General features: G+C 57.4%; 168 protein-coding genes, 2 tRNA genes, 4 pseudogenes and 1 riboswitch. Of the genes and pseudogenes, 70 read left to right on the top strand and 104 right to left on the bottom strand.

What is annotated here, in order from left to right:
* Positions 1-144 precede the first annotated feature (144 nt).
* Positions 145-609, bottom strand: a complete 465-nt coding sequence (locus RRF55_RS02580) for an OB-fold putative lipoprotein (RefSeq protein ID WP_004150939.1) — start codon at positions 607-609, stop codon at positions 145-147.
* A 307-nt stretch (positions 610-916) separates the two neighbouring features.
* Here RRF55_RS02580 and RRF55_RS02575 point away from each other — a divergent pair, with 307 nt between their 5' ends.
* Positions 917-1,327 carry a Spy/CpxP family protein refolding chaperone gene (locus tag RRF55_RS02575; protein ID WP_004149907.1) on the top strand — a complete coding sequence of 137 codons (411 nt, stop codon included), beginning with the start codon at positions 917-919 and terminating at the stop codon, positions 1,325-1,327.
* Between the two features lie 73 nt (positions 1,328-1,400).
* Here the strand turns inward: RRF55_RS02575 and RRF55_RS02570 are convergent, their stop codons facing one another.
* Entirely contained in the window at positions 1,401-1,568 is a 168-nt protein-coding gene (locus RRF55_RS02570) for a hypothetical protein (RefSeq protein WP_002917926.1), read from the bottom strand.
* A 24-nt stretch (positions 1,569-1,592) separates the two neighbouring features.
* Positions 1,593-2,294, bottom strand: a complete 702-nt coding sequence (locus tag RRF55_RS02565) for a pirin family protein (protein WP_002917925.1) — start codon at positions 2,292-2,294, stop codon at positions 1,593-1,595.
* A gap of 104 nt (positions 2,295-2,398) precedes the next feature.
* Between RRF55_RS02565 and RRF55_RS02560 the strand changes: the two genes are divergently transcribed.
* Positions 2,399-3,295, top strand: a complete 897-nt coding sequence (locus RRF55_RS02560; protein ID WP_004144865.1) for a LysR family transcriptional regulator — start codon at positions 2,399-2,401, stop codon at positions 3,293-3,295.
* Between the two features lie 41 nt (positions 3,296-3,336).
* Here RRF55_RS02560 and RRF55_RS02555 read toward each other — a convergent pair whose 3' ends face one another.
* The 11 genes from RRF55_RS02555 to RRF55_RS02505 all read right to left on the bottom strand — a co-directional run bounded on the left by RRF55_RS02555 (position 3,337) and on the right by RRF55_RS02505 (position 10,794).
* Positions 3,337-3,705 (bottom strand): DUF805 domain-containing protein, encoded by a 369-nt coding sequence (locus RRF55_RS02555; protein ID WP_002917923.1) that lies wholly within the window; start codon positions 3,703-3,705, stop codon positions 3,337-3,339.
* Positions 3,706-3,831: 126 nt separating this feature from the next.
* Positions 3,832-4,818: a glutathione S-transferase family protein gene (locus RRF55_RS02550; RefSeq protein WP_002917922.1), complete on the bottom strand. Its 987-nt coding sequence runs from the start codon at positions 4,816-4,818 to the stop codon at positions 3,832-3,834.
* Positions 4,819-4,898: 80 nt separating this feature from the next.
* Positions 4,899-5,291: a DoxX family protein gene (locus tag RRF55_RS02545; RefSeq protein WP_002917920.1), complete on the bottom strand. Its 393-nt coding sequence runs from the start codon at positions 5,289-5,291 to the stop codon at positions 4,899-4,901.
* Between the two features lie 345 nt (positions 5,292-5,636).
* Complete coding sequence (locus RRF55_RS02540; protein ID WP_002917918.1) at positions 5,637-5,933, bottom strand: YqjK-like family protein; 297 nt, start codon at positions 5,931-5,933, stop codon at positions 5,637-5,639.
* Positions 5,930-6,328, bottom strand: coding sequence for a phage holin family protein (locus tag RRF55_RS02535; RefSeq protein ID WP_002917917.1), 399 nt, complete (start codon positions 6,326-6,328; stop codon positions 5,930-5,932). The genes RRF55_RS02540 and RRF55_RS02535 overlap by 4 nt, the downstream gene beginning before the upstream one ends.
* A gap of 2 nt (positions 6,329-6,330) precedes the next feature.
* Positions 6,331-6,636 (bottom strand): DUF883 family protein, encoded by a 306-nt coding sequence (locus RRF55_RS02530; protein WP_002917916.1) that lies wholly within the window; start codon positions 6,634-6,636, stop codon positions 6,331-6,333.
* 45 nt (positions 6,637-6,681) lie between these two features.
* Complete coding sequence (locus RRF55_RS02525) at positions 6,682-7,050, bottom strand: DUF1090 domain-containing protein (protein WP_004144860.1); 369 nt, start codon at positions 7,048-7,050, stop codon at positions 6,682-6,684.
* A gap of 149 nt (positions 7,051-7,199) precedes the next feature.
* The gene (mzrA, locus tag RRF55_RS02520) at positions 7,200-7,577 is read right to left on the bottom strand and encodes an EnvZ/OmpR regulon moderator MzrA (RefSeq protein WP_004218213.1); all 378 of its coding nucleotides are present in this window, start codon (positions 7,575-7,577) and stop codon (positions 7,200-7,202) included.
* Between the two features lie 8 nt (positions 7,578-7,585).
* Positions 7,586-8,248, bottom strand: coding sequence for a DedA family general envelope maintenance protein YqjA (yqjA, locus tag RRF55_RS02515; RefSeq protein WP_002917909.1), 663 nt, complete (start codon positions 8,246-8,248; stop codon positions 7,586-7,588).
* A 340-nt stretch (positions 8,249-8,588) separates the two neighbouring features.
* Entirely contained in the window at positions 8,589-9,365 is a 777-nt protein-coding gene (gene exuR / locus RRF55_RS02510) for a transcriptional regulator ExuR (protein ID WP_002917907.1), read from the bottom strand.
* Positions 9,366-9,492: 127 nt separating this feature from the next.
* The gene (locus RRF55_RS02505; RefSeq protein ID WP_002917905.1) at positions 9,493-10,794 is read right to left on the bottom strand and encodes an MFS transporter; all 1,302 of its coding nucleotides are present in this window, start codon (positions 10,792-10,794) and stop codon (positions 9,493-9,495) included.
* Positions 10,795-11,274: 480 nt separating this feature from the next.
* Here RRF55_RS02505 and uxaC point away from each other — a divergent pair, with 480 nt between their 5' ends.
* The 3 genes from uxaC to RRF55_RS02490 all read left to right on the top strand — a co-directional run bounded on the left by uxaC (position 11,275) and on the right by RRF55_RS02490 (position 14,877).
* The gene (uxaC, locus tag RRF55_RS02500; protein WP_002917899.1) at positions 11,275-12,687 is read left to right on the top strand and encodes a glucuronate isomerase; all 1,413 of its coding nucleotides are present in this window, start codon (positions 11,275-11,277) and stop codon (positions 12,685-12,687) included.
* 18 nt (positions 12,688-12,705) lie between these two features.
* Positions 12,706-14,193, top strand: coding sequence for a UxaA family hydrolase (locus RRF55_RS02495; RefSeq protein ID WP_002917898.1), 1,488 nt, complete (start codon positions 12,706-12,708; stop codon positions 14,191-14,193).
* A 129-nt stretch (positions 14,194-14,322) separates the two neighbouring features.
* Positions 14,323-14,877 (top strand): YgjV family protein, encoded by a 555-nt coding sequence (locus tag RRF55_RS02490; RefSeq protein ID WP_002917897.1) that lies wholly within the window; start codon positions 14,323-14,325, stop codon positions 14,875-14,877.
* 15 nt (positions 14,878-14,892) lie between these two features.
* On the opposite strand, the gene sstT is transcribed toward RRF55_RS02490, so the two are convergent.
* The 5 genes from sstT to RRF55_RS02465 form a co-directional block, all read right to left on the bottom strand.
* Entirely contained in the window at positions 14,893-16,140 is a 1,248-nt protein-coding gene (gene sstT, locus RRF55_RS02485; RefSeq protein WP_002917895.1) for a serine/threonine transporter SstT, read from the bottom strand.
* 266 nt (positions 16,141-16,406) lie between these two features.
* Entirely contained in the window at positions 16,407-17,378 is a 972-nt protein-coding gene (locus RRF55_RS02480; RefSeq protein WP_004144845.1) for a TerC family protein, read from the bottom strand.
* Between the two features lie 271 nt (positions 17,379-17,649).
* Entirely contained in the window at positions 17,650-18,639 is a 990-nt protein-coding gene (locus tag RRF55_RS02475) for a Gfo/Idh/MocA family protein (RefSeq protein ID WP_004181399.1), read from the bottom strand.
* 73 nt (positions 18,640-18,712) lie between these two features.
* Entirely contained in the window at positions 18,713-19,213 is a 501-nt protein-coding gene (locus RRF55_RS02470) for a M48 metallopeptidase family protein (RefSeq protein ID WP_002917891.1), read from the bottom strand.
* Between the two features lie 19 nt (positions 19,214-19,232).
* Positions 19,233-19,835 (bottom strand): helix-turn-helix domain-containing protein, encoded by a 603-nt coding sequence (locus RRF55_RS02465; RefSeq protein WP_004144842.1) that lies wholly within the window; start codon positions 19,833-19,835, stop codon positions 19,233-19,235.
* A gap of 43 nt (positions 19,836-19,878) precedes the next feature.
* Here RRF55_RS02465 and RRF55_RS02460 point away from each other — a divergent pair, with 43 nt between their 5' ends.
* Both RRF55_RS02460 and rlmG read left to right on the top strand, forming a co-directional pair.
* A complete protein-coding gene (locus RRF55_RS02460) occupies positions 19,879-20,586 on the top strand; it encodes a B3/B4 domain-containing protein (protein ID WP_064158981.1) in 708 nt (235 codons plus the stop codon).
* Positions 20,587-20,671: 85 nt separating this feature from the next.
* A complete protein-coding gene (rlmG, locus tag RRF55_RS02455) occupies positions 20,672-21,802 on the top strand; it encodes a 23S rRNA (guanine(1835)-N(2))-methyltransferase RlmG (protein WP_439419086.1) in 1,131 nt (376 codons plus the stop codon).
* 108 nt (positions 21,803-21,910) lie between these two features.
* Here rlmG and RRF55_RS02450 read toward each other — a convergent pair whose 3' ends face one another.
* The 3 genes from RRF55_RS02450 to lsrR form a co-directional block, all read right to left on the bottom strand.
* A complete protein-coding gene (locus RRF55_RS02450; RefSeq protein ID WP_087847756.1) occupies positions 21,911-23,932 on the bottom strand; it encodes an NADPH-dependent 2,4-dienoyl-CoA reductase in 2,022 nt (673 codons plus the stop codon).
* A 182-nt stretch (positions 23,933-24,114) separates the two neighbouring features.
* Entirely contained in the window at positions 24,115-25,713 is a 1,599-nt protein-coding gene (gene lsrK, locus RRF55_RS02445) for an autoinducer-2 kinase (protein ID WP_064153273.1), read from the bottom strand.
* A gap of 37 nt (positions 25,714-25,750) precedes the next feature.
* Positions 25,751-26,722, bottom strand: a complete 972-nt coding sequence (gene lsrR / locus RRF55_RS02440; protein ID WP_004144837.1) for a transcriptional regulator LsrR — start codon at positions 26,720-26,722, stop codon at positions 25,751-25,753.
* Between the two features lie 218 nt (positions 26,723-26,940).
* Here lsrR and lsrA point away from each other — a divergent pair, with 218 nt between their 5' ends.
* The 6 genes from lsrA to lsrG are packed head-to-tail and all read left to right on the top strand — an operon-like array spanning position 26,941 to position 32,653.
* Positions 26,941-28,428, top strand: coding sequence for an autoinducer 2 ABC transporter ATP-binding protein LsrA (gene lsrA, locus RRF55_RS02435; protein ID WP_064146124.1), 1,488 nt, complete (start codon positions 26,941-26,943; stop codon positions 28,426-28,428).
* On the top strand, positions 28,425-29,459 hold the full coding sequence (lsrC, locus tag RRF55_RS02430) for an autoinducer 2 ABC transporter permease LsrC (RefSeq protein WP_004174225.1): 1,035 nt from the start codon (positions 28,425-28,427) through the stop codon (positions 29,457-29,459). Before lsrA ends, lsrC begins: the two co-directional genes overlap by 4 nt.
* A complete protein-coding gene (gene lsrD, locus RRF55_RS02425) occupies positions 29,460-30,458 on the top strand; it encodes an autoinducer 2 ABC transporter permease LsrD (protein ID WP_002917727.1) in 999 nt (332 codons plus the stop codon). It abuts the gene before it with no gap.
* Between the two features lies 1 nt (position 30,459).
* On the top strand, positions 30,460-31,461 hold the full coding sequence (gene lsrB / locus RRF55_RS02420; protein ID WP_004185763.1) for an autoinducer 2 ABC transporter substrate-binding protein LsrB: 1,002 nt from the start codon (positions 30,460-30,462) through the stop codon (positions 31,459-31,461).
* Positions 31,462-31,472: 11 nt separating this feature from the next.
* The gene (gene lsrF / locus RRF55_RS02415; protein ID WP_002917724.1) at positions 31,473-32,360 is read left to right on the top strand and encodes a 3-hydroxy-5-phosphonooxypentane-2,4-dione thiolase; all 888 of its coding nucleotides are present in this window, start codon (positions 31,473-31,475) and stop codon (positions 32,358-32,360) included.
* Positions 32,357-32,653 carry a (4S)-4-hydroxy-5-phosphonooxypentane-2,3-dione isomerase gene (gene lsrG / locus RRF55_RS02410; protein WP_004181386.1) on the top strand — a complete coding sequence of 99 codons (297 nt, stop codon included), beginning with the start codon at positions 32,357-32,359 and terminating at the stop codon, positions 32,651-32,653. Before lsrF ends, lsrG begins: the two co-directional genes overlap by 4 nt.
* Before the next feature lie 46 nt (positions 32,654-32,699).
* Here lsrG and ygjG read toward each other — a convergent pair whose 3' ends face one another.
* The gene (gene ygjG, locus RRF55_RS02405) at positions 32,700-34,079 is read right to left on the bottom strand and encodes a putrescine aminotransferase (RefSeq protein WP_021465185.1); all 1,380 of its coding nucleotides are present in this window, start codon (positions 34,077-34,079) and stop codon (positions 32,700-32,702) included.
* A gap of 257 nt (positions 34,080-34,336) precedes the next feature.
* Complete coding sequence (locus RRF55_RS02400) at positions 34,337-34,891, bottom strand: PadR family transcriptional regulator (RefSeq protein WP_002917718.1); 555 nt, start codon at positions 34,889-34,891, stop codon at positions 34,337-34,339.
* Positions 34,892-35,128: 237 nt separating this feature from the next.
* On the opposite strand from RRF55_RS02400, the gene RRF55_RS02395 reads away from it, so the two are divergent.
* Positions 35,129-35,905: a siderophore-interacting protein gene (locus RRF55_RS02395; protein WP_165452882.1), complete on the top strand. Its 777-nt coding sequence runs from the start codon at positions 35,129-35,131 to the stop codon at positions 35,903-35,905.
* A 155-nt stretch (positions 35,906-36,060) separates the two neighbouring features.
* Here the strand turns inward: RRF55_RS02395 and RRF55_RS02390 are convergent, their stop codons facing one another.
* The 5 genes from RRF55_RS02390 to RRF55_RS02370 form a co-directional block, all read right to left on the bottom strand.
* A complete protein-coding gene (locus RRF55_RS02390) occupies positions 36,061-37,710 on the bottom strand; it encodes a glycerone kinase (protein WP_004150929.1) in 1,650 nt (549 codons plus the stop codon).
* Positions 37,711-37,785: 75 nt separating this feature from the next.
* Positions 37,786-39,207 carry a dihydroxyacetone kinase phosphoryl donor subunit DhaM gene (gene dhaM / locus RRF55_RS02385; RefSeq protein ID WP_004174229.1) on the bottom strand — a complete coding sequence of 474 codons (1,422 nt, stop codon included), beginning with the start codon at positions 39,205-39,207 and terminating at the stop codon, positions 37,786-37,788.
* A gap of 10 nt (positions 39,208-39,217) precedes the next feature.
* Positions 39,218-39,850: a dihydroxyacetone kinase subunit DhaL gene (gene dhaL / locus RRF55_RS02380; protein WP_004181378.1), complete on the bottom strand. Its 633-nt coding sequence runs from the start codon at positions 39,848-39,850 to the stop codon at positions 39,218-39,220.
* Positions 39,851-39,860: 10 nt separating this feature from the next.
* The gene (gene dhaK / locus RRF55_RS02375; RefSeq protein ID WP_040151427.1) at positions 39,861-40,931 is read right to left on the bottom strand and encodes a dihydroxyacetone kinase subunit DhaK; all 1,071 of its coding nucleotides are present in this window, start codon (positions 40,929-40,931) and stop codon (positions 39,861-39,863) included.
* Between the two features lie 155 nt (positions 40,932-41,086).
* Positions 41,087-41,272 (bottom strand): hypothetical protein, encoded by a 186-nt coding sequence (locus RRF55_RS02370; RefSeq protein WP_020324489.1) that lies wholly within the window; start codon positions 41,270-41,272, stop codon positions 41,087-41,089.
* A 269-nt stretch (positions 41,273-41,541) separates the two neighbouring features.
* On the opposite strand from RRF55_RS02370, the gene RRF55_RS02365 reads away from it, so the two are divergent.
* Together RRF55_RS02365 and dhaR are read left to right on the top strand one after the other, a co-directional pair.
* Positions 41,542-42,639 (top strand): glycerol dehydrogenase, encoded by a 1,098-nt coding sequence (locus tag RRF55_RS02365; RefSeq protein ID WP_002917681.1) that lies wholly within the window; start codon positions 41,542-41,544, stop codon positions 42,637-42,639.
* Positions 42,640-42,740: 101 nt separating this feature from the next.
* Complete coding sequence (gene dhaR / locus RRF55_RS02360) at positions 42,741-44,666, top strand: dihydroxyacetone kinase operon transcriptional regulator DhaR (RefSeq protein ID WP_002917680.1); 1,926 nt, start codon at positions 42,741-42,743, stop codon at positions 44,664-44,666.
* Here the strand turns inward: dhaR and RRF55_RS02355 are convergent.
* Genes RRF55_RS02355 through RRF55_RS02340 form a run of 4 tightly spaced genes read right to left on the bottom strand, consistent with a single transcriptional unit; the run spans position 44,644 to position 47,162 of the window.
* Complete coding sequence (locus RRF55_RS02355; RefSeq protein ID WP_002917679.1) at positions 44,644-45,174, bottom strand: cob(I)yrinic acid a,c-diamide adenosyltransferase; 531 nt, start codon at positions 45,172-45,174, stop codon at positions 44,644-44,646. The two genes, dhaR and RRF55_RS02355, sit on opposite strands and share 23 nt — an antisense overlap.
* Positions 45,175-45,528: a glycerol dehydratase reactivase beta/small subunit family protein gene (locus RRF55_RS02350; RefSeq protein WP_002917678.1), complete on the bottom strand. Its 354-nt coding sequence runs from the start codon at positions 45,526-45,528 to the stop codon at positions 45,175-45,177.
* A gap of 20 nt (positions 45,529-45,548) precedes the next feature.
* Positions 45,549-46,712, bottom strand: coding sequence for a 1,3-propanediol dehydrogenase (gene dhaT / locus RRF55_RS02345; RefSeq protein ID WP_004150927.1), 1,164 nt, complete (start codon positions 46,710-46,712; stop codon positions 45,549-45,551).
* Between the two features lie 21 nt (positions 46,713-46,733).
* A complete protein-coding gene (locus tag RRF55_RS02340) occupies positions 46,734-47,162 on the bottom strand; it encodes a GlcG/HbpS family heme-binding protein (protein ID WP_014599267.1) in 429 nt (142 codons plus the stop codon).
* A gap of 413 nt (positions 47,163-47,575) precedes the next feature.
* Between RRF55_RS02340 and RRF55_RS02335 the strand changes: the two genes are divergently transcribed.
* Genes RRF55_RS02335 through RRF55_RS02315 form a run of 5 tightly spaced genes read left to right on the top strand, consistent with a single transcriptional unit; the run spans position 47,576 to position 52,961 of the window.
* Entirely contained in the window at positions 47,576-49,243 is a 1,668-nt protein-coding gene (locus tag RRF55_RS02335) for a propanediol/glycerol family dehydratase large subunit (protein WP_087791888.1), read from the top strand.
* A gap of 12 nt (positions 49,244-49,255) precedes the next feature.
* Positions 49,256-49,840, top strand: a complete 585-nt coding sequence (locus RRF55_RS02330; protein ID WP_002917672.1) for a propanediol/glycerol family dehydratase medium subunit — start codon at positions 49,256-49,258, stop codon at positions 49,838-49,840.
* A 2-nt stretch (positions 49,841-49,842) separates the two neighbouring features.
* Positions 49,843-50,268 carry a glycerol dehydratase small subunit DhaB3 gene (locus tag RRF55_RS02325; protein WP_002917670.1) on the top strand — a complete coding sequence of 142 codons (426 nt, stop codon included), beginning with the start codon at positions 49,843-49,845 and terminating at the stop codon, positions 50,266-50,268.
* A gap of 12 nt (positions 50,269-50,280) precedes the next feature.
* Positions 50,281-52,104, top strand: a complete 1,824-nt coding sequence (locus RRF55_RS02320; protein ID WP_004174234.1) for a diol dehydratase reactivase subunit alpha — start codon at positions 50,281-50,283, stop codon at positions 52,102-52,104.
* 53 nt (positions 52,105-52,157) lie between these two features.
* Positions 52,158-52,961 carry an MIP/aquaporin family protein gene (locus tag RRF55_RS02315; RefSeq protein WP_002917658.1) on the top strand — a complete coding sequence of 268 codons (804 nt, stop codon included), beginning with the start codon at positions 52,158-52,160 and terminating at the stop codon, positions 52,959-52,961.
* 51 nt (positions 52,962-53,012) lie between these two features.
* Here the strand turns inward: RRF55_RS02315 and hdeB are convergent, their stop codons facing one another.
* The gene (gene hdeB, locus RRF55_RS02310) at positions 53,013-53,318 is read right to left on the bottom strand and encodes an acid-activated periplasmic chaperone HdeB (RefSeq protein ID WP_002917655.1); all 306 of its coding nucleotides are present in this window, start codon (positions 53,316-53,318) and stop codon (positions 53,013-53,015) included.
* 26 nt (positions 53,319-53,344) lie between these two features.
* Positions 53,345-53,920 carry an HdeD family acid-resistance protein gene (locus RRF55_RS02305; RefSeq protein WP_439419085.1) on the bottom strand — a complete coding sequence of 192 codons (576 nt, stop codon included), beginning with the start codon at positions 53,918-53,920 and terminating at the stop codon, positions 53,345-53,347.
* A 240-nt stretch (positions 53,921-54,160) separates the two neighbouring features.
* Here RRF55_RS02305 and RRF55_RS02300 point away from each other — a divergent pair, with 240 nt between their 5' ends.
* Complete coding sequence (locus RRF55_RS02300; RefSeq protein ID WP_004144810.1) at positions 54,161-54,823, top strand: YfdX family protein; 663 nt, start codon at positions 54,161-54,163, stop codon at positions 54,821-54,823.
* A 90-nt stretch (positions 54,824-54,913) separates the two neighbouring features.
* Here the strand turns inward: RRF55_RS02300 and RRF55_RS02295 are convergent, their stop codons facing one another.
* Both RRF55_RS02295 and evgA read right to left on the bottom strand, forming a co-directional pair.
* The gene (locus RRF55_RS02295; RefSeq protein WP_032415560.1) at positions 54,914-58,156 is read right to left on the bottom strand and encodes an ATP-binding protein; all 3,243 of its coding nucleotides are present in this window, start codon (positions 58,154-58,156) and stop codon (positions 54,914-54,916) included.
* 4 nt (positions 58,157-58,160) lie between these two features.
* The gene (gene evgA, locus RRF55_RS02290; RefSeq protein WP_032415558.1) at positions 58,161-58,775 is read right to left on the bottom strand and encodes an acid-sensing system DNA-binding response regulator EvgA; all 615 of its coding nucleotides are present in this window, start codon (positions 58,773-58,775) and stop codon (positions 58,161-58,163) included.
* A gap of 301 nt (positions 58,776-59,076) precedes the next feature.
* On the opposite strand from evgA, the gene RRF55_RS02285 reads away from it, so the two are divergent.
* The gene (locus RRF55_RS02285) at positions 59,077-59,442 is read left to right on the top strand and encodes an HdeA/HdeB family chaperone (protein WP_004900718.1); all 366 of its coding nucleotides are present in this window, start codon (positions 59,077-59,079) and stop codon (positions 59,440-59,442) included.
* 68 nt (positions 59,443-59,510) lie between these two features.
* Here the strand turns inward: RRF55_RS02285 and RRF55_RS02280 are convergent, their stop codons facing one another.
* Entirely contained in the window at positions 59,511-59,783 is a 273-nt protein-coding gene (locus RRF55_RS02280) for a hypothetical protein (RefSeq protein ID WP_004889691.1), read from the bottom strand.
* A 535-nt stretch (positions 59,784-60,318) separates the two neighbouring features.
* Positions 60,319-60,394, bottom strand: a tRNA-Ile gene (locus tag RRF55_RS02275).
* 124 nt (positions 60,395-60,518) lie between these two features.
* Between RRF55_RS02275 and mug the strand changes: the two genes are divergently transcribed.
* Positions 60,519-61,025 (top strand): G/U mismatch-specific DNA glycosylase, encoded by a 507-nt coding sequence (gene mug, locus RRF55_RS02270; protein ID WP_002917636.1) that lies wholly within the window; start codon positions 60,519-60,521, stop codon positions 61,023-61,025.
* Between the two features lie 99 nt (positions 61,026-61,124).
* On the opposite strand, the gene rpoD is transcribed toward mug, so the two are convergent.
* The 3 genes from rpoD to rpsU all read right to left on the bottom strand — a co-directional run bounded on the left by rpoD (position 61,125) and on the right by rpsU (position 65,257).
* On the bottom strand, positions 61,125-62,966 hold the full coding sequence (rpoD, locus tag RRF55_RS02265) for an RNA polymerase sigma factor RpoD (protein ID WP_004174339.1): 1,842 nt from the start codon (positions 62,964-62,966) through the stop codon (positions 61,125-61,127).
* Positions 62,967-63,184: 218 nt separating this feature from the next.
* Positions 63,185-64,930 (bottom strand): DNA primase, encoded by a 1,746-nt coding sequence (gene dnaG / locus RRF55_RS02260; protein WP_004149864.1) that lies wholly within the window; start codon positions 64,928-64,930, stop codon positions 63,185-63,187.
* Between the two features lie 111 nt (positions 64,931-65,041).
* On the bottom strand, positions 65,042-65,257 hold the full coding sequence (gene rpsU, locus RRF55_RS02255; RefSeq protein ID WP_001144069.1) for a 30S ribosomal protein S21: 216 nt from the start codon (positions 65,255-65,257) through the stop codon (positions 65,042-65,044).
* 237 nt (positions 65,258-65,494) lie between these two features.
* Here rpsU and tsaD point away from each other — a divergent pair, with 237 nt between their 5' ends.
* Positions 65,495-66,508 carry a tRNA (adenosine(37)-N6)-threonylcarbamoyltransferase complex transferase subunit TsaD gene (gene tsaD, locus RRF55_RS02250; RefSeq protein ID WP_002916879.1) on the top strand — a complete coding sequence of 338 codons (1,014 nt, stop codon included), beginning with the start codon at positions 65,495-65,497 and terminating at the stop codon, positions 66,506-66,508.
* Between the two features lie 44 nt (positions 66,509-66,552).
* On the opposite strand, the gene RRF55_RS02245 is transcribed toward tsaD, so the two are convergent.
* The 8 genes from RRF55_RS02245 to RRF55_RS02210 form a co-directional block, all read right to left on the bottom strand.
* A complete protein-coding gene (locus tag RRF55_RS02245) occupies positions 66,553-68,160 on the bottom strand; it encodes a purine-cytosine permease family protein (protein WP_040236147.1) in 1,608 nt (535 codons plus the stop codon).
* A gap of 153 nt (positions 68,161-68,313) precedes the next feature.
* Positions 68,314-68,931: an urease accessory protein UreG gene (ureG, locus tag RRF55_RS02240; RefSeq protein WP_002916877.1), complete on the bottom strand. Its 618-nt coding sequence runs from the start codon at positions 68,929-68,931 to the stop codon at positions 68,314-68,316.
* An 8-nt stretch (positions 68,932-68,939) separates the two neighbouring features.
* Positions 68,940-69,614, bottom strand: a complete 675-nt coding sequence (locus tag RRF55_RS02235; RefSeq protein WP_004150924.1) for an urease accessory protein UreF — start codon at positions 69,612-69,614, stop codon at positions 68,940-68,942.
* A gap of 1 nt (position 69,615) precedes the next feature.
* Positions 69,616-70,092 (bottom strand): urease accessory protein UreE, encoded by a 477-nt coding sequence (ureE, locus tag RRF55_RS02230; protein WP_002916875.1) that lies wholly within the window; start codon positions 70,090-70,092, stop codon positions 69,616-69,618.
* Positions 70,093-70,101: 9 nt separating this feature from the next.
* A complete protein-coding gene (gene ureC / locus RRF55_RS02225; RefSeq protein ID WP_021314161.1) occupies positions 70,102-71,805 on the bottom strand; it encodes an urease subunit alpha in 1,704 nt (567 codons plus the stop codon).
* Positions 71,798-72,118, bottom strand: a complete 321-nt coding sequence (locus tag RRF55_RS02220) for an urease subunit beta (RefSeq protein WP_002916872.1) — start codon at positions 72,116-72,118, stop codon at positions 71,798-71,800. The genes ureC and RRF55_RS02220 overlap by 8 nt, the downstream gene beginning before the upstream one ends.
* A 9-nt stretch (positions 72,119-72,127) precedes the next feature.
* The gene (locus tag RRF55_RS02215; protein WP_002916871.1) at positions 72,128-72,430 is read right to left on the bottom strand and encodes an urease subunit gamma; all 303 of its coding nucleotides are present in this window, start codon (positions 72,428-72,430) and stop codon (positions 72,128-72,130) included.
* 9 nt (positions 72,431-72,439) lie between these two features.
* A complete protein-coding gene (locus tag RRF55_RS02210; RefSeq protein WP_439419084.1) occupies positions 72,440-73,264 on the bottom strand; it encodes an urease accessory protein UreD in 825 nt (274 codons plus the stop codon).
* Here RRF55_RS02210 and RRF55_RS02205 point away from each other — a divergent pair.
* Positions 73,254-73,400, top strand: a complete 147-nt coding sequence (locus RRF55_RS02205; protein ID WP_004144529.1) for a short-chain dehydrogenase — start codon at positions 73,254-73,256, stop codon at positions 73,398-73,400. The genes RRF55_RS02210 and RRF55_RS02205 overlap by 11 nt on opposite strands.
* 10 nt (positions 73,401-73,410) lie before the next feature.
* On the opposite strand, the gene RRF55_RS02200 is transcribed toward RRF55_RS02205, so the two are convergent.
* Together RRF55_RS02200 and plsY are read right to left on the bottom strand one after the other, a co-directional pair.
* The gene (locus RRF55_RS02200) at positions 73,411-73,530 is read right to left on the bottom strand and encodes a hypothetical protein (protein WP_020324810.1); all 120 of its coding nucleotides are present in this window, start codon (positions 73,528-73,530) and stop codon (positions 73,411-73,413) included.
* Between the two features lie 131 nt (positions 73,531-73,661).
* A complete protein-coding gene (gene plsY / locus RRF55_RS02195; protein ID WP_004144530.1) occupies positions 73,662-74,279 on the bottom strand; it encodes a glycerol-3-phosphate 1-O-acyltransferase PlsY in 618 nt (205 codons plus the stop codon).
* A gap of 107 nt (positions 74,280-74,386) precedes the next feature.
* Here plsY and folB point away from each other — a divergent pair, with 107 nt between their 5' ends.
* Complete coding sequence (folB, locus tag RRF55_RS02190) at positions 74,387-74,770, top strand: bifunctional dihydroneopterin aldolase/7,8-dihydroneopterin epimerase (RefSeq protein WP_004150923.1); 384 nt, start codon at positions 74,387-74,389, stop codon at positions 74,768-74,770.
* 198 nt (positions 74,771-74,968) lie between these two features.
* Positions 74,969-75,790, top strand: a complete 822-nt coding sequence (gene bacA / locus RRF55_RS02185; RefSeq protein ID WP_004144532.1) for an undecaprenyl-diphosphate phosphatase — start codon at positions 74,969-74,971, stop codon at positions 75,788-75,790.
* Positions 75,791-75,801: 11 nt separating this feature from the next.
* On the opposite strand, the gene RRF55_RS02180 is transcribed toward bacA, so the two are convergent.
* Positions 75,802-77,043 (bottom strand): multifunctional CCA addition/repair protein, encoded by a 1,242-nt coding sequence (locus RRF55_RS02180; RefSeq protein WP_002916864.1) that lies wholly within the window; start codon positions 77,041-77,043, stop codon positions 75,802-75,804.
* A gap of 61 nt (positions 77,044-77,104) precedes the next feature.
* The gene (locus RRF55_RS02175) at positions 77,105-77,725 is read right to left on the bottom strand and encodes a TIGR04211 family SH3 domain-containing protein (RefSeq protein WP_002916862.1); all 621 of its coding nucleotides are present in this window, start codon (positions 77,723-77,725) and stop codon (positions 77,105-77,107) included.
* 214 nt (positions 77,726-77,939) lie between these two features.
* Here RRF55_RS02175 and RRF55_RS02170 point away from each other — a divergent pair, with 214 nt between their 5' ends.
* The 3 genes from RRF55_RS02170 to hldE are packed head-to-tail and all read left to right on the top strand — an operon-like array spanning position 77,940 to position 83,588.
* Positions 77,940-79,238 carry a CYTH domain-containing protein gene (locus RRF55_RS02170; RefSeq protein ID WP_087830713.1) on the top strand — a complete coding sequence of 433 codons (1,299 nt, stop codon included), beginning with the start codon at positions 77,940-77,942 and terminating at the stop codon, positions 79,236-79,238.
* A gap of 20 nt (positions 79,239-79,258) precedes the next feature.
* A complete protein-coding gene (gene glnE / locus RRF55_RS02165; RefSeq protein WP_165452881.1) occupies positions 79,259-82,096 on the top strand; it encodes a bifunctional [glutamate--ammonia ligase]-adenylyl-L-tyrosine phosphorylase/[glutamate--ammonia-ligase] adenylyltransferase in 2,838 nt (945 codons plus the stop codon).
* 58 nt (positions 82,097-82,154) lie between these two features.
* Positions 82,155-83,588: a bifunctional D-glycero-beta-D-manno-heptose-7-phosphate kinase/D-glycero-beta-D-manno-heptose 1-phosphate adenylyltransferase HldE gene (hldE, locus tag RRF55_RS02160; protein WP_004174353.1), complete on the top strand. Its 1,434-nt coding sequence runs from the start codon at positions 82,155-82,157 to the stop codon at positions 83,586-83,588.
* 77 nt (positions 83,589-83,665) lie between these two features.
* Here hldE and RRF55_RS02155 read toward each other — a convergent pair whose 3' ends face one another.
* A complete protein-coding gene (locus RRF55_RS02155) occupies positions 83,666-83,815 on the bottom strand; it encodes a hypothetical protein (RefSeq protein WP_004144536.1) in 150 nt (49 codons plus the stop codon).
* Here RRF55_RS02155 and glgS point away from each other — a divergent pair.
* Entirely contained in the window at positions 83,807-84,004 is a 198-nt protein-coding gene (glgS, locus tag RRF55_RS02150; RefSeq protein WP_002916857.1) for a cell surface composition regulator GlgS, read from the top strand. The two genes, RRF55_RS02155 and glgS, sit on opposite strands and share 9 nt — an antisense overlap.
* 35 nt (positions 84,005-84,039) lie before the next feature.
* Here glgS and ubiK read toward each other — a convergent pair whose 3' ends face one another.
* A complete protein-coding gene (gene ubiK, locus RRF55_RS02145; protein ID WP_004174355.1) occupies positions 84,040-84,312 on the bottom strand; it encodes a ubiquinone biosynthesis accessory factor UbiK in 273 nt (90 codons plus the stop codon).
* A 120-nt stretch (positions 84,313-84,432) separates the two neighbouring features.
* Positions 84,433-84,584, top strand: a riboswitch (FMN riboswitch).
* 105 nt (positions 84,585-84,689) lie between these two features.
* On the opposite strand from ubiK, the gene ribB reads away from it, so the two are divergent.
* Positions 84,690-85,343, top strand: coding sequence for a 3,4-dihydroxy-2-butanone-4-phosphate synthase (ribB, locus tag RRF55_RS02140; RefSeq protein ID WP_002916855.1), 654 nt, complete (start codon positions 84,690-84,692; stop codon positions 85,341-85,343).
* 61 nt (positions 85,344-85,404) lie between these two features.
* Here ribB and zupT read toward each other — a convergent pair whose 3' ends face one another.
* Entirely contained in the window at positions 85,405-86,175 is a 771-nt protein-coding gene (zupT, locus tag RRF55_RS02135; RefSeq protein WP_064153291.1) for a zinc transporter ZupT, read from the bottom strand.
* Positions 86,176-86,361: 186 nt separating this feature from the next.
* Between zupT and ygiD the strand changes: the two genes are divergently transcribed.
* A complete protein-coding gene (gene ygiD, locus RRF55_RS02130) occupies positions 86,362-87,153 on the top strand; it encodes a 4,5-DOPA dioxygenase extradiol (protein WP_004174357.1) in 792 nt (263 codons plus the stop codon).
* A 44-nt stretch (positions 87,154-87,197) separates the two neighbouring features.
* On the opposite strand, the gene RRF55_RS02125 is transcribed toward ygiD, so the two are convergent.
* The 3 genes from RRF55_RS02125 to tolC form a co-directional block, all read right to left on the bottom strand.
* Positions 87,198-88,358, bottom strand: a complete 1,161-nt coding sequence (locus tag RRF55_RS02125; RefSeq protein ID WP_004900674.1) for a glutathionylspermidine synthase family protein — start codon at positions 88,356-88,358, stop codon at positions 87,198-87,200.
* A gap of 5 nt (positions 88,359-88,363) precedes the next feature.
* Complete coding sequence (locus RRF55_RS02120; RefSeq protein WP_002916849.1) at positions 88,364-89,035, bottom strand: DUF1190 family protein; 672 nt, start codon at positions 89,033-89,035, stop codon at positions 88,364-88,366.
* A 167-nt stretch (positions 89,036-89,202) separates the two neighbouring features.
* Positions 89,203-90,672, bottom strand: coding sequence for an outer membrane channel protein TolC (tolC, locus tag RRF55_RS02115; protein WP_004150921.1), 1,470 nt, complete (start codon positions 90,670-90,672; stop codon positions 89,203-89,205).
* Between the two features lie 196 nt (positions 90,673-90,868).
* Between tolC and nudF the strand changes: the two genes are divergently transcribed.
* The 5 genes from nudF to parE are packed head-to-tail and all read left to right on the top strand — an operon-like array spanning position 90,869 to position 95,273.
* On the top strand, positions 90,869-91,501 hold the full coding sequence (nudF, locus tag RRF55_RS02110) for an ADP-ribose diphosphatase (RefSeq protein ID WP_016532683.1): 633 nt from the start codon (positions 90,869-90,871) through the stop codon (positions 91,499-91,501).
* Positions 91,498-91,920, top strand: a complete 423-nt coding sequence (locus RRF55_RS02105) for a DUF1249 family protein (RefSeq protein ID WP_002916847.1) — start codon at positions 91,498-91,500, stop codon at positions 91,918-91,920. Before nudF ends, RRF55_RS02105 begins: the two co-directional genes overlap by 4 nt.
* A 24-nt stretch (positions 91,921-91,944) precedes the next feature.
* Complete coding sequence (gene cpdA, locus RRF55_RS02100) at positions 91,945-92,772, top strand: 3',5'-cyclic-AMP phosphodiesterase (RefSeq protein ID WP_002916846.1); 828 nt, start codon at positions 91,945-91,947, stop codon at positions 92,770-92,772.
* Positions 92,772-93,347: an esterase YqiA gene (yqiA, locus tag RRF55_RS02095; RefSeq protein ID WP_002916845.1), complete on the top strand. Its 576-nt coding sequence runs from the start codon at positions 92,772-92,774 to the stop codon at positions 93,345-93,347. The genes cpdA and yqiA overlap by 1 nt, the downstream gene beginning before the upstream one ends.
* Positions 93,348-93,377: 30 nt before the next feature.
* Complete coding sequence (gene parE, locus RRF55_RS02090) at positions 93,378-95,273, top strand: DNA topoisomerase IV subunit B (protein ID WP_002916844.1); 1,896 nt, start codon at positions 93,378-93,380, stop codon at positions 95,271-95,273.
* A gap of 73 nt (positions 95,274-95,346) precedes the next feature.
* Here the strand turns inward: parE and RRF55_RS02085 are convergent, their stop codons facing one another.
* The 4 genes from RRF55_RS02085 to qseB all read right to left on the bottom strand — a co-directional run bounded on the left by RRF55_RS02085 (position 95,347) and on the right by qseB (position 98,436).
* Positions 95,347-95,661: a putative quinol monooxygenase gene (locus tag RRF55_RS02085; protein WP_029602349.1), complete on the bottom strand. Its 315-nt coding sequence runs from the start codon at positions 95,659-95,661 to the stop codon at positions 95,347-95,349.
* An 81-nt stretch (positions 95,662-95,742) separates the two neighbouring features.
* Positions 95,743-96,324, bottom strand: coding sequence for an NAD(P)H-dependent oxidoreductase (locus RRF55_RS02080; protein ID WP_002916840.1), 582 nt, complete (start codon positions 96,322-96,324; stop codon positions 95,743-95,745).
* A gap of 106 nt (positions 96,325-96,430) precedes the next feature.
* Positions 96,431-97,780: a quorum sensing histidine kinase QseC gene (gene qseC / locus RRF55_RS02075; RefSeq protein ID WP_048333140.1), complete on the bottom strand. Its 1,350-nt coding sequence runs from the start codon at positions 97,778-97,780 to the stop codon at positions 96,431-96,433.
* The gene (gene qseB, locus RRF55_RS02070) at positions 97,777-98,436 is read right to left on the bottom strand and encodes a quorum sensing response regulator transcription factor QseB (protein ID WP_015958989.1); all 660 of its coding nucleotides are present in this window, start codon (positions 98,434-98,436) and stop codon (positions 97,777-97,779) included. The genes qseC and qseB overlap by 4 nt, the downstream gene beginning before the upstream one ends.
* A 150-nt stretch (positions 98,437-98,586) precedes the next feature.
* Between qseB and RRF55_RS02065 the strand changes: the two genes are divergently transcribed.
* From RRF55_RS02065 to RRF55_RS02035, 7 genes and pseudogenes are all read left to right on the top strand, one after another.
* Positions 98,587-98,982 (top strand): YgiW/YdeI family stress tolerance OB fold protein, encoded by a 396-nt coding sequence (locus tag RRF55_RS02065; RefSeq protein ID WP_002916833.1) that lies wholly within the window; start codon positions 98,587-98,589, stop codon positions 98,980-98,982.
* A 77-nt stretch (positions 98,983-99,059) separates the two neighbouring features.
* Entirely contained in the window at positions 99,060-99,929 is an 870-nt protein-coding gene (locus RRF55_RS02060; protein ID WP_002916831.1) for an AraC family transcriptional regulator, read from the top strand.
* A gap of 121 nt (positions 99,930-100,050) precedes the next feature.
* The gene (parC, locus tag RRF55_RS02055; protein ID WP_004181324.1) at positions 100,051-102,309 is read left to right on the top strand and encodes a DNA topoisomerase IV subunit A; all 2,259 of its coding nucleotides are present in this window, start codon (positions 100,051-100,053) and stop codon (positions 102,307-102,309) included.
* Between the two features lie 191 nt (positions 102,310-102,500).
* Entirely contained in the window at positions 102,501-103,238 is a 738-nt protein-coding gene (gene plsC / locus RRF55_RS02050) for a 1-acylglycerol-3-phosphate O-acyltransferase (RefSeq protein ID WP_002916826.1), read from the top strand.
* Between the two features lie 83 nt (positions 103,239-103,321).
* A complete protein-coding gene (gene ftsP / locus RRF55_RS02045) occupies positions 103,322-104,734 on the top strand; it encodes a cell division protein FtsP (protein ID WP_004144547.1) in 1,413 nt (470 codons plus the stop codon).
* Positions 104,735-104,767: 33 nt separating this feature from the next.
* A pseudogene (locus RRF55_RS02040) lies at positions 104,768-107,099 on the top strand (YgiQ family radical SAM protein).
* Entirely contained in the window at positions 107,099-107,626 is a 528-nt protein-coding gene (locus RRF55_RS02035) for a GNAT family N-acetyltransferase (protein WP_032425253.1), read from the top strand. Before RRF55_RS02040 ends, RRF55_RS02035 begins: the two are co-directional and overlap by 1 nt.
* Before the next feature lie 35 nt (positions 107,627-107,661).
* Here the strand turns inward: RRF55_RS02035 and dkgA are convergent, their stop codons facing one another.
* A complete protein-coding gene (dkgA, locus tag RRF55_RS02030) occupies positions 107,662-108,489 on the bottom strand; it encodes a 2,5-didehydrogluconate reductase DkgA (protein ID WP_002916796.1) in 828 nt (275 codons plus the stop codon).
* Positions 108,490-108,634: 145 nt separating this feature from the next.
* Complete coding sequence (gene yqhD / locus RRF55_RS02025; protein ID WP_004144551.1) at positions 108,635-109,798, bottom strand: alcohol dehydrogenase; 1,164 nt, start codon at positions 109,796-109,798, stop codon at positions 108,635-108,637.
* Positions 109,799-109,994: 196 nt separating this feature from the next.
* Between yqhD and RRF55_RS02020 the strand changes: the two genes are divergently transcribed.
* Positions 109,995-110,894, top strand: a complete 900-nt coding sequence (locus RRF55_RS02020; protein WP_004144552.1) for an AraC family transcriptional regulator — start codon at positions 109,995-109,997, stop codon at positions 110,892-110,894.
* A gap of 50 nt (positions 110,895-110,944) precedes the next feature.
* Here the strand turns inward: RRF55_RS02020 and yghB are convergent, their stop codons facing one another.
* Positions 110,945-111,604: a DedA family general envelope maintenance protein YghB gene (gene yghB / locus RRF55_RS02015; protein ID WP_002916791.1), complete on the bottom strand. Its 660-nt coding sequence runs from the start codon at positions 111,602-111,604 to the stop codon at positions 110,945-110,947.
* Between the two features lie 131 nt (positions 111,605-111,735).
* Positions 111,736-112,923 (bottom strand): cystathionine beta-lyase, encoded by a 1,188-nt coding sequence (gene metC / locus RRF55_RS02010; protein ID WP_004149836.1) that lies wholly within the window; start codon positions 112,921-112,923, stop codon positions 111,736-111,738.
* 250 nt (positions 112,924-113,173) lie between these two features.
* Here metC and exbB point away from each other — a divergent pair, with 250 nt between their 5' ends.
* The 7 genes from exbB to RRF55_RS01975 all read left to right on the top strand — a co-directional run bounded on the left by exbB (position 113,174) and on the right by RRF55_RS01975 (position 119,473).
* The gene (exbB, locus tag RRF55_RS02005) at positions 113,174-113,905 is read left to right on the top strand and encodes a tol-pal system-associated acyl-CoA thioesterase (RefSeq protein WP_004174395.1); all 732 of its coding nucleotides are present in this window, start codon (positions 113,174-113,176) and stop codon (positions 113,903-113,905) included.
* Positions 113,906-113,911: 6 nt separating this feature from the next.
* Positions 113,912-114,337: a TonB system transport protein ExbD gene (gene exbD / locus RRF55_RS02000; protein ID WP_002916785.1), complete on the top strand. Its 426-nt coding sequence runs from the start codon at positions 113,912-113,914 to the stop codon at positions 114,335-114,337.
* Positions 114,338-114,541: 204 nt separating this feature from the next.
* Positions 114,542-115,960 carry a glycoside-pentoside-hexuronide (GPH):cation symporter gene (locus RRF55_RS01995; RefSeq protein WP_002916782.1) on the top strand — a complete coding sequence of 473 codons (1,419 nt, stop codon included), beginning with the start codon at positions 114,542-114,544 and terminating at the stop codon, positions 115,958-115,960.
* 13 nt (positions 115,961-115,973) lie between these two features.
* Complete coding sequence (locus tag RRF55_RS01990; RefSeq protein WP_002916780.1) at positions 115,974-117,497, top strand: glycoside hydrolase family 43 protein; 1,524 nt, start codon at positions 115,974-115,976, stop codon at positions 117,495-117,497.
* A gap of 106 nt (positions 117,498-117,603) precedes the next feature.
* Positions 117,604-118,098 (top strand): TIGR00645 family protein, encoded by a 495-nt coding sequence (locus RRF55_RS01985; RefSeq protein WP_004105804.1) that lies wholly within the window; start codon positions 117,604-117,606, stop codon positions 118,096-118,098.
* A gap of 121 nt (positions 118,099-118,219) precedes the next feature.
* The gene (yghX, locus tag RRF55_RS01980; RefSeq protein WP_004144560.1) at positions 118,220-119,107 is read left to right on the top strand and encodes a YghX family hydrolase; all 888 of its coding nucleotides are present in this window, start codon (positions 118,220-118,222) and stop codon (positions 119,105-119,107) included.
* A gap of 78 nt (positions 119,108-119,185) precedes the next feature.
* The gene (locus RRF55_RS01975; RefSeq protein ID WP_002916743.1) at positions 119,186-119,473 is read left to right on the top strand and encodes a DUF2623 domain-containing protein; all 288 of its coding nucleotides are present in this window, start codon (positions 119,186-119,188) and stop codon (positions 119,471-119,473) included.
* A gap of 72 nt (positions 119,474-119,545) precedes the next feature.
* Here the strand turns inward: RRF55_RS01975 and yghU are convergent, their stop codons facing one another.
* Together yghU and RRF55_RS01965 are read right to left on the bottom strand one after the other, a co-directional pair.
* A complete protein-coding gene (gene yghU / locus RRF55_RS01970) occupies positions 119,546-120,412 on the bottom strand; it encodes a glutathione-dependent disulfide-bond oxidoreductase (protein ID WP_002916742.1) in 867 nt (288 codons plus the stop codon).
* A gap of 47 nt (positions 120,413-120,459) precedes the next feature.
* Complete coding sequence (locus RRF55_RS01965; protein ID WP_004150918.1) at positions 120,460-121,020, bottom strand: DsbA family protein; 561 nt, start codon at positions 121,018-121,020, stop codon at positions 120,460-120,462.
* A gap of 20 nt (positions 121,021-121,040) precedes the next feature.
* On the opposite strand from RRF55_RS01965, the gene RRF55_RS01960 reads away from it, so the two are divergent.
* The 3 genes from RRF55_RS01960 (at position 121,041) to RRF55_RS01950 (ending at position 124,432) form a co-directional block, all read left to right on the top strand.
* Complete coding sequence (locus RRF55_RS01960; protein WP_004217169.1) at positions 121,041-121,163, top strand: hypothetical protein; 123 nt, start codon at positions 121,041-121,043, stop codon at positions 121,161-121,163.
* 76 nt (positions 121,164-121,239) lie between these two features.
* On the top strand, positions 121,240-123,105 hold the full coding sequence (gss, locus tag RRF55_RS01955; protein WP_064153296.1) for a bifunctional glutathionylspermidine amidase/synthase: 1,866 nt from the start codon (positions 121,240-121,242) through the stop codon (positions 123,103-123,105).
* Positions 123,106-123,250: 145 nt separating this feature from the next.
* Positions 123,251-124,432 carry a PLP-dependent aminotransferase family protein gene (locus RRF55_RS01950; protein WP_032432258.1) on the top strand — a complete coding sequence of 394 codons (1,182 nt, stop codon included), beginning with the start codon at positions 123,251-123,253 and terminating at the stop codon, positions 124,430-124,432.
* A 176-nt stretch (positions 124,433-124,608) separates the two neighbouring features.
* Here RRF55_RS01950 and RRF55_RS01945 read toward each other — a convergent pair whose 3' ends face one another.
* The 3 genes from RRF55_RS01945 to RRF55_RS01935 form a co-directional block, all read right to left on the bottom strand.
* Positions 124,609-124,797: a hypothetical protein gene (locus RRF55_RS01945; protein ID WP_002916738.1), complete on the bottom strand. Its 189-nt coding sequence runs from the start codon at positions 124,795-124,797 to the stop codon at positions 124,609-124,611.
* 199 nt (positions 124,798-124,996) lie between these two features.
* Positions 124,997-125,341: a hypothetical protein gene (locus RRF55_RS01940; protein ID WP_004185642.1), complete on the bottom strand. Its 345-nt coding sequence runs from the start codon at positions 125,339-125,341 to the stop codon at positions 124,997-124,999.
* Between the two features lie 86 nt (positions 125,342-125,427).
* On the bottom strand, positions 125,428-126,030 hold the full coding sequence (locus RRF55_RS01935) for a short chain dehydrogenase (protein WP_004174410.1): 603 nt from the start codon (positions 126,028-126,030) through the stop codon (positions 125,428-125,430).
* Positions 126,031-126,127: 97 nt separating this feature from the next.
* Between RRF55_RS01935 and RRF55_RS01930 the strand changes: the two genes are divergently transcribed.
* Positions 126,128-127,039: a LysR family transcriptional regulator gene (locus RRF55_RS01930; protein WP_004188550.1), complete on the top strand. Its 912-nt coding sequence runs from the start codon at positions 126,128-126,130 to the stop codon at positions 127,037-127,039.
* On the opposite strand, the gene RRF55_RS01925 is transcribed toward RRF55_RS01930, so the two are convergent.
* On the bottom strand, positions 127,040-128,188 hold the full coding sequence (locus tag RRF55_RS01925; RefSeq protein ID WP_020316731.1) for a trans-sulfuration enzyme family protein: 1,149 nt from the start codon (positions 128,186-128,188) through the stop codon (positions 127,040-127,042).
* Between the two features lie 10 nt (positions 128,189-128,198).
* The gene (locus RRF55_RS01920; protein ID WP_075211305.1) at positions 128,199-129,575 is read right to left on the bottom strand and encodes a pyridoxal-phosphate dependent enzyme; all 1,377 of its coding nucleotides are present in this window, start codon (positions 129,573-129,575) and stop codon (positions 128,199-128,201) included.
* Positions 129,576-130,327: 752 nt separating this feature from the next.
* Here RRF55_RS01920 and RRF55_RS01915 point away from each other — a divergent pair.
* On the top strand, positions 130,328-131,470 hold the full coding sequence (locus tag RRF55_RS01915; RefSeq protein ID WP_032415549.1) for a Fic family protein: 1,143 nt from the start codon (positions 130,328-130,330) through the stop codon (positions 131,468-131,470).
* Between the two features lie 35 nt (positions 131,471-131,505).
* On the opposite strand, the gene RRF55_RS01910 is transcribed toward RRF55_RS01915, so the two are convergent.
* The 6 genes and pseudogenes from RRF55_RS01910 to RRF55_RS01885 all read right to left on the bottom strand — a co-directional run bounded on the left by RRF55_RS01910 (position 131,506) and on the right by RRF55_RS01885 (position 136,685).
* Positions 131,506-132,888 carry a helicase-related protein gene (locus RRF55_RS01910; RefSeq protein ID WP_335852995.1) on the bottom strand — a complete coding sequence of 461 codons (1,383 nt, stop codon included), beginning with the start codon at positions 132,886-132,888 and terminating at the stop codon, positions 131,506-131,508.
* 384 nt (positions 132,889-133,272) lie between these two features.
* Entirely contained in the window at positions 133,273-134,094 is an 822-nt protein-coding gene (locus RRF55_RS01905; protein ID WP_225314222.1) for a DEAD/DEAH box helicase, read from the bottom strand.
* Positions 134,095-134,099: 5 nt separating this feature from the next.
* Positions 134,100-134,999: a HamA C-terminal domain-containing protein gene (locus RRF55_RS01900; RefSeq protein WP_223175346.1), complete on the bottom strand. Its 900-nt coding sequence runs from the start codon at positions 134,997-134,999 to the stop codon at positions 134,100-134,102.
* 233 nt (positions 135,000-135,232) lie between these two features.
* Positions 135,233-135,467: pseudogene (locus RRF55_RS01895) on the bottom strand (Arm DNA-binding domain-containing protein); the annotation flags it as partial.
* Positions 135,468-135,790: 323 nt separating this feature from the next.
* Positions 135,791-135,866: transfer RNA gene (locus RRF55_RS01890), tRNA-Phe, on the bottom strand.
* A gap of 105 nt (positions 135,867-135,971) precedes the next feature.
* Positions 135,972-136,685, bottom strand: a complete 714-nt coding sequence (locus tag RRF55_RS01885) for a DUF554 domain-containing protein (RefSeq protein WP_439419083.1) — start codon at positions 136,683-136,685, stop codon at positions 135,972-135,974.
* 419 nt (positions 136,686-137,104) lie between these two features.
* Between RRF55_RS01885 and RRF55_RS01880 the strand changes: the two genes are divergently transcribed.
* On the top strand, positions 137,105-139,243 hold the full coding sequence (locus tag RRF55_RS01880; RefSeq protein ID WP_009308638.1) for an ornithine decarboxylase: 2,139 nt from the start codon (positions 137,105-137,107) through the stop codon (positions 139,241-139,243).
* A gap of 43 nt (positions 139,244-139,286) precedes the next feature.
* Here RRF55_RS01880 and RRF55_RS01875 read toward each other — a convergent pair whose 3' ends face one another.
* From RRF55_RS01875 to mutY, 4 genes are all read right to left on the bottom strand, one after another.
* Positions 139,287-140,540 carry a nucleoside permease gene (locus tag RRF55_RS01875; RefSeq protein ID WP_004144787.1) on the bottom strand — a complete coding sequence of 418 codons (1,254 nt, stop codon included), beginning with the start codon at positions 140,538-140,540 and terminating at the stop codon, positions 139,287-139,289.
* Positions 140,541-140,731: 191 nt separating this feature from the next.
* A complete protein-coding gene (gene mltC, locus RRF55_RS01870) occupies positions 140,732-141,814 on the bottom strand; it encodes a membrane-bound lytic murein transglycosylase MltC (protein WP_002916629.1) in 1,083 nt (360 codons plus the stop codon).
* 49 nt (positions 141,815-141,863) lie between these two features.
* On the bottom strand, positions 141,864-142,139 hold the full coding sequence (locus RRF55_RS01865; protein ID WP_004105744.1) for an oxidative damage protection protein: 276 nt from the start codon (positions 142,137-142,139) through the stop codon (positions 141,864-141,866).
* A gap of 28 nt (positions 142,140-142,167) precedes the next feature.
* Positions 142,168-143,226 carry an A/G-specific adenine glycosylase gene (gene mutY, locus RRF55_RS01860; protein WP_002916628.1) on the bottom strand — a complete coding sequence of 353 codons (1,059 nt, stop codon included), beginning with the start codon at positions 143,224-143,226 and terminating at the stop codon, positions 142,168-142,170.
* A 136-nt stretch (positions 143,227-143,362) separates the two neighbouring features.
* Here mutY and trmB point away from each other — a divergent pair, with 136 nt between their 5' ends.
* The 3 genes from trmB to RRF55_RS01845 are packed head-to-tail and all read left to right on the top strand — an operon-like array spanning position 143,363 to position 145,178.
* Positions 143,363-144,082, top strand: coding sequence for a tRNA (guanosine(46)-N7)-methyltransferase TrmB (gene trmB / locus RRF55_RS01855; protein WP_002916627.1), 720 nt, complete (start codon positions 143,363-143,365; stop codon positions 144,080-144,082).
* Positions 144,082-144,408: a YggL family protein gene (locus RRF55_RS01850; protein ID WP_002916620.1), complete on the top strand. Its 327-nt coding sequence runs from the start codon at positions 144,082-144,084 to the stop codon at positions 144,406-144,408. Before trmB ends, RRF55_RS01850 begins: the two co-directional genes overlap by 1 nt.
* 50 nt (positions 144,409-144,458) lie before the next feature.
* Entirely contained in the window at positions 144,459-145,178 is a 720-nt protein-coding gene (locus RRF55_RS01845; RefSeq protein ID WP_019704316.1) for a DUF2884 domain-containing protein, read from the top strand.
* A 47-nt stretch (positions 145,179-145,225) separates the two neighbouring features.
* Here the strand turns inward: RRF55_RS01845 and RRF55_RS01840 are convergent, their stop codons facing one another.
* The 8 genes from RRF55_RS01840 to RRF55_RS01805 form a co-directional block, all read right to left on the bottom strand.
* Positions 145,226-146,527, bottom strand: a complete 1,302-nt coding sequence (locus tag RRF55_RS01840) for a TRAP transporter large permease (protein ID WP_004149816.1) — start codon at positions 146,525-146,527, stop codon at positions 145,226-145,228.
* Positions 146,527-147,030, bottom strand: coding sequence for a TRAP transporter small permease (locus RRF55_RS01835; protein WP_025861936.1), 504 nt, complete (start codon positions 147,028-147,030; stop codon positions 146,527-146,529). Before RRF55_RS01835 ends, RRF55_RS01840 begins: the two co-directional genes overlap by 1 nt.
* Positions 147,031-147,076: 46 nt before the next feature.
* Positions 147,077-148,063: a TRAP transporter substrate-binding protein gene (locus RRF55_RS01830; protein WP_023285550.1), complete on the bottom strand. Its 987-nt coding sequence runs from the start codon at positions 148,061-148,063 to the stop codon at positions 147,077-147,079.
* 305 nt (positions 148,064-148,368) lie between these two features.
* Positions 148,369-149,505 (bottom strand): radical SAM family heme chaperone HemW, encoded by a 1,137-nt coding sequence (gene hemW / locus RRF55_RS01825; RefSeq protein ID WP_002916617.1) that lies wholly within the window; start codon positions 149,503-149,505, stop codon positions 148,369-148,371.
* Positions 149,498-150,091: an XTP/dITP diphosphatase gene (locus RRF55_RS01820; protein WP_002916615.1), complete on the bottom strand. Its 594-nt coding sequence runs from the start codon at positions 150,089-150,091 to the stop codon at positions 149,498-149,500. Before RRF55_RS01820 ends, hemW begins: the two co-directional genes overlap by 8 nt.
* Before the next feature lie 12 nt (positions 150,092-150,103).
* Positions 150,104-150,394, bottom strand: a complete 291-nt coding sequence (gene yggU, locus RRF55_RS01815; protein ID WP_002916614.1) for a DUF167 family protein YggU — start codon at positions 150,392-150,394, stop codon at positions 150,104-150,106.
* Positions 150,391-150,957 carry a YggT family protein gene (locus tag RRF55_RS01810; RefSeq protein WP_002916613.1) on the bottom strand — a complete coding sequence of 189 codons (567 nt, stop codon included), beginning with the start codon at positions 150,955-150,957 and terminating at the stop codon, positions 150,391-150,393. Before RRF55_RS01810 ends, yggU begins: the two co-directional genes overlap by 4 nt.
* Positions 150,958-150,977: 20 nt before the next feature.
* Positions 150,978-151,679 carry a YggS family pyridoxal phosphate-dependent enzyme gene (locus RRF55_RS01805; RefSeq protein ID WP_023287989.1) on the bottom strand — a complete coding sequence of 234 codons (702 nt, stop codon included), beginning with the start codon at positions 151,677-151,679 and terminating at the stop codon, positions 150,978-150,980.
* A 16-nt stretch (positions 151,680-151,695) separates the two neighbouring features.
* Between RRF55_RS01805 and RRF55_RS01800 the strand changes: the two genes are divergently transcribed.
* Positions 151,696-152,676 carry a type IV pilus twitching motility protein PilT gene (locus RRF55_RS01800; protein ID WP_004149811.1) on the top strand — a complete coding sequence of 327 codons (981 nt, stop codon included), beginning with the start codon at positions 151,696-151,698 and terminating at the stop codon, positions 152,674-152,676.
* Positions 152,677-153,023: 347 nt separating this feature from the next.
* Positions 153,024-153,677, top strand: coding sequence for a LuxR C-terminal-related transcriptional regulator (locus RRF55_RS01795; protein WP_009308631.1), 654 nt, complete (start codon positions 153,024-153,026; stop codon positions 153,675-153,677).
* Positions 153,678-153,729: 52 nt separating this feature from the next.
* On the opposite strand, the gene ruvX is transcribed toward RRF55_RS01795, so the two are convergent.
* From ruvX to metK, 8 genes are all read right to left on the bottom strand, one after another.
* Positions 153,730-154,146 (bottom strand): Holliday junction resolvase RuvX, encoded by a 417-nt coding sequence (gene ruvX / locus RRF55_RS01790; protein WP_002916605.1) that lies wholly within the window; start codon positions 154,144-154,146, stop codon positions 153,730-153,732.
* Positions 154,146-154,709: a YqgE/AlgH family protein gene (locus RRF55_RS01785; protein ID WP_002916603.1), complete on the bottom strand. Its 564-nt coding sequence runs from the start codon at positions 154,707-154,709 to the stop codon at positions 154,146-154,148. Before RRF55_RS01785 ends, ruvX begins: the two co-directional genes overlap by 1 nt.
* A gap of 174 nt (positions 154,710-154,883) precedes the next feature.
* Positions 154,884-155,834, bottom strand: coding sequence for a glutathione synthase (gene gshB / locus RRF55_RS01780; protein WP_002916600.1), 951 nt, complete (start codon positions 155,832-155,834; stop codon positions 154,884-154,886).
* Between the two features lie 20 nt (positions 155,835-155,854).
* Positions 155,855-156,586 carry a 16S rRNA (uracil(1498)-N(3))-methyltransferase gene (gene rsmE / locus RRF55_RS01775; RefSeq protein WP_023287988.1) on the bottom strand — a complete coding sequence of 244 codons (732 nt, stop codon included), beginning with the start codon at positions 156,584-156,586 and terminating at the stop codon, positions 155,855-155,857.
* Positions 156,587-156,677: 91 nt separating this feature from the next.
* On the bottom strand, positions 156,678-157,385 hold the full coding sequence (gene endA, locus RRF55_RS01770; RefSeq protein ID WP_439419082.1) for a deoxyribonuclease I: 708 nt from the start codon (positions 157,383-157,385) through the stop codon (positions 156,678-156,680).
* Positions 157,386-157,479: 94 nt separating this feature from the next.
* Positions 157,480-157,980 carry a SprT family zinc-dependent metalloprotease gene (locus RRF55_RS01765; protein ID WP_002916588.1) on the bottom strand — a complete coding sequence of 167 codons (501 nt, stop codon included), beginning with the start codon at positions 157,978-157,980 and terminating at the stop codon, positions 157,480-157,482.
* Between the two features lie 77 nt (positions 157,981-158,057).
* Positions 158,058-159,452: a sugar porter family MFS transporter gene (locus RRF55_RS01760; RefSeq protein ID WP_002916587.1), complete on the bottom strand. Its 1,395-nt coding sequence runs from the start codon at positions 159,450-159,452 to the stop codon at positions 158,058-158,060.
* Between the two features lie 382 nt (positions 159,453-159,834).
* Positions 159,835-160,989 (bottom strand): methionine adenosyltransferase, encoded by a 1,155-nt coding sequence (metK, locus tag RRF55_RS01755; protein ID WP_004149807.1) that lies wholly within the window; start codon positions 160,987-160,989, stop codon positions 159,835-159,837.
* 467 nt (positions 160,990-161,456) lie between these two features.
* On the opposite strand from metK, the gene RRF55_RS01750 reads away from it, so the two are divergent.
* The 4 genes from RRF55_RS01750 to speB all read left to right on the top strand — a co-directional run bounded on the left by RRF55_RS01750 (position 161,457) and on the right by speB (position 164,961).
* Positions 161,457-161,606 carry a hypothetical protein gene (locus RRF55_RS01750; protein ID WP_418133705.1) on the top strand — a complete coding sequence of 50 codons (150 nt, stop codon included), beginning with the start codon at positions 161,457-161,459 and terminating at the stop codon, positions 161,604-161,606.
* An 84-nt stretch (positions 161,607-161,690) separates the two neighbouring features.
* Entirely contained in the window at positions 161,691-161,822 is a 132-nt protein-coding gene (yqgB, locus tag RRF55_RS01745; protein ID WP_002916578.1) for an acid stress response protein YqgB, read from the top strand.
* Between the two features lie 8 nt (positions 161,823-161,830).
* Positions 161,831-163,807 (top strand): biosynthetic arginine decarboxylase, encoded by a 1,977-nt coding sequence (gene speA, locus RRF55_RS01740; protein WP_032415538.1) that lies wholly within the window; start codon positions 161,831-161,833, stop codon positions 163,805-163,807.
* A 233-nt stretch (positions 163,808-164,040) separates the two neighbouring features.
* Complete coding sequence (gene speB, locus RRF55_RS01735; protein ID WP_002916572.1) at positions 164,041-164,961, top strand: agmatinase; 921 nt, start codon at positions 164,041-164,043, stop codon at positions 164,959-164,961.
* Between the two features lie 53 nt (positions 164,962-165,014).
* Here speB and RRF55_RS01730 read toward each other — a convergent pair.
* The 3 genes and pseudogenes from RRF55_RS01730 to RRF55_RS01720 form a co-directional block, all read right to left on the bottom strand.
* Positions 165,015-165,227 (bottom strand): annotated as a pseudogene (locus RRF55_RS01730) (OprD family outer membrane porin); the annotation flags it as partial.
* A gap of 86 nt (positions 165,228-165,313) precedes the next feature.
* Positions 165,314-165,388 (bottom strand): annotated as a pseudogene (locus tag RRF55_RS01725) (hypothetical protein); the annotation flags it as partial.
* Between the two features lie 33 nt (positions 165,389-165,421).
* Positions 165,422-166,180, bottom strand: coding sequence for a M48 family metallopeptidase (locus tag RRF55_RS01720; protein ID WP_004151780.1), 759 nt, complete (start codon positions 166,178-166,180; stop codon positions 165,422-165,424).
* A gap of 278 nt (positions 166,181-166,458) precedes the next feature.
* Here RRF55_RS01720 and RRF55_RS01715 point away from each other — a divergent pair.
* Positions 166,459-166,567, top strand: a 109-nt coding sequence (locus RRF55_RS01715; protein ID WP_168878993.1) for a hypothetical protein, incomplete at its 3' end; no start/stop codon positions are given.

Below are 166,567 nucleotides of genomic sequence, written 5' to 3'. Positions count from 1 at the left end.
AAGAACGCGGCTTATCGGTCAGTTTCACCTTTTTTATGTCAAAACCCCGCTCCGGCGGGGTTTTTGCTATCTGAACCCGTGACGCGGATGAATGGCTGTCCACGACGCTATACCAAAAGAAGGCGGCTTATCGGTCAGCTACCGTTATTTAACCACCTTAGGATTCTGTAGCGTCGGGATCGTGGAATCTTGCACCTGATGAACCTGGCCGACGATCGTAGCGACGCTGCCGTTGCTTAAAGCCTCTACGTCTGCGCTGTTATGCGAGCCAAAATTAAAGGTAAGACGTTTATCCGTTTTATTCTGTTCATCTCGCATGGTCACGATAAAATAGTAGCTGCCGGCGATACCGCTCTTCCGACGAATGTCGACAATCACCCCGCGTACCTTGACCCATTTACCCAGATAATCGCTGCTGGCCTTCGCCGGGTTGAGAGTAAACGGCTGCAGGAACTGAGCCACTGAATACGTCTGCATCGAAGCGACGGCGTCATCTCCGGGTTGAAATAATTTGTCTCCCGCGGAATAAAAGGCTTTAGAAGCCAGGCCGCAGCCGCTTAACAGCGAGATGACAAAAACCAGCGGTAATACGCGAAAACGTAATAACATCCCAATCTCCTTATCTATTTTTAAATGATATCCTTGATGCGCTGGATAACGTAATATGCGCTAATTAAATTAAAGGAAAAGTCACCACTGTCAAATATTTTGCTTGCTGTTGAAATTAAAATAAAACCTGGTGATGTTAGGGCGTCAACTATATAAGTTAACACGGTATTCATATTTTATATGTTTTAGTGAAGTATATTAGTGCTGTGGATATATATAATGTTTGGCTATCATTTTTTACATTTATTCACTGCGCCCTGTAAAATAATAATCCGCTATTTCTGCCACCTTTACTTCAGGAAAAAAAATGAAATTGATAACCCGTATTGCCTTTGCCACGCTGTTGACCACCGGTTTCTCTATCACGGCTCAGGCCGCAGACGTTAAGGCGGCGCCAGCACCGGCGCAGGATCCTATTGTTCAGCACTTAAAACTTACCAACGATCAGGTCGCGAAAATTAAAAGCCTGCATCAGCAGTTGGAGAGTAATGTCCAGCAGATTTCCCAACAGGAAATTAAAGACGGGGCTCTGATAAACGTAATTGATTCCGGTAAATGGGATGAAAAAGCGGTCAACGATCAGCTGGCGGCCTTCAGCAAGATTGATCAGCAGGTGCGTTATTACCGCGTGAAGTACTATTTTGAGGTGAATAAGGTACTGACGCCGGAGCAGCGCACGCAGGTGAAAAAAGATCTTGCCGACGCGCTGAGTGAATAATGCCATCGGCCCCTCGCGGGGCCGATATCTTCTTCAGGCCATTAATGAAAATCAACCCAGCCATTTTGCCGTTTCAGGCGAGACTTTCTTCATCCCGCAGGCGGATCTCCGCTTCGGCAACAATGGCTTCCAGTTCGCTAAGCATCTCATCATAACCAAAGCTGGCGGCCCCGGCGACTTGCGGTTGCACCGGGGCTAACGGCGTTGGTGACGCCTTTTTTCTGTTTTTCTTCTTACTCACTGACAGACTCCATCACTTCCGTTGTTACACCGGTAAATCTATCAGCAAAGCGCGCAGCGGCGTATCGGCGACGAGGGTAATGTTAGCTTCGTCACGAATAAATGCGCCGTCACCGCAGGTGAGAGCCTGCTTTTGCTGTTCCTGTGCGACGGCATGGACGGAGCCGTGAATCGACTGCAGGTAGGCGCGTGGACCATGTAATTGCACGTTGATCTGCTCACCTTTCTCCAGCGCGATATGGTAGACCCAGGCCTGTTGGCGAAGCTGGAGGCTGTTATCCCCGCCCTCCGGAGAGGCCAGCAGCTGCAGCGTCGCGTCTGCGACATTGATTTTCTGCTGCAGCGGGTTTTCCCGCTGCGGGCAGGCATCAAGCCAAAGTTGCATTCGCGTTAACGACTGCTCTTTACTCAGATTATGCTCGCTATAGCTCACGCCAGGCTGGGTGGCGATCAGCAGCGCTTCACCGGCTTTGGCCTGCACGTGGTTGCCGTCGCTGTCGCGATACTCCGCTTCGCCTTCCAGAATCAGGTTCAGGATATCGACTTTTGGGTACGTTCTGGCCTGGAAGGAAGCGCCGGGCGCCAGCACTTCCTGGTTGAGGACGCGCAAGGATGCGAAGCCCAGTAATTTCGGGTCGAAGTAGTGGCCAAAGGAGAAGGTGTAGCGGGCCTGCAGCCAGCCGAAGTCTGCTTGTCCGCATTGTTTGGCTGTTCGGGTAGTAATCATGTTCTTGACCTCTCTTTACACTAAATCAATGGTAAAGGTATGGACGCTGTATTGTTAGCCAGATATTCTGCCCGGTATGTTCAAATTTCCTGAATGAGAAAGCGATGGCCAAAGAGAGAGCATTAACGCTGGAAGCGTTACGCGTGATGGATGCGATCGACCGGCGCGGAAGCTTCGCTGCCGCAGCTGATGAGCTGGGACGCGTGCCTTCCGCCCTGAGCTACACCATGCAAAAACTGGAGGAGGAACTGGACGTGGTGCTGTTTGACCGCTCAGGTCATCGCACGAAGTTCACTAACGTTGGAAGAATGCTGCTGGAGCGCGGGCGCGTGCTGCTTGAAGCGGCGGATAAACTCACCACCGATGCTGAAGCCCTGTCGCGCGGTTGGGAAACCCACCTGACGATCGTTACCGAAGCGCTGGTGCCCACTCCGGATCTGTTTCCGCTGATTGAGAAACTGGCGACTAAATCAAACACCCAGCTGTCGATTATCACTGAGGTGCTGGCCGGCGCCTGGGAGCGGCTGGAGCAGGGGCGGGCGGATATCGTTGTCGCACCGGATATGCATTTTCGTTCCTCTTCGGAGATTAACTCGCGCAAACTCTATTCGGTGCTCAGTGTGTACGTCGCGGCGCCGGATCACCCGATCCATCAGGAGCCGGAGCCGCTCTCTGAGGTTACCCGCGTGAAATACCGCGGCGTCGCGGTGGCGGATACCGCGCGCGAGCGGCCCGTCCTCACCGTTCAACTGCTGGATAAACAGCCGCGTTTAACGGTGAGTACGATAGAAGATAAACGTCAGGCGCTACTGGCCGGACTGGGCGTGGCGACTATGCCCTATCCGCTGGTGGAGAAGGATATTGCCGAAGGTCGCCTGCGGGTCGTCAGCCCGGAATACACCAATGAAATTGACATTATCATGGCCTGGCGACGGGACAGTATGGGCGAAGCGAAGTCCTGGTGTCTGCGTGAGATCCCCAAGCTGTTTGCCGGCAGATAGTGATGAAGACGCTCCTCCCGCTAGCGGGAGGAGCAGGAAGATTAGTAGGAAAAGGGTTTCGGATCGGGCCCGAAGCGATTATTGCCTTCGGTGCCGCGCTGGCAGTTAAAGATCAGGATCACCAGCCAGCCGATGACCGGGATCAACAGCAGCAATAGCCACCAGGCCGAACGATCGGTGTCATGCAGACGGCGAAATTGCACCGCCCACCACGGTAAAAAGACCAGTACGCCATAGATAGTGGTCAGAATGCCTTCGCCGCCAGCCCGCTGCCAGCCCAGCATTTTATCGATGATGCTCAATACGCCGGTCAGGATGAGGTTGACCAGAATAAACATCCAGTACTCTTTGCGCCGCGCACGGCCGCCAAATCCTATATAGTTTTTTAATACCTTGAGATACCAGTCCATTTCTACGCCTCAATTAACCGTCAATCACTTGTTTTTTAAGCGATCGCAATAAGAATAGACGTGAATGAATGGTGGGTAAATATCTGTTTTCTGAATTATTGGGCGCCATCACTGGCGCCCGACAGATCAACGGAAGCGCTGATCGCGACCGTGCGGTTCGTTGAGATCCTGCTGCGGCCCAATGGAAATAATACCGGTAGGGTTAATGGTTTTATGGCTGCGGTAATAGTGGTGACGGATATGCGGAAAACTTACCGTCTCGGCGATACCCGGCATCTGGTAGATGTCGCGCAGGAAACCGTACAGATTGAGGTAATCACTGATGCGCCGTTTATCGCATTTAAAATGGGTCACATATACCGGGTCGAAGCGTACCAGCGTTGTCCACAGGCGAATGTCGGCTTCCGTTAGCTGATTGCCCGTCAGATAGCGATGCTGGCCGAGGATCTGCTCCAGCCGCTCCAGCGAGGTAAAGACCGCATCCACCGCTTCGTCGTAAGCTTGCTGGCTGGTGGCAAAGCCGGCTTTATACACGCCGTTGTTGACGTTGTCATAGATCCAGCCGTTCAGCTCATCGATTTGTTCCCGCAGCGCTGGCGGGTAGTAATCCCCGGCCCGGGCGCCAAGGCCATCGAAGGCGGTATTGAACATGCGGATGATTTCTGCCGACTCATTGCTGACGATGGTCTGCTGTTTTTTATCCCACAGCACCGGCACGGTCACGCGTCCGGTGTAGTGCGGGTCGGCGTGCAGATACAGCTGATAAAGAAAGTCATGCTGGTAGAGGGTATCGCCGGTGGCTTCCGGGAAGCTATCGTCAAAGGTCCAGCCGTTTTCCAGCATCAGCGGATTGACCACGGATACGGGGAGAAAAGGCTCCAGACCTTTTAATTTACGCATAATTAACGTGCGATGCGCCCACGGGCAGGCGAGAGAAACATACAAATGATAGCGATCCTTTTCCGCTGCAAAACCGCCTTCACCGCTGGGGCCAGCCGCGCCGTCGGCGGTCAGCCAGTTACGGAAGGCGGAAACGGAACGTTTAAAACGCCCACCGGTGGATTTTGTGTCATACCAGGTATCCTGCCAGACGCCGTCGACTAATTGTCCCATCTTTGCTCCTCCTTCAGACTACAGATAGCAAAAGCGAGGAGTGGTCTCCTCGCTTTTTTCATTCATTCAGTATAGTGCGCTTACCATTTCTTATTCAGTACACGGTCAATACTGAAGGCGCCCGGTCCGGTAATGGCCAGCAGCAGGTAACCGCCCGCAATGGTCAGGTTTTTCATGAACATCAGGGAGTTCACGCCTTCCGCAAAGTTGCTATGGAACAGGAACGCGGTCAGCAGCGTAAAGCCCGCAGTGAACAGCGCGGTGGTCCGGGTCAGGAAACCGAACAGAATCGCCAGACCGCCGCCGAACTCAAGGAGGATGGTCAGCGGCAGCAGCGCGCCCGGGACGCCCATGGCTTCCATATACTGCTGGGTTCCCGCATAACCGGTGATTTTGCCCCATCCTGCAGTGATAAACAGAATCGGCATCAGAATACGCGCTACCAATACACCAACATCTTCTAATTTTTTCATTTGTTACTCCAGAAAACCCAAAGGGCGGCGGTTTTGTTTTTTAGTGCAATCCCGCGTAGTTACGCGGTGTTGCTGTCGATGGAGAGGATAGTAGCGAGGCGGAGAGGGAATTGTTAGCAAGGAAAACTGTAGATCTATTTCAAAGTTTCTGAGCAATCAGTACGCGGAGGCGAAAGCGTACCGAACGCGATGGGCCACCACCGGACCTGGTATGGCGTGAGGTAAATGGCGTCGTAGAGAAGGGCGCGCTACGGAAAAGGCGCATGTTGCTGCGAACAGGGTGCGGTAACGGACAGGGAAATGGCAGAGCGTGGGCGCCAGGGAAAGCGCTCACGCTCAGGGCCGCTAGCGAACTGCCGACTGGCGCAGGATCCCGCGCACCAGGCGCCAGGTGCTCCACAGTCCGAGTCCGCGTTTGGTCCAGCGCATTAAAAAATGCGGATGTCGTACGGACCATACGGCCATCAGACCGCTGCCAACCATCAGCCACGAACGTAAACTCAGCAGCGTATGCCAGCCGCGGTCGAGGGGCGCAGTCGCCTCGTGCCAGTGACGGCGGCAGGCGCTGAGCTCCAGCCGTTGCTGCTGGATCTGGCGCAGCAGCTGCGTCTTTTGCCGTTCACGCTCCTGTCGGCCATTCACGATTTATCCTCCTCCAGAAGGGCACGGTCGTTCTCCAGCTCTTTACGCGTTAGACGCAGCAGCGTGGAGCGGCGCGCCTTACGTAGGGTTAGGATACCCACGATCGCGGCGGCAAGGAGCAGCACAACGGTGGTGGCGATCATCACGTGCAGGCGGTACTGAGCGTCAACGGCCCAGATAACCAGCACCAGCAGACTCATGAGGCCAAACGCGGCAAACAGCAGCGTCAGTCCGGTCATGATCAGCAGCTGGAAGAGGTTGGCTTTCTCCTCCTCCAGCTCCACGACGACCAGACGCAGCCGCGTTTCCACCATTTCGACCAGCAGCGTGACGATGCGCTGACCAATGGAGAAAACGCGCTGACCCGGTCCCTGCGTGTGTTGAGTATTCGCCATAATCAGCGACGCGACAGCAGGACGCCCAGCACCAGCCCGACGGCGGCGCCAATTCCTACCCCAGTCCACGGATTTTCGCGAACATAATCATCCGCTCGCGCGGCGGTCTCACGAGTTTGACGAAGAATCGCTTCGCTGGTTTCACCCAAACGAGCGCGGCTCTCTTTCAGCGCGCTCTCGGCTTTACTGCGCAGTTTACCCATCTCTTCTTTCGACTTGTCCGCCGAGGAATTTAGTACTTCCTCCAGGGTATCCGCCAGCGTTTTCAGTTCTGCACGAAGGTCGTCAGTCACATTCTCTTTAGCCATGTCGTTCTCCTGTAGCGTGGTCCGTGTTGCGAAAGTTAATGGTGATTAGTAATCCCGAGACTCCAGCGTTTTTAACTCCTGTTGCGCTTCATTGAGTTTATGCTGGCGTTTGTTAATTTTGTCCGCATCGCCTTTCTTCCGGGCTTCCTGCAGATCGCGCTGACGTTCAGCGATCTCTTCCCGCTGTTTGGCAATTTTTTGCTGATGATCGGCTTTGAGTTTACTGTCGCTACAGTTTTCCCGAACCTGACGTAGCGCGGTATTTAGCCCATCAATGCGACTTTGATTATGATGCTTTTCGGCGTAGCTGATCTCTCGTTGAATATCCTGCTCTTTTTCCTGGCAGGGAGAGGCGGCTAGGGCGCTGGCGCTAAGTGAAGTCAGGACCAGAAGCAGAGCGATGCGGTGTTTCATGGATAGTACCTTCCATTGTCTGAGGGGATACCCGGAGGATATACCCGTTCCCGTTGGTGAACGTGAATGCGTTGATTCCCGCAGGTTTAAGCATAGTAACAAATGCGGGAAACCACCAGACTGGGTTAAAAACGCAGTCTGGCGGCAGCTTACCCGAGGCGATGCGGCGCGTCGCGCAGGCGGGATAGCCAGGCGGTGGGCGAGTTATCGTCCTCCAGAAGGGCAATAATATAACCATGTGGCAGAGCGCGGCCGAGAACTTCTTTCGCCGCCGCGCCCTGGGCGGTGGAATCGAACTTAATCAGCAGACCATCCTTCTGTGGCGTGATGCTTTTAAAGCGGATGCCGTTGGCATCGAGATGATGCCAGACGGAGAAACCGTCCGGCATTCCGATACCCTGGCCAACCGGGCGTATCGCCAGCGTGGCCTCCTGCTGCTGCACCGCCAGCCAAAGCCAGAACAGGGCGCCGAGCAGAAGAGAACCACCCAGCAGCCAGCTGAACTGGCGCAGGGAAGGGCGTTTCATGACCATCATTAGCCCCGGCTTCTGTATTTTTTCTTCCACAGTACCACCAGCGAGCCGATCAGTCCGAAGACCAACAGGGCAACCGGCAGGAGCATCAGGCAGGACATCAGCTGATCTTCATACTTGAGGAATACAGGGGTTTTACCCAGCAGATAGCCAAGCGAGGTCAGGATGAGCACCCACAGCAGGCCGCTCATCCAGTTGAAAAACTGAAAACGGGCGTTATTAAGGCCGGAAAGCCCGGCGATGGTGGGCAGCAGCGTGCGTACGAAGGCGATAAAGCGGCCGATCAGCAGCGCGGAGAGCCCATGCTTATGAAACAAGTGATGCGCACGCTGGTGATAGTGCGAAGGCAGGTGTGACAGCCAGTTTTGCACGATCCGCGTATTACCCAGCCAACGCCCCTGAATATAGCTTAGCCAGCAGCCGAGGCTGGCGGCGGCGGTGAGCAGCAGCAAGGTTTCCGGAAAACCCATCGCCCCTTTGGCGATCAGCACGCCCACGAGCACGAGCAGACTATCCCCCGGTAAAAACGCGGCAGGCAATAACCCGTTCTCAAGGAACAAAATCATAAACAAGACAAAATACAGCATGCCTATCATGGAGGGATTCGCGAGCGTTTCGTAATCCTGAGCCCACAAGGCATTCAATAACTGGGTAAATAGTTCCATTCACGATTCCTGGTACATCGGTTAACGGCACGTCTGAGCGCGCGGCATATAGGGCGACAAGATTTTTATGAGATTATGGTCGCTGCTTAGGCGCTCTGAACGCTTCCCTGTATAAGACTGAAGTAAGTAAATACCTACCCCCAGAACGACAAAATGCATCTAATTGTAACAAATCACCTGACTTTCCGTCAGAGAAATTGCAACGTGTTGCTCGTTGATTTTGCTGATTGCGGAGATGGGAGGCGAGAGGATTTACACAGGCTGACACTATATATGACTTGCTTACTCCAGCCTCACTGTCAGACAGGCGCGCAGGGGGGCGCGCCGGAGGGATAAGGCCTTATTTCGCGCCGTTGACTGCGGTATCGAGATGAACGACTGGGTTTTCGGCAAATAAGTAGCGATCGGCATTAAATTCAAAGTCATCGCTGGTTTCGTTGAACAACATTTGCTTGGTATTTTCCAGATGCTGCCACATCGCCAGCTTGGCGGCGTTGGGATCTTTTCGCAGCAGAGCTTTCAGGATCTGATCGTGGTCGTCGCACCAGTTATCGACCGTACGCAGGTCGATATGCTCATGCAGCTTTTTCCAGTAGGGGTTATGAACGCGCTGGGTCCACATCTTTTCCACGATCGCCGCCAGCGCGCTGTTCTGCGTCGCCAGCGCCACCTGGACGTGAAACTGCAGGTCCCACTCGGAGTCGCGGAAACATTTCTCGTTACGCGCTTTCTCTTGAATCTCCATCAGCTTCATGATGTCCTGTTTGGTCACCTGAGTCGCCGCGAATTCAGCAATATTGCTTTCAATTAGCTGCCGCGCCTGCAGCAGTTCAAAGGGGCCATAGTTGGCGAACTCAAGGCTTTCATCGGCCACCTGCTGGTATTTCGGATGGTTGGAGATGACGTGGATACCCGACCCTTTGCGGACTTCGACATACCCTTCCACTTCCAGCATGATAATGGCTTCACGAACCACGGTGCGGCTGACGTTTTTTTCATCGGCGATGAAGCGCTCGGCGGGCAGCTTATCCCCTACAAGGTAGACACCTTGTTCGATGCGCGTCTTCAGCTCAGCGGCAAGCTGCTGATATAGACGGCGTGGTTCAATGATTTCCATATTCGCTCCCGGAAGATGGCGACAATATTCGATTTGTTATACCACTTTTACGCGCTTTCCACCACTGGCAGGCATGAAAAAGCCGCCTGAGAAGGCGGCTTGATCGGCGATAACCTTGCCATTCGATCTAACTCTGCGTGACCGGTTTGCGGCTGCTAAGCGGCGTCGAGTCATCGTCAGCCGGTTTGTTTTTCAGCACCGTCCAGATAACCAGCGCGCCCAGCAGGTCAAAGACGGCCAGTACCGCAAACAGCGGGCTAAAGCCGATGGTGTCTGCCAGCGCGCCGACAACCAGGGCGAACATGGTGCTCGCCAGCCAGGCGGCCATCCCGGTCAGACCGTTGGCGGTAGCGACTTCGTTACGGCCAAAGACGTCGGAAGAGAGGGTAATCAGCGCCCCGGACAGCGCCTGGTGAGCGAACCCGCCGATGCACAGCAGGGCAATCGCCACGTACGGGCTGGTGAACAGGCCGATCATCCCCGGGCCAATCATCAGCAGGGCGCCCATGGTGACCACCATTTTACGCGACACGATCAGGTTGACGCCAAACCAGCGCTGGAACAGCGGCGGCAGATATCCGCCGACGATGCAGCCGAGGTCGGCGAACAGCATCGGCATCCAGGCGAACATGGCGATCTCTTTCAGGTTAAAACCGTAAACTTTGAACATGAACAGCGGGATCCAGGCGTTAAAGGTCCCCCAGGCCGGCTCGGCGAGGAAGCGCGGCAGGGCGATACCCCAGAACTGACGGTTGCGCAGGATTTGCCACGGCGACATTTTCTTCGCGTTATTGGTCTGATGCTGAGACTCCTGACCGCCAATGATGTAGTCACGTTCTTCGTCAGATAATTTTTTCTGGTCGCGCGGGTGTTTGTAGAAGATAAGCCAGGCGATAGCCCAGGCGAAGCTCAATACCCCGGAGATGATGAACGCCATCTGCCAGCTGTGCATGACAATCGCCCACACCACCAACGGCGGCGCGATCATGGCGCCAATAGAGGAACCCACGTTGAAGTAGCCCACCGCGATAGAGCGCTCTTTTGCCGGGAACCACTCTGAGCTGGCCTTCAGGCCGGCGGGGATCATTGCGGCCTCCGCTGCGCCGACTGCGCCACGGGCCAGCGCCAGTCCACCCCAGCTGCCGGCCAGCGCCGTTGAGCCGCAGAATACCGCCCAGGCGATGGCGAAGAAGGCATAGCCAATTTTGGTCCCCAGAATATCAAGGACATACCCCGCGACGGGCTGCATAACGGTATAGGCAGCGGAATAGGCTGCAATGATATAGGAGTACTGTTGGGTCGAAATGTGTAACTCTTCCATCAGCGTCGGCGCGGCCGCCGCTACGGTGTTACGGGTCAGGTAGCCCAGCACGGTGCCCAGCGTCACCAGCGCGATCATGTACCAACGTAACCCTTTAATTTTACGCATGTAAACCTCATCGTCTGTTATCTTTCCGCATCAGGTGCGGCCTTTACCGAGCGCAATAAGCGGCCGGGAAAGCGAAACGGAGGATTCAGGAGGGTAGTCCCCTCTGGCCTGAACCTTACCATCAGTTGTTATGTTGAAAGTCGGTATCCATTCCGTATAAGCCGATGCCATAAGCACCGGTAATGCATTCCGTCGGTTTATATGTTGCGACGGCAGAAAGATAACTTGTCATACAACTTTAAAAGTTGAGAGCTGTCACAAAAGTGGGAAAGTTAGTGTGGTCTTTATCCCTTGCCTGGAAAGCCAGAGATGGCGCGCTCTGGCGAGGTGTTTTGCTCCAGGGCGGTCATTTTTTTATCGACGTTTATTGATCTAACTCACGAAAAACAGTTCGGTCTGTAGAAATTGGTGTGATAACTTTGTCAGCATTGTAGTCAATCATCTGAAAGGCTCCCGCACTGGAGCGAAGAGGACACGCGAATGACATCGTTTATGACTGAAGATTTTCTACTTGATACCGAGTTTGCCCGCCGTCTGTACCATGATTACGCCAAAGATCAGCCGATTTTCGACTACCACTGCCACCTTCCGCCGCAGCAGGTTGCCGAAAACTATCGCTTTAAAAACCTGTATGACATCTGGCTGAAAGGCGATCACTATAAATGGCGCGCAATGCGCACTAACGGCGTGCCGGAGCGTCTGTGTACCGGTGATGCGTCCGATCGCGAGAAATTTGACGCCTGGGCGGCCACGGTTCCGCACACTATTGGCAACCCGTTATACCACTGGACCCATTTAGAGCTGCGTCGACCTTTTGGTATTACAGGTAAGCTGTTGTCGCCATCCACCGCCGATGAGATCTGGGACCAGTGTAATGATTTGCTGGCTCAGGATGCCTTCTCCGCCCGCGGAATCATGAAGCAGATGAATGTGAAGATGGTCGGTACCACCGACGATCCGATTGATTCTCTTGAGCACCACGCGGCTGTCGCCAAAGACAACTCCTTTGACATCAAAGTGCTGCCGAGCTGGCGCCCGGATAAAGCGTTCAACATCGAGTTGGCGACCTTCAATGATTATATGGCTAAGCTGGGCGAGGTATCCGATACCGATATTCGCCGCTTCGCTGACCTGCAAAGCGCCCTGACCAAACGTCTGGATCATTTTGCCGCACACGGCTGCAAAGTCTCCGATCATGCGCTGGACGTGGTGCTGTTTGCCGAAGCGACCGACGCCGAGCTGGATGACATTCTGGCGCGCCGCCTGGCTGGCGAGACCCTTAGCGAACACGAAGTGGCGCAGTTCAAAACCGCGGTGCTGGTGTTCCTCGGCGCAGAGTATGCCCGTCGCGGCTGGGTCCAGCAGTACCACATTGGCGCGCTGCGTAACAACAACCTCCGTCAGTTCAAACTGTTAGGGCCAGACGTCGGCTTCGACTCGATCAACGATCGTCCGATGGCGGAAGAGCTGTCTAAGCTGCTGAGCAAGCAGAACGAAGAAAACCTGCTGCCGAAAACGATTCTCTACTGCCTGAACCCGCGTGATAACGAAGTGCTGGGCACCATGATCGGTAACTTCCAGGGTGAAGGCATGCCAGGCAAGATGCAGTTCGGCTCCGGCTGGTGGTTCAACGATCAGAAAGACGGTATGGAGCGGCAGATGACCCAGCTGGCGCAGCTCGGGCTGCTGAGCCGCTTCGTCGGGATGTTGACCGACAGTCGCAGCTTCCTCTCCTACACGCGCCACGAATACTTCCGCCGCATTCTGTGCCAGATGATCGGCCGTTGGGTGGCTGCCGGCGAAGCGCCTGCGGATATCGCGCTGCTGGGCGAGATGGTGAAAAACATTTGCTTTAACAATGCGCGTGACTATTTCGCCATTGAACTGAACTAAGGCCAGAGGTCGGTTGATATGCAATACATCAAAATCCATTCGCAGGATAACGTCGCGGTCGCGCTGACGGATATCGCTGCCGGTAGCGTGGTGACGATTGATAATGACTCGGTCACCCTCGGCCAGGATATCGTTCGCGGCCACAAGTTTGCACTGCGCGCTATCGCGAAAGGGGAAAACGTCGTTAAGTACGGGTTGCCGATTGGCCATGCGCTGGCGGATATCGCGCCGGGCGAGCATGTTCATGCGCACAATACGCGCACCAATCTCAGCGACCTTGACGCGTATCGCTATCAACCGGACCTGGTTGCCCAACCGCCACAGCCTGCGGATCGCGAAGTACAGATTTATCGTCGCGCCAACGGTGACGTCGGCGTGCGCAATGAGCTGTGGATCCTGCCGACCGTCGGCTGCGTCAACGCGATGGCCAGACAAATGCAGAACCGTTTCCTGAAAGAGACGTATGGCGCTGAGGATATCGATGGGGTACATCTCTTCAGCCACACCTATGGCTGCTCGCAGCTTGGGGACGATCACATCAACACTCGCACCATGCTGCAAAATATGGTTCGTCACCCGAACGCCGGGGCGGTGCTGGTGGTTGGCCTTGGCTGTGAAAACAACCAGGTGGAGGCCTTTCGCGAGACGCTGGGCGAGTTTGACCCGCAGCGCGTGCACTTTATGGTTTGCCAGCATCAGGACGATGAAGTGGAGGCGGGGGTTGAGCATCTGCATCAGCTGTATGAAGTGATGCGTCAGGATAAACGCCAGCCGGGCAAGCTCAGCGAGCTGAAGTTTGGCCTCGAGTGCGGGGGATCGGACGGCCTGTCGGGCATTACCGCTAATCCGATGCTGGGCCGCTTCTCAGACTATGTGATCGCCAACGGCGGCACTACCGTGCTGACCGAAGTGCCGGAGATGTTCGGCGCTGAACAGTTGCTGATGAGCCACTGCCGCGACGAAGCGACCTTCGACAAGCTGGTGACCATGGTCAATGACTTTAAGCAGTACTTTATTGCTCACGACCAGCCTATTTACGAAAACCCCTCGCCGGGTAATAAGGCCGGAGGGATCACTACTCTCGAAGATAAGTCGCTGGGCTGTACTCAGAAAGCGGGCTCCAGCCAGGTGGTGGATGTTCTGCGCTACGGCGAGCGCCTGAAGGTTCATGGTCTGAATTTACTGAGCGCGCCGGGCAACGACGCGGTCGCCACCAGCGCGCTGGCCGGCGCCGGCTGCCATATGGTGCTGTTCAGCACCGGTCGCGGCACGCCGTACGGCGGCTTTGTGCCAACGGTGAAGATCGCCACCAATAGCGAGCTGGCGGCGAAGAAAAAGCACTGGATCGACTTTGATGCCGGACAGCTGCTCCACGGCAAAACGATGCCGCAGCTGCTGGAAGAGTTTGTGGATGCCATTGTAGCCTTCGCCAACGGTAAACCGACCTGTAATGAGCAGAATGACTTCCGCGAGCTGGCCATCTTTAAAAGCGGTGTTACCCTGTAAAGGCGTATTTGCGTTGGCGCCCAGAGGCTTGGTTTGTGTATCGGCCTGATAGCGTACCGCCATCGGGCTCGTAACAGCGGCGTTTCAGCCAGTGAAGCGCCGTTTGTTTTTTTCAGTCAGGGAGCTTACATGACCGCGTATTGGCTGGCCCAGGGGGTCGGCGTCATCGCCTTTCTTATCGGCATTACCACCTTTATCAACCGCGATGAACGCCGTTTCAGGCTACAGCTGGCGGTCTATAGCGCTATTATCGGCGTTCATTTTTTCCTGATGGGCGCCGGGCCGGCTGGAATGAGCGCCGGGCTCAATGCGCTTCGCACGGTCATTTCCTTACGCACCCGTAGCCTGTGGGTGATGACAGTCTTTATCCTCCTGACGTTGATTCTCGGCCTGGGTAAACTGCAGCATGCCATGGAGCTGCTGCCGATCATTGGCACCGTCGCCAGCACCTGGGCGCTGTTTCGCTGCAAAGGGCTAACCGTCCGCTGCGTGATGTGGTGCTCCACCGCCTGCTGGGTCACGCATAATCTGTGGTTGGGTTCCATTGGCGGGACGCTGATAGAAGGCAGTTTCCTGATCGTCAACGGGCTGAACATCATTCGCTTCCGCCGGATGCAAAAGCGCGGTATCGATCCGTTTAAGGTTGAAAACGCAGTACAGGAAGAGAGTCCCTCCGCCCGATAGCGGAGGGGAAAGGCGTTATCCGCGCAGGGCGTTTTTCGCCAGCTGGTCGTCTTCCGCCATGCAGGCCGCGGCGGTAAACAGGGCGTCGGTGGAGGAGTTCAGCGCGGTTTCGCAGGAGTCCTGCAGCACGCCGATAATAAAGCCAACGGCAACCACTTGCATCGCCACATCGTTCGGGATCCCAAACATATTACAGGCCAGCGGGATCAGCAGCAGCGAGCCGCCCGCCACGCCGGAGGCGCCGCAGGCGCACAGCGAAGCGACCACGCTCAGCAGCAGCGCCGTCGGCAGATCCACCGGAATATTCAGCGTATGCACCGCCGCCAGCGTCAGCACGGTGATGGTGATTGCCGCGCCAGCCATATTGATGGTCGCCCCCAGTGGAATAGAGACCGAATAGGTATCACGATCCAGATTCAGCTTCTCGCACAGCGCCATATTCACTGGAATGTTGGCGGCGGAACTGCGGGTGAAGAACGCGTAAACGCCGCTTTCGCGCAGGCAGGTGAGCACCAGCGGATAGGGGTTGCGGCGGATCTTCCAGAACACCAGCAGCGGGTTAATCACCAGCGCTACCAGCAGCATACAGCCCACCAGCACCAGCAGCAGCTGGGCATAGCCCCACAGGGTCTCGAAACCGGTGGTCGCCAGGGTGGAAGATACCAGGCCGAAGATCCCCAGCGGCGCAAAGCGGATCACCACTTTAACGATAAAGGTCACCGCGTGGGAGACGTCGTTGATCAGGTTTTTGGTGGTGTCGTTACCATGACGCAGGGCGAAGCCAAGCCCCACCGCCCACACCAGAATGCCGATATAGTTGGCGTTCAGCAGAGCGTCGATCGGGTTGGACACCATGCTCATCAGCAGGCCGCGCAGCACCTCAACAATCCCCGACGGCGGCGTGATGCTGTCGGCGGCGGTGGTTAAGTGCAGGGTCGAGGGAAAGAGAAAACTGAACAACACCGCGGTCAGCGCCGCGCTAAAGGTGCCCAGCAGATAGAGAAACAGAATGGGGCGTATACTGGTTTTTTGTCCGTGCTGATGGTTGGCGATCGAGGCCATGACAAGCATCAATACCAGCACCGGCGCTACCGCTTTTAACGCGCCGACGAACAGGGTCCCCAGCAGACCGACGGCGATAGCCGCAGGCTTAGAGACCAGCGCCAACAGTACGCCAAGCACCAGGCCGATTAAAATTTGTTTCACCAGGCTGCCTTGCGCCAGGCGGGAGAGCCACCCTGATGAGGGAGTGCGTGTTGTCATAATTCATTCCTTCCAGTGATGTAGCAAGCCATCCCAGCCACGTATTATTTTTTACGTTTATGTCAGGATGTAAGTAGATGTTTGCATAGTCGAGTATACGGAAAGAAAGACTGGCGGGAAGCGTAAAATACTGTGATTTTAATATGGATCTTATTTTTTAACTGCGTAGTAACATAATTGTGACATGAGCAGGTATTCTCGTTACGAGAACGTCTGCTATAGCTGATTACCGCGCCGCCAGCGAGGGCCGACGGCGCGGTAGCAGATTACTCTGGCAGTTTGCGCTGCTTGTCGTGCTGCCTGTTGACCCAGGCGTTAATCAGCAGCGTGACGGCCAGGATGCCGCCCACCACGCCCAGCGAGATGGCAACCGGGATATGGTAGAAGTCGACGATCAGCATCTTCACGCCAATAAACACCAGAATCACCGACAGACCGTATTTGAGCATCGAGAAGCGCTCAGCGACCCCCGCCAGCAGGAAGTACATGGCGCGCAGGCCGAGGATGGCGAACAGGTTCGAGGTCAGCACGATAAACGGATCGGTGGTGACCGCGAAGATTGCCGGGATACTGTCGACGGCGAAAATCACGTCGCTCAGTTCCACCAGAATCAGCACCAGCAGCAGCGGGGTGGCGAACAGCACCCCGTTTTTACGGGTGAAGAAGCGCTCGCTCTCGATTTTATCGGTCATCCGCAGATGGCTGCGGATCCAGCGCACCAGCGGTTTATCGCCGATGCCGGAGTCGTCCTCTTTCGCCAGCGCCATCTTCACGCCGGTAAACAGCAGGAAGGCGCCAAAGACGTACAGCAGCCAGTCGAACTGCGAAATCAGCCAGCTGCCGGCGAAGATCATAATGGTACGCAGAACGATCGCGCCCAGTACGCCATACACCAACACCCGGCGCTGCAGAGCAGGCGGTACGGCGAAATAGCTGAACAGCATCAACCAGACGAAGACGTTATCGACCGCCAGCGCTTTTTCAATCAGATAACCGGTGAGGAAGGCTAAGGCCTGCGGATCGGCGACGGCCCGGCCCTGAGTTTGCACCAGATACCACCAGAAGGCGGCGTTGAACAGCAGAGAAAGCGTGACCCAGAGGATTGACCAGCCAGCGGCCTGCTTCATGGTCATGCTATGCGAACCGCGTCGTCCCTGAAGCAGCAGGTCGATTGCCAACATGATCGCGACAACGACAGCGAATCCACCCCATAGCAACGGCGTGCCGACAGTATTCATTTGATATTCCTTACATAAAAACAAAACGGCTGACGTCGGAAGACGGCAGCCGCTGCGCTTTTATGCATAGACCTCGCCTTCCGGCAAGGTCTCACTTACAACAACCAAAGTACATCGCGATGGGCTTTGGTTATTGCCCGGCGACCGGATGCGGTATTGCACGCATCGTAATGACGATCAACCGGCAAGGAAGTTACTCCCCTTTGCACGTAACAAAATATGTCACAGGGCGGTTTTCGTCAATGGCGGCCGGTCGGGCCTTTACACTCTTTTACGCCAGCGGCTGCGTATCGGCCGGGAAGATCACTCCGGTCTGGCGACGAATTTCGCTGGACAGTTTGGCGGTGATCCGGCTCACCGCCAGGCCCGGGTGATCCACATCCTGTGTCTCCACCAGCCGCGCAAAGGTCTCCGCCTCATACAGCATGGTATTAATGTGCTGGGGCTGCGTCAGGTCCTGGGCTTTACCGCCGCGCGGCACAAACGCCAGCTTCTGACATTCGGAGATTTTTTCGATCACTAACGCGCCGTCTTCGCCCTGAATTTCACTGGGGATCGCGGAATCGCTAACTTTGGAGTGATGCAGCGTCACGTCGAAGTCGCCATAGCTCAGCACCACGGTGCCCTGGGCGTCTACGCCGCTGTCCAGCAGGCTGGCGGTGGCAAGAACGGCCTGCGGCTCGCCCCACAGCGCCACAGCGGACGCCAGGCAATAGAAGCCGATATCCATAATCGAACCGTTAGAGAACGCCGGGTTAAAGGTGTTGGGGTTTTCGCCGTCAAGGTAGCGCTGATAGCGCGAGGAGTACTGACAGTAGTTGATAAAGGCTTTGCGTAGTTTGCCCACTTTAGCGAGCGTTTCTTTTAGTAGGAGAAAGTTAGGCAGACTGGCGGTTTTAAAGGCTTCAAACAGCACCACGTTATTTTCTTTCGCCAGCGCTATCGCCGCCTCGACTTCCTGCAGGTTCGACGCCAGCGGCTTTTCGCAAATGACGTGCTTCTTATGGCTCAGGAACAGCCGGGTCTGCGGAAAGTGCAGCGAGTTCGGGCTGGCAATATAGACCGCGTCAACGTCAGGGCTCTGTGCCAGTTCATCGAGCGAGGTAAACAGATGCTCGACAGGATAGTCTTTGGCGAAGGCTTGCGCCTGTTCGAGGCTGCGGGAGTAGATGGCGGTAAGTTTATATTTGCCGGTTTCATGGGCGGCATCGACAAACTGCTTGGTGATCCAGTTTGTGCCAACAACTGCGAAACGTATCATAAACGTTGACGAACTCCGTTAAAGGGAACCTGCCGCCACTCTATCATGCCGTCATGACAAAACCAGTGCGTCACTACGCAGAACGATTTAACGAAAGGTGCGTCAGCCACAGGCGGGTGTCGAACTCCAGCTGGTGGTACTGCGGCTCCATATGGCAGCACAGCTGATAAAAAGCCTTGTTGTGATCCTTCTCTTTCAGATGCGCCAGTTCATGAACCACGATCATCCGCAGAAAGGCTTCCGGCGCGTCGCGAAATACCGTCGCCACGCGAATTTCCGCTTTAGCTTTCAGCTTACCGCCCTGCACGCGGGAAATGGCGGTATGCAGGCCGAGCGCATTGTTCAGCACGTGGATCTTACTGTCATACATCACTTTGTTGATCGGCGCCGCGCCGCGCAGAAAGCGGTTTTTCAAGTCCTGGGTGTACTGATACAGCGCTTTATCGCTGTTAACGTCGTGCCCTTGCGGATAGCGCTTTTGCAGCACCTCGCCGAGGCGGTCTTGCTCGATTAACGTGGTCACCTGCGCCAGCAGCGATTCAGGATAGCCCTGTAAATAAATGAGTTTTGTCATCGTCTTATCATTATGTCTGTCAGGAGGGCAGTTCAGCCACGGTCATGGTAAAGACCAGCGGCGCGGTACCCTCATTGCGGTAACCGTGCTCTATTTCGGTGCGGGCCACCGCCGATTCCCCGGCCGCCACCGTGCGGCAGGTCTCGCCAAGCGTCAGCGTCAGCGCGCCGGCTTCCACGTGCAGCAGCTCGAAGGTTGTTGCCGGGTGGCCAGGCGAGGCAAAGGCTTCGCCGGGCTGCATCTCCCAGCGCCACAGCTCAATCATATTCGGCCCGGCGGTGCCGGCGAGGAGCCTGGCGCTGCCCCCCAGCGGGCCTTGCCAGAGGGTGGGGATCTGCTCGGCGGGAATAATATGCAACGCGGGTTCGCTTGCCACATTGACAATATCCGCCACCGAGACGCCCAGCGCGGCGGCGAGTTTGCAGAGGATCGCAATGCTGGGATTGGCGGCCTCTTTTTCCATCTCGACCAGCATACCTTTGCTGATGCTGGCCCGGCGCGACAGCTCGTCCAGCGACATTTTTTTCGCTTTACGGTAGGCCTTCAGCCGCGTGGCGACGGCGCGACTTACCTGGTCGACATCAGATCCTGAATCGGTCGTTATATTGACTTTTACGTTCATTGGTCACTATGATGAAACAAATTGGTCATTACAGGATTATCGAATGCGTAGCGTAACGCCGTCAATCGAATCTGCGGTCAGCCGCCTGGCGCCGGGCTTTCGGGCATTAAGTATTGTGGTGGAGAGCGCGCCGGTGGCCGATCCCGCCGTCGCGGAGCAGGCGCTGGCCGAGGCCTGCCTGGCGGTGCAGCAGGATGATGTGCCCTGGGCGCAAGCGCACCTGGCGGCATGGGATGAAGCGTTCAGCGCCTTCGGCGCGAAGGCGAAACGTACCCCCTGTTCGGCGCAGGCGCTGCGCAAGCGGGTGCTGAAAGAGGGGAGCCTGCCGGCCATCGATCCGGTGGTGGATATCTACAACGCGATCAGCATTCGCTATGCCGTCCCGGTCGGTGGGGAAAATCTGGCCGCCTACCGTGGCGAACCGCGGCTGACCATTGCCCGCGGCGATGAGCCATTCGATACGCTAAAATCGGCAGAGCCGGTAGTGGAATATCCGGAGCCGGGCGAAGTCATCTGGCGGGATGATATAGGCGTAACCTGCCGACGCTGGAACTGGCGACAGGGCGTGCGCACCCGGCTGGACAGCGGCGCGCAGACGATGTGGTTTATTCTCGAAAGCCTGCCGGCGATGCCGTTGTCGGCCCTGCATGAGGCGGGAGAGCGGCTGGTAGGTTATCTGCAGCAGCTGATGCCCGGCGCCCGCGCGTCGATAACGCTGCTGCGAGCCGATGACGAGGGCGATCTACGCTGAGCGGCGATGATCAGCGATCTCTCTTCAACTGGACAGGATTTGCGTATAAACTCGCGGGTTTTACTATTCCGGAGGCGGAGAGGCGATGAGCCAGGCAGAGTTAAACGGTGAGTTATTCACATTAGAGCGGTTCCCACCTAACGCTGAAGAAGAAGCGCTTCAGGCATGGGAAGCGGCGGATGAATATCTGCTGCAACAGGTGAATGACGTCGACGGCCTGACGCTCATCTTCAACGACGGCTTCGGCGCGCTCGCCTGCGCGCTGGCGGAGCGCAACCCGGTCAGTATCAACGACTCCTTTATTTCCGAGCTGGCGACCCGCCACAACCTGCGGATGAACGGTATCGATGAAGAGAACGTGCGCTTTCAGGATAGCCTGAGCCCGCTACCGGCCGCGCCGGCGCTGGTGCTGATTAAGGTGCCAAAACAGCTGGCGCTGCTGGAACAGCAGCTGCGCGCCCTGCGCGAAGTAGTTACGCCGGAAACCCGCATCATCGCCGCGGCGAAAGCCCGTGATGTGCACAACTCGACGCTGGCGCTGTTTGAAAAAATCCTCGGCACCACCACCACCTCGCTGGCGTGGAAAAAAGCGCGTCTGATCCACTGCGTTTTCACCGCTCCTGAGCTTGCCGATGCGCCGCAAACCTACAGCTGGAAGCTGGACGGCAGGCCGTGGACCATCCATAACCACGCCAACGTTTTTGCCCGCAGCGGGCTGGATATCGGCGCGCGTTTCTTCCTGCAGCATTTACCGTCTGATCTAGAAGGCGAGATCGCCGATCTCGGCTGCGGCAACGGGGTGATTGGCCTGCAGGCGCTGGCGCAAAATCCAAACGCCAGCGTGATGTTCACCGATGAGTCGCACATGGCGGTGGCTTCCAGCCGGTTGAACGTCGAGCGCAATCTGCCGGACGATATCGCACGCTGTGAATTTATGGTCAACAACTCGCTCTCCGGCATTGAGCCTGACCGCTTTACGGCGATTCTGTGTAATCCGCCGTTCCATCAGCAACACGCTATTACCGACCATATCGCCTGGCAGATGTTTAACGATGCCCGCCGCAGCCTGAAATACGGCGGCGAGCTGTACGTCGTCGGCAACCGCCACCTCGATTACTTCCGTAAGCTGAAGCGCGCGTTTGGTAATTGCACGACGATTGCGACGAACAATAAGTTTGTCATTTTGAAAGCAACGAAGGTGCGTAAGCAGCGCTGATTCTTGTCGCGGTTTCCCCCGGCTCGCGGCTGTCGCCTTAGCCGGGCTAGCGTGCGGGATTATCGTGGTAGCCCGGGGAAGGCGCATCGCGCCGCCCCCGGGACAGGGCTAAATCGCCAGCGCCAGTTTAGTGCCCTGGGCAATCGCCCGGCGCGCATCCAGTTCCGCCGCCACGTCGCAACCGCCGATGAGATGCACCGTTTTCCCCGCCGCGCGCAGCGGATCCGCCAGCTCGCGGCGCGGCTCCTGACCGGCGCAGATCACCACCTGATCGACCGCCAGCAACTGGCGCTCGCCGCCGATAGTCACATGTAGCCCTTCATCATCGATCTTTTCATAGCTGACCGCCGGGATCATTTTCACCCCGCGCGCCAGCAGCGTCGCGCGGTGGATCCAGCCGGTGGTTTTGCCGAGCCCTTCGCCCGGTTTGCTGGCTTTGCGCTGCAGCATCACAATCTGTCGTGGGCTTTTACTCAGCTGCGGGCCTTCAGCACTCAGCCCTCCCGCCGTTTGCAGGCTGGTATCGATACCCCATTCGCGGCAGAACTCGCCGATATCCTGGCTGGTGGCCACGCCCGACTGGCTTAAATACATCGCGGTGTCGAAGCCGATGCCGCCGCAGCCGATAATCGCCACCTTCGCGCCAACCGGCGCTTTATCGCGCAAGACATCAAGGTAGCTCAGCACTTTTGGATGATCGATCCCGTCGATCGCCGGCAGGCGCGGGGCGATACCGGTGGCGAGGATCGTCTCATCGAACGCCAGCAGATCGTCTGTCGTGACGCGGGTGTTCAGGCGTAGATCGACACCATGAAGATCGAGCATGGTGCGGTAGTAACGCAGCGTCTCGTGAAACTCCTCTTTGCCGGGGATCTGTTTGGCGATATTAAACTGACCGCCGATCTCCGGGAGCGCATCAAACAACGTGACGTGATGACCGCGGGCGGCAGCGTTTACGGCGAAGGCCAGACCGGCAGGCCCGGCGCCGACCACCGCCAGCCGTTTAGGCGCGTTGGCCGGCAGGACCGGCATCAGGGTTTCATGACACGCGCGCGGGTTGACCAGACAGGAGGTGACTTTGCCGACGAAGATCCGATCGAGACACGCCTGATTGCAGCCTATGCAGGTGTTGATCTGATCGGCGCGATCGTCCTGCGCTTTTGATATAAATTCGGCGTCGGCAAGGAACGGGCGGGCCATCGATACCATATCGGCATCGCCGCGGGCGAGAATATCCTCCGCGACCTGCGGATCGTTAATGCGGTTGGTGGTGATCAACGGGATCGACACCGCGCCCTTCAGCTTGCGGGTGACCCAGCTGAAAGCTCCGCGCGGTACCGGCGTGGCGATGGTCGGAATGCGCGCTTCGTGCCAGCCAATCCCGGTGTTGATGATGGTCGCTCCCGCCGCTTCAATCGCTTTGGCCAGTTCGGTGACTTCCGCCAGCGTGCTGCCGTCGTTGACCAGATCGAGCATCGATAGGCGGTAGATGATAATGAAATCGTGGCCGGCGCGCTGGCGTACCGCCTTCACCACCTCTACGGCGAAACGCATGCGCCTGGCATAATCGCCGCCCCATTGGTCGTCGCGCTGGTTGGTGCGCGCGGCGAGAAATTCGTTAATCAGATAGCCCTCAGAGCCCATCACTTCGATGCCGTCATATCCCGCTTCACGCGCCAGCTGGGCGCAGTGGGCAAAATCATCGATCAGCGTCAGGATCTCATCGTGGCTCAGTTCATGGGGGGTAAAACGGTTGATCGGCGCCTGTAGCGCCGAGGGGGCCACCAGCGCGGGCTGGTAGCTGTAACGGCCGGTGTGCAGGATCTGCAGAGCGATTTTGCCGCCTTCCTGATGTACCGCATCGGTAATATGGCGATGATGCGCCAGATGGCTGGCGTCGTTGAGTACCGCGCCGCCGGCCATGGTGACGCCAGAGGGCGCCGGAGCGATGCCGCCGGTGACGATCAGCGCCACGCCGTGACGGGCGCGCTCGGCGTAAAAGGCCGCCAGCCGCTGCGCGCCGTCCGGCAGCTCTTCCAGCCCGGTGTGCATTGAGCCCATCAACACGCGGTTTTTGAGCGTTGTGAAGCCCAGCTCAAGCGGGGCGAAAAGCGACGGATAGCGGCTCATAGTGGCTTCCAATGTAAAATTATTGTTATGTGGTCGGATGAGTTACTAATTTAGCCATCGTGGAGAAAAAGGGAAAAGGGGAGTGCGGTGATTGTGATGGGATTCAAAGAACGGCGAAGCGTTGCCCCACACCCCGGCCCTCTCCCAAAGGGAGAGGGGGAAAGGCGGAGCGGTACCGGTGGTTAGGGTGACGGGGAGGACGCTACGCGCTGGCGGCGCTCCAGACCCGGCGCCTGCCACATCGATGTTGTCAGCCCGCTATCGACAAGGCCAAGCTGATCGGCGTACACCGTCTGCCACTTGCTCATCATCTCCTGATACAGCTCGCGATGCTGCGGATTTGGGGTAAACTCGCGGTGCCAGCTCACTAACCGCTCTCCGGTGTTGGCCATATCGTCATACAGCCCGGCGCCGGTTCCGGCGGCGATGGCGCAGCCCAGCGCGGTGGCTTCGCGGACCACCGGCACCCGCACCGGCAGGCCGGTGACGTCGCTGAGGATCTGGCTCCACAGCGCGCCTTTAGAGCCGCCGCCGGCAAACACCAGGCTGTCGAATGTCACTCCGGAGAACTGCGAGATCTGCGCGAGGTTGCAGGCGGAGACAATCGCCGCGTTCTCTTCCAGCGCGCGGAACAGGGTCGCTTTATTGCACTTCTCCGGATCGATGGAGAGGTTAATAAACGACGGCGCGGCGTGGTACCACTGCTTAAAGTGCATAGCGTCGGAAAAAATAGGCATCACGCCGTGGGAACCGGCGGGGACGCGGCTGGCCATCTCCTCCAGCAGCGAATAGGCATCGACGCCGAGCCGCTCGGCAATTAGTTTTTCTTCAGCGCAGAAGGCGTCGCGAAACCAGCGCATGGTCAGGCCGGTAAAGAAGCTGATCGATTCCGCCTGCGCCATGCCGGGAATGACATGAGGATTAACACGAATATTCATCTGCGGATCGGTGCGCACCTGCGGCAGGTTGACCACCTGCTGCCAGAAAGTGCCGCCGAGTACCGCGGTTTGCCCGGCGCGCACCACCCCAAGGCCCAGGCAGCCGAGCTGGACGTCGCCGCCGCCCATCACCACCGGCGTCCCGGCGCGCAGGCCGCTCTGCTGCGCCGCCGCTTCGGTGACGGCGCCCAGCAGGGTACCGGTCTCTTTGACCGGCGACAGCATATCGGCGCGCAGCCCGGCCATATCCAGCAGCGCCGGACGCCAGTCGCGGCTGAACAGATCGAGCATGCCGGTGGTGCCGGCGTTTGACGGGTCGACCGCCAGCTCGCCGGAAAGCTTCGCCGCCAGCCAGTCGCTGATCATGGTGATGGTTGCCGCTTTGCGGTAGATATCGGGGCGGTGGTGCGCCAGCCACAGCAGGCGCGGCATGGCGCTGAGCGCCAGGGTTTGTCCCGAGACCTCGTATACCTCGGATTCGAAGCGATAGTCGTGGATCTCCTTAAGCTCCGCCACTTCGCGGCTGGCGCGGGCATCGACGTTGGCGCAGGCCCAGATGGCCTCGCCGTTGCGGTCATAGAGAACGATGCCTTCGCGCATCGAACAGCAGGCGACGGACTGAATATCGGCGGCAGAGAGCCGGGCGGCGTCGAGCGCCTGGCGAATGCACTGGCAGGCCAGCTGCCAGTTGGTGGTAAGGTCGAACTCCATCGAGCCGGGGACGTTATCAACGCTCAGGTGTTTCCATTCGGCCTGGCCTACCGCCAGCTGGCGGCCATTAAGATCGAAAATAACCGCCCGAATGCTGCCGGTCCCGGCATCTAACGCTAACAGGTAACTCATGACATGCGCCTCGCTGTTGTCGCGCGGCGCCAGGCCGTCAGGAGGCCAGGGTAAGCACCGCGCGTGCTGTTGTCTCTTCCGTTACCAGGCCATTAATGCGCTTGCCAATCAGAGCGGCATAAATCGCCTGCGCTTTTTCTTCTCCCCCGGCGACGCCAACGATGGTCGGCAGCTGCGCTAGCTCATCAAGGGTCACGCCGAGCAGTTCCCGATGGATCTCCAGTCCTTCTACCGGCCTGCCGTCGGCCTGCAGGAAATAACCTAAAATGTCGCCGACCGCGCCTTTGCGGGCGTACATCAGCTGTTCGCCCTCGCTGATATAGCCGGAGCGTAAAATGGTGGCGTCGCGCCGCTGATCGATGGCGCCGATGCCAACCACCGCCGCGTCCGCCGCCGTCGCCGCGAGGATCACGTCGCGCACGCTCGACTCGCGGCGCAGGATCTCGGCGACCTCCGCCGAAGAGACCCGCAGCGGCGCCGGAATAATGCTGACGCTGCAGGCGGCATCAAGCTGGCCGATGCCGGTCATATACGGGCCGACGCCGCCGGAGAGGGTCACCAGCCGCACCTGCTGCGAGCCGATAAAGCCGCTGAGATGCTGCAGGCAGCTCATGGTGGCTTCGCCGAAACCGACTGCCAATAATTGCCCCGGTTGCAGAATACCCATCAGCGATTGCGCCGCGCCGATCCCCAGCCGGGTATTCATCGGCGGAGTATTGAGCGCCGGCAGCACGCGGGCAATCTTGAGTCCAAAGCGCTGCTGAAGTTCACTTTCCAGCGCCAGACAGCCCTCATAGCGCGAGTTGATCTGCACGCGGATCACCCCGGACTGGCGGCCTTTCTCCAGCAGGCGGGAAATCTTCAGCCGCGGCAGCCCCAAACGCTCGCCGATGTCATTTTGCGTCAGGCCGTCGTGGTAGTAGCACCACGCCACCCGCGCCACCAGCTCTTCCTCGGCTAACGCTAGCCCGGCGTAGCGGTTCTCTTCCGTAATGCGTTTTTCGCTCATAAATTGAACTCTTATAAAAATTTAGATCATATGTTCGCTATTGCGCGGCCGGAAAGTGTGAGCCGACTGGCAAAACGGATCTTTCATCGCTGGCCCATTTTTTCCTGAGGATCTAAAGCGCCAAACTGTGATCTTCGCACGGTTGTAAATATAGTTCACCGTCTACGCTTTTGAACATTATTAAATTTAAAAATCATTTGTTCAAACGAGGCGCGACGATGAAGCCACTGCTTGAAGCTCGCCAGATCCGCAAACAGTTCTCCGGCGTTGCCGTGCTGAAGGGCATCGACTTTACGCTATGCGCGGGCCAGGTGCATGCCCTGATGGGAGGCAATGGCGCGGGTAAATCGACGCTGATGAAGATCATCGCCGGCGTCGAAAACCCGGATAGCGGTGAGCTGACGATCGGCGACCGCGCGTTTGCGCGCCTCAGCCCGGCGCTGGCCCACCAGCTGGGCATCTATCTGGTGCCGCAGGAGCCGATGCTGTTTCCCAACCTAAGCGTGCGCGAGAACATTCTCTTTCGTTTGCCGAAGCGGGCGGATACCGCCGCGCGACTGCAGGAAAAACTGCAGCAGCTGAACTGCCAGATCAACCTCGATGCCAGCGCCAGCACGCTCGAGGTAGCCGATCAACAGATGGTCGAGATCCTGCGCGGCCTGATGCGCGAAGCGCGGATCCTGATCCTTGATGAACCCACCGCCTCTTTAACCCCGGGCGAAACGGAGAGGTTGTTTAGCCAGATCCGCGCGTTACAGGCGCTGGACGTGGGGATCGTGTTTATCTCGCACAAACTGCCCGAAATCCGCCAGCTTGCCAGCCATATTTCGGTGATGCGCGACGGGGCGGTAGTGCTGAGCGGCGAGACCGCAACTTACCGCGATGAGCAACTGATTAGCGCTATGACGCCGGCCAGCCGCGACCATACGCTGAGCGACACGCAAAAGCTGTGGCTGGCGCTGCCGGGCAACCGCCGCACCCAGGCGCAGGATTTTCCCGTGCTGCGGGTGGAGGATCTTACCGGAGAAGGCTTTATCGATCTCAATCTGGAGATCCGCGCCGGGGAGATCGTCGGCCTCGCCGGGCTGGTGGGATCCGGGCGCACCGAATTTGCCGAAACCTTATACGGCCTGCGTCCACCACGCGCCGGGCGGATCTGGCTCGAGAATCGCGAGATTAGTAATGACAGCACCCGCGCCCGGCTGGCCAGCGGGCTGGTCTATCTGCCGGAAGACCGCCAGGTCTCGGGGCTGTTTCTTGATGCGCCGGTGCGCTGGAACACGGTGATGTTCAATCAGCCGTCGTGGTGGCAGCAGGGGAAACGGGAGGCGGCGGTGGTTGAGCGCTATCACCGGGCGCTGGGGATCAAGCTGGCCGATGGCGATCAGCCGGTGCGCACTCTCTCTGGCGGTAACCAGCAGAAGGTGCTGCTGGCGCGCTGTCTGGAGGCCAACCCGCTGCTGCTAATTGTCGATGAGCCGACGCGCGGCGTGGATGTCTCCGCCCGCGCCGATATCTATCAGCTGCTGAAAAGCGTCGCCGCGCAAAATGTGGCAGTGCTGATGATCTCCTCCGATCTGGATGAGTTCATCGGCCTGGCCGACCGGGTGCTGGTGATGCATCAGGGCCGCTACAGCGGCGAGCTGGCGCGGCAGGCGGTGACCGTCGATCGCATGATGACCCTGGCCTTCGGAGGGCAGGCATGAAAACGTTACTCAAGAATCGCGAACTGAGCGCCTTCTTTGCCATCGTGGCGCTCTTTGTTGTGCTGGTGGCGCTCAATCCGGCCTATTTCAGCCTGCAGACCCTGGCGATGATTTTCGCCAGCTCGCAAATCCTCTGCCTGCTGGCATTGGGCGCGACCCTCGTGATGCTGACCCGCAATATTGACGTGTCGGTAGGCTCCACCGTTGGGCTATGCGCCATCGCCGTCGGCGTGGCGCTGAACAACGGCTACGGGTTGGCGACGGCCATCGCCTTCGCGCTGGCTATTGGCGCGCTGGCCGGGGCGTTTAACGGCCTGCTGGTGGTGGGGCTGCGCATTCCGGCGATCGTCGCGACGCTCGGCACGCTGGGGTTGTATCGCGGGGTAATGCTGCTGTGGACCGGCGGGAAATGGATCGAGGGCTTGCCAGACAGCCTGAAATCGCTCTCGGAGCCTGCGTTTATCGGCGTGTCGCCGCTGGGCTGGCTGGTGCTGGCGCTGCTGCTGGCGGGCGGCTGGCTGCTGTCGCGCACCGCCTTTGGTCGTGATTTTTACGCCGTTGGCGATAACCTCGCCGCCGCGCGCCAGCTGGGCGTGGCGGTCAACCGCACGCGGATGCTGGCCTTTACCCTCAACGGTATGCTGGCGGCCTGCGCCGGGATCGTCTTCGCCGCGCAGATTGGTTTTGTGCCTAATCAGACCGGCAGCGGCCTGGAGATGAAAGCCATCGCCGCCTGCGTACTGGGCGGGATCTCGCTGCTTGGCGGTACCGGTACGCTGCTCGGCGCGTTTCTCGGCGCCTTTTTCCTTACCCAAATCGACACCGTACTGGTGCTGTTCCGCCTTCCCGCCTGGTGGAATGACTTTATCGCCGGTCTGGTGCTGCTCGGCGTGCTGGTGCTCGATGGCCGCCTGCGCCAGGCGCTGGCCCGCCATCAGCGGGCGCTAAAGTACAGCCGTTTCCAGCCCGGTAACAAAGGGGGGAAACAGGTTGCCCGCTTTCCTGAACGCAAAAGCAAAGAGGTGGCTTAAATGAAGCTGAAGCTTAACTGGGAAAGCGCGCTGCTGGCGTTGCTGATCGTGGAGATCCTGCTGTTCGGCGCGCTGAATCCGCGCATGCTGGATCTCAATATGCTGCTCTTTAGCACCAGCGACTTTATCTGCATCGGCATCGTCGCGCTGCCGCTGACGCTGGTGATCATCAGCGGCGGGATCGATATTTCGCTGGGCTCGACCATCGGCCTGTGCGCCATCGCCCTCGGGGTGATGACCCAGGCGGGCTGGCCGCTGTGGCTCGCGGTATCGCTGACGTTGCTCTTGGGACTGCTGTGCGGGTTATTCAACGCCGCGCTGATCCACTACACCGGCATCAGCCCGCTGGTGATCACGCTTGGTACGCTGTATCTGTACGGCGGCGGCGCGCTGCTGCTTTCCGGGATGGCCGGCGCGACCGGTTACGAGGGGATTGGCGGTTTTCCCGATAGCTTCACCGCCTTCGCCAATTTAACCCTCGCCGGACTGCCGCTGCCGCTGGTGCTGTTCGCGATTATCACCTTTTTCTTCTGGCTGCTGACCCATCGCGGGCGCTTTGGCCGCCACCTCTTTTTACTCGGGCAAAACCCGCGCGCCGCGCGCTATGCCGCGCTGTCGGTGAACGGCATCCCGTACGTGCTGTATGGCCTGGTTGGCGTCGCCTCGGCGGTCGCGGCGCTGGTGATGGTTTCCTACTTCGGCTCGGCACGTTCGGATTTAGGCCGCGACCTGCTGATGCCGGCGCTGACCGCGGCGGTGCTCGGCGGGGCCAATATTTACGGCGGCTCGGGATCGATACTGGGTACCGCGCTGGCGGCATTGCTGGTGGGGTATCTGCAACAGGGTTTACAGATGGTCGGCATCCCCAACCAGGTGTCGAGCGCGCTGTCAGGGGCGCTGTTGGTTGTGGTGGTGATGGGGCGTTCGCTGAGCCTGCACCGTGAATGGGTGCGCGCGACCTGGCGGCGTCTTTTCTCGCATAAAACAATCGGAGCATAAAATGAAATTAAAACTGATCGTGCTGGCGCTGGCGATGAGCGTGGTTACCGCGCAGGCGGCGGACCGCATCGCCTTTATTCCTAAGCTGGTCGGCGTCGGCTTCTTTACCAGCGGCGGCAACGGCGCGAAAGAGGCGGGGAAAGCGCTGGGCGTGGATGTCACCTATGACGGCCCAACCGAGCCCAGCGTCTCCGGCCAGGTGCAGCTTATCAACAACTTCGTCAACCAGGGCTACAACGCGATTATCGTTTCCGCTGTCTCGCCGGACGGCCTGTGTCCGGCGCTGAAGCGGGCGATGCAGCGCGGGGTGAAAGTCCTGACCTGGGATTCCGATACCAAGCCGGAGTGCCGCAGCATCTATATCAATCAGGGCACGCCGCAGCAGCTTGGCGGCCTGCTGGTCGAGATGGCGGAAAAGCAGGTGACGAAGCCTACTGCCAAGGTAGCCTTTTTCTACTCCAGCCCGACGGTGACCGACCAGAACCAGTGGGTGAAGGAAGCCAAAGCCAAAATCGAAAAAGAACATCCGCAGTGGCAAATCGTCACCACCCAGTTTGGCTATAACGATGCCACCAAATCGCTACAAACCGCCGAGGGGATCTTAAAAGCCTATCCGGATCTCGACGCCATTATCGCGCCGGATGCCAATGCGCTGCCGGCGGCGGCGCAGGCGGCAGAGAACCTCAAGCGTCAGGGCGTGGCGATTGTCGGCTTTAGTACGCCGAACGTGATGCGTCCGTACGTTGAGCGCGGCACGGTGAAAGCGTTCGGCCTGTGGGATGTGGTTCAGCAGGGCAAAATTGCGGTTAACGTCGCCGATCGATTACTGAAAAAGGGCGATCTTAACGTAGGCGACAGCGTTGAGGTGAAAGATATCGGCTCGCTGAAGGTCGAACCGAACAGCGTGCAGGGCTACCAGTATGAGGCGAAGGGCAACGGTATCGTGCTGCTGCCGGAGCGCGTGGTGTTCAGCAAAGAGAACATCAACAACTACGACTTCTGACGGAGGATGAGATGGCAGATTTAGACGATATCAAAGAGGGGAAGGACTTCGGCATCGACCGCCCGCAGCAGAATACGCTGTATACCCTGAAAGGCTGCGGCTCGCTGGATTGGGGCATGCAGTCGCGGCTGGCGCGCATTTTTAATCCGCACAGCAACCGCACGGTGATGCTGGCCTTCGATCACGGCTACTTCCAGGGGCCAACCACCGGGCTGGAGCGTATCGACCTGTCGATTGCGCCGCTGTTTGCCGACACCGACGTGCTGATGTGCACCCGCGGCGTACTGCGCAGCCAGGTACCGGCGGCCACCAATAAGCCGGTGGTGCTCCGCGCCTCCGGCGGCAATTCGATTTTGAGCGAACTCTCCAACGAATGCGTGGCGGTGGCGATGGAAGACGCGCTGCGGCTCAACGTATGCGCGGTGGCGGCGCAGGTCTATATCGGCAGCGAATACGAACATCAGTCGATCAATAACATCATCAAACTGGTGGACGCCGGCAATCGCTACGGTATGCCGGTCCTGGCGGTTACCGGCGTCGGCAAAGAGATGACCCGCGATGCGCGCTACTTCTCGCTGGCCAGCCGGATTGCCGCCGAAATGGGGGCGCAGTTTGTGAAGACCTATTTCGTTGAGGAAGGCTTTGAAAAAGTGACCGCCAGCTGTCCGGTGCCGATCGTTATCGCCGGCGGTAAAAAACTGCCGGAGCATGAGGCGCTGGAGATGTGCTGGCGGGCGATCGACCAGGGGGCTTCCGGGGTGGATATGGGGCGCAATATCTTCCAGTCCAGCGCCCCGCGCGCGATGCTGAAGGCGGTGAAAAAGGTGGTGCATGAGAATCTGAACGCGCGGGAAGCGTATCAGTTCTGGCAGGAAGAGAAACAGGGAGAGCTGAAATGAACGTCACGCTAGTGGAGATCAATATTAAACCCGAGCGGGTGGATGAGTTTCTCGAGGTGTTTCGCGCCAACCACGAGGGCGCGCTGCGGGAGCCAGGCAACCTGCGCTTTGATGTCCTGCAGGATCCCGAGGTGAAAACCCGCTTTTTTATCTACGAAGCCTATAAAGACGATGAGGCGGTGCTGGCGCATAAGAAGACGCCGCACTATTTAGCCTGCGTCGAAAAGCTGGAGGAGATGATGTCGCAGCCGCGGCAGAAGCGCAGCTTTATCGGCCTGTTACCGCAGGTGTGAGGGTTATCCTTCACCCTCTCAGAGGGAGAGGGTGAAGGACACTTTATTACGCTTCTTCGACCGAAACGCGCAGGGCCGCCAGCGCCTTGCGTGCCGCCTTCAGCACCTGTTCGCACTGCTCAAGGGTGAGCGTCAGCGGCGGTTCAATGCGGATCGTCTTGGCGTTGTTTAACGTCCCGGCGACCAGCACCCGCTGTCTGAACATCTCGCTGGCAAAGTCGTAGCCAATCTCGTTATCGACAAACTCAATGGCCATCAGCATGCCTTTCCCGCGCACTTCATTCACCAGGTCCGGATACTCCTGCGCCAGCAGGCGGAAACCGTCCAGCAGCATATCGCCTTTCTGCGCCGCCTGCGCCGGCAGGTTTTGCGTCAGCAGCACGTTGATCGTCGCCAGCGCCGCCGCACAGGCCAACGGGTTGCCGCCGAAGGTGGTGGTGTGCAGGAACGGGTTATCGAAGAGCACCGAGAAGACCTCTTCCGTCGCCACCGTCGCGCCGATCGGCATCACACCGCCGCCGAGCGCTTTCGCCAGACACAGAATGTCCGGCTGGACGTTCTCATGCTCGCAGGCGAACATCTTGCCGGTGCGGCCCATGCCGGTCTGCACTTCGTCGAGGATCAGCAATGCGCCAAACTCGTCGCACAGTTTACGCACCGCCGGTAAGTAACCCGCCGGCGGGAGGATCACGCCCCCTTCGCCCTGAATCGGCTCGAGGATCACCGCCGCGACGTCGTCGCCGGTTTTCTTGCACTCGCTCAGCATGGTGCGCATGGCGTTGATATCGCCGAACGGCACGTGGCGGAAGCCCGGCAGCAGCGGCATAAACGGCTTGCGGAAGGTCGACTTGGCGGTGGCCGACAGCGCGCCCAGCGATTTACCGTGGAAGGCGCCGCTGGTGGCGATGAAGGTAAATTTACCGCGCGGCGACTGATAGGCTTTCGCCAGCTTGATGGCCGCCTCTACCGATTCGGTACCGCTGTTGCAGAAGAAACTGTACTTTAGTTTCCCGGGCGTTAAGGCTGCCAGGGTTTTCGCCAGCATCGCGCGTAGCGGGTCCAGCAGCTCCTGACTGTGAAGCGGTTGTTTCGCGAGTTGATTCTCGACGGCGGATACCACAACTGGATTACGGTGCCCTACATTGAAGATGCCAAACCCACCAAGGCAGTCGATAAACTCCTGTCCCTGGGTGTCGACAAGCGTATTTAACCCTCCCGCTTGCCACTCTACGGCTCCGTAATCCCCGCCGGCTGTGACCGATTTTCGATACTCTAAAAACCCCGGATTCACATGCTCTTTAAAGTATTCCCTGACCTCCTGGTTAAGTGCTTTCATTTCCTCATGATCAAGCGTGCGCTTTTCAATGAGATTCAGTGCGTGTGCGCTGCAGGCCAGAGCCGATGCGCTGGAAGGTAACCTGTTCAAAATGTGCTCCTGGGGCGGACGTATCACACGATACTGGATTAAGTATTGCAGGGATTACGCCAGTTCGGCAGAAGCGGTGAAAATCGGGATAAATGCAAAGCAAAAGACGAATTGTGTAAAATTTAATCTCATTGCGCCACTATTGGCACGTTTTATTCCTGAGCTGACGAGATTTTCTGCCTGGCGGCAATAGACGGGGCGATCCGCCGTGGTGCGGGCTGCCCCAGCGCGGGGCAGCCGGTGGTGAAAAAAGAGGCTTAGTCGAGCTGAGAGATCTCCATCGCCGCCCGGTCAATAATGCCGATGATCTGCTTGAGCTGGGCGGCACTGCTGGCCTGCTGGTTCACTTTCAGGTCGAGGACCGCTTTGAAGTTTTCCAGCGCGCGCTTCATCTGCGGATCGCGGCGCAGCTCGCAGCCGACCATCCGCGCCTGCAGGCGCTCCTGGATATGGGCCAGGTGCTCCTGGTTCTCGGCGTGCAGCTGTTTTCCTTCCTCGCTGATAAGGATTTTCTTGCGTCCGTTGTCGTCTTCCACGCTGATAAGGCCCTGGTCCTGGAGCAGATCCAGCGTCGGATAGATCACCCCCGGGCTGGGGCTGTAGTTCCCCTGGGTAAGCGTTTCGATCTCTTTGATCAGCTCATAGCCATGGCTGGCGCTGCGGCTGAGGATATCCAGAATGATCAGCCGCAGTTCGCCGTGGCCAAAGAAACGCTGGCGACGTCCGCCGCCGCGGCGGCCATGGTCGCCGTGTTCGCTGGGATCACCGTGGCGCCCGCGTGGCCCACGCCCTTCTTCATGATGATGTCGCATGGTTACCTCCTGCTGTTTTTGATATATCTAATTTATATCTAAAAAATGAATGTTCGCAATGCTGGTTGCTATTTATTTTTTAAGGTGTTGATATATATGTGATTGTTTTCTGGATGTGGATTTTGATGCGGTTTGTTTTGACTATATCAAAAAAAGACTTGCATTCTTTTTAGTTGGCAATAATTATCATTTGCATCAAGTTTAGATATATCTATTTACCGTTCACGAAGGCAATCGATGATGACAAAAACCAAAGCAGACAAGTACCCGCAGCGTGTCCGCAATGAGCTGCGTTTCCGTGAGCTGACGGTGCTGCGCGTGGAGCGCGCAGGCGCGGCGTTCCAGCGTATCGTGCTGGGAGGCGAGGCGCTGGAAGGCTTCGCCTCTCACGGCTTTGACGACCATACCAAGCTTTTTTTCCCCGAGCCGGGCGCGGCATTTACCCCGCCGCAGGTGACCGAGGAGGGGACTGACTGGGGGGAAGGCGTGCGGCCTGCCACCCGCGACTATACGCCGCTGTACGATGCCGAACGTCACGAGCTGGCTTACGATTTCTATATCCACGATGGCGGTATCGCCAGCCGTTGGGCGCTGGAAGCAAAAGTGGGCGATAAGCTGGTGATCGGCGGCCCGCGCGGCTCGCTGGTGGTGCCGGAAGATTATGCCTGGCAGCTGTATGTTTGCGATGAGTCCGGCATGCCGGCGCTGCGCCGTCGTCTGCTGGGATTACGCCAGCTGCCGGCGAGGCCGCAGGTGACGGCCATCGTTACTATCGCCGATGCGTCGTATAAAGATTATCTGGCGGATCTCGACGGCTTTAACATCGAGTGGGTGGTGGGCCACAATCCGGCCTTCGTCGCCGAGCGTCTGGCGCAGGTGAAGGTACCGGCGGAGGATTATTTTATCTGGCTGACCGGCGAAGGCGCGGTGGTGAAATCGCTGCTGGCGCGCTTTGAAGACGAGAGCATCGATCAGCAGCTGGTGCGTTCCCAGGCGTACTGGCACAGCAAGTAAAAAGCCATCGTGGTAAAAGCCGGATAGCGGCGCGTCGCGCCTTATCCGGGCTACCGGCGGTGCCGTTTTTTGTCGGGTGGCGGCTTACGCCTTACCCGACCTGCTATTCGGCGGTGTTACGTCGCCCCGGTAAGCGCAGCGCCACCGGGGAAGGCTTAGCGTTCCGCCAGCGCCTTAAACACCATCGCCACCGCGTGGGCGCCGGGGTCCATGTTGCCGAGCAGGCTATCGCTGTTGAGATAGGACGCGCGTCCGGCGCCGGCTTTGCTTGACTGGCAGGTGCGATCCGCCCCGGCCTGCGCCGCGGCGAAAGCGGCCTGCAGATTCTCCGGTTCGGCCAGCAGCGCCGCCAGGGCCGGCTGCAGAGCGTCGATCATCGTCCGGTCTCCCTCATCGGCGCCGCCGTAAAACTTCATCTGTTCCAGACCGGCGTTCAGCGCCTCGGCCACGCTGGCGCCTTGCCCCAGCTTCTGCCCGGCAGCGGTGAAGAAGATAGACATCAATACCCCGCTGGAGCCGCCCATCACCACCGTCAGGCGTTCGCCGATCAGCGCGAAGAGCGTTGGCAGATCGTTCAGGGGCAGCTGCTGACGCTCGAGCCGCTCGGCAATTTCGCGCGCCCCGGCGGCGAAGGTGGAGCCGGTATCGCCGTCGCCTACTTTGGCATCCAGCGCGTTGAGATGTTCTTCAAGATCGATGAGGGCGCCGGTCACCTGCGCCACGTAATCGCCCACCTGTGGGTTGGCCGAGGGCGTAAAATCCACCCGGGCGCTGTCGAGGGTGGACGGCACGACGTTGATAGTCCGCGGCTGCACCGGCTTCTGCCAGCTGGCGGTTTCCACATCCGAAAGCAGCGCTTTCTCAATACTCTCCTCCAGTACGATGGTGGTCAGCGAGAAGCCTTTCATATCCAGCGCCGTCACCAGCGAGGCCGGGCCTATTAACCAGTCAATGCGCGCCTGCAGCGGGGTGTTGGCCAGCTCGCGGGTCAGAATCGCCATCTCAGCCACCGACACGCCGCCGAGGTTATTGAGCATCACCGCCAGGCGGCCGGTTTCCGGTAGGGCGGCGGTCAGTTTTTCCACCATCAGGTTAACGATTTCTGCACTGTTTTGCGTGGCGATCGTCGAGGCGCCCGGCTCACCGTGGATGCCCATTCCCAGCTCGGCGTGACCGGCCTGATGGCGCGGCGCGCTGTCGGCTTCCTGCGGCAGGTGGCAGCTGGCCAGCGCCACCCCGATGCTGGCGGTATGGCTGGCGGCGTATTGCGCTTCACGCAGGACGGTGGCGAGGTTGAAGCCGCGCTCGGCGAAATAGCCCGCCACTTTATGCACCAGAATGGTCCCGGCGATGCCGCGCGGCTGTTTGTTATCCGGCAGCGAAATATCGTCGCCGACGATCAGCATCTCCACGTTGTAGCCGAGTCGGCGCGCTTTCTCCGCCGCCAGACCGAAGTTAAGCCGATCGCCGGTGTAGTTTTTGACGATCAGCAGGCAGCCCGCCTCGCCGGTCACTGCCTGAATGGCGGTGAGCACCGCGTCGACGCTCGGCGAGGCGAACAGATCGCCGCAGACCGCGGCGGTCAGCATGCCTTTACCAATAAAGCCGACGTGCGCCGGTTCATGGCCGGCGCCGCCGCCGGAGATCACCGCCACGTTGTTTTTATTCAGATCGCGACGGACCACCACCCGGATCGCCGGGTCGCTCTCCAGACGGGCGAGGTTATTCCACGGGCTGGCGATAATGGTACCCTCAATCACATCGTTGACGAGGCTGGCGCGCTGGTTAAAAAAGAATTGAGACATAGTGGTTCCTGAAGAGTAAGCGAAAACTCACCCTCCGGAGGCAGGCCCCCGGAGCGGTAACGGTCAACGTGAATTTTAGTCACGGATAAGGCGCTGGTGGCGCATATCGAGCACGATAGTCTCGCCGGGCTGCACGCTGTTCAGCGCCTCGCCCTGCTGGCTCAGCCAGGCGATCCCCGCCGCGCGGGCGATAATCGCGCCGTGAGCCTGTTCGCTGCCATCGCGCAGGCACAGGCCTTTAACGAAGCTGGCATCCAGCTGTAAGACGGTTGAGGGATAAATGTTGTCGGCAATAATAATTGTTGGCTCGCCGGGCGTCGGCACTCTCTCCTGAACGCCCTGCAGATGGCGCAGGGTGCGCTGCAAAATATCTTCGATATCGATATAGCGCGCCTGCAGGTAGGGGTCATCCAGCTGGCGATACTGCTGGCTGAGCTCCATCAACACCTGATGCCATGCCCATTCCGCCGTGCATTGTTCGGTGAGCAGACGATCGTTGGCGGCATCAAACAGATCGTCATCGTCGAGCAGGGTGTGGTGCCCGGCGAAGATCGCCGCGATATCGGCGTGAAATTTATTTTCCGCCAGCTCGGTCAGGGCGATAAGATCCGCCAGCGTCTGGTCAATGGCCTGGCGCAGGCGCTGCTGCTCGCGGGCGGCATCGGCGGCAGCCGGGCGGAGCGGCTGGATCAGGGCCAGCGGATAGCGCAGGGCAGCGCCTTCGACGCGCTCGGGCGTTGCCGGAGCCGCTGCCGGTTGCGCCGCAGGCGATTCACCGAAGTTATCGGCGGCCAGCGCCTGAAACGCCGCCAGCGCCGCGTCGGCATCCGGACCGCGGGCCAGCAGGCGCAGCTTATCGTTGCGGCGGACCTGCAATAGCGCGATTTGGTTGAGGCTGTCCGGTTTGACGCACTTCCCGTTTTTCTCCAGCAGCAGATCGGCGTTAAAGCCCGCCAGCGCGGCGACCAGCTTCGACGCCGGACGCACGTGCAGGCCGTTATGATTGTTAATAATGACTGACACCGATTTTGTGTCGCCGTCGTCGGCAAGCATCGGCGCCGGCGCGGCGTCAGAAGTTGGCGAAGGTAAACCCAGCTGAACCCGCTTGGCCTCCAGGGCGCTCATGGCGTCGGCGATCACCTTGTCGATCCCGGCGCCGGAGGCAGCGCTGACGGTGGCCGCCAGCGTCCCTTCCACCAGCGGCGCGGCGCACAGTCGCACCTTCGCGGCAATCGCCGGATCGAGCAGATCGAGGGCGGTTTCGGCGCTGAGCAATGCGCTGCCGATATCCATCATCACCAGCACGTGATCGGTATCGGCCACGGATTCGATCGCCTCCATGACTTTAAGCGGATCGGTGCCGATCGGGCTGTCGGGATCGTCGATCCCGGCGGCGATCGCCAGTTTGCAGCCATCGTTGATTAACATCTGCCGGGCCAGTTCTCCGACACCTTCGCCCAGCCGGGCGCTATGAGAAACAATAACCAGGTTTACCATCGCGATTTCCTTACTCTTTGGCGGCGGCGGCCAGCATCTGAACCATAAACAGCACCGAGGTCGCGCCGGGATCCTGATGTCCGATGCTGCGCTCGCCGAGATAGCTGGCGCGGCCTTTACGCGCCTGCATAGTGATGGTGGCGTGGGCCGCACGCTCGGCCACTTCGCAGGCGGCATCCAGCGCGGCGGCGATCGACAGGTGCTGCTCGCTGGACTGGCGCAGGGAGTCCACCACCGGCAGCCAGACGTCGCACATGGTTTTATCCCCTGGCTCCGCTTTGCCGCGGTTGACGACACCGTCCGCACCTTCGCGGATCATCAGGTACAGCTCGTCGAGCGTCAGGCTCTGGTGGGCCTGGGTCACCTGCGCGGCGCGAATGAAGAAGGTGCCGAACAGCGGGCCGCTGGCGCCGCCGACGTTGGAGAGCAGCGTCATGCCGGTGTTTTTGAGGATAAAGCCAATATCTTTATCGGCAATCGACGGCAGCTTTTCGACCACTTTACTGAAACCGCGGTGCATATTGAGACCGTGGTCGGCGTCGCCAATCTCTTTATCGAGGCCGGTGAGAAAATCGCTCTCTTTGGTGAAAATATCGCCGCAGCGGTACAGCCAGTCGACGATTTGCGTTCTGTTCAGTGACATGTCGTGCTCCTTAGTTTCCCCAGTTCAGCGCCGGGGTGTGAACCGGGGCGTCCCATAGCGTCAGCGTCTCGTCATCCACTTTCAGCAGAGTGATGGAGAAGCCCGCCATATCCAGCGAAGTACAGTAGCTGCCGATGAGGTTGCGTTCGATGATGATGCCGGACGCTTCGCAGCGCTGGGCAAGGCGGTTATACACGCCATACAGTTCGGAAAGCGGAGTGGCGCCGAGGTTATTAACCAGCGCGATAACCCGGTCGCCGTTTTGCAGCGCGTTTTTGCTCTGCTGCACTTCCTGCCACGCGCCCTTGACGGTATCCCACTGGCGCAGCGTGCGGCTGTAAGCGCCGTTTTCCAGCAGGGTATCGAACATCTCATCGACGGTTTGGTCCAGCGAGCTGAAGCGGCGGCGGTCGATGCCCGGCTCGCCGTGAATGCCGACGCCGAACTCCATCTCGTCATCTTTCAGCGTAAAGGAGGGCTGCCCGGCAGCCGGTACGGTGCAGGCGCCGAGGGCGATACCAATCGAGTGGCCGAGATTGTTCAGGCGGCGGCCCAGTTCAGCGCAGGCTTCCAGCGAGTCGCCGCGCTCGGCGGCGGCGCCGACCAGTTTTTCGATCAGTACGGTGTTGGCGACGCCGCGACGACCGGCGGTATAGAGGCTGTCTTTCACCGCCACGTCGTCGTCGACCACCACGGTGGTGACTTTAATGCCGCTCTCATGCAGCAGCTCGGTGGCGGTCTCAAAATTCAGGATGTCGCCGGTATAGTTTTTGATAATTAGCAAGACGCCTTCGCCGCCGTCAATTTGCATCGCGCATTCAAACATTTTGTCCGGCGTCGGCGAGGTGAAGATTTCCCCCGGACAGGCGCCGGAGAGCATGCCCTGGCCGATATAGCCGCAGTGCATCGGTTCATGTCCGCTGCCGCCGCCGGAGAGCAGGGCCACCTTGCCAGCCACCGGCGCGTCGGTGCGGGTCACATACAGCGGGTCCTGATGCAGGGTCAGCTGCGGATGGGCTTTAGCCAGCCCCTGTAATTGTTCATTCAGTACATCTTCAACACGGTTAATCAGCTTTTTCATTATTCAGTGCTCCGTTGGAGAAGGTTCGATGCCGCCTCTCTGCTGGCGGAGGCAGTCATCGCGTAGGGGTATCGTCTGACGGTGGAGCGTGCCTGGCGATATGATGATTCTGGCTGAGCGGACGAAAAAAAGAATGCCCCGACGATCGGGTTTCATTACGAAACATTGCTTCCTGATTTTGTTTCTTTATGGAACGTTTTTGCTGAGGATATGGTGAAAATGCGAGCTGGCGCGCTTTTTTTCTTCTGCCATAAGCGGCGGTCAGGATAGCCGGCGAAGCGGGTGGGAAAAAATTTTTTGCTGATTTTCTGCCGACTGCGGGAGAAAAGGCGGTCAAACACGGAGGATTGTAAGGGCATTATGCGGCAAAGGAGCGGATCGGGATCGCAATCCTGACAGAGACTAGGGTTTTTTGTTCCAATATGGAACGTAAAAAATTAACCTGTGTTTCATATCAGAACAAAAAGGCGAAAGATTTTTTTGTTCCCTGCCGGCCCTACAGTGATCGCACTGCTCCGGTACGCTCCGTTCAGGCCGCGCTTCACTGGCCGGCGCGGATAACGCCAGGGCTCATCATGTCTACATGCGCACTTATTTGAGGGTGAAAGGAATGCTAAAAGTTATTCAATCTCCAGCCAAATATCTTCAGGGTCCTGATGCTGCTGTTCTGTTCGGTCAATATGCCAAAAACCTGGCGGAGAGCTTCTTCGTCATCGCCGACGATTTCGTAATGAAGCTGGCAGGAGAGAAAGTGGTGAATGGCCTGCAGAGCCACGATATTCGCTGCCATGCGGAACGGTTTAACGGCGAATGCAGCCATGCGGAAATCAACCGTCTGATGGCGATTTTGCAAAAACAGGGCTGCCGCGGCGTGGTCGGGATCGGCGGTGGTAAAACCCTCGATACCGCGAAGGCGATCGGTTACTACCAGAAGCTGCCGGTGGTGGTGATCCCGACCATCGCCTCGACCGATGCGCCGACCAGCGCGCTGTCGGTGATCTACACCGAAGCGGGCGAGTTTGAAGAGTATCTGATCTATCCGAAAAACCCGGATATGGTGGTGATGGACACGGCGATTATCGCCAAAGCGCCGGTACGCCTGCTGGTCTCCGGCATGGGCGATGCGCTCTCCACCTGGTTCGAGGCCAAAGCTTGCTACGATGCGCGCGCCACCAGCATGGCCGGAGGACAGTCCACCGAGGCGGCGCTGAGCCTCGCCCGCCTGTGCTATGATACGCTGCTGGCGGAGGGCGAAAAGGCCCGTCTGGCGGCGCAGGCCGGGGTAGTGACCGAAGCGCTGGAGCGCATCATCGAGGCGAACACTTACCTCAGCGGCATTGGCTTTGAAAGCAGTGGCCTGGCCGCTGCCCATGCAATCCACAACGGTTTCACCATTCTTGAAGAGTGCCATCACCTGTATCACGGTGAGAAAGTGGCCTTCGGTACCCTGGCGCAGCTGGTGCTGCAGAACAGCCCGATGGACGAGATTGAAACGGTGCTGGGCTTCTGCCAGCGCGTCGGCCTGCCGGTGACGCTCGCGCAGATGGGCGTCAAAGAGGGGATCGACGAGAAAATCGCCGCGGTGGCGAAAGCTACCTGCGCGGAAGGGGAAACCATCCATAATATGCCGTTTGCGGTGACCCCGGAGAGCGTCCATGCCGCTATCCTCACCGCCGATCTGTTAGGCCAGCAGTGGCTGGCGCGTTAATTCGCGGTGGCTAAACCGCTGGCCCAGGTCAGCGGTTTTTCTTTCTCCCCTCCGGCAGTCGCTGCCGGAGGGGTTCTCTATGGTACAACGCGGAAAAGGATATGACTGTTCAGACTCAGGATACCGGGAAGGCGGTCTCTTCCGTCATTGCCCAGTCATGGCACCGCTGCAGCAAGTTTATGCAGCGCGAAACCTGGCAAACGCCGCATCAGGCCCAGGGCCTGACCTTCGACTCCATCTGTCGGCGTAAAACCGCGCTGCTCACCATCGGCCAGGCGGCGCTGGAAGACGCCTGGGAGTTTATGGACGGCCGCCCCTGCGCGCTGTTTATTCTTGATGAGTCCGCCTGCATCCTCAGCCGTTGCGGCGAGCCGCAAACCCTGGCCCAGCTGGCTGCCCTGGGATTTCGCGACGGCAGCTATTGTGCGGAGAGCATTATCGGCACCTGCGCGCTGTCGCTGGCCGCGATGCAGGGCCAGCCGATCAACACCGCCGGCGATCGGCATTTTAAGCAGGCGCTACAGCCATGGAGTTTTTGCTCGACGCCGGTGTTTGATAACCACGGGCGGCTGTTCGGCTCTATCTCGCTTTGCTGTCTGGTCGAGCACCAGTCCAGCGCCGACCTCTCCCTGACGCTGGCCATCGCCCGCGAGGTGGGTAACTCCCTGCTCACCGACAGCCTGCTGGCGGAATCCAACCGCCACCTCAATCAGATGTACGGCCTGCTGGAGAGCATGGACGATGGGGTGATGGCGTGGAACGAACAGGGCGTGCTGCAGTTTCTCAATGTTCAGGCGGCGAGACTGCTGCATCTTGATGCTCAGGCCAGCCAGGGGAAAAATATCGCCGATCTGGTGACCCTCCCGGCGCTGCTGCGCCGCGCCATCAAACACGCCCGTGGCCTGAATCACGTCGAAGTCACCTTTGAAAGTCAGCATCAGTTTGTCGATGCGGTGATCACCTTAAAACCGATTGTCGAGGCGCAAGGCAACAGTTTTATTCTGCTGCTGCACCCGGTGGAGCAGATGCGGCAGCTGATGACCAGCCAGCTCGGTAAAGTGAGCCACACCTTTGAGCAGATGTCTGCCGACGATCCGGAAACCCGACGCCTGATCCACTTTGGCCGCCAGGCGGCGCGCGGTGGCTTCCCGGTGCTGCTGTGCGGCGAAGAGGGGGTTGGGAAAGAGCTGCTGAGCCAGGCTATCCACAATGAAAGCGAACGGGCGGGCGGCCCCTATATCGCCGTCAATTGCCAGCTGTATGCCGACAGCGTGCTGGGCCAGGATTTTATGGGCAGCGCCCCTACCGACGATGAAAATGGCCGCCTGAGCCGCCTTGAGCTAGCCAACGGCGGCACCCTGTTTCTGGAAAAGATCGAGTATCTGGCGCCGGAACTGCAGTCGGCCCTGCTGCAGGTAATTAAGCAGGGCGTGCTCACCCGCCTCGACGCCCGGCGCCTGATCCCGGTGGATGTGAAGGTGATTGCCACCACCACCGTCGATCTGGCCAATCTGGTGGAACAGAACCGCTTTAGCCGCCAGCTGTACTATGCGCTGCACTCCTTTGAGATCGTCATCCCGCCGCTGCGCGCCCGACGCAACAGTATTCCGTCGCTGGTGCATAACCGGTTGAAGAGCCTGGAGAAGCGTTTCTCTTCGCGACTGAAAGTGGACGATGACGCGCTGGCGCAGCTGGTGGCCTACTCGTGGCCGGGGAATGATTTTGAGCTCAACAGCGTCATTGAGAATATCGCCATCAGCAGCGACAACGGCCACATTCGCCTGAGTAATCTGCCGGAATATCTCTTTTCCGAGCGGCCGGGCGGGGATAGCGCGTCATCGCTGCTGCCGGCCAGCCTGACTTTTAGCGCCATCGAAAAGGAAGCTATTATTCACGCCGCCCGGGTGACCAGCGGGCGGGTGCAGGAGATGTCGCAGCTGCTCAATATCGGCCGCACCACCCTGTGGCGCAAAATGAAGCAGTACGATATTGACGCCAGCCAGTTCAAGCGCAAGCATCAGGCCTAGTCTCTTCGATTCGCGCCATGGAGAACAGGGCATCCGACAGGCGATTGCTGTAGCGTTTGAGCGCGTCGCGCAGCGGATGCGCGCGGTCCATGGCCGTCAGCAGGCGTTCGAGCCGACGGGACTGGGTGCGCGCCACGTGCAGCTGGGCAGAGGCGAGATTCCTCCCCGGGATCACGAACTGTTTTAACGGGCCGCTCTCGGCCATATTGCGGTCGATAAGCCGCTCCAGGGCGGTGATCTCCTCTTCGCCGATCGTCTGGCTCAGGCGGGTCAGGCCCCGCGCATCGCTGGCCAGTTCAGCCCCCAGCACGAACAGCGTCTGCTGAATATGGTGCAGGCTTTCCCGCAGCCCGGCGTCGCGGGTCGTGGCGTAGCAGACGCCCAGTTGGGATATCAGTTCATCGACGGTGCCGTAGGCCTCGACGCGAATATGGTCTTTCTCGATGCGGCTGCCGCCGTACAGGGCGGTGGTGCCTTTATCCCCGGTGCGGGTATAGATACGATACATTCAGTTTCTCTCACTTAACGGCAGGACTTTAACCAGCTGCCCGGCGTTGGCGCCGAGCGTACGCAGATGATCGTCGCTATCGGTGACGTGTCCGGTAGCCAGCGGCGCGTCCGCCGGCAGCTGGGCATGAGTGAGGGCTATCTCGCCGGACGCGCTGAGCCCGATACCCACCCGCAGGGGCGAGCTTCTGGCCGCCAGGGCGCCCAGCGCAGCGGCGTCACCGCCTCCGTCATAGGTTATGGTCTGGCAGGGGACCCCCTGCTCCTCCAGCCCCCAGCACAGCTCATTGATGGCGCCGGCATGGTGCCCGCGCGGATCGTAAAACAGGCGTACGCCTGGCGGTGAAAGCGACATGACGGCCCCCTCGTTAACACTCAGAATGCCTGGCGGAAAATCGCGGCAATCTCCTGCTCGTTGCCTTTACGCGGGTTCGAGAACGCATTGCCGTCTTTCAGAGCCATCTCCGCCATGTAGGGGAAGTCGGCCTCTTTTACCCCCAGATCGCGCAGATGCTGCGGAATACCGATATCCATCGACAGACGCGTGATAGCGGCGATGGCTTTTTCCGCCGCGTCGAGAGTGGACAGTCCGGTGATATTTTCGCCCATCAGTTCAGCGATATCGGCGAATTTCTCCGGGTTGGCGATCAGGTTGTAGCGCGCCACATGCGGCAGCAGGACAGCGTTGGCCACGCCGTGCGGCATGTCGTACAGGCCGCCCAGCTGGTGCGCCATGGCGTGCACGTAGCCGAGGTTGGCGTTATTGAAAGCCATCCCGGCCAGCAGAGAGGCATAGGCCATGTTTTCCCGCGCCTGCAGATTGCTGCCGAGGGCCACGGCCTGGCGCAGGTTGCGGGCGATGAGGCGGATCGCCTGCATGGCGGCGGCGTCCGTCACCGGGTTAGCGTCTTTGGAGATATAGGCCTCTACGGCGTGGGTCAGGGCATCCATCCCGGTCGCCGCGGTCAGGGCGGCCGGTTTACCGATCATCAGCAGCGGATCGTTGATAGAGACCGACGGCAGGTTGCGCCAGCTGACGATCACAAACTTCACTTTGGTTTCGGTGTTGGTCAGGACGCAGTGGCGGGTGACCTCGCTGGCGGTGCCGGCGGTGGTATTGACCGCGACGATAGGCGGCAGCGGGTTGGTCAGGGTCTCGATTCCGGCATACTGGTACAGATCGCCCTCATGGGTGGCGGCGATGCCGATGCCTTTGCCGCAATCGTGCGGGCTGCCGCCGCCCACGGTGACGATGATGTCGCACTGTTCGCGGCGAAACACGGCGAGGCCGTCGCGCACGTTGGTGTCTTTCGGGTTCGGCTCGACGCCGTCAAAGATCGCCACCTCGATCCCGGCCTCCCGCAGATAATGCAGGGTTTTGTCCACCGCGCCATCTTTAATTGCCCGCAGGCCTTTGTCGGTGACCAGCAGGGCTTTTTTCCCCCCCAGCAGCTGGCAGCGTTCGCCGACTACGGAAATGGCGTTGGGGCCAAAAAAGTTAACGTTTGGCACCAGATAATCAAACATACGATAGCTCATAATATACCTTCTCGCTTCAGGTTATAATGCGGAAAAACAATCCAGGGCGCACTGGGCTAATAATTGATCCTGCTCGACCGTACCGCCGCTAACGCCGACGGCGCCAATTACCTGCTCATTAAAAATAACTGGCAGGCCGCCGCCAAAAATAATAATTCGCTGTTGGTTGGTAAGCTGCAGACCGTACAGAGATTGTCCTGGCTGGACCGCTGGCGTAATTTCATGGGTACCTTGCTTCAGGCTGCAGGCGCTCCAGGCTTTATTCAGGGAAATATCGCAGCTGGAGACGAAGGCCTCGTCCATCCGCTGGATAAGCAGCGTGTTGCCTCCGCGGTCAACTACGGAAAACACCACCGCCACGTTGATCTCAGTGGCTTTTTTTTCCACCGCCGCCGCCATTTGCTGGGCGGCGGCCAGGGTGATTGTCTGAACTTGTTGGCTCTTGTTCATCATTCTCTCCCGCACCAGGGTAACGCTGGCGCGAATAGTCAGTAGGGGGCGATAGTAAAAAACTATTACCATTCGGTTGGCTTGCTTTATTTTTGTCAGCGTTATTTTGTCGCCCGCCATGATTTAGTCAATAGGGTTAAAATAGCGTCGGCAAAACGTAATTAAGGGCGTTTTTTATTAATTGATTTATATCATTGCGGGCGATCACATTTTTTATTTTTGCCGCCGGAGTAAAGTTTCATAGTGAAACTGTCGGTAGATTTCGTGTGCCAAATTGAAACGAAATTAAATTTATTTTTTTCACCACTGGCTCATTTAAAGTTCCGCTATTGCCGGTAATGGCCGGGCGGCAACGACGCTGGCCCGGCGTATTCGCTACCGTCTGCGGATTTCACCTTTTGAGCCGATGAACAATGAAAAGATCAAAACGATTTGCAGTACTGGCCCAGCGCCCCGTCAATCAGGACGGGCTGATTGGCGAGTGGCCTGAAGAGGGGCTGATCGCCATGGACAGCCCCTTTGACCCGGTCTCTTCAGTAAAAGTGGACAACGGTCTGATCGTCGAGCTGGACGGCAAACGCCGGGACCAGTTTGACATGATCGACCGGTTTATCGCCGATTACGCGATCAACGTTGAGCGCACAGAGCAGGCAATGCGCCTGGAGGCGGTGGAAATAGCCCGCATGCTGGTGGATATTCACGTCAGCCGGGAGGAGATCATTGCCATCACTACCGCCATCACGCCGGCCAAAGCGGTCGAGGTGATGGCGCAGATGAACGTGGTGGAGATGATGATGGCGCTGCAGAAGATGCGTGCCCGCCGGACCCCCTCCAACCAGTGCCACGTCACCAATCTCAAAGATAATCCGGTGCAGATTGCCGCTGACGCCGCCGAGGCCGGGAGCCGCGGCTTCTCAGAACAGGAGACCACGGTCGGTATCGCGCGCTATGCGCCGTTTAACGCCCTGGCGCTGTTGGTCGGCTCGCAGTGCGGCCGTCCCGGCGTGTTGACGCAGTGCTCGGTGGAAGAGGCCACCGAGCTGGAGCTGGGCATGCGTGGCTTAACCAGCTACGCCGAGACGGTGTCGGTCTACGGCACTGAAGCGGTATTTACCGACGGCGATGATACGCCGTGGTCAAAGGCGTTCCTCGCCTCGGCCTACGCCTCCCGCGGGTTGAAAATGCGCTACACCTCCGGCACCGGATCCGAAGCGCTGATGGGCTATTCGGAGAGCAAGTCGATGCTCTACCTCGAATCGCGCTGCATCTTCATTACCAAAGGCGCCGGGGTTCAGGGGCTGCAAAACGGCGCAGTGAGCTGTATCGGCATGACCGGCGCTGTGCCGTCGGGCATTCGGGCGGTGCTGGCGGAAAACCTGATCGCCTCTATGCTCGACCTCGAAGTGGCGTCCGCCAACGACCAGACTTTCTCCCACTCGGATATTCGCCGTACCGCGCGCACCCTGATGCAGATGCTGCCGGGCACCGACTTTATTTTCTCCGGCTACAGCGCGGTGCCGAACTACGACAACATGTTCGCCGGCTCGAACTTCGATGCGGAAGATTTTGATGATTACAACATCCTGCAGCGTGACCTGATGGTTGACGGCGGCCTGCGTCCGGTGACCGAGGCGGAAACCATTGCCATTCGCCAGAAAGCGGCGCGGGCGATCCAGGCGGTTTTCCGCGAACTGGGGCTGCCGCCAATCGCCGACGAGGAGGTGGAGGCCGCCACCTACGCGCACGGTAGCAACGAGATGCCGCCGCGTAACGTGGTGGAGGATCTGAGTGCGGTGGAAGAGATGATGAAGCGCAACATCACCGGCCTCGATATTGTCGGCGCGCTGAGCCGCAGCGGCTTTGAGGATATCGCCAGCAATATTCTCAATATGCTGCGCCAGCGGGTCACCGGCGATTACCTGCAGACCTCGGCCATTCTCGATCGGCAGTTCGAGGTGGTGAGTGCGGTCAACGACATCAATGACTATCAGGGGCCGGGCACCGGCTATCGCATCTCTGCCGAACGCTGGGCGGAGATCAAAAATATTCCGGGCGTGGTTCAGCCTGACACCATTGAATAAGGCGGTATTCCTGTGCAACAGACAACCCAAATTCAGCCCTCTTTTACCCTGAAAACCCGCGAGGGCGGGGTGGCTTCTGCCGATGAACGTGCCGATGAAGTGGTGATCGGCGTCGGCCCTGCCTTCGATAAACACCAGCATCACACTCTGATCGATATGCCCCATGGCGCGATCCTCAAAGAGCTGATTGCCGGGGTGGAAGAAGAGGGGCTTCACGCCCGGGTGGTGCGCATTCTGCGCACGTCCGACGTCTCCTTTATGGCCTGGGATGCGGCCAACCTGAGCGGCTCGGGGATCGGCATCGGTATCCAGTCGAAGGGGACCACGGTCATCCATCAGCGCGATCTGCTGCCGCTCAGCAACCTGGAGCTGTTCTCCCAGGCGCCGCTGCTGACGCTGGAGACCTACCGGCAGATTGGCAAAAACGCCGCGCGCTATGCGCGCAAAGAGTCACCTTCGCCGGTGCCGGTGGTGAACGACCAGATGGTGCGGCCGAAATTTATGGCCAAAGCCGCGCTATTTCATATCAAAGAGACCAAACATGTGGTGCAGGACGCCGAGCCCGTCACCCTGCACGTCGACTTAGTAAGGGAGTGACCATGAGCGAGAAAACCATGCGCGTGCAGGATTATCCGTTAGCCACCCGCTGCCCGGAGCATATCCTGACGCCTACCGGCAAACCATTGACCGATATTACCCTCGAGAAGGTGCTCTCTGGCGAGGTGGGCCCGCAGGATGTGCGGATCTCCCGCCAGACCCTTGAGTACCAGGCGCAGATTGCCGAGCAGATGCAGCGCCATGCGGTGGCGCGCAATTTCCGCCGCGCGGCGGAGCTTATCGCCATTCCTGACGAGCGCATTCTGGCTATCTATAACGCGCTGCGCCCGTTCCGCTCCTCACAGGCGGAGCTGCTGGCGATCGCCGACGAGCTGGAGCACACCTGGCATGCGACAGTGAATGCCGCCTTTGTCCGGGAGTCGGCGGAAGTGTATCAGCAGCGGCATAAGCTGCGTAAAGGAAGCTAAGCGGAGGTCAGCATGCCGTTAATAGCCGGGATTGATATCGGCAACGCCACCACCGAGGTGGCGCTGGCGTCCGACGACCCGCAGGCGAGGGCGTTTGTTGCCAGCGGGATCGTTGCGACGACGGGCATGAAAGGGACGCGGGACAATATCGCCGGGACCCTCGCCGCGCTGGAGCAGGCCCTGGCGAAAACACCGTGGTCGATGAGCGATGTCTCTCGCATCTATCTTAACGAAGCCGCGCCGGTGATTGGCGATGTGGCGATGGAGACCATCACCGAGACCATTATCACCGAATCGACCATGATCGGTCATAACCCGCAGACGCCGGGCGGGGTGGGCGTTGGCGTGGGGACGACTATCGCCCTCGGGCGGCTGGCGACGCTGCCGGCGGCGCAGTATGCCGAGGGGTGGATCGTACTGATTGACGACGCCGTCGATTTCCTTGACGCCGTGTGGTGGCTCAATGAGGCGCTCGACCGGGGGATCAACGTGGTGGCGGCGATCCTCAAAAAGGACGACGGCGTGCTGGTGAACAACCGCCTGCGTAAAACCCTGCCGGTGGTGGATGAAGTGACGCTGCTGGAGCAGGTCCCCGAGGGGGTGATGGCGGCGGTGGAAGTGGCCGCGCCGGGCCAGGTGGTGCGGATCCTGTCGAATCCCTACGGGATCGCCACCTTCTTCGGGCTAAGCCCGGAAGAGACCCAGGCCATCGTCCCCATCGCCCGCGCCCTGATTGGCAACCGTTCCGCGGTGGTGCTCAAGACCCCGCAGGGGGACGTGCAGTCGCGGGTGATCCCGGCGGGCAACCTCTACATTAGCGGCGAAAAGCGCCGCGGAGAGGCCGATGTCGCCGAGGGCGCGGAAGCCATCATGCAGGCGATGAGCGCCTGTGCTCCGGTACGCGACATCCGCGGCGAACCGGGCACTCACGCCGGCGGCATGCTTGAGCGGGTGCGCAAGGTAATGGCGTCCCTGACCGACCATGAGATGAGCGCGATATACATCCAGGATCTGCTGGCGGTGGATACGTTTATTCCGCGCAAGGTGCAGGGCGGGATGGCCGGCGAGTGCGCCATGGAGAATGCCGTCGGGATGGCGGCGATGGTGAAAGCGGATCGTCTGCAAATGCAGGTTATCGCCCGCGAACTGAGCGCCCGACTGCAGACCGAGGTGGTGGTGGGCGGCGTGGAGGCCAACATGGCCATCGCCGGGGCGTTAACCACTCCCGGCTGTGCGGCGCCGCTGGCGATCCTCGATCTCGGCGCCGGCTCGACGGATGCGGCGATCGTCAACGCGGAGGGGCAGATAACGGCGGTCCATCTCGCCGGGGCGGGGAATATGGTCAGCCTGTTGATTAAAACCGAGCTGGGCCTCGAGGATCTTTCGCTGGCGGAAGCAATAAAAAAATACCCGCTGGCCAAAGTGGAAAGCCTGTTCAGTATTCGTCACGAGAATGGCGCGGTGGAGTTCTTTCGGGAAGCCCTCAGCCCGGCGGTGTTCGCCAAAGTGGTGTACATCAAGGAGGGCGAACTGGTGCCGATCGATAACGCCAGCCCGCTGGAAAAAATTCGTCTCGTGCGCCGGCAGGCGAAAGAGAAAGTGTTTGTCACCAACTGCCTGCGCGCGCTGCGCCAGGTCTCACCCGGCGGTTCCATTCGCGATATCGCCTTTGTGGTGCTGGTGGGCGGCTCATCGCTGGACTTTGAGATCCCGCAGCTTATCACGGAAGCCTTGTCGCACTATGGCGTGGTCGCCGGGCAGGGCAATATTCGGGGAACAGAAGGGCCGCGCAATGCGGTCGCCACCGGGCTGCTACTGGCCGGTCAGGCGAATTAAACGGGCGCTCGCGCCAGCCTCTCTCTTTAACGTGCTATTTCAGGATGCCGATAATGAACCAGACTTCTACCTTAACCGGGCAGTGCGTGGCCGAGTTTCTTGGCACCGGATTGCTCATTTTCTTCGGCGCGGGCTGCGTCGCTGCGCTGCGGGTCGCCGGGGCCAGCTTTGGTCAGTGGGAGATCAGTATTATCTGGGGCCTTGGCGTCGCCATGGCCATCTACCTGACGGCCGGTGTCTCCGGCGCGCACCTTAATCCGGCGGTGACCATTGCCCTGTGGCTGTTCGCCTGTTTTGAACGCCGCAAGGTGCTGCCGTTTATTGTTGCCCAGACGGCCGGGGCCTTCTGCGCCGCCGCGCTGGTGTATGGGCTCTATCGCCAGCTGTTTCTCGATCTTGAACAGAGTCAGCATATCGTGCGCGGCACTGCCGCCAGTCTTAACCTGGCCGGGGTCTTTTCCACGTACCCGCATCCACATATCACTTTTATACAAGCGTTTGCCGTGGAGACCACTATCACGGCAATCCTGATGGCGATGATCATGGCCCTGACCGACGACGGCAACGGAATTCCGCGCGGGCCGCTGGCGCCGTTGCTGATTGGCTTGCTGATCGCCGTGATCGGCGCGTCGATGGGGCCGCTAACCGGCTTTGCGCTGAATCCGGCGCGCGACTTCGGCCCAAAACTGTTTACCAGTCTGGCCGGGTGGGGCTCGATCGCTTTTACCGGTGGCCTAGCGATCCCTTACTTTCTGGTGCCGCTGCTGGCGCCGGTGGTGGGGGCGATTATCGGGGCGTTTTTGTATCGCAAGCTTATCGGCCGCCATCTGCCGTGCGAATGCGGTATCGATGAGTAAAGCGGGACCCGCCGCAGCGCGGCGGGTTTCCCCGGCCTGATGCCGGGGGGGTTATTTTTTGATGACCGCGCTGAGATCGCCAAGTTTAGCGGCGGGGTTCTTGTGGCACTCCTGCAGCATTTTCGGTACCGAAACGGTCTCGACTTCATGCCAGTCAACATAGTCGCCGCCGCTAAAGTCGGTGTTGCGATTCACTACCCAGAAGGCCACCGGGGTCATGCTTTTTGGGTTCATATCCATAAATTCCTGACAGGTCATATTCTGCGGCGTGGTTTCCTCAACCGCGAACGCCGGGCTGGTCATCAGACAGAATGTGGTAGCCGCCACGGTCAATACGAGTGCTTTAGGTAAATTCATTTTCTTCTCCAGTGACAAAATAGGGCTTAAGCCTCAGCGTGCTTCATTTTATTGCGCAGGACCAACAAGCCGATGGCGCTAAATATCATTTCAACGCCGATAAAGGCGGTAATAAATAACCAGCTTTGCTGCGGGTTCATGGCCAGCCACAGGCAAGCGATAAGTAAATCCAACAGGCCGATAAAAATATTCCAGCCAGCGCCGCTTTGTTGGCGGGTTTGACATCCGTTAACGATGCGGGAAATACCGCCGAGAACAAATAAAAAGCCAAATAAAATGGCCAGACTGCTCATACCCTTGAGAGGATTGACGACAAAGCTCAGGCCGAGCACGATCCAGGCGATGGCGAAGATCAGCGCCACCAGGCGTGATTTCCAGTGCTGCTGGCGGAAGACAATCAGGCTGTACAGCGAATAGAAGCCGCAGATCATCAATAACATGCCGGTTACTGTGGCGAGATACCAGCCGGCGACCAACGGCCAGGCCAGACAACAGGCTCCGCAGATAAACAGCAATACCGCCATCAGGCAGGCATGCCGTTTATATCGAATGAAGACGCGTGGGCTAAACGCATTTAAGGTGTAATGGCTAAACATAAACATAATTGCTCCGCAGATCCCGGTTGGCGGCCTGACGCTGAATAAAAAGCGTGAGGGTTTATTCAGCGGGCCAAAAGAAAGGTCTGAGGAAAATAGTAGGCCGCGCGATCGGCAGGCGTAAATAAGAGCGCCGAGGCCACTTTATACGCCTGGTCTGACAGCTGTCAGACCAGGCCCGCAATATTACTTCCGGGCTCTGATTCTCAATGCCCGCGATATTTTTTAAGCTGGCTGCGTTTGGTGATGCTTACCGATTTTAATCAGGAGTCAACGATGAAAAAAGTCATTCTGGCGAGCCTGCTGGCAACCATGATGAGTACCTCTCCGGTATGGGCAACAGATAGCGCGACGGCAGCGCCAGCCGCGGCAGCCACGACGCAGGTACAGAAAGAAGCCGCCGATGTGCTGCAGGTGGCGGTGCAGGGCGCGAATGCGATGCGCGACATCCAGTTCGCCCGTCTGGCGCTGTTCCATGGCCAGCCGGATAGCGCCAAAAAACTGACAGACGACGCCGCCGCGCTGCTGGCCGCCGATGATGCCAGCTGGGCGAAGTTTGTGAAAACTGATGCTAAAGCCAAAATGATCGCCGATCGCTATGTGATCATTAACGCCTCTATCGCCCTGTCTGAAGACTATGTGGCCACGCCGGAAAAAGAGAGCGCTATCCAATCCGCCAACGAAAAGCTGGCGAAAGGCGATCAGAAAGGGGCTATCGATACCCTGCGTCTGGCCGGTATTGGCGTGATTGAGAACCAGTATCTGATGCCGCTTAACCAGACCCGTAAGGCGGTAGCGCAGGCGCAAGAACTGCTGAAAGCCGGTAAATATTACGAAGCGAATCTGGTGCTGAAGGGCGCTGAAGAGGGCATTGTGGTGGATAGCGAGATGCTGGTGGCAGGCAACTGATACTTGTTCCACCCTGAGAGAGCGCAGAGGAAAAAACTGACAAGGATGTCCCCTTAACGCTCGGGCAGGCGGACTGCCCGAGCGGAACGGCTAGCGGCCGATCAGGGCGTCGATTTCGCCATCGATCTCGCGCATGACGCCGGTGATGCGCTGTACCACCTCCAGACAGCTTGCCGGCGTCAGCGAATCAGGCCGCTTTGCCTCAAAAGGGGCGCACAGTTGTTGTAGCGCAGTAATCCCCAGAATTTGTGCTGAACCGTGCAGACGGTGCAGCGCCCGCAGAAAAATCTGCGGCTCATGCCGGGCGATTGCCTGTCCGGCAGCCTGTAAATCCGCGGCCGACGCATCGCGGAACGTCTCCAGCATCTCATTCATCAGCGCCTGGTCTCCCCCCGTATTCTCGCTCAGCACGCTGAGCTTCAGGTGCCGGGTAGCGTGAGGTGATGCGCGGCCCACCGCTAAACGGCTGAGCTCATGACTCAGCGTCTGGACCGACACCGGCTTAAACAGACACATATTCATGCCGCTGGCCAGACACGCCTCCCGCGACTGCGGCAGCGCGCTGGCAGTCACGCCCCAAATTACCAGGCCCGGATAGCGACGGCGTAGCGAGGCCGCCAGCGCCAGGCCATCTTTCTTCGGCATATTGAGGTCCGTTATCAGCAGATCGTAATGTTTGCTGGCGAGCTTATTCTCTGCCTCTTCACCGTCGCAGGCTTCATCGACGCTATAGCCGATAGTGCTGAGCTGGCGCTTGAGCAGTAGCCGGTTGGTGGGGTGATCGTCCGCTATCAGTATCGCCAGCCCGGGTAGAGCTTGCGGTCTGGCGGGCGACGCCTGCGGCGCGTGGATCGCGCAGCGGCTCGCCTTGACCGGCAGCGTGATGGTGAAAGTGGTCCCCACGCCCGGACGGCTGACCATCTTCAGGCGACCCTGCATCAGCGCAACCAGCTCTTTGCAAATGACCAGCCCCAGTCCGGAGCCGGTCTGCTGTCGTCCCTGGCGCGCCTGGGCATAGCGGTGGAAGAGGGTGGCCTGCTCTGCTTCACTGATCCCGCAGCCGCTGTCGCTAACCATGAGGGCCAGCTCTCCCTGTGTCTCATTCGCCGGCGTCAGCCGGCAGGAGACCTGAATTGCGCCTTCGACGGTAAACTTCAGCGCATTGCCGATGAGATTATTGAGGATTTGCCGTAGCGCCTGCGGGTCGACCCACAGCATGTTCCCTTCCTGCAGCGCGTTATGGTAGTGCAGATCGATGCCCTTTTGCTGCGCCAGCGCGTCGAAGGTATGACACTGCTGCGACACTAACTGTGCGACATCGCTCCACTGCGGGGTAACCTGGTATTTTCCCGATTCAATCTTGTCGATATCAAGAATATTGCCGATAAGTCCCAGTAGGGTTTGCGCCGTCGATCCCGCCAGCTCGATCGCCTCTTTACGCTGGCCGCCGTTCAGCTCCGGTTTCGCCAGCAGCTCCAGAAAGCCGACGATGGCGCTCACCGGCGTGCGCAGCTCGTGGCTCATGCTGGCCAGAAAGCGGCTCTTGGCTTTTGTCGCCTGAATCGCTTTGTCTTTTTCGCGCTCCAGCGCACAGGAGAGGGCCTCCTTCTGCGCCAGCTCCTCCTCGAGCCGCTGCTGGGAGTCTTTGCGTTTGCGCACTTCCCGACACAGAGAGAGTCCCCAGCCGAGGCTGATGGCGATCAGCACCAGCGCAAAGGCGATCAGCTGGTAAAACTGGCGGCTGTACTGGCTCCAGTTCTCTATTTGCTGACTGGAGATTTTCGACCACTTCTCGGTCATCTGCAGAATATCCCGTGGCGGAATAACCTGCAGCGCTTTGTTAAGAATGGCGGCCAGCACCGGTTCATCGCGCGGGATGGCCAGCCGAATGGCCGCGACGGGGAGTCCATCAATGCGGGTGTAGTGCAGACCCTGTGGATAGTAGTGGTCGATCATATAGCGGGCGGAAAGCTCCGAGGCTACGGCGGCATCCACTTCGCCTTCCTCTACCATCTTCATGGCGACGCCAACGTTATCCGTTTCCACCCAGTTAATCAGCGGAAAACGCGCTTTCAGATCATGGGCGGCGATAGGCCCGACCGGCAGGGCGATCCGCGCCGAGCGCGTCAGCAGATGCTGGTCGGGGGCGCTGCCGCGGGCGACCAGCACAAAGGCCACGTTAATGAGCGGATCGCTGAGGGTGACGTAGGCCTGCGGCTGTGGGATCAGGGTGGCGGCGGGTATGATCGCCCAGTCCTCTTTTTCCATGCGCTTTGCCAGAGCCTGACGGTTGCGCACCAGAATAGGGTCAAACTGCAGGCCGGTCTGGAGTGAGACAATATTCAGCATATCGGCCATGATGCCGCGCAGTTCATCCTCGTTATCCACCAGGGTAAATGGCGGGAAATAGGGGTTCACCAGCAGGCGGACGCGACGATGCTTCTGCAGCCAGCGCTGCTCTTCGGGGCTAAAGGTAAGCGGGGTATTGAGAAACGACAGATCGCCACGGTTGAGCCAGTTTTGCATGATCCGCATCGCGGTGTCGCTGTCGACGGCATGGATAAAACGGTCGAGGAGTTGATGCAGCTCTGGCCGATCGTCACGGGTGACAAAGCGGTTGTGTTGCTCCTGCTGACGAAAATAGTGCGCGATAACCAGCGATTGCGAGAAATATTTCGAGATGCAGTGGCCAGTGGTGATGTTGTTGCCGATAAAATACTGATTCTCGCCGCTGACCACCGAGGCGAGAGCCTGATAGTCGCTATCATAAAGGGTGATTTTGGCGTTGGGAAACGCCTGCTGAATAATATCGAAAAAAGCGCAATCGCGGGTGCAGGCCAGCGTGACGCGGCGGTCAGTGGTCAGCGGCGGCAGAGGGGATTTCAGCGAGGTGACCAGCGTCGGCCAGGTTTTAAGCAGCGGCGCGGATTGATCCAGGCCCGGGGCGAGCGCATCCCGGTGCGCCACCTGAGTGAGCAGGGTATCCACCTGGCGGTCGGCCAGGGCGGTGAGCGCCTGCTGCTCGGTGTCATACTGGCGGATAATCACCTTCAGTCCGAGGCTGTGCGCCATCAGCGCCAGATAGTCGGCGTTAATGCCCTGATAACTTTTCTCGTCGCCGTCATAGACGATAGGTGTCCTCTCGGGAAGCCAGGTCCCGACGGTCAGCGTCGGCTGCGCCGCCAGCCATGCTTTCTCCTTACCGCTAAGCGGGATATCGATCGCCGCGATATGAGAATGGCTCTTCAGCTCCAGCTGTTTCATGGCATACGCGGCAGGCGAGAGGCTCAGCGCCAGCCCGACAACGACGGATAAAATAAGACGAACCGCCATGCCATCACCCTATTTTATTGCGTTGCGCAAAGTCATATAGCTCAAGCAGGGTGCTGCAGCCTAATTTATCCATCAGACGGACCTTATAGGTACTTACCGTTTTATTGCTGATATTCATTTTGCTGCCGATGGTGGTGTAGTCGACGCCGCTGAGAATATAGCGGAACACCTTCATCTCCTGCGTTGACAGCGTATCCAGCCGGTCCTGATCGGTGATGCCGTGGGTGCAGAAGCGTTCCAGTGAAAAGGGGAAATAGCTGTAGCCATTATTGGCTGCGTCGATTGCGGCGAGGATATTATTCATTCCCTCTTTTTTACTCACAAAACCATTTGCTCCGCAGTCGGCGCTGCGTTTGCCGTAGAACAGTTCATTCTTAGCGGAAATGATGATGATTGTTCCCTGGTAGCGGCGTTTGCGCAGCTGCTCCAGCACCTCGATACCGCTGAGCTCCGGAATATCGACGTCGACGATGAGCAGGTCAGGCTGCATGCTTTCCGCGGTCTGCACGGCATGAGCGCCGCTGTCGAGCTCTGCCGCGACGGTAATACCGTTGCTGTCGAGAATGTTGCGAATGGCGATACGTGCCAATGGATGATCGTCAATGATTATCGCATTCATGGGGGCGTAAATCCTGATATGAAAAAAGAAGGGCGATGCCTGATGCAGGTGCGGCGGGGGTTATTTTTATCGATGCCGTTATAAGGCGTAATTGTAACACAAATCGTTTTGGGCCAGGGAAATATTGTGGAGCTGAGCCAGACGAATATATTTGCATAGCTGGATGACAGCTGTAGGAACGGGCGTTCACTTGCTTCAGCGCGGTCTGCTGTTAAAAAAAATGCAAACGATTAATCTGCTCTTATTAAGGTGAGTTCTCGGGAATATCGTCCGGCGACAACTGGCAGGTAAAATAATAACAATGGCGAAAGAAAAACGCGCCTTCTGGCGAAAATGGGTTTGGAAACATCTGCTGGCAGGAATAACAGTACTGGCAATGAGTAGCGCCGCGGTGGGAAAGGATGTCGTCCCCGATGAGGCGCGGACCCGAGATATGATGCGCTGTCAGGATTATCTGCAACTGGATCCGCGCGCCTGGACGCCGATGGTGATTTGGCTGATGAACGATCCTTTTTCACTGGAGCCGCCGGAGTGGACCGACTTCCATGAAGCCGAGCTGGTGCTGACGCCGATCCTCACCGAAATCTGCCGTCAGGAGCCGGATGTCTGGCTCACCTCGCTGCGGGAACGGCTCAATTCTTATCAGCAGGTGCGGTCACTGAACTAAGCGACCGCGGTAAAACGGCAGAAAAAGTGACTAAATGCGCAGTTAGCGGCCTTCTTCTGCGCAAAGGCTCAGCAGCGGCCCGCTTTCTGCGACAGGGCGTCGCAGGTTTTGCTCGCTAGCGTCGGGTTGGCGCCGGCGCAGATGGCATCTGAGACGGTGCTACCGCCGCCCAGCGGGATCAGCCCGTAAAGCTTCGGCTCGGCGGCCTTCGTCACATAGCAGCGATGGCTGGTTTTGCCGATGGTGGCCACAAAGTTGGTTTTCACATCCTGCTGCCTCGCATCGGAAATTGTCACCTGCGAAGCATCGACATTAAAAGCAAACGCGGCGGCCTCTTTCATTTTCCGTCGTCATGGGTGGTTTAGCTACGCAACCCATTAATAACAGTGCCAGACAGGTACTGATTGATATATCCAGTATTTTCATCATTTCATCCTTTTTGTAAGTCAGCGGGTTATATATAAGAGCGGGGGGAGGAACGCGTTGATTTCGATCAGCTGGCGCAGGCTATGGTTATTATTTGGAAATTGACCTGTGTTGTTACATTTATCGTGAGTAGTATGAATTCCAGCATTGCAGGAATGAAAGATATTTTAAGACTACGTTGCGTAGTTAGACAGAAGTCAACAGGAGTGCGGCGGTTATGGGCTGCCCGAGATGCTCTGAGCAATATTTTGCTAAGGCAGAATGCTATCTGTTTTAGCGTAAGCGCAAATTTTCCCTGCGTTATAACGGACTTTTTATCCTCTTAATGGGATAGCGACAACACGCTAAGCCATGCGCGCTGCTCAGCGGTTTGTGGTGCCATTTTAAAATTCAGGAACAAAAAAGCCACTCTTTCGAGTGGCTTAATTATATGATTTTAAATCTAAAATTTGGTGGCCCCTGTTGGGTTTGAACCAACGACCAAGCGATTATGAGTCGCCTGCTCTAACCACTGAGCTAAGGGGCCGTGGCGAGGGATTATAAAGTAACTGGCGATTGCAATCCAGCGTAAAGCGCGCAGCTGCTGTTTTTATAAACAATGCATTTTCAATCCTTTATAATCATGTTTTAGCCATACAGCCGGAGAAAACATGATTAGCGATATCCTTGCGCCGGGCCTGCGCGTTGTCTTTTGCGGTATCAACCCGGGGAAGTCCTCCGCCCATACCGGCTTTCATTTTGCCCATCCTGGCAATCGCTTCTGGAAGGTCATCCATCAGGCCGGGTTCACCGATCGGCAGCTCAGGCCGGAAGAGGAGCTGCAGCTGCTGGATACGCGCTGCGGCATCACCATGCTGGTAGAGCGTCCGACGGTGCAGGCCAGCGAGGTCGCCTTGCAGGAGTTACGCAGCGGCGGCCGTGAGCTGGTGCGGAAAATTGAGGAGTATCAGCCGCAGGCCCTGGCGGTGCTCGGCAAGCAGGCCTTCGAGCTGGCCTTTAACCAGCGCGGCGCGAAGTGGGGGAAACAGGCTATGACCATCGGGACGACCCAGGTGTGGGTGCTGCCTAATCCCAGCGGCTTAAACCGGGCGACGCTCGATAAGCTGGTGGCGGCCTATCGTGAACTGGACGATGCCCTGGCAACCCGCGGCCAGTAGCGGAGAGAGGCGACTTTCCCGGGATGGCCACCTGAACGCCATAAAAAAAGCTCCCCGCAGGGAGCTTTTTAACAGGCTGTAGACGATGCCCCGCGACGATTAATCGTCGAGGAAGCTACGCAGCACTTCAGAACGGCTCGGGTGGCGCAGTTTACGCAGCGCCTTCGCTTCGATCTGACGGATACGTTCGCGGGTAACGTCGAACTGTTTACCCACTTCTTCCAGTGTGTGGTCGGTGTTCATGTCGATACCGAAACGCATACGCAGCACTTTCGCTTCACGAGCGGTGAGGCCGGCCAGCACGTCATGCGTTGCCGCGCGCAGGCTCTCGGTGGTCGCAGAATCCAGCGGCAGCTCGAGGGTGGTATCCTCGATGAAATCCCCCAGATGCGAATCTTCATCGTCGCCGATCGGCGTTTCCATGGAGATAGGCTCTTTGGCGATCTTCAGCACTTTACGGATTTTGTCTTCCGGCATCAGCATACGCTCAGCCAGCTCTTCCGGGGTCGGTTCACGGCCCATCTCCTGCAGCATCTGACGGGAGATACGGTTGAGCTTGTTAATGGTCTCAATCATATGCACCGGAATACGGATGGTGCGCGCCTGGTCCGCGATAGAGCGGGTGATGGCCTGACGGATCCACCAGGTGGCGTAGGTCGAGAACTTGTAGCCGCGACGGTATTCGAACTTATCGACCGCTTTCATCAGACCGATGTTGCCTTCCTGAATCAGGTCGAGGAACTGCAGACCGCGGTTGGTGTATTTCTTGGCGATAGAGATAACCAGACGCAGGTTCGCTTCAACCATCTCTTTCTTCGCACGACGGGCTTTCGCTTCGCCGATGGACATGCGACGGTTGATATCTTTAACCTGCTCGATGGTCAGGCCGGTCTCTTCTTCAATCTGCTGCAGCTTCTGCAGGCCGCGCTGCACATCTTCTTTCACTTCCAGCAGCTTCTCAGACCACGGCTTGTTCATTGCCACCGCGGCGTTGAACCAGGTTTCGCTGGTTTCGTTGCCGGTGAACAGGGTGATGAAGTTTTTCTTCGGCATTTTGCACTGCTCAACGCACAGCTTCATGATGATACGTTCCTGAGTACGAACGCGATCCATCATGCTGCGCATGCTGTTGACCAGGTAATCGAACTGCTTCGGCACCAGGCGGAACTGCTTGAAGACTTCAGACAGCTTCAGGATCTCTTCCTGGGCGGCGGCATGGCTACGACCTTTGGCTTTGATGGTGTCGCGCGTCAGCTCGTACTGGGTACGCAGCTCGGCGAATTTCTCACGGGCCAGCTCTGGGTCGATGCTGTTGTCGTCATCGCTGTTGTCGTCGGCGTCTTCATCTTCGTCTTCGTCTTCGTCGTCATCCATCTCTTCCTGAGACAGCTCGGAGCCAACGTGGGTGGCGGTTGGCGCCATATCTTCTTCGGCGTTCGGATCGACGAAACCGGTGATCAGATCGGACAGACGGGCTTCTTCCGCTTCAACGCGGTCGTACTGCTCAAGCAGGTAGGTGATCGCTTCCGGATATTCGGCAACGGAGCACTGCACCTGATTGATGCCGTCTTCGATGCGTTTGGCGATGTCAATTTCGCCTTCACGGGTCAGCAGCTCTACGGTACCCATTTCACGCATGTACATACGCACCGGGTCGGTCGTGCGCCCGATTTCGGATTCCACGCTGGAGAGCACCTGCGCGGCGGCTTCGGCAGCATCTTCATCCGCGGTGTTTTCGGCAAGCATCAGATCATCGGCATCCGGTGCTTCTTCCATCACCTGAATACCCATGTCGTTGATCATTTGGATGATGTCTTCGATCTGATCGGAATCGACGATATCTTCCGGCAGATGGTCATTGACCTCGGCATAGGTCAGATAGCCTTGCTCCTTACCACGTTGGACAAGAAGCTTCAGCTGTGACTGCGGGTTTTGCTCCATAAGACGGTATCCACACTTAATTCGTTTGATTGGTGTCGGCAGACGGGCTGTCGACATTTAAAGCGAGGGCGTACTTATATTATTGCCGCTGCGCCTCTGCGCGGCTGTCGGGGGCTTCCCGATCGATACTCGGCACTTAAGCCGTTAAATACTTTTCCTTCACGTTGTTCTGCGTTTTCTTACTGCTTTGATACAACGTGAAGGATATTGTCTGTCATTTATTTTTTCGCCAGCTCCTGGCTGATGGTCCAGAGCTCCCGGCGTTCTTCACTGCTTAAACCGTGTGTGCGATCGCGAGCTATCAACTCTTCCTGTCGCAGTTCCAGCAGTGAATCAAACATATGGTTGAGCGAGTCGGTGAAGGTTTGTTCAGCGATGTCTTTATCTGCTATATCGTCCCACATCGACAGTTTTTCAAGGGTTGCCGCCTCTTTTGTGCCGCGATATTGCTCTAAAAGTTGCCCGGTTGTCAGACCAGGCTGCGCCAGACAGCTCTTCACCAGTTCGCTGAACAGGCTCAGTCCCGGCATTTTGCGCGAGTCCAGTCCCTCCAGCGGCGGGACTAACGGCGCCAGATCCGGGTTTTGCACCAGCAGTCCTATCAGTATACGCATGGTCGTGCGTTTTAGCTGCGGTGCGGGACGCGGCGCGCCATTTTCCGCCTGTTTTGGCATTAATCGTTCAAGCTGCGCGTCATCTAAAATGCCCAGCTTATTGCCCAACTCCTGACGCAAATAGATGCGCAGCGTTTCGCCCGGGACCTGGGTTATCAGCGGCAGCGCCAGCGTGCTCAGCTGCGCGCGCCCGTCCGGAGTACTCAGATCGACCTGCGGCAGCAGGCTGTTAAACAAGAACGTGGAGAGCGGCTGAGCCTGCTCCATCCGCGCCTCGAACGCCGCTTTGCCCTCTTTACGCACCAGCGTATCCGGGTCTTCGCCGTCAGGCAGAAACATAAAGCGTAGCTGGCGACCATCGGTCATGTACGGCAGCGCCGTCTCCAGCGCGCGCCAGGCGGCATCGCGGCCGGCCCGGTCGCCGTCGTAGCAGCAGATGACGTTATTCGTCACCCGGAACAGCAGCTGGATATGGTCGGCCGTGGTCGAGGTACCCAGCGAGGCCACGGCATAATTAATGTCGTACTGCGCCAGCGCCACGACGTCCATATACCCTTCGACAACCAGCAAACGCGGTGGTTCGGGGTTATCCTGCTGCGCTTCATACAGGCCATACAGCTGGCGGCCTTTATGGAATATGTCGGTTTCCGGGGAGTTCAGATACTTCGGCAGGGCATCGCCCAGCACCCGTCCGCCAAACCCAATCACCCGGCCTCGCTTATCGCGGATGGGGAACATCACCCGTTCGCGGAAGCGGTCGTAACTGCGTCCCTGATCGTTGGTGACCAGCATGCCGGCATCAATAAGCGACTGGCGGTTTTCCTGATTGCCGCCAAACCGTTTTAAAACGTTATCCCAACCTGGGGGAGCATAGCCGATGGCAAAGCGCGTAATCACCTCGCTGCTTAACCCCCGTTTCGCCAGGTACTGGCGCGCAGGATCGGCGGCGGGCTGCATCAGAGACTGTTGATAAAACGCATTCAGACCATCCAGTAACTGGTAGAGGTTCTGCCGTTGATGGCGCTCTATCTGGCTGGGTCCGTTGCCTGCTTCATAAGGCACTTCGAGGTTGTGCATGGCGGCCAGCTCTTCGACCGTTTCCACGAACTCGAGCTTGTCGTAGTTCATCAGGAAGTCGATAGCATTGCCGTGCGCCCCGCAGCCGAAGCAGTGGTAAAACTGTTTTTCACCGTTGACGGTGAAAGAGGGGGTTTTTTCGTTATGGAACGGACAGCACGCGTGAAAATTTTTGCCCTGCTTTTTCAGCTTTACCCGCGCATCGATCAGATCGACGATGTCGGTTCTGGCAAGCAGATCGCTAATAAATACACGTGGAATTCGTCCAGCCATAAGCCCCGTTATTTCTGATGACTATAAACGAAAATAAGCCGCGCATTCCTTTCGGAAGCACGGCCTTACAACTACAACTCGGTCTGAATTGAGAGCGTCGCTCTCAACAGATTAGTACAGACGAGTACGGCGTGCGTTTTCGCGAGCCAGTTTCTTCGCGTGACGTTTCACTGCAGAAGCTTTAGCGCGCTTACGTTCGGTAGTCGGTTTTTCATAGAACTCACGACGACGAACTTCCGCCAGAACACCTGCTTTTTCGCAGGAACGCTTGAAGCGACGCAGAGCTACGTCGAACGGCTCGTTTTCACGTACTTTAATTACCGGCATGTGCCTCTCACCTTTGATTAATTCGGTTTGCCGCTGGCCGCAATGCCAGCTTATTTCAAAATGGTGCGGAATTTTACTGCAACTACTGCTGCTTTGTAAAGCACCGGCGCCTTTTTTGAAAGGGACTTTTATAAGGGTGAGGAGTATACACGAAGAGAGCACCAGGGGTGAGCAAAGTTTTACATCGCCGGTCATTGGACCTACACTGCGCGGTATTGAAGCGAGGTAAAACAACTCATGCGTGTACTGGGCATTGAAACATCCTGCGATGAAACCGGCATCGCGATTTATGACGACCAGCAAGGTCTGTTAGCCAACCAATTGTATAGTCAGGTGAAACTGCATGCGGATTACGGCGGCGTGGTGCCGGAGCTGGCATCGCGCGACCACGTGCGCAAAACGGTGCCGCTGATCCAGGCGGCGCTGAAAGAAGCCGGTCTGACGGCGAAAGATATCGACGCCGTCGCCTATACGGCGGGTCCAGGCCTGGTCGGCGCGCTGCTGGTCGGGGCGACCGTTGGCCGGTCGCTGGCCTTCGCCTGGAACGTGCCGGCGATCCCGGTACACCATATGGAAGGGCACCTGCTGGCGCCGATGCTGGAAGATAACCCGCCGGCGTTCCCGTTCGTCGCGCTGCTGGTTTCCGGCGGCCACACCCAGTTGATTAGCGTCACCGGTATTGGTCAGTATGAACTGCTGGGCGAGTCGATTGACGATGCGGCGGGCGAAGCCTTTGATAAGACGGCGAAGCTGCTGGGACTGGATTATCCCGGCGGGCCGATGCTGTCGAAAATGGCGTCCCAGGGCACCGAAGGCCGCTTTGTCTTCCCGCGGCCGATGACCGACCGTCCGGGGCTGGACTTCAGCTTCTCCGGCCTGAAGACCTTCGCCGCCAACACCATTCGCAGCAACGGCGACGATGAGCAAACCCGCGCCGACATCGCCCGGGCGTTTGAGGATGCGGTCGTCGATACACTAATGATTAAATGTCGCCGCGCGCTGGAGCAAACCGGCTTTAAGCGTCTGGTGATGGCGGGAGGCGTGAGCGCCAACCGTACCCTGCGGGCGAAGCTGGCGGAGATGATGCAAAAACGCGGCGGCGAGGTGTTCTACGCCCGCCCTGAGTTCTGTACTGACAACGGCGCGATGATCGCCTACGCCGGCATGGTGCGTCTGCAAACCGGCGCCAAAGCCGAGCTCGGCGTGACGGTTCGCCCGCGCTGGCCGCTGGCCGAGCTGCCTGCCGCCTAACGCATCCTGAAACAGGCCGACGTCACGTCGGCCTGCCTTCCTGACTACTCCATACTTTTACACAGCGAGCAGATGGCTCCCTGATGCTTGTGCGAGTGCATCACGTCCGGGCGCTCGTACTCTTCCTCACAGCTAACGCATTGATACACGGTGGTGGAGGCATTCCCCGCCGCGTCATAGCGCGGCTCGGCGATGCCGTCATCCACCTGCTTAATATAGTAGCGCCCGCGGGTAAGGAGCCCCATCAGCGGGGTCATGACAAAGGCAACGACCAGCGCAATCAGCGGCGAGAACGGCGCCAGCGTCGCCCCCAGCAGACCGAAGAAGGCGCAGATCGACAGCCCGGCGGCCAGACCAAAGGAGACCACGCCCACCGGGTTAACGTTGTAGATCATGCCGCGACGATACTCCGGCTGCGCCGGCGCCAGCTTGAGCAAGCCTTTATTAAAGGTGATGTCGGTCGCCACCACCACGACCCAGGCGATGGCGAAGTTGGAGTAAAAGCCGAGGATCCACGACAGGGCGCTGAACATATCGCCCTCCATCAGCGCCAGGGCAATCGCCAGGTTGACCACCACAAAAATAATCCGTCCCGGATAGCGTTTGGTGGTGCGGGTCCAGGCGCTGGTCCACGCCAGCGAGCCGGAGTAGGCATTGGTGACGTTAATTTTGATCTGCGAGATCACCACCAGCACCACCGCCAGCGTCAGGGCCAGCCAGCCGGGCACCAGGTTATCGAAGACGCTAACGAACTGCTGCACCGGTTCGGTATTGTGCACCGCCGGGAAACGGGTCAACAGATAGAAGCCGAGGAAGGCGCCAATGATCTGTTTGATCGCGCCTAACACCACCCAGCCCGGGCCGGCGGAAAAGACCGCCAGCCACCAGCTTTTACGGTTCTCCGCGGTCTTAGGCGGCATAAAGCGCAGGTAATCAATTTGCTCGCCAATCTGCATGATCAGCGACAGGCATACCCCGGCGCCGAGCATGATGGCGGTAATATCCACCGTCGACGCGCTGTTTTTACCGGCGAAATGCAGGAAGCCGTCCACCAGCTGCGGATCTTTGGCAATCAGCCACACCACCGGCACCACCATCAGCACCAGCCACAGCGGCGTGGTCCACACCTGCAGGCGGGTCAGAGCTTTCATGCCATAGACCACCAGCGGGAGCACCATCAGGGTGGCGATCAGATATCCCATCCACAGCGGGATCCCGAGGCCCACCAGCAGCCCCTGGGCCATGATCGAGCCTTCGAGGGCGAAGAAGATAAAGGTGAAGCCGGCAAAAATAATGCTGGTGATCACCGAGCCGAAATAGCCGAAGCCGGCGCTGCGGGTGATCAGGTCAAGGTCAATGTTGTAGCGCGCGGCGGTGATCGCCAGCGGAATGCCGGTGAGGAAGATCACCAGCGCCGCCACCAGGATCGAATAGATGGCGTTGCTGGTGCCCCAGGCCATACCGATGCTGGCGCCGATGGAAAAGTCGGCCAGATAGGCGATGCCGCCCAGCGCGGTGACCGCGACGACGCCCGGACCCCAGCGGCGAAAGCTCAGCGGGGCGTAACGTAAGGTGTAATCTTCTAAGGTTTCCCGGGAGCCGGAAGTCCGCGTTGTCGCGGGTAATTCAGGGTTAAGATCCAGTGATGACATAGTCATTCCTTAATGGTTAGGCATGACTTGAATTAGCAAACCTTATGCCATATTGCAGGGCAGGCGTGGCGCGGAGGTGGAGGCAGGATGATATAAAGAGAGAGCAGAGGCTGCACCATCCGGACGCGCTTGCGCCCGGCTGGTGCAACAGGCCTATTTGCCAAGCATGCCTTTGTCTTCGAGGAAGGCGATAATGGTGCTCAGGCCGTCGCCCTGCTTCAGATTGGTGAAGGTCCATGGGCGATCGCCGCGCATACGCTGGGTATCGCTCGCCATCACCTCCAGCGATGCGCCCACATAGGGGGCAAGGTCGGTTTTATTGATCACCAGAAAATCGGATTTGGTGATCCCTGGCCCGCCTTTGCGCGGGATCTTCTCCCCTTCGGCCACATCGATGACGTAGATGGTCAGATCCGCCAGCTCTGGGCTGAAGGTGGCGCTCAGGTTATCGCCGCCGCTTTCCACGAAGATAAGGTCGAGGTTACCGAACTTTTCACTCAGCGCTTCCACGGCGGCGAGGTTCATTGAGGCATCTTCGCGGATCGCCGTATGCGGGCAGCCGCCGGTTTCCACACCGACGATGCGTTCAGGCGCCAGCGCGCCCGCTTCGGTGAGGATGCGCTGATCTTCTTTGGTATAGATGTCGTTAGTGACCACCGCCAGCTGCCAGGTATCGCGCATCGCTTTACACAGTGCTTCCAGCAGAGCGGTTTTACCGGAGCCGACCGGGCCGCCGACGCCGACGCGCAGCGGGTGTTTATAAGAGTTCATGGCTTCTCCTAGGAACGGAATAATCGAGAGTATTGGGTTTCATGCCGGGCAGAGGCGATGGCGGCGAGCGGGGTGGCCGATCCGATATCGCCGTCCGGCGCGGCCAGCGCGCGGGGCATCTCGGCCGCGTAGTGGTCACAAAGACGTAAAATCAGCTGCTGGGCGGCCTGCTGGCCGAAGGGGACCAGCTTGACGCCGGCCATCACGGCGCTCTCAATCCAGCTATAGCCCAGGCTGAGGGCCATCTCGGGCAGGGCGATACGCCAGCGCACGCCGAGCCAGGCCATCCCGGCGAGCTGGCTTTGCTGGCACAGGGAGCGCCACGGCGGCGGACAGTCCGGCTGCCAGTCGCTCAGCAGACGGGCAAACGCCGCGCCGCGGTTGCGCTCTTCCTCCCGCAGTTCACGAGTTTCCCGGCAGGCCAGCAGATAGGCGGTCCAGCGCTGGGCCGCAGCGATATCGCCTTGTTCGCAGGCGCGGTACAGGCGGGCGAACAGCGGCAGGTCAACGGTAAAAAAGCCTTCCGTCATCTGGCGTCGCTGCCAGCGCTCGAAGGCCGCGACGTCCAGCACCCAGCCGGCTTCCACAGCCCACTCCAGCCCCTGGGACCAGCTGTAACCCCCTACCGGCAGGTTGCTGCTGGCCAGCTGCATCAGCCGCAGGCGTTGTTCCGCTGTCGACATGCTAGTGGCTGTGAGCGTGGTGGTCATGATGAGCATGATGATGACCGTGGCTCTCGCTGGCGTAAGCGCCGGCTTCCGGCTCGAACGGCAGCTGGCCAAAGGTCACCGTCAGGCCGAACTGGCGCAGCATATCGTCCAGCACGTGATCGTGATGGTAGCGCAGCTCGCCCGGCATGATCTGCAGCGGCACGTGACGGTTGCCGAGGTGGTAGCAGGCCTTCGCCAGCATAAACGGATCGTCGCAGCGCACTACCGACACCCCTTCATCAGCGGCAATCACCTGCACAAACTCGGTGCCTTCTTCGTTGCTGAGCACATCGCCGCCGCGCAGCAGCAGGCCGCGGGGCAGCAGCAGGCCGGCTTCCCGGCCATCGTTGAGGGTGACCTTAACCCGGCTTTTGACGCGAACATCAATCGGCAGCGTAACGCTGGCGGTCGCGGCGGCGGGGATCTCCAGACGTTGAGTTAAATAAAGCATCCGCTCTCCTTAAAACAGAAAATATCGTTGCGCCATCGGCAGAACGTCTGCCGGCTCGCTGGTGATAAGTTCGCCATCCACCCGCACCTCATAGGTCTGGGCGTCGACGGTGATGTTAGGCTGCAGGCTGTTGTGCACCATGTCGGCTTTCTGCACCGTACGGCAGCCTTTCACCACGGCGATCGCGCTGCGCAGGTTCAGCCGCCCGGCAACGCCATTGGCTGCCGCCGCCTGCGACAGGAAGGTGAGGCGGCAGTGATGGCGGGCGCTGCCCAGCGCGCCAAACATCGGGCGGTAGTGCACCGGCTGCGGGGTCGGAATAGAGGCATTGATATCGCCCATCGGCGCGATGGCGATCATGCCGCCTTTGATCACGGTGGCCGGTTTCACGCCGAAGAAGGCTGGTGACCAGACCACGAGGTCAGCCAGCTTACCCACCTCAATGGATCCGACTTCGTGTGCGATGCCGTGGGTCAGCGCCGGGTTGATGGTGTATTTGGCGATGTAGCGCTTCACGCGGAAGTTGTCGTTATCCCCGGTCTCCTCCGCCAGCGCTCCGCGCTGCACCTTCATGCGATGCGCCACCTGCCAGGTGCGGAGAATCACTTCCCCGACGCGGCCCATGGCCTGCGAATCGGAGGAGGTGAGCGAGAAGGCGCCGAGATCGTGCAGCACGTCTTCCGCAGCGATGGTTTCCCGGCGAATGCGCGACTCGGCAAAGGCCACGTCCTCAGCGATGTCCGGGTCCAGATGGTGGCAGACCATCAGCATATCGAGATGTTCATCGATGGTGTTGAGGGTGTAGGGCAGCGTTGGGTTGGTGGACGACGGCAAAATGTTCGGGTGGGCGCAGGCGGTGATGATGTCCGGCGCATGGCCGCCGCCGGCCCCTTCGGTATGGAAGGTGTGGATGGTGCGCCCGCCGATGGCGGCGAGGGTGTCTTCCACAAATCCGGATTCATTGAGGGTGTCGCTGTGCAGGGCAACCTGGATGTCCATTTCATCGGCGACGGTTAACGCACAGTCGATCGCCGCCGGGGTGGCGCCCCAGTCCTCATGGATCTTCAGGCCAATAACGCCCGCCGCCACCTGCTCGCGAAGGGCATCCGGCTGAGAAACGTTGCCCTTGCCCAGCAGGCCGATATTGACCGGCAGGCTGTCGGCCGCCTGCAGCATGCGTGAGATATACCACGGGCCCGGGGTGCAGGTGGTGGCATGGGTGCCCGCGGCCGGGCCGGTGCCGCCGCCGACCATGGTGGTCACGCCGGAGACCAGCGCCTCTTCCGCCTGCTGCGGACAGATCCAGTGAATATGGGTATCGATCCCGCCGGCGGTGACAATTTTTCCTTCGGCGGCAATCACTTCCGTCGCGGCGCCGATGGGGATGGTGACGTTGGGCTGGATGTCGGGGTTACCGGCTTTGCCGATGGCGAAGATCCGGCCGTCCTTCACGCCGATATCGGCCTTAACGATCCCCCAGTGATCGACGATCAACGCGTTGGTGAGCACCAGGTCGACACAGTCGGCGGCCAGCATCTGCCCCTGGCCCATGCCGTCGCGGATCACTTTGCCGCCGCCGAATTTGACCTCTTCCCCGTAGGTGGTCAAATCGTCCTCCACCTCGATCCACAGCTCGGTATCCGCCAGGCGCACCTTGTCGCCGACGGTGGGGCCGAACATATCGGCATAGGCCTGGCGTGAAATATTACTCATCGTTTACCTCCAGAGGGCCCATGACCTCGCCGCGGAAGCCGAAGACGGCGCGGTGACCGGCGAAGGCCACCAGCTCGACCTCGCGTTTCTGGCCGGGTTCAAAGCGTACCGCCGTGCCCGCCGGGATATTCAGGCGATAGCCGGCGGCCTGCTGACGGTCGAACTTCAGCGCCGGGTTAACCTCGGCGAAATGGTAGTGCGAACCGACCTGAATCGGCCGATCGCCGTGGTTCTCAACGACCACGCGACAGGTTGCCCGGCCGGTATTCAGGGCTATCTGACCGGGCTTAACGTGATATTCACCGGGGATCATGGCGCTACCTCAGATAATCGGGTTGTGAACGGTGACCAGCTTCGAGCCGTCCGGGAAGGTGGCTTCGACCTGGATATCCGGGATCATTTCCGGGACGCCCTCCATCACCTGCTCGCGGGTCAGGACGTGACGGCCTTCCTCCATCAGCGAGGCCACGCTTTTGCCGTCCCGAGCGCCTTCCATAATAAAGGCGCTGATGAGGGCCACGGACTCCGGATAGTTGAGCTTCAGGCCGCGGGCCAGGCGACGCTCCGCCACCAGCGCGGCGGTAAACAGCAACAGCTTGTCTTTTTCTCGGGGGGTCAGTTCCATAACGTTCTCTTAAGTCAGCCAGATTCGGGGAAGTACGGGAGATTTGCCGGTGAGGTGAGGGCGCAGAAACTGCCATACGTCGCGCATCACCCGCTGGCAAATCAGATTATCGTCACTGAGGAAACGCACCGTCAGCAGGCGGTCGGTCAGGCTGGCGCCGGCGTAGAGACCGAGCGGCGCCAGCGCGTCGCGCACCCCGTCGAGCAGGGCATCGGTAGCCGGATAGCACAGCAAAGTGCCGACCCAGGGACGTTCGGCGACGCTGGAGAGCTCTCCCTCCTGCAGCTGCAGGCGCTCGACCAGCAGCGGCTCATCGTCCACCCATACCTCCAGCCGGTTGCTGAGGGTGCCGTGGCTGAAGGTTTCGCCAATCACCGGGCGGCCAAGGCAGAGCAGATCCCAGGCCAGCAGCCTGCTGGAGGCGCAAAGATGAAAGGTAGTGAACAGCCGGGCATTCGCCCCGGGAAAGAAGATGGCATCCTGCGGGAGCCACTCCAGGGTCGCCTGCGGGGCAAGGGTCAACTGCTGGCGAACTAGCGCTTGCGCGCCGCTGCTGCGGTAAAACTTGCTGGCGCCAGGCATGGTTATCAGCGTATGGCAGCCGGGGGCAAGGTGCGCGCTAATTGTCAGCTCATCACCGCCGACGATGCCGCCGGGCGGGTGAAGCAGATAGAGGTGACAGGTCTCTTCTTCCGGGTAAAACGGGAGCTGGACGGTCAGCGGGCCGACGTGTTGGGCGCTGGCGAGAACGGTCTTGCCGCCGGCCTGCTGAAAGCGGAGATCCAGCGTGGCCTGCCAGCCTTTTTTGAGTGGTGGTAACACGGTGCCGTGCAATGTTGCGCCCCTGCAAAATCAAGATAAAACAGCAGCAATGAGTATTGATCGGCGGGAGTTTATCCCGGTCATACGAAACGCTTATGTCATCCGTAACCCGGAGCGTCGCGACGGGCGCGAGGGGAAAGCGGCATAACCGCTCCGGATTATTCACCCGGATAATCTTTGCCGTCAATATCCTGATCCGCAGCCTGGGCGCGGCGGAAAAGGCGGCGGATCGGGTTGCGCCGCGCCGCCAGCCGCCAGCGCAACTTTTGCCTTTCCATGCTGCTAACGTATTGTTACAAAAGGAGGATGTGGCGATGATCGCCTTTGATGGCGAGGAAGCGTAAAAGGGCGGGTGAAAGGCGCGATTAGCGCAGGAGAGTTCCCCGGCTGGCGGAGCCGGGAGGGGAGATTACTTCTGCTCTGGTGTTTTTTTCTTCTTCACGCGGGTCCAGATTTTGCTCTCCTGGCGACGCCACAGACGCTGAATGTTGTCGTGATGGCGCAGGAGGATCAGGCAGGAGAGCATCGACACCGGAAAGGTATACTGCGGTTTGAACCACCAGACGTAGAACGGGGCGATCAGCGCGCTGACGATAGCGCCCAGGGAAGAGTAGCCGCTGAGCAGGATGGTCAGCAGCCAGGTCCCGGCCATCACCCCGGTGAGATCGAGCCCGATGGGGGCGATAGCGCCGAAGGCCGTGGCGACGCCTTTACCGCCGCGGAAATGAAAGAAGACTGGCCAGATATGGCCCACGCAGGCGGCAATCGCCACTAACCCCAGCCAGAACGGCGTAAGGCCCAGCGCCCAGGCGCCCCACACCGGGAGCATGCCCTTCAGCACATCAAAAATAAGTACCGCTACGGCCGCCCCTTTTCCGCCAATTCGTAGTACGTTAGTGGCCCCGGGGTTGCCTGAGCCGCTGTCGCGTGGGTCGGGCAGGCCAGCAAGGCGACATACCAGAATGGCGCTGGAAATGGAGCCGCAGAGGTAGGCGAGGAGTACCAGTCCAGGCGCGATTGCACTCATAACGCTGTTCCGTTTTGAAAATGTCGTTGTATTCTCTGCATCTGTGGATAATACGCATAATTCGCCGGAAGTGGTATCCGGTTTAGCTAAAAAGCAGGCAGGGCGTGATGGATATTGTATTTATAGAGCAACTTTCGGTAATCACCACCATTGGTGTTTATGACTGGGAACAAACCATTGAGCAGAAGCTGGTGTTCGATATCGAAATTGCATGGGATAACCGCAAGGCGGCCGCCAGCGATGATGTCAGCGATTGCCTCAGCTATGCTGATATCAGCGAGCGCGTGATCGCGCATGTGGAGGGGGGGAAATTTGCGTTAGTGGAGCGGGTGGCGGAAGAGGTGGCCGACCTGCTGCTGGAAACATTCCAGTCGCCATGGGTGCGCATAAAAGTCAGCAAACCTGGCGCCGTGGCTCGCGCGGCAAACGTCGGGGTGATTATTGAACGTGGCCTTAATCTGAAACAAAACTTTTCAGGTCATACTTGTTAAACAAATTGCGTTTATACCGGTCATAGCATCCGGTCATCAGGCAATTTTACTGGCGATGTCCTTCCAGAACGGTGGACGAATCCGTGTGTACTTCCTGTACGCTGCGGATTACGCGCGCTCTGGCAGCCGGGTTGTGCCTGTTGAACGATACCGTGTTCCTGGTTTTTTTCATTTTACTTTTTTAAAGGGTTTAATTGGATGAGCGATATACACTCGCTGCTGGTGGCGGCAATATTGGGTGTGGTTGAGGGTTTGACAGAGTTTTTACCTGTTTCCAGTACCGGTCATATGATTATTGTTGGTCACCTGCTGGGGTTTGAAGGTGATACCGCAAATACCTTTGAAGTGGTGATTCAGTTAGGTTCGATACTCGCCGTGGTGGTGATGTTCTGGCGTCGCCTGTTCGGCCTGATCGGCATCCATTTCGGGAAACCGCCGGCGCATGAAGGCCAGGGCAGCGGCCGTTTGTCGCTTATCCATATCCTTCTCGGCATGATCCCCGCGGTGGTGATGGGGCTGATTTTCCATGACACCATTAAATCCTTGTTTAACCCGGTGAACGTGATGTACGCCCTGATTGTCGGCGGCGTATTGCTGATTGCAGCGGAAGTGCTGAAGCCGAAACAGCCGCGCGCGGTCGGGATTGACGATATGACCTACCGTCAGGCGTTCGTCATCGGCTGCTTTCAGTGCCTGGCGCTGTGGCCAGGTTTCTCCCGCTCGGGGGCGACTATCTCCGGCGGCATGCTGATGGGCGTCAGCCGCTATGCGGCCTCGGAGTTCTCTTTCCTGCTGGCGGTACCGATGATGATGGGCGCCACCGTGCTGGACGTCTACAAGAGCATCGGCTTCCTGAACATGGGCGACGTCCCGATGTTCGCCGTCGGCTTCGTGATGGCGTTTATCGTGGCGCTGATTGCGATTAAAACCTTCCTGCAGCTGATCAAACGGATCTCGTTCATTCCGTTCGCTATCTACCGCTTTATCGTCGCGGCAGCGGTGTACGTGGTCTTCTTCTAAGGCCTGCGCCCTCAGCCTTGCGGCTGGGGGCAACGCTGTTCCTTCCACTGCGCTACCGCCGCAATTCTCCGCCGCGTCAGCTCCTCGCGAATTTCCGCCCCTTTAAAGCCCGCCGCCACGACCTCTTTAGTGGAGACCGACTGCGCCACTTCCCAGGCCTCCAGCAGCAGGCGCCCCTGCGGGTAATCGCTGGCCTCGAAACCGGTGCGTCCGCGGACGTCGGCTTCGCTGGTGAGCGCGATCTGCTGCACGCGCTGCGGTTTGCGCCACGCGTCAATGCTGTCGAAGAGTTTGACGAGGGTTTTCGGCTGCAGAATTGGCAGGGTGTGGATTAGGTCATGGTACTCCGCCACCAGTTTCGCGAGATCGCGGATATCGTTCGGCACCCGCAGACGCGCGCAGAGCTGCTCCACCAGCTTGACTCCCGCCGGACCATGGCCGTGGTGACGCGGCCAGAGCGCCTTCGGCGTCAGCCCTTTGCCGAGGTCATGGCACAGGGTGGCGAAACGTACGTCGACATCCGGCGACAGCATCGCGGCCATCGTGACGGTCATCAGGGTGTGCAGGCCGGTGTCGATTTCCGGATGCCATTTCGCCGGGGCCGGCACGCCGTACAGGGCGTCAATCTCCGGGAACAGCACCTTGAGGGCCTGACAGTCGCGCAGCGTCTGGAAAAATACCTGCGGGTTGCGAGTAGTTAATGCGCTTTCCGTCTCCTTCCACACCCGCTCCGGCGTTAAATGCGCCAGCTCGCCGGCCTCAACCATCGCGGCCATCAGGGCCTGGGTCTCTTCGGCAATGCGAAAACCGAGGTGGGCGTAGCGGGCGGCAAAGCGCGCGACGCGCAGCACGCGCAGCGGATCTTCACTAAACGCGGGAGAGACATGGCGCAGCAGGCGCTGACGGAGATCGTTCTGTCCGCCGTAGGGGTCGATAATTGCGCCGTCGGCATCCTGGGCGAGAGCGTTGACCGTCAGGTCGCGGCGCAGCAGATCGGCTTCGAGGGTGACGTCCGGGGCGGCATAGCAGGTAAAACCGGTATAGCCCGCGCCGGATTTGCGCTCGGTGCGGGCCAGGGCATACTCTTCCCGGCTTTGCGGATGGAGGAACACGGGAAAATCGCGGCCTACCTGTTGATAGCCCGCGTCTAGCATCTGTTGCGGGGTGGCGCCCACCACCACCCAGTCTCGGTCTTTGACCGGCAGCCCTAACAGCGCGTCACGCACCGCGCCACCGACCAGATAACTCTTCACGCCTGATTCTCCCGTATCCGTTTTTCGCAAGATGATACGTAAGTCTGGCAGAGAAGACGAATTAGTTCATCCACCGGTCTTTACGTTTGCGGCTTGGCACCAGATGCGGCAGCACCAGACCGAGCAGCAGACCGACGCCCAGCACACCGCCGCCGTACATAAACCACTGCATGATAATGGTGCGCTGTTTATCATCAAGCTGCAGATTTGCCGCATTCACCTTCTTCTGCGCGACAACCAGCTCGTTTTTCAACTTTTGGTTCTCGTCCTTCAGCGCGTTAATCACGCTGTCGCTGCCGGCGACTTTCTTCTGCATATCCGCCGTGCGCTGGTTCCAGGTGGCATCGATGTTATTCAGCTTATCGGTCAGCGTTTTGACCTGGTTTTCCAGATCCGGGACGCGGGTGCGCAGGCTGGGTTCGTTGCTCAGCTCTTTCAGCGGGATCCAGGCGGTACGGCCGTTGCTGTCGCGAATTTGCGCGTAACTGGTGCTGTCGTTCGTTTGCAGTACCGACACTTCTTCCCCGGCGTTGATGGTGCCGACCAGACGATAATTATCGCCCGGGCCGCTGCGAACCCAGGTGTTCAGCTCATCGGAAACGTAGCGCTTTTCTTCTGCGTGAACCGCCGTGGCGGCGCTAAGCGCGAGCAAAGTAAAAGTAATCAGGCGTAATTTTGGCATCAGGTCATCGTTTGGTCATAAAAAGTGGAACGATAGTAGAGGCATCGCCAGAGCGACGCAAAGTTTTCCGCCACAATCGGAATCATCCAGGAGGTGGCCCGGCAAAAAGCGCGTTGCATGGCGATTCACCGCAAAATACTATCTACTGACAAAAAATATTGTCGTAAGTTCGCCGCAATTTGTCGGCGCAGCACAGAAGCGGAAGAATTCAGTCATGGCTCAAGAAATCGAACTCAAGTTTATCGTCGCTCAGGATGGGGTAGAGACGCTGCGCGAGCAGCTCAATGCGCTCGAGGCGAAACATACGCCCGCGGGCCAGTTGCTGAACATTTATTACGAAACCGCCGATAACTGGCTGCGTCGTCACGATATGGGGCTGCGCATCCGCGGCGATCAGGGGCGTTATGAGATGACGCTGAAAATCGCCGGTCGGGTGGTCGGCGGCCTGCACCAGCGCCCGGAATATAATATTCCACTGGATAAACCGGAGCTGGCGCTTGAGCGCCTGCCGGCGGAGGTCTGGCCGCAAGGGGAACTTCCGGCCGCGCTGGCGGAGCATGTCCAGCCGCTGTTCAGCACCGATTTTGCCCGTGAACGCTGGGTGATCCAGGAAGGAAAGAGTGAGATTGAGATTGCCCTCGATCGTGGCGAAGTGAAGGCGGGCGAACATCAGGAGCCGATCTGCGAACTGGAGCTGGAGCTGCTCGCCGGGGAGACCGCCGATCTGCTGCGCCTCGCGCATCGTTTGCTGGAGAGCGGCGTCCTGCGTCAGGGGAGCCTGAGCAAAGCCGCGCGCGGGTATCATCTGGCGCAAGGTAACAATGAGCGTCCGGTGACCCGGCTGGCGGTGCTGCCGGTGGCAGCGAAGGCCTGCGTGGAGCAGGGGCTGGAGGCGGCGCTGGAGAGCGCCCTGGCGCATTGGCTGTATCACGACGAGATCTGGCTGCGCGGCAACGCAAAAGCCAAAGCGGAAATTCTGCTGGCGATAGCCCGCGTGCGCCATGCCCTCGTGCTGTTCGGCGGCATCGTGCCGCGTAAGGCGACCACCCACCTCCGCGCGTTGCTGAACGACGCCGACGCCGTTCTGCTGGCTGCGGACACCGCCGACGAAGCGTTATTCCGCACCGAGGTCGTTGGCGCCAAACTGGCCCTGACCGAATGGCTGGTCCAGCGCGGGTGGCGTCCGTTCCTCAACGAGGCGGGAGAGAAAAAAATAGCCGGATCGTTCAAACGGTTTGCCGATATTCACCTCTCGCGGGTGGCGGCCGAGCTGCGCAGCGCCGTGCAGCATCTGGCGGTAGAAGATGCCGCTGACCAGTTGCCGAAGCTGTCCCGCGACATCGACAGCGTCCAGCTGCTGGCGGGCGCCTATGGCGACGCCGTCGCGCCCTGGCTGGAGAACTGGCAGGAACTTCAGCGTGCGATAGAGCATGACGACCGCAGCGTGTTTGAATATTTCCGTCGCCAGGCGCTGGCTGCCGAGCCGTTCTGGCTGCATAGTGGAAAACGATAATTACAGGCCAGGGAGCCCTTATGATGCCGCTTTCTCCGCAGTTACAGCAGCACTGGCAGACGGTCGCTGACCGTCTGCCAACGGATTTTCCCGTTGCCGAACTGAGCCCACAGGCCAGGTCGGTGATGGCGTTCAGCGATTTTGTCGAACAGGGTGTGATCGCTCAGCCGGGCTGGCTGAATGAGCTTGCGGACTCCGCGCCGGCGGCGGAAGAGTGGCGGCATTACGAAGCCTGGCTGCAGGAGCGCCTGCAGGCCGTCACTGACGAAGCGGGGTTGATGCGAGAGCTGCGTCTCTTCCGCCGCCAGATGATGGTCCGCATCGCCTGGGCGCAGGCCTTGTCGCTGGTGCGCGAAGAAGAGACGCTGCAGCAGCTGAGCGTCCTGGCGGAGACCCTGATTGTCGCCGCCCGCGACTGGCTGTACGCCGCCTGCTGTAAAGAGTGGGGAACGCCATGCAACGCCGAGGGTCAGCCGCAGCCGCTGCTGATCCTCGGGATGGGAAAGCTGGGCGGCGGCGAGCTGAACTTCTCTTCCGATATCGATCTGATCTTTGCCTGGCCGGAGCATGGCGCCACCCGCGGCGGCCGCCGCGAGCTGGATAACGCCCAGTTCTTTACCCGCCTGGGGCAGCGGCTTATCAAGGCGCTGGATCAGCCGACGCAGGACGGCTTTGTTTATCGGGTGGATATGCGCCTGCGGCCCTTTGGCGACAGCGGACCGCTGGTACTCAGCTTTGCGGCGCTGGAGGATTATTACCAGGAGCAGGGGCGGGACTGGGAACGCTACGCGATGGTGAAAGCGCGGATCATGGGCGATAACGACGGCGCCTACGCCAGCGAACTGCGCGCGATGCTTCGCCCCTTCGTCTTCCGCCGCTATATCGACTTCAGCGTGATCCAGTCGCTGCGTAACATGAAAGGCATGATCGCCCGTGAAGTGCGGCGTCGCGGGCTGAAAGACAACATCAAGCTCGGCGCCGGCGGCATTCGTGAAATTGAATTTATCGTTCAAGTCTTTCAGCTGATCCGCGGCGGTCGCGAACCTGCGCTGCAGCAGCGCGCGCTATTGCCGACACTGGCGGCGATTGATGAGCTGCATCTGCTGCCGGAAGGCGACGCGACGCTGCTGCGCGCGGCCTATCTGTTCCTGCGCCGGCTGGAAAACCTGCTGCAAAGTATCAACGATGAACAGACCCAGACCCTGCCACAGGATGAACTGAACCGCGCCAGACTGGCGTGGGGGATGCATACCGATGACTGGGAGACGCTGAGCGCGCAGCTGGCGAACCATATGGCCAACGTACGGCGGGTGTTTAATGAACTGATCGGCGATGACGAGGCTCAGTCGCCAGATGAGCAGCTGGCCGAGTACTGGCGCGAGCTGTGGCAGGATGCGCTGGAAGAAGATGACGCCAGTCCGGCGCTGGCGCATTTAAACGACGCCGACCGCCGCAGCGTGCTGGCGCTGATTGCCGATTTCCGCAAAGAGCTGGATCGGCGCACCATCGGCCCGCGCGGCCGCCAGGTGCTGGATCAGCTGATGCCGCATCTGCTGAGCGAAATCTGCTCGCGCGCCGATGCGCCGCTGCCTCTGGCGCGGATCACGCCGCTGTTGACCGGGATCGTCACCCGCACCACCTATCTTGAACTGCTGAGCGAATTCCCCGGCGCGCTGAAACACCTGATTACGCTCTGCGCGGCATCGCCGATGGTCGCCAGCCAGCTGGCGCGCCACCCGCTGCTGCTGGATGAGCTGCTGGATCCCAACACCCTCTATCAGCCGACGGCGACCGATGCCTATCGCGACGAGCTGCGTCAGTATCTGCTGCGGGTGCCGGAAGAGGATGAAGAGCAGCAGCTGGAGGCGTTGCGCCAGTTCAAGCAGGCGCAGCAGCTGCATATCGCGGCGGCGGATATCGCCGGCACCCTGCCGGTGATGAAGGTCAGCGATCATTTAACCTGGCTTGCCGAAGCGATCCTCGACGCGGTGGTGCAGCAGGCATGGGGGCAGATGGTGGCTCGCTACGGCCTGCCGACCCACCTGCACGATCGCCAGGGGCGCGGCTTCGCCGTCGTCGGCTACGGCAAGCTCGGCGGTTGGGAGCTGGGCTACAGCTCCGATCTCGACCTGGTGTTCCTCCATGACTGCCCGGCGGAGGTGATGACCGACGGCGAGCGGGAGATTGACGGCCGTCAGTTCTACCTGCGGCTGGCCCAGCGGATCATGCATCTGTTCAGCACCCGCACCTCGTCCGGTATTCTCTACGAAGTGGACGCCCGGCTGCGCCCTTCCGGCGCGGCGGGGATGCTGGTTACCACCGCTGACGCGTTTGCCGACTATCAGCAGAACGAGGCCTGGACGTGGGAGCATCAGGCGCTGGTGCGCGCCCGCGTGGTCTATGGCGACCCGGCGTTGCAGGCGCGCTTTGACGCCATTCGTCGCGATATCCTGACCACCCCGCGGGAGGGTGCAACCCTGCAGACCGAGGTTCGCGAGATGCGCGAGAAGATGCGCGCCCACCTCGGCAACAAGCATCCCAATCGTTTTGATATCAAAGCCGATGCCGGCGGGATCACGGATATTGAATTTATTACCCAGTATCTGGTCCTACGCTATGCCAGCGACAAGCCGAAGCTGACCCGCTGGTCTGATAATGTGCGTATTCTCGAGCTGCTGGCGCAGAACGACATCATGGACGAGGAGGAAGCGCGCGCCTTAACGCACGCGTACACCACCTTGCGTGACGCGCTCCATCACCTGGCCCTGCAGGAGCTGCCGGGACACGCGGCGCCAGAGGCCTTCAGCCGGGAGCGCGAGCAGGTCAGCGCCAGCTGGCAGAAATGGCTGATGGCTTAACTATAAAATCGGGTGTGCTATTATCGCGCGCAAAGTTTGCGTCTCGCAGGAGAGAGTCATGAAAGTAACGCTGCCGGAGTTTGAACGTGCAGGAGTGTTGGTGGTGGGTGATGTGATGCTGGACCGCTACTGGTACGGCCCCACCAGTCGTATTTCCCCGGAAGCCCCGGTGCCGGTGGTGAAGGTGGAAAATATCGAAGAACGTCCTGGCGGCGCGGCAAACGTAGCGATGAACATCGCCTCGCTGGGGGCAACCTCGCGCCTGGTGGGATTGACCGGGATTGATGACGCCGCCCGCGCGCTGAGCCAGGCGCTGGCCAACGTCAATGTGAAGTGCGACTTCGTCTCCGTCCCGACTCACCCGACTATCACCAAGCTGCGGGTGCTGTCGCGCAATCAACAGCTGATCCGCCTCGACTTTGAAGAGGGCTTCTCCGGCGTCGATCCGCAGCCGATGCACGAGCGCATTCAGCAGGCGCTGGGCTCTATTGGCGCGCTGGTCCTTTCGGACTATGCCAAAGGGGCGCTGACCAGCGTCCAGACCATGATCCGACTCGCACGTGAAGCGGGCGTGCCGGTGCTGATCGATCCGAAAGGCACCGATTTCGAACGCTATCGCGGCGCGACGTTGCTCACCCCGAACCTCTCTGAGTTTGAAGCGGTGGTGGGCAAGTGCCAGGATGAAGCGCAGATCGTTGAGCGCGGCATGAAGCTCATCGCCGAATTCGAACTGTCGGCGCTGCTGGTGACGCGCTCTGAGCAGGGGATGACGCTGCTGCAGCCGGGGCGTCCGCCGCTGCATATGCCGACCCAGGCCCAGGAAGTGTACGACGTGACCGGCGCCGGCGACACGGTGATTGGCGTGCTGGCGGCGACCCTGGCGTCCGGCAACACCCTGGAAGAGGCCTGCTATTTCGCTAACGCCGCGGCGGGCGTGGTGGTCGGTAAGCTGGGTACATCCACCGTTTCCCCTGTCGAGCTGGAAAACGCGGTCCGCGGCCGGGCTGAGACCGGCTTTGGCGTGATGAGCGAAGAGGAGCTCAAACAGGCGGTTGCGGCGGCGCGCAAGCGCGGCGAGAAAGTGGTGATGACCAACGGCGTCTTCGACATTCTGCATGCCGGTCATGTCTCCTATCTGGCGAATGCGCGCAAGCTGGGCGACCGTCTGATCGTGGCGGTCAACAGCGATGCCTCCACCAAACGTCTGAAAGGCGAAACCCGCCCGGTGAACCCGCTGGAACAGCGGATGATCGTGCTGGGGGCGCTGGAAGCCGTCGACTGGGTGGTCTCCTTCGAAGAAGATACTCCGCAGCGCCTGATCGCTGGCATCCTGCCGGATCTGCTGGTCAAAGGCGGCGACTACAAACCGGAGCAGATCGCCGGCAGCGAAGAGGTCTGGGCGAACGGTGGCGAAGTGTTGGTGCTCAACTTTGAAGATGGCTGCTCGACTACCAATATTATTAAGAAAATACAAAAAGATAGCGAAAAATAACTTTTTCGATATTCACCCGCCTGTGTGGTGAAACATCACGGCCTGCGATAGACGTATCGCGGGCCGTTTTTATTTAATCATGTGGAAAATGATTTAGCGCAATAAATAATCATGTTAAGCGCATTTTTCGTACAAATCGCGTTAAGGTAAGCGTAAATACTGAAGTGAGTAAAAGGCATATGACTGATCAGAACATCCACCGCTGAAGGAGTATGCGCATGAACCATAACGATATGTATTCAATGAAGAATTTTGATTTTTTGGCGCGGAGTTTCGCCAGAATGCACGCCCAGGGCCAGCCAGTTGATCTTCAGGCCATTGTCGGCAATATGGATGAAGAACATCGTGAATGGTTTTGCCAGCGCTATGAACTGTACTGTCGCCAGGTGAGTAGTCAGGCGGAAGCCGCCCATTAAGCCAAACGCAAAACGGGCCCCCAGGGGCCCGTTTTTTACTGCTGCTCTTCGCTGCCCGGCGTCGTCGCCGGGCGGTTTTCGAGGTCATTCAGGCGCTGCTCCAGCAGCGCCAGTTTTTCCCGGGTCCGCAGCAGCACCTGAGTCTGCACGTCAAACTCTTCGCGGCTAACCAGATCCAGACGGGTCAGCTGCGACTGCAGCGCCTGGCGGATTTTCTTCTCAACATCCTCACCCAGATCGCGAAGTCCTTTTGGCATCGACTCATGGACCTGGCGGGCGATTTGTTCAATTTTTTTCGGGTCAATCATGGTGGTTTCCTGCTCGGGTCGGATGATTGATCATTGTAGTGCGAACCAGGCCGCCTATAAACCAGAAATGTTTGAAGCTTATGCATTGCCGAGGATAGTCAATAGCGTTATAGTTATCTCGCTTATTCTCAGGGCGGGGCGAAATTCCCCACCGGCGGTAAATCAACCATGGCGTTGAAAGCCCGCGAGCGCTTCCCGTGACTACGGGAAGGTCAGCAGATCCGGTGTAATTCCGGGGCCGACGGTTAAAGTCCGGATGGGAGAGAGTAACGGCACAGTCGGGCCCAGGCCCGCTCGCGTTGACTTTTGCCGCTAAACCGGCGCTCCTAAGACTGCCCTGATTCTGGTAACCATAATTTTAATGAGGTTTTTTTACCATGAATCAGACGCTCCTTTCTTCTTTTGGTACCGCTTTTGAACGTGTGGAACACGCTTTGAACGCCCTGCGCGAAGGCCGCGGCGTGATGGTGCTTGATGATGAAGACCGTGAAAACGAAGGCGATATGATCTTCGCCGCTGAAACCATGACCGTTGAGCAGATGGCACTGACCATTCGTCACGGCAGCGGCATTGTGTGCCTGTGCCTGACCGAAGAACGCCGCAAACAGCTGGATCTGCCGATGATGGTAGAGAACAACACCAGCGCCTACGGCACCGGCTTCACCGTGACCATCGAAGCGGCCGAAGGTGTGACCACCGGCGTCTCCGCTGCCGACCGCGTGACCACCGTCCGCGCGGCCATCGCCGACGGCGCGAAACCTTCCGATCTTAACCGTCCAGGTCACGTCTTCCCGCTGCGTGCGCAGCCGGGCGGCGTACTGACCCGCGGCGGTCACACCGAAGCCACTATCGACCTCGTGACCCTGGCTGGCTTTAAACCGGCAGGCGTGCTGTGCGAGCTGACGAATGACGATGGCACCATGGCCCGCGCGCCGGAGTGCATCAAGTTCGCTCAGCAGCACAATATGGCGGTAGTCACGATTGAAGATCTGGTGGCCTATCGTCGCGAACATGAGCGTAAAGCCAGCTAAATAGCGGTTCGCTACGCCCGAGCACAGCCCACTTGTTAGTGGGCTGTGTTGTTTCTGCGCTTTAACCGATGCCCATCGTCTGGAGTACCACCAGGCTCAGCCCCATGACCGACATCCCGCACAGGACGCCGTAGCTTGGATTGCTTTGCGGATCGATCTCTTTCGCCAGCGGCATCAGTTCATCGACCGACAGCGCCACCATAATCCCGGCGACGGCAGCCATGATCGCGCCCATCACCAGCGGCGAGACCAGGCTCCCCAGAATCAACCACGCCAGCACGCCGCCCAAAATTTCCGCCATGCCGGAAAGCCCGGCCCAGAGCACCGCTTTGCTGCGCGAGCCGGTGGCGGCATACACCGGTCCGGCAACCGCCAGTCCTTCCGGAATATTGTGCAGGGCGACGGCAAGGGCGACGCCCATGCCAAGCTCGAGGTTGTTGCTGGCCGTGACATAGGTGGCGATCCCTTCCGGAAAGTTATGCAGGCTGATCCCCAGTGTCAAAAGAATAGCGGTGCGGCGTAAGTTGCGCGGGCGCGGCATGGCGGGAGTCATCAGATCCTGCGGGTGGGCGTGCGGCAGCAGGCGGTCAAGGCCAAAGTAGCCCAGCAGGCCGACAACAAACACTCCGTAGCCGAGCAGCGGCGACATGCCCTCGGCGGCCAGCGCGGCAGGCAGCATTTCCATCAACGAAATCAATAGCATAATCCCGGCGGCAAAGCCGAGGGAGAAGCCAAGCAGGCGGTTAGAGGGTTTCTGGCCAATCACGCCGAATATGGCGCCAATGAAGGTTGCGCTACCGGCTAACAGCGTCAATATTAAGGGTGATGACATCGCTTCTCTCCCTGTGAAAATAATTACATACGAGTATATTGCCTGAGGATGCGCGTACGGGACACGTCCCTTTACCGCGAATTACATTCAAATTTTCTGACGATCATCATCATGGTTATCTGAGTTTATCCTGGCGCAAAAGCGCGTAATGTGAGCACATCACATTGACACCCTAAGGATATCATCATGTCCCGTACCCGAATGCCCGCGTTGTTTCTCGGCCATGGCAGCCCAATGAACGTGCTGGAAGACAACCGTTATACCCGCGCCTGGGCTCAACTGGGCGAAACCCTGCCGCGTCCGAAAGCGATCGTGGTGGTCTCTGCGCACTGGTTTACGCGCGGTACGGGCGTAACGGCGATGGAGGCGCCGAAGACCATTCATGACTTCGGCGGTTTTCCGCAGGCGCTGTATGACACGCATTATCCGGCGCCGGGCTCTCCGGCGCTGGCGCAACGGCTGGTGGAGCTGCTCTCGCCGGTGCCGGTCACCCTCGATACAGAAGCCTGGGGATTTGACCATGGCTCGTGGGGCGTGCTGATTAAAATGTATCCGCAGGCGGATATCCCGATGGTTCAGTTGAGCATCGACAGCACCAAACCGCCGGCCTGGCATCTCGAAATGGGGCGGAAACTGGCCTCGCTGCGTGATGAAGGCATTATGCTGGTGGCCAGCGGCAACGTGGTGCATAACCTGCGCACCGCCCGCTGGCATGGCGAGAACACGCCGTACCCTTGGGCAGAGTCCTTCAATAACTACGTGAAAGCGAATCTGCAATGGCAGGGGCTGGACGAGCAACACCCGCTGGTTAACTACCTGGCACACGAAGGGGGCTCGCTCTCCAATCCGACGGCGGAGCATTTCCTGCCGCTGCTGTATGTCCTGGGGACGTGGGATGGCGTTGAGGCGATGACGATCCCGGTCGATGGTATCGAGATGGGCTCGCTGAGCATGCTGTCGGTGTTGGTTGGCGCCTGATGATAGCGCGCTCCGGCGGCATTTACCGTCGCCGGAGCGCGGCATTATTCGACGAAAATGTGCGGATAGAAGCGCGACAGATCCTGGGTGATCAGCGCCCGGTCTTCGCGAATACCGATCCCTGCAGGCTGGTCGTTGATGAGCCAGCTGCCAATCAGCGTATAGCTATCGCCAAACTTCGGCAGCGGGTAAAACGCCTGCACGATGGTGCCTTCTTCCCCGTACGGGCCTTCTACTGCCTCCACCACTTTGCCATTTTCAACGATCGACACGTTAGCGCCTTCGCGGGAGAAGATTGGCTTAATGACGTACTTCTCCATCTCCGGGTGAGCATCTTCGCTGAAGTAGGCCGCCAGCAGATTAGGGTGATTGGGGAACATCTCCCACAGCATCGGCAGCAGCGCCTTGTTGGAGATAATGCTTTTCCACGCCGGCTCCAGCCAGCGGACGCCAGCGTCTTCCAGCTTGGTGGAGAACATCTCCCGCAGCATAAACTCCCACGGATAGAGCTTGAACAGATTGCCAATCACCTGATCCTGCAGATCGGTAAACTGGCCTTTTTCGCCCAGGCCGATATCTTCAACGTAGAGGAATTCCGTCGCCAGCCCCGCTTCAGCGGCGCAGTCCTGCAGATACTGCACGGTACCGCGATCTTCAACGGTATCGCGGCAGCAGGCCATATGCAGCAGCTGAAAGCCAAACTGCTCGCGCAGCTCGCCGAAGCGATCGATCAGCTTTTCCTGCAAACTGTTGAACTGGTCGCTGCCCGCCGGCAGCTTGCCGGCGTTGAGCTGATCTTCCAGCCAGATCCACTGGAAGAAGGCCGCTTCATACAGCGAGGTCGGGGTGTCGGCATTGTTCTCCAGCAGCTTCGGTTCGCCGACGCCATCCCAGGCCAGGTCGAGACGTGAGTAGAGCGACGGCTGGTTGGTTTTCCACGACTGGCGTACAAAACCCCAGGTGTGTTTAGGGATGCGGAATTTGGTCATCAGCTCATCGCTGGCGATCACTTTTTCCACCACCTGGAGGCACATCTGATGTAGCTCAGCGGTGACCGCTTCCAGCTTTTCCACCTGCGCGAGGGTCAGCTTGTAATACGCCTCTTCGCTCCAGTAGGGCTCGCCGTACATGGTATGGAAGTTGAAACCGTACTCGGTCGCTTTCTCGCGCCAGTCCGGGCGCTCGGTAATACTGACTCTTTCCATGTTGCTTAGCCGCCCATTGAGCGAGAAGAGGACGTTGAGCCTGCGGCGCTACGCTGCATGGTCGACTGTTTCGCTACCGACTCGCCAAAGCCGCCGCGGGTGACGGTGGTGGTGGTGGCTGGCTTCGGCGCCATCGCGGTTTTCGGCACGTTCATGGTGCGGCCCGGCTGGGCGGCGCCATAGCTCTTGCCGCTGGCGTCAGTGTACTGACCGTAGGCCGGGCTGGCCGGATTTTTCGAGCTGAACAGCGGCTGCTGTTGCGCCATGCCGCCGCCCATCAGGCGGCCCATCATGTAGCCGGCCATCAGCGGCATCCAGAAGCTGCCGCTGCTTTGCGCCTGCGCCTGGTTTTCCGGGGCGACGCCCGCCTGGGCTGGCGTCTGCTGGCACTGGCCTTCGCCAAACTCGGCGACGCAGTCTTCGCGGGTGGCATACTTCGGCGCAGTGCGCTCTGCCTCTTTTACCGCGTTGGTGTAGGCCGTGGTGCATTCGGCTGCTTTGCCCGGGTTGGCGGCGGAGCAGTCATCGGCGTTCTGGTACAGCGACACCGTTTCGTCGCTTTTTTCACAACCGGCGAGCATAAAGACCGCGGTGACGGCCAGCGCGACCGGCGTCAGATGGCGTGCGCTCCAGCTTTTGCGGAACGACGAATGATTAATATTTTTTGTCCGTTTCATATTTGTCTTCCAGGACCCAGTGGTATGGCGTGTGTTAACGCTCAGGATAGAGGATGAGTGGTGGAAAATGAAGCGAAGAGGGGCGCTAAGCGGGGGATCTTTACGTTGCCTTACGTTTAACGCATCGCCTGTCCGACGGACAGGCGATGCGCATCACAGTATGAGAATTACTGACGGAACGGATTGCTGCCGCTGCTCTGGGTGGTCCGTGCGGACGCCGGCTTCACCGCCGCGGTAGTGTTGCCGTAGCCATCAGCGGTGGCATCCTGTTGCGGATTTTCCGGCGCGACGCTATCTGCGGAGGTGGAGATGGGTTTACCCAGCGTGTTGTTCAGGGCGACCAGATCCTGCTCGTTCAGGGTACCTAACGCCGACTTAATGTTCAGCTCGTTGATCAGGTAGTTGTAGCGCGCATTCGAGAGCTGCTGCTTAGCGTTATACAGCGTAGTGGTGGCGTCGAGGACGTCAACGATAGTACGCGTACCCACCGAGTAGCCAGCTTCCATGGCATCCAGGGAGCTTTGCGCAGAGACCACCGCCTGTTTGTAGGCGTTGATGCTGCTGATGGAGGCGTTCACGTTGTTAAACGATGAACGCACAGTCTGCACGACGCTGCGGTGGGCGCTTTCCAGCTGCTCGCTGGCGCCGACGAAGTTGTATTGCGCCTGTTTGACCTGCGAGGTCACCGCGCCGCCCTGATACAGTGGCAGAGAGAAGTTCAGGCCGATTTGGTTCTGCCCGTTATCACTGTCGTTGTAGGCGAGCGGGGTATTGGTTTTCGAACCGTTGTAACGCGTATTCGAGACCCCGGTAGAGGCGGAAAGGTTCAGGGTCGGCAAATGGCCGTCCTGCGCCTGACGAATCTGCTCGCGGGCCAGGTCCTGGCTCAGACGCGCCTGCAGCAGCGACAGGTTGCGGTTCTCCGCTTCCTTCAGCAGGGCGTTGACCGCCTGCGGCTTGTTGGTTTTAAAGCCGTTCACGTTCAGGGAGGCCAGCTCCGGATAGTAATTACCGGTGACTTGACGCAGTCCTTCGACGGCGTTGTCGAGATCGTTACGCGCGGTGACTTCGTTCGCCAGCACGGCATCGTATTGTGAACGGGCGTTCTGTACGTCGGTGATCGCCACCAGGCCTACGTTAAAGCGCTGCGTGGTTTGATCCAACTGGCGGTAAATAGCCTGTTTCTGCGCTTCGGTATAGGAGAGCGTGTCGATGGCGGCCAGCACTTTAAAATAGGCCGTCGCGGTATTCAGAATCAGTGTTTGCTGATCGGTCTGATACGTGACATCCTGAATCCCTGCCGTTTTTTCCTGCAGCGTCAGGGCGCGCCATTTCGACATATCAAACAGAACCTGCGTTAACTGCAGCGAACCGCTGGTGACGTTAGAGTTGACGCCGTTGCTGTCGCGATAGCCATTGGTATAGGTATAATCCGCTCCCAGCCCAAGCTGAGGCAGTAATGGACTGCGCGCTTCGTTGATCTTTTCGAACGCGGCGTCACGATCGGCTGCCGATTTACGCAGATCGGGGTTGCTGATGCGTGCCTGCTGGTAAACCTGAAGCAGGTTTTCCGCCTGGCTCATGGCGCTGAACCCGGTCAGGCTCAGGCCGATAAGAATGGGGAGCAATTTCTTCATTTGCATTCCTTGTTGTGAAGCATTTAGCGCTGGTCTAATTCTAAGAAAAATTCCGCTGATTGTATCGATTCTGCCGCCGTAAAAAGTTGGCGTTACGTGCCATCCGGCGGTAATTTGCACCAATCTAACATACGGACCGTAAAACGGTAGCCAAACGGTTTGGAAATCCCTAATTTCAGATTCGCAGGACATGACAATGAGCAAACCCACGCAGCAGGGAATTACCTTCTCCAAAAATGATGTAGAAATTATTGCACGCGAAACGCTATATCGTGGTTTTTTTTCGCTCGATTTATACCGTTTTCGCCACCGCCTGTTTAACGGCGGCATGAGTCGCGAAATCACCCGTGAAATTTTTGAGCGCGGGCACGCCGCCGTCTTGCTACCCTTTGACCCGGTGCGCGACGAAGTGGTGCTGGTCGAACAAATCCGTATCGCCGCCTATGATACCAGCGAGAGCCCGTGGCTGCTGGAGATGGTCGCCGGCATGATTGAAGCGGGTGAAACGGTGGAAGATGTTGCCCGTCGGGAAGCGCTGGAGGAGGCCGGGCTTGAAGTTGGGCGGACGAAACCAATATTAAGCTATCTGGCCAGTCCCGGCGGCACCAGCGAACGGTTATCGATCCTGGTGGGAGAAGTTGATGCATCGACGGCAAAAGGCATTCACGGCCTGGCCGAGGAAAACGAGGATATTCGGGTGCATGTGGTGAGTCGGGAGCAGGCTTACCAGTGGGTAGAAGAGGGGAAAATCGACAACGCAGCCTCTGTCATCGCCTTGCAATGGCTGCAATTGCATTATCACAATTTACGAAATGAGTGGACAAAATGAAGCGTTATACACCTGACTTCCCTGAGATGATGCGCCTGTGCGAGACCAATTTCGCGCAGTTGCGCCGCCTGTTGCCGCGAACGGATGCAGCGGGTGAGAAGGTAAGCTATCAGGTGGGAAGCGCGCAGTATCGGTTAACGATAGTTGAATCGACCCGCTACACTACTCTGGTGGCAATAGAGCAGACTCTGCCTGCAGTGAGCTACTGGAGCCTGCCATCGATGACCGTCCGCCTCTACCATGACGCCATGGTGGCCGAAGTGTGTTCGAGTCAGCAGATCTTTCGCTTCAAAGCGCGATATGATTATCCTAATAAAAAGTTGCATCAACGCGACGAAAAGCATCAAATTAACCAGTTTTTGGCCGACTGGCTGCGTTACTGTTTAGCACATGGAGCGATGGCGATTCCGGTTTGTTAGCGTCGTTAAACCTAAGGACACCATTTGGAAAGCCTGTTAAACCTACCTCTGGCTGGTGAGGCCAGAGTCAGGATATTACAAATTACTGATACTCACCTGTTTGCTGAAAAGCATGAAACGTTGTTAGGCATCAATACCTGGGATAGCTATCAGGCCGTACTGTCGGCCATTCATGCCTCACAGCGTCCATGCGATCTGATTGTCGCAACAGGCGATCTGGCGCAGGACCACTCCTCCGCGGCCTATCAGCATTTTGCTGAGGGCATCGCGAGTTTTGCTGCACCCTGCGTCTGGCTACCGGGCAACCATGATTTCCAGCCGGCGATGTACAGCACCCTGCAGGAGGCGGGCATTTCCCCTGCCAAGCGCGTGTTTCTCGGCGATCGCTGGCAGATCCTGCTGCTCGACAGCCAGGTGTTTGGCGTTCCCCATGGCGAGCTGAGCGACTTCCAGCTGGAGTGGCTCGAACATAAGCTGGCGGAGGCGCCGGAGCGCTATACCTTACTCCTGCTGCACCATCATCCGCTGCCGGCCGGCTGCAGCTGGCTGGATCAGCATAGTCTGCGCAACGCCGGCGCGCTGGACAGCGCGTTGAGCGCCTGGCCGCGGGTGAAGCATCTTTTGTGCGGCCATATTCATCAGGAACTGGATCTCGACTGGAATGGCCGGCGCATGATGGCGACGCCGTCGACCTGCGTCCAGTTTAAACCGCACTGTGCCAATTTCACTCTGGATACGGTGTCACCGGGCTGGCGCTGGCTGGAGCTTCACCCTGACGGGACGCTGACCACCGAAGTGTGCCGCCTGGAAGGCGCCGCGTTTCATCCGGATATTGCTTCAGAAGGCTACTGATGGCGACGCTCCTTTATCTGCACGGCTTTAACAGCTCTCCGCGCTCGGCGAAGGCGACGGCGTTAAAAACCTGGCTGGCGCAGCACTATCCTGAGATCACCATGGTGGTGCCGGAGTTGCCGCCTTACCCGGCGGAAACGGCGGAGCTGTTGGAGTCCATCGTGCTGGAGCACGGCGGCGAGCCGCTGGGGGTCGTAGGGTCGTCGCTGGGCGGCTACTACGCGACCTGGCTTTCGCAGTGCTTTATGCTGCCGGCGGTGGTGGTTAACCCGGCGGTGCGGCCGTTTGAACTACTAAACAATTTTCTCGGCCACAATGAGAATCCATACACCGGGCAGCAATATGTGCTAGAGTCTCGCCATATTTACGATCTCAAAGTCATGCAAATCGACCCGCTCGAAGCGCCGGATTTACTCTGGCTGCTACAGCAGACCGGGGATGAAGTGCTTGATTACCGCCAGGCCGTTCATTACTACGCCTCTTGCCGGCAGACGGTAGAGGAGGGCGGTAATCACGCATTTGTCGGCTTTGACGATCATTTCACTCAGATTATCGAATTTCTCGGCCTGCGCTAAACGGCCCTGAACGACCTACGAATACACACCATGACGCAATCTTCATATAATGCTGATGCCATTGAGGTACTCACCGGGCTAGAGCCGGTGCGCCGCCGTCCGGGCATGTATACCGACACCACTCGTCCTAACCATCTTGGTCAGGAAGTTATTGATAACAGTGTGGATGAAGCGCTGGCAGGCCACGCCAAACGCGTGGAAGTTATCCTTCATGCCGACCAGTCCCTGGAGGTCATTGACGATGGTCGTGGGATGCCGGTCGACATCCACCCGGAAGAGGGCGTGCCGGCGGTTGAGCTGATCCTCTGCCGGCTGCATGCGGGCGGTAAGTTTTCCAATAAAAACTATCAGTTTTCCGGCGGCCTGCACGGGGTGGGGATCTCGGTGGTCAACGCCCTGTCAAAACGCGTGGAGGTCAACGTGCGTCGCGACGGTCAGGTCTACAGCATCGCCTTTGAAAATGGTGAAAAAGTGGAAGACCTGCACGTCACCGGCACCTGCGGCAAACGCAATACCGGGACCAGCGTCCATTTCTGGCCGGACGAAAGCTTCTTCGACAGCCCGCGCTTTTCCGTTTCACGTCTGACCCACCTGTTAAAAGCGAAAGCGGTGCTGTGCCCGGGCGTGGAAATTGTTTTCCGCGACCAGGTGAACAACAGCGAGCAGAGCTGGTGCTATGCCGATGGCCTGAACGATTACCTGAGCGAAGCGGTGAACGGCCTGCCGCTGCTGCCGGAAAAACCATTCGTCGGCGCCTTCTCCGGCGAGACGGAGGCGGTGGACTGGGCGCTGCTGTGGCTGCCGGAAGGCGGCGAACTGCTGACCGAAAGCTACGTGAACCTGATCCCGACTATGCAGGGCGGGACGCACGTTAACGGTCTGCGTCAGGGGCTGCTCGACGCGATGCGTGAGTTCTGCGAGTACCGTAATATCCTGCCGCGCGGCGTGAAGCTGTCAGCGGAAGATATCTGGGATCGCTGCGCGTACGTGCTGTCGGTGAAGATGCAGGATCCGCAGTTCGCCGGGCAAACCAAAGAGCGTCTGTCGTCGCGCCAGTGCGCGGCGTTCGTCTCCGGCGTGGTGAAGGACGCCTTCAGCCTGTGGCTGAATCAGAACGTGCAGGCCGCGGAGCTGCTGGCGGAGATGGCCATCTCCAGCGCTCAGCGCCGTCTGCGCGCCGCCAAAAAAGTGGTGCGCAAAAAGCTGACCAGCGGTCCGGCGCTGCCGGGTAAGCTGGCGGACTGTACCGCCCAGGATCTGAACCGTACCGAGCTGTTCCTCGTCGAAGGGGATTCGGCGGGCGGCTCAGCCAAGCAGGCGCGCGATCGCGAATATCAGGCGATCATGCCGCTGAAGGGCAAGATCCTTAATACCTGGGAAGTCTCCTCCGATGAAGTGTTAGCTTCGCAAGAAGTGCACGACATTTCGGTGGCGATTGGTATTGACCCGGATAGCGATGATTTAAGCCAGCTGCGCTACGGTAAAATTTGTATTCTGGCGGATGCGGACTCCGATGGTCTGCACATTGCCACCCTGCTGTGCGCGCTGTTCGTAAGACATTTCCGTACCCTCGTGAAAGAGGGGCACGTCTACGTGGCGCTGCCGCCGCTGTACCGTATCGACCTCGGCAAAGAGGTTTACTACGCGCTGACGGAAGAAGAAAAAACCGGCGTGCTGGAGCAGCTAAAGCGCAAGAAGGGCAAGCCAAACGTCCAGCGCTTTAAAGGGCTCGGTGAGATGAACCCGATGCAGCTGCGCGAAACCACCCTTGACCCGAATACCCGCCGCCTGGTGCAGCTGGTGATCAGCGATGAGGACGAGCAGCAGACCACGGCGATAATGGATATGCTGCTGGCCAAAAAGCGTTCGGAAGATCGTCGCAACTGGCTGCAGGAGAAGGGCGATATGGCGGATCTGGAAGTGTAAGACCGCACGCTGCGCCAGACGTAAAAGGGAGCCTCAGGCTCCCTTTTCTTATTCCGTTTCAGCGTCGGCGGGCTTAGACGCCGGCCTGCAGGATACGGATGGTGGTCTCCAGCACATCGCCTTTGACCGCTTCCGACCAGGCTTTCATGTGCGGGGTTTGCAGGTGTGCTTCAAGATGCGCGACGCTTTCCCACTGCTCGACCATGACGATAGAGTCGGGCGCCGTGGTCTGGAAGCTGACGCCGGAGGCATGATCCACCAGCGGGGCATAGCCGTGGCAGCCGGCCTCCTGCAAAACGGTCGGAATAATTTTCGCGAACTGATCGAGAACCGCCTGGCGGTGGTGCTGGCCCGGGCGGGTACGGATTTCTGCAATCACTGTTAACATGGTTAACTCAACTCCTTCTGTGTGGATCTTGTCATACTCCAGGTTCCAATAACTCGAAATATGTAGAGCATAGACCCCTAGTTAACCAAAAATTTCCGCCAGATGCTTGCGATATTCTGCGATATACCGCGGGACATCAGGCATTTTTATCACGTCGTTGGCGATAAAGGTTGGCAATGCCTCCATGCCGAGGAACTGATTGGCTTTATGGAACGGCAGGTAAACGCCGTCAACGCCGACGCCGTGGAAGAACTGGTCTTTGTCGGTGAAGGCTTCCATCGGCGCGTTCCAGGTCAGAGAAAGCATATATTTTTTCCCCTGCACCAGGCCGCCGGAGCCATATTTTTTGCTGGCGTCGGAGCGGGTACGGCCATCGCTGGCGTACAGCGAGCCGTGGCCTTCGGTAAAGACGTCATCCATATATTTTTTCACCGTCCACGGAGCGCCCATCCACCAGCCCGGCATCTGCCAGATCACCACATCGGCCCACAGGAAATTCTGTACTTCTTCTTTTACGTCGTACTCGCTTTCGGCGCGAACGCTTTTAACATCGTGCCCGGCGTCGCGCAGATAACTCTCCGCGACCTCGGTCAGGGTGTCGTTCAGTTGACCATTAGAGTGCGCGAACTTTTTCGCCCCATTGATAATCAGGATGTTGCTCATTTTTTACCCTCATATATGAAAATTTGCCGACGATCTTACCCCGCGAAGCGGGGCAGTAAAATGAGCAAAATGTGCAAAGTCTTTTGCCAAATGAGCAATAATCTCGCTACCAGTACACGTGGGCCTCGAAGCCGCCGTCGCGCGCGTTGGCAAAATCAACCTGCATGCCGTGCAGCGAGGCGATGCGCCGGACGATCGACAAGCCCAGGCCGCTGCCCGGCGCCTCCTGCCCCGGCGGACGATAAAAACGCTCGCCAATGCGCGAGAGCGCCTGCGGGCTAATGCCTGGGCCGTTATCGCGCACCCGGAACTCGCGGGCGTTGAGCGTGATATCGACCTGGCTGCCGCGAGGGCTATAGCGTACGGCGTTATCCAGCAGATTGCGCACCAGCAGACTGAGCAGCAGCGGCTGGCCGGTGCGGACGATATGGCTGGCATTAAGATGCAGGCGCAGCTCAATCCCGGACTGCTGCGCCGGGTGATACATCTCCATCACTGCCGACTGCAGCAGATCGGCGATAGCGACCTGCTGCACATCATCCAGTTGGGCGAGCGAGTCCAGCCGCGACAGCGTCAGCAGCTGATCCACCAGTCGGGTGGCGCGATCGATCCCCTGGTGGAGCTGATCCAACGCTTTCTCACGCCCTTCGGGATCGTCCAGGGAGAGTTGGGCGACTTCGGTCTGCACCTTCAGCGCCGCCAGCGGGCTGCGTAGCTCATGGGCGGCATCAGAGGTAAACCGACGCTCGCGCAGCATGGCGTCGTGAGTGCGTCGGAACAGCTGATTCAGCGCTTCGACCAGCGGGCGAACTTCGGCGGGGATCTTCTCCACGCTGAGCGAATCCGCCGAGTCCGGCGCGCGCAGGCGCAGCGTGCGCGCCAGATTTTTCAATGGCGCCAGCTCGCGGCTTAACAGCACGATGAGCAGCACGAACATCAGCGGCAGGGCAACCATCCACGGGGTGAGCTGCGAGGTCACGATATCCATCGCCATTTCGCGCCGGTAATCCCACTCCTGGCCGACGGCGATGCGGTAGCGGCCGTCGGCGGTGGTTAACCACAGGAAACGCCACTCGTCATCGTCGTCACGCAGATAGCCATCGCTGAATCCCTCGCGCTGCGAATTCCACTGAATATCCTCTCCGTTCTCGCCGTCATTAAGCACCATTTTGCCGTCGCGGGTGAAGATGGCGAACGCCAGCGCGTCGTCGTCGATGTGCCCGTGGCGTACCTTTTTCTTTTCCCCGAGCAAGGCAGGCGGGGCGCGCAGTTCATCGAAATGCATGGCGCTCAGGCGGCGAGCGAACAGCAGCTGCTGGGTATCGAACAGCTTATCCAGCTTTTTGCTGGTCTGCTGCCAGGCGATAACGCTGGCCATTCCCCAGGCGGCGGTGGTCAGTACGGCAAACAGCAGCGTCAGGCGCAGGCGCAGGCTCAGGCGGGCAAGTCGTTTCATGCGTCACCCAGGGTATAGCCGATGCCGTGGACGGTACGGATAAAGTCGCTGCCGAGCTTGCGGCGCAGATGATGGACGTGAACTTCCACGGCGTTGCTGGAGACCTCGTCGTCCCAGGTGTAGAGCTTTTCCTCGATAAGCTTACGCGGCAATACGCGCCCGGCGTTGCGCATAAGCAGTTCCAGCAGGGCGAACTCCTTCGGCTTCAGCGCCAGGCTTTCGCCGTCGAGGCTGGCGGTTAAGCGGTTCGGATCGAGGATCACCTTGCCGTGGCGCAGTTCGCTGCTGCTCTGGCCGTGCGCGCGGCGGATCAACGCTTCGAGGCGCGCTGCCACCTCAATCAGGGCGAAAGGTTTGCACAGGTAGTCATCGGCGCCCAGGCGCAGGCCCTCCACCCGCTGGTTGAGGGCATCGCGGGCGGTGAGGATCAGCACCGGCTCATGGCGGCCTTTATCGCGCCATTCGCGCAGAATATCGAGGCCATCGATGCCGGGTAGGGTGAGGTCAAGGATTGCGGCGTCGTAGGGGGCGCTGTATAAGGCATTTTTGCCCTCCAGCCCGGCGGTAAACCAGTCAATGCTAAAGCCCATTTTGCTCAGCCCGGCTTTGATGCCGTCGCCGATAAGCTTGTCATCTTCCACCAGTAATATGCGCATGTTTCCCTCCGACGATCCCGTTTCTTTGCGCAGTAAACCGCGTTGAAGCGGGTGATGTACAGCATTAAAATTTCTTTTCTCCGCTTAAGAAGTCGTTAAGTTTTGTCGGGCGTAATAGGAGCCATACCAACACAAAAGGGAGAATATAAGATGAAAAAAATTGCTGCGATGACCGCGATTATTGCTTTGGTTTCCATGCCTGTACTGGCCGCCGGGCAGGGAGGATTCACCGGACCGTCTACTACCACTACCACCCAGGCTGGCGGCTTCACCGGGCCGAGCGGCGCGGTGACCACCGTGGCGAACGCCAAGTCGCTGCGTGATGACACCTGGGTGACCCTGCGCGGTAAAATCGTCGAGCGCATCTCTGATGACCTGTATAAATTCCAGGATGCTTCCGGGGTGATCAATGTCGATATCGACCACAAGCGCTGGAACGGCGTGACCGTCGGCCCGCAGGACACAGTAGAAATTCAGGGGGAAGTCGATAAGGACTGGAACTCGGTAGAAATCGACGTTAAACAGATCCGTAAAATCGCGCCATAAGTCTCCGTCGGATAAGCGCAAGATCGGTCAGGAATCGCGATCCTCGCTCTGTCAGAGTATGTCGCGAGGAGGAGACGATGAACGATATTAAGGCCAGCCCGGCGTATGTCGGGCGCTTCCAGCGCGTCTGTAGGTACATTGCGCGCCATCTTGATGAGCCGCTGTCGTTGGAGACGCTGAGCGCGATAGCGCACAGTTCGCCTTACCATTTTCACCGGCAATTTAGCGCTTATACCGGCATTCCATTGTACCGGTATATTCAGTGGTTGCGTCTGCGACGCGCCTGTTGGCGCCTGGCGTTCAACCCCCGCGATAAAGTCATCGATATTGCCCTTGATGCCGGATTTCAGAATGCGGAGTCGTTCAGTCGTGCCTTCCGTACCGCGTTTGACCAAAGCCCGACCCAATTCCGTCAACAACCGGACTGGGCCGAGTGGCATCGACGCGTACCGAAACATACGCTACAGGAGCAAACGTCGATGGACGTCAACATTATTTCGTGCCCCTCCACCCGGATAGCCGTACTGCAACATCGCGGTAGCCCGGACCTTGTCAACGCCACCGCCGCGCGTTTTATCGCCTGGCGTAAGACGAGCGGACTATCGCCCGTCGCCACCAGCGATACCTGGGGGATCGCCTGGGACGATCCGCAGACCACCCCGCAGGAGGCATTTCGTTTTGATATCTGCGGTACGGTCGATCGGCCGGTTGGTGAAAACGCCTTTGGCGTGATTAACGGCGAAATCCCCGGCGGACGCTGCGCCGTCGTGCGCCATCACGGCTCGCTGGACACGCTGGCGAACAGCGTTTGGTTTCTCTATCGCGACTGGTTACCCGCTTCAGGCGAGACGTTACGGGATTTTCCGGTGTACTTCCGTTACCTCAATTTTGTCCATGAGGTGGCTGAGCATGAACTGCAAACCGATATTTATCTGCCGCTGGCCTGATTAAGCGTGACGGAATCCTCAGCCAATCTCACGGCCTGTGACTCAGGGCGTGAGATCGGGTATTATCGCGGGTAGTTTTGCCGTCCGAACGGTCGGTACCCAGATTGAGGATCCACGATTAATGAGCGATATGGCAGAGCGCCTTGCGCTGCATGAATTTACGGAAAATGCTTACCTGAACTACTCCATGTACGTGATCATGGACAGGGCATTACCGTTTATTGGCGATGGCTTAAAACCGGTCCAGCGTCGCATCGTCTATGCGATGTCCGAGCTGGGGCTGAACGCCAGCGCGAAATTCAAAAAGTCCGCCCGCACCGTCGGCGACGTGTTGGGTAAATATCACCCGCACGGCGACAGCGCCTGCTATGAAGCGATGGTGCTGATGGCGCAGCCGTTCTCTTACCGCTATCCGCTGGTGGATGGTCAGGGAAACTGGGGGGCGCCGGACGATCCCAAATCTTTCGCCGCCATGCGTTACACCGAATCCCGCCTGTCGAAGTATGCCGAGCTGCTGCTCAGCGAGCTGGGGCAGGGGACGGTCGACTGGGTGCCAAACTTTGACGGCACGCTGCAGGAGCCGAAAATGCTGCCAGCGCGTCTGCCGAACATCCTGCTGAACGGCACCACCGGCATCGCGGTAGGCATGGCGACCGATATTCCTCCGCACAACCTGCGGGAAGTGGCCAAAGCGGCGATTACGCTGATTGAGCAGCCGAAAACCACCCTCGACGAACTGCTGGATATCGTACAGGGGCCGGATTTCCCGACCGAGGCGGAGATCATCACCTCGCGGGCGGAAATTCGCAAAATCTACCAGAACGGGCGCGGCTCAGTGCGCATGCGCGCGGTGTGGAGTAAAGAGGACGGCGCGGTGGTGATCAGTGCGCTGCCGCATCAGGTCTCTGGCGCCAAAGTGCTGGAGCAGATTGCGGCGCAGATGCGCAATAAAAAGCTGCCGATGGTTGACGATCTGCGCGACGAATCGGACCACGAAAACCCGACCCGTCTGGTGATTGTCCCGCGCTCCAACCGGGTGGATATGGAACAGGTGATGAACCACCTGTTCGCCACCACCGATCTGGAGAAGAGCTACCGCATCAACCTCAATATGATCGGCCTTGACGGCCGCCCGGCGGTGAAAAACCTGCTGGAGATCCTCAGCGAGTGGCTGGTGTTCCGTCGCGATACCGTGCGTCGCCGTCTAAACCATCGGTTAGAGAAAGTGCTGAAGCGCCTGCATATCCTCGAAGGTTTGCTGGTGGCGTTTCTTAATATCGATGAAGTGATTGAGATCATCCGCACTGAAGATGAACCGAAGCCGGCCCTGATGTCGCGCTTTGGCATCAGCGAAACCCAGGCGGAAGCGATTCTGGAATTAAAACTGCGCCACCTCGCCAAACTGGAAGAGATGAAGATCCGCGGCGAGCAGAGCGAGCTGGAAAAAGAGCGCGACCAGCTGCAGGCGATTCTGGCGTCTGAACGTAAGATGAACAACCTGCTGAAAAAAGAGCTGCAGGCCGATGCCGATGCCTTCGGCGACGACCGTCGCTCGCCGCTTCACGAGCGTGAAGAAGCGAAAGCGATGAGCGAGCATGACATGCTGCCGTCTGAGCCGGTGACTATCGTTCTGTCGCAGATGGGCTGGGTGCGCAGCGCCAAAGGACACGACATTGACGCCCAGGGCTTGAGCTATAAGGCGGGCGACAGCTGGAAAGCCTCGGCGAAGGGCAAGAGCAACCAGCCGGTGGTGTTTATCGATACCACCGGACGCAGCTATGCCATCGATCCGATTACTCTGCCTTCCGCGCGTGGCCAGGGTGAACCGCTTACCGGCAAACTGACCCTGCCGCCGGGCGCGACCGTGGAGCATATGCTAATGGAAAGCGACGATCAGAAACTGCTGATGGCTTCCGACGCGGGCTACGGTTTCGTCTGTACCTTCAACGATCTGGTGGCGCGCAACCGTGCCGGGAAAGCGCTAATCACCCTGCCTGACAACGCGCACGTGATGCCGCCGCTGGTGATTGAGGATGAGTCCGATATGCTGCTGGCCATCACCGCCGCCGGGCGGATGCTGATGTTCCCGGTCAGCGATCTGCCGCAGCTGTCGAAAGGCAAGGGCAACAAAATTATCAGCATTCCGGCGGCGGAAGCCGCAGCCGGCCAGGACGGTCTGGCACATCTGTTTGTTCTGCCGCCGCAGAGTACGCTGACCATTCACGTCGGCAAACGGAAGATCAAACTGCGTCCGGAAGAGCTGCAAAAAGTCACCGGCGAGCGCGGCCGCCGCGGTTCGCTGATGCGCGGGCTGCAGAAAATTGACCGCGTGGAAATTGACTCGCCGCGTCGTGCCGCGGCAGGCGATAGCGAAGAGTAAGCGCGTCTCCTCCCGTCTTTGACGGGAGGAGACGAAAAAATGCCGCAAAATCGTTGTTTATTCAGGCGTTGCGATTAACAATGTCCATCATCAGGGACCCAGGAAGAACGGTCCCGGCCTGCGCAGAACTTGTGAGCCTGCCTTCTGCCAGCAGCGAATAATTCTAAGCGGTTTGGGTTTTAGAGGTAGCTATGCTATTCATTTTTCGAGTAATTTTCGTGGTCATTTATTGCATCGTAGTGTGCGTACTTGGCTGTCTGTACTGCTTGTTCAGCCCACGTAATCCAAAACACGTTGCCACTTTCGGCCATCTGTTTGGCCGTTTATCTCCGGTATTTGGCCTCAAGGTAGAGCTACGCAAACCCGCCGACGCGGAAAGCTATGGTAACGCGATCTACATCGCTAACCACCAGAACAACTATGATATGGTGACGGCGTCGAATATCGTGCAGGCTCCGACGGTCACCGTAGGTAAAAAGAGCCTGCTGTGGATCCCGTTCTTTGGCCAACTGTACTGGCTGACGGGCAATTTGCTGATTGACCGTAATAACCGAACCAAAGCGCACGGCACTATTGCCGAAGTCGTCAACGCTTTTAAAAAGCGTAAAATTTCGTTCTGGATGTTCCCGGAAGGGACCCGCAGCCGCGGCCGCGGCCTGCTGCCGTTTAAAACCGGGGCTTTTCACGCGGCTATTGCCGCTGGGGTGCCGATTATTCCGGTGTGTGTCTCGAATACATCGAATAAAATAAAGCTCAATCGCTGGAACAACGGTCTGGTGATTGTGGAAATGCTGCCGCCGGTAGATACCACGCAGTTTGGTAAAGACAACGTGCGCGCGCTGGCGACGCATTGCCGCGAGCTGATGGCCGCCAAAATCGCTGATCTGGACAACGAAGTGGCCGAGCGCGAAGCGGCTGGAAAGCAATAAGACAGGAAACGCCGCCAACGCGCGCGTATTGCTGGCGGGAAACGAATTCCCTTTTTCATTTGTCAGTATGTCATGGAGTTAATATGTCACTCAGTCGGCGTCAGTTTATTAAGGCTTCCGGCGTAGCGCTGTGCGCTGGCGCCGCGCCGCTGAAGGCCCATGCCGCCGGCCAGCAGCCTGCGCTGCCGGTTCCGCCGCTGCTGGAATCTCGTCGCGGCCAGCCGCTGTTTCTGACGCTGCAGCGTTCCCACTGGTCGTTTACCCCCGGCACCCGCGCCCCCGTCTGGGGGATCAATGGCCGCTATATGGGGCCGACGATCCGCGTCTGGAACGGAGACGACGTCAAGCTTATCTACAGCAACCGCCTGACGGAGAACGTGGCGATGACCATCCGCGGTCTGCAGGTGCCTGGCCCGCTGATTGGCGGCGCGGCGCGCATGATGTCGCCGAACGCCGACTGGGCGCCGGTGCTGCCTATCCGCCAGAGCGCGGCGACGCTGTGGTATCAGGCCAACACGCCGAACCGGATGGCGAAACAGGTTTACAACGGTCTGGCGGGCATGTGGCTGGTGGAAGACGAGGTCAGCAAGAACCTGCCGATCCCTAACCACTATGGCGTCGATGACTTCCCGGTGATTATTCAGGATAAACGGCTGGATAACTTCGGCACGCCGGAATATAGCGAACCGGGCAGCGGCGGCTTTGTGGGCGACACGCTGCTGGTTAACGGCGTGCAGAGCCCCTATGTTGAAGTGTCGCGCGGCTGGGTGCGCCTGCGCCTGCTGAACGCTTCCAACTCCCGGCGCTATCAGCTGCAGATGAGCGATGGCCGACTGCTGCATGTGATTTCCGGCGATCAGGGATTCCTGCCGGCGCCGGTTTCGCTCAAGCAGCTATCGCTGGCCCCGGGGGAGCGGCGTGAAATTCTGGTCGATATGACTAACGGCGATGAAGTATCCATTACCTGCGGCGAAGCGGCGAGCATCGTCGACCGTATCCGCGGTTTTTTTGAACCGTCAAGCATCCTGGTCTCCACGCTGGTGCTGACGCTGCGTCCGACCGGGCTGCTGCCGCTGGTGACCGACAGTCTGCCGGTGCGCCTGCTGCCGACCGAGCTGCTCTCCGGTACGCCGATCCGCAGCCGGGATATCACCCTTGGCGACGATCCGGGCATCAACGGCCAGCTGTGGGATCCGCAGCGTATCGATATCACGGCGCAGCAGGGGACCTGGGAGCGCTGGACGGTGCGCGCCGACCGCCCACAGTCGTTCCATATTGAAGGGGTGATGTTCCAGATCCGTAATGTCAACGGCTCGTCTCCTTTCCCGGAAGATCGCGGCTGGAAGGACACCGTGTGGGTCGACGGGCAGGTTGAGCTGCTGGTCTATTACGCTCAACCGTCGTGGCCGCACTTCCCGTTCCAGTATCTGAGCCAGACGCTGGAGCTTGCCGATCGCGGCTCGATCGGCCAGATGCTGGTGAATCCCGCGCCGTAATCTCTTTGACCCTGGCCGGCGCACGGTCAGGGTTTGAGAAAATCCTCCTTCATTTCCACTATCATTCCGGCTTATAATCCACGCCCTTTTGGTTATTTTTTTATCATTTCCCCCGGAAGCAATATGAGCGCAATATCCCTGATCCAACCGGATCGTGACCTTTTTTCCTGGCCGCAATACTGGGCTGCCTGTTTTGGCCCTGCGCCCTTTTTACCGATGTCGCGTGAAGAGATGGATCAACTTGGCTGGGATAGCTGCGACATTATTCTGGTCACCGGCGACGCCTATGTCGACCACCCGAGCTTCGGGATGGCTATCTGCGGCCGCATGCTGGAAGCGCAGGGTTTCCGGGTAGGGATCATCTCCCAGCCGGACTGGAACAGCAAAGACGACTTTATGCGTCTGGGCAAACCGAACCTGTTCTTCGGCGTGACCGCCGGCAACATGGACTCAATGATCAACCGTTACACCGCCGACCGTAAACTACGTCATGACGATGCCTATACGGCGGGTAACGTGGCGGGCAAACGTCCGGACCGCGCTACCCTCGTCTACACCCAGCGCTGTAAAGAGGCGTGGAAAGATGTGCCGGTGATCCTCGGCGGCATCGAAGCCAGCCTGCGTCGTACCGCCCACTATGATTACTGGTCCGACACCGTGCGCCGCTCGGTGCTGGTGGACTCCAAGGCCGATATGCTGATGTTCGGCAACGGCGAGCGTCCGCTGGTGGAAGTGGCTCATCGCCTGGCGATGGGCGAAACCATCGACCAGATCCGCGATGTGCGCAATACCGCCATCATGGTGAAAGAGGCGCTGCCGGGCTGGAGCGGCGTGGACTCCACCCGTCTGGATACGCCCGGTAAAATTGACCCCATCCCGCATCCGTACGGTGAAGATCTGCCGTGCGCCGATAACAAACCGGTCGCGCCGAAAAAACAGGAAGCGAAAAGCATTACTGTGCAACCGCCGCGGCCCAAACCGTGGGAAAAAACCTATGTGCTGCTGCCTTCCTTCGAGAAGGTGAAAGGCGATAAGGTCCTGTACGCTCACGCCTCGCGCATTTTGCACCACGAAACCAACCCCGGCTGCGCCCGGGCGCTGATGCAAAAGCACGGCGAGCGCTACATCTGGATCAACCCGCCGGCAATCCCGCTCTCCACCGAAGAGATGGACAGCGTCTTCGCGCTGCCGTACAAGCGGGTGCCGCATCCTTCCTATGGCGATGCGCGTATTCCGGCGTATGAGATGATCCGCTTCTCAATCAACATCATGCGCGGCTGCTTCGGCGGCTGTTCGTTCTGCTCGATCACCGAGCACGAAGGACGCATAATCCAGAGCCGTTCTGAGGATTCGATCATTAATGAGATCGAAGCCATTCGCGACACCGTGCCCGGCTTTACCGGGGTGATCTCCGATCTCGGCGGGCCAACGGCCAACATGTATATGCTGCGCTGTAAATCGCCGCGCGCTGAGCAGACCTGCCGCCGTCTCTCCTGCGTCTATCCGGATATTTGCCCGCACATGGATACCAACCATGAGCCGACGATCAATCTTTATCGCCGCGCTCGCGAGCTGAAGGGCATCAAGAAGATCCTTATCGCCTCCGGGGTACGCTATGACATCGCGGTCGAAGATCCGCGCTATATCAAAGAGCTGGCGACCCACCACGTCGGCGGCTATCTGAAGATCGCCCCGGAGCATACCGAAGAGGGACCGCTGTCGAAGATGATGAAGCCGGGAATGGGCAGCTACGACCGCTTTAAAGAGCTGTTCGACACCTATTCGAAGCAGGCGGGTAAAGAGCAGTATCTGATCCCGTACTTTATCTCCGCTCATCCGGGGACCCGTGATGAAGATATGGTGAACCTGGCGCTGTGGCTGAAGAAGCATCGCTTCCGCCTCGACCAGGTGCAGAACTTCTATCCGTCGCCGCTGGCGAACTCGACCACCATGTATTACACCGGCAAGAACCCGCTGGGTAAAATTGGTTATAAGAGCGAAGAGGTGGTGGTGCCGAAGGGCGATAAACAGCGCCGTCTGCACAAAGCGCTGCTCCGCTACCACGATCCGGCAAACTGGCCGCTGATCCGTCAGGCGCTGGAGGCGATGGGCAAGAAGCACCTGATTGGCTCCCGTCGCGACTGCCTGGTGCCAGCGCCAACCCTGGACGAAATGCGTGAAGCGCGTCGCCAGAACCGCCATACTCGTCCGGCGCTGACCAAGCACACGCCGATCGCCCATCAGCGCCAGACGCCTGCCGCTGCTGGCGCGAAAAAACGCGTTAAGCCGAAGGCCGTATCACGCTAAGCGGCTGGCCCGGCGGGATCGCTCGCCGGGAACATCTGTGAAAAAAGGAGAGAGGTGATGACGCCGGTCATCCTGTCGCGACAACAACTGGACCAGCTCTGGGAGATAGACCGCAGCGAAATTATCGATACGCTCTACCGTCTCGATAACGGTCAGCTGCGGGCTTATCGGGAATATTATGACGTGCGTGGCTGGGACCCTCACGATCGTCAGGTTTATACTCCGATTCACGAGGCCTGTTACGATCGCGGCGGTATTTTTTTCGCCTTTTTTGACGATGAGCAGATGATTGCCGCAGCGGCGCTGGATACGCTGCCTCGCGGCATGAATGGCGAGCTGCGCCAGCTATTATTCTTTTATGTCGGGGCGGGAAAGCGCGGCCAGGGCTGGGGGCGGCGACTGTTTCAGTATGCCCTGTACCAGCTGCCAGAAATGGGGGCGTCCGGCCTCTATATCTCGTCGATCCCCAACAAAAACACCGTCGATTTTTATCTGGCTCAGGGATGTCGCTTAGCGGATAAGCCCGACCCGGCGCTGTTTGCGCTGGAGCCAGAGGATATTCATCTGGTCTACGATCGCCTTTAACGCCGAGGCGCTAAAGGCGATGGCAAGAGAGAGCATTATCCGCCGAACTGATCCGGGTCAGGACCGAGACGTTTACCCTGGTCCAGCTTCGCGATCGCTCCCAGCTCATCTTTGTCGAGACGGAAGTCCCAGACGTCAAAGTTTTCCGCGATACGCGACGGCGTGACGGATTTCGGGATCACCACCAGACCGCTATCAAGATGCCAGCGGATGACGATTTGCGCCGGCGTTTTGCCGTACTTATCGGCGAGCTGGTGGATGACTTTTTGATCGAAGACGCCTTCGCCGCCCTGGGCCAGCGGGCTCCAGGATTCGGTCTGGATCTTGTGGGTGGCGTTCCACGCGTGCAGCTGACGCTGCTGCATAAGTGGATGGAGTTCTATCTGATTGATCACCGGGGCGACGCCGGTTTCATCAATCAGCTTCTGCAGATGCGGTACCTGGAAATTACACACGCCAATGCTTTTGGTCAGCCCCTGCTGCTGCAGCTCGATCAACGCCTGCCAGGCCTCGACGTAATGGCCGATAGCCGGTACCGGCCAGTGGATTAAATAGAGATCCACATAGTCCAGCTTCAGTTTGCTGAGGCTCTCTTTCAGCGCCTCGTGCGGCCGTTTTTGATCGTCGTTCCACAGCTTGGTGGTGATGAAGAGCTCATCGCGGTTGACGCCAGCGCTGTGCAGCGCATTGCCGACGCCGGTCTCATTTTGGTACGCGGCGGCGGTGTCAAAAGAGCGATAACCGACTTCCAGCGCCTTATGAATGGCGGAGACGACTTCCTCGTTGCCAGCTTTCCACACGCCGAGACCCAGCTGCGGCATCAGGTTGCCGTCGTGCAGTTTTATAACGGTTGGATGTGTCATGCCTTCCTCCTGTTAATGAACTCGGCGAAGCAGGATCCGCCGAGGGGTAGCATTAAGTCTGGACGAAATAGCTAAAAACGGTAGTAAAAACACCTCTCCCCGGCGTTTGTTTAACGTAAGGAGAGGTGAATCAGGCGGGGAGCGCTTAGCGTGCAGCCTCGTAAATACGGCGGCTGACGTCCAGGGTGATATCCTGATGTTCGCCAAGTTTAGTCATGCCGTGCTCTTCCAGTTTCGCCAGCAGCGCCGGGATGGAGCTACCGTCGAGACCGTAATCGGAAAGGCGGGTCGGCACGCCCATCTGCTCGAAGAACTGACGCGTTGCGGCGATGGCGGCATCGATACGTTGGTCGTCAGAGCCTTCGGTAATATTCCACACGCGCTCGGCATACTGCAGCAGCTTCTCGCGCTTGGCATCGCGTTTCTCATTCCACAGCGCCGGCAGCACGATAGCCAGCGTCTGGGCGTGATCCAGGCCGTGCATCGCCGTCAGCTCGTGGCCGAGCATATGCGTCGCCCAGTCCTGTGGCACGCCTGCGCCGATCAGGCCGTTCAGCGCCTGCGTCGCCGCCCACATAATATTGGCGCGCACGTTATAGTTCTCCGGTTCCTGCAGGGCTTTCGGGCCATCCTCGATCAGGGTCAGGAGAATGCCTTCGGCGAAGCGGTCCTGGATTTTGCCGTCTACCGGGTAGGTCACGTACTGCTCGACGGTATGGACGAAGGCGTCAACCACGCCGTTCGCGACCTGGCGCGGCGGCAGGGTGTAGGTATAAACCGGATCGAGGATCGCGAACTGCGGCTGGACGTGCGAAGACATAAACGCGCGTTTGTCGCCGGTGGTTTTCCGCGATATGACCGCGCCTTTGTTGGATTCAGAACCAGTCGCCGGCAGAGTCAGTACCGAGCCCATTGGAATGGCGCTGGCAATTTTGCTGCCATAGGTTTCCAGAATTTCCCACGGATCGATATCCGCGTCGTAGTGGGCTGCTGCAGCGATAAACTTGGTGCCATCCAGCACCGAACCGCCGCCGACCGCCAGCAGGAAGGTCACTTTCTCTTCCCGGGCGAGTTTCACCGCATTCATCAGGGTTTCGTAAGACGGGTTCGGCTCGATGCCGCCAAATTCAAGGACATCCAGGCCATTCAGAGCGGTGAGGACCTGATCCAGGACGCCTGTTTTTTTGACGCTGCCGCCGCCGTAGGTGATCAGTACGCGGGCTTCCGCCGGGATCTGTTCACGCAGCTTTTCAATCGCGCCTTTGCCAAACAGAATGCGGGTTGGGGTATGCAGGTCGAAATTATTCATTGCTTAAGTCCTCCAAAGAGTAAAACCGTCGACAGGGACGATACCGCTGCCCGATGAAGGTTATTGTGGTCCTGGCGCCGTTGACCCTCAATGCACATTCCTGCCGATGTCTTGCCTATTTCTCCATATGGCTGGAGAATTTGTAGCGGCCTGCGCACAATGTACAGGTGAAGAAACATCGGGAGAGACGGTGGCAATGCAACACGCAGAGATATGTCGGACATTAACGGAGAAGATTAACCTGCTGAAAGATAAGCACGAAATGTTAAGTTCGTTGCTGCCTGACGTCCGTTTGCTGTACGGAACGCAACCGGGGCCCCGGACGCCGGTGATGTATCAGCCGGGGATCGTTTTTCTCTTTTCGGGCCATAAAATTGGTTATATCAATGAGCGGACTTTTCGCTACGATACAAACGAATATTTACTGCTGACCGTGCCGCTACCTTTCGAGTGCGAAACCTTTGCCACCCCGGAGGTGCCCCTCGCCGGGATGCGCCTGAACGTCGATATCCTGCAACTGCAAGAGCTGCTGATGGATATTGGCGAAGATCCGCTGTTTCAGCCCGCGGTCGCCTCCAGCGGGATAAACTCCGCGGTACTCTCGGAGGATATTCTGTGCGCTGCCGAACGGCTGCTTGACGTGATGGAGCGGCCGCTGGACGCACGGATCCTTGGCAAGCAAATCGTCCGCGAAATTCTGTATTATGTGCTGACGGGGCCCTGCGGCGGCGCGCTGTTGGCGCTGGTCAGCCGGCAGACCCACTTCAGCCTGATAAGTCGCGTGCTCAAGCATATCGAAAGCCAGTACACCGAAAACCTCAGCGTCGATCGGCTGGCGGCGGAAGCGAATATGAGTGTGTCAGCGTTTCACCATAATTTTAAAGCGGTGACCAGCACTTCTCCTTTGCAGTATCTGAAAAACTACCGTTTGCATAAAGCACGAATGCTGATGATCCATGACGGCATGAAGGCCAGCGCGGCGGCGATGCGCGTGGGATATGAAAGCCCTTCGCAGTTCAGCCGCGAGTTTAAGCGCTACTTCGGTTTGACGCCGGGAGAAGACGCCGCGCGTATTCGCACGATGCAGGGGATGTAATACCGGGAAAGGGCGGCCGGGCGGGCGCAGGCCCCCCCGGCAGGTAAGCGTCAGGCGCTGCAATATTTCTTTTTAATGACCACGAACAGCGTGCCGAGCAGGCCAGCCAGCAGCAGGGCAATCGGCAGGATCATCAGACAGGTCATCACCTGATCTTCATGGCGCTTCACAAACGGGATCATGCTCAGCGCATAGCCAAGACCCGTCACCACACAGACCCACAGCAGGGCGCTCAGCCAGTTGAAGAACTGGAAGCGGCGGTTCGGCAGGCCAGAAATCCCGGCCATGGTTGGCAGCAGGGTGCGGACAAACGCCAGAAAACGGCCCGCGAGCAGCGCCAGCAGGCCGTGGCGGTCAAACATGCAGGTGGCGCGCTGATGGTACTTATGCGGCAGATGCGCCAGCCAGCCTTTCACCGTTTGCGTATTGCCCAGCCAGCGCCCTTGCACATAGCTCAGCCAGCAGCCGAGGCTGGCGGCGGCGGTCAGAATGGCGATAGTGGGCACAAAGTCCATGACGCCTTTAGCAATCAGCGCGCCGGCGAGCAGCAGCAGGCTGTCTCCCGGTAAAAAGGAGGCGGGCAGCAGCCCGTTTTCCAGAAACAGGGTCGCGAACATAACCAGATATACAACGCCCACAACGTGAGGGTTCGCCAATGCGGCAAAATCATGTTGCCACAGCGCGGCGACAATCTCTTGAATGACAACCATGGACTTTCCTAAGTGGTACCGTATTTTTGACTAGTGTACTCCTGAAGAGGCCCGAGCACCTTGATCCCGGGCGCAACAAAAGCGGCCGCTTTGCTAAAAAGCGTCCGCTATTGTTGCCACTGACTGTCACTTTACACGATACGCGCGAAGCCCGCTGCTAAATCCGCCTGCAGATCGTCAACATTTTCGAGACCAATGTGCAGGCGGATCAGCGTGCCGCTGAAGTCGACTTCAGCATCCGGTCGAATGTGAGCGATTTGCTCCGGCTGGTTGGCGAGAATCAGCGACTCAAAGCCGCCCCACGAATAGGCCATACTGAACAGGCTGAAATTGTCGAGGTACTCCGCCAGTTCGGCATCATTGAGGCGCTTGCTGAGCACAAACGAGAATAGCCCGCTGCTGCCGGTGAAATCACGTTTCCAGAACTCATGACCTTTACTGCCGGGCAGGGCGGGGTGGTTTACCCGCGCCACCTGCGGGTGCTGCGCCAGCCACTCGGCGATGCGCAGGCTGCTTTCATGATGCTGACGCAGGCGCACGCCCAGGGTGCGCAGGCCGCGGCTGGTCATATAGGCAGTATCGGCGTCCAGCATTTGCCCCATCAGGTAGGCATTTTCACGCAGCTGCGGCCAGCAGCGCGCGTTCGCCACCGCGGTGCCCACCATGGCGTCGGAATGGCCGATCAGGTATTTGGTGCCTGCCTGAATGGAAATATCAATGCCAAAATCCAGGGCTTTAAACAGGATCCCCGCCGCCCAGGTGTTATCGATCATGATAATCGCTTCCGGGGCGACCTGACGCACGGCGGCGACTATCGCCGGCACATCGTGCACTTCCATGGTGATCGAGCCGGGCGATTCGAGGAACACCACGCGGGTCTCAGGGCGAACCAGACGGGCGATATCGGCGCCGATTAAGGGATCGAACCAGCTGGTGGTGACGCCGAGTTTGGCGAGAATTTTGGTACAAAAGTCCTGGCTTGGCTCATAGGCGGTATTGGTCATCAGCACATGGTCGCCTTGCTCGACAAACGCCAGGATAGTGTTAGCCACCGCCGCGGCGCCGCAGGGGAAGAGGGCGCAGCCGGCGCCGCCTTCCAGCTCGCACATCGCTTCCTGCAGCGAGAAATGGGTCAGGGTGCCGCGACGACCGTAGAACAGCTCGCCGTTGGCCCGATTGCGGGTGGCGTGCTTTTTGGCCTCGACGGTGTCGAAAACCAGCGATGACGCGCGCTGGATAACGCTGTTCACTGAGCCCTGGGTGTACTTTTTGCTCCGCCCGGCGTTGACCAGCGCGGTATCAAGATGTTTATCAGCCATGTTGACGAACCTGTTTTTATACGTCTGGACGTCTAAACTAACATGAATCTGCTTTTCTGTACCAGCGCACCGCCGATACAGGCGAAAATTTTACCAGGCCCGCGGTTAGCCGCTTTTTTACTGCGTAAGCGCAAGGAAAATAAACGTGATTTGCTGCACAGTGTAAATACTAATGAGAACCACTATCAATTCGATGTCGTTTTGATATTATTGTGGGCAGATTTTGTGATTATCGTCGTGGAGATAGAGCGTGGGTAATAATTTGATGCAGGCGGATCTCTCCGTTTGGGGTATGTATCATCATGCCGATATTGTCGTTAAGGTGGTGATGATTGGCCTGATTCTGGCGTCGGTCGTCACATGGGCCATCTTCTTCGGTAAAGGGGCGGAAATCCTCGCCAGCAAGCGTCGCCTCAAACGTGAACAGCAGCAGCTGGCGGAAGCCCGCTCTCTCGATCAGGCCAGCGATATCGCCAGCGCCTTTGAGGCGAAAAGCCTCACCACCCAGCTTATCAATGAAGCGCAGAACGAACTCGAACTCTCTGCCGGTGCCGAAGACAATGAAGGCATCAAGGAACGAACCGGTTTTCGCCTTGAGCGCCGCGTTGCGGCGGTCGGTCGCCATATGGGGCGCGGTAACGGCTATCTGGCGACCATCGGCGCCATTTCCCCGTTTGTGGGCCTGTTTGGTACCGTCTGGGGCATCATGAACAGCTTTATCGGCATCGCCCAGACCCAGACCACCAATCTTGCGGTGGTAGCGCCGGGCATCGCAGAAGCGCTGCTGGCGACGGCCATCGGCCTGTTCGCCGCCATCCCGGCGGTGGTCATCTATAACATCTTCGCCCGCATGATCGGCAGCTACAAGGCCTCGCTCGGCGACGTCGCCGCTCAGGTACTCCTGCTGCAAAGCCGCGATCTGGACCTCAGCGCCAGCGGCGTGAAGCCGGTGCGCAGCGCGCAGAAATTACGGGTAGGTTGATCGGCTATGGCGATGCGTCTTAATGAAAACCTGGACGATAACGGCGAAATGCATGAGATCAACGTGACGCCGTTTATCGACGTCATGCTGGTTCTGCTGATTATCTTTATGGTGGCCGCGCCGCTGGCGACGGTCGACGTGAAGGTCAATCTGCCTGCCTCCTCCAGCCAGCCGCAACCGCGACCGGAAAAACCCATCTACCTGTCGGTGAAGGCGGATAAGAGCATGTTCCTCGGCAACGACCCGGTTACCGAAGCGAATATGATTAACGCCCTGGATAGCCTGACCGCCGGCAAAAAAGATACCACCGTCTTCTTCCGCGCGGATAAAACCGTCGATTACGAGACGATGATGAAAGTGATGGATACCCTGCATCAGGCGGGCTATCTCAAGATCGGGTTGGTGGGCGAAGAGACCGTCAAAGCGAAGTAACCTCCCCCTTTCCACTTTTCTTCTCAGGCTGGCCTTGCGCCAGCTTTTTAATAGGTGACGCAATAACTTGTAAGACCAATCTTATAGATGTGTGACAATTTTCTCAGTTAACAGAAAACATAAACCCGATGCGAAAAATGACAATAGGATAGTTTTTATCCTGCCTCTACAGTGAATACCACTTCATCTGAGAGGGATTATATTGTGAATCACGATAATAAACTGTCATTTGCGGAGAAGCTGGGATATGGCATGGGGGATGCAGCCTGCGGTATCGTTTACTCTTCGGTAACCATGTTTCTGACATGGTTTTATACGGATATTTACGGGCTTTCTGCTGCCGCAGTCGGAGTGATGTTCCTGGTGACGCGGGTTCTGGATGCGATTACCGATCCGCTAACCGGCATTGTTGCAGACCGTGTAAAGACCCGCTGGGGCCATTTTCGCCCGTGGCTTATCTGGTTTGCCGTACCTTATGCCGTGCTGGCGGTAATGACCTTCACGACTCCGGAATTTGGCGCATCGGGTAAACTGGTTTATGCCTACCTGACCTACACCTTACTCATGCTGTGTTACACCTTTATCAATATTCCCTACTGCGCATTGGGCGGAGTCATTACGCGTGATGAGAAGGATCGCCTTTCAGCCCAGTCATATCGTTTTACGATCTCATCTCTGGCCGGTCTGATGGTTTCTGTCGCAACCCTGTTCCTGGTGGATTTTTTCGGTAAAGAAAATAAGCAGTTTGGTTTTCAGGCGACAATGGGAATCATGGGCGCGATCGCTATTGTAATGCTGGCTTTTTGCTTCTTCTCTACCAAAGAACGCGTGGCTCCAGCTGTTGAACAGCAGGGGAGCATACGCGAAGACCTCCGTCAGCTGCTGGCGAATGACCAGTGGCGTATTGTGGCGATAATTACTTTTTTCTCCAGTATGGCCGGGGTTATGCGCAGCGCCGCCACGCTCTATTATGCAACCTACCTGATGTTAGGCGGTGTGGAGTCAGCGGCGGGAACGGCCATGAAATCAGCATTTGTTTCCACCAGCGTCGTTGGCACGATTATCGGCAGCATCGCCGCCGGATGGCTGGCCAAGCGCTATCGCGCGGTATCGCTGTTTAAAAATATCAACCTCCTGCTGGTCCTGGTTGGCGTCGTAATGTTCTTTGTGCCGCCGACCTGGCTGCCGGTGGTGTTCCCTTTATACTTCCTGGTCGGCTTCTTCCATCAGATGTACCAGCCGTTTAAATGGAACATGATGGCCAACGCTGCCGATTATGGCGAATGGAAGTTTGGCCGTCGCATCACGGGATTATCCTATTCCGGTAATCTGTTTGCTTTGAAAATGGGCATGGCGGTTGCTGGCGCCGCCGTAGGTTTTTCGCTTGGGCTATTTGGCTATCAGGCGGGCGTAACGGCGCAGACTCCGCTGGCGACAATGGGAATTGTGGGGCTGTTAACCCTCGGTCCATCACTATCTTACCTGCTCCTGTGGTGGCTGGCGCGTTTCTATAAGCTGGATGACAAAATGATGCAGACAATTCAGCGCGAGCTGTCCATGCGTCAGCAGCAGGGGCATTCAGAGACGCATTTGCCGCTAAACGCCGTTCCGGAAAAGGCCTGAGGAGATGCGAAATATGACCCCTTCTGAATACCAAAATCCTATCTTATGCGCCGATTATTCCGACCCGGATATCGTGCGCGTAGGCGATGATTTCTTTATGGTCTCTTCCAGTTTTAACCATGTGCCCGCTTTACCGATCCTGCATTCAACGGACCTGGTTAATTGGACTATCATCAACCACGTTATGGATGAACTGCCGCTACCTGGTTATGACCGGTATCAGCCGGGTAAGGGCGTATGGGCGCCGTCGATTCGCTGGCACGATGGCAAGCTGTGGGTCTGCTTCAGCACGCCAGATGAAGGTATTTTTATCTGCCATACCGAGGATCCGTGGGGGGAATGGAGCGCTCCGCACTGCCTGCGCGAGGCCAGAGGTTGGATAGATCCCTGCCCGTTCTGGGACGACAATGGTCAGGCCTGGTTGGTACATGCCTTCGCCCATAGCCGCAGCGGCATCAAGCATAAACTGCAGTTGTTTGCGATGGCGCCGGACGCCAGCGAATTGCTGGGCGAAGGGCAGATTATCTATGACGGCTGCTGCGATTTACCTACCCTTGAGGGGCCAAAGGTTTATCAACGCGCCGGTTGGTACTACATCTTTGCTCCTGCGGGCGGGGTTGAAAATGGCTGGCAGACGGTACTGCGCGCGCGCCAGATGACGGGGCCCTGGGAAGCCAAAAACGTGCTTTTCCAGGGAAACACCTCGATAAATGGACCACATCAGGGCGGCTGGGTGGAGGGTGAGGAGGGCGAATGCTGGTTTGTTCATTTCCAGGACTTACACCTCTATGGCCGCGTGGTTCACCTCCAGCCGATGTCCTGGGGTAACGATGGCTGGCCGCGTATCGGTGAGCAGATTGGCAACTGCGGCGTCGGACAGCCGGTTTTACGTTGGCCGCGTCCTAAAGGGTTAACGCCTTCACCGGCATTGGCGCCGCAAACCAGCGACTATTTTGCGCAAGGCCAACCGGGAATACAGTGGCAGTGGCAGGCTAACCCCAGCCCTGAGTGGCTGCTGCCGGCGAAAGGCGAACTTCGATTACGCTGCGTCCCATTATCCGAAGTCGATGGACAGAGAGCGTTATACTGGGCGCCGCAGCTGTTGCTGCAGAAATTCCCGGCGCTAACTTTTAGCGCGAAAACAAGCGTAACGTTATATGCCGCTCAGGACGGTGATGCCGGAGGCCTGATCGTATACGGCGAACGCTACGCCGCTTTGCTGGTGGAGTTTGGGCAAGGGGGTTACCGGCTCGTGTGGCGACACGGTTGGATGAGCGATGCGGGCGTGGTGCGCGAAACTCGTCAGGTTCTTGCTGAGCTTAAGTGCGGCAAGTGTCAGCTGCAGGTGGCCGTAGGCGAAGGCGGCCTGTGTCAATTTTCCTGGCGAGCCGAGGAGGAGTGGCGGAAGGTTCCTCTTTGTTTTGCTGCCGGGAAGGGAAAATGGGTCGGCGCGAAATTTGGCCTGCTGGCTGCTTCAATGGTTGGCCTACAAAGCGAGGGCTACTCCGCTTTGCAGGACTTTGAGGTCATACTTTAAAGAAACCGTTTCTGGCCGCCTGTAGATGACGCTGGCGGCTGATGTTGCATAAGCGTTACCCTGTTGCGATATAATGGCGGCCGTTTATGTTAACTGACAGGATCTTATGGAACGCTTTCTGGAAAATGCTATGTACGCCTCGCGCTGGCTGCTGGCGCCGGTTTATTTTGGCCTCTCGCTCGGTCTGATTGCGCTGACCATCAAATTTTTTCAGGAGATCTTCCACATACTGCCGCATATTTTTAGCGTCAGCGAGTCGGATATGATTCTGACCCTGCTGTCGCTGGTGGATATGACCCTGGTGGGCGGTTTGCTGGTGATGGTGATGTTCTCCGGGTATGAAAATTTTGTCTCGCAGCTGGATATTAACGAGGGTAAAGAAAAACTCAGCTGGCTGGGCAAAATGGACGCGACTTCGCTGAAAAATAAGGTTGCCGCCTCCATCGTGGCGATCTCCTCTATTCACCTGCTGCGGGTGTTTATGGATGCGAAAAACGTCCCGGACAATAAGCTGATGTGGTACGTGATTATCCACCTGACCTTCGTGCTTTCGGCCTTTGTGATGGGCTACCTTGATCGTCTGACCAAAGTGAAACACTGATCCCTTCTCTCCCGGCGGTGTTAGCCGCTGGGCTGTTCCTCCCCGTTTTATGCTTTTCTGGGCTGGCGTATGTCCGGGCTTCTGCTTTGCTTAAAGAGCGCTTAACAACGGAGGCAGGGTGATGACGCGATTAACGGCCAAAGATTTCCCGCAGCAGTTGCTCGAGTATTATGACTACTATGCCCACGGCAAAATCAGTAAACGCGAGTTTCTCCAGCTGGCGGGGAAATATACTGTCGGCGGGATGACCGCGCTGGCGCTGTTTAATCTGCTGAAGCCCGACTATGCCCTGGCAGAGCAGGTACCGTTCACCGACCCGGATATCCGCCCGGAGTATATTCATTATCCCTCTCCTGACGGTCACGGCGAAGTGCGGGCTTACCTGGTGACGCCGACAAAAATAGCCGACAAAGCGCCCGCTGTGGTGGTGGTGCATGAGAACCGCGGCCTGAACCCCTATATTGAAGATGTAGCCCGGCGGGTAGCGAAAGCGGGGTATATCGCGCTGGCGCCGGATGGCCTGAGCGCCGTCGGCGGCTATCCGGGGAATGATGATGAAGGCCGCGCCCTACAGCAGAAAGTCGATCCCGTGAAGCTGATGAATGATTTTTTTGCGGCGGTCGCGTTTATGGCGAACTATCCACAGGCGACGGGGAAGGTCGGTATCACCGGTTTTTGCTACGGCGGCGGCGTCAGCAACGCGGCGGCGGTGGCGATCCCCGAGCTGGCCTGTGCGGTGCCGTTTTACGGTCGCCAGCCGCCGCTGAAGGAGGTCGATAAAATTAAAGCACCGCTGCTGCTGCACTATGCCGGCCTCGATAGCGGCATTAATGAAGGCTGGCCTGCCTATGAACAGGCGTTGAAGGAACACCATAAAGTCTACGAGGCCTATTTCTATCAGGGCGTGAATCACGGCTTTCATAATGATTCCACGCCGCGCTACGATCGGGCTGCGGCTGATCTGGCCTGGCAACGCACGCTGGCATGGTTTGAGAAGTATTTACGCTAGCGCAACCGTCATAAATAGCGCTACCGCTCGCTCAAAAAAACGCTATATAATTTATTATATAACGATTGGGAGGGCGCGATGGAAAATCATTTTGGCAAAGGCTTAATGGCGGGGCTACAGGCATCCTATGCTGACACCGCCGCGCATGCGGCGAATTTTTGCGCCGACTATAAACGCGGGTTTGTGCTCGGCTACTCGCACCGCATGTTTGAAAAAACCGGCGACCGCCAGCTCAGCGCCTGGGAAGCGGGGATCCTCACCCGTCGCTATGGCCTGGACAGGGATATGGTGATGGATTTCTTCAAAGAAGGTGGGTCGGGTATGGCGATGCGCTATTTTCTGGCGGGCTATCGGCTGGAAAGCTAAACAGGACGGCTTCGCAGGCGGAACCGTCCTGTGGTGGGAACCCTTTCCCGTCAACGGGAAAGGGTGAAGACCTTACGCCTGGCGCTTATCTTCCGTTTGGGTGTCAAAGTCGCGGGCGTCATGGCGCTCATGCAGCTGCTCATTGAGCGGGCCGTTGGTGCGGTTGACGATGCGTCCGCGCTTGACGGCCGGGCGGTTGCCGACATCCTGCGCCCAGCGCAGCACGTTTTTATAGCTCCCGGCGTCGAGGAACTCCGCCGCGTTATAGACATTGCCCAGCACTACGTTGCCATACCACGGCCAGACAGCCATATCGGCGATGGTGTACTCCTCGCCGGCCACATAGCGACCGCGGGCGAGCTGTTTGTCCAGCACGTCGAGCTGGCGTTTAGCTTCCATCGTAAAGCGGTCGATCGCGTACTCGATCTTCACTGGCGCATAGTTATAGAAGTGGCCGAAGCCGCCGCCGAGGAACGGCGCCGCGCCCTGCAGCCAGAACAGCCAGTTGAGGGTTTCGGTGCGACCGGCAGGATCTTTCGGCAGGAAGAAACCAAATTTTTCCGCCAGATAGAGAAGAATGTTGCCGGACTCAAATACCCGGGTCGGCGGCGTGGTGGAATGGTCGCTGAGGGCCGGGATCTTCGAGTTCGGGTTGATCTCGACAAAGCCGCTGGAAAACTGATCCCCTTCGCCAATGCGTATCAGCCAGGCGTCGTACTCCGCGCCGCTGACGCCCAGCGCCAGCAGCTCCTCCAGCATGATCGTCACCTTCTGGCCGTTGGGCGTGCCGAGTGAGTATAGCTGGAGCGGATGGGTTCCCACCGGCAGGACGCGTTCATGAGTCGCGCCGGAAACGGGACGGTTGATGTTGGCGAACGCGCCGCCGCTGTTTTGCTTCCATTCCCACACTTTTGGTGGCTGGTAGTTTTGCTCTGACATGCTGGTTTGCCTTTTTCGTGGATGTACAAAAAGTGTAGCAGGTGACCTCAGGCCATAATCCGCGCGGCCCACACGCTGACATCATCGCCGCTGCCCAGATCCGGCTGCACCAGGCCGTTGACCATAAAGGTCGGCGAGACATGGATGCCGTTCTGACGGGCGTATTTACTGTGCCACTTGATCACGTCCTGCAGCTCCGGGCGGGCAAAGGCGGCCCCCAGCAGCACGTGACTGTAGCGTTCAATGCGCTCAATGATTTGCTGCGGCGTGGCGTTCATATTCGGCCCGCTGCAGTGATCGGTAAACTCAAACTCTTCCCGATGGTCGGCCACGGCCTGCATCACCTTATGCGCCTGCTCTCTGCCGTGCGGCAGGGTGGACGCGGCGAGGATGCAGCGGACGATAACCCCGGAGAACAGATGCCACGGCTGCGACTGCAGGCGTATCTTGATGGTCACGTTATCGGCGCCGACCTCATCGAGCAGATCGTCGAGTTTATTAAACGCGCGGACAGAGTAGGGGCAGGTGGGCTCAAGGAACACCTCAAACGTCCGCGGGCCGTGTCCCCAGACCAGCGGTTGGGCATTCAGATGCGAGGGTGTGCTCATTGTCGACTCCTGATGTTGCGTTGTTTTTTTGTTATATCACCGATAACGATATCACTTTTGTTTCCGGCTGCAGGGTTATTTTCCTTAACGGCACGATTAGCGAAACGAATGAGTGGTATCATCGTTACACCTCTGTCTGGTAAGTGCCTGCGGCAGGATAAGAAGAGGGAGTTTTGTTTCGCCAACTGCCCGGGCTGCATTAATTTGAGGTCAGGCTAAATGAGCAAAGGATCGACAAGCAGTGACGCCCCGTTTGGGACATTGTTAGGCTATGCACCCGGTGGCGTAGCGATTTATTCATCGAATTACAGTAGCTTAAATCCGCAGGACTACCCGGATGACGCGACGTTTCGCAGCTACATCGGTAATGAGTATATGGGGCATAAATGGCAGTGCGTGGAGTTTGCGCGCCGCTTTCTGTTCCTGACCTATGGCTTTGTCTTCACCGATGTGGGGATGGCTTATGAAATCTTCTCCCTGCGTTTCCTGCGCGAAGTGGTCAATGACAATATTCTGCCGCTGCAGGCCTTCGCCAACGGCTCCCGCCGTCCGCCTATCGCTGGTTCGCTGCTGATCTGGCAGAAGGGGGGCGAGTTTAAGCACACCGGCCATGTGGCGGTGATCACCCAGCTTGTCGGCAATAAGGTGCGTATCGCCGAGCAGAACGTGATTCACTCGCCGCTGCCGCAGGGCCAGCAGTGGACCCGCGAGCTGACCCTCGAGGTCAACGACGGCCGGTACACCATCAAAGATACCTTTGCCGATACCGAAATTTTAGGCTGGATGATCCAGACCGCCGATACCGAACACAGCCTGCCGCAGCCGGTGCTGCCGGGCGAGGCGATGGCCATCAAAGGCGCGCGGCTGCCAAACAACGGCCAGTTTCGCGGTAAATGGCTGAACGAGAAAGACCCGCTGCAGAAAGCCTACGTGGCAGCCAACGGTCATTTCATCAACCAGGATCCCTATCAGTATTTCACCATCAGCGAAAGTGCCGAACAGGAGCTGATCAAAGCCACCAACGAGCTGCACCTGATGTATCTGCACGCCACCGATAAGGTGATGAAGGATGACAACCTGCTGGCGCTGTTCGATATTCCGAAAATTCTCTGGCCTCGTCTGCGCCTCTCGTGGCAGCGCCGCCGTCATCATATGATCACCGGGCGCATGGATTTTTGCATGGACGAGCGCGGGCTGAAGGTGTACGAGTACAATGCCGATTCCGCTTCCTGCCATACCGAAGGCGGGCTGATCCTCGAACAGTGGCTGAAGCAGGGCTACTACGGCACCGGCCACAATCCGGCGGAAGGTCTGCTCGATGAGCTGGCGGGGGCGTGGAAACACAGCCGGGCGCGGCCCTTCGTCCACATCATGCAGGACAAGGATCTGGAAGAGAACTACCACGCGCAGTTTATTCAGCGTTCGCTGACCCAGGCCGGTTTTGAGAGCAAAATTCTCTTTGGCCTTGATGAGCTGCGCTGGGACGCTGCCGGTCAGCTGATCGACGCCGACGGGCGGCTGGTCAACTGCGTCTGGAAAACCTGGGCATGGGAAACCGCCATTGAGCAGGTGCGCGAAGTCAGCGCCGAGGAGTACGCGGCGGTACCGATTCGTACCGGACATCCGCAGAATGAGGTGCGGCTGATTGACGTCCTGCTGCGTCCTGAAGTATTGGTATTCGAACCCCTGTGGACGGTGATCCCCGGCAACAAAGCCATTCTGCCGGTGCTGTGGTCGCTGTTCCCGCATCATCGCTATCTGCTGGATACCGATTTTGAGGTTAACGACGAGCTGGCGAAAACCGGCTATGCGGTGAAGCCTATTTCCGGGCGCTGCGGTAACAATATCGACCTGATCGGCCCTCAGGATGAACTTCTGGATAAGACCGGCGGCCAGTTTGTCGATCGCAAGAATATCTACCAGCAGCTGTGGTGCCTGCCGAAAGTGGACGGTAAGTACATTCAGGTGTGCACATTTACCGTCGGCGGTAACTACGGCGGTACCTGCCTGCGCGGCGATTCGTCGCTGGTGGTGAAAAAAGAGAGCGATATCGAGCCGTTAATCGTTTTGAAAGACAAAGCATGACGTACGAAACCCGGGTAGCGGCATACCCCTGTCCGGGTGACAACGTACTGAAAAGGATAGCCCCGGCATGGTAAGCGCCGCCGGGGAGCACCTGCAACGAAGCCAAGATAATTAACACAACAACAAGACAGAAAAGGAAAATAGTATGCACGATCGGCGTCTCGCCGCCCGCGCGGGTGAACTCAAGCCCTCCGCCGTCCGCGAACTTCTCAAGCACAGTAAACTGCCCGGCGTGATTTCGCTTGGCGGCGGCATTCCGGCCCCGGAACTGTTTGATACCGAAGGCCTGGAGCTGGCGGTGCAGAAGGTGATGAGCGAGCGTTTTAATGACGCATTCCAGTACGGTCTGACGGAAGGCTACCCGCCGCTGCGCCAGGCGGTGAGTGAAATTTGCCACTCCCGTGGCGTCGCCTGTTCAGCCGCCCAGGTCTATATCACCTCCGGCTCCCAGCAATCGCTGGATATCGTTGCCCGTACGCTGCTCGATCCGGGCGATACTATCGTCGTTGAGCGTCCCACTTATCTGGCGGCGCTGCAGGTATTTCAGCTGGCGCAGGCCAATATTCTCAGCGTTGACACCGACGATGACGGGATGCTGGTGGAGCAGTTGGCCGACCTGCTGGAGACCACCCGCGTCAAAGCTGTTTACCTGGTGCCGACGTTCGGCAATCCCGGCGGCAAAACGCTGAGCGAGGCGCGTCGTCGCCGGTTGGTTGAGCTGGCGAAACAATATGATTTCGTCATTCTGGAAGACGATCCCTACGGCGAAATTAGCTTTACTGACGCCGTTCGGCGCCCGCTCTATCAGCATGCTGTCGAGCTGGGCTGTGAAGATCAGGTGGTTTACACCTCGACTTTTTCGAAAATCCTCGCGCCAGGGATGCGTATCGGCTGGATCGTCATGCCGGACTGGCTGGCGCAGCAGACGGTGATTGTGAAGCAGGCGGCGGATCTGCATACCAATATGCTGTCGCAGGTGATCACTGCGGAATACCTCAGTCTGAACCGGCTGGATAACCAGATTGCGTTGATTCGCGAAGACTACCGCAAGAAGTGCGTGGCGCTGGCCGATGCGCTGGAAAGCCGCCTTGGCGAGCACCTGGAATTCAGCCGCCCGCAGGGGGGGATGTTCCTGTGGGCGCGTTTCCGCTATCCGTTCGATACCATGGAATGGATGAAGAAAACGCTGGAAAACGGCGTGGTGTACGTCCCGGGTGAAGCGTTCTATCACGATAAGCCGGATACCCGTACCCTGCGTCTTTCTTACTCCACGGTGTCAGAAGCCGGATTGCTGACGGCCGTTGAGCGGCTGGCGGCCTCCCTGTAACGTCTCTGCTGTGCGCCGCTTTTCGGCGGCGCGCAGCCCTGCGTGACGTTAACGTCCAGCGCAGGGTCAATCCGTTTCGGCGATCCGGTCATCGAGCCAGACCAGCATCAGCGCTGCGAGAAAAGCCAGCGCAAAGGTTCCAATAAACAACCACATAGACGTCCCTCGCGGGTTAATTATTTTGCTGATTCTACCGGAGAGCGATCGTTGCGGTCGGCGATGGAGATTTTAGTTCCGGCGGAATGGCTGGCGAGAGAGAAAAAGTCATCGGCATCAATATCGAAGTTAAGAATAATTTCCCTGTATTTTCCACCGTTAATTAACGCTTTGGCTTCTTTAACACTACTGGCAATAATGACAGGCATCAGTTTTATCTCATTTTGAAAACTGTGAAGCAAAATAAGAGTTAGTTCGTACCAGATCAACTACTTTTTATCGTATTCCGCCGCAGAAAAAACGTCGTACTGTGACGCGACGACGACCGGATATTTTGTGACAGCGATCCGGTCATCAACAGCACAATCTTATTCGACGCTGGCGATATGCTGCAATTTTGCCAACTCGTCAGGATGATTTCCCCTGTTGTTTTTCGCGCAATATCTCGCCGCAGCGCTGCTTGTCCTGACGCAGCGCCTGCTGTTCCTGCGGGCTGAGCTGGCGCCAGGTATCCAGCATCCGCTGCCCCAGCGCCGGAAGGTAATGGGTTTTATGCAGCGCGTAGTCAGAATTTCCCCCCTCGACGATATTCTGCATATCGTGGAGGAACTGGCGGCTGTCGTCATGATCGATTATGCAAAATACCGCCCGGTAGTAAGCTTCATCTTCCTCGGTGTAATGCGGGGTGAACCACCAGACCAGCAGCGCGATAAGCGCCAGTAGCGGGATAATTAAGGATAATTTTTTCAACATCAGTTTTTCGGCCGGAGACAATCAGCCGTCAGTGTACCTGCAACGACGGCCTGATGTAAGCGCCGGCCCCGGCGGGCCGGCACAGGCTAGTAGCCGACCGGGTAGATGCGGCCGGTCTGAACGCCTTCAATGCTGCGGCGATAGGCCTGCGCCACGGCGGCGGCGGGAACGCTGGGGAAGCCCGGGAAAAAGTCGCCGTAGGCCGCCAGCGACTCGCTGAGCACGGTGGGGCTGATGAGATTGATGCGGATCCCGCGCGGCAGTTCGCAGGCGGCGGCGCGGACAAAGCCTTCCAGACCGGCGTTGACCGTCGTGGCATTGACCCCCTGAGCAATGGGTTCCTGCGCGACAATACCGCTGACCAGGGTAATCGACCCCCCGTCGCGCAGAAAATGCTGGCCGACCAGCGCCAGGCGAATTTGTCCCAGCAGCTTGTCCTGCAGTCCGAGGTTGAACTGGCTGTCGGTCATGGTGCTTAACGGCCCAAAGTGCAGATTGCCGGTGGTGGAGACGATGGCATCTACTTCACCCGTTTGGGCAAATAGCGCCTCGACGCTCTCCTGCGAGGTGATATCCACCTGATAATCTCCCCGGGTGCGGCCGACGCGGATAACCTCATGTCTCTGACTCAGTTCTTCGCTGACCGCGCGACCGATGGTGCCGCTGGCACCGATAACGATAATTTTCATGGCAGACTCCTGATGAGGTGAGAGGCTATTTTTTAATAAAAGTAATCTCGGATAAACTGGCTAAAAGTTAGAACATTACTAACCAGAGGTTAGCAATATGGACAAATTACGAGGGATGGAGACGTTTATTGCCGTGGTGGAGTGCGGCAGCTTTACCGGGGCGGCGTCGCGCCTGGGGCTGTCGGCGGTGATGGTTGGGAAATATATCGCCCAGTTGGAAAGCCAGCTGGCGACGCGTCTGCTGGAGCGTAACACCCGACGCCAGAGCCTCACCGACGCCGGGCGAGTCTATTTTGACGAAGCGAAACGGGTGATGGAGCAGGTCTCCATCGCCGAAAGCGCGGTCGAGCGGCTGCGGCTGGCGCCGGCCGGCACCCTGCGGGTGAGCGCTCCCACCTCGTTCGGCGCCAGCGTGATCGCGCCCCTGACCGCCACCTTCCTGCAGGTCTGGCCTGCGGTCCGGGTGGAACTGGATCTGACTAACCGGATGGTCGATCTGGTGGATGAGGGGTTCGATCTGGCGATCCGTATCGGCGAGATCCATCAGGAGGATCTGGTGGCTCGCTACCTGGCGCCTTATCGGATGGTGATCTGCGCCGCGCCGGCTTATCTGGCGCGTTACGGGACCCCCGGGACGCCAGAGGATCTCGCCGATCATCTCTGTCTGTCCCATACGGTCTGGACCGCCCGCAACGAGTGGCGGCTGCCGGGCGTAGAGGGAGAAGTGCGCTGGAAACGCGATGCGGTTTTGCGCTGCAACGATGGCTACGCGCTGCGCCAGGCGGCGATCGCCGGGGCCGGGCTGCTGATGCAGCCGGAGGTACTGCTGGCCGATGCGCTGGCCAGCGGCAGCCTGGTGCGCGTGCTGGAGGCGTGGACTCCGCAGCCGCGGCCTGTGCATCTGCTCTGGCGCCAGGATCGTCGGCCCCTGCCGAAGCTGACGCAGTTTATCGCCCACCTTCAGCAGGGAATGGCCGACGCGCTGACAACGACCCGCGCGTCGGAATAATCACTCCGCCCGCAGCGCCTGCTGCCAGTCGGCAATCAGATCGTTGGGATCTTCGATCCCCACCGACAGGCGGATCAGCTGCGGTGTGATACCGTTCGCCAGGCGTTTCTCCAGCGGGATCGAGGCATGGGTCATGCTGAAGGGCTGGCTCACCAGACTCTCCACGCCGCCCAGGCTCTCCGCAAGCGTAAACCAGCGCAGCTTGCTGATGATGCGCTCGGCGTAACCTTCATCGCCCTTCACCACCACCGAAATCATGCCGCCGGGCAGGGCCATTTGCTGGCGCGCCAGCTGATGATGCGGGTGCGAAGCCAGCCAGGGAAACCAGACTCGCTCCACTTCCGGCTGCTGTTCCAGCCATTCGGCGAGCTGCAGCGCGTTCGCGCTGTGGCGCTCCATCCGCAGCGCCAGGGTACGGATGCCGCGCAGCGTCAGGAAGCTGCTGAACGGGTCAAGCACGCCGCCTACCGCATTCTGCAGATAGCCAAGCTTTTCCGCGAGCCCGGAGTTATCGCCAACCACCGCCAGGCCGGCGACGACATCGGAATGGCCGTTGAGGTACTTGGTCGCGGAGTGCACCACAATATCAAACCCATGCTCCAGCGGGCGATGGATCGCCGGCGAAGCAAAGGTGTTATCGGCGACGCTGATCAGGTTATGGCGGCGCGCGATGGCGGCGATGGCGCTGAGATCCGCGAGCTTCAGCAGCGGGTTGGTGGGCGTTTCCACCCAGATCATGCGGGTGTCGGGGCGGATCGCCGCTTCAATTCCCGCCAGGTCGTCGGGTTTCACCCAGCTCACCTGCAGACCCGCGCTACGGCGGCGAACGTTTTCCAGCAGGCGGTAAGTGCCGCCATACACATCATCGACCGCCACCAGGTGACTGTCCTTATCCAGCAGCTCCAGCACGGTGGAGATGGCGGCCAGCCCGGAGGCGAACGCGTAGCCGCGCGTGCCGTTTTCCAGGTCGGCGATCGCCGTCTCCAGCGCGTGGCGGGTGGGATTCCCGCTGCGGGAATATTCATAACCGGTATGCTGCCCCGGCGCTGGCTGAGCAAAAGTGGAGGTGGCATAAATCGGCGGCATCACTGCGCCGTGGCTGTCGGTGAAGGTTCCGCTATGTACACTCAGGGTGTGGATAGATGACATAAAAAATTCCTTATTGTGCGACTCGGTTACGCCAGGCGGTCAATACATCGCTGCGGGTGACCAGGCCAAGAAAACGCGCGTTGTCAGCGATCACCGCCACCAGACCGCGATCGAGAATGGCCTGCAGTTCGCTCTCGGGCGCATGCTTATCGAGGGTTTCAACATGGCGACTCATCGCTTCGCTAACCGGTAGGGAGAAGCGTTGGCGATCGCCCTGTACGTGGCGGATCAAATCCCACTCATCGACGATGCCGACCACGCGGCCATCCTCCAGAACCGGCAGCTGGGAGATGTCATACAGCCGCATGCGGGTAAAGACCGCGGCCAGGGTGTCGTCCGGCGCGGCCGTGACGGTAGCGCCTTCGTCATGGCGCAGGGCGATAAAATCACTGAGATCGCCCTGTTCGGGGCGGGCGATCAGTCCTTGCTGGCGCATCCAGTCGTCGTTGAACATTTTGGACAGGTATTTATTGCCGCTGTCGCAGGCGAAGGTTACTACCCGTTTCGGACGGCTTTGCGTCCGGCAGTAGCGCAGCGCGGCGCTGAGCAGGGTGCCGGTGGAAGAGCCGGCCAGCACGCCTTCGACCTGCAGCAGCTGGCGCGCAGTCTGGAATGCTTCGCGGTCGCTGACGCGATACGCGGTATGTACCCCCTCCAGCCTGGCCAGCGGCGGGATAAAATCTTCGCCGATCCCTTCGACCAGCCAGGATCCCGTTTCGCCGTAGCGTCCGGTGTCGACCTGATCGGCTAGGATCGAACCCGCCGGATCGGCGAGAATAAATTCCGTTTTCGGCGAGTGCTCAGCAAACCAGGCCTGAAGCCCACCCAGCGTGCCGCCGGAGCCGACGCCGACGACGATGGCGTCGATGTCGCCCTCCAGCTGCTGATAAAGCTCCGGCGCAGTGGAGGTGGCATGGGCCAGCGGATTAGCGTCGTTGTTAAACTGGTCGATATAAAAGGCGCCCGGCGTTTCATCGGCAAGGCGGCGGGCATAATCCTGGTAGTAGGCCGGGTGGCCTTTATTGACGTCGGAGCGGGTGAGCAGCACCGTCGCGCCCAGCGCCCGCAGATGAAAGATTTTCTCGCGGCTCATTTTGTCCGGCACCACCAGGATCAGGCGGTAATTTTTCTGCGCCGCGATCAGCGCCAGGCCGAGACCGGTGTTGCCGGCGGTGGCTTCGATAATCGTTCCCCCGGGCGCCAGTTTTCCCTGGCGCTCGGCTTCATTAATCATCGACAGCGCAACCCGATCTTTAATTGACCCGCCGGGGTTCTGATTTTCCAGTTTTAAAAACAGACTGCAGGGCCCGGTATCCAGTTTGTGCAACTGGAGCAGGGGAGTATGACCGATCAGGTCGCTCACGGAATGAAAAAGTGACATAACCATTTACCCACTCGTTTAAGATATTTTTGCATACTAGAACTGTGAAAACGGTTGTTTAAAGAATATTTCTCTGTCATTTAGCGCAAAATGGAATATAAGATGCTATTTGGCCATCTGGAGGGAAAGCAGGGCAGCCACCTGGGCGGATCGATTTCCAGAAAAGGGCGTTTCTAGCCGCTTTTAGCGGGAAAATGGCGATTTTAATCAGTGTGTTATCTGATATCTGAAAATGTATTTGCGAAAAGATTCTATGGGGAATAGGTCTTAATGGCACAGAGGATACGGCGTGGTAGAAACCCAAAGATATAGGGCGCAGAAAAGCAAACACCAGCCATAGGCTGGGTTCTCTGAATAAGTGGCGGACTCGGAATCATATCCACGATTAACGTGCTGTTTGTTATTGGTGTTGTTGGTATTTCTTGTAAACAGCGCCCCACGAAGGCCCCATAAAAAAATCGTTATTTAGCGAATGGGGTTTCGTTATGTGTGGAGTCAAGTCCACACATAACGGTCTGAGGTCCACATATAGTGGCTGGAACTCCATACATAGCAGCGCCAAACAACCCCTCCTACATTATGCAATCAAAGCCCCATTCCCTTTAGTGTTGAACATCTTTCAAACTTATATTTGATATGTTGGAACAACGGTTTTTGAGATAATCAGAAACGATGTTTTTTCTAATTTATAGATTCTATTAGTATTTTTGGTATACTTTTGAGATATCGTCATGCACCAGTTGAGATAACTAAACATCATGGCTCAATTTAATCACTTTGAACTCTCGCTTCTGAACCCCAGCTTTGACTCCCCTTTGGTCGATGCGCTGACGGAACTGGAGTTACTCCGACACCTGCGGCTGGAAACCGATGTTCACCCTATCCTGTTTGCGCAGTTGAAGGCGGTTTTCCACATGCTGGAGAGTCTTGGCTCTGTAAGGATTGAGGGAAATCACACCACGCTTGCCGACTATGTTGAAAGCAAAGTTGAAGGGACGCAGAGTTCGACGGACCAGCTCAAAGAAATCAATAATATTGAAGCCGCGATGGAGTATATCGACGAATATCTGAGCAACGGCGATGAGATAACGGAATATTTTATCCGCGAGTTGCATAGTCTGGCTGTCGTCGGGCTGCAACAGGAAGGCGACAGAACGCCCGGCGCATATCGACAACATAATGTCAGCATCGCTCAGTCTGACCATCTGCCACCGGACCACATCCGCGTTGCTGATTATATGGCGGAACTGACCGCCTTTATTAACCGTGCCGATAAGCCAAAGTACGATCTGATGAAGATTGCACTGGTGCATCACCGCTTTGGCTGGATACACCCCTTTGGCAATGGTAATGGCCGAACGGTCAGGCTGCTGACCTATGCGTTACTTATCAAGTATGGTTTTAATGTTCAGGCAGGTGGCCGGGTACTCAATCCGACTGCGGTATTTTGTAACGATCGTGAACGCTATTACGCCATGCTTTCGTTAGCCGATAAGGGAACAGAGCAGGGGCTGGAAGAATGGTGCTTATATGTGCTTTCGGGGATCTCCTCTGAGCTGAAGAAAGTCGATCAACTGACAAACCACGCTTTCCTGAGTGAAAAGATCCTGTATCCGGCCATCGATTTTTCGTCGGAGAGAGGAGTGATAAATCCGCTGGAATCAAAGGTTTTGAAACGTTCTGTTGAACTGGGGACGATAAAAGCGGGCGATCTCCGCGCTGTTTTGCCCGATCTGAAACCGACGCAGGTGACTTATCAGCTTGGTAAGCTGATTGAGCGGGGACTGCTTCAGCCGGTAGAACAGGGGGCTCGTACCTATACGGCGAAGTTTTCTAACTCGTATCTGATTCGTGGGGTGATTAAGGTTCTGCGGGACGAGGGGTTTATTCCTGACTTGTGATAACACCCCATCTGTAATTCAGATGGGGGGTTATGTTAAAGCAGGGCCTGAATTTCAAGCCAATATAATTTGTTCTGTTTAACCTTTGACTTGATTTCAGCTCTGTTTAATATGTATAACTGATTGTTTTCTTGATCATATTTAAGGTGTTTAGGGAAGTTTTTCTTTAAAAATATTGCACAATGTCTGGAAAATCCCATAAATTGCAGTTGCCATACAATCGGATCATTCGAGCCAAACTCTATGAATTGTGACCAATTTGCTCCCGGGTTATTTTCAAAAACAAGTGAAAGAAGTTGGCAATAATGTGAAATATAATTTTGTAGTTGATAACCTATTTTTAATTCTATATCTTTAATTGTATCATTTACTAATTTTGTTATATGAATAGAATTATTTTGATCAAATGGCTCTTGAGTCTTATCTGAAAGATAGATATTCTTTCTATTCGATATGTAATAAACAATCGCGTCAGAGATAATTTCACTTAATGTATTACCATGCATCCACTTAGTTAAAATGACTGCGTAATATGGAATTGAATTAAAATTAAGACGGTTTAATCCTTTACTATATTTATCTATTTGATAAATATTGAATATGAGGGCCAATTTTTCTTTTATTTCTTCATTTGTAGGATTCCATGATAACTTTAGTTCGTCAATTGAATAATTTCTGATGCAATTAAATGCATTATGTTGTGAGTTAATAGCAATATGGCTATTTGCTAATAAAATATGTGTAGGTATGTTAATGTTATTTATGCTTTTCAAGGCATAATGTAATATATCGTTATTTCCATTATTTCTGAAATAATTGATAAGTGGTAAATTATTGGCTTTGTCAGTTCGTAGGGTATCAATCCTTACCATATCACTTAGTGTTCTGAGAAATTCGCTATTTTGAATCCCCTCAGTAGAACCAGTTTTTATTATTTGTTCTAGCTCTTTAATCCTTTTAGAATCGTTAAGATAAAAGCTGGGAGTTAGTTCAATTTCATTTTTATTGGATAGAATTAAATTTTTTACCGCTTTATCATTCCAGGTCCCACTTTCATCTTTTACGCAAAATATATCACCAGCTAACTCTATGGCTAGTCTTCCAGCTCTGCCTGCGAGATTCCAAAAATCCACAGGTTCAAAATATCTAGTACCCTTTTTTGATGTCAAAATAAATACTGAACGTGCGGGTAAATTTACCCCCTCAAGAAGAGTTGATGTGCAAAACAGGTAATCAATATTACCTATTTTAAAGTTGTATTCAATAAGATCTCTTATTGCTTGTGGCAGGTTTCCGAAATGAAATGCTACTCCATACTCTATAGCTTCAGCAAGTTCGTAGCCGGTATGCACAAATTCTCGGACCTGAGATGCTAGATCAAAATTTTGAGGTTTCTTGTTACTTTGTAATTTCTTTATGTAACGTAGGAAATCCCTTGTTCGAGATAATGTATTATCGATACCTCCAGTGTAAATAATCTTACTTTTCCCTTTGTTAATCTGGAAGATAAGATCATTAACAGATGTATAAGTCTGATTAACATTATCTATATCAATTAATTTGTTTTTATCAACATAACTAAACTTGTTGTTTAATAAATCAATAAAGTATAAGTTCTGAGCTGTAGCGCCTTCTATGCTGCGATAAACTTTAGCATGGTCCCGATTAAATAAATCATTAAATACTTCAGGGTTGGATAAATTTGGTGATGAGAAAAATAGTTTTGCGTTTGGATTTAAATTTAATGTTTGTTCGATCGCGGAATAGGTTACGAGACTTCGTGTATCATTTTTAATAGTAAGTTATTGTGCTTCATCGACAAAAATATAATCAATAATTATATCAGGACATGTACTAATTAAACTAACTAATCTCTCTGGAGTCAATACGAAAACATACCCTTTACTATGATCAATACCTCCTCTGAGCATGTAAGATGTTGTTACTATCTTATACTGATTGCCATCAATTTCATCTCTTAGTTCATTTTTTAATTTTAATGTACTTTGGCTAATTAATGCTCTAGTTGGGACTATGAGCACTATATTTTTTTTAGCATTACCAAAAACAATATGTTTTATATATTCATTTATGACAAACGATTTCCCCATTGACGTAGGGCCGGCAAAGCTTAAAGTGTTTGAGGTAATTAGGGATTGATAAAGTTCATATTGTTTGTCTGTAAAAAATAATCCATCTATAGTAGTTCTTTGGAATGATTTTTTTATGGATGATTCTATTTCTCGGTCTAACGGTAAATGTACTCCTTGTGAGATTAAATTATCTGCGGCAAATATACCTAAACGATTTATGACCGCTGAACCTATCATTTTAAAATAAGGATCATCTGAATGAAATGCAGCTATTTTACTTATGATTTCAAATGATTTTGTTCGATGAGCTTCAACATGTGAATGAGATAGAATATCAGCAAAACGTAAAGCTTTCTCTATTTTTGTTGTGTCAACAAATAGCAGATTATGAGTGCCGTTATTATTAAACAAACAATTATCGTATAAAATTGATATATATTTATAGATCTCTTTAAAGTAGCTACTTGTATAAGCGTCCATCGAAAGACGTTGTGCTAATGGGATTTTTCTTGCTACATCTTTTTCGTTCATAATTTTTATCCAATTGTTAGCATTTCTTGGATTAATTTTTTACGAGTGATATCTATGTCTGTGAAAGGGACAATGTATATATGAAAGTCGTGACCAAAGAGTTTATGCTTTATAATTCTTTTTTCTATCGTATCAATTACACGAGAAGCATTATTTTTTACTAATGAATATGTCCAATCTCGGAATTCGTTGTTTCTCATAGACAATTGTGTATCACTAACAGGTAACTCAAATCCTAGGAAAACGCCAAAAGCTAGATCAAGGTTTGGCCCATTATTTCCTGAAGGTAATAGTATAGATTTTATTGTCTCATATCCTTCTTCAGTAACCATTTCATTTATGACATGAGTATCTATTAGACCTCGTTCAAATCCTAATCCGTTGGCTTTAAAGTCAGCAATAGAGTCAAACGCTTCACGAGCCCCCTCCAGTAAGTCCGAGTACATTTTGGACTCGCCAAAGATTAGTTGATAATTATTGTCGATCTCTAATAAATGTATACCATCGGAACCTTTGATATAATCATTTGCATCAGTCTTTAGCTCCATTTTGGATAGTAATTTAGGTGCGTTGAGACCTGATTCAAGGAATGCGTATAATAGTAGTTCACCTAACTCACCTTCATTTGATGTATAGGTACGAAATTTCTGTATTGCCTCTAAATATGGTTTGGGACTAAAAGATGGATGATTTTTTTCAAACTCAGCTATTCTTCTATTCGAATGTACGTAACAGACTATTAAGTCTCTTAATTCCTCAACCAATTTGTTATAAACAAAACTGTTACTCTCAATGTTTAGAACATGTAAGTTTACGGTAGATTGCCGTGGTGCTTTGTCTAATGTAAGTGTTCTAAATAAATTCAAGAACCGCTTGTTGACTCGTATGGGCAGCAGCATATCCATAATACCTTGTTGTTATCATGGATGAAATTTATCATGTGTGCCTCGTTTTGTCGATTTTATACTCACAGTATATATACTGTATAAAAACACAGTCAAGAGTAATTTTCAATTAAATTCGCTGTACCCTAGAACCACGGTAAGCCATTTGGACAAGAATTTATTAATGAAATGAATGTTTTTTACTAATGCGATTTTTAATATGTCAAATAAGTTAAACTACCTATAAAACAAATAATTACGGATATCAGCAGCTTACGCGCCGCATCGCGCTTTTCGTGGGCTTCCGCCAGCGTAATCTATGGATAGGGCCAAAGGCCAGAGGATTTCCTCACCTTCAAAACGGTAGCGGAAATACCATAGCTTAGAGTCGGTGATAAATATCGTCAGGTACAGACCTTGTGTGTCGGTGAGCTTGTAGTATTTTGCGAGGGGCTTTGCAGCGCGGATTTTACTGTCATTCAGAGTCACATGAGGGTCTCTTCATTCATCGAACTGAATGACCCGCAATTTGACCCCAAATTTTCCGAATACATAGAGATAAATAGAAACGTATCTGGAAAGATTTTTAATCTAACCTATTGAATTTAATAAACGATGGGGTGCATAGAGAAGCATAAAAACAGAAAAGTGGTGCCCGGACTCGGACTAACGCCGCAGGCGTTGAACAGCGCGCGTGTCGCGCTGGCCCCGAAGGGGTGAGCCGCTGTGCGGCGAATAATCGAACGGAGTTCGATGAAGAGTCCGGATGCAGAAAAGCAAAAACCCGCCTTTTGGGCGGGTTCTTTAAATAGTGGTGCCCGGACTCGGAATCGAACCAAGGACACGGGGATTTTCAATCCCCTGCTCTACCGACTGAGCTATCCGGGCAACGGGGCGCATTAAACCGTAATCGCCGCGCCTCGTCAACGAAATTTATCTGTTTTGCAGCAGACTGAACAATCTATCACCACATTGCGCTAAAAGCACGCGTTTTCAGGCAAAAAACAGCGTCCAGGCCGCGGAAATCGGCATCGCCAACACCAGCGCAGGCAGCATATTCACTACGGCAAACATTTTTATCCCGCAGATGCGCAGCCCGGTGGCCACCAGCAGCATGCCGCCGACGGCGCTGAAATCCGCCAGCATCATCGGCGTGGTAAGCGGCATAATGATCGCCGCGCAGGCTGCAAGAGTCAGCTGGATAAGCAGCATCGGTACGCTGATGGCGGCGACGGCAATGCCCAGGGTGCAGGCGAAGATGGTGGCGGTGAAAAAGTCGAGAAACGCTTTGGCAATCAGAATGCTGGCGTCGCCGGTCATCCCTTCGCGCATGGCGCCGAAGACGCCGGTGCCGCTGGCGCAGAACAGGACGATAATCGCCACATAGCTCTGAATATAAGACTCATGAGCCGAAGCCTTTTTCTTGCCTTTCGCTGACATCAACTGCTGGAGTTTACTGACCAGCGTATTGATGCTTTTTTCCATATTGCATATTTCGCCGAGCAGCGTCCCCACCAGGGTCGACAGCACCATCACCGGCAGATTGGCGCACTTAATGACCAGTAAAATGCCGATGCCCAATGACGCCAGGCCAAAAATAGAGGTCATTGCGGTGCGGATCCGTTCCGGCAACCGTTGGCTGAGTAAGGCGCCCAGCACACCGCCGACCAGCACCGCGCTGGCGTTAATAAAAGGTCCTGTAACCACGCTGACTCCTGTTAAAAATCCCTGATAACCGCATTATTATGGCGTTAACTTACCGGGAAAGCTTGTGTATCCGTGATATAAGTGCATACGGTTTTCATCTTGCGCCTGTTCGGGAAAGGTGCCATGATTGCGCGAATTTTCTCCTCCCTGATATGAGGCCGCCGATGACGACACAGCCATTATCTCGCCAGCGACGCCGCGCCCAGATGCGCGGGCTGCCTCATCTTGCTACGCTTACCCCTCTGTTCACCATGCGGTGAAGGACACGTATGCTCACTGTAGGGCAACAGTAAGATCGGACGCGTCTGCTTTTACTGATGTCCGGCGGTCGGAGCTGAATCCGTCAGACCCGGACACATCGTTGGGCAAGGTCTCCCTTGTCTGAGATTTTTACACTCCCGATACGGGCATTTGCGCTTATGAAATCCATGCACATTGCCGCCAGCTGCGAGCTGGTCACCCGCTTGTCCACCCACCGTCGCGTTGTGGCGCTGGACAGTACCGATTTTACCGATGTGGCGGCAGTCGTCATCTCCGCGGCCGACAGTCGCAGCGGCATCCTTACTCTCCTCAGGCGTAGCGGATTTAACCTGCCGGTCTACCTGCTGAGTGAGACGGCGGTCGACAAGCCGGAGGGGGTGCAGGCGGTGATCGCCGGTAAAGATCAGGAGTGGCTGGAGCTGGAGGCGGCGGCCTGTGATTATGAAGCGCGTCTGCTGCCGCCGTTTTTCAATACCCTGACCCAGTACGTCGAGATGGATAACAGCACCTTTGCCTGTCCGGGGCATCAGCACGGGGCGTTTTTCAAAAAGCACCCTGCAGGCCGTCAGTTCTATGACTTTTTTGGCGAAAATGTCTTTCGCGCCGACATGTGCAACGCCGATGTGAAATTAGGCGATCTGCTGATCCACGAAGGATCGGCCAAGCACGCGCAGAAGTTCGCTGCGAAGGTGTTCAACGCGGATAAAACCTACTTCGTCCTCAACGGCACCTCGGCGGCCAACAAAGTCGTGACCAACGCGCTGTTGACCCGCGGCGATCTGGTGCTGTTCGATCGCAACAACCACAAGTCAAACCATCACGGGGCGCTGATCCAGGCGGGGGCGACGCCTGTTTACCTGGAAGCCGCGCGCAATCCGTTCGGCTTTATCGGCGGCATTGACGAGCGCTGCTTTGATGAGCATTACCTGCGGGATCTCATCCGCGAAGCGGCGCCTGAGAAAGCCAATGCCTCCCGCCCGTTTCGTCTGGCGGTGATCCAGCTGGGGACCTACGACGGCACGGTCTATAATGCCCGCCAGGTGGTGGATAAGATCGGTCACCTCTGCGATTACATCCTGTTCGACTCGGCGTGGGTGGGCTATGAGCAGTTTATCCCAATGATGGCCGACTGCTCGCCGCTGCTGCTGGAGCTGACCCCCGACGATCCGGGTATTTTTGTCACCCAGTCCGTGCACAAGCAGCAGGCCGGCTTCTCACAGACGTCGCAGATCCATAAAAAGGATAACCATCTGCGCGGCCAGGCGCGTTTCTGTCCGCACAAGCGGCTGAATAACGCCTTTATGCTGCATGCCTCCACCAGCCCGTTCTATCCGCTGTTTGCCGCGCTGGACGTCAACGCCAAAATTCATGAAGGTGAGAGCGGCCGCCGCCTGTGGGCCGAGTGTGTGGCGCTGGGCATTGAGGCGCGCAAAGCGATCATCGCCAACTGCAAGATGATCCAGCCCTTTATTCCGCCAGTGGTGGCGGGGCGTCCATGGCAGGATCACCCGACCGAGGCGATCGCCCGGGAGCGCCGCTTCTTCAGCTTCGAACCCGACGCGCGCTGGCATGGTTTTGAAGGCTACGCGGACGACCAGTATTTTGTCGACCCGTGCAAACTGTTGCTGACCACCCCGGGCATTGACGCTGAAAGTGGGGAGTACAGTGAGTTTGGCATCCCGGCAACCATTCTGGCGCATTATCTGCGTGAAAACGGCATCGTGCCGGAGAAGTGCGATCTCAACTCGATTCTGTTCCTGCTGACGCCGGCGGAGAGCGCCGAAAAAATGGCGCAGCTGGTGGCGATGCTGGGGCAGTTTGAACAGCATATTGAAGCGGATACGCCGCTGGCCGATGTGTTGCCGACCATCTATAACAAATATCCGGTGCGTTATCGCGACTATACCCTGCGCGAGCTGTGCCAGGAGATGCACGATCTGTACGTTAGCTTTGACGTGAAGAGCCTGCAAAAAGAGATGTTCCGTAAACGGAGCTTCCCAAGGGTGGTGATGAATCCCCAGGATGCCAACCACGAGTTTATTCGCGGCAACGTTGAGCTGGTGCGTCTGAGCGAGGCGGAAGGCCGCGTCGCGGCGGAGGGAGCGCTGCCGTATCCGCCGGGCGTGCTGTGCGTCGTGCCCGGCGAGGTCTGGGGCGGCGCCGTGCTGCGCTATTTCCTCGCGCTGGAGGAGGGGGTCAATATGCTGCCTGGCTTCTCGCCGGAGCTGCAGGGGGTTTACAGCGAGACGGATCCGGACGGCATTAAGCGGCTGTATGGCTACGTGCTGAAGGGATAAAAAAACGCCCCGCCGAACAGGCGGGGCGTTTTACTTTTGCCGATCACACGCTCTGCTGGGCGGCGGTCGGTTGTCTGACGTGTTTGTATTTGAACAGCGCCACGAAGGCAAAGGCCAGCACCAGCGAATAGCCGGCGAAAATCAGCCACACGCTCTGCCAGTCAGTGATCCCCTCGACGGTAAAGTGTTCGACGACTTTGCCGCTCACCATCCCGCCGAGAATACAGCCGAAGCCGTTGGTCATCATCAGGAACATCCCCTGAGCGCTGGCGCGGATTTCCGGGCGCACCTCTTTCTCAACGAACACCGAACCGGAGATGTTAAAGAAGTCGAAGGCGCAGCCGTAGACGATCATCGACAGCACCAGCAGTACAGTGCCGAACGGCGTCGGGTCGCCAAAGGCGAACAGGCCAAAGCGCAGCATCCACGCCACAATACTGATAAGCATCACGTTCTTAATGCCGTAGCGGCTAAGGAAGAATGGGATGGTCAGGATAAACAGCGTTTCGGAAATCTGCGAAATCGACATCAGCACTGACGCGTGCTCGACGATAAAGCTGCCGGCAAACAGCGGATCTTTATCGAAGCTGTGCAGGAAGGTGTTACCGAACATGTTAGTGATTTGCAGCTCGGCGCCGAGCATCATCGAGAAGATAAAGAAGATAGCCATACGCTTGTTTTTAAACAGCGCAAAAGCGTTCAGGCCGAGCATCTCCGTCCAGCTTTGATTGCGCTGGGCGTTGGCGACCGGAATATGCGGCAGCGTCAGGGTGAACAGAGTCAGCAGGACCGACAGCGTCGCGCCAATGTACAGCTGCATATGGCTCAGTTCAAAGCCGGAGAAGCTCACGCCCCACATGGCGAGGATAAAGCCGATGGTGCCCCAGATACGAATTGGCGGGAAATCGGTGACAATATCCAGCCCCGCCGACTGCAGGCGGTAGTAGGAGATGGTATTGATCAAGCCAAGCGTCGGCATATAGGCCAGCGAGTTAAGCAGGATCACGAGGAACATCTCGCCCGGCGTGGTGACCTGCGCCGCGAGGTACAGCGTTAACGCGCCGACCAGGTGGCAGATGGCGTATACCCATTTGGCGCTGATCCACTTATCGGCGACGATGCCGAGCAGCGTCGGCATCAACACCGCGGCGATACCGAGCGAGCTATACACTGCGCCGATTGCCGCGCCGTCAAACTTCAGCGTGACAAACATGTACGAGCCAAGCGTGGTGAGCCAGCTCCCCCAAAGGCAGAACTGCAGGAACGACAGTATTTTGAGCTGCAGCTTAAGATTCATGTAGTTATCCTCACGAATGTGGGCTTGTTATGTTTTTAAAATAACATTAATCCCGTTATTTTGATGCGATTCTATCATTCACTAGCTTAATGCTTCTGTTAACTGCCGCAGAAAACCGAAAGATATTACAGAGTATGGCGGAGAATAAGCGCGGCCTCAGCGCGGGGCTGAGGCCGGAGTCGGGAGGAGGGCTATTTACGGCGGTAGCTTTTCTGCGCCGTATTAACTTTGTACAGATAGCGGCGCGATTCCGCCGACGGATGGCGGGTGGTCAGCGTCTGGTAGACGTCCCCTGGCGCCATGCTGTTGATAATATTGGCCGCCTGCACTTTATCGCTGGAGAAGACCCGCAGTACGCTGCCGGCGCCGCCGTTATAGGCAGTGATCACCGCGTAGCGACGCGAGGTGGGGTTATCGATGCCGGCGAGGTAAACATTGTTCAGCATCGCCAGGTAGGCGGTACCGGTGTCGATGTTATTCGCCGGGTCAAACAGATAGCTGCGGCTTGGCAGGCCGGATTTACCCTGGGAGCGGAAGACGTCTCTGCCGGCGCTGTGCTGGACCACCTGCATCAGCCCCATGGCGTCGGCATGGCTGACCGCATAGGGGTTAAAGGAGGATTCGGTCTGCATAATCGCGAGGATCAGCGACTCATCAACCCCATACTTACGCGAGGCCTGACGCACCATGCCGAGGTATTTATGCGCACGTTTGTCGAGGTGGTTCGGCACCAGGTTAATGGTGATGCTGTAGACCACGCGCAGGCCGTTGTTGCGGCTCTTCAGACGGGTTTGCAGCAGATAGTCGGCAAAGCGCGCGGCGCGCCACTCCCAGCGAATCGACGCCCCGGTGTTATCCACCACCTGACCATAGAGGAACGGCTCTTTGGAGATCTGGATGTCATCGACATCGGAATAGAGGTCAATGGAGTTGGGGTCATCGCCCATCAACAGGGTTTTGACGATCGCCTGGCGCAGACGTCCGCGAGGGTCGGTGCCGGCAATGGTCTCGACGGTGATCGTCCCTTCATCGAAGTTGATGTGGCTGCGGGTTTGATACTGGTCGGTGTACTTGACGTAGTCCTTTGGCCCGGCGAGCAGGACTTCGTTGTACCCCCAAATGTTCTCGATGTTGTGGGCGAACTGGCCCATCAAAATATCGAATCCGTTCGTGTCCTTGACCCAGGCCTCGTTGTATTCGGCGCCTTTTTTATTGGAGCTGGAACACGAAACGAGCAACGGCGCAATCAGCGCGAGCGCTAAGTATTTTTTCATCATTCCGGGCGTGCGTGTTGTGTTTGTTTTTTTAAAGGCCGCAGGGCCCTTACTGTTTTTCCGGCGGCGTGTAGCCTTCGATGTGCACGTCTTTCCCTTCAAACAGGAACTGCACCATCTCCTGCTCAAGCAGTTTGCGGTGCTCCGGGTTCATCATGCTGAGCTTTTTCTCGTTGATCAGCATGGTCTGCTTGTGCTGCCACTGCGCCCAGGCTTCTTTGGAGATTTCGTTGTAAATACGCTTTCCGAGCTCGCCCGGATACAGCTGGAAATCCTGGCCGTCCGCTTCACGCTGCAGGAAGGTACAAAAAATGGTTCTGCTCATAATTAATCCTCTTTGATAGCCGAAAAATTTATACCGGCGCTCCGGCTTTTAGCTGTTGCAACAAGCGCTCCACGGGGGCCGCCAGACCGACCGACGGCGGCTGCGCTAAGTTATACCAGAGTGCGTTGCCTTCATCCATGCATGCGCCAGATGAGTGCACTGTAAGCCACATCGGCACAATATCCAGGTGGAAATGGCTGAAAGTGTGGCGAAAAGCGGTTAATTGCGTCAGATTATCGGCCTTTATCTGGCGCTGCGCCAGCCACTCGCGTAGCTCCGCTTCGTCTGCAAACTGCGGAAAACAGAACAACCCGCCCCACAGACCCACCGGCGGACGCTGGGAAAGAAACACCTCGTCGCCGTGCTGCATCAGCAGGAAGTAGCCGGTGCGTTCCGGGAGGGTCTGCTTCGGTTTTTTGCCCGGATATTCCGCCCATGAATGGTTCGCGTAGGCCACGCAGCCGTTGCTCAGCGGACACAGCTCGCACTTCGGCTTCGAGCGGGTGCAAACCATTGCCCCGAGATCCATCATCGCCTGGTTGAAGCGCTCGACGCCCTCTGCCGGGGTGACCTCTTCGCTGATGTCCCACAGCCGTTTTTCCACCTCTTTTTTCCCCGGCCAGCCGCTGACAGCATAGCAGCGGGCGAGCACGCGCTTCACGTTGCCGTCGAGAATCGGATAATGCTGACCGAGCGAAAGGGATAAAATCGCCCCCGCCGTTGAGCGCCCGACGCCGGGCAGCGCCGCCACTTCGTCAAAGGTCCGGGGGAATTCCCCGCCGTGCAGTGTGGCGACTTGCTGTGCGGCTTTATGTAAGTTGCGCGCCCGCGCGTAGTAGCCCAGACCGGTCCACAGATGCAGCACCTCATCCAGCGGCGCGTTGGCTAAATCAACCACCGTGGGGAAACGCGCCATAAAGCGTTCAAAATAGGGGATTACCGTGGTCACCTGGGTTTGTTGCAACATCACTTCGGAGAGCCATACTTTGTAGGGCGTCTTGGCGATTTGCCAGGGCAGGGTTTTACGCCCGTATTTGTCGTACCAGTCCAGAACCTGGGCTGAAAATTGCGTGGCGAGAAAAGTCAAAGCTACGGCTCCGGGATCGCGATTACAGGGGGGCAGATTGCAGCATAAGGGCGAGTGGCTGTAAACCCTTGCATCCGCCGGGTAACTTTGGATAATGCCCGTTTTCCGAACACATTCACAAGCAGACCAAACTTTTATGAAAAACGACGTCATCTCTCCGGAATTCGATGAAAACGGTCGCCCGCTGCGCCGTATTCGTAGCTTCGTCCGTCGCCAGGGCCGCCTGACGAAAGGGCAGCAGCATGCGCTGGATAACATTTGGCCGGTAATGGGCGTTGAATTCAACGATGCGCCGCTCGATTTCGCCGCCCTGTTTGGCCGTGACGCGCCGGTCACCTTAGAAATTGGCTTCGGGATGGGCGCCTCGCTGGTGGCGATGGCGAAAGCCAAACCGGAACAGAATTTCCTCGGCATTGAAGTACACTCCCCGGGCGTTGGCGCTTGTCTGGCTTCTGCGGAAGAAGAAGGCGTACAAAACCTGCGCGTAATGTGTCACGATGCAGTGGAAGTGCTACATACCATGATCCCGGATAACTCGCTGAATATGGTGCAACTGTTTTTCCCTGATCCGTGGCATAAAGCGCGTCATAATAAACGTCGTATCGTGCAGCCGCCTTTCGCTGAGCTGGTGAAAAGCAAGCTGAAGCTCGGCGGCGTCTTCCATATGGCGACCGACTGGGAAGCTTATGCCGTGCATATGCTGGAAGTCATGTCCTCGCTGGAAGGCTATCGTAACCAGTCGGCAAGCAACGATTACGTACCGCGCCCGGAATCGCGCCCGGTAACCAAATTTGAACAGCGTGGCCATCGTCTCGGCCACGGCGTATGGGACTTAATGTTCGAGAGGGTGAAATAATGGCCAAGAATCGTAGCCGTCGTCTGCGTAAAAAAATGCATATCGATGAGTTTCAGGAGTTAGGCTTCTCCGTCGCCTGGCGTTTCCCGGAAGGGACCAGCGAAGAGCAGATCGACCAGACGGTCAACGATCTGATCGAAGAGGTGATAGAGCCGAACAAGCTGGCCTTCGACGGCAGCGGTTATCTCTCCTGGGAAGGGCTCATCTGCATGCAGGAGATTGGTAAGTGCACTGAAGAGCATCAGGCTATCGTACGCAAATGGCTGGAAGCGCGTAAGTTAGAGGATGTGCGCACCAGCGAACTTTTTGACGTCTGGTGGGACTAAGTTTGACAAGGGTCGGCAATTGCCGGCCCGTTTTGTCTTAAGGGAGTTTTATGATGCGTAAAACGCTGCTGGCGGTGGCGCTCTCCATCACCGCTTTGTCTGCCCATGCGGACTACCAGTGTAGCGTCACGCCGCGTGACGATGTGATCCTCAGCCCGCAGCAGGTGCAGGTGAAAGGGGAAAACGGCGATCTGGTGATAAAGCCGGACGGCAATCTGACCTTTAACGGCAAGGCCTATGCGCTCAGCGCCGCCCAGCGCGAACAGGCGCAGGATTATCAGGCCAGCCTGCGCAGCAGCCTGCCGTGGATTGACGAAGGCGCGCGGTCGCGAGTCGAAAAAAGCCGCAAGGCGCTGGATAAAATCATTACCGAACAGGTTGGCGCCAACAGCAGCATGCACGGTCGCCTGACCAAACTGGATGCGCAGCTGAAAGAACAGATGAACCGCATAATTGAGCGCCGCAGCGATGGCCTGACCTTCCACTATAAAGCCATCGACCAGGTACGCGCCGATGGCCAGCAGCTGGTGAATCAGGCGATGGGCGGCATTCTGCAGGACAGCATTAACGAGATGGGGGCGAAAGCGGTGCTCAAAGGCGGCGGTAATCCGCTACAGGGCATTCTCGGCAGCCTCGGCGGCCTGCAAACGGCGATTCAGGAGGAATGGAAAAACCAGGAGGCCGATTTCCAGCAGTTCGGCAAAGATGTTTGCAGCCGGGTGGTATCGCTGGAGGACAGCCGCAAAGCGCTGGTTGGCTCGTTAAAGTAAGTTGATTTCGCTACCTGCGCCTGCAGGTAGCGGTTAGGCTCAGTCGATCACATCAGCCCCAGCAGCTGTGGAATAAACAGTGAGATCTGCGGGATATAAACAATCATCATCAGCGCGATCAGCAGGGCGGCGTAGAACGGCAGCAGCGGTTTGATGAGCTGCTGAATTTTAACCCCTGAAATGGAGCAGCCGACAAACAGCGCGCTGCCTACCGGCGGGGTCAGCAGGCCGATGCACAGATTGGCGACCATCATGATGCCAAAATGGACCGGGTTCATGCCTAAATCCTCAGCGATGGGGAGAAATATTGGCGTAAAAATCAGTACTGCTGGGGTCATATCCATAAAGATACCGACGATTAACAGCACGATGTTAATCAGCAGCAGGATCACCAGCGGATTTTCAGAAAACCCCATGAGCGCATCGCTTATCATGTAGGGAATATCGGCATTGGTCATTGCCCACGACATGCCGACGGAAAAACCGATCAGCAGAAGGACGATAGACGTCATCACCACCGATTCAAGGATCAGCTTTGGCAGGTCGCGCCATTTGACTTCCCGATAAATCAGCACTGAGAGGATAAAGGTGTAGACCACGGCGATGGCGGAAGCTTCAGTGGCGGTGAAAATACCGCCGAGGATCCCGCCCATGACAATAATGACCAGCAGCAGGCTGGGCAGGGCGTCGAAAAAAGCCTTTGCCGCCTGGGCGCAGGTCGGGCGGTCGGAAACCGGATATCCGCGGTGTTTAGCGATACCAGCGCAGACCAGCATGATGGACAGACCCATCAGAATGCCCGGCAAATAACCGGCCATAAACAGCGAGGCGACCGAGACGCCGCCGGCCGTCAGAGAAAAGACGATCAGCACGTTTGATGGCGGAATGAGCAGGCCCGTGATGCAGGATGAAACGTTTACCGCCGTGGAGAATGCCGGATCGTAGCCTTTCTGCGTCTGAATGGGATTGAGCGTCCCCCCTACCGCAGCGGCGGCAGCGACTGCCGAACCGGAGATCGAGCCGAACATCATATTGGCCAGCACGTTGACGTGTCCCAACGATCCGGGTACCCGCCCAACCATCACCTGCGCCAGATTGATGAGGCGTATAGCAATTCCCCCGCTGTTCATCAGGGTACCGGCAAAGATAAAGAAGGGGATAGCCAGCAGCGCGAAGTTATCGAGTCCGTTCGCCAGGCGCTGAGCAACGGTAATCACCGCGATATCCCAGGGAAACATCAGCAGCATTGAGCCGACGGTAGCAAGACCGATGGAAAAAGAGATAGGTACGCCAATAAAGACCAGAATAAAGAACGAGCCAAACAGCGTCAGTGCAATATAGCTATCCATTAATTTGCTCCTGCTTCTGAATGTTTCATGTTTTTTAGTCCGTTGCTGATAAAACACAACGCGTAAAACATCATCATGATGCCGGTGAGCGGCAGGATCAGATACACATAGCCCATCGGGATCTGCATTGCGGCTGAGACCTGGGCGGTCGACAGAGTTTTTTCAATCAGTTTTACGCCGCCGGTAACAATCACTGAGCCAGCAAACAGAAAGATAAGCAGATTGATAATGACGCTGAGCAGTGCCTGCTTGCGGGAAGAGAGCATCAGCGTAAGTAAATCGATCGCCAGATGACGCTGGGCGCCGACGGTATAGGCCGCACCCAGTAGCCCGACCCAGATCATTAAGAAACGCGCCAGTTCATCGGTCAGGGTGCTAGGCTGGTTGAGCACGTAGCGGCTGAACACCTGCCAGACGACGCAGACAACCAGCGCAATCATTACGACGACAGAGAATGCGGCGATGGTGCGGTCCACCGCCAGCTTTATGCGGTTAAGTATCATCATTGATTTCCTGGTGAAAGCGGGCCAGCGGCTGGCCCGTTAAAGGTTATTCAGCGGCAGCGTCAAATTTGGCCAGCAGGGCGGCCTGTTTTGGATCTTTCTTAAAGTCATCAAATAGCGGCTGCACGGCGGCACGGAACGGTGCTTTATCCACTTTGATAATTTCGCCCCCCAGGGCTTTGGCCTGCGCGCGGGTATCGGCGTCGATCTTCTGCCACAGCTGTTGCTGATATACCTCTGAGGCTTTGGCCGCTTTGACCAGAATTTGCTGCTGCCCCGGCGTCAGTTTGTCCCAGGTTTTGCTGGAGATCACGAGGAAGTCAGGAATGGAGGCATGCTCATCTTCAGAGAACACTTTCGCGATTTCGATATGGCGAGTCTGCACCCAGGAGGGAACGTTATTTTCCGCACCGTCCACCACCCCTTGCTGCATGGCGGTGTAAACTTCACCAAAGGAGATTGGCGTCGGGGAGCCCCCCATTAATTCAATCATTTTTAAGGTTGTCGGGCTGGCCTGCACGCGGATCTTCAGTCCTTTTAAATCCTCCGGTTTGGTGATGGGCTTTTTGGCATAAAAACTTCGGGTTCCGGCGACATAAGCGGAAAGGGCAAAGAATCCTTTCTCTTTCGTCGAATCCATTATTTCCTTGCCCACTTTCCCGAATACCACCTTATTGAAATGATTTTGATCGTTAAACAGGAACGGTAAATTATATATCGCGTAGATATTATCAAATGACTCCAGATCGCTGGCGGAACCTTTGGTCAAATCCAGCGCGCCATTTTGTAATAACTCCATCGTTTCGCGTGCGCTGCCCATCTGGCTACTGGGGTAAATACGAATCTTCATATTACCGTCAGAAAGTTGGTTTACCTCTTTGGCCATCTCTTCAAACGCCTGATGCACCACGTGACTGCGTTCAAGGTTATGTGCCAGTTTTAACGTGATTTTTTCAGCTGCGCTGGCTCCTGAAGAGAATAGAGCAAGCAAAGATATTGCTATTAGAGAACGAGAAAAAGCGTATTTTTTCATGAGTTGGCTCCATGCACTTGTGGTAATTGGTCAATATCTTAAGCGTCATGTTTTGTTTCTGTATGACATATTATCCTTGTTGTCGTACATCTTTAAGCTGCCTGACTCACACTTTTTCTCAATGAGGTACTGAAATAATGGATTTTATGGGTTTAATTATATTTTGTTTCTATAAATAAAAGAGAATTAATTAGAGGATGGAATATTTTAAAAGAATGAATCGGGAATGGTGAGGTTGATATGTCGATAAATTCGAACTATTGTCCTTCCCGTTAAAACGATAAAGGGAAGGACAAGGGTGATATTTATTCGTTAAGGAAGAGTTCGAGCAGGGAATTCAGGAACAGCTTACCGTGCTCGGTAATCTGCCAGTTCTGCTCGTCTTCCTGCAGGTAGCCCTGGGCTATCGCCGCGTCCAGCTGCGGGCGGATCGCCGCTTCCTCAAGTCCGGTATAGCGGCTAAATTCAGCGCGCGGCGCGGCCTCCAGCAGGCGAAAACGGTTCATAAAGAACTCAAACGGTTTATCCGCTTCTTCCACATCATGCTGACGCTCAAGGTAACGGCCTTCCATATACCCGCGCGGGTGGCGGGTTTTGGCGGTTCGCAGAATGCGTCCGTCAGGGAAGGTGATCTTGCCGTGCGCGCCGCAGCCGATGCCGAGGTAGTCGCCAAAGCGCCAGTAGTTGAGATTATGCTGACACTGGAAGCCTGGCTTAGCATAGGCGGACGTCTCGTACTGCTGATAGCCGGCGGCGCTCAGCAGCTGATGCCCCTGCTCGAAAATATCCCATAGCGCGTCGTCATCCGGCAGCACCGGCGGCCGGGAGCCGAACAAGGTGTTCGGCTCAATGGTCAGCTGGTACCACGACAGGTGCGGCGGGTTGAGGGCAATCGCCTGACGCAGATCGTCCAGCGCCTCCTCCAGCGACTGGTCCGGCAGACCGTGCATCAGGTCGAGGTTGAAGCTGCGCAAGCCGAGGCCGCTGGCGAGACGTGCTGCGCGCTTGGCTTCCTCCGGGCCGTGGATCCGCCCCAGGCGCTGCAGCTTCGGTTCGCTAAAGCTTTGTACGCCGATGGAGATGCGGTTCACCCCGGCGCGCTGATAATCAACGAAGCGATCGGCCTCCACGGTACCCGGGTTGGCTTCCATGGTGATTTCCGCCCCGGCGGCCAGCGGCAGGCAGGCGCGGACGCCATCCAGAAGGGTTTGCATGGCCGGGCCGGACAGCAGGCTCGGCGTTCCGCCGCCGATAAAAATAGTGCCTATTTCCCGTCCCTGGGCATATTGCGCATCAGCCTGCAGATCGTTCAGCAGATGCTGGACGTAGTCATCATGCGGCACCTCGCCTTTCAGCGCATGCGAATTAAAATCACAGTACGGGCATTTCTGCACGCACCAGGGAATATGGATATAGAGACTCAGCGGCGGCAAATTAGCCATTACGTAATGCTTCCAGTAACAGTTTCAGCGCCTGCCCGCGATGGGAAATGGCGCTCTTTTCTTCACGGCTCAGTTCGGCCGCGGTTTTCCCTTCTGACGGGACGAAGAAGATCGGGTCGTAACCGAAGCCGCCATGACCGGCGGCTTGTCGGGTGATTACCCCAGGCCAGCTGCCGTGGCACACCAGCGGCGTGGGATCCTCGGCATGGCGCAGATAGACCAGCACGCAGTGGAACTGGGCCTGACGCTGGTCGTCCGGCACGTCTTTTAACGCGTCGAGCAGCTTCTCAAGATTCTGCTGGTCGCTGGCATCGACGCCGGAATAGCGTGCGGAGTAAATACCCGGCGCGCCGCCAAGAGCATCGACGGCCAGACCGGAATCGTCGGCGATGGCCGGCAGGCCGGTGATCTGCGCCGCGTGGCGCGCTTTCAGAATCGCGTTTTCAATGAAGGTCAGGCCGGTCTCTTCCGCAGAGTCCACGCCCAGCTCGGTCTGAGCGACGATATCGAGACCAAAATCTTCCAGCAGCGAGGCCAGTTCGCGCACTTTGCCGGCGTTGCCGGTAGCGAGGACGACTTTTTGCATGATGAATCCTGTTTATTCAGTTAGCGCCGCGACCGCAGTCGGGATCTGTTGTGGGGCGATGATTTTAACTTGCTTATGGCGGCCCAGCTCGCCTTTTTCAATCAGTACCTGGCTTTTGGCGACGCGGAACTGTTTGGCGAGAAATTTCACCAGGTGGGCATTGGCCTGGCCATCAACGGGCGGGGCGGTAATGGCGACTTTAAGTTCGTCGCCATGTACGCCCACGATGCTATCGCGGCTGGCCTTAGGCTGAATGTACAGCCTCAGCACCAGCCCGTCAGCGCAGGTTTCAACGGCACTCATAGCGCCATCCACAGCCCCGGCAGCAGTACATTACCGGTGGCCTGCAGCACTTCGGCGATGCCCATATTGATTACGTACAACAGCAATACCAGCACCATCGGCGAGAAATCGATACCGCCCATCGACGGCAGCAGGTTGCGGATAGGGCGCAGCAGCGGGTCCGCCAGCTGCATCAGCACATACTCCACCGGGCTACGGCCCTGGCTGACCCAGCTCATGATCGCCATCAACAGTAGTACCCAGAAGATCAACGAGCCGATGGTTTTCAGCAGAATAAGCAGAGCGGAGATCCAGATGATCGGCTGGAAGGTGATCACCATAAACAGCACGATCGCTTTGATGACGCAGAGAATAAATGCCACCAGCAGCGAGGCGCTGTCAATCGGCCCCATTGCCGGGATAATCCGGCGCAGCGGTCCGACAATCGGCTGCGTGGCTTTCACCACAAACTGCGAAAACGGATTGTAAAAGTCGCAGCGCGCCCACTGCATCCAGACGCGTAACAACACGACCATCGTGTAAAGCTCAATGACCGTTGAAAGCAGGAAAGTCAACGTCTTCATGGCGTTCCTCAGATTCCTTATTATTTGCTGTAGTCGCGCGCACCAAAAATGGCTGTACCGATGCGCACCATCGTGCTTCCCGCCGCGATTGCGGCTTCCATATCCTCCGACATTCCCAGAGACAACGTATCGACCGTGGGGTACCGCGTTTTTAATCGCGCAAATGCTACCGCCATTTGCCGGGCGACGGCAAACTGCCTTACATATTCTGACTCAGGCGCGGGGATGGCCATCAGGCCGCGCAGTTCCAGATGAGGTAACTCAGCGATCTCCGCCGCTAAGCCGTCGAGCGCTTCCAGCGGGATGCCGGATTTGCTCTGCTCATCGCTGATGTTAATTTGAATCAGCACCTTCAGCGGCGGTAAATGCGCCGGGCGCTGCTCGTTCAGGCGGGTGGCGATTTTCAGCCGATCGACGGTGTGGCACCAGTCAAAATGCTCTGCCACCAACCGGCTTTTGTTGGACTGCAGGGGGCCAATAAAGTGCCACTGCAGCCCGCTGACGCCAGCCTGCTGGAAATGGTTAATCTTCTCCACGCCCTCCTGGACGTAGTTTTCACCAAATGCCCGCTGGCCTGCCGCAATGGCTTCTTCGATCGCGCTCGCAGGTTTCGTTTTACTCACTGCAAGCAATGTCACTTCTTCTGGCGCACGCCCGCATCGGGCGGCAGCACCGGAGATTTTGTCCCGGACCTGTGCCAGGTTATGCGCAATATCGTTCATATTCCGAGGATGAGTTATGAAGCTGGAAGAAATCGTAGCCCTTAGTGTAAAGCATAATGTCTCCGATCTACACCTGTGCAATTCCGCCGCACCGCGCTGGCGGCGGCAGGGCAGGCTGGAGCCCGCGCCCTTTCCCGCGCCGGATATTGCGAATTTACTCAACGACTGGCTCGATGCCGCACAGTTACTGCACTGGCAGGAACACGGCCAGATTGACTTTGCGCTGAACCTGGCCTGCGGTGCGCGGCTGCGCGCCAGCGCCTTCGCCCATACGCGTGGGATATCGCTGGTGCTGCGTCTCCTTCCTGAACAGTGCCCGCGTCTGGATATGCTCGGCGCCCCGCCTGCGCTGAGCGAACTGCTGGCGGAAGAGAGTGGTTTGCTGTTGGTCACCGGAGCGACGGGCAGCGGCAAGTCGACCACCCTGGCGGCAATGGTGGGGCACCTCAATCAGCATCTTGATGGCCATATTCTGACGCTTGAAGATCCGGTGGAATTTATTCATCACAGCGAGCGCTGTCTGATCCAGCAGCGGGAAGTTGGCCGTCACTGTCCTTCGTTCGCCGCGGCGCTCCGCGTGGCGCTGCGCCAGGATCCGGATGTGATCCTGCTCGGGGAGCTACGCGACAGCGAAACCATTCGCCTGGCGTTAACCGCGGCGGAGACCGGGCACCTGGTAATGGCGACATTACATACCCGCGGCGCGGCGCCGGCGGTGGAGAGATTGATCGATGTCTTTCCGGCGGAGGAGAAAGATCAGGTTCGTAGCCAGCTTGCCGGAAGCCTGTGCGCGGTGCTGGCGCAAAAATTGTTACCTGCACGTCAGGGCGGGAGAGTTGCGCTATACGAGCTTCTGGTCAACACGCCAGCGGTGGCGAATTTGATCCGTGAAGGAAAAGTACATCAATTGCCTGGTGTGATGCAGACCGGGATGCAGGCCGGAATGTTGACCTTTACCCAGAGTTTTCAGCAACGTGTCGCTGCAGGCGCGCTATAAGATGAGAAAGAGATTGATATGACAGGTTAAATGATATGTTAGATGAATGTTTATTTGTTGTTTATTAATATTATTTGGTAATACAAATAACTTTTGATTATAAATTCAAATAACACATTCAGATTAGATATGTCGACAGTGAATACGCATTTCCAGGAAAAAAGTTTGATTATCTTTTGACAGCTTTGAGTCATTCGATTTATGCTGTTTGTGGGAATAGGATGATTCTCATGGAATAACGTTTCAGTTTGTAAATTACCTTGGTGATTTATAAATTCACGACTGTTTGTATCTTTTTTATTCATTTAACCACCATGGCGGTGGGTAACAGCTAAGGAGAGTTTTAAGTGATTAATTTAAATGGAAATTCATCATCTTCTCGTCAGGTAACCTTTATTACCCACCCGTCTATTCAAAGCAAAGCCTTTGCCAGCTATCTGAGCGAAACCCTGATGGCACCGGTGGTTTTACAAAATATTAATAAACCGCTGGCGCAGCGTTTGGCAAAAGATTCTGTAATATTATTTGATATTGCAGTGTCAAATAAGAAATTAAACGGGGTGTGGCGGGATATTATTCGCCTGCAGGCAGATAATCCTCGTTTGTTGATTATTAATAGCGCACAAAAGTATGAGCTATACGAAATGGCGCAGTGGCCGGCTTTATATGGCGTGTTCCGTCATGACGATGATGAATCGCGCTTAATTGAGGGCATTAAGGCCGTGCTGAACGGCGAGCAGACGGCTGAATTGAGCGTGATGCACCCGGCGATGTACGCTGCGGACCATGCATCGACTCCAGTAGAGAACTCGCCGCTGACCGAGCGGGAATGCGAGATCCTCAACGAACTGCGCTGCGGCGCGACGAACCTGGATATCGCCCGCGCGCTGTTTATCAGCGAGAACACGGTGCGGACGCACCTGTACAATGTGTTTCGTAAACTGAGCGTGAAAAATCGCACCCAGGCGGTGAGCTGGGCTAACGAACATCTGCGCCACTAAGCGGGTAAACGTGCGCCGTCAGCGGTCCGCCGGCGGCGCAGGAGGGCAGAGTTTAAAAGCTCTGCTCGAAGTAGCTTTCCAGTATGACTACGGCAGAGGCCGAATCGACGCTGCCTTTATTCAGCGCCCGGTAGCCGCCGTGTTCAAACAGGCCCGCGCGGGCCTCAACCGTACTCAGTCGTTCATCGTGGAGAAGGATCGCGACGCCAAAACGGCCATGAATTTTATTGGCGAAATTACGCGCGCGCGCCGTCAGCGGTTGCTCGGTGCCGTCCATATTGAGCGGCAGGCCGACGATTACCGCCTCAGGCTGCCACTCTTTAAGCAGTTTTTCGATGACGTTCCAGTCCGGTTTACCGTCCTGCGCCTTCAGCGCCGGTAATGGTCGTGCGGTCGCGGTGATGCGTTGTCCCACCGCCACGCCGATGCTTTTGGTGCCAAAGTCAAAGCCGAGAAAGGTTCCGCTCATCACGCATGCCCCGCGACGCCTGGCATCGTCACAATGTCGATACCAATCAGTTTAGCCGCCTCGCGCCAGCGATCGGCGATCGGCGTACGGAAAAGAATATTCTGATCCGCCGGGGCGGTGAGCCAGGCATTATCTAAAATCTCCTGCTCCAGCTGCCCTTTCTCCCACGAAGAGTAGCCCAACGCAACCAGCACGTTGCCCGGCTGCCGATCTGTACCTAAGGTTTCAAGAACATCCCGCGAGGTGGTAATCACCGTGTTATCCGAGATGCGAATGCTCGAGGAAAAGTCAGAGGGCGGGGTATGCAAAATGAAGCCGCGGTCTTCCGCCAGCGGGCCTCCCAGCATCACTGGTTTATCCAGACGGATCTCTGGATTGCGCGGCTCCGGGACAATTTTGAGCTTCTCAAGGATCCCTTCCACCTGCAGATTTTCCAGCGGCTTATTGATAATAATGCCCATGGCACCCTCGTCGTTGTACTCGCAGATATAGACTACCGAGCGGCGGAAAATGGGGTCCTGAAGCGCGGGCATGGCAATCAGAAAGTGATGCTGTAAATTCATTGTCAGAGGTTCGTTCCTGGTTCAAAAAAGCAACACCCAGTATGCGGGCAAAGTAGAATGGTGTCGATGCACTTTATCTGGCCGGCGCCCGAGTGGCGTCAGGCTGGCAACGTTTCACGAGCGCGGTAATCCGCGCTCGCTGCGCCAAAAGCGGACGTTGGTCCGCCGTCGTGCTTATTTATCGATACGTCTTTCGATAGCGTCCATCAGCATACCGGTGATCGAAATATCCGGGAAGGCGGCTTCGATTTCGCGTACGCAGGTGGGGCTGGTGACGTTAATTTCCGTCAGACGGTCGCCGATGATATCCAGGCCGACGAAGATAAGGCCTTTGGCCTTCAGCGTCGGGCCGACGCGGCGGGCGATTTCCCAGTCGCTTTCGGTCAACGGGCGGGCTTCGCCGCGGCCGCCGGCGGCCAGATTGCCGCGGGTCTCGCCACCCTGCGGAATTCGCGCCAGGCAGTAAGGCACGGGCTCTCCATCCACTACCAACACGCGCTTGTCGCCATCTTTAATGGCCGGCAGATAGTTCTGCGCCATGCAGTAGCGGCTGCCCAGTTCGGTCAGCGTCTCGGCAATCACCCCAAGGTTTGGATCGCCGGCTTTAACACGGAAAATAGAGGCGCCGCCCATGCCGTCGAGCGGTTTCATGATGATATCGCCGTGCTTTTCCCAGAAGGCTTTCAGCTGGGCTTTATTGCGGGTGACCAACGTTTCCGGAGTCAGTTCAGAGAACCAGGCGGTGAACAGCTTCTCGTTACAGTCGCGCAGACTCTGCGGCTTGTTGACGATAAGCGTGCCTTTCTCTTCCGCCCGCTCCAGGATGTAGGTGGCATAAATAAATTCGGTATCAAACGGCGGATCCTTACGCATCAGGATGACGTCAAGGTCCGCCAGCGGCAGATCCTGCTCGCCGGTGAAGTCATACCATTTATCGTAGTTCTGTTCGACGCTCAGCGTGCGCGTCCGGGCGCGGGCTTCGCCGTTGATCAAATAGAGGTCGTTCATCTCCATATAATGGAGTTCATAGCCGCGACGCTGCGCCTCCAGCAACATAGCGAAGCTGGTGTCTTTCTTGATGTTGATGGTTGCGATGGGATCCATCACGATGCCGAGCTTGATCATGGTTCTTCTCCGTTAACGCCTCAACCTAAGTCGCCAAAACGCACCTGTAGGGCGGTGATGGCGGTGAGCGCAGTAGTCTCTGTACGCAGAACGCGCGGTCCCAACAGGATATCAGTAAACTGGTATTGCGCGGTCATCGCTATCTCTTCAGCCGACAGCCCGCCTTCCGGGCCAATCAGCAGACGGACGCGTTCAACCGGCAGCGGCAGCGTGTTAATGCTGGCGCTGGCGCGCGGGTGCAAGTTGAGCTTCAGCCCGCTGTCCTGCTCGGCGCACCACGCCTCCAGCTGCATCGCCGGACGTATTTCCGGTATCACGTTACGACCGCTCTGTTCGCAGGCGGCAATAGCGATTTTCTGCCACTGCTGGATCTTTTTCTGCAAACGTTCGGCATCCAGTTTAACGCCGCAGCGCTCGGAAAACAGTGGCGTTATGAGGCTTACCCCGAGTTCGATCGATTTCTGGATGGTGAATTCCATTTTTTCGCCGCGGGACATCACCTGGCCTAAATGGATATGCAGCGGCGATTCCCGATCGTCAGGTTCGCCACTGAGCACCTCAACCGTAACGTTTTTCTTACCGGCCTCGGTGATGACCGCGTCAAACACCTGGTTACTGCCGTCAAAAAGCTGTAGGTGCTGACCGGCGGTCATGCGCAGGACGCGGCCGACGTGGTTGGCCGCGTCATCGCTCAGCGCGATCTGGCTGCCGACAATGAGGCGTTCTGGATGATGGATGCGAGGAATGCGCATGCTTGATATTCCGTTCGTTGCGCAGATGCCAGCTTCCCGCCATCGGGCGGGAAGCACAGAGCTGCAAATTAACAATTGCCGCTAGTGTAGGTTAGCTCTTTTGCGCCTGGCAAGCCTGCTGGACATACGGATTATGGTTGCCCTGCACTTTCGCGATGCGCTCATCACGTTCACATTCCCAGGCGGTGACCGGGTACTGTTTATTCCAGGCGGTAAACAGCTGAGTTTGCTGGCGGGAAAGATTCAGCTGATAGCGGTCGCGCATATAGAAGTAGGTGCGGGCGATGGCGCCGCGAGCGCGGGCAGGGGGCTCGGCGATTTTATCTTTAAAATCGACCTTCATGGTGCACTGGCCGTACTGGCCTTCACCGCCGTTCCACTGGCTGTATATAAAGTTGCCGCGATCGCCATTCACTTCTCCCACCGCCGGCTGCAGGTTGTGCATATCGCTTTCCATCTTGCGGTATTCCGGATCTTTGGCGCAGTTTTTACGTCCACCCTCCTGCCAGCACTGACGCTGATGGCCGAACTGCCATGCCGGCACTACGTGCTCCCATTCAACCCGGCTGGCGCGGTTCTCATTTTTACGCACTTTATAGCCGCAGGATTCCAAATCGATAACGCCTTTTTTCCCCTGCCAGTCGATTTTACAGCCGCAATAAAAATCGCCCGGAACGTCGGCATTCACTTTGACGCCAGCGGCTTTGGCCTGGGAAAAACTATTAATACCAGCGGCCGCAAGCGGACCACTGACTGCCGCGCTCAATACCGCTACGGCTAAAACATGCATACGGGACATCGTTAACTCCGTGTCAAAACGAGCCCGCAACGTAGCGAATGAGGGTGCCGGATGCAATCAGTCAGATCAGAAAGTTTCTAATTAATTCCGATGGTTATTTTTCAGCCACCAGCAGATCGCCGCAGCGAACGCAGCGGTAGGTGGCCTCGCCGCGAACCACCCGGTTATGGCGACGGACGGTGAGCTGGTGCTGCTGACAGCGACAGCGATAGGGGAAGGTGTTCTGGCGGACCGAAGCGAGTTCAAAGCGGTGGGTGCGACGCGCGGGAACGCCAAGGACGCTCTCCATCATCCATTTCCACTCTTTCCCGTGCGGCGCGACGCGGCCGAAATGCTGCCAGACCAGCAGGTGCGCCAGCTCATGCGGCACCACTTCATCGATAAACTCCCGCTGATTTTCCAGCAGTAGCACCGGGTTTAAACGAATTTCGTTTTTCTCCAGCCAGGCGGTGCCAGCGGAAGTACCACGCTGCTGGTAGACCAGCGTCGGTTCCGCATAGCGGCGTTCCAGCTTGCGATTCGCATTGGCGAGATGCTCCCGCAGGCTGCGCATGACGGCCTGCTGAATAGCGATGGGAATACGGGGCGTTTTCATAGCGCCAGAGGATAGTGCGGCGGAGGGGGGAGAGCAAGAGGAAGCTTCCTCCCGGGATGGGAGGAAGCTCAGGAAGGTTAATCGCGGGCACCGATCTCGCGCAGTGGACGACCCTGCATCAGGTTACGTTCAATATGTTCCAGCGAGACGTTTTTGGTTTCCGGGATCAGCCACAGCGTCAGCAGGATAAACAGCACGTTCAGACCGCCGTACACCCAGAAGGTATTGGCGCTGCCCAGCGAGTTGAGCATGGTCAGGAAGGTGGCGCCGACAATCATGTTGGCAATCCAGTTGGTCGCTGTGGAGCAGGTGATACCGAAGTCGCGGCCTTTCAGCGGCTGGATTTCGGAGCACAGTACCCAAATCAGCGGGCCGGCGCTCATGGCGAAACCGACGATGAACATCAGCAGCATCAGGACGGCGATGTACTGCGCGGTAGAGGAGTGAATGCCGATGTGCATCATGGTACCCAGGACGCCCATACCCGCGGCCATCACGATAAAGCCAAGGATCAGCGTCGGTTTACGGCCCCAGCGGTCGACCAGACCGATGGCGATAAAGGTGGCCAGCACGTTAGTCAGACCGACGATCACTGTCCCCCACATTTGCTCAGTGGTGTTGGCATAACCCGCCAGCTCAAAGATCTTCGGCGCGTAGTACATGATGACGTTCATCCCGGTGAACTGTTGCATCACCTGCAGCAGGATGCCGAGGAACACCGCGCGGCGGAAGTTGCTGTTGTCTTTAAACAGCGACCAGCCGGACTGTTTTACCTTCAGGCTTTCACGGATTTCATCGAGCTCGCGTTTCGCTTCGGCGCTGGTATCGCGCAGGCGCAGCAGCACGCGTTCCGCATCGACAAAGCGACGTTTGGCGGCGAACCAGCGCGGGCTGTCCGGCAGGAAGATAACACCGATCAGCAGCAATACCGCCGGAATGATGATAACCCCGAGCATCCAGCGCCATGCGCCGCTGTAGCTGAAAGCGGTGTCAGAGAGATAGGCGCCAAGGATCCCGATGGTGATCATCAGCTGGTACATGGAAATCATACTGCCGCGAATTTTTTCTGGCGCGATTTCCGACAGATACAGCGGAGCCGTATATGAGGCGACGCCCACCGCCAGGCCGAGCAGCACACGGGAAACCAGCAGGATCTCGACGTTTGGCGCGGCGGCAGAGAACAGCGAACCGGCGACGAAGAGGATGGCGCCGATCATCAGGCTCTTTTTCCGGCCCAGTTTGAAAGAGAGCCAGCCGCTGCCGACCGCGCCGACGGCAGCCCCGAACATCATGGAGCTGACCACCCACTCCTGGGTGTGGGCGGAAATCTGGAACTCATTGGCAATAAAGGGTAAGGCACCCGCAATAACACCGATATCAAGGCCGAACAGCAGGCCAGCCAGCGCGGCGAGGAAACAGACGAAGAACGTCATAGTCTTGTTCGAACGCCCTTGTTTTTTGTTGTCAGGCATAACGCCCTCCAGTTGAGTTATTGATTCTGTCGATGGTTAGGGTAGGACACTCGTCGGTAAAAAAACGTGACTATAATCACGGCTGTGTAATCGTTTCCACAAAGGTAAAGAAACGTAATTCATTAAATGCTTTTTAAATCAGCAATATAAATAAGGATAGACGACATTTTGAAAAACGGTAATCAGAGTTGACCGAAACAATATGTAACATTGTGAAAAATGGGTACAGGAGATAGCGTCTTTGGGCAGAAGGTGACAGTCTTTACTATGTAATCGCTTTCATTTTGTGGCGGCCGCGCGTTGAAATGGGGGCGCAGAAAAGGGGGGGGCGTAAATAAAAAGGCCAGCGCGAGGCTGGCCTTGAAGAGAGGAAGCGCGGAGATTATTTCAGACCGGCCGCTTCCCGCAGCAGCGCCGCTTTGTCGGTTTTTTCCCATGGGAAATGTTCGCGACCAAAGTGACCGTAGGCTGCGGTTTCTTTGTAGATCGGGTGCAGCAGATCCAGCATCTGAATCAGACCGTATGGACGCAGGTCGAAGAACTCGCGCACCAGCAGGGTCAGCTGTTCAGAAGGCACTTTCTCGGTGCCAAAGGTTTCCACCATGATGGACGTCGGTTCTGCAACGCCGATAGCGTAGGAAACCTGAATTTCGCAACGATCGGCCAGGCCTGCGGCAACGATGTTCTTCGCCACATAGCGCGCCGCGTAGGCTGCGGAACGGTCAACTTTAGATGGATCTTTACCGGAGAACGCGCCGCCGCCGTGGCGAGCCATGCCGCCGTAGGTATCAACGATGATCTTACGACCGGTCAGACCGCAGTCGCCCATCGGGCCGCCAATAACGAAACGGCCGGTCGGGTTGATGAAGAATTTGGTGGACGCGTTGAGCCATTCGGTCGGCAGAATCGGCTTGATGATCTCTTCCATCACTGCTTCCTGCAGGGATTTCTGATCGATATCTTCCGCGTGCTGAGTCGACAGAACGACCGCGTCGATGCCGACGATTTTGCCGTCGTCATACTGGAAGGTCACCTGGCTTTTCGCATCCGGGCGCAGCCACGGCAGGGTGCCGTTTTTACGCACTTCAGCCTGACGCTGCACCAGACGGTGAGCGTAAGTCACCGGCGCCGGCATCAGCACGTCGGTTTCGTTAGTGGCGTAGCCAAACATCAGCCCCTGGTCGCCGGCGCCCTGTTCCAGCGGATCGGCACGGTCAACGCCCTGGTTAATGTCCGGAGACTGTTTACCAATGGCGCTCAGTACGGCGCACGAGTTGGCGTCAAAGCCCATATCGGAATGCACGTAGCCAATTTCGCGGACGGTGTTGCGGGTGATCTCTTCGATATCAACCCATGCGCTGGTGGTGATTTCGCCGCCTACCAGCACCATGCCGGTTTTGACATAGGTTTCACATGCGACACGCGCTTTTGGATCCTGCTCGAGGATCGCATCCAGCACGGCATCGGAGATTTGGTCAGCAATTTTGTCAGGATGCCCTTCTGATACGGACTCAGACGTAAAAAGGTGTTTTGCCATATTTTATTTCACCTGTGGACGATTCGGATAGCTCATACTGTTGTGTAATGTGGCTTTGGTGGATAATCAGCGCAAAGCCGCGCAGGTAGCGACACGAGCAGTCTGAGTGTTAATCAGTATAGACGGATTAACTTCTGGACGGCCATTTTAGGTCAAATCTTGAGCCCATTTCCAGCCTTTTTTGATGGCGGTCGCATTTATGGGAAAACCCGCCTGGCAAAATTTCCTGACAACCGCGCAAACAGGCACATTTTTATTTTGCTTTTTACCCCGCTTCTCGGTATAAAACGCCGCGCGCGGCTCATTAAAAAAGCGCACGGGGCATGGCCCTGTGGTGCCACTTCCAGCCGGGTTAAGCAGTCTGTATTTACAGAATCTCGCAGCGGCGTAGCGCCTGTTGCCCGGTATGTATAGCTTTGGCTTGTCGCCGACCCTGTCGCAGGGCGGTGTGGAGGTGATACCAGATAATGAACCAATGTTTTTCGTTTGATTCGTCGCGTCGTTCTGTCGCGCGTCAGCACTCCGCAACCTGCATCTCTCTCATGCAAACCAGCCGATGTTCACCCCATCTCGGCGCTTCTCAGGATTCCAGGGCCGGTCGGCCGTCAGAAAACTGAACAAGGGCGCTCTTGCCTGGCAAGAGTTTTCTCGTGGTTTCTCCGGACTGTCATACTCTGTTCGGCTACGTGTTTTACGATGATATGAATAAGAAACCGGTCGCGCAGTCGCAAAACCAGCAGATAGTGCTGGGCTTTAGGACTGTTCATGGGTTGTTATCGCATCTTTGGACTGCGATAGTAGTTAACTGTCTTACACTTATTATTAAAAATTGAGGTTCGCTATGTCTGACGACATGTCTATGGTTTCGCCTTCGTCAGCAGGCGAACACGGTGTACTACGTTCCATGCAGGAGGTAGCGATGAGCTCCCAGGAAGCCAGCAAGATGCTGCGTACTTATAATATTGCCTGGTGGGGCAATAACTATTATGACGTCAACGAACTGGGCCACATCAGCGTTTGCCCGGATCCGGACGTCCCGGAAGCGCGCGTTGACCTCGCGGAATTAGTCAAAGCGCGTGAAGCGCAAGGGCAGCGCTTGCCGGCGCTGTTCTGCTTCCCGCAGATCCTGCAGCACCGCCTGCGCTCGATCAACGCCGCCTTCAAACGCGCGCGTGAATCGTATGGCTATAACGGCGATTACTTCCTCGTCTACCCGATCAAGGTTAACCAGCACCGTCGCGTGATTGAATCGCTGATCCATTCCGGCGAGCCGCTGGGCCTGGAAGCCGGTTCGAAAGCGGAACTGATGGCCGTGCTGGCGCACGCCGGGATGACCCGCAGCGTCATCGTCTGTAATGGTTATAAAGACCGCGAATATATCCGTCTGGCGCTGGTGGGCGAGAAGATGGGCCACAAGGTCTATCTGGTCATTGAGAAGATGTCCGAGATCGCTATCGTACTGGAAGAGGCCGAGCGCCTGAACGTGGTGCCGCGCCTTGGCGTACGTGCGCGTCTGGCCTCGCAGGGCTCCGGTAAATGGCAGTCCTCCGGCGGCGAGAAGTCCAAGTTCGGCCTCGCAGCGACCCAGGTGCTGCAACTGGTCGAAATTCTGCGCGAGGCAGGCCATCTTGAGAGCCTGCAACTGCTGCACTTCCACCTCGGTTCGCAGATGGCTAACATTCGCGATATCGCCACCGGCGTGCGTGAATCGGCGCGTTTCTACGTCGAACTACATAAGCTGGGTGTCAATATTCAGTGCTTCGACGTCGGCGGCGGCCTGGGCGTGGACTATGAAGGCACCCGCTCGCAGTCCGATTGCTCGGTGAACTACGGTCTGAACGAATACGCCAACAATATCATCTGGGCGATCGGCGATGCCTGCGAAGAGAATGGCCTGTCGCACCCGACGGTGATCACCGAGTCCGGCCGCGCGGTGACCGCGCACCATACCGTGCTGGTTTCCAACATCATCGGCGTTGAGCGTAACGAATACACCGAGGCGACCCCGCCGGCGGAAGACGCTGCGCGTCCGCTGCAGAGCATGTGGGAAACCTGGCTGGAGATGCACGAGACCGGCAACCGCCGCTCGCTGCGCGAATGGCTGCACGACAGCCAGATGGACCTGCACGATATCCATATCGGCTACTCCTCAGGCACCTTCAACCTGCAGGAGCGCGCGTGGGCGGAACAGCTGTATCTGAACATGTGCCATGAGGTGCAGAAGCAGCTCGACCCGAGCAACCGCGCCCATCGTCCCATCATCGATGAGCTGCAGGAGCGAATGGCGGATAAAATCTACGTCAACTTCTCGTTGTTCCAGTCGATGCCGGATGCCTGGGGGATCGATCAGCTGTTCCCGGTGATGCCGCTGGAAGGGCTGAACAAGTCGCCTGAGCGCCGCGCGGTGCTGCTGGACATCACCTGCGATTCCGATGGCGCCATCGATCACTACGTGGACGGCGACGGGATCGCCACCACCATGCCGATGCCGGAATACGACCCGGAGAACCCGCCGATGCTGGGCTTCTTCATGGTTGGCGCCTATCAGGAGATCCTCGGCAACATGCATAACCTGTTCGGCGATACCGAGGCGGTGGACGTGTTCGTCTTCCCTGACGGCAGCGTTGAGGTTGAGCTGTCCGACGAGGGCGATACCGTGGCGGATATGCTGCAGTATGTGCAGCTGGATCCGAACACGCTGCTGACCCAGTTCCGCGATCAGGTGAAAAATACCGGTCTGGACGACGCGCTGCAGCAGCAGTTCCTCGAGGAGTTCGAGGCGGGACTGTACGGCTATACTTATCTGGAAGACGAGTAGCTGCTGATGCCCGGTGGCGCTGCGCTGACCGGGCCTGCGTATGTCGGCCGGATAAGGCGAAGCCGTCATCCGGCAGCATGCGATACTCACTTGAACCTGTATGCATTACCGGCGATAATTCACGCCAATAAGCGATTTATCTATCAAACCCTTCCTCGTCGGGCCTAACGACGCGGAGGGGTTTTTTTATACTTATTTTTTACGTTCCACGACTGTCAAAAGAGGTCATATCCATGAGCACTTTAGGTCATCAATACGATAACTCCCTGGTATCCAATGCCTTTGGCTTTCTGCGTTTGCCAATGAACTTTATGCCGTATGAAAGCGATGCGGACTGGGTCATCACCGGCGTGCCGTTCGATATGGCGACCTCCGGGCGCGCGGGCGGCCGTCATGGCCCGGCGGCGATCCGTCAGGTTTCCACTAACCTTGCCTGGGAGCACAACCGTTTCCCGTGGAACTTCGATATGCGCGAGCGCCTGAACGTGGTGGACTGCGGCGATCTGGTCTACGCCTTCGGCGACGCGCGCGAAATGAGCGAGAAGCTGCAGGCTCACGCCGAGAAGCTGCTGGCGGCCGGCAAACGTATGCTCTCCTTTGGCGGCGACCACTTCGTTACCCTGCCGCTGCTGCGCGCCCATGCCAAGCACTTTGGTAAAATGGCGCTGGTGCACTTCGATGCTCACACCGATACCTACGCCAACGGCTGCGAGTTCGACCACGGCACCATGTTCTATACCGCGCCGAACGAAGGGCTTATCGATCCGAACCACTCCGTACAGATCGGGATCCGCACCGAGTTCGACAAAGACAATGGCTTTACGGTGCTCGACGCCGGCCAGGTTAACGACCGCAGCGTTGATGACGTGATTGCCCAGGTGAAGCAGATCGTCGGCGACATGCCGGTGTACCTGACCTTTGATATCGACTGTCTGGATCCGGCGTTTGCGCCAGGCACCGGTACCCCGGTTATCGGCGGGCTGACCTCCGACCGCGCGATCAAGCTGGTGCGCGGCCTGAAGGACCTGAACATCGTCGGGATGGACGTGGTGGAAGTCGCCCCGGCCTACGATCAGTCCGAAATTACCGCTCTGGCGGCGGCGACCCTGGCGCTGGAGATGCTGTACATCCAGGCGGCGAAGAAGGGCGAATAACCCCGGTAACCCCCTGTGCCGTACGGTACAGGGGGTTAATCAAGGCGCAGGTCGCTGGGCCCGCGACCGCCGTCAAGGCGCACCGCATACTGGGCGATACAGTCCACACCGAAGCCGACCGGTCCCTGGGTAAACCCCGATTTGAAGGTGGCGATAATCCCCTGGCCCCATTCGGCTTTATCCGGCAACCCATCGCGATAATCACGTTTGGTATATACCCTAAATATTTCGAGTTGCCGGACAAAACGGCTAGCCGTTTTGAACAGCGCTTGCGCTGGCCCCGTAGGGGCGAGGCCCAGGGATAGGCCGAGTTATTGCCAACGCACATGCAGCTTGAAGTATGACGGGTATAAGCGTTACGTAAAAAGAGTTCCAAGTGGCTGTCTTCAATAAAGCCCTGGCTATTTGATTGTTGGCTGGCAAAGATTGGTGAGGAGGCGCTAGCGCCTCCCGCTGTCGCTTATTTAATGCCGTCGGCCTTCATGCGATCGCGAATATGCTGCGCGCGGGCTTCCGATGCCGGGTGATCGTCAAACATAGAGCTCTGACGGCCGGCTTCCAGCTTGGCCAGTTTCTCGAAGCTGGTGGCCAGTCCCGACGGATTGATACCGCGCTTACGCAGCAGGTCGTAAGAGTAGTCATCCGCTTCCGATTCCTGACGCTGGGAGAACTGCGAGTTCACCAGTTTTTCGCCCAGATCGCCCAACTGAGACTGCGACAGGCTACCGACGATACCGCCCGCGGAGGCCGCCGCCGCACGCACGGCGTTGGTACCCAGGGCGACCTGCATGCCTTTCTTCACGTGGCCCAGCGCGACGTGGCCCATTTCGTGGCCGATCACCGCCTCGACTTCATTATCGTTCATCAGATCCATCAGCCCGCTGTAGACGCGGATGCAGCCGTTGGCCATGGCGAAGGCGTTGACATCCTTGGTCTCATAGACCTTGTAGTTCACGGGCTGACCATTGATGTTATCGCCCAGCGCAGCCGCGATTTTGTTCAGCCGCTGGCTGTATTCACTGTTGGCCGGGGCGATTTTCGCTTTGGCGTCCATCTCTTTACAGGCCTGGTCGCTTAAGGTTTTCACCTGCGCGTCGCTGAGAGAGTATGCCTGGAAGGCTTCGGCGCCTGAGCTGAGCAGACCGTTGGAGTCCATGTTCTGACATCCGGTGAGGGTTGCTGCGATCCCAAGAGCAAGTACGGTTGAGCGAATTTTCATTTTTATCTTCCACAATCTTATGGTTGTTTATCCGAAAATACGGCGACGGCAGGGAACCGTATTCTGCGTAAATTATAAAGAGTATCGCAGGATGCGGGCGAGCGGATTCCGGCGTAGCACAACCTGTTCCAGAGATTTCTTAAAGGGCAAAAGGATGCTCCATGTACATGACTTGTCGCTTGGGTTACATTGTTCACACTTTTTTCCGGCGTAGCCCAAAACGCGCTCTCGTCAAGTCGTTAAGGGCATGGCCTTCAACAGTCCGAACTGGAGTCAAAATGTCCTCACGTAAAGAGCTTGCTAACGCTATTCGTGCGCTGAGCATGGACGCTGTACAGAAAGCCAAATCCGGCCACCCGGGGGCCCCGATGGGTATGGCTGACATTG

Source organism: Klebsiella sp. K47 (genome assembly GCF_051858335.1).
GTDB classification, from domain to species: Bacteria; Pseudomonadota; Gammaproteobacteria; order Enterobacterales; family Enterobacteriaceae; genus Klebsiella; species Klebsiella pneumoniae.
This window is presented reverse-complemented; position numbering and strand designations above follow the sequence as displayed.

Bases quoted from the DNA above. Each gene is read 5' to 3' on its own strand.
- RRF55_RS01900 (WP_223175346.1), bottom strand. From the start codon at position 134,999: ATGGATATGCTGCTGCCCATACGAGTCAACAAGCGGTTCTTGAATTTA.
- glnE (WP_165452881.1), top strand. From the start codon at position 79,259: ATGATGCCGCTTTCTCCGCAGTTACAGCAGCACTGGCAGACGGTCGCT.
- rpsU (WP_001144069.1), bottom strand. From the start codon at position 65,257: ATGCCGGTAATTAAAGTACGTGAAAACGAGCCGTTCGACGTAGCTCTG.
- RRF55_RS01930 (WP_004188550.1), top strand. From the start codon at position 126,128: ATGGACAAATTACGAGGGATGGAGACGTTTATTGCCGTGGTGGAGTGC.
- RRF55_RS01835 (WP_025861936.1), bottom strand. From the start codon at position 147,030: ATGATACTTAACCGCATAAAGCTGGCGGTGGACCGCACCATCGCCGCA.
- bacA (WP_004144532.1), top strand. From the start codon at position 74,969: ATGAGCGATATACACTCGCTGCTGGTGGCGGCAATATTGGGTGTGGTT.
- RRF55_RS01915 (WP_032415549.1), top strand. From the start codon at position 130,328: ATGGCTCAATTTAATCACTTTGAACTCTCGCTTCTGAACCCCAGCTTT.
- RRF55_RS02470 (WP_002917891.1), bottom strand. From the start codon at position 19,213: ATGACAAAACTCATTTATTTACAGGGCTATCCTGAATCGCTGCTGGCG.
- RRF55_RS02335 (WP_087791888.1), top strand. From the start codon at position 47,576: ATGAAAAGATCAAAACGATTTGCAGTACTGGCCCAGCGCCCCGTCAAT.
- RRF55_RS01905 (WP_225314222.1), bottom strand. From the start codon at position 134,094: ATGAACGAAAAAGATGTAGCAAGAAAAATCCCATTAGCACAACGTCTT.
- rpoD (WP_004174339.1), bottom strand. From the start codon at position 62,966: ATGGAGCAAAACCCGCAGTCACAGCTGAAGCTTCTTGTCCAACGTGGT.
- yqjA (WP_002917909.1), bottom strand. From the start codon at position 8,248: ATGGAACTATTTACCCAGTTATTGAATGCCTTGTGGGCTCAGGATTAC.
- dhaR (WP_002917680.1), top strand. From the start codon at position 42,741: ATGACTGTTCAGACTCAGGATACCGGGAAGGCGGTCTCTTCCGTCATT.
- RRF55_RS02155 (WP_004144536.1), bottom strand. From the start codon at position 83,815: ATGGTTCATGCGCATACTCCTTCAGCGGTGGATGTTCTGATCAGTCAT.
- yghB (WP_002916791.1), bottom strand. From the start codon at position 111,604: ATGGTTGTCATTCAAGAGATTGTCGCCGCGCTGTGGCAACATGATTTT.
- RRF55_RS02080 (WP_002916840.1), bottom strand. From the start codon at position 96,324: ATGAGCAACATCCTGATTATCAATGGGGCGAAAAAGTTCGCGCACTCT.
- RRF55_RS02530 (WP_002917916.1), bottom strand. From the start codon at position 6,636: ATGGCTAAAGAGAATGTGACTGACGACCTTCGTGCAGAACTGAAAACG.
- RRF55_RS02245 (WP_040236147.1), bottom strand. From the start codon at position 68,160: ATGTCATCACTGGATCTTAACCCTGAATTACCCGCGACAACGCGGACT.
- yghX (WP_004144560.1), top strand. From the start codon at position 118,220: ATGACGCGATTAACGGCCAAAGATTTCCCGCAGCAGTTGCTCGAGTAT.
- speB (WP_002916572.1), top strand. From the start codon at position 164,041: ATGAGCACTTTAGGTCATCAATACGATAACTCCCTGGTATCCAATGCC.
- dhaL (WP_004181378.1), bottom strand. From the start codon at position 39,850: ATGTCACTGAACAGAACGCAAATCGTCGACTGGCTGTACCGCTGCGGC.
- yggU (WP_002916614.1), bottom strand. From the start codon at position 150,394: ATGAGTGCCGTTGAAACCTGCGCTGACGGGCTGGTGCTGAGGCTGTAC.
- RRF55_RS02555 (WP_002917923.1), bottom strand. From the start codon at position 3,705: ATGGACTGGTATCTCAAGGTATTAAAAAACTATATAGGATTTGGCGGC.
- RRF55_RS02285 (WP_004900718.1), top strand. From the start codon at position 59,077: ATGGCGAAAGAAAAACGCGCCTTCTGGCGAAAATGGGTTTGGAAACAT.
- ribB (WP_002916855.1), top strand. From the start codon at position 84,690: ATGAATCAGACGCTCCTTTCTTCTTTTGGTACCGCTTTTGAACGTGTG.
- yghU (WP_002916742.1), bottom strand. From the start codon at position 120,412: ATGTCAGAGCAAAACTACCAGCCACCAAAAGTGTGGGAATGGAAGCAA.
- RRF55_RS02305 (WP_439419085.1), bottom strand. From the start codon at position 53,920: ATGTTTATGTTTAGCCATTACACCTTAAATGCGTTTAGCCCACGCGTC.
- qseC (WP_048333140.1), bottom strand. From the start codon at position 97,780: ATGAAACGACTTGCCCGCCTGAGCCTGCGCCTGCGCCTGACGCTGCTG.
- evgA (WP_032415558.1), bottom strand. From the start codon at position 58,775: ATGAATGCGATAATCATTGACGATCATCCATTGGCACGTATCGCCATT.
- lsrG (WP_004181386.1), top strand. From the start codon at position 32,357: ATGAACGTCACGCTAGTGGAGATCAATATTAAACCCGAGCGGGTGGAT.
- gss (WP_064153296.1), top strand. From the start codon at position 121,240: ATGAGCAAAGGATCGACAAGCAGTGACGCCCCGTTTGGGACATTGTTA.
- RRF55_RS02300 (WP_004144810.1), top strand. From the start codon at position 54,161: ATGCTTACCGATTTTAATCAGGAGTCAACGATGAAAAAAGTCATTCTG.
- sstT (WP_002917895.1), bottom strand. From the start codon at position 16,140: ATGACAACACGCACTCCCTCATCAGGGTGGCTCTCCCGCCTGGCGCAA.
- RRF55_RS02235 (WP_004150924.1), bottom strand. From the start codon at position 69,614: ATGTCGACAGCGGAACAACGCCTGCGGCTGATGCAGCTGGCCAGCAGC.
- RRF55_RS02475 (WP_004181399.1), bottom strand. From the start codon at position 18,639: ATGATACGTTTCGCAGTTGTTGGCACAAACTGGATCACCAAGCAGTTT.
- RRF55_RS02480 (WP_004144845.1), bottom strand. From the start codon at position 17,378: ATGAATACTGTCGGCACGCCGTTGCTATGGGGTGGATTCGCTGTCGTT.
- RRF55_RS01760 (WP_002916587.1), bottom strand. From the start codon at position 159,452: ATGCCTGACAACAAAAAACAAGGGCGTTCGAACAAGACTATGACGTTC.
- rlmG (WP_439419086.1), top strand. From the start codon at position 20,672: ATGAGCCAGGCAGAGTTAAACGGTGAGTTATTCACATTAGAGCGGTTC.
- RRF55_RS01830 (WP_023285550.1), bottom strand. From the start codon at position 148,063: ATGAAAAAATACGCTTTTTCTCGTTCTCTAATAGCAATATCTTTGCTT.
- RRF55_RS02125 (WP_004900674.1), bottom strand. From the start codon at position 88,358: ATGGAAAGAGTCAGTATTACCGAGCGCCCGGACTGGCGCGAGAAAGCG.
- parE (WP_002916844.1), top strand. From the start codon at position 93,378: ATGACGCAATCTTCATATAATGCTGATGCCATTGAGGTACTCACCGGG.
- RRF55_RS02120 (WP_002916849.1), bottom strand. From the start codon at position 89,035: ATGAAACGGACAAAAAATATTAATCATTCGTCGTTCCGCAAAAGCTGG.
- RRF55_RS02340 (WP_014599267.1), bottom strand. From the start codon at position 47,162: ATGAACAAGAGCCAACAAGTTCAGACAATCACCCTGGCCGCCGCCCAG.
- RRF55_RS01785 (WP_002916603.1), bottom strand. From the start codon at position 154,709: ATGAATTTACAGCATCACTTTCTGATTGCCATGCCCGCGCTTCAGGAC.
- exuR (WP_002917907.1), bottom strand. From the start codon at position 9,365: ATGGAAATCATTGAACCACGCCGTCTATATCAGCAGCTTGCCGCTGAG.
- RRF55_RS02035 (WP_032425253.1), top strand. From the start codon at position 107,099: ATGACGCCGGTCATCCTGTCGCGACAACAACTGGACCAGCTCTGGGAG.
- mzrA (WP_004218213.1), bottom strand. From the start codon at position 7,577: ATGAAACGCCCTTCCCTGCGCCAGTTCAGCTGGCTGCTGGGTGGTTCT.
- exbD (WP_002916785.1), top strand. From the start codon at position 113,912: ATGGCGATGCGTCTTAATGAAAACCTGGACGATAACGGCGAAATGCAT.
- hemW (WP_002916617.1), bottom strand. From the start codon at position 149,505: ATGGCTAATTTGCCGCCGCTGAGTCTCTATATCCATATTCCCTGGTGC.
- RRF55_RS01800 (WP_004149811.1), top strand. From the start codon at position 151,696: ATGAAGCTGGAAGAAATCGTAGCCCTTAGTGTAAAGCATAATGTCTCC.
- lsrK (WP_064153273.1), bottom strand. From the start codon at position 25,713: ATGAGTTACCTGTTAGCGTTAGATGCCGGGACCGGCAGCATTCGGGCG.
- plsC (WP_002916826.1), top strand. From the start codon at position 102,501: ATGCTATTCATTTTTCGAGTAATTTTCGTGGTCATTTATTGCATCGTA.
- plsY (WP_004144530.1), bottom strand. From the start codon at position 74,279: ATGAGTGCAATCGCGCCTGGACTGGTACTCCTCGCCTACCTCTGCGGC.
- RRF55_RS02580 (WP_004150939.1), bottom strand. From the start codon at position 609: ATGTTATTACGTTTTCGCGTATTACCGCTGGTTTTTGTCATCTCGCTG.
- RRF55_RS01950 (WP_032432258.1), top strand. From the start codon at position 123,251: ATGCACGATCGGCGTCTCGCCGCCCGCGCGGGTGAACTCAAGCCCTCC.
- RRF55_RS02320 (WP_004174234.1), top strand. From the start codon at position 50,281: ATGCCGTTAATAGCCGGGATTGATATCGGCAACGCCACCACCGAGGTG.
- lsrB (WP_004185763.1), top strand. From the start codon at position 30,460: ATGAAATTAAAACTGATCGTGCTGGCGCTGGCGATGAGCGTGGTTACC.
- ureC (WP_021314161.1), bottom strand. From the start codon at position 71,805: ATGAGTAATATTTCACGCCAGGCCTATGCCGATATGTTCGGCCCCACC.
- lsrF (WP_002917724.1), top strand. From the start codon at position 31,473: ATGGCAGATTTAGACGATATCAAAGAGGGGAAGGACTTCGGCATCGAC.
- RRF55_RS02215 (WP_002916871.1), bottom strand. From the start codon at position 72,430: ATGGAACTGACCCCCCGAGAAAAAGACAAGCTGTTGCTGTTTACCGCC.
- folB (WP_004150923.1), top strand. From the start codon at position 74,387: ATGGATATTGTATTTATAGAGCAACTTTCGGTAATCACCACCATTGGT.
- RRF55_RS01880 (WP_009308638.1), top strand. From the start codon at position 137,105: ATGAAATCCATGCACATTGCCGCCAGCTGCGAGCTGGTCACCCGCTTG.
- yqhD (WP_004144551.1), bottom strand. From the start codon at position 109,798: ATGAATAATTTCGACCTGCATACCCCAACCCGCATTCTGTTTGGCAAA.
- RRF55_RS02315 (WP_002917658.1), top strand. From the start codon at position 52,158: ATGAACCAGACTTCTACCTTAACCGGGCAGTGCGTGGCCGAGTTTCTT.
- RRF55_RS02085 (WP_029602349.1), bottom strand. From the start codon at position 95,661: ATGTTAACAGTGATTGCAGAAATCCGTACCCGCCCGGGCCAGCACCAC.
- RRF55_RS01965 (WP_004150918.1), bottom strand. From the start codon at position 121,020: ATGAGCACACCCTCGCATCTGAATGCCCAACCGCTGGTCTGGGGACAC.
- RRF55_RS01865 (WP_004105744.1), bottom strand. From the start codon at position 142,139: ATGAGCAGAACCATTTTTTGTACCTTCCTGCAGCGTGAAGCGGACGGC.
- dhaK (WP_040151427.1), bottom strand. From the start codon at position 40,931: ATGAAAAAGCTGATTAACCGTGTTGAAGATGTACTGAATGAACAATTA.
- RRF55_RS02280 (WP_004889691.1), bottom strand. From the start codon at position 59,783: ATGAAAGAGGCCGCCGCGTTTGCTTTTAATGTCGATGCTTCGCAGGTG.
- RRF55_RS02495 (WP_002917898.1), top strand. From the start codon at position 12,706: ATGCAATACATCAAAATCCATTCGCAGGATAACGTCGCGGTCGCGCTG.
- ftsP (WP_004144547.1), top strand. From the start codon at position 103,322: ATGTCACTCAGTCGGCGTCAGTTTATTAAGGCTTCCGGCGTAGCGCTG.
- RRF55_RS01840 (WP_004149816.1), bottom strand. From the start codon at position 146,527: ATGGATAGCTATATTGCACTGACGCTGTTTGGCTCGTTCTTTATTCTG.
- ureG (WP_002916877.1), bottom strand. From the start codon at position 68,931: ATGAACTCTTATAAACACCCGCTGCGCGTCGGCGTCGGCGGCCCGGTC.
- speA (WP_032415538.1), top strand. From the start codon at position 161,831: ATGTCTGACGACATGTCTATGGTTTCGCCTTCGTCAGCAGGCGAACAC.
- ubiK (WP_004174355.1), bottom strand. From the start codon at position 84,312: ATGATTGACCCGAAAAAAATTGAACAAATCGCCCGCCAGGTCCATGAG.
- dkgA (WP_002916796.1), bottom strand. From the start codon at position 108,489: ATGACACATCCAACCGTTATAAAACTGCACGACGGCAACCTGATGCCG.
- RRF55_RS01925 (WP_020316731.1), bottom strand. From the start codon at position 128,188: ATGTCATCTATCCACACCCTGAGTGTACATAGCGGAACCTTCACCGAC.
- RRF55_RS02535 (WP_002917917.1), bottom strand. From the start codon at position 6,328: ATGGCGAATACTCAACACACGCAGGGACCGGGTCAGCGCGTTTTCTCC.
- tolC (WP_004150921.1), bottom strand. From the start codon at position 90,672: ATGAAGAAATTGCTCCCCATTCTTATCGGCCTGAGCCTGACCGGGTTC.
- lsrD (WP_002917727.1), top strand. From the start codon at position 29,460: ATGAAGCTGAAGCTTAACTGGGAAAGCGCGCTGCTGGCGTTGCTGATC.
- RRF55_RS01990 (WP_002916780.1), top strand. From the start codon at position 115,974: ATGACCCCTTCTGAATACCAAAATCCTATCTTATGCGCCGATTATTCC.
- hdeB (WP_002917655.1), bottom strand. From the start codon at position 53,318: ATGAATTTACCTAAAGCACTCGTATTGACCGTGGCGGCTACCACATTC.
- metC (WP_004149836.1), bottom strand. From the start codon at position 112,923: ATGGCTGATAAACATCTTGATACCGCGCTGGTCAACGCCGGGCGGAGC.
- mug (WP_002917636.1), top strand. From the start codon at position 60,519: ATGATTAGCGATATCCTTGCGCCGGGCCTGCGCGTTGTCTTTTGCGGT.
- ygiD (WP_004174357.1), top strand. From the start codon at position 86,362: ATGTCCCGTACCCGAATGCCCGCGTTGTTTCTCGGCCATGGCAGCCCA.
- RRF55_RS02505 (WP_002917905.1), bottom strand. From the start codon at position 10,794: ATGCGTAAAATTAAAGGGTTACGTTGGTACATGATCGCGCTGGTGACG.
- RRF55_RS02020 (WP_004144552.1), top strand. From the start codon at position 109,995: ATGCAACACGCAGAGATATGTCGGACATTAACGGAGAAGATTAACCTG.
- RRF55_RS02065 (WP_002916833.1), top strand. From the start codon at position 98,587: ATGAAAAAAATTGCTGCGATGACCGCGATTATTGCTTTGGTTTCCATG.
- ruvX (WP_002916605.1), bottom strand. From the start codon at position 154,146: ATGAGCGGAACCTTTCTCGGCTTTGACTTTGGCACCAAAAGCATCGGC.
- RRF55_RS01945 (WP_002916738.1), bottom strand. From the start codon at position 124,797: ATGCCTGTCATTATTGCCAGTAGTGTTAAAGAAGCCAAAGCGTTAATT.
- mltC (WP_002916629.1), bottom strand. From the start codon at position 141,814: ATGAAAAAATACTTAGCGCTCGCGCTGATTGCGCCGTTGCTCGTTTCG.
- trmB (WP_002916627.1), top strand. From the start codon at position 143,363: ATGAAAAACGACGTCATCTCTCCGGAATTCGATGAAAACGGTCGCCCG.
- metK (WP_004149807.1), bottom strand. From the start codon at position 160,989: ATGGCAAAACACCTTTTTACGTCTGAGTCCGTATCAGAAGGGCATCCT.
- yqiA (WP_002916845.1), top strand. From the start codon at position 92,772: ATGGCGACGCTCCTTTATCTGCACGGCTTTAACAGCTCTCCGCGCTCG.
- RRF55_RS02560 (WP_004144865.1), top strand. From the start codon at position 2,399: ATGGCCAAAGAGAGAGCATTAACGCTGGAAGCGTTACGCGTGATGGAT.
- RRF55_RS02575 (WP_004149907.1), top strand. From the start codon at position 917: ATGAAATTGATAACCCGTATTGCCTTTGCCACGCTGTTGACCACCGGT.
- glgS (WP_002916857.1), top strand. From the start codon at position 83,807: ATGAACCATAACGATATGTATTCAATGAAGAATTTTGATTTTTTGGCG.
- RRF55_RS01875 (WP_004144787.1), bottom strand. From the start codon at position 140,540: ATGAATCTTAAGCTGCAGCTCAAAATACTGTCGTTCCTGCAGTTCTGC.
- qseB (WP_015958989.1), bottom strand. From the start codon at position 98,436: ATGCGCATATTACTGGTGGAAGATGACAAGCTTATCGGCGACGGCATC.
- RRF55_RS01765 (WP_002916588.1), bottom strand. From the start codon at position 157,980: ATGAAAACGCCCCGTATTCCCATCGCTATTCAGCAGGCCGTCATGCGC.
- rsmE (WP_023287988.1), bottom strand. From the start codon at position 156,586: ATGCGCATTCCTCGCATCCATCATCCAGAACGCCTCATTGTCGGCAGC.
- RRF55_RS02200 (WP_020324810.1), bottom strand. From the start codon at position 73,530: ATGGAAAGGCAAAAGTTGCGCTGGCGGCTGGCGGCGCGGCGCAACCCG.
- RRF55_RS01985 (WP_004105804.1), top strand. From the start codon at position 117,604: ATGGAACGCTTTCTGGAAAATGCTATGTACGCCTCGCGCTGGCTGCTG.
- RRF55_RS02390 (WP_004150929.1), bottom strand. From the start codon at position 37,710: ATGTCTCAATTCTTTTTTAACCAGCGCGCCAGCCTCGTCAACGATGTG.
- RRF55_RS02175 (WP_002916862.1), bottom strand. From the start codon at position 77,725: ATGCCAAAATTACGCCTGATTACTTTTACTTTGCTCGCGCTTAGCGCC.
- RRF55_RS02170 (WP_087830713.1), top strand. From the start codon at position 77,940: ATGGCTCAAGAAATCGAACTCAAGTTTATCGTCGCTCAGGATGGGGTA.
- RRF55_RS02450 (WP_087847756.1), bottom strand. From the start codon at position 23,932: ATGAGCCGCTATCCGTCGCTTTTCGCCCCGCTTGAGCTGGGCTTCACA.
- RRF55_RS01805 (WP_023287989.1), bottom strand. From the start codon at position 151,679: ATGAACGATATTGCGCATAACCTGGCACAGGTCCGGGACAAAATCTCC.
- RRF55_RS01820 (WP_002916615.1), bottom strand. From the start codon at position 150,091: ATGCAAAAAGTCGTCCTCGCTACCGGCAACGCCGGCAAAGTGCGCGAA.
- zupT (WP_064153291.1), bottom strand. From the start codon at position 86,175: ATGTCATCACCCTTAATATTGACGCTGTTAGCCGGTAGCGCAACCTTC.
- RRF55_RS01975 (WP_002916743.1), top strand. From the start codon at position 119,186: ATGGAAAATCATTTTGGCAAAGGCTTAATGGCGGGGCTACAGGCATCC.
- RRF55_RS01750 (WP_418133705.1), top strand. From the start codon at position 161,457: ATGAACCAATGTTTTTCGTTTGATTCGTCGCGTCGTTCTGTCGCGCGT.
- ureE (WP_002916875.1), bottom strand. From the start codon at position 70,092: ATGCTTTATTTAACTCAACGTCTGGAGATCCCCGCCGCCGCGACCGCC.
- RRF55_RS01920 (WP_075211305.1), bottom strand. From the start codon at position 129,575: ATGGTTATGTCACTTTTTCATTCCGTGAGCGACCTGATCGGTCATACT.
- uxaC (WP_002917899.1), top strand. From the start codon at position 11,275: ATGACATCGTTTATGACTGAAGATTTTCTACTTGATACCGAGTTTGCC.
- gshB (WP_002916600.1), bottom strand. From the start codon at position 155,834: ATGATCAAGCTCGGCATCGTGATGGATCCCATCGCAACCATCAACATC.
- RRF55_RS02365 (WP_002917681.1), top strand. From the start codon at position 41,542: ATGCTAAAAGTTATTCAATCTCCAGCCAAATATCTTCAGGGTCCTGAT.
- RRF55_RS02460 (WP_064158981.1), top strand. From the start codon at position 19,879: ATGCGTAGCGTAACGCCGTCAATCGAATCTGCGGTCAGCCGCCTGGCG.
- RRF55_RS01720 (WP_004151780.1), bottom strand. From the start codon at position 166,180: ATGAAAATTCGCTCAACCGTACTTGCTCTTGGGATCGCAGCAACCCTC.
- RRF55_RS02105 (WP_002916847.1), top strand. From the start codon at position 91,498: ATGAAGCGTTATACACCTGACTTCCCTGAGATGATGCGCCTGTGCGAG.
- dhaT (WP_004150927.1), bottom strand. From the start codon at position 46,712: ATGAGCTATCGTATGTTTGATTATCTGGTGCCAAACGTTAACTTTTTT.
- lsrR (WP_004144837.1), bottom strand. From the start codon at position 26,722: ATGAGCGAAAAACGCATTACGGAAGAGAACCGCTACGCCGGGCTAGCG.
- parC (WP_004181324.1), top strand. From the start codon at position 100,051: ATGAGCGATATGGCAGAGCGCCTTGCGCTGCATGAATTTACGGAAAAT.
- nudF (WP_016532683.1), top strand. From the start codon at position 90,869: ATGAGCAAACCCACGCAGCAGGGAATTACCTTCTCCAAAAATGATGTA.
- RRF55_RS01940 (WP_004185642.1), bottom strand. From the start codon at position 125,341: ATGTTGAAAAAATTATCCTTAATTATCCCGCTACTGGCGCTTATCGCG.
- RRF55_RS01935 (WP_004174410.1), bottom strand. From the start codon at position 126,030: ATGAAAATTATCGTTATCGGTGCCAGCGGCACCATCGGTCGCGCGGTC.
- endA (WP_439419082.1), bottom strand. From the start codon at position 157,385: ATGTCCCGTATGCATGTTTTAGCCGTAGCGGTATTGAGCGCGGCAGTC.
- RRF55_RS02545 (WP_002917920.1), bottom strand. From the start codon at position 5,291: ATGAAAAAATTAGAAGATGTTGGTGTATTGGTAGCGCGTATTCTGATG.
- yqgB (WP_002916578.1), top strand. From the start codon at position 161,691: ATGAATAAGAAACCGGTCGCGCAGTCGCAAAACCAGCAGATAGTGCTG.
- RRF55_RS02525 (WP_004144860.1), bottom strand. From the start codon at position 7,050: ATGAAACACCGCATCGCTCTGCTTCTGGTCCTGACTTCACTTAGCGCC.
- hldE (WP_004174353.1), top strand. From the start codon at position 82,155: ATGAAAGTAACGCTGCCGGAGTTTGAACGTGCAGGAGTGTTGGTGGTG.
- RRF55_RS02350 (WP_002917678.1), bottom strand. From the start codon at position 45,528: ATGTCGCTTTCACCGCCAGGCGTACGCCTGTTTTACGATCCGCGCGGG.
- RRF55_RS02220 (WP_002916872.1), bottom strand. From the start codon at position 72,118: ATGATCCCCGGTGAATATCACGTTAAGCCCGGTCAGATAGCCCTGAAT.
- RRF55_RS02465 (WP_004144842.1), bottom strand. From the start codon at position 19,835: ATGAACGTAAAAGTCAATATAACGACCGATTCAGGATCTGATGTCGAC.
- dhaM (WP_004174229.1), bottom strand. From the start codon at position 39,207: ATGGTAAACCTGGTTATTGTTTCTCATAGCGCCCGGCTGGGCGAAGGT.
- RRF55_RS02355 (WP_002917679.1), bottom strand. From the start codon at position 45,174: ATGTATCGTATCTATACCCGCACCGGGGATAAAGGCACCACCGCCCTG.
- lsrA (WP_064146124.1), top strand. From the start codon at position 26,941: ATGAAGCCACTGCTTGAAGCTCGCCAGATCCGCAAACAGTTCTCCGGC.
- dnaG (WP_004149864.1), bottom strand. From the start codon at position 64,930: ATGGCTGGACGAATTCCACGTGTATTTATTAGCGATCTGCTTGCCAGA.
- RRF55_RS02565 (WP_002917925.1), bottom strand. From the start codon at position 2,294: ATGATTACTACCCGAACAGCCAAACAATGCGGACAAGCAGACTTCGGC.
- RRF55_RS01850 (WP_002916620.1), top strand. From the start codon at position 144,082: ATGGCCAAGAATCGTAGCCGTCGTCTGCGTAAAAAAATGCATATCGAT.
- RRF55_RS02400 (WP_002917718.1), bottom strand. From the start codon at position 34,891: ATGCGACATCATCATGAAGAAGGGCGTGGGCCACGCGGGCGCCACGGT.
- RRF55_RS02295 (WP_032415560.1), bottom strand. From the start codon at position 58,156: ATGGCGGTTCGTCTTATTTTATCCGTCGTTGTCGGGCTGGCGCTGAGC.
- RRF55_RS02395 (WP_165452882.1), top strand. From the start codon at position 35,129: ATGATGACAAAAACCAAAGCAGACAAGTACCCGCAGCGTGTCCGCAAT.
- RRF55_RS02325 (WP_002917670.1), top strand. From the start codon at position 49,843: ATGAGCGAGAAAACCATGCGCGTGCAGGATTATCCGTTAGCCACCCGC.
- RRF55_RS01810 (WP_002916613.1), bottom strand. From the start codon at position 150,957: ATGAAGACGTTGACTTTCCTGCTTTCAACGGTCATTGAGCTTTACACG.
- RRF55_RS02490 (WP_002917897.1), top strand. From the start codon at position 14,323: ATGACCGCGTATTGGCTGGCCCAGGGGGTCGGCGTCATCGCCTTTCTT.
- RRF55_RS02060 (WP_002916831.1), top strand. From the start codon at position 99,060: ATGAACGATATTAAGGCCAGCCCGGCGTATGTCGGGCGCTTCCAGCGC.
- tsaD (WP_002916879.1), top strand. From the start codon at position 65,495: ATGCGTGTACTGGGCATTGAAACATCCTGCGATGAAACCGGCATCGCG.
- RRF55_RS02550 (WP_002917922.1), bottom strand. From the start codon at position 4,818: ATGGGACAATTAGTCGACGGCGTCTGGCAGGATACCTGGTATGACACA.
- lsrC (WP_004174225.1), top strand. From the start codon at position 28,425: ATGAAAACGTTACTCAAGAATCGCGAACTGAGCGCCTTCTTTGCCATC.
- RRF55_RS01845 (WP_019704316.1), top strand. From the start codon at position 144,459: ATGATGCGTAAAACGCTGCTGGCGGTGGCGCTCTCCATCACCGCTTTG.